The sequence below is a fragment of the Janthinobacterium sp. RA13 genome (assembly GCF_000745325.1).
Taxonomy (GTDB): Bacteria; Pseudomonadota; Gammaproteobacteria; order Burkholderiales; family Burkholderiaceae_D; genus Janthinobacterium; species Janthinobacterium rivuli.
This window is the reverse complement of record NZ_JQNP01000001.1, coordinates 5833458-6064143: the sequence shown is the minus strand read 5'-3', so window position 1 is coordinate 6064143 and position 230686 is coordinate 5833458. Positions and strand designations below refer to the sequence as shown.

General features: G+C 63.4%; 197 protein-coding genes, 3 tRNA genes, 3 rRNA genes and 1 pseudogene (2 of these 204 only partly in view). 87 read left to right on the top strand and 117 right to left on the bottom strand.

All coding sequences use genetic code 11. The features are described from left to right. From FG13_RS26900 to FG13_RS30560, 3 genes are all read left to right on the top strand, one after another. A protein-coding gene (locus FG13_RS26900; protein ID WP_035826051.1) for a TonB-dependent receptor plug domain-containing protein crosses the window boundary here: on the top strand, positions 1-1902 show its 3' portion. Its footprint begins 612 nt before the window's first position; 1902 of the gene's 2514 nt are visible here — the last part of the coding sequence; the start codon falls outside the window, past its left edge; the stop codon is at positions 1900-1902. 17 nt (positions 1903-1919) lie between these two features. Then, positions 1920-2843, top strand: coding sequence for an SAM hydrolase/SAM-dependent halogenase family protein (locus FG13_RS26895; protein ID WP_051959487.1), 924 nt, complete (start codon positions 1920-1922; stop codon positions 2841-2843). Between the two features lie 237 nt (positions 2844-3080). Continuing rightward, positions 3081-3458, top strand: coding sequence for a hypothetical protein (locus FG13_RS30560; RefSeq protein ID WP_051959486.1), 378 nt, complete (start codon positions 3081-3083; stop codon positions 3456-3458). Between the two features lie 95 nt (positions 3459-3553). Here FG13_RS30560 and FG13_RS26885 read toward each other — a convergent pair whose 3' ends face one another. The 3 genes from FG13_RS26885 to FG13_RS26875 form a co-directional block, all read right to left on the bottom strand. Further along, complete coding sequence (locus tag FG13_RS26885; RefSeq protein WP_035826049.1) at positions 3554-6775, bottom strand: efflux RND transporter permease subunit; 3222 nt, start codon at positions 6773-6775, stop codon at positions 3554-3556. Between the two features lie 3 nt (positions 6776-6778). After that, the gene (locus FG13_RS26880; protein WP_035826047.1) at positions 6779-7951 is read right to left on the bottom strand and encodes an efflux RND transporter periplasmic adaptor subunit; all 1173 of its coding nucleotides are present in this window, start codon (positions 7949-7951) and stop codon (positions 6779-6781) included. Between the two features lie 239 nt (positions 7952-8190). Next, the gene (locus FG13_RS26875; protein WP_035826045.1) at positions 8191-8616 is read right to left on the bottom strand and encodes a divergent PAP2 family protein; all 426 of its coding nucleotides are present in this window, start codon (positions 8614-8616) and stop codon (positions 8191-8193) included. Positions 8617-8862: 246 nt separating this feature from the next. Between FG13_RS26875 and FG13_RS26870 the strand changes: the two genes are divergently transcribed. From FG13_RS26870 to FG13_RS26820, 11 genes are all read left to right on the top strand, one after another. Continuing rightward, positions 8863-9945 (top strand): DUF475 domain-containing protein, encoded by a 1083-nt coding sequence (locus FG13_RS26870; protein WP_035826043.1) that lies wholly within the window; start codon positions 8863-8865, stop codon positions 9943-9945. A 100-nt stretch (positions 9946-10045) separates the two neighbouring features. Next, the gene (locus FG13_RS26865; RefSeq protein WP_034785104.1) at positions 10046-10621 is read left to right on the top strand and encodes a TerD family protein; all 576 of its coding nucleotides are present in this window, start codon (positions 10046-10048) and stop codon (positions 10619-10621) included. 64 nt (positions 10622-10685) lie between these two features. After that, on the top strand, positions 10686-11402 hold the full coding sequence (locus tag FG13_RS26860; protein ID WP_035826041.1) for a TIGR00266 family protein: 717 nt from the start codon (positions 10686-10688) through the stop codon (positions 11400-11402). Positions 11403-11497: 95 nt separating this feature from the next. Further along, positions 11498-12535: an ATP-grasp domain-containing protein gene (locus FG13_RS26855; RefSeq protein WP_035826040.1), complete on the top strand. Its 1038-nt coding sequence runs from the start codon at positions 11498-11500 to the stop codon at positions 12533-12535. Continuing rightward, the gene (locus tag FG13_RS26850; RefSeq protein WP_035826038.1) at positions 12532-13689 is read left to right on the top strand and encodes a phosphoribosyltransferase domain-containing protein; all 1158 of its coding nucleotides are present in this window, start codon (positions 12532-12534) and stop codon (positions 13687-13689) included. Before FG13_RS26855 ends, FG13_RS26850 begins: the two co-directional genes overlap by 4 nt. Further along, entirely contained in the window at positions 13667-14419 is a 753-nt protein-coding gene (locus FG13_RS26845; RefSeq protein ID WP_035826036.1) for an HAD family hydrolase, read from the top strand. Before FG13_RS26850 ends, FG13_RS26845 begins: the two co-directional genes overlap by 23 nt. Then, positions 14416-15522: a cysteine protease StiP family protein gene (locus FG13_RS26840; RefSeq protein ID WP_035826032.1), complete on the top strand. Its 1107-nt coding sequence runs from the start codon at positions 14416-14418 to the stop codon at positions 15520-15522. The genes FG13_RS26845 and FG13_RS26840 overlap by 4 nt, the downstream gene beginning before the upstream one ends. Then, entirely contained in the window at positions 15515-16501 is a 987-nt protein-coding gene (locus tag FG13_RS26835) for an HpcH/HpaI aldolase/citrate lyase family protein (RefSeq protein ID WP_035826029.1), read from the top strand. Before FG13_RS26840 ends, FG13_RS26835 begins: the two co-directional genes overlap by 8 nt. Further along, a complete protein-coding gene (locus FG13_RS26830) occupies positions 16498-17742 on the top strand; it encodes a TerD family protein (protein ID WP_035826024.1) in 1245 nt (414 codons plus the stop codon). The genes FG13_RS26835 and FG13_RS26830 overlap by 4 nt, the downstream gene beginning before the upstream one ends. Positions 17743-17766: 24 nt before the next feature. Next, complete coding sequence (locus FG13_RS26825; RefSeq protein WP_035826012.1) at positions 17767-18141, top strand: hypothetical protein; 375 nt, start codon at positions 17767-17769, stop codon at positions 18139-18141. 200 nt (positions 18142-18341) lie between these two features. After that, positions 18342-19295 carry a hypothetical protein gene (locus FG13_RS26820; protein ID WP_035826008.1) on the top strand — a complete coding sequence of 318 codons (954 nt, stop codon included), beginning with the start codon at positions 18342-18344 and terminating at the stop codon, positions 19293-19295. A gap of 10 nt (positions 19296-19305) precedes the next feature. Here the strand turns inward: FG13_RS26820 and FG13_RS26815 are convergent, their stop codons facing one another. After that, positions 19306-21735, bottom strand: coding sequence for a hypothetical protein (locus FG13_RS26815; RefSeq protein ID WP_035826005.1), 2430 nt, complete (start codon positions 21733-21735; stop codon positions 19306-19308). 125 nt (positions 21736-21860) lie between these two features. After that, positions 21861-22874: a serine/threonine protein kinase gene (locus FG13_RS26810; protein WP_035826001.1), complete on the bottom strand. Its 1014-nt coding sequence runs from the start codon at positions 22872-22874 to the stop codon at positions 21861-21863. Positions 22875-22977: 103 nt separating this feature from the next. Between FG13_RS26810 and FG13_RS26805 the strand changes: the two genes are divergently transcribed. From FG13_RS26805 to FG13_RS26780, 6 genes are all read left to right on the top strand, one after another. Then, the gene (locus tag FG13_RS26805; protein ID WP_035825997.1) at positions 22978-23676 is read left to right on the top strand and encodes a UPF0149 family protein; all 699 of its coding nucleotides are present in this window, start codon (positions 22978-22980) and stop codon (positions 23674-23676) included. Between the two features lie 77 nt (positions 23677-23753). After that, complete coding sequence (locus tag FG13_RS26800; RefSeq protein WP_035825994.1) at positions 23754-24689, top strand: LysR family transcriptional regulator; 936 nt, start codon at positions 23754-23756, stop codon at positions 24687-24689. Between the two features lie 185 nt (positions 24690-24874). After that, positions 24875-26398, top strand: coding sequence for an MFS transporter (locus FG13_RS26795; protein WP_035825991.1), 1524 nt, complete (start codon positions 24875-24877; stop codon positions 26396-26398). A 28-nt stretch (positions 26399-26426) separates the two neighbouring features. Next, positions 26427-27497, top strand: coding sequence for an HlyD family secretion protein (locus tag FG13_RS26790; protein ID WP_035825990.1), 1071 nt, complete (start codon positions 26427-26429; stop codon positions 27495-27497). Then, complete coding sequence (locus FG13_RS26785) at positions 27494-28933, top strand: efflux transporter outer membrane subunit (protein ID WP_051959485.1); 1440 nt, start codon at positions 27494-27496, stop codon at positions 28931-28933. Before FG13_RS26790 ends, FG13_RS26785 begins: the two co-directional genes overlap by 4 nt. Continuing rightward, complete coding sequence (locus FG13_RS26780) at positions 28930-29364, top strand: hypothetical protein (RefSeq protein WP_051959484.1); 435 nt, start codon at positions 28930-28932, stop codon at positions 29362-29364. The genes FG13_RS26785 and FG13_RS26780 overlap by 4 nt, the downstream gene beginning before the upstream one ends. 4 nt (positions 29365-29368) lie before the next feature. Here FG13_RS26780 and FG13_RS26775 read toward each other — a convergent pair whose 3' ends face one another. From FG13_RS26775 to FG13_RS26755, 5 genes are all read right to left on the bottom strand, one after another. Further along, the gene (locus FG13_RS26775) at positions 29369-30157 is read right to left on the bottom strand and encodes an ATP-binding cassette domain-containing protein (RefSeq protein ID WP_035828844.1); all 789 of its coding nucleotides are present in this window, start codon (positions 30155-30157) and stop codon (positions 29369-29371) included. An 8-nt stretch (positions 30158-30165) separates the two neighbouring features. Then, positions 30166-31212 (bottom strand): FecCD family ABC transporter permease, encoded by a 1047-nt coding sequence (locus FG13_RS26770; RefSeq protein WP_051959483.1) that lies wholly within the window; start codon positions 31210-31212, stop codon positions 30166-30168. After that, a complete protein-coding gene (locus FG13_RS26765) occupies positions 31209-32135 on the bottom strand; it encodes a heme/hemin ABC transporter substrate-binding protein (RefSeq protein ID WP_035825988.1) in 927 nt (308 codons plus the stop codon). Before FG13_RS26765 ends, FG13_RS26770 begins: the two co-directional genes overlap by 4 nt. Continuing rightward, positions 32123-33208 (bottom strand): hemin-degrading factor, encoded by a 1086-nt coding sequence (locus tag FG13_RS26760; protein WP_051959482.1) that lies wholly within the window; start codon positions 33206-33208, stop codon positions 32123-32125. Before FG13_RS26760 ends, FG13_RS26765 begins: the two co-directional genes overlap by 13 nt. Positions 33209-33410: 202 nt before the next feature. Next, positions 33411-34310 carry a DMT family transporter gene (locus tag FG13_RS26755; RefSeq protein WP_035825987.1) on the bottom strand — a complete coding sequence of 300 codons (900 nt, stop codon included), beginning with the start codon at positions 34308-34310 and terminating at the stop codon, positions 33411-33413. Positions 34311-34626: 316 nt separating this feature from the next. On the opposite strand from FG13_RS26755, the gene gcvA reads away from it, so the two are divergent. Next, entirely contained in the window at positions 34627-35571 is a 945-nt protein-coding gene (gcvA, locus tag FG13_RS26750; RefSeq protein WP_035825985.1) for a transcriptional regulator GcvA, read from the top strand. Beyond that, positions 35568-35933 carry a hypothetical protein gene (locus tag FG13_RS26745; protein WP_035825983.1) on the top strand — a complete coding sequence of 122 codons (366 nt, stop codon included), beginning with the start codon at positions 35568-35570 and terminating at the stop codon, positions 35931-35933. The genes gcvA and FG13_RS26745 overlap by 4 nt, the downstream gene beginning before the upstream one ends. Positions 35934-36083: 150 nt before the next feature. Here FG13_RS26745 and orn read toward each other — a convergent pair whose 3' ends face one another. Further along, a complete protein-coding gene (orn, locus tag FG13_RS26740) occupies positions 36084-36692 on the bottom strand; it encodes an oligoribonuclease (RefSeq protein ID WP_200880321.1) in 609 nt (202 codons plus the stop codon). Between the two features lie 56 nt (positions 36693-36748). On the opposite strand from orn, the gene FG13_RS26735 reads away from it, so the two are divergent. The 15 genes from FG13_RS26735 (at position 36749) to ppnP (ending at position 54705) form a co-directional block, all read left to right on the top strand. Beyond that, positions 36749-38029, top strand: coding sequence for a M48 family metallopeptidase (locus FG13_RS26735; RefSeq protein WP_035825979.1), 1281 nt, complete (start codon positions 36749-36751; stop codon positions 38027-38029). Further along, on the top strand, positions 38026-38397 hold the full coding sequence (locus FG13_RS26730) for a 4a-hydroxytetrahydrobiopterin dehydratase (protein ID WP_200880319.1): 372 nt from the start codon (positions 38026-38028) through the stop codon (positions 38395-38397). The genes FG13_RS26735 and FG13_RS26730 overlap by 4 nt, the downstream gene beginning before the upstream one ends. Further along, the gene (rsgA, locus tag FG13_RS26725) at positions 38394-39299 is read left to right on the top strand and encodes a ribosome small subunit-dependent GTPase A (protein WP_035825976.1); all 906 of its coding nucleotides are present in this window, start codon (positions 38394-38396) and stop codon (positions 39297-39299) included. The genes FG13_RS26730 and rsgA overlap by 4 nt, the downstream gene beginning before the upstream one ends. 282 nt (positions 39300-39581) lie before the next feature. Then, positions 39582-39998 carry a hypothetical protein gene (locus FG13_RS26720; protein WP_035825968.1) on the top strand — a complete coding sequence of 139 codons (417 nt, stop codon included), beginning with the start codon at positions 39582-39584 and terminating at the stop codon, positions 39996-39998. Positions 39999-40232: 234 nt separating this feature from the next. Then, complete coding sequence (locus FG13_RS26715; protein ID WP_235211812.1) at positions 40233-43082, top strand: ATP-binding protein; 2850 nt, start codon at positions 40233-40235, stop codon at positions 43080-43082. Between the two features lie 292 nt (positions 43083-43374). Beyond that, entirely contained in the window at positions 43375-44295 is a 921-nt protein-coding gene (gene argF / locus FG13_RS26710) for an ornithine carbamoyltransferase (RefSeq protein ID WP_035825963.1), read from the top strand. Between the two features lie 69 nt (positions 44296-44364). After that, positions 44365-45600 carry an argininosuccinate synthase gene (locus tag FG13_RS26705; protein ID WP_035825961.1) on the top strand — a complete coding sequence of 412 codons (1236 nt, stop codon included), beginning with the start codon at positions 44365-44367 and terminating at the stop codon, positions 45598-45600. A gap of 175 nt (positions 45601-45775) precedes the next feature. After that, on the top strand, positions 45776-47587 hold the full coding sequence (locus tag FG13_RS26700; protein ID WP_035825960.1) for a methyl-accepting chemotaxis protein: 1812 nt from the start codon (positions 45776-45778) through the stop codon (positions 47585-47587). A 4-nt stretch (positions 47588-47591) separates the two neighbouring features. Next, positions 47592-48047: a chemotaxis protein CheW gene (locus FG13_RS26695; RefSeq protein ID WP_035825958.1), complete on the top strand. Its 456-nt coding sequence runs from the start codon at positions 47592-47594 to the stop codon at positions 48045-48047. Further along, complete coding sequence (locus FG13_RS26690) at positions 48044-49288, top strand: CheR family methyltransferase (protein WP_035825953.1); 1245 nt, start codon at positions 48044-48046, stop codon at positions 49286-49288. The genes FG13_RS26695 and FG13_RS26690 overlap by 4 nt, the downstream gene beginning before the upstream one ends. A gap of 9 nt (positions 49289-49297) precedes the next feature. Then, the gene (locus FG13_RS26685; protein WP_035825951.1) at positions 49298-49984 is read left to right on the top strand and encodes a chemotaxis protein CheW; all 687 of its coding nucleotides are present in this window, start codon (positions 49298-49300) and stop codon (positions 49982-49984) included. Next, positions 49981-52266: a hybrid sensor histidine kinase/response regulator gene (locus tag FG13_RS26680; RefSeq protein ID WP_035825950.1), complete on the top strand. Its 2286-nt coding sequence runs from the start codon at positions 49981-49983 to the stop codon at positions 52264-52266. The genes FG13_RS26685 and FG13_RS26680 overlap by 4 nt, the downstream gene beginning before the upstream one ends. A 10-nt stretch (positions 52267-52276) precedes the next feature. Beyond that, positions 52277-53329: a chemotaxis-specific protein-glutamate methyltransferase CheB gene (gene cheB, locus FG13_RS26675; protein ID WP_035828838.1), complete on the top strand. Its 1053-nt coding sequence runs from the start codon at positions 52277-52279 to the stop codon at positions 53327-53329. A 10-nt stretch (positions 53330-53339) separates the two neighbouring features. Next, positions 53340-54365, top strand: coding sequence for a diguanylate cyclase (locus FG13_RS26670; protein WP_051959481.1), 1026 nt, complete (start codon positions 53340-53342; stop codon positions 54363-54365). Positions 54366-54390: 25 nt separating this feature from the next. Next, the gene (gene ppnP, locus FG13_RS26665; protein ID WP_035825949.1) at positions 54391-54705 is read left to right on the top strand and encodes a pyrimidine/purine nucleoside phosphorylase; all 315 of its coding nucleotides are present in this window, start codon (positions 54391-54393) and stop codon (positions 54703-54705) included. Here the strand turns inward: ppnP and murB are convergent, their stop codons facing one another. Continuing rightward, positions 54706-55734, bottom strand: a complete 1029-nt coding sequence (murB, locus tag FG13_RS26660; protein WP_035825947.1) for a UDP-N-acetylmuramate dehydrogenase — start codon at positions 55732-55734, stop codon at positions 54706-54708. It abuts the gene before it with no gap. A gap of 186 nt (positions 55735-55920) precedes the next feature. On the opposite strand from murB, the gene FG13_RS26655 reads away from it, so the two are divergent. Continuing rightward, positions 55921-56406, top strand: coding sequence for a YajQ family cyclic di-GMP-binding protein (locus tag FG13_RS26655; RefSeq protein ID WP_034759416.1), 486 nt, complete (start codon positions 55921-55923; stop codon positions 56404-56406). A 183-nt stretch (positions 56407-56589) separates the two neighbouring features. Further along, positions 56590-57855, top strand: coding sequence for a nitronate monooxygenase (locus FG13_RS26650; protein WP_035825945.1), 1266 nt, complete (start codon positions 56590-56592; stop codon positions 57853-57855). A 54-nt stretch (positions 57856-57909) separates the two neighbouring features. Here the strand turns inward: FG13_RS26650 and FG13_RS26645 are convergent, their stop codons facing one another. The 6 genes from FG13_RS26645 to FG13_RS26620 form a co-directional block, all read right to left on the bottom strand. Beyond that, entirely contained in the window at positions 57910-59208 is a 1299-nt protein-coding gene (locus FG13_RS26645; protein ID WP_035825943.1) for a leucine-rich repeat-containing protein kinase family protein, read from the bottom strand. Between the two features lie 110 nt (positions 59209-59318). Then, positions 59319-59431, bottom strand: a 5S ribosomal RNA gene (gene rrf / locus FG13_RS26640). 138 nt (positions 59432-59569) lie between these two features. Continuing rightward, a 23S ribosomal RNA gene (locus tag FG13_RS26635) occupies positions 59570-62459 on the bottom strand. Between the two features lie 250 nt (positions 62460-62709). Then, positions 62710-62785, bottom strand: a tRNA-Ala gene (locus tag FG13_RS26630). Between the two features lie 19 nt (positions 62786-62804). Continuing rightward, positions 62805-62881: transfer RNA gene (locus tag FG13_RS26625), tRNA-Ile, on the bottom strand. 98 nt (positions 62882-62979) lie between these two features. Beyond that, a 16S ribosomal RNA gene (locus FG13_RS26620) occupies positions 62980-64510 on the bottom strand. Together the 16S, 23S and 5S rRNA genes with 2 tRNA genes alongside form the textbook arrangement of a ribosomal RNA operon. A gap of 605 nt (positions 64511-65115) precedes the next feature. On the opposite strand from FG13_RS26620, the gene FG13_RS26615 reads away from it, so the two are divergent. The 3 genes from FG13_RS26615 (at position 65116) to FG13_RS26605 (ending at position 68586) form a co-directional block, all read left to right on the top strand. Next, on the top strand, positions 65116-66408 hold the full coding sequence (locus FG13_RS26615; RefSeq protein ID WP_035825942.1) for a sensor histidine kinase: 1293 nt from the start codon (positions 65116-65118) through the stop codon (positions 66406-66408). Between the two features lie 68 nt (positions 66409-66476). Next, positions 66477-67235: a LytR/AlgR family response regulator transcription factor gene (locus FG13_RS26610; RefSeq protein ID WP_035825940.1), complete on the top strand. Its 759-nt coding sequence runs from the start codon at positions 66477-66479 to the stop codon at positions 67233-67235. Between the two features lie 160 nt (positions 67236-67395). After that, positions 67396-68586, top strand: coding sequence for a PAS domain-containing sensor histidine kinase (locus tag FG13_RS26605; RefSeq protein ID WP_035825937.1), 1191 nt, complete (start codon positions 67396-67398; stop codon positions 68584-68586). Positions 68587-68632: 46 nt separating this feature from the next. On the opposite strand, the gene FG13_RS29210 is transcribed toward FG13_RS26605, so the two are convergent. The 3 genes from FG13_RS29210 to FG13_RS26590 form a co-directional block, all read right to left on the bottom strand. Beyond that, positions 68633-69580 (bottom strand): porin, encoded by a 948-nt coding sequence (locus FG13_RS29210; RefSeq protein ID WP_051959479.1) that lies wholly within the window; start codon positions 69578-69580, stop codon positions 68633-68635. Positions 69581-69889: 309 nt separating this feature from the next. Next, positions 69890-70540 carry a class I SAM-dependent methyltransferase gene (locus tag FG13_RS26595; protein WP_035825935.1) on the bottom strand — a complete coding sequence of 217 codons (651 nt, stop codon included), beginning with the start codon at positions 70538-70540 and terminating at the stop codon, positions 69890-69892. Positions 70541-70602: 62 nt separating this feature from the next. Further along, positions 70603-71544, bottom strand: coding sequence for a CysB family HTH-type transcriptional regulator (locus FG13_RS26590; protein WP_035825933.1), 942 nt, complete (start codon positions 71542-71544; stop codon positions 70603-70605). 160 nt (positions 71545-71704) lie between these two features. Here FG13_RS26590 and FG13_RS26585 point away from each other — a divergent pair, with 160 nt between their 5' ends. The 8 genes and pseudogenes from FG13_RS26585 (at position 71705) to FG13_RS26550 (ending at position 79484) form a co-directional block, all read left to right on the top strand. Next, on the top strand, positions 71705-72478 hold the full coding sequence (locus tag FG13_RS26585; RefSeq protein ID WP_034782225.1) for a sulfite exporter TauE/SafE family protein: 774 nt from the start codon (positions 71705-71707) through the stop codon (positions 72476-72478). An 81-nt stretch (positions 72479-72559) separates the two neighbouring features. After that, positions 72560-74248 carry a nitrite/sulfite reductase gene (locus FG13_RS26580; RefSeq protein WP_035825930.1) on the top strand — a complete coding sequence of 563 codons (1689 nt, stop codon included), beginning with the start codon at positions 72560-72562 and terminating at the stop codon, positions 74246-74248. After that, positions 74241-74801, top strand: a complete 561-nt coding sequence (locus FG13_RS26575; protein ID WP_035825928.1) for a DUF934 domain-containing protein — start codon at positions 74241-74243, stop codon at positions 74799-74801. Before FG13_RS26580 ends, FG13_RS26575 begins: the two co-directional genes overlap by 8 nt. Positions 74802-74810: 9 nt before the next feature. Beyond that, complete coding sequence (locus FG13_RS30310; RefSeq protein WP_035825926.1) at positions 74811-75527, top strand: phosphoadenylyl-sulfate reductase; 717 nt, start codon at positions 74811-74813, stop codon at positions 75525-75527. A gap of 33 nt (positions 75528-75560) precedes the next feature. Beyond that, positions 75561-76478, top strand: a pseudogene (gene cysD / locus FG13_RS30305) (sulfate adenylyltransferase subunit CysD); the annotation flags it as partial. After that, on the top strand, positions 76478-77794 hold the full coding sequence (locus tag FG13_RS26560; RefSeq protein ID WP_035825921.1) for a sulfate adenylyltransferase subunit 1: 1317 nt from the start codon (positions 76478-76480) through the stop codon (positions 77792-77794). The pseudogene cysD and the gene FG13_RS26560, both read left to right, overlap by 1 nt. 28 nt (positions 77795-77822) lie before the next feature. Continuing rightward, entirely contained in the window at positions 77823-78587 is a 765-nt protein-coding gene (gene cobA, locus FG13_RS26555) for a uroporphyrinogen-III C-methyltransferase (protein ID WP_035825918.1), read from the top strand. Positions 78588-78833: 246 nt separating this feature from the next. Continuing rightward, complete coding sequence (locus tag FG13_RS26550) at positions 78834-79484, top strand: hypothetical protein (protein WP_035825916.1); 651 nt, start codon at positions 78834-78836, stop codon at positions 79482-79484. Here the strand turns inward: FG13_RS26550 and FG13_RS26545 are convergent. Genes FG13_RS26545 through lptF form a run of 4 tightly spaced genes read right to left on the bottom strand, consistent with a single transcriptional unit; the run spans position 79481 to position 83164 of the window. Beyond that, positions 79481-80449 (bottom strand): stealth family protein, encoded by a 969-nt coding sequence (locus FG13_RS26545; protein ID WP_035825915.1) that lies wholly within the window; start codon positions 80447-80449, stop codon positions 79481-79483. The two genes, FG13_RS26550 and FG13_RS26545, sit on opposite strands and share 4 nt — an antisense overlap. After that, positions 80446-80853: a sirohydrochlorin chelatase gene (locus FG13_RS26540; RefSeq protein WP_035825913.1), complete on the bottom strand. Its 408-nt coding sequence runs from the start codon at positions 80851-80853 to the stop codon at positions 80446-80448. The genes FG13_RS26545 and FG13_RS26540 overlap by 4 nt, the downstream gene beginning before the upstream one ends. Further along, positions 80853-82022 (bottom strand): LPS export ABC transporter permease LptG, encoded by a 1170-nt coding sequence (lptG, locus tag FG13_RS26535; protein WP_035825911.1) that lies wholly within the window; start codon positions 82020-82022, stop codon positions 80853-80855. The genes FG13_RS26540 and lptG overlap by 1 nt, the downstream gene beginning before the upstream one ends. Next, a complete protein-coding gene (lptF, locus tag FG13_RS26530) occupies positions 82019-83164 on the bottom strand; it encodes an LPS export ABC transporter permease LptF (protein WP_035825908.1) in 1146 nt (381 codons plus the stop codon). The genes lptG and lptF overlap by 4 nt, the downstream gene beginning before the upstream one ends. Positions 83165-83231: 67 nt before the next feature. On the opposite strand from lptF, the gene FG13_RS26525 reads away from it, so the two are divergent. After that, positions 83232-84725, top strand: a complete 1494-nt coding sequence (locus tag FG13_RS26525; protein WP_035825906.1) for a leucyl aminopeptidase — start codon at positions 83232-83234, stop codon at positions 84723-84725. Positions 84726-84823: 98 nt separating this feature from the next. On the opposite strand, the gene FG13_RS26520 is transcribed toward FG13_RS26525, so the two are convergent. The 4 genes from FG13_RS26520 to FG13_RS26505 are packed head-to-tail and all read right to left on the bottom strand — an operon-like array spanning position 84824 to position 86439. Continuing rightward, positions 84824-85354, bottom strand: a complete 531-nt coding sequence (locus tag FG13_RS26520; RefSeq protein WP_235211811.1) for a hypothetical protein — start codon at positions 85352-85354, stop codon at positions 84824-84826. An 11-nt stretch (positions 85355-85365) separates the two neighbouring features. Beyond that, positions 85366-85836, bottom strand: a complete 471-nt coding sequence (locus FG13_RS26515) for a CreA family protein (RefSeq protein ID WP_051959673.1) — start codon at positions 85834-85836, stop codon at positions 85366-85368. A gap of 32 nt (positions 85837-85868) precedes the next feature. Continuing rightward, the gene (locus tag FG13_RS26510) at positions 85869-86057 is read right to left on the bottom strand and encodes a DUF1653 domain-containing protein (protein ID WP_035825902.1); all 189 of its coding nucleotides are present in this window, start codon (positions 86055-86057) and stop codon (positions 85869-85871) included. Between the two features lie 10 nt (positions 86058-86067). Beyond that, positions 86068-86439, bottom strand: a complete 372-nt coding sequence (locus tag FG13_RS26505) for a hypothetical protein (protein WP_034751548.1) — start codon at positions 86437-86439, stop codon at positions 86068-86070. Positions 86440-87008: 569 nt separating this feature from the next. Here FG13_RS26505 and xth point away from each other — a divergent pair. Continuing rightward, entirely contained in the window at positions 87009-87773 is a 765-nt protein-coding gene (xth, locus tag FG13_RS26500; RefSeq protein ID WP_035825900.1) for an exodeoxyribonuclease III, read from the top strand. Here xth and FG13_RS26495 read toward each other — a convergent pair. Then, a complete protein-coding gene (locus FG13_RS26495; protein ID WP_035828831.1) occupies positions 87770-91429 on the bottom strand; it encodes a sensor domain-containing protein in 3660 nt (1219 codons plus the stop codon). The genes xth and FG13_RS26495 overlap by 4 nt on opposite strands. 211 nt (positions 91430-91640) lie before the next feature. Here FG13_RS26495 and prpR point away from each other — a divergent pair, with 211 nt between their 5' ends. From prpR to FG13_RS26470, 5 genes are all read left to right on the top strand, one after another. Further along, complete coding sequence (gene prpR / locus FG13_RS26490) at positions 91641-93272, top strand: propionate catabolism operon regulatory protein PrpR (RefSeq protein ID WP_035825897.1); 1632 nt, start codon at positions 91641-91643, stop codon at positions 93270-93272. A gap of 24 nt (positions 93273-93296) precedes the next feature. After that, positions 93297-94235 (top strand): phytanoyl-CoA dioxygenase family protein, encoded by a 939-nt coding sequence (locus tag FG13_RS26485; protein WP_035825895.1) that lies wholly within the window; start codon positions 93297-93299, stop codon positions 94233-94235. Between the two features lie 90 nt (positions 94236-94325). Continuing rightward, a complete protein-coding gene (locus FG13_RS26480) occupies positions 94326-95198 on the top strand; it encodes an alpha/beta fold hydrolase (protein WP_035825892.1) in 873 nt (290 codons plus the stop codon). Between the two features lie 3 nt (positions 95199-95201). Further along, the gene (locus FG13_RS26475; protein ID WP_035825889.1) at positions 95202-96248 is read left to right on the top strand and encodes a sensor histidine kinase; all 1047 of its coding nucleotides are present in this window, start codon (positions 95202-95204) and stop codon (positions 96246-96248) included. Further along, complete coding sequence (locus tag FG13_RS26470) at positions 96245-96964, top strand: LytR/AlgR family response regulator transcription factor (protein WP_200880317.1); 720 nt, start codon at positions 96245-96247, stop codon at positions 96962-96964. The genes FG13_RS26475 and FG13_RS26470 overlap by 4 nt, the downstream gene beginning before the upstream one ends. 5 nt (positions 96965-96969) lie before the next feature. Here FG13_RS26470 and FG13_RS26465 read toward each other — a convergent pair whose 3' ends face one another. The 3 genes from FG13_RS26465 to clpS all read right to left on the bottom strand — a co-directional run bounded on the left by FG13_RS26465 (position 96970) and on the right by clpS (position 103106). After that, entirely contained in the window at positions 96970-100335 is a 3366-nt protein-coding gene (locus tag FG13_RS26465; RefSeq protein ID WP_035825886.1) for a S41 family peptidase, read from the bottom strand. Between the two features lie 171 nt (positions 100336-100506). Then, positions 100507-102807 (bottom strand): ATP-dependent Clp protease ATP-binding subunit ClpA, encoded by a 2301-nt coding sequence (clpA, locus tag FG13_RS26460; protein ID WP_035825884.1) that lies wholly within the window; start codon positions 102805-102807, stop codon positions 100507-100509. Continuing rightward, positions 102804-103106 carry an ATP-dependent Clp protease adapter ClpS gene (gene clpS / locus FG13_RS26455; RefSeq protein ID WP_034751577.1) on the bottom strand — a complete coding sequence of 101 codons (303 nt, stop codon included), beginning with the start codon at positions 103104-103106 and terminating at the stop codon, positions 102804-102806. The genes clpA and clpS overlap by 4 nt, the downstream gene beginning before the upstream one ends. Before the next feature lie 321 nt (positions 103107-103427). On the opposite strand from clpS, the gene cspE reads away from it, so the two are divergent. Continuing rightward, positions 103428-103631, top strand: coding sequence for a transcription antiterminator/RNA stability regulator CspE (gene cspE / locus FG13_RS26450; RefSeq protein ID WP_010395943.1), 204 nt, complete (start codon positions 103428-103430; stop codon positions 103629-103631). 89 nt (positions 103632-103720) lie between these two features. Here cspE and icd read toward each other — a convergent pair whose 3' ends face one another. Beyond that, the gene (icd, locus tag FG13_RS26445) at positions 103721-104974 is read right to left on the bottom strand and encodes an NADP-dependent isocitrate dehydrogenase (RefSeq protein ID WP_035825883.1); all 1254 of its coding nucleotides are present in this window, start codon (positions 104972-104974) and stop codon (positions 103721-103723) included. A gap of 280 nt (positions 104975-105254) precedes the next feature. On the opposite strand from icd, the gene FG13_RS26440 reads away from it, so the two are divergent. The 3 genes from FG13_RS26440 (at position 105255) to FG13_RS26430 (ending at position 106828) form a co-directional block, all read left to right on the top strand. Next, on the top strand, positions 105255-105818 hold the full coding sequence (locus tag FG13_RS26440; RefSeq protein ID WP_035825881.1) for a pseudouridine synthase: 564 nt from the start codon (positions 105255-105257) through the stop codon (positions 105816-105818). 107 nt (positions 105819-105925) lie between these two features. After that, positions 105926-106252 carry a proteophosphoglycan 5 gene (locus FG13_RS26435; RefSeq protein ID WP_152598873.1) on the top strand — a complete coding sequence of 109 codons (327 nt, stop codon included), beginning with the start codon at positions 105926-105928 and terminating at the stop codon, positions 106250-106252. Positions 106253-106384: 132 nt separating this feature from the next. Then, on the top strand, positions 106385-106828 hold the full coding sequence (locus tag FG13_RS26430; protein ID WP_035825877.1) for a DUF192 domain-containing protein: 444 nt from the start codon (positions 106385-106387) through the stop codon (positions 106826-106828). A 167-nt stretch (positions 106829-106995) separates the two neighbouring features. Here FG13_RS26430 and rpsT read toward each other — a convergent pair whose 3' ends face one another. Beyond that, positions 106996-107262: a 30S ribosomal protein S20 gene (gene rpsT, locus FG13_RS26425; RefSeq protein WP_010395935.1), complete on the bottom strand. Its 267-nt coding sequence runs from the start codon at positions 107260-107262 to the stop codon at positions 106996-106998. A 308-nt stretch (positions 107263-107570) separates the two neighbouring features. On the opposite strand from rpsT, the gene murJ reads away from it, so the two are divergent. Next, positions 107571-109118 (top strand): murein biosynthesis integral membrane protein MurJ, encoded by a 1548-nt coding sequence (murJ, locus tag FG13_RS26420; protein ID WP_035825871.1) that lies wholly within the window; start codon positions 107571-107573, stop codon positions 109116-109118. 153 nt (positions 109119-109271) lie between these two features. Here murJ and FG13_RS26415 read toward each other — a convergent pair whose 3' ends face one another. The 12 genes from FG13_RS26415 to gspG form a co-directional block, all read right to left on the bottom strand. After that, the gene (locus FG13_RS26415; RefSeq protein ID WP_035825867.1) at positions 109272-109766 is read right to left on the bottom strand and encodes an FxDxF family PEP-CTERM protein; all 495 of its coding nucleotides are present in this window, start codon (positions 109764-109766) and stop codon (positions 109272-109274) included. A 222-nt stretch (positions 109767-109988) separates the two neighbouring features. Beyond that, complete coding sequence (locus FG13_RS26410; RefSeq protein ID WP_035825864.1) at positions 109989-110621, bottom strand: type II secretion system protein; 633 nt, start codon at positions 110619-110621, stop codon at positions 109989-109991. Positions 110622-110626: 5 nt separating this feature from the next. Further along, positions 110627-111019 (bottom strand): type II secretion system protein, encoded by a 393-nt coding sequence (locus FG13_RS26405; RefSeq protein WP_035825860.1) that lies wholly within the window; start codon positions 111017-111019, stop codon positions 110627-110629. Positions 111020-111022: 3 nt separating this feature from the next. Next, on the bottom strand, positions 111023-111514 hold the full coding sequence (locus FG13_RS26400) for a type II secretion system protein (RefSeq protein ID WP_035825858.1): 492 nt from the start codon (positions 111512-111514) through the stop codon (positions 111023-111025). Continuing rightward, the gene (locus tag FG13_RS26395; RefSeq protein WP_035825856.1) at positions 111511-113541 is read right to left on the bottom strand and encodes a secretin N-terminal domain-containing protein; all 2031 of its coding nucleotides are present in this window, start codon (positions 113539-113541) and stop codon (positions 111511-111513) included. The genes FG13_RS26400 and FG13_RS26395 overlap by 4 nt, the downstream gene beginning before the upstream one ends. After that, complete coding sequence (locus FG13_RS26390) at positions 113541-114068, bottom strand: hypothetical protein (protein WP_035825853.1); 528 nt, start codon at positions 114066-114068, stop codon at positions 113541-113543. The genes FG13_RS26395 and FG13_RS26390 overlap by 1 nt, the downstream gene beginning before the upstream one ends. Continuing rightward, positions 114065-114637: a hypothetical protein gene (locus FG13_RS26385; RefSeq protein ID WP_035825851.1), complete on the bottom strand. Its 573-nt coding sequence runs from the start codon at positions 114635-114637 to the stop codon at positions 114065-114067. Before FG13_RS26385 ends, FG13_RS26390 begins: the two co-directional genes overlap by 4 nt. Next, complete coding sequence (locus tag FG13_RS26380) at positions 114634-115182, bottom strand: hypothetical protein (RefSeq protein ID WP_035825849.1); 549 nt, start codon at positions 115180-115182, stop codon at positions 114634-114636. The genes FG13_RS26385 and FG13_RS26380 overlap by 4 nt, the downstream gene beginning before the upstream one ends. After that, on the bottom strand, positions 115179-115997 hold the full coding sequence (locus tag FG13_RS26375) for a hypothetical protein (RefSeq protein WP_051959477.1): 819 nt from the start codon (positions 115995-115997) through the stop codon (positions 115179-115181). The genes FG13_RS26380 and FG13_RS26375 overlap by 4 nt, the downstream gene beginning before the upstream one ends. Then, positions 115990-117687 (bottom strand): GspE/PulE family protein, encoded by a 1698-nt coding sequence (locus FG13_RS26370; protein ID WP_035828817.1) that lies wholly within the window; start codon positions 117685-117687, stop codon positions 115990-115992. Before FG13_RS26370 ends, FG13_RS26375 begins: the two co-directional genes overlap by 8 nt. Next, on the bottom strand, positions 117687-118892 hold the full coding sequence (locus tag FG13_RS26365; protein ID WP_035825847.1) for a type II secretion system F family protein: 1206 nt from the start codon (positions 118890-118892) through the stop codon (positions 117687-117689). The genes FG13_RS26370 and FG13_RS26365 overlap by 1 nt, the downstream gene beginning before the upstream one ends. A gap of 35 nt (positions 118893-118927) precedes the next feature. Beyond that, positions 118928-119371: a type II secretion system major pseudopilin GspG gene (gene gspG, locus FG13_RS26360; RefSeq protein ID WP_034751618.1), complete on the bottom strand. Its 444-nt coding sequence runs from the start codon at positions 119369-119371 to the stop codon at positions 118928-118930. A 265-nt stretch (positions 119372-119636) separates the two neighbouring features. On the opposite strand from gspG, the gene FG13_RS26355 reads away from it, so the two are divergent. After that, entirely contained in the window at positions 119637-120017 is a 381-nt protein-coding gene (locus FG13_RS26355; RefSeq protein WP_158300057.1) for a protease inhibitor I9 family protein, read from the top strand. Between the two features lie 6 nt (positions 120018-120023). Here FG13_RS26355 and FG13_RS26350 read toward each other — a convergent pair whose 3' ends face one another. From FG13_RS26350 to FG13_RS26335, 4 genes are all read right to left on the bottom strand, one after another. Next, positions 120024-120698, bottom strand: coding sequence for a LuxR C-terminal-related transcriptional regulator (locus FG13_RS26350; RefSeq protein WP_035828814.1), 675 nt, complete (start codon positions 120696-120698; stop codon positions 120024-120026). Then, complete coding sequence (locus FG13_RS26345; protein WP_035825843.1) at positions 120698-121420, bottom strand: winged helix-turn-helix domain-containing protein; 723 nt, start codon at positions 121418-121420, stop codon at positions 120698-120700. Before FG13_RS26345 ends, FG13_RS26350 begins: the two co-directional genes overlap by 1 nt. Before the next feature lie 137 nt (positions 121421-121557). Continuing rightward, entirely contained in the window at positions 121558-122196 is a 639-nt protein-coding gene (locus tag FG13_RS26340; protein ID WP_152598872.1) for an NF038129 family PEP-CTERM protein, read from the bottom strand. Between the two features lie 10 nt (positions 122197-122206). Then, positions 122207-125221, bottom strand: coding sequence for an ExeM/NucH family extracellular endonuclease (locus FG13_RS26335; RefSeq protein WP_051959475.1), 3015 nt, complete (start codon positions 125219-125221; stop codon positions 122207-122209). A gap of 415 nt (positions 125222-125636) precedes the next feature. Between FG13_RS26335 and FG13_RS31030 the strand changes: the two genes are divergently transcribed. Next, complete coding sequence (locus FG13_RS31030; protein WP_235211810.1) at positions 125637-126359, top strand: PEP-CTERM sorting domain-containing protein; 723 nt, start codon at positions 125637-125639, stop codon at positions 126357-126359. Between the two features lie 70 nt (positions 126360-126429). Here FG13_RS31030 and FG13_RS26325 read toward each other — a convergent pair whose 3' ends face one another. The 9 genes from FG13_RS26325 to FG13_RS26285 all read right to left on the bottom strand — a co-directional run bounded on the left by FG13_RS26325 (position 126430) and on the right by FG13_RS26285 (position 139217). Continuing rightward, positions 126430-127464, bottom strand: coding sequence for a TIGR03790 family protein (locus tag FG13_RS26325; protein ID WP_035825836.1), 1035 nt, complete (start codon positions 127462-127464; stop codon positions 126430-126432). A 74-nt stretch (positions 127465-127538) separates the two neighbouring features. Further along, entirely contained in the window at positions 127539-128993 is a 1455-nt protein-coding gene (locus FG13_RS26320) for a mannose-1-phosphate guanylyltransferase/mannose-6-phosphate isomerase (protein ID WP_035825834.1), read from the bottom strand. A 90-nt stretch (positions 128994-129083) separates the two neighbouring features. Continuing rightward, entirely contained in the window at positions 129084-130238 is a 1155-nt protein-coding gene (locus FG13_RS26315; RefSeq protein WP_035825832.1) for a sugar phosphate nucleotidyltransferase, read from the bottom strand. A gap of 33 nt (positions 130239-130271) precedes the next feature. Then, positions 130272-131534 (bottom strand): glycosyltransferase family 4 protein, encoded by a 1263-nt coding sequence (locus FG13_RS26310; protein WP_051959474.1) that lies wholly within the window; start codon positions 131532-131534, stop codon positions 130272-130274. After that, entirely contained in the window at positions 131515-132825 is a 1311-nt protein-coding gene (locus tag FG13_RS26305; protein ID WP_035825830.1) for a nucleotide sugar dehydrogenase, read from the bottom strand. The genes FG13_RS26310 and FG13_RS26305 overlap by 20 nt, the downstream gene beginning before the upstream one ends. After that, positions 132822-134837, bottom strand: coding sequence for a heparinase II/III family protein (locus FG13_RS26300; protein WP_035825827.1), 2016 nt, complete (start codon positions 134835-134837; stop codon positions 132822-132824). Before FG13_RS26300 ends, FG13_RS26305 begins: the two co-directional genes overlap by 4 nt. A gap of 7 nt (positions 134838-134844) precedes the next feature. Further along, positions 134845-136713 (bottom strand): asparagine synthase (glutamine-hydrolyzing), encoded by a 1869-nt coding sequence (asnB, locus tag FG13_RS26295; RefSeq protein WP_035825825.1) that lies wholly within the window; start codon positions 136711-136713, stop codon positions 134845-134847. Positions 136714-136739: 26 nt separating this feature from the next. Continuing rightward, the gene (locus FG13_RS26290; RefSeq protein WP_161784214.1) at positions 136740-137774 is read right to left on the bottom strand and encodes a glycosyltransferase family 4 protein; all 1035 of its coding nucleotides are present in this window, start codon (positions 137772-137774) and stop codon (positions 136740-136742) included. A gap of 231 nt (positions 137775-138005) precedes the next feature. Beyond that, positions 138006-139217 carry a glycosyltransferase gene (locus tag FG13_RS26285; RefSeq protein ID WP_051959473.1) on the bottom strand — a complete coding sequence of 404 codons (1212 nt, stop codon included), beginning with the start codon at positions 139215-139217 and terminating at the stop codon, positions 138006-138008. A 308-nt stretch (positions 139218-139525) separates the two neighbouring features. Between FG13_RS26285 and FG13_RS26280 the strand changes: the two genes are divergently transcribed. Continuing rightward, on the top strand, positions 139526-140518 hold the full coding sequence (locus tag FG13_RS26280) for a hypothetical protein (protein WP_035825821.1): 993 nt from the start codon (positions 139526-139528) through the stop codon (positions 140516-140518). A gap of 50 nt (positions 140519-140568) precedes the next feature. Here FG13_RS26280 and FG13_RS26275 read toward each other — a convergent pair whose 3' ends face one another. The 32 genes from FG13_RS26275 to FG13_RS26125 all read right to left on the bottom strand — a co-directional run bounded on the left by FG13_RS26275 (position 140569) and on the right by FG13_RS26125 (position 180020). Continuing rightward, complete coding sequence (locus FG13_RS26275; RefSeq protein ID WP_081922727.1) at positions 140569-142800, bottom strand: heparinase II/III domain-containing protein; 2232 nt, start codon at positions 142798-142800, stop codon at positions 140569-140571. 198 nt (positions 142801-142998) lie between these two features. Beyond that, positions 142999-143943 carry a glycosyltransferase family 2 protein gene (locus tag FG13_RS26270; protein WP_035825818.1) on the bottom strand — a complete coding sequence of 315 codons (945 nt, stop codon included), beginning with the start codon at positions 143941-143943 and terminating at the stop codon, positions 142999-143001. Then, positions 143943-145361 (bottom strand): O-antigen ligase family protein, encoded by a 1419-nt coding sequence (locus FG13_RS26265; RefSeq protein WP_051959472.1) that lies wholly within the window; start codon positions 145359-145361, stop codon positions 143943-143945. The genes FG13_RS26270 and FG13_RS26265 overlap by 1 nt, the downstream gene beginning before the upstream one ends. Further along, positions 145354-146892 (bottom strand): lipopolysaccharide biosynthesis protein, encoded by a 1539-nt coding sequence (locus FG13_RS26260; RefSeq protein WP_051959471.1) that lies wholly within the window; start codon positions 146890-146892, stop codon positions 145354-145356. The genes FG13_RS26265 and FG13_RS26260 overlap by 8 nt, the downstream gene beginning before the upstream one ends. Before the next feature lie 27 nt (positions 146893-146919). Then, complete coding sequence (epsI, locus tag FG13_RS26255; RefSeq protein ID WP_035825816.1) at positions 146920-147606, bottom strand: exosortase-associated protein EpsI, B-type; 687 nt, start codon at positions 147604-147606, stop codon at positions 146920-146922. Next, complete coding sequence (gene xrtB / locus FG13_RS26250) at positions 147603-148511, bottom strand: exosortase B (protein WP_081922726.1); 909 nt, start codon at positions 148509-148511, stop codon at positions 147603-147605. The genes epsI and xrtB overlap by 4 nt, the downstream gene beginning before the upstream one ends. Then, positions 148511-149389, bottom strand: coding sequence for a chain length determinant protein tyrosine kinase EpsG (gene epsG, locus FG13_RS26245; RefSeq protein ID WP_035828798.1), 879 nt, complete (start codon positions 149387-149389; stop codon positions 148511-148513). Before epsG ends, xrtB begins: the two co-directional genes overlap by 1 nt. 13 nt (positions 149390-149402) lie before the next feature. Next, positions 149403-150800 carry a chain length determinant protein EpsF gene (gene epsF, locus FG13_RS26240; protein WP_035825815.1) on the bottom strand — a complete coding sequence of 466 codons (1398 nt, stop codon included), beginning with the start codon at positions 150798-150800 and terminating at the stop codon, positions 149403-149405. Between the two features lie 41 nt (positions 150801-150841). Continuing rightward, the gene (epsE, locus tag FG13_RS26235) at positions 150842-151630 is read right to left on the bottom strand and encodes a polysaccharide export protein EpsE (RefSeq protein ID WP_035825812.1); all 789 of its coding nucleotides are present in this window, start codon (positions 151628-151630) and stop codon (positions 150842-150844) included. A 56-nt stretch (positions 151631-151686) separates the two neighbouring features. Next, on the bottom strand, positions 151687-152634 hold the full coding sequence (locus FG13_RS26230; RefSeq protein WP_035825808.1) for an EpsD family peptidyl-prolyl cis-trans isomerase: 948 nt from the start codon (positions 152632-152634) through the stop codon (positions 151687-151689). 543 nt (positions 152635-153177) lie between these two features. Next, the gene (locus tag FG13_RS26225; RefSeq protein ID WP_035825806.1) at positions 153178-154560 is read right to left on the bottom strand and encodes an undecaprenyl-phosphate glucose phosphotransferase; all 1383 of its coding nucleotides are present in this window, start codon (positions 154558-154560) and stop codon (positions 153178-153180) included. Between the two features lie 8 nt (positions 154561-154568). Further along, positions 154569-155807 carry an XrtB/PEP-CTERM-associated polysaccharide biosynthesis outer membrane protein EpsL gene (gene epsL / locus FG13_RS26220; protein ID WP_051959470.1) on the bottom strand — a complete coding sequence of 413 codons (1239 nt, stop codon included), beginning with the start codon at positions 155805-155807 and terminating at the stop codon, positions 154569-154571. Between the two features lie 39 nt (positions 155808-155846). After that, on the bottom strand, positions 155847-156509 hold the full coding sequence (locus FG13_RS26215) for a CAAX prenyl protease-related protein (RefSeq protein ID WP_035828793.1): 663 nt from the start codon (positions 156507-156509) through the stop codon (positions 155847-155849). A 176-nt stretch (positions 156510-156685) separates the two neighbouring features. Then, positions 156686-158578, bottom strand: coding sequence for an ATP-binding cassette domain-containing protein (locus FG13_RS26210; protein ID WP_035825804.1), 1893 nt, complete (start codon positions 158576-158578; stop codon positions 156686-156688). A gap of 172 nt (positions 158579-158750) precedes the next feature. After that, positions 158751-158825: transfer RNA gene (locus tag FG13_RS26205), tRNA-Arg, on the bottom strand. Between the two features lie 76 nt (positions 158826-158901). Further along, the gene (locus tag FG13_RS26200) at positions 158902-159918 is read right to left on the bottom strand and encodes a hypothetical protein (protein ID WP_035825802.1); all 1017 of its coding nucleotides are present in this window, start codon (positions 159916-159918) and stop codon (positions 158902-158904) included. Positions 159919-159977: 59 nt separating this feature from the next. Then, positions 159978-161450 (bottom strand): MBOAT family O-acyltransferase, encoded by a 1473-nt coding sequence (locus tag FG13_RS26195; RefSeq protein WP_035825799.1) that lies wholly within the window; start codon positions 161448-161450, stop codon positions 159978-159980. A 57-nt stretch (positions 161451-161507) separates the two neighbouring features. Next, positions 161508-161702 (bottom strand): hypothetical protein, encoded by a 195-nt coding sequence (locus FG13_RS30300; RefSeq protein ID WP_152598871.1) that lies wholly within the window; start codon positions 161700-161702, stop codon positions 161508-161510. Then, complete coding sequence (locus FG13_RS26190) at positions 161692-162465, bottom strand: PEP_CTERM-anchored TLD domain-containing protein (RefSeq protein WP_235211809.1); 774 nt, start codon at positions 162463-162465, stop codon at positions 161692-161694. Before FG13_RS26190 ends, FG13_RS30300 begins: the two co-directional genes overlap by 11 nt. 119 nt (positions 162466-162584) lie before the next feature. Further along, positions 162585-162977: a RidA family protein gene (locus tag FG13_RS26185; RefSeq protein ID WP_035828787.1), complete on the bottom strand. Its 393-nt coding sequence runs from the start codon at positions 162975-162977 to the stop codon at positions 162585-162587. A gap of 26 nt (positions 162978-163003) precedes the next feature. Then, on the bottom strand, positions 163004-164155 hold the full coding sequence (locus FG13_RS26180) for an acyl-CoA dehydrogenase family protein (protein WP_035825796.1): 1152 nt from the start codon (positions 164153-164155) through the stop codon (positions 163004-163006). Between the two features lies 1 nt (position 164156). Further along, the gene (locus FG13_RS26175; RefSeq protein ID WP_035825794.1) at positions 164157-165011 is read right to left on the bottom strand and encodes an enoyl-CoA hydratase family protein; all 855 of its coding nucleotides are present in this window, start codon (positions 165009-165011) and stop codon (positions 164157-164159) included. A gap of 2 nt (positions 165012-165013) precedes the next feature. After that, positions 165014-165556, bottom strand: a complete 543-nt coding sequence (locus tag FG13_RS26170; RefSeq protein WP_081922724.1) for a MarR family winged helix-turn-helix transcriptional regulator — start codon at positions 165554-165556, stop codon at positions 165014-165016. A gap of 13 nt (positions 165557-165569) precedes the next feature. Then, the gene (locus FG13_RS26165) at positions 165570-166352 is read right to left on the bottom strand and encodes an SDR family NAD(P)-dependent oxidoreductase (protein WP_442905211.1); all 783 of its coding nucleotides are present in this window, start codon (positions 166350-166352) and stop codon (positions 165570-165572) included. A gap of 19 nt (positions 166353-166371) precedes the next feature. Next, on the bottom strand, positions 166372-168747 hold the full coding sequence (locus tag FG13_RS26160; protein ID WP_035825789.1) for a bifunctional salicylyl-CoA 5-hydroxylase/oxidoreductase: 2376 nt from the start codon (positions 168745-168747) through the stop codon (positions 166372-166374). Next, positions 168744-170363, bottom strand: a complete 1620-nt coding sequence (locus tag FG13_RS26155) for an AMP-binding protein (protein ID WP_035825786.1) — start codon at positions 170361-170363, stop codon at positions 168744-168746. Before FG13_RS26155 ends, FG13_RS26160 begins: the two co-directional genes overlap by 4 nt. A 92-nt stretch (positions 170364-170455) precedes the next feature. Further along, a complete protein-coding gene (locus FG13_RS26150; protein WP_035828776.1) occupies positions 170456-171166 on the bottom strand; it encodes a response regulator in 711 nt (236 codons plus the stop codon). 86 nt (positions 171167-171252) lie between these two features. Next, complete coding sequence (locus FG13_RS26145) at positions 171253-175431, bottom strand: two-component regulator propeller domain-containing protein (RefSeq protein ID WP_235211808.1); 4179 nt, start codon at positions 175429-175431, stop codon at positions 171253-171255. 105 nt (positions 175432-175536) lie between these two features. Further along, positions 175537-176706, bottom strand: coding sequence for a patatin-like phospholipase family protein (locus FG13_RS26140; protein ID WP_034751717.1), 1170 nt, complete (start codon positions 176704-176706; stop codon positions 175537-175539). A gap of 108 nt (positions 176707-176814) precedes the next feature. Then, positions 176815-178590, bottom strand: coding sequence for a gamma-glutamyltransferase (ggt, locus tag FG13_RS26135; protein ID WP_035825780.1), 1776 nt, complete (start codon positions 178588-178590; stop codon positions 176815-176817). Positions 178591-178674: 84 nt separating this feature from the next. Next, complete coding sequence (locus tag FG13_RS26130; protein WP_035825778.1) at positions 178675-179433, bottom strand: 3-hydroxyacyl-CoA dehydrogenase; 759 nt, start codon at positions 179431-179433, stop codon at positions 178675-178677. A 149-nt stretch (positions 179434-179582) separates the two neighbouring features. Then, positions 179583-180020: a hypothetical protein gene (locus FG13_RS26125; RefSeq protein ID WP_051959469.1), complete on the bottom strand. Its 438-nt coding sequence runs from the start codon at positions 180018-180020 to the stop codon at positions 179583-179585. 304 nt (positions 180021-180324) lie between these two features. Between FG13_RS26125 and FG13_RS26120 the strand changes: the two genes are divergently transcribed. After that, positions 180325-182331, top strand: coding sequence for a TonB-dependent receptor domain-containing protein (locus FG13_RS26120; protein ID WP_051959468.1), 2007 nt, complete (start codon positions 180325-180327; stop codon positions 182329-182331). A gap of 102 nt (positions 182332-182433) precedes the next feature. Here FG13_RS26120 and FG13_RS26115 read toward each other — a convergent pair whose 3' ends face one another. The 7 genes from FG13_RS26115 to FG13_RS26090 form a co-directional block, all read right to left on the bottom strand. Beyond that, entirely contained in the window at positions 182434-184557 is a 2124-nt protein-coding gene (locus tag FG13_RS26115; protein WP_035825774.1) for a sodium-translocating pyrophosphatase, read from the bottom strand. Between the two features lie 178 nt (positions 184558-184735). Then, complete coding sequence (adk, locus tag FG13_RS26110) at positions 184736-185392, bottom strand: adenylate kinase (protein ID WP_035825772.1); 657 nt, start codon at positions 185390-185392, stop codon at positions 184736-184738. 244 nt (positions 185393-185636) lie between these two features. Beyond that, positions 185637-186392: a 3-deoxy-manno-octulosonate cytidylyltransferase gene (gene kdsB, locus FG13_RS26105; RefSeq protein WP_035825770.1), complete on the bottom strand. Its 756-nt coding sequence runs from the start codon at positions 186390-186392 to the stop codon at positions 185637-185639. A gap of 2 nt (positions 186393-186394) precedes the next feature. Further along, positions 186395-186571, bottom strand: coding sequence for a Trm112 family protein (locus tag FG13_RS29740; RefSeq protein ID WP_010395789.1), 177 nt, complete (start codon positions 186569-186571; stop codon positions 186395-186397). Next, complete coding sequence (gene lpxK, locus FG13_RS26100; protein ID WP_035828772.1) at positions 186552-187607, bottom strand: tetraacyldisaccharide 4'-kinase; 1056 nt, start codon at positions 187605-187607, stop codon at positions 186552-186554. The genes FG13_RS29740 and lpxK overlap by 20 nt, the downstream gene beginning before the upstream one ends. Positions 187608-187720: 113 nt before the next feature. After that, positions 187721-188161: an ExbD/TolR family protein gene (locus FG13_RS26095; RefSeq protein WP_035825768.1), complete on the bottom strand. Its 441-nt coding sequence runs from the start codon at positions 188159-188161 to the stop codon at positions 187721-187723. Continuing rightward, entirely contained in the window at positions 188158-188760 is a 603-nt protein-coding gene (locus FG13_RS26090; RefSeq protein ID WP_035825764.1) for a MotA/TolQ/ExbB proton channel family protein, read from the bottom strand. Before FG13_RS26090 ends, FG13_RS26095 begins: the two co-directional genes overlap by 4 nt. Before the next feature lie 881 nt (positions 188761-189641). Here FG13_RS26090 and FG13_RS31125 point away from each other — a divergent pair. After that, entirely contained in the window at positions 189642-189773 is a 132-nt protein-coding gene (locus tag FG13_RS31125; protein ID WP_268747020.1) for a hypothetical protein, read from the top strand. Between the two features lie 315 nt (positions 189774-190088). Then, positions 190089-191450: an exodeoxyribonuclease VII large subunit gene (xseA, locus tag FG13_RS26080; RefSeq protein ID WP_035825760.1), complete on the top strand. Its 1362-nt coding sequence runs from the start codon at positions 190089-190091 to the stop codon at positions 191448-191450. Positions 191451-191543: 93 nt separating this feature from the next. On the opposite strand, the gene FG13_RS26075 is transcribed toward xseA, so the two are convergent. The 6 genes from FG13_RS26075 to FG13_RS26050 form a co-directional block, all read right to left on the bottom strand. After that, the gene (locus FG13_RS26075; RefSeq protein ID WP_035825753.1) at positions 191544-193994 is read right to left on the bottom strand and encodes a TonB-dependent receptor; all 2451 of its coding nucleotides are present in this window, start codon (positions 193992-193994) and stop codon (positions 191544-191546) included. A gap of 107 nt (positions 193995-194101) precedes the next feature. Next, positions 194102-195142, bottom strand: coding sequence for an ABC transporter ATP-binding protein (locus FG13_RS26070; RefSeq protein ID WP_035825752.1), 1041 nt, complete (start codon positions 195140-195142; stop codon positions 194102-194104). A 1-nt stretch (position 195143) separates the two neighbouring features. Further along, positions 195144-196511: a GH1 family beta-glucosidase gene (locus tag FG13_RS26065; protein WP_035825748.1), complete on the bottom strand. Its 1368-nt coding sequence runs from the start codon at positions 196509-196511 to the stop codon at positions 195144-195146. Positions 196512-196538: 27 nt separating this feature from the next. Continuing rightward, the gene (locus tag FG13_RS26060; protein WP_034751746.1) at positions 196539-197357 is read right to left on the bottom strand and encodes a carbohydrate ABC transporter permease; all 819 of its coding nucleotides are present in this window, start codon (positions 197355-197357) and stop codon (positions 196539-196541) included. Then, the gene (locus FG13_RS26055; RefSeq protein WP_035825745.1) at positions 197354-198352 is read right to left on the bottom strand and encodes a carbohydrate ABC transporter permease; all 999 of its coding nucleotides are present in this window, start codon (positions 198350-198352) and stop codon (positions 197354-197356) included. The genes FG13_RS26060 and FG13_RS26055 overlap by 4 nt, the downstream gene beginning before the upstream one ends. A gap of 7 nt (positions 198353-198359) precedes the next feature. Then, on the bottom strand, positions 198360-199661 hold the full coding sequence (locus FG13_RS26050) for an extracellular solute-binding protein (protein ID WP_035825744.1): 1302 nt from the start codon (positions 199659-199661) through the stop codon (positions 198360-198362). 314 nt (positions 199662-199975) lie between these two features. Between FG13_RS26050 and FG13_RS26045 the strand changes: the two genes are divergently transcribed. The 5 genes from FG13_RS26045 to FG13_RS26025 all read left to right on the top strand — a co-directional run bounded on the left by FG13_RS26045 (position 199976) and on the right by FG13_RS26025 (position 206271). Continuing rightward, the gene (locus FG13_RS26045; protein ID WP_035825735.1) at positions 199976-200995 is read left to right on the top strand and encodes a LacI family DNA-binding transcriptional regulator; all 1020 of its coding nucleotides are present in this window, start codon (positions 199976-199978) and stop codon (positions 200993-200995) included. A 185-nt stretch (positions 200996-201180) separates the two neighbouring features. Next, the gene (gene sodB, locus FG13_RS26040; RefSeq protein ID WP_035825732.1) at positions 201181-201759 is read left to right on the top strand and encodes a superoxide dismutase [Fe]; all 579 of its coding nucleotides are present in this window, start codon (positions 201181-201183) and stop codon (positions 201757-201759) included. A gap of 129 nt (positions 201760-201888) precedes the next feature. Continuing rightward, on the top strand, positions 201889-204861 hold the full coding sequence (locus FG13_RS26035; protein ID WP_051959467.1) for a sensor histidine kinase: 2973 nt from the start codon (positions 201889-201891) through the stop codon (positions 204859-204861). A gap of 83 nt (positions 204862-204944) precedes the next feature. After that, positions 204945-205316 carry a lysozyme inhibitor LprI family protein gene (locus FG13_RS26030; RefSeq protein WP_035825730.1) on the top strand — a complete coding sequence of 124 codons (372 nt, stop codon included), beginning with the start codon at positions 204945-204947 and terminating at the stop codon, positions 205314-205316. A 79-nt stretch (positions 205317-205395) separates the two neighbouring features. Further along, positions 205396-206271: a Kdo hydroxylase family protein gene (locus FG13_RS26025; RefSeq protein ID WP_035825728.1), complete on the top strand. Its 876-nt coding sequence runs from the start codon at positions 205396-205398 to the stop codon at positions 206269-206271. 6 nt (positions 206272-206277) lie between these two features. Here FG13_RS26025 and FG13_RS26020 read toward each other — a convergent pair whose 3' ends face one another. Then, the gene (locus FG13_RS26020) at positions 206278-207867 is read right to left on the bottom strand and encodes a CYTH and CHAD domain-containing protein (protein ID WP_035825726.1); all 1590 of its coding nucleotides are present in this window, start codon (positions 207865-207867) and stop codon (positions 206278-206280) included. Positions 207868-207988: 121 nt separating this feature from the next. On the opposite strand from FG13_RS26020, the gene mgrA reads away from it, so the two are divergent. After that, complete coding sequence (gene mgrA, locus FG13_RS26015) at positions 207989-209029, top strand: L-glyceraldehyde 3-phosphate reductase (protein WP_035825721.1); 1041 nt, start codon at positions 207989-207991, stop codon at positions 209027-209029. Positions 209030-209034: 5 nt separating this feature from the next. Here mgrA and FG13_RS26010 read toward each other — a convergent pair whose 3' ends face one another. From FG13_RS26010 to FG13_RS26000, 3 genes are all read right to left on the bottom strand, one after another. Continuing rightward, complete coding sequence (locus FG13_RS26010; protein WP_035825718.1) at positions 209035-209511, bottom strand: DUF2244 domain-containing protein; 477 nt, start codon at positions 209509-209511, stop codon at positions 209035-209037. A gap of 87 nt (positions 209512-209598) precedes the next feature. Then, positions 209599-209916: a hypothetical protein gene (locus FG13_RS26005; RefSeq protein WP_035825716.1), complete on the bottom strand. Its 318-nt coding sequence runs from the start codon at positions 209914-209916 to the stop codon at positions 209599-209601. Between the two features lie 96 nt (positions 209917-210012). After that, positions 210013-210318, bottom strand: a complete 306-nt coding sequence (locus FG13_RS26000; RefSeq protein WP_035825715.1) for a hypothetical protein — start codon at positions 210316-210318, stop codon at positions 210013-210015. A gap of 285 nt (positions 210319-210603) precedes the next feature. On the opposite strand from FG13_RS26000, the gene FG13_RS30555 reads away from it, so the two are divergent. From FG13_RS30555 to FG13_RS25965, 7 genes are all read left to right on the top strand, one after another. Next, entirely contained in the window at positions 210604-210921 is a 318-nt protein-coding gene (locus FG13_RS30555; protein ID WP_035825713.1) for a DUF4148 domain-containing protein, read from the top strand. A 143-nt stretch (positions 210922-211064) separates the two neighbouring features. Further along, on the top strand, positions 211065-212477 hold the full coding sequence (locus FG13_RS25990; RefSeq protein ID WP_035825711.1) for an efflux transporter outer membrane subunit: 1413 nt from the start codon (positions 211065-211067) through the stop codon (positions 212475-212477). Positions 212478-212550: 73 nt separating this feature from the next. Then, the gene (locus FG13_RS25985) at positions 212551-213057 is read left to right on the top strand and encodes a MarR family winged helix-turn-helix transcriptional regulator (RefSeq protein ID WP_035828768.1); all 507 of its coding nucleotides are present in this window, start codon (positions 212551-212553) and stop codon (positions 213055-213057) included. A gap of 10 nt (positions 213058-213067) precedes the next feature. Next, positions 213068-215212 (top strand): FUSC family protein, encoded by a 2145-nt coding sequence (locus FG13_RS25980; RefSeq protein ID WP_051959466.1) that lies wholly within the window; start codon positions 213068-213070, stop codon positions 215210-215212. After that, positions 215202-215402 (top strand): DUF1656 domain-containing protein, encoded by a 201-nt coding sequence (locus FG13_RS25975; protein WP_034751763.1) that lies wholly within the window; start codon positions 215202-215204, stop codon positions 215400-215402. Before FG13_RS25980 ends, FG13_RS25975 begins: the two co-directional genes overlap by 11 nt. 38 nt (positions 215403-215440) lie before the next feature. Next, positions 215441-216340, top strand: a complete 900-nt coding sequence (locus FG13_RS25970) for an efflux RND transporter periplasmic adaptor subunit (protein WP_035825709.1) — start codon at positions 215441-215443, stop codon at positions 216338-216340. Beyond that, positions 216337-217248 carry a LysR substrate-binding domain-containing protein gene (locus FG13_RS25965; protein WP_035825707.1) on the top strand — a complete coding sequence of 304 codons (912 nt, stop codon included), beginning with the start codon at positions 216337-216339 and terminating at the stop codon, positions 217246-217248. The genes FG13_RS25970 and FG13_RS25965 overlap by 4 nt, the downstream gene beginning before the upstream one ends. Positions 217249-217257: 9 nt before the next feature. On the opposite strand, the gene FG13_RS25960 is transcribed toward FG13_RS25965, so the two are convergent. The 5 genes from FG13_RS25960 to FG13_RS25940 form a co-directional block, all read right to left on the bottom strand. Further along, positions 217258-217806 carry an ester cyclase gene (locus FG13_RS25960; RefSeq protein WP_035828766.1) on the bottom strand — a complete coding sequence of 183 codons (549 nt, stop codon included), beginning with the start codon at positions 217804-217806 and terminating at the stop codon, positions 217258-217260. A gap of 125 nt (positions 217807-217931) precedes the next feature. After that, the gene (locus FG13_RS25955; protein WP_035825705.1) at positions 217932-218678 is read right to left on the bottom strand and encodes an SDR family oxidoreductase; all 747 of its coding nucleotides are present in this window, start codon (positions 218676-218678) and stop codon (positions 217932-217934) included. Positions 218679-218758: 80 nt separating this feature from the next. After that, on the bottom strand, positions 218759-218983 hold the full coding sequence (locus FG13_RS25950) for a hypothetical protein (protein WP_035825702.1): 225 nt from the start codon (positions 218981-218983) through the stop codon (positions 218759-218761). A gap of 11 nt (positions 218984-218994) precedes the next feature. Continuing rightward, positions 218995-219666: a thiol:disulfide interchange protein DsbA/DsbL gene (locus FG13_RS25945; RefSeq protein WP_035825700.1), complete on the bottom strand. Its 672-nt coding sequence runs from the start codon at positions 219664-219666 to the stop codon at positions 218995-218997. Positions 219667-219813: 147 nt separating this feature from the next. Further along, complete coding sequence (locus FG13_RS25940; RefSeq protein ID WP_051959465.1) at positions 219814-221358, bottom strand: TonB-dependent receptor domain-containing protein; 1545 nt, start codon at positions 221356-221358, stop codon at positions 219814-219816. Between the two features lie 245 nt (positions 221359-221603). Between FG13_RS25940 and FG13_RS25935 the strand changes: the two genes are divergently transcribed. Next, entirely contained in the window at positions 221604-223892 is a 2289-nt protein-coding gene (locus FG13_RS25935) for a M1 family metallopeptidase (RefSeq protein WP_200880316.1), read from the top strand. Beyond that, positions 223889-224773 (top strand): hypothetical protein, encoded by an 885-nt coding sequence (locus FG13_RS25930; protein WP_035825698.1) that lies wholly within the window; start codon positions 223889-223891, stop codon positions 224771-224773. Before FG13_RS25935 ends, FG13_RS25930 begins: the two co-directional genes overlap by 4 nt. Here FG13_RS25930 and FG13_RS25925 read toward each other — a convergent pair whose 3' ends face one another. Continuing rightward, positions 224774-225664 (bottom strand): LysR family transcriptional regulator, encoded by an 891-nt coding sequence (locus FG13_RS25925; protein ID WP_035825697.1) that lies wholly within the window; start codon positions 225662-225664, stop codon positions 224774-224776. It lies immediately after the preceding gene. Positions 225665-225776: 112 nt separating this feature from the next. Here FG13_RS25925 and FG13_RS25920 point away from each other — a divergent pair, with 112 nt between their 5' ends. Further along, positions 225777-226592: a DODA-type extradiol aromatic ring-opening family dioxygenase gene (locus FG13_RS25920; RefSeq protein WP_035825696.1), complete on the top strand. Its 816-nt coding sequence runs from the start codon at positions 225777-225779 to the stop codon at positions 226590-226592. 112 nt (positions 226593-226704) lie between these two features. Here the strand turns inward: FG13_RS25920 and ylqF are convergent, their stop codons facing one another. After that, positions 226705-227625 carry a ribosome biogenesis GTPase YlqF gene (gene ylqF, locus FG13_RS25915; RefSeq protein WP_035825692.1) on the bottom strand — a complete coding sequence of 307 codons (921 nt, stop codon included), beginning with the start codon at positions 227623-227625 and terminating at the stop codon, positions 226705-226707. A 227-nt stretch (positions 227626-227852) separates the two neighbouring features. Here ylqF and FG13_RS29205 point away from each other — a divergent pair, with 227 nt between their 5' ends. Then, positions 227853-228650, top strand: a complete 798-nt coding sequence (locus FG13_RS29205) for a hypothetical protein (protein ID WP_051959464.1) — start codon at positions 227853-227855, stop codon at positions 228648-228650. A gap of 156 nt (positions 228651-228806) precedes the next feature. Next, positions 228807-229133 (top strand): hypothetical protein, encoded by a 327-nt coding sequence (locus FG13_RS25905; protein ID WP_035825690.1) that lies wholly within the window; start codon positions 228807-228809, stop codon positions 229131-229133. Here the strand turns inward: FG13_RS25905 and FG13_RS25900 are convergent, their stop codons facing one another. Next, positions 229134-230060, bottom strand: coding sequence for a histone deacetylase family protein (locus FG13_RS25900; protein WP_035825688.1), 927 nt, complete (start codon positions 230058-230060; stop codon positions 229134-229136). 211 nt (positions 230061-230271) lie between these two features. Here FG13_RS25900 and FG13_RS25895 point away from each other — a divergent pair, with 211 nt between their 5' ends. Further along, a protein-coding gene (locus FG13_RS25895) for an AAA family ATPase (RefSeq protein WP_035825686.1) crosses the window boundary here: on the top strand, positions 230272-230686 show its beginning. Its footprint extends 494 nt past the window's final position; 415 of the gene's 909 nt are visible here — the first part of the coding sequence; its start codon is at positions 230272-230274; its stop codon lies beyond the right edge, outside the window.

Below are 230686 nucleotides of genomic sequence, written 5' to 3'. Positions count from 1 at the left end.
TCCGTCAGCTATGGCGCCAACCACACGCATTTCGAGCCGACCGATCAAACCCTGACGGATGGCCAGACCGTCATCGTCAACGCCGACTATGGCGTGCCGCTGGGCGAAGCGGGCTTCTTCCGCTTCGGCGCGGAAACGCGGCGCCGCTCGCCCACGGAACGGGCCGGCCCCAGCGACGCGGGCTGGACGTCCTACAACTTCACGCCAGCCGACCAGGCGCTCGACGGCAAGGTCGTGTTCAAGTCCGGCGACTCGCGCCAGCGCAACAACTATTTGTTCTACAACACCCAGCTCACCCTGGCCAACGGCCTGGACCTGTACTCGTTTGCCACCTTGAACGAACGCAAGTCGGACGGCAGCGCCTACTTCCGCTATCCGGGCGACCCGTCGAATGTACTGGCCCTGTATCCGAACGGCTACCGTCCCGTCACCAATGGCGACAAGCGCGACCTCAGCATCGTGGCCGGCGTGCGCGGCAGCTTGGGCGAGTGGAACTGGGACGCCAGCGCGCGCCACGGCAGCGACCGCTTTGACTACGGCGTGAGCCACTCCGTCAACGCCTCGCTGGGCGCGGCCAGCCCCACGCGTTTCAAGCTGGCCGGTTTCGACTTCCGCCAGAACGCCTTGAACCTCGATGCCACACGCAGCATCGACATCGGCTTGCCCGCCCCCTTGAACGTGGCGGTGGGCGCCGAATGGATGCGCGAAACCTACACCAGCTCGGCCGGCGACCCTGCCTCGTATGCGGCCGGCAGCTTCACGGATGCGCCACCGGGCGCGCAGGCGGGACCTGGCCTGCGTCCATCGGACGCCTACGACGGCAGCCGGCAAATCCGCTCCGTGTATGCGGACGTGGAAAGCGACCTCACGCCGCGCCTGCTGGTGGGCGCCGCCGCCCGCTATTCCGACTACAGCGACTTCGGCAGCGCCAGCACGGGCAAGCTGTCGACGCGCTATAAAGTAACGAATAATTTCCTCGTGCGTGGTTCGCTGTCGAACAGCTTCCGCGCGCCGGCCCTCGTGCAAACGGGCTTCCGCTTCGCCACACTGAACTTCAACGCCGATGGCACGGCCCTGCAAACGGCGGCATTGCTGCCGGCCAGCGACCCGCTGGCGCGCAGCTTCGGCGCGCAACAGCTGAAACCTGAAAAATCGACCAACGTCTCGCTGGGCCTGGCCTGGAAACCGGCCGCCGCCACCAGCGTGACGGTGGACGCCTACGTGATCCGCATCCGCGACCGCATCACGCGCTCGAGCGACTTGCAAAGCGACGCCGTCACGGCCTATCTGGCCGCGAATGGCCGCAGCGACATCCAGTCCGTGGCCTACCTGGCCAACCTGCTCGACACGCGCACAAAGGGCCTGGACGTGGTGCTGAACCACGACCTGTCGTTCACGTCAGGCAAGCTGAACCTGAACGCGGCGCTGAACCTGAACAAGACCAGCCTCGACAAGGTACGCCAGAGTTCCGCCGCGCTGTCCAATATCGACCCAAGTCTGACCCTGCTGACGGAGACGAGTTTGTTCCGCATCAAACATGCGTCCCCCAACAGCAAATTGATACTCGGCGCCGACTGGCAGGCGGCCGGCTGGGGCGTGCAGGCGCGCGCCACGCGCTTTGGCGAGCTGAAAGATTTTTCGTACGACAGCGATGCGCCCCTGATCGACGGCATCCCCGCACAGCGCTTCGGCGCCGTCTGGTCGCTGGACCTGGAAGGCCAATTGAAACTGAGCAAGCAGCTGACCTTGAGCGTGGGCGGCAACAACATCCTCGACCGCTATCCGCAGCGCGTGCGTGAAACGAATAACGCCACGTATGGCGGCGCCCTGCCCTACAATTTCATCAACCCCATCGGCGTGAACGGCGCGTATTTCTACGCCAAGCTCAGCTACACGTTTTAACGTTACGGAAAGAACCCATGATCATCAAGAAAATTTTCCACCTCGTCGCCGGCGCCTGCCTGAGCACCCTTCTGCTGTCCGCCGCGCAAGCCGCATCTCCGCTGGTGCTGATGACGGACTTCGGCACGGCCGATGGCGCCGTGTCGGCCATGCATGGCGTGGCCTATGGCGTCGATCCCCAACTGACCATCTCGGACCTGACGCACCAGATTCCCGACTACGACATCTGGCTGGGCGCCTACCGCTTGTATCAGACGGCCAATTACTGGCCGCAAGGCACGGTGTTTGTGTCCGTTATCGACCCGGGCGTGGGGACCAATCGCAAGTCGGTGGTGCTGAAAACCAAGGGTGGACGCTTTTTCGTGGGGCCGGACAATGGCTTGTTCACCCTGATAGCCGAGCGCGACGGCGTGGCCGAACTGCGCGAAATCGATGAAAAGGTCAACCGCCTGGCGGGATCAAGCGAGTCGTACACTTTCCATGGCCGCGACGTGTACGCGTACGTCGGTGCGCGCCTGGCGTCGGGCGCCATCACGTATGAACAGGTAGGCCCGCAATTGCCGAGCGAATCCGTGGTGAAAATCGCGTATCAAAAGCCTGTGCGCGACGGCAATACCATCCGCGGCATCGTGCCCGTGCTCGACGTCAAGTATGGCAATGTGTGGACGAATATCCCGAAATCGCTGCTCGACGAGTTGCAGGTAAAACTGCACGATCCGCTACAAGTGCGCATCTTGCACAAGGGTAAGCAAGTGGCCAAGGTGACGGCGCCATTCGAGCACACGTTTGGCGGCGTCGCCAAGGGCAAGCCCCTCGTCTACCTGAACAGCCTGCTCGACGTGGCCGTCGCCATCAGCCAGGGTGACTTTGCTGCCAAGCATCACATCGAATCGGGCGTGGATTGGGAAGTGGAAGTGAGCAAGGCCCCTGCCGCCAAATAAACCACCCGAAAACGGCCAGGACATCCTGCTCTGGCCGTTTTCGTATCCCTTGCGGGTTTGCGCTACATCAAACGCAGCGCTCTCCCCGCCTCCGCCAGCGCCAAGCACGGGCAACTCCGGTGAACCTGTGCCATCACACCTACTCTAATTCTTGCAAGCGATGCCAGCCTTGTTCCAGATACGCAATCTGGCGAGGCATGCGTTTCCACGACAGTCTTTCACTGAAAAGGAATCATCATGACGGCTACACTCCTGACCACCAGCAAGCTCGTCCTCGGCAGCGCCATCGTCTGTGCGCTGCTGGGTGGTTGCAACAAACGCAACGACACCAACACCACCGCTACGCCCGCCGCCACCGCGCCGGCGACGCCGCCCGCCACCAGCGGCACATCCGGCACCACGGGCACGACCAATCCGGACACCACCACGCCGGCCACACCAGGCACCACGCCGGGTATGACACCGGGCACCACCACCAATCCCGATGGCACGACCACGCCCAATAACGGCACGGGAACTGGCACCGGCACAGGAACGACGCCCGACACGGGAACTGGGACTGGCACGGGGACCGGAACCGGCACCGGCACCACGCCGCCACCGCGCAACAGCTAGCGCGCCCTGGCCGGCCAGCCAGGCAAAAAAAAGAGCCTTCCGAGGAAGGCTCTTGAAATACCACGGCACAGCGTAAGCTGCGCCTTGGCCCGGTATTACTTTTGCAGGCTGACCGATGTCGCCTTCGGCGTGCGGCGTCCCATCAGGAACAGCACGGCCTTTTTCAGCATGCGGTAGACGAAGCGCACCATCAGCAAGGTCAGCACGCATTCGAGCAAGGTCAATATCATGGCCACGGCCACAGGCATGCGCGCGGCGCGGCGGTGGAACTTGGCCACGGCGCCATCGCGGGCGATCTCGATGCTGTCGTAAAAGGTCGGCACGACCAGCAGGGTCAGAATCGTCGACGTGATGGTGCCGCCGATGATGGCGATCGCCAATGGGCGATAGAACTCGCCGCCCTCGCCCAGGCCCAGCGCCACGGGGAACATGCCGGCGATCAGCGCAAACGTCGTCATCAGGATGGGGCGCAGACGCATGCGGCCTGCATACATCAGCGCGTCTTCGCGGCCATGGCCCTCTTCCTCGCGCTTGCGCGCCGCGTCGAGCAACAGGATGGCGTTCTTGGCGACCAGGCCCATCAGCATGATGATGCCGATAAAGCTCATCAGGTTGAGGGTATTGTTCGTGATCACCAGCGCCACTACCACGCCAATCAAACTGAGCGGCAAGGACATCATCACGGCCACCGGCGCCGTGAAGGAACCGAACTGCATCACGAGGATCAAATACATCAGGCCGATACCCATCACCAGCGCGATCAGCATTTCCGTGAACAGCTCTTGCTGATCCTGGCCGGCGCCGCCCAGCGCCAGGCCGTAGCCAGGCGGGAAGTCGATGGAGTTGGCCAGTTTCATGGCGTCGCTCGTCACTTCGCCGTTCGAGCGGCCTTGCGCATTGGCCGACACGGTGATCGTGCGCTTGCCATTCTTGTGCTCGATGCCGGATGGGCCCTTGCCCATGGTGATGGTGGCGATCTGGTCGAGCGGCACCATTTGCGACGTGCCCGTCACGCTGATCGGCAGGCGCTCGATGTTTTCCGACGCCACGCGGTCATCGGGATGCAGGCGTACGGCCACGTCGCGCGTTTCGCCCGTCGGATCGACCCAGTCGCCCACTTCCACGCCAGCAAACGCCACGCGCAACGATTGCGCCGCGTCATTGACGGAAATGCCCATCGAGTTGGCCAGGCCACGGTTCAGTTCAATCTGCAGCTCGTTTTTCGGATCCTGCTCGGACAAGCCCACATCGACGGCGCCAGGAATGGCGCGCAGCTTGTCCATGTAGGCATTCGTGATTTCCATCAGTTTACGCGAATCCGGGCCCGTGAATTCTACCTGGATCGGCTTTTGCGAACCGTTGCTCAGGTCATCCTGGACCACGTATTCGGCGCCCACCAGGCGCGACATCTTCTCGCGCAGCTCGACCGCGATTTCCTTGGCCGAACGCTTGCGGGTATTGCGCTTGCCGATGTCGACATACACTCTTCCGCCGCCCGCATTGATGGAGCTGTTGGTATCCTTGGTTTCAGGCAAGGTGCGCGCCAGTACGGCCGCCGCTTCCAGTTTCAGGCGCGAGTACTCGATGCTGCTCGATGATGGAGTGCGCACATTAATCATCAGATTGCCCGAATCGGATGCCGGCAAGAAACTCGTGCCACCATGCGTGGAGTGCAGGACGATGGCGCCCACCAGACTGCCGAAGGCGATGACGGCCATCCAGCGGCGGTGATGCAGGGCCCAGGCGATCACGCGGCCATAGCGGTCGGCCTGATGGTCGAACCAGTGGTTGAATTTTTCCAGCACGCGGCCAATACCCTTTTTCGGCGCCGAGTGTTCCTCGACCGGGTCGCCCCAGTAGGCCGACAGCATCGGGTCAAGCGTAAACGAGATGCCCAGGCTGACAAGCACCGAGCACGTCACCGTCAAGGCAAACGGACGGAACCATTCGCCGGAGATACCGGGCATGAAGGCCACGGGAATGAAGACGGCGATGATGGAGAAGGTCGTGGCGGCCACGGCCATGCCGATCTCGGCCGTGCCTTCCAGCGCGGCCGTGCGGCGATCCTTGCCCATCTGCATGTGGCGCACGATGTTTTCGCGCACCACGATGGCGTCATCGATCAGCACGCCAATGGCCAGCGACAGGCCCAGCAGGGTCATGAAGTTCAGGGTGAAGCCGCACAGCCACACGGCAATGAAGGCGGCAATCACGGAAGTCGGCAGGCTCAGCGCCGTGATCAGGGTCGAACGCCACGAGTTCAGGAAGGCGTAGACGACGAAAATCGTCAGCACGGCGCCCAGCACCAGCGATTCGATCACATTGTTCAAGCTATGCTGGGCGTTTTCGCCGCCGTCGCGCGTCACTTGCAAGATTGTGCCTTTCGGCAAGGTCTTGTTGATTTCCGCCACCATGTCGCGGATCTTGTTGGCCACGCTGACGGTGGAAGCGTCGCGCACGCGGGTGATCGAAATGCCCACGTTGGGTTTGCCGCTGCGCATGCTCAGGCTGTTGACTTCGGCAAAGCCATCCTCGATGGTGGCCACTTGCGCCAGGCGCACGATTTCCTCGCCACGGCGCTTGATCACCACTTTTTCGAAGTCGCTTGGCGACTCGATGCGGCCGACCAGGCGGATGCTTTTCTCATCCAGGGTGCCGCGCACCTTGCCCACCGGGGCATTCGTGTTCTGGTTGCGCAAGGCGGTCACGACGTCGCTGACGGACACATTGTATTCACGCAATTTTTCCGCCCGCAGCAGCACGGACAGTTCGCGTTTCAGCGAGCCGCCCACGTTGACCAGGGCCACGCCATCGACGGTGCGGAAGCGGTCCGACAGCACGTCTTCGGCCAGGCGCGAAATTTCCGCATGGCTTTGCGCATTCGACGACAGCGCCAGCTGCATGATCGGTTCGGCGGCCGGGTCGATGCGCTGCAGGATGGGCTCGCGCATTTCCGTCGGCAACTTGTAGCGCACGGCGGCAATCGCGTTGCGGATATTGTCGGACGCTTCGATCAAATTGGTATTGAAGGAAAACTTCAGGAAGATGCTGGCCGAACCTTCATTCGAATCGCTGTTGACTTCGGTCACGCCGGAAATGCTTTGCAAGGATTTTTCCAGGCGGTTCACCACTTCGCGCTCGACCGTGTCGGGCGATGCGCCCGGGTAAGGAATGCTGACGACAATGAACGGTACTTCGACGTCCGGATTCTGGTTGACGCGCAGTTTCTTAAGCGCCAGCAAGCCGACGCACATCATGGCCAGGATCAGGACGATGGTGGCGGTGGGCCGCTTGATACTGAAATCGGAAAGGAACATGGCTTAGTTTCCTTTACCGGCAACGGCGGTGCTGCTGCTGGCCACGGCGGCCGCTGGCACGGCTTTGGCGGCCGTCAATTCCACTTTCTGTCCATCCTTGAAGGTCGAGCCCGGCGTGCGCAGCACGGTGTCGCCGCTGGCCAGACCGCTTTGCACTTCCCACTGGCCCGTGCGCACATCGCGCGCGCCGATGCGCAAGTTGACTTTATGCAAAGCCTTGTCCTTGACTTTCCACGTGTACGTGACGTCGCCCGCCTTCACCAGGGCCGAGTCGGGTATCATCAGCGCGCTGACGGTTTCCGTCTCGATGCGCCCTTCCGCATACAGGCCCGCCACGCGCGGCTGTTCCTTGTCATTGAAATCGACCAGCACGGCCACCTGGCGCGTGACGGTATTGGCGGCAGGATCGACGCGGCGCACCTTGCCCGCGAAATCCTGGCCTGGATAACCATTGATGCGGAACAGCACGGGCTGGCCCACCTTGACGACGCCGATCTTGTCGGCCGACACCAGGCCTTCGAGGCGCATGCTGGTCGGATCGATGACCTTGATCAATTCCTTGCCGATTTGCGCCGTATCGCCATTCGATACCTTGCGCTCGCTCACGATGCCGTCGAACGGCGCGCGCACGAGGGTGCGCTGCAGCTGCTGACGGGCTTGCACGGCGCGGCTTTTCGCGGCGGACAGATCGCTTTGCGCATTATTGCGGCGAATTTCCGCGTCTTCCAGCGCCTGCGTCGACGTCATGCCCGAGGCGCGCAGGGTTTTCATGCGCTGGAACATGCGTTCGGACTGCTCCAGCACCTGGCTGGCGGCGCGGCTGGCTTCCTCGGCCGAGTTGAGGCTGTCGCGGATGGACGTTTCATCCAGGCGCACCAGCACGTCGCCCCGTTTGACGACTTCACCGTTTTCCTTCAGGACCTGGAGCACCACGGCCGACACTTCAGCGCGCAAGTCCGCGTTGCGCTCAGGCTGCACGGAACCGGTGATGACGGGGCCCGACGCCAGCGCATTGCTCTGGATGGTCAGCAAGTCTTCCGGGGATACCAGCAAATTGACGGCAGCGCTCGCCTGTTCCTTGGCATTCTTGCCGCCCTTGCCGGGGTCTTTGGACTCTTTGCCGCAGGCGGCCAGGGCAGAAGCGATTGCCAGAACAAACAGGGTTTTGCGCAACATGGGTAATTCTCCGGATAGATAGCACCACTACCGTCCGCGCGGCCCGGATAGGGCTGCAAGCGATAGCAGGCATAATTTTTTTATTAAAACCACAAGCGCCAAAGTATCCATGAGCGTGTCCGGGCATGTCAATCGGCGGTTTCCTGTAATGCTTTAATGAATGGATGAAACGTAGTTTTTACGCCCTGAAACGCAAAACCCCGCCTTCAAGCGGGGTTTTGCGTTTCAGAGAAGCGAACTTAGCGGGCAAACACGGTGTTGATCAGGAAACCGATGGCCACGCCCGTGCACAGCCCGCCGGCGATTTCCACCAGGGTATGCCCCATGCGCTCGCGCAAGGTCTTGTGCGCGGCGCTGGCCGCTTCTCCGGCCAGGCGGTTGATGGCGGCCGCCTGCTTGCCCACGTGCTGGCGCAGGCTGTTGGCGTCGATGATGACGATGAAGGCCAAGGTCACCGCCACGCCGAAGGCTGGATGGCCGATACCTTCGCGCAAGGCGATCAAAGTTGCCATGCTGGAAACGACGGCGCTATGGTTGCTCGGAAAGCCGCCGTTGCCGACCAGGCCGAACGCCCATTGCCGCGTGCGGACACTGTTGATCAGGAATTTGATCGGACCGACCAGGATCCAGGCGATCAGGGGCGTGACGAGGTAAGCGATATCCACGGGGTATTCCTTCTTATATATGTAGAGAGTGTGTCAGGGGCTGCGGCAGCCAGACAGGTGCGCCGCAATTATCGCAGATCATCCGCGCCAGCAGAACTGTCTATCGCCAGTCCATAAAAACGCCGCCGGCGGCGGCGATCATATAAAATCATGGCATATACAACAATTGACGTATATCAACACTGAGTGCGGCGCGCACAGCGGCGCGGATAATCAAACGTCTTTCATACTTGCAACGGGGTCCTCATGCGGCATTTCAGAATTTCCTTTTTAGTCACTTTTATCCTGATGGCGGTGTCGGGCTGGTGGGGTTACAGCCATGGCGGCATGGCCGGCATGATCCAGGCGCTGTGGATCACGGGCGTACTGGGCATCATGGAAGTGTCGCTGTCATTCGACAATGCCGTGGTGAATGCCTCGGTCTTGCGCCACTGGAATGAATTCTGGCAAAAACTGTTCTTGACGGTCGGTATCCTCGTGGCCGTCTTCGGCATGCGGCTGCTGTTCCCGCTGGTCATCGTTTCCGTCGCCACGGGCCTGGGCCTGGTCGACGTGTGGACCATGGCCACCACGACGCCCGATGTGTATGCCAAGCACCTGACGGACAACCATGCGCAAGTGGCGGCCTTCGGCGGCGCCTTTTTGCTGCTGGTGTTCCTGAACTTCCTGTTCGACGATGAAAAAGAGTTGCACTGGCTGGGCTGGGCCGAGGAAAAAGTCAACGCGCTGGGCACCGAAAGCCTGGCCGTGCTGATCACCATGGGCGCCGTGGCCGCCTGCGTGGCCATGGGCCCTGCGGACGAAAAATACAGCGTGCTGGCGTCGGGCATCGTCGGCATCGCCGTCTACATCGGCGTGAACTGGATCAGCGGCTTGCTGGAAGAAGGCGAACCGGACTTGCAGGATGAGGCGGACGAAGGCGCCGCGCCAGCCAGAAACGGCAATGGCGACCTCGTGAAAACGGTGGCGCGCGGCAGTATCGGCGGCTTCCTGTACCTGGAAGTGCTGGACGCCTCGTTCAGCTTTGACGGCGTGATCGGCGCCTTTGCCATCACCAACGACGTCGTCATCATCATGCTGGGCCTGGCCATCGGCGCCATGTTCGTGCGCTCGATGACAGTGTTCCTCGTGCACAAGGGCACCCTCGACGAATTCGTCTACCTGGAACACGGCGCCCATTATGCGATCGGCATCCTTGCCTTGATCATGCTGGCGTCCGTCAAGTACCATATTCCGGAGTGGTTCACGGGCCTGTCGGGCGTGGCCTTCATCCTGGTCTCGCTGTGGTCGTCCCTGCGTTATCGCAAACGGCACGCGGCGCAAGCTTGAAATCGGGGGTTCCGCCCCCAATTGAAAGAGTAATGGCACGAGCGTCTGGCGCTCATCCCATGAAGGCATGTTTGAGTCAATTATTGAAAAGGAGCACCACATGGCAATCAGTTTGCAAAAAGGCGGCAACGTCAACCTGAGCAAGGAAGCACCGAACCTGAAGAAGATCATCGTCGGCCTCGGCTGGGATCCTCGTTCGACGGACGGCGCCACCTTCGACCTTGACGGTAGTGCTTTCCTCCTGAAAAGCGACGGCAAAGTCCGTGGCGACTCTGACTTCATCTTCTACAACAACCTGAAGTCGACCGACGGTTCCGTCGTCCACACGGGCGACAACACCACGGGCGAAGGCGAAGGCGACGATGAGCGCATCGAAATCGACCTGTCGCGCGTGCCGGCAGACATCGACCGCATCAGCATCACCGTCACCATTCACGACGCCGACGCGCGCCGCCAGAATTTCGGCATGGTCTCGAAAGCCTTCATCCGCTGCCTGAACGCGGAAGGCGAAAAAGAAATCGCCCGCTACGACCTGTCCGAAGACAGCTCGACGGAAACGGCGATGATCTTTGGCGAAATCTACCGCTACAACGGCGAATGGAAGTTCAAGGCCATCGGCCAGGGCTTCAACGGCGGTCTGGGCCCTCTGGCCCGCTCGTTCGGCGTCAATGCCTAAACGTTTTATGCGCTAAACATAGCCGCCTGGACGTATTCAGGCGGCTTTTTTTTGGAGATTTATCATGCCAGTATTTAGTGTCACGGGCGACGTCGATCCATTCCTGCACGTCAGCATGAAGCAGGGCGAAACCATCTATTGCGAATCCGATGCGATGGTGATGATGGAAACGGCGCTGGACTTGAAAGGCAAGATGACGGGCGGCCTGGGTAGCGCCATCATGCGCCGCTTCGCGAATGGCGAATCGTTCTTCCAGCAGCACATCGAAGCGGTGCGCGGCAGCGGCGACTGCCTGCTCTCGCCCACCCTGCCGGGCGCCATCGAAGTGGTCGACGTGGGCGCGCGCCAGTACCTGCTCAACGACGGCGCTTTTGTCGCCGCCACCTCGGGCACGGAAATGAAGGTGCGCACGCAAAGCATCGGCAACGCCTTGTTCGCCCAGTCGGGCGGCTTCTTCGTCATGGAGACGGCAGGCACGGGACAAGTGGTGGTGTCGGGCTTCGGCTCCATGTTCCAGCTCGACGTTGAGCCGGGCAAGGACGTCGTGATCGACAATTCCCACGTGGTCTGCTGGGACAACAGCCTGAAATACGAGATTTCCGTGACCACGGGCGGCGGTGCCAGCGGCGGCGGCATCGGCGGCTTCCTCGGCAATATCGTCAATAGCGTGACCAGCGGCGAAGGCATCGTGCTGCGCTTTTCCGGCTCGGGCAAGGTGTTCATCTGCTCGCGCAACCGCGATGCGTTCCTGAAGTGGACGGCGTCGGGCAAAGCCGGCTGACCCCTTCCCTCTAAGGCCAGGTTAAGTCTGGTCGTTTAGACTCCCCGCGCGCGCACCTGCGCGCGGCTTCCCCTATTTCCACCCGGTCCCCGTACATGCAAAGAGTCTGGTTCAACAAAACATTTTCCTCGGTCGGCACGGCCATGCGTTTGATCCGCGAGGCCGACATGGCCGCCACCGGCGGCAAGCCGCGCTACCACATCGTGTGCAGCAATACGAACGCGCATGCCGCCGCCTTTTTGTCGGCGCACGAATACGCGGTCGAACCATCGGGCCTCACGGGCCTCAATTATGTCGAGTGGTGCCTGGAATTTTGCCGCGAGCGCAACATCACGATTTTCTGGCCCGGCAAGGAAGCGGGCCTGATCGGCAGCGCCAGCGCGCGCTTCGCCGCCATCGGCACGCGCGTACTCAGCGTGGCCAGCGAAGAGACCCTGAATTTGATGCACGACAAGGCGCGCTTCTGCGACGGTCTCGATCTGCCCATGGCGCGTCCGGCCGACTACCGCGCCGTGACCACCATCGAAGAATACGATGCCGCCTACGCCGAGCTGCGGCCGCTGCACCGCAAGCTGTGCATCAAGCCGTCCGAATCCGTGTATGCCCTGGGCTTTGCCATTCTCGATGAAGAGCGCAGCAGCGCCCAGCTGCTGCTGGCCGGCGCCGCCTACCAAATCAATGCGCAAGAGCTGCGCAATGGCCTCGCGCAAATGACATCGTTCAAGACCCTGCTGCTGATGGAATACCTCGATGGCCACGAATACAGCGCCGACTGCGTGGCCGACCAGGGCACGCTCATTTGCGCCGTGCCGCGCAAGAAGCTAAACGGAGGCGGCAGCGGCCAGTTGATCGAACTGCGCGACGACCTGCTGGCGGCCTGCGACAAACTGGCGCGCGACTACCGCTTGAATGGCGTCTTCAACATCCAGTTCCGTGTAGGCGCGCATGGCCTGGCGCTGCTGGAGATCAACCCGCGCATGTCGGGCGGCATCGGCATGGCCTGCGCGGCCGGCCCCAACCTGCCCTACCTGGCGCTGGCCGGTTTCGACCAGGGCTTTGACAAGCTCACCGTGCCCGCCATCCACGAAGGCATGCGCGTGGGCGAAGCCGCCTACGCCGTGGAGCTGCCATGAACATCGTCAAGCAGCAGATGCCCACGGGCGAGCTGACCTTGAAAGTGGACGAGGCGCGCTTTCCGCTCGACTGGCTGATCGGCTTTGCCGCGCGCGCCAACGCCAAGCGGGGCTTCCTGTTCCTGTCCAAGGTGCTGGGCAAGCACTGGCCCGTCACGCCGCGCGCCATGCAAACCATCCACGACGACCTGGCCGCGCAGATTCCCCCCAGCCTGCCCGGCCCCGTCGTCTTCATCGCCATGGCGGAAACGGCCGTCGGCCTGGGCCAGGGCGTGTTCGAAGCGTGGCTGCGCGCCAATCCTAACGGAAAAGCGCTGTTTTTGCACAGCTCGCGCTACCGCGTGGGCACGGTGCCCTTCTTCGAATTCGAGGAATCGCACAGCCATGCGCCGCGCCAGTTTTTGCATTTGTCGGACGCTGCCAGCGCCCTGTTTTCCACGGCCCGCAGCCTGGTGCTGATCGACGATGAAGCGTCGACCGGCAACACCTTCGCCAATCTGGTGCAAGTGTGCCGCGCGCGTTATCCGCAGCTGGAAAAACTGCACCTGGGCGTGATTACCAATTTCATGGGCCAGGCCGCCAACGCGGGCTTGAGTGAGCGTTTCGGCCTGCCCACCAGCATCGGCGCAGCCTTGTCCGGTCAATACGCTTTCCAGGCCGGCGCAGCGCCAGCTCCCGTGGCGGCCAGCGCGCAACGTTTTGAGGCGAATGCGGAACGGGGCGCCAGCCCGGCGTTCGGCCGCATCGGCGTGGGACGCGCCTTGACGCCGCCGCAAGGCCTGGCGGTGCAGCTGGCGCAGGAAATCGGCGCCGGCGACTCCGTGCTGGTGCTGGGCACGGGCGAATTCATGCACCCGTCGTTCCTGCTGGCGCGCGAATTGGAAAGCCTGGGCAAGAACGTCGTGGTGCAGTCGACCACGCGCTCGCCGATCCTGTCGTGGGGCTCCGTCGGCCACATCGTCAACTGCGACGACAACTACGGCGAAGGCATCGCCAATTACCTGTACAACGTGGCGCCTGGCCAGTACCAGCACGTTTTCATCTGCCATGAAACCCCGGCCAGCCCGGCCCTCATGCAACTCGCCGGCCAGTTGAACGGCCGCCTGTTCCACTTTCAGTCAGAGACCAAAATTGAAGAAATTCCTGTTTGTTGATCTGGACGACACACTGTTCCAGACCCCTAAAAAATGCCTGGGCGAGACCGATTTGCAGCCAGCCGCGTATTTGAAAAATGGCGACGCCTGCTCGTTTACGACGGCCCGCCAGCGCGCCTTCTTTGAGTTTGCGCAAAGCGGCATGACCCTGATTCCCGCCACGGCGAGAAATGGCGACGCGTTTCGCCGGGTCGACCTGCCGTTTACCAGCTACAGCGTGCTCGATTACGGCGGCATCGTGCTGCAGCCTGGCGGCGCGCTCGACTCTGGCTGGCTGTCCCTGATGCAGAACGACATGCAGACGGCCCTGCCCGGCCTGCGGGACGCCATGCGCATCATCGACGATTTCCAGGTCAAGACGGGCATGCCTTCGCGCGCGCGCCTGATCGAAGACTACAACACGCCGTTCTACATCGTCGTCAAGGATCATGAAGCGCGCGGCGAACGCCTGGCCGACATCGAAGAGCAAGTGCTGCAGCAGTGGATCGCCACCGAAGGTGCCGACTACTTCATCCACCGCAACGGCAACAACCTGGCCGTGCTGCCGAAAACCTTGAACAAGGCGCGCGCCGTGGCCTACCTGCGCGCGGAACTGGAAGCCGAACACGGCCCCATCGTCAGCTTCGGCATGGGCGACAGCCGTTCGGACGCGCGCTTCATGGCAGCCTGCGACTACGCCATCATCCCCAACGGCACCCAGCTGGCGGCACTCACGGTGGCGGCGCTATGACCGACGGCAAGCAGAATTTCAGCGGCAGCTACCGCCAGGAAGACGTGGAGTTTCTGCTCACGCCGATGGCGCTCGAACCCATCCTCGACCTGGCCGAAAAAGAGCGCTTGATCCAGTCGGGCCAGCGCCACTACAGCGAAATGCTGTCGCCCGAGTCCTTGCCCTCGCCCGCCTACCTGGCGCTGTTCCAGAGCGCGTTCGCGGCCAACCGCCTGCAGATGGCGCGCGACTGCCTGCGCCTGGCCGCCCTGATCGCGGCGCGCCGCACTGGCGCCATCACGCTGGTGTCGCTGGCACGCGCCGGCACGCCCGTGGGCGTGATCCTGGGCCACTTGCTGCGCCAGGTGTTCCAGCGCGACTGCAGCCATTATTCCGTCTCCATCATCCGCGACCGCGGCATCGACGCGAATGCCTTGAACCACATCCTGGCGCAAGGCCATGCGGCCGACTCCATCGTCTTCGTCGACGGCTGGACGGGCAAGGGCGTGATTTCGCGCGAACTGCGCCAGACCGTCAGCGACTTCAACGCCGCCCATGCCACGGCGATTGACGGCGGCCTGTTCGTGCTGTCCGACCTGGCTGGCACGGCCGCCTGCGCCGCCTCGGCCAGCGACTATCTGATCCCGTCGAGCATTCTGAACGCCACCGTCTCGGGGCTGGTCAGCCGCTCCGTGCTCAATGATGCCATAGCCCCCGGCGACTTCCACGGCTGCGTGTACTACGCGCAGTTCGAAGCGCACGATCAGTCGCGCGCTTTCGCCGACGGCCTGGTGGCCGACGCCGTGGCGATTGCCGCCAGCAGCGGCATCCCGCTGGCCGAAGCGAGCGATGCGCCAGCCATGGCGGCCCGCTCGCAAGCCTACATGGCCGCCGCGCAGCAGGAATACGGCATCAGCGACATCAATCTGATCAAGCCAGGCATCGGCGAAGCGACGCGCGTGCTGCTGCGCCGCGTGCCCGAGCGCCTGATCGTGCGCGACACGAATGCGCCGGACGTGGCACATTTGCTGCTTCTGGCGCAGGAAAAAGCCATACCCGTCACAGTAGAACCGGCGCTGCCTTACCAGGCGGTCGCCCTTATCAGGAGCGCAGTCGATGGATAACAACTCCCTACACCCACAAAGTGAGCATAAAGCGGCGCTGGGCGCCTCCATGTATGTGCCGACCACGCACAAGGATTTGCTGGCGATCGCCAATGGCGACAAATTCAGCCATTTGCGTTCGGTGATCCTTTGCACCGAAGACGCCATCGCGGAACGCGATCTCAGTTACGCGCTGTTCAATTTATCGCTGGCGCTGCAGAACATGTGCGACGAATCGGATACCTTGCGCTTCGTGCGCGTGCGCAATCTCGACGTGCTGGCGCGCGTGCTGGCCATGCCCGGCGCCGACAAATTGAGCGGCTTCGTGCTGCCGAAATCCACGCGCCACAACTTCAGCGCGTATTTCGAGCTGGTGCGCCACACGCATCATCTGCTGATGCCGACGCTGGAAACGGCGGAAGTGTTCGACGACGAGGAAATGAAGCAGTTCCGCATCATTTTGTCGGCGCCGGAAGTGCGCCGCCGCATCCTGGCCCTGCGCATCGGCGGCAACGATCTGCTGGCCCTGCTGGGACTGCGCCGCCCCACCAGCGGCACCATTTATCAGACGCCGCTGGGCCAGGTCATCGGCCGCCTGGTCACCATCTTCAAGCCGCACGGCTTCCAGCTGACGGCGCCCGTCTTCGAGCACCTGTCGCAAGGCAGCTGGCTGGATGCCGAAGTGGCGCAGGACATGGCGCACGGCATGATCGCCAAGACGGCCATCCACCCGGACCAGGTGCCGCAGATCGAACGCCACTACCAGGTGGCGCAGTCGGACATCGAACTGGCGCTGCGCATCATCGACCCGGACAGCCCGGCCGTATTCCGCATGCAGGAATCGATGTGCGAAGTGGCGACCCACAGTAGCTGGGCGCTGCGCATCATCGAGCAGGCGCGCCTGTTCGGCATCCGCCATGCGGCCGATGGCGCCGCGGCGCACCACGCGAATACCTCATTGATTCAACTCTCAAGCGACGAAGGGATTGCACGACCATGACCAATTTCACACGCGGACAAAAAGGCAAACTGGCTGACCTGGGCTTGAATGGCCCGTTTGCCGTCACGCTCGATATCGTTTCGGGTTCGATGGAAGTGGACGTCAGCTGCTTCGGCGTCGATGCGGCTGGCAAGCTGTCGGATGACCGCTACATGGTGTTCTTCAACCAGAAAAGCGCGCCCGACAACGCCATCACGGTGGACTTGAACGGTCCCCGCTCGACCTTCCAGGTCGACCTTTCGCGCCTGCCCGCCTCGATCGACAAGCTGGTGTTTACTGCGGCGACGGAACAGGGCAGCATGCGCGCGCTGGGCAACTCCAGCATGGCGCTGGGCCAGGCGGCCACGTTTGCCTTCACGGGCAATGACTTCCAGGACGAAAAAGCCGTCATCATCGGCGAACTGTATCGCCGCGACGGCAGCTGGCGCTTCGGCGCCGTGGGCCAGGGTTTCGCCGGCGGCCTGGCTGCCCTGCTGAAGCACTTTGGCGGCAGCGAAGCGGCTTCGTCGTCCCCGGCGCCAGCGCCAGCTTCCGTGCCTGCGCCAGCGGCCCCGCCTGCGGCGAATAAAATCTCGCTGTCGAAAATCCGTCTGGAAAAGCGCGGCGACAAGATTTCGCTCGACAAGCGCGACAGCGGCGGCTATGGCCGCATCCGGGTCAACCTGAACTGGAACCAGAACGCGTCGCAAGGCCAGGCGCCCGCGTCAAAACTGGACACGGGCTTCCTCGGCAAGCTGTTCAACAAGCCGGCTGGCCGTTCGGGCGGCATCGACCTCGATATCGGCTGCCTGTTCGAAATGAGCGGCGGCGCCAAGAGCGCCGTGCAGGCGCTGGGCAACAGCTGGGGCGCGTATGACCGTCCGCCGTACATCCACCTGGAAGGCGACGACCGCACGGGCAGCATCAGCAGCGGCGAAAACATCTTCATCAACGGCACCCATTTCGACCAGATCAAGCGCGTGCTCGTCTACGCCTTCATCTACGAAGGCGTGCCGAACTGGGCCGCCACGGATGGCGTCGTGACGATCGAGATTCCCGGCCAGCCTACCGTGGAAGTGCGCCTCGACAGCGACAGCCAGCACGCCATGTGCGCCATCGCCATGCTGGAAAACCACGGCGGCAACCTGCAGGTGACAAAATTGGTGGAATACTTCGGCGGCCAAGGTAAAATCACGGCGCACCAGGCCATGGACGAAAGATATAACTTTGGTCTGAACTGGAAAGCCGGCCGCAAGGACTGATCCTTTTACCTAGACAACCCAACCATGACCCCTACGACCAAAAAAGTCACCTTCGCCTTTGCCATCTTCCTCGTGGCCGGCTTCCTGCTGCTGGCAGCCTACACGTGGATGGCCCTCAGCTTCTCGTACTCGGAAGGCGAACGGGCGGGCTACCTGCAAAAGTTCTCCAAGCGGGGCTGGATCTGCAAGACATGGGAAGGTGAATTGCTGCTGACGGCACTGCCAGGCACCATCCCGGAAAAATTCCAGTTCAGCGTGCGCGATGACGAGGTGGCGAAGCAATTGACGGCCGCCGCCGGCAAGCGCATTCTCGTCACCTACAGCCAGCACAAGGGCGTGCCCACGCAATGCTTCGGCGAGACGGAATATTTTGCCGATAAAGTCGTATTGAGCCAGTAATACCGCAAGTCCAGTAACTTCAGAAGCATCGCGCCGGCCAGCCTTTCCAGGCCGGCGCCTCCCCCTCCTCAATATCTTCGTGTGCCGCATTCTGGCTAAACCATTTACAAATGTAATCAAACTGCAAGATGCTTGCGCAATCGCATGATGCGCCGCCAGACGACCGTTAGCGTGTCTTCACCTCTGTCACTGGAAACGTCATGCGCATACAATCCACCTTCCTGACCCTGCTGGCCGCCTCGCTCCCCCTGTCCGCCCAGGCACAGGACCTGTCCGGCATGGCCGGCGCCCTGAAAGTACACTCAACCAGGGAGCGCACCTTTGTCGGCGCCATCAGCTACACGCAGCCCGTGGGCAATTACAATGCGCTGAGCCTGTCATATATCAACGAAGGGCACCCGGACGACCATCACCGCGACGGCATGGCGGGCCAGATCTGGCTGCGCACGAAAAACGTGGCGCAGGGACTGATGCTGGGCGCCGGCGTGGGCCGTTACTTTTTCTTCGACACGGCCAGGACCGTCGAAGCGCCGCACAACTTCGACAATGACCATGGCTGGGGCTCCATCGCCAGCCTGCAGGCGCGCTGGCAATTCGACAACCGCTGGTATGCACAAGCACAAATCAACCGCATCCGCCCCAGCGGCAAGGACAACACCACGCATTTGCTGATCGGCGCCGGCTACCGCTATGACGGCGTGCCAGGCGCCAAGCTGCACTTGCAGAACTGGGCCTACGACGACACCTTGACCCTATCGACCGGCCACACCATCGTCAACAGCTTGCGCTCCGAATCCTCGCGCCCGTTCACCCTGGAATACCGGCGCGCGGCGGGAAAATACGTGGACTGGAGCGCCACCCTCATCGACGAAGGCGGCACGGCGCTGGCGCACCGGCGCGGCGCGGCCGTTCAACTGTGGCTGATTCGCTCGCTCAATGAAAAGGTGGAATTCGGCATGGGCGCCGGGCCATACGTGGCCTGGGACGGCCGCGACACTCAGGGCCACGACACGCGCCTGACAGGCTTGCTGTCAGCCGTGGCCCGCTACCATGTCAACCGCCACTGGCTGGCGCAAGTGGCGTGGAACCGGGTGGTAACGGATTACCACCGCGATGCGGATGTGTTGCTGGTGGGGGTGGGCAGGAAGTTTTAAACGTTCGAGCCTAGCGCGAACGCCAGACGGCTCCCGCGTCATTCGGTTGCGTCAATCTCTCGATCACTTCGCGCGTCAAACTGGCCGAACTGACTTGTTCGGCTTTCGCACGGGCGGCGGTCAGGGAGTTGGAAAAGACCGTTTGTGGCTGCTCCAGGCTGGCGCGCAGGGCGGCCAGTTCCCGTTCCTGCTGCTGCGCGCGCGCCGTTTCCATCTCCAGCAATTGCTGCTTGGCCTCGGCCATCGCGCGCGTCGTCTCGGCTGCCTTGCGCTGCAGGGCGGCATGGGCCTGGGCGCTGGCCAGCAAGGCTTGCTGCGCGTCGAGCTTTTCGCTGGCGGCCCGCTGCGCGGCCAGCTCCAGCTGCTCGCGCTGGCGCATGGCGTCGAGCGCCTGCTGTTCCATCGAGGCGCGCGCTTCGGCTGCCGCCGTCGCCTGCTTTTCCACTTCCAGACGGCCGGCGATGGCTTGCGAGGCGCGTTCTTCGGCGCTGCTGGTCTGGCGCTGCTGCACCAGCTTTTGCGCAATCAGGGCCAGCGACTCGCGTTCGGCCGCGACGAAATCGCGCTCGGACGCCAGCAGCGCATCGGCCGCTTGCGCCTTGTCTTCTTCCACGCGGGCGCGCTCGCTATGCACTTGTCCCAGTTCCACGGCCAGGCGCGCCTGCGCCTGCACGGCTTGCGCGGCAGCGGCCTTTTTTTCACCTTCGACCAGGGCCTGGTCCATCAGGATGCGGATGGCGTCCGCTTCCTTTTGCGCCGCTTCCCGCAAAGCCTGTTCGGCCGCGTGCTGGCCGCGCAGCAGTTCCGCTTGCGCGCCTTCGGCGGCGATGCGTTCCTGCGCCGCGTTGCACGCCAGCGCTTCCGCTTCCAGTTTCTCTTTCAAGGCGGCGATGGCGGCTTGTTCGGCGGCCAGGCGCTCCTGCTCCGCCTGCAGCAGCTGCTCTGCCTGGCGGGCTTTTTCCTGCGCCAGTTGCGATGCCTGTTCCTGCGCGGCCAAGGTCGACTTGCTGGCATCGACTTCGGCCTGCTCGGCTGCGTTCTGGCTGGCGGCCAGTTCCGCCGCCTGGCGCGCCAGCTCGGCGCGCTCGTGCGCCAGGCTGGCGGCGCGCTGCTGCTCTTCCAGTTCGCGGGCTGCCGCCACGGCGGCTGCCTGTTCGGCCGCTTCGCGTGCCTTGGTCTGTTCGAGTGCGGCCGTTTCCGCTTCCAGCTTGGCGTGGCCGGCGATTTCCGCATCCTGTTCGGCCGTCACGCGGGCCAGCGCCACGGCGCGCAGCTGGCGGTCCACCTCGATGCGCGCCTCGGTGGCGGCCAGGATGCGCACGTCGGCATCGCGGCGCGCCTGCGCGCTGGCCACGGCGACCATTTCCAGGCGCTCGCGGTGGATGGCCGCGTCGCGCAATTCTTTTTCCGTCTGCAGGCGCAAACGCAGCGACTGCGCCGCATGGCGTTCCGATTCCGCCTGCGCCAGCGCGATGGCTTCGCGTTCCTGTTCCAGGTGCGCCAGCGCGCGCGCTTCTTCCAGGGCGCGCACTTCGGCGGCGGCGCGGTTGAAGGCCGATTCCAGCGCGATCTGGTCGGCGCGCTCGCGCTGCACCGTCAAGTCCAGCGCTTCGCTTTCCGCTTCGGCCAGCATCTGCGCCGTCTGGCGCGCACCGTGCGCATGGCGCTCGCGTTCACGCGCCAGCACGGCGACTCTGGCGTCGGCCGAGGCGATGCCCACCATTTCTTCCTTGGCTGCCTGCACGGCGGCGACGCGCTCGACGGCTTGCAGGCGCGCCTGCTCCGTCTGCACCTGCAATTCCTCGGCGGCGCGGGCGGCCTGTTCGGCCAGTTCCGACTGCACCGCCACTTGCTCGCTGGCGCGCAAGCGGCTTTCCTGCTCGGCGCGCGAACGCTGTTCGGCGGCCAGGCGGATTTCATTATCGGATTCCACACGGGCGCGCAGTTCGGCCGTTTCCTGCTTGACGGCTTCCAGGCGGGCCACGCTGGCTTGCGCGGCGGCGCGCATGGTGTCGAGTCGTTCGCGGTTGGCGGCAATCGCTTCTTCGGCGGCCTGCGCATTTTGCTGCGCGGCGGCGGCCGCGGCCGCGTCGATGGCGGCGCGGTCCTCGGCCAGCGAGCGCACGCGCGCTTCGGCCAGCGCGCGGCTTTCGGCGGCGCAGGTGGCCTTCGCTTCCGCTTCCACGCGGGCAATCGCCTCGTGGATGGCTTTCAATTCCATTTTCTGGCGTTCGGCGGCGGGCGCCTTGGCATCGGCTTCGGCTGCCGGCTCGGCTTGCGGCTGGGGTGCGGCGATGGCGACCGGGGCCGGCGCTTCCGCCTTGCTTTCCAGGTCCTTGAAATCATGCAGCGAGACCATGCTGTCCTGGTCGAACTCGTCGTCGGCGCAATACGCGACGGTAAGGGAGGCGGCCTGGCGCTGATTTTGCTGTGCTTGCATGATTTCTCGCTTGTTCGGGTGAATTCCGTTGCTTCTAGGAATTTATTACCACCATTATCGAACAGGCATGCACAAATCAGCGCGGCAAGAAGAGCACCTTTTACCGCCCTTTTCGGGCGTTTAGGTCAAATAGGCCAGAGCGGCGCATCATCCATCAACGCCACCTGCTCCCGGAGTTCCAGAATGCGGTCCTGCCAATAGCGCTGCGTGTTGAACCACGGGAAGGCGACGGGGAAGGCGGGATCGTCCCAGCGGCGCGCCAGCCAGGCCGAATAATGGATCAGGCGCAGGGTGCGCAGCGCTTCGACCAGGTACAGCTGGCGCGGGTCGAAATCGCAAAAATCTTCGTAGCCGGCCAGGATGTCGCTCATCTGGCGAACCTGGTCGCTGCGCTCGCCCGACAGCATCATCCACAGGTCCTGGATGGCAGGTCCCATGCGGCTATCGTCGAAATCGACGAAATGGGGGCCGGCGTCCGTCCACAGCACGTTGCCGCCATGGCAATCGCCATGCGTGCGCAACATGGCCACGTCGCCCGCGCGGTCATAGCAGCGCTTGACGCCGTCGAGCGCCTGCTGCGCCACGCTGGAATACGCGGCCAGCAGTTCGGGCGGCAGGAAATTGCCTTCCAATAGAAACTCGCGCGGTTCGACGCCAAACGTCTGGTGATCGAGCGCCGGCCGTTCCTTGTAGGTCGACAGCGCGCCGACGGCGTGGATGCGGCCGATGAAGCGCCCTATCCATTCCAGGGTGGCCGGGTCGTCCAGTTCAGGCGCGCGGCCGCCGTGGCGGGGGAAGACGGCAAAACGGAAGCCCTGGTACTGGTGCAGGGTGCTGCCGTTGATGGACAGCGCCGGCACCACCTGGATTTCGCGCTCGACCAGCTCGGACACGAACGCGTGCTCTTCCAGGATGGCCGTATCGGTCCAGCGCGCGGGGCGGTAAAACTTGGCCACCAGCGGCGCGCTGTCTTCGATGCCGACCTGGTAGACGCGGTTTTCATAGCTGTTCAGGGCCAGCAGACGGCCATCGCCGCGCAAGCCCACGCTGTCGAGGGCGTCGAGCACGCAATCGGGGCTCAGGGCGGAAAAGGGATGGACGGGCCGGTCGTCCTCGTGCGGCTGGTTTTCATTGTGCATAAGCGACATTGTAAGGCGCGCGAGGTCCGCCGGTGCAAACACTTCGGCGGCAAGCCGCAGCAAGGCGTATACTGGCGCCTTACATTCAATCAAAGAGCAAGCCATGCAACTCGAACAGCCATTATCAGAAAAAGAATTCGACGAATTAGACCAATTCCTGTTGTCGGAGCGCTGCTCCGAGGACGCGATGACCATGGATATGCTGCACGGCTATCTGACGGCCGTCGCCATCGGCCCGGAACCGATCATGCCGGCCGAATGGTTGCCGCGCGTGTGGGGCGAAAACGCCGAAGATGCGCCAAAATTCAAGAACAGCAAGGAAGAAGAGCGCATCGTCAACCTGATCATGCGCTTCATGAACGAAGTGCTGGTGACGTTTGAAGTGGCGCCGAAAGAGTTCGAAGCGCTGTTCGTCGAGCACGACTACGAAGGCCAGACCCTGATCGACGCCGAAGCGTGGTGCTGGGGCTTCTGGGACGGCATGGAACTGCGTCCTGGCTCGTGGAACGAGATCTGGGATTCCGAAGTGGCCGAACTGATGCAGCCGATCTACCTGCTGGGCGCCGACGAAATCAAGGAAGAAGAGCTGAAACTGGTGGAAGACCCGGTCAAGGCGCACAAGCTGGCGCAGGAACTGGAAGCGAACCTGCCGGCCATCCACCGTTTCTGGGTACCGCGCCGCAAGGCACCGGTGCAAACCATGAAGCGCGAAGAGCCGAAAGTAGGCCGCAACGACGACTGCCCTTGCGGCAGCGGCAAGAAGTTCAAGAAATGCTGCGGCGCCGAGCCGGCAGCCGAGTAATCGCGCAGTAGCATCCCTGTTGCGCCGGCGTCCTGCCGGCGCAGCGCCGACGCTGGCCCCCGGGCTATAATCGGCGCATGAAACTCCCCGACCTGAACCTGCTCGTCGCCCTCGACATCCTGCTCGAGGAAGGCAGCGCCGTGGCCGCCGCGCGGCGCATGAACTTGAGCGCGCCGGCCATGAGCCGCACCCTGGCGCGCATCCGCGACGCCATCGGCGACCCCGTCTTCGTGCGCTCCGGGCGCGGCTTGGCGCCTACTCCGCGCGCGCTGGAATTGCGCGAGCAGGTGCGCGGCGTGGTGGAGCAGGCGCACGCCATCTTCACGTCCGGCCGTGAAATCGACTTGCGCACCCTGGAACGCACCTTCAGCCTGTGCGCCAACGACGTGTTTGTCGGCGCCTACGGCGGCAAGCTGCGCGACCTGCTGGCCGTGCACGCGCCGCACACGGTGCTGCGCTTCGTGCCCGAAGGCGACGGCGCCACGGAAAACGACGCCCTGCACGCGGGCCGCGTCGACCTGTACATCAGCGCGCGGCGCGCCTTTGCGCCCGACATCAAGCTGCAGCAGCTGTTTAGCAGCGGCTTTGTCGGCATCGCCCGCAGCGACCACCCGATCTTCGACGGCCCCATCAACCTCGACAGCTTTACCGAGTACGAACATATCAGCGTCTCGCGGCGCGGCCTGGCGCGCGGCCCGTTCGATACGGCACTGGCCGAGCGTGGCTACACGCGCCGGGTTTCGCTGATCAGCCCCAACTTCCAGTCCGCCATCTTCGCCGTGGCCGATTCGCGCCTGCTGCTGCCGCTGATGCCCACGCCGCTGCTGGCTATCGTCGAGCGCCTGGGCCTGAAGCTGCGCACCTTCGAACTGCCGATTCCCGTCGACAGCGTGGAAGTCTTCCAGGCCTGGCACCCGCGCCTGGACCACGACCATGCGCACCGCTGGCTGCGCCGCATGATCAAGGACTTGTGCATGGGGTCAGACCCTTGCGGGTCTGACCCCGGCATTTGATTGGGGTTGATCTGAACTCACACGCCAGACGCCAAACCCAACGATAAAGACCGGGGTCAGACCCACAGGGTCCGATCCCACCCATCATTGCGTCAGACGCAATTCACACTTCCTTAATTATCAATTTTCACAATATTAACGGCTACCTATACTGCGTGGACTGATCCTCATCCACGGAGTTCCCTGTGTCCGCTGTACCCCTTCCCGGCGCCGCCCCTGCGGCCGCGCCTCCCGTCCCACCTGCTTTCGGCCTGCGCCTGGCCACCGGCCTGGCCGGTGTGCTGCTGGCCGTGCTGGTGTCCGGCCTGAATGAAAACATCACCAAGGTCGCGCTGGCCGACATTCGCGGCGCCATGGGCATTTCTCGCGACGACGCCAGCTGGCTCGTCGCCCTGTATGCGGCCGCCTCGGTGTCGGCCATGGCGTTCGCGCCGTGGTGCTCCGTCACCTTCTCGCTGCGCCGCCTGACGGCAGCCGCCAACATCGTCTGCATGGCCGCCGGCGTGCTATGCCCGTTCGCGCCGAACCTGTCCGTGCTGATGATACTGCGCGTGGTGCAGGGCGCGGCAGGCGGCGCCCTGCCGCCCATGCTGATGACGGTGGCGCTGCGCTTCCTGCCGCCGAATATCAAGCTGTATGGCCTGGGCGGCTATGCGCTGAGCGCCACTTTCGGCCCCAGCCTGGGCACGCCGCTGGCCGCCTTCTGGACCGAGTACCTGGGCTGGCAATGGGCGTTCTGGCAAGTCGTCCCGGGCAGCATCGTCGCCCTGCTGATGGTGTCCTGGGGCTTGCCGCAAGACCCGCTGCGCCTCGAGCGCTTGCGCCAGTTCGACTGGCGCGGCCTGCTGCTTGGCCTGCCCGCCATCAGCATGCTGGTGGTCGGCTTGCTGCAGGGCGAACGCCTGGCGTGGTTCGCCTCGCCGCTGATCTGCGTGGTGCTGGGCGGCGGCGCCGTGCTGCTGGTGCTGTTCTTCATCAACGAGTGGTCGCATCCGCTGCCGTTCTTCAAGCTACAGCTGCTGTCGCGGCGTAACCTCAGCCACGCCCTGCTGACCCTGGGCGGCGTGCTGTTCGTGCTGCTGGCCGTGATCCTGATCCCCTCGTCCTACCTGGCGCAGGTGCACGGCTATCGCCCGCTGCAAACGGCGCCCGTGATGCTGATGGTGGCGCTGCCGCAGTTGATCGCCCTGCCGCTGGTGGCCGCCCTGTGCAATCTGCGCGCCGTCGACTGCCGCTGGGTGCTGGCCATCGGCCTGGCCCTGCTGGCCCTGTCCTGCGTGCTCGGCGCGCGCATGTCGCCGGACTGGATACGCACGCATTTCTACCTGCTGCAAGCGGTGCAGATCTTCGCGCAACCGATGGCCGTGATTCCCTTGCTGCTGCTGGCCACCACGGGCCTGGCGCCGCAGGATGGCCCGTTCGCCTCGGCCTGGTTCAACACCATCAAGGGCATGTCGGCCGTCGTCGCCACCGGCGTGCTCGATGCGCTGATCACGCGCCGCAACCATTTTCATTCGACGGTGCTCAGCGAACGCCTGGGCAACCTGCCGGACGCCGTCGATGTGCCAGGGCTGGCACAGCGCATGCACGCGCAAGTCGTCACCCTGACCTCGTCCGACCTGTACCTCACGGTGGCCGCCATCGCGCTGGCCATGATTGTGATCATCCCCATCCTGCCGACGCGCGTCTATCCGCCGCGCGCCGCTTGAATTTTCATTTTTACGAAAGAGCATCCCCATGCAAAAACCCATACTGCGCTCGCGCGCCTTTCTTCTCGGCCTGGCCCTGCTGGCCGGCGCCCTCGCCTTTTGCGCCTGGCAACTGCTGTTTTCCCCCAGCGAAGAACAAGGCACCGACGACGCCTTTGTCAGCGCCGACTACACCGTTCTCTCGCCCAAGGTGGGCGGCATCGTGCGCGATGTGCTGGTGGAAGACAACCAGGCTGTCAAGGCGGGCCAGCTGCTGGCGCGCATCGACGACCGCGACTACCAGGCCGCCGCCGCCTCAGCCCGCGCCGAAGTAGCCGGCGCCGAAGCGCAACTGGCGAATGCCCGCGCCACGGTGCAGCGCCAGCAATCGGTGATCGAACAAGCCAGCACCCTGGTCGACGCCAACCAGGCGGAAGACAAACTGGCGCAGCAGGAGCTGGCCCGTTCAACGCACCTGGCCGGCCAGGGCGCGGGCAGCGTGCAGAATGCCCAGCAGGCGCAATCGCGCTTCGACGTGAGCCGCGCGCGCCTGGCGCAAAACCGCGCCGCCCTCGTCGCCACGCGCAAGCAGACGGAAATTTTGCAAGCGCAGCAAGGCGCAGCCGAAGCGGCCCTGCTGCGCGCCAGCGCCAGCCTGCAACGGGCCGAACTGGATTTGTCGCATACGCAGCTGCGCGCCCCCATCGACGGCATCGTGGGACGCCGCGCCGTGCGCGTCGGCGCCTTGGTGGCTCCCGGCGCCAGCCTGATGGCCGTGGTGCCCTTGAACCGCAGCTTCGTCGTCGCCAACCTGCAGGAAACCCAGCTGACCCACGTGCGCCAGGGCCAGCGCGCCAGCATCGCCGTCGACGCCTATCCGGGCGCACTCCTGCACGGCACCGTGCACAGCATCGCGCCCGCCACGGGCGTGACGTTTGCCGCCATCGCGCCGGAAAACGCCACCGGCAACTTCACCAAGGTGGTGCAGCGCATCCCCGTGCGGATCGCGCTCGATCCGGGCCAGGATGGCGAACATCGCCTGCGCGTGGGCATGTCGGCCGAAGTGCGCATCGATACGGCCATGCGCCGTCAAGCATTGACACAGGTGAGCGCGCGATGAAAGCACTGATCTTTATCACGGCCGTGGGCCTGGCCGGCTGCGGCAGCGTTGGCAGCGATTTCCTGCGCCCGCACCATGATCTGGGACAGCAATGGCGCCAGCCGCAGGACGCCCGTTTCACCGCACAACAGGATGGCGCCATCGAGCAGCGCTGGTGGGACAGCTTTGGCGACGCGACTCTGTCGTGCCTGCTGCAGCGCGCCGCCGGCGCCAACCTCGACGTGCTGGCGGCCGCCAGCCGGCTGGAGCAAAGCCGCGCCGCGCGCGGAGTCATCGGCGCCGCGCAAGGCCCGTCGCTGGGTGCGAATGGCAGCTATGGCCGCGCGCGCAACAGCGAACAAGGCTTGAGCGACCCGTCGCGCAACAACGGCCAGTCCGCCTACAGCCTGTGGCAAAGCAATCTCGACGCGGCCTGGGAGCTGGACCTGTGGGGCCGCGTAAGGCGCGAAGTGGAAGCGGCTGACGCGCGCGTCGACGCGGCCCAGGAAACGCAGCGCGGCGTGCTGCTGGCCGTGCTGGCCGAAACGGCGCGCGACTACATCGAGCTGCGTGGCGCGCAGCAGACCCTGGCCATCACGCAGCAGTTGCTCGATATCGCCCGCCATACCTTGAACCTGACCCGCATCCGCCTGCGCGAAGGCGCGGCGACGCAGCTTGACGAAGCCGAGGCGGCAGCCCACGTGGCCACCATCGAAGCGCGTTTGCCGCCGCTGCAGCAGCGCGAAGCGCGCCTGGGCAATGCCCTCGCCCTCTTGCTGGCGCTGCCACCGCAGTCGCTGCGGGCGGAACTGGCGGCCAGCAAGGAGATCCCTGTTGTGGCCATGCAGGTACAGCTGGGCGTACCCAGCAGCCTGGCCGAGCGGCGACCCGACATCCGCCGCGCCGAAGCGCAGCTGCACGCGGCCACGGCCGCCATCGGCGTGGCGCAGGGCGATTTTTATCCGCGCATCACGCTCTCGGGCAGCATCGGCCTGCAAGCGATGCAGCTGTCCGACATCGGCTGGGAAGCCAAACGCTTCGCCTTCGGTCCCGGCTTCAGCGTGCCCCTGTTCGATGGCGGCCGCCTGCGCGGCAAGCTGCAATTGCGCGAGGCGCAGCAGCAGGAAGCGGCCATCGCTTACCGCCAGACCGTGCTGGCCGCCTGGCACGAAGTGGAAGATGCGCTGTCTGGCTACCAGGCCAACGCCCGCCGCCAGGCCAGCCTCGATGAAGCCGTCAAGCAGGGACGGCGCGCGCTGGGCAGCGCGGAGCTGCAATACCGCCAGGGCGGCACGGACCTGATCAACGTGCTGCACGTGCAAAACACCTTATTGAACAACGAAGCGGCGCTGGTCGACAGCCGCGCCACCGCGTCGCTGTCGCTGATCCAGGTCTACAAGGCGCTGGGCGGCGGCTGGCAAGCCTTTTCAAGCACCTCGCAAGAAAGTACCCAATGAAACCGAATCCCACCCATTTCTCCATCCACGACGTCAGCGACTTTCCCATCGTGCGCTTTCGCCCTGAAACGGCCGTCACCGGCTATGCCCCGCTGTGGGAAAACGACATGGACGCCCTGCTACGTCATGGCGTACCGTTCGTCATGCTGTTCGAAGAGGAGCGCAGCGATGAAGCGCACATCGACCGCAAGCGGCGCGGCCTGTGGCTCAAGCACAACAAGGTGGCGCTGGCCACCCTGTGCCGAGGCCTGGTGTCGATCGAGGCGGACGCGGAACGGCGCGCGCGCCTGCAGGCGATGGCGGCCGGCGCCATGAAAGCCTTCGGCATTCTGCAGGAAGTGGCGGCCACACGCGAACAGGCCGAGGCCCTGATGGTGTGGCTGCTGGGCAGCGGCCAGATGGCGCGGCCGCGCGCGGCGGACGTGTGGTAGCAATCTAGGCGGCCCTGCGCACGGCGCTCCGGGCGGGGATGACGCACACGTGGCCGTCGCTGCTGGTGGCCGTCGTCAGGGCGATGCCGTACAGCGCGGCCAGGGCGGGCACGGCGCCGGCATCGCTGGCGATGTCGGCGACCAGCTGGCCCGAACGCACGAGCAGCAGGCGCTCGAAGCCCAGCAAGGCGTGGTTGATGTCGTGCAGGATGGCGATGACGGCGTGGCCACGCGCGGCGCAAAACTGCTGCAGGCTGTCGAGCAGATCGAACTGCAGGCCGGGATCGAGCGCCGCCAGCGGTTCGTCGACGAGTATCAAGCCATCGCGCACATCCCACATCTGCGCGAAGATACGCGCCAGCTGCACCCTCGCCTGCTCGCCGCCAGACAGGGTGTCCAGGCGCCGGCCCAGCAAATGCCCGGCGTGCGCCAGGGCGGCGGCGTCCTGCACGATGCGCTCCAGCTGAGGGTCGACCAGGCGCGCCACGCGCCCGAGGCCGATCACCAGCTCGCACTGCAAGCCGAAGGCCACGTTCGAGCCTTGCGGCAGCACGGCGCGGCACCGCGCCAGGTCGGCCAGCGGCCACTGTGCCAGCGGCCTGCCCACGAACGCCACCTGGCCCGCCTGCGGCTGCAGTTCGCGCGCCATCAGTTTGAGCAGGGTCGACTTGCCGGCGCCGCTGGGGCCGAGGATGGCAATGCGTTCGCCGGGCGCCACCCGCACATTGAAGGGGCCGAAATACTGCTGGCCCAGTTGGGTGGTGGCGAAGGAGAGTTCCAGCAGGGGCGTCATGTTCACCTCTAGGCGGTGCCGTGGCGGAAGCGCCGCAACAGCATCAGGAAAAATGGCCCGCCCAGCAAGGCCGTGAAAATACCGACGGGGACTTCTGCGGGAATGGCGACAGTGCGCGCCAGGGTGTCGGCCAACAGCAGCAGCAAGCCGCCGGCCAGCATGGACAGCGGTAGCACACGGCGCTGGTCGGCGCCCAGCCAGGTGCGCACCAGGTGCGGCGCGATCAGGCCGATAAAACCGATGCCGCCGCACCAGGCGACGGCAAAGCCCGTCAGCACGGCCACCAGCACGATGACCTGCGTGCGCAGCCGGCCCACGTCGATACCCACGTGCAGGGCCTGCGCCTCGCCCAGCGCCAGCGCGTTCAATGAGCGCATCAGGAAGCGCGTGGCCCACAGCGCGCCGGCCAGCACCAGCAGCAAAGCCGCCACCTGGCGCCAGCTGCCGGCCGACAGCGAACCGAGGGTCCAGAAAGTCAGGGTGCGCAGCTGGTCGTCGCTGGCCAGGTAGATGCACAGGCCCATGACGGCCACCGTGATGGCGTTCAGCGCCACGCCCGTCAACAGCAGGCCGACGATGGAACCGGGGGTGGCCCAACGGGCGACCCGGTCGAGCAGCACGCAAATGAGCATGGCGCCGCCAAACGCGGCCCCCGGCAGCAGCCACACGCGCAGCTCGGGCGCCACGTGCAGGCTGGCGGCGAAAACGATGGTGGCCGCGCCCGCGCAGGCGGCGCCGCTGCTTACGCCCAGCAGCCCGGGATCGGCCAGCGGATTGCGAAACAGCCCTTGCGTCAGGCCGCCGGCCAGCGCCAGCGCGGCGCCGATCAGGATGGCGAACAGGGCGCGCGGCAAACGGATATGCCACAGCACATACGCGCCGCCGGACAATGCCTCGTCGCCCGCTTGAAACGGCGCCAGCCAGTCGGCCAGGGTCACGGGCACGGCGCCCGCCTGCACGGCGATGAGCAGACCGGCAAACAACGCCACAGCCAGCATGCCGCCAGCACCCCAGCGTGGCCAGGACACTGCCGGCGTCATCGCGCGCACGTTCATGCAGCCATGGCTTTCGCGAAGGCGGCATCGAGCTCCATCAGCGCCTGCGGCATGCGCGGGCCAAAGCCCAAGAGCAGCATGGCTTCCAGCGACACGATGCGGTGCTTGCGCCCGGCCGGCGTCTGCGCCAGCCCTGGCAGTTTCAGGATGCCGTCCACGCCGCCCGAAGCCTTCAAGCCCTGGTCCGTGACGAGCACGATGTCGGGCCGCGCGGCGATCACGGCTTCGGGCGTGAGCGGCTTGTAGCCGGCGAATCCACCCTGCCCGCCCATCACGTTGACGGCGCCCGCATACGCCAGCATGGCGTCCGCGCCCGTCTCGCGCCCGCCCACCATCACCTGGTTCGGCGCATGGGCGAGGATGAACAGCACGCGCACGGGTGCATGCTGGCGCTGGCGCACCTTGGCCAGGGCGCCGTCCCATTGCTGCTGCAAGGCTTGCGCCAGGCGCGCGGCGGGGTCGGCACGGCCCGTGATCTGGCCCACCTGTTTCACCCGTTCAATCAAACCTTCGAACTGGTTATTCGCGTTCAGCACCGCCACCGGCACGCCCGCGTCGCGCACCTGGCGCAGCACCGCCGACGGTCCCGCTTCCTCGGTGGCGATCAGCTGCGTGGGCGCCAGCGACAGCACGCCCTCGGCCGACAGGGTGCGCGCATAACCGACCTGCGGCAGCTGTTGCGCCACGGCCGGATACAGCGAGGTGGTATCGACGCCCACCAGCTCGCCCTGCGCTTCGAGCGCATAGACGATTTCCGTCAGGGCGCCGCCGACGCTGACGATGCGCCGCGCCTTGATCACCGGCTTGGCCGCGTCCGACACGGCGGCCAGCACCTGCATCGGCGCGGCCAGGGCCAGCGCGCCCGCCCCCATTTTTTTCAGCGCGATGCGGCGCGCCACGCTGGCGGCGATCATGCGGCGCATAGTTCGCCCTCCTGCAGCACGCGCTCGACGACGTTGCGCCATTCGCACAGTTCATGCACGCCCGGCTTGCGTTCGCCGAAGAACATGACGATGGTGTCGCCCTTGGCGTCGAACAGTTCCACCGACGTCACCAGGCCATCGACGGTCGGCTTTTTCACCACCCAGGCGCTGGCGATATGGTCTTCGCGCAAATGCAGGTTGAAGCGCGTGTCGAGGACATTGATCCACGGCCCCATCACGGCGATCTTGTGCACGGGTCCCGAATGGATCTGGATCATGCCGGCATTGCCGACGAAGGCCATGATGGCCACCTTTTCGAGGGCGGCGTTATTGAGCAGGTCGAGCACGCAGGATTTGTCGAGCTGCTGCACGAAGCGCGGCTCGGCCAGGCGCAGGCCTTGCAGGCGCGAGACCGAATATTTTTTCAGCAAAGTGAAAAATTCATGCGTGTCGCGCAAGTCGGCCCAGGCGGCGCGAAAGCCGGCCACGTCGATCTGCGCGTCGGGTAATTCGGCCGGCGGCGCCGCCGGCGCCGTCACGGCGATGCCGGCCGCCTGGTCCGCGTCGGCGAAGCGCGCCACCAGCGCGTCGTAGGCGGCAATATCGCTTTGCGGCTTGAGGAAAATCTTGTGCACGGCGTGGCCGGCCGCGTCGAAAAATTGCAGGCTGCGCTGCACTTCCTTTTCTCCCATCTCGCGAACGGCAAAGCCATGCGCCCACTGGCGGTAAAACACGCGCAAGTCGATGTCGCCGCCGAGCACCAGGCCCACGTGGTTGGTGTGACTAGCTTTTCGATAGACACCCGTCTTTTCATGCACGCACGAAGCGTTGCGCGTCAGCGCCATGACTTCGCCCAGCGGCTCCAGCGCCTGGACGATGGCGGGCCAGTCGGCCTGCAGGCGCTCAGCGCCCAGCAAGGCGCCATCGGCCAGCGACAGGCCCGCATGCGCGGCGATCAGCTCGCCTTCGGAAATGGCCAGCTCCTCGGCGATGTCGCGGTGGCGGGCTTTCTTTTCGCGGCGCAGGCGGGCAAATTCGCTGGCGACCAGCTCGGTGTTGCAAATAGGGGGCATGCTCGTCACGGTGTCTCCTTTCAAGGCGAACACTGGCTGGCATGGGCTGGCTGGTGGTGGGGAATCTTGAAATCAATTATAAATGAGAATCATTCGCAATCAAGTGTTATTTGTGCGCGGCCCAAAAAAAGCGCCGCGACAGGAAACCCGTCGCGGCGCAAAGGAGACCGATCAATACAACCGATCAGTTCGGGAAAAAAGGTCAGGCGCTCGCTTGCACGACCGGCATGGAGACCGGCTTGGCCGTGGGACGCTGCGCCAGCAAGACGACGGCGGCCAGCACCATGGCGCCGCCCAGCAATTGCGTGCCGCTCACGGATTCCTTCAGCAAGGTCACGCCGAACGCCATCGTGATGACGGGTTCAAACGTGGAAATGATGGACGCCTTGGCCGCGCCGATTTGCGCCACGCCGGCAAAGAAGGCGGCAATCGCGATGGCCGTCGAGAACAGGGCGATGGCGCTGACGGCCAGCCAGCCCGTCGCCGTGCCCGGCAAGGACACGCCTTGCCACAAGGCAATCGCGCTGTTCGACAGGCCGGCCGTGCCCAGGATCACCACGCAGGCGGCCAATGGGTGAATATTCTCGCGGCTTTTCGACAGGCTGTTGCCAAACAGGATGTACACGGCATACACCCCGGCGGCCATCAATGCCAGCGCGATGCCGATGGGCTGGCCCTGCAGCTTGCCGCCCAGGGTGATGGCCATGCCGGCAATGGCCAGCGCCATCAGCACGAGCATGCGGCGGTCCAGCTTTTCCCAGCCCAGCGCCAGCGCGAGGATCGTCACCAGCACGGGATACACATACAGCAACATGCCGCACAGGCCGCTGCTGGCATACATCAGGGCATTGAAATAGCCTTGCGACTGGGCCGTGTACATCAGGCCCATCAGCATGTAGCCGGCCAGCAGGCGGCCGCGCGGCAAGCGCCAGCCGCCGAGCCAGACGAGCGGCAGCAAGAGCATGGCGGCGATGACGAAACGCAAGGCCAGCATGGTCGACGGGTTGACCCCGGACGCATATGCCGCCTTGGCAAACACTGCGGAACTGCCGAAACCGGCGGCCGACAGCAACACCAGCGCAACAGCGCGGCGATCAGACATGACTAAACCTCTTTGAGTACGCCAGGGGAAACCTGCTGCGCGTCGCGCTTTGCGGCCGGCGATGCTCACCGTACTGAAGTACGGTTGCGCTTCTCGGCCACAAATCACTGCCGCTCGCGACGGTTTTCCCAGGCGTTGTAAATATTAATGCCAAGCAAGGCTGGAAGGTGATGCGTACGTGAAATACATGCGTGAATCATATTGCGGGTCACTTCACGCATAGACGGCATCATATTCGCTTGCGCAAAATGAAACAAACCAATATTCTTCACGGATAGGCCGAATATTACTGAGGCTCAATTCTCTTGAGAGTGCCATGTCACGTCCCTTGCCCCCACTCGCCGCCCTGCACGCCTTCGAGGCGGCCGCCCGCCATGAAGGCTTCCAGCGCGCGGGCGAAGAATTGCACGTGTCGGCCGGCGCCATCGGCCACCATGTAAAGCAGCTGGAAGCGTGGCTCGGCATCGTGCTGTTCCAGCGCCTGCCGCGCGGCGTGGTGCTGACCAATGCCGGCCAGCGCTATGCGGCCTCGCTGGGGCCGATCCTCAACCAGCTGGCCGACGTGTCCGAGCAGGCGCGGCGCCAGGGCGACGACAAGGTGGTGACGGTGACGGCCACCAGCTCGCTCGTCTCGCGCTGGCTGATGCCGCGCCTGGGCCGCCTGCGCGACCGCTATCCGCAGATCGAACTGCGCGTGCTGGCCTCGATGCACCCGGTCGACCTGGCGCGCGATGGCGTGGACGTGGCCATTCGCCTGGGACCGGGCCGCTATCCCGGCCTCAAAGTGGATTTATTGATGGAAGAATGGTTTTCCGCCGTCTGCAGCCCCGATTTCCGCGCCAACGCCGCCAGCCTGCGCCAGCCCACCGACCTGCTGCGCTACCCGCTGCTGCACGACGAGCCGGAAGTGCACTTGCCCGGCGAAATCGACTGGACGCGCTGGCTGCACAGCTGCGGCGTGCATTACAGCGGCAATAGCGGCAACAGCGGCGCACGCTTTTCGCACACCTATCTGTGCCTGGACGCGGCCGCCAGCGGCCAGGGCGTGGCCATCGCCGCCAGCCCCCTGATCGGCGACGATTTACGCTCGGGCCGCCTGGTGCGCGTGTTCGAACACGCCGTGCGCGGCCCCCACTGCTATTATCTGCTGCGCTCGCCCCAGGCGGAAACGCGGCCGCTCGTGCATGCCTTCTGCGAATGGCTGATCGCCGAGGCGCGCGCCGACCAGGAAACCGTCTGGCCCACCGTGGAGACCGCATGACTCAGCAGGAATTGGCGCGCAGCGCCGTATATATAGTTCAACATGAATATGAACACGCCACGGTGACGGCGGCCGATGGAAGGCAAGCCAGTCTGGGCGAGTTCTATGGCGATCCGGCCGTGGCCTTGATCGATGGCCATGAACAGTGGTGCGCCGTGGCGGGCGAGGGATTGGTGATTTGCAAGCTGGGACAGCCGTTCGGCCAGTGCGCGGCATATTTCCGCCAGCCTGGCGAAGTGCGCTGGATCACGGCTTTACGGCAAACGGGGGCGTTTGCGCTGGAGTGGCAGGATGAGGATGAGGCTTGGCACAGTCTTGTCTTTGAGGCGGTGGATGTGTCGGCTTACGCGCCAGGGCGCTAAGCCGACCTACGCCGACCAACGCCGACCTACGAAAGCGGAGGTAATGCCCCGTAGGTCGGGTTAGCGCGCAGCGCGTAACCCGACAACACCACCAAACCAGCCGGAGCCAGTAGCTCGGCTTAGCGCGCAGCGCGTAAGCCGACAACTTCATCACAACTTGATGAAGTGCTCGCGGTAATACTTCAGCTCTTCGACCGATTCCAGAATATCGGCCAGCGCCGTGTGCTTCTGGTGTTTCTTGAAACCGGTGGCGATTTCCGGCTTCCAGCGCTTGCACAGCTCTTTGAGTGTCGACACGTCGACATTGCGATAGTGGAAGAACGCTTCCAGCTTCGGCATGCCGCGCACCATGAAGCGGCGGTCCTGGCCGATGGTGTTGCCGCACATGGGCGACTTGCCTGCCGGTACGTATTTCTTCAGGAACGCGATCAGTTCCGCTTCCGCCTGCGCTTCCGTCACGGTCGACGCTTTCACCTTGTCGATCAGGCCCGAGCGGCCGTGCGTGCCCTTGTTCCAGGCATCCATCTTGTTCAGGGTTTCATCCGACTGGTGAATCACGAACACGGGGCCTTCGGCCAGCAGGTTCAAGTGCATGTCCGTCACCACGACCGCCACCTCGATGATGCGGTCGGTATCGGGCTCCAGACCCGTCATTTCCATGTCGACCCAGACCAGGTTCATCTCATTTGGACGTGCCGGCACGGTGGGTGCGGGGGTGGATGCAGAGGTGGGTGCAGATAAGTCGGTCGCTTGTGACATAATTCTCTCTTGGCCTAATCAAACTAAATAATCAGCCATTTTCTCACAGGCACAGAATGTATTCACTCGCGTTTTCGATTTTGTTTGTATCCGTCCTCGTTTTGACCCTGGCCGTGCGCTTCTGGCTCGCTTCGCGGCAGATTCGCCACGTGCTGGCGCACCGCGCCGTTGTCCCGCCCGAATTCGCGGAAAAAATCCCGCTGGCCGCGCACCAGAAGGCGGCCGACTACACGGTGGCGAAGACCAAATTTGGCCTGCTGACCCTGCTGGTCAACTATGCCGTGCTGACCGGCTTTACCCTGCTGGGCGGCCTGCAATGGCTGGCGCTGCACCTGAATGAATGGATGGGGCCGGGTTCGCCCATGCTGTACCAGATCGGCCTGATCGCCGCCTTTGCCGCCATTTCCGGCCTGATCGACCTGCCCTTCGATTACTACCGCCAGTTCGTGCTGGAGCAGCGCTTTGGTTTCAACACCATGGCGCGCAAGCTGTTCTTCACCGACATGCTCAAGGGCGTGGCCCTGGGCGCCGTCATCGGCCTGCCGCTGATCTGGGTCGTACTGACCCTGATGGCCAAGTCGGGCGGCCTGTGGTGGTTGTACGCGTGGTTCGTCTGGAGCGGCTTCCAGCTGCTGATGATGGTGCTGTTTCCCACCGTCATCGCCCCGCTGTTCAACAAATTCACGCCGCTGGCCGACGAAGCGCTGAAAAGCCGCATCGAAGGCTTGATGCAGCGCGTGGGCTTTGCCTCGAAAGGCCTGTTCGTCATGGATGGCTCGAAGCGCAGCGCCCACGGCAATGCGTATTTCTCGGGTTTTGGCGCCAACAAGCGCATCGTTTTCTTCGACACCCTGCTGTCGCGCCTGGCGCCGCAGGAAATCGAAGCCGTACTGGCGCATGAACTGGGCCATTTCAAGCTCAAGCACATCGTCAAGCGCATCGCCATGATGTTCGTCATCTCGCTCGGTTTCCTCGCGCTGCTGGGCTTCCTGAAGACGCAGCCATGGTTTTACGCGGGCCTCGGCGTCGACCCCGTCGCGCTGGCGCTCACTGGCCAGCCGACGGACGCGCTGGCTCTGCTGCTGTTCATGCTGGCCTTGCCCGTCTTCACTTTCCTGCTGGGACCGCTGACCTCGCTCAGCTCGCGCAAGCACGAATTCGAAGCGGACGCCTTTGCCGCCACGCACACGCAGGCGGACGACCTCGTCTCGGCGCTCGTCAAAATGTATGAAGACAATGCGTCGACCCTGACGCCCGACCCGCTGCACTCGGCCTTTTACGATAGCCACCCGCCGGCCAGCGTGCGCATCCGCCACCTGAAAGGGGCTACGACATGAATACGAATACGCCATCGACTTCGCAAGACCTGGCCCAACTGTCCTGCACGCCGCGCCAGCAAGCGCTGGGCGACACGGATATCGCCACCCTGCACGCCCTGCTGCCGCAGTGGAGCTTGCAAAACGGCAAGCTGTGCCGCGACTTCGGCTTCAAGAATTACTACCAGACCCTGGCGTTCGTGAACGCCCTGGCCTATATGACCCATACGCAAGACCACCATCCGGAGCTCATCATTACTTACAAAACCTGCGCCGTGCGCTACGACACGCACTCGGTCAATCAGGGCGCCGGCGGCCTGTCCGAAAACGACTTCATCTGCGCCGCCAAGGCAGACCTCATCTACCAGAGCAGCCAGGTGACCGCATGAGCGAAGGCAAGTTGACAGGCGTCATCATCGCCGCCCACGGCCGCCACTACCTGGCCGACGTGGACGGCGCCAAGCTGCAATGCGTGACGCGCGGCAAGAAAACCAATGTGGCCGTGGGCGACATCGTGCACCTGACGCGCACCTCGAACGACCAGGCCGTCATCGACCGCATCGAGGAACGCAAGACCTTGCTGTACCGCTCGGATCAGTACAAATCGAAATTACTGGCCGCCAACCTGACGCAGCTGTTCATCGTCGTGGCGACGGAGCCGGGCTTTGCCGACGACCTGATCTCGCGCTCGCTGGTGGCGGCCGACGCGGCCGGCATCGCGGCGCGCATCATCCTCAACAAAACGGACGTAACCGCTTCGCTGGAGCGCGCCCGCGAACGCCTGCTGCCATATTCATCAATGGGCTATCCCGTCGATGAAGTGTCGGCCCGCGCCGAACCCGAGCACGCCGTGGCCACCCTGGCGCCCCTGCTGGCGGGCCAATCGTCTATCCTCATCGGCCAGTCGGGCATGGGCAAGTCATCCTTGATCAACCTGCTGGTGCCGGACGCCGACATCGCCGTGCGCGAAATCTCGGCCGCGCTCGACACGGGCAAGCACACGACGACCTTTACGCGCCTGTACAAGCTCGATGAACTGGGCGCGAACAGCTCCATCATCGATTCGCCCGGCTTCCAGGAATTCGGCCTGTACCACTTGTCCGAAGGCATGCTGGAGCGGGCCTTCCGCGAGTTCCAGCCTTACCTGGGCGGCTGCAAGTTCTATAACTGCCGCCACCTGATCGAGCCACAATGCGCCATCCTGCAAGCCTTGTCTGAAGGCAAGATCGCCAAGATGCGCCATACCCTGTACGGCCAGCTGCTGCACGAGTCGGCGCAAACGCTGTATTGAACGCGCCTGGCGCCCGCCATCGGCGCGGGCGCCAAACCGACAAAAAAAACCAATATTACAAGCTAAACAGAATTAAATTCTGCTGAACAGCTCGCTTTCCCCCATTCATTCCAAAACCATCCATCGCCCGATTTCGCGTTTCAGCGCCGGATTCCGGCGTTTCATCGCTTTGCGCTGGCATCGCGCAGGTCCACTTGCTACCTTGGCATTGTCCCCGCCAGCGAACCTGCTGGAGACAACATTGGTCTAACTCCAACCCGCATTTGATCACAAGGTGAAATCATGAAAGCATCGTTCTCGCGTACCCTGGCCCTCGGTAGCGCCGCCCTCGTCCTCGGCCTGTCTTGCCTCAGCGCCAGCGCGCTGGAAATCGGCGAACAGGACAAGGTCCAGATCTCCGGCAAGGTCTACAAACTGGCCCCGCAGGAATTCAGCCAGTATGGCAATCGCTACCAGCTCGACACGGGCGATACCTTGCTGCTGCGCCAGCAAGTCAACCGCTATTTCACGCAAATCAAGGGACAGCCCGAAGTAGAACTGTTCGGCCGCGCACCTGGCGTCTTTGAAACGGCCAGCGGCACCCGCATGGAATTTCGCAACGATGGCGACGTCATCGCCATCACCGGCCTGAACAATATTCCGGGCGCCATCGCCAAGGCGGGCGAAACGGCCGGCAGCGTGCACTTCGCCGGCCGCTAAGCAGGCACATGGCGACCGGCAGGCAGGCCATCGCCAGCCTGTCCACGGGGCGTGCATCAGCCGGCAGGGGCTGGTGCACGCCCCGCCTGCTTTGCGCAGTCCGAACGGGTATGCGCAAAAAATACTGTCGAGTCAGCCAAACAACTGCATCCGAATGCAGCTTACAATGCGATCCAATAAGGTGTCACTGGCCGCGGGCCAACACCATCGCCTTGCGGGAGATTTCGGATGGAAATGTTCGCACTCGAACATGACATTGCACAGTGGGAAGACACACTGCGGCCATTGCGCGCCCTGGAGCGCTTGCCCTTGCTGATGCTGCTGGCATGGCATTTGCGCCAGCGCAACTGCGCGCAGGCGCTGCACCATGCGGCCGAAGCGGCGGCCTTGCTGCCCCAGGCCCAACTGCCGGACCGCGCCCTGGCCATCGCGCAGGCGCGTCTGCAACTGGTGCAGGCGGAAGTATCCTGGCTGCAAGGGGCGCTCGATGCGGCCGAAAGCATGGCCATGGCGGCGCACGCCATCCTGTGCGCGCACGGCGACGGCGCCGCCTGCGCCGATGCGCACTGGCTGCTGTCCTCGATTGCCGTCGACCGGGGCGACCACGCCCGCTGCGATGCCGAACTGCTGGCCGCTGCCGGACAAGCGCGCAGCGCCGGCGATGCGATGCGCGCCAGCCTGGCCGACGCGGCCACGGCGCGCTGGGCCGTGTTGCGCGATGCGCCGGCCGCCCAAGCGCGCTGGGGCGCCGCATTCCAGGCCGACGGCGCCAGCGGCAAGCTGCCCGCGCCGCTCGCTGCCTGGGTGCATGACTTCCGCGGCTTGCTGGCGCACACCTCGCGCGACCTGGGCACGGCCGCCGGCCACTACATGCAAAGCTATGAAGCGGCGCTGGAAAGCGGCCAGCTGCGCGGCGCGATCACGGCCGCCATCAATATCGGCGATTGTTTTTCCAGCCTTAACGACAACGAATCGGCCCTCGAATGGATGCAGTGCGCGCTGGATCTGGCCCGCCCCACGGGCTGGCCGCGCAGCATCGGCGCCTGCCAGACGCATACGGCCGAAACCATGCGCAAGCTGGGACGTCTGGCCACGGCCGAAGACTTGCTGCGCCAGGCGCTGCACCTGCTGGCGCCCATGTCGGGCGCGCGCACCTATGCCAACGCCCTGTTCCACCTGGGCGAACTGAGCCTGGACAAGGGCGACTACGACACGGCGCTCGATGCCTTCAGCCGGCTGGCGCAGCGGGCCGAAGCGCTGGGCCAGGCCGATTTCCGCAGCATGGCCCAGCGCGGCAGCGCTCACGCGCTGTCCTACCTGGACCGCCCGGACGAAGCGCTGCAGGCGGCCGAACGGGCTTGCCAGCTGGCCACCGCGCAAGGCGACGCCATGCACCAAGTGGCGGCGCTGCGCGTCTTGTCCATGCTGCATGCACGCCATGAGCTGCCGCCGCCCGCAGGCATGCTGGAACGCAATCCCGCCCTGCATTTCCTGCACCAGGCGCTGCAGGTGGCCGCCTCCATCGACGGCTATTCGCCGCCCGGCGAACTGCTCGATGCGCTGGCGCGCGAATACGCGCATGCGGGCGACTATGCGCGCGCCTACGATATCGCCCTCGATGCGGGCATGGCGCGCGAAAAAAGCCACACCCAGCAGGCGAGCAACCGCGCCACCGCCATGCAGGTCTACCACCAGACGGAACATGCGCGCTCGGAAGGCTATCACCACCGCGAACTGGCCGCCTCCGAAGCGCGCCGCGCCGAAGTGCTGCAGCAGACCAGCGACACCCTGGAACGGCTGTCGGCCATCGGCCAGGAAATCACCACCCACCTCGACGCCAGCGCCGTATTCCAGGTGCTCGACCGCCATGTGCATGCCTTGCTACCCGTCAACACTTTCGCCGTCTACATGCTCGACGCGGCGGGCACGGCGCTGCGCCGCGCGCATGGCATGGAAGCGGGCCGGCCCCTGTCCGACAACGCCATTCCACTGAACAATCCACGCGCCTACTCCGTGCGCTGCCTGCTGGGCCGGCGCGAAGTGTATATAGACCAGGTGCCGCCGCGCCGCCACGCCTACACGGTGCCCGGCACCCTGCATAACCAGAGCGTGCTGTACGTGCCTTTGACTGTGGGCGAACGCGTGCTGGGCGTGATGACGGTGCAAGCCTGCCATGCCAACGCGTATGGCGAACGCGAGCGGCTGATCTTCCGCACCCTGTGCGCGTATGGCGCCATCGCGCTCGACAACGCCAGCGCCTACCGGCAGTTGCAAGATGCCCAGGCGCAACTGGTATCGCAGGAAAAACTGGCCGCCCTCGGTTCCTTGATGGCCGGCGTGGCGCATGAACTCAATACCCCGATCGGCAACAGTTTATTAATCGCCAGCACCATGCAGCAAAAGACGGAAGACGTGGAACGCCTGATGAACGGTCCCGGCCTGCGCCGCTCGGACCTGGCCGCCTTCATCGACGATGCGGGCAAGGCGTCGGCGCTGGTGATGCGCGGCCTGCGCAGCGCGGCCGACCTGGTCAACAGTTTCAAGCAGGTAGCCGTCGACCGCACCACCGAGCAACGGCGCCGGTTTGACTTGCAACAAGTGAGCAATGAAATCATCGCCACCGTCATGAACCGCATCCGCAGTTCGGGTCACCGCATCGAAGTGGACATCGATTTCGGTATCGCCATGGACAGTTATCCTGGCCCGTTTGGCCAGGTGATCACCAATCTGATCAACAATGCCCTGCTGCACGCCTTCGCCCCCGCGCCCAACGATGGCGGCGCCGGCACGGGCTGCATGCGTTTGTCCGCCACGATGGAGGCGGCGCGCGTGCACATCGTCTTCGAGGACAATGGCGGCGGCATCGCGGAACAGCATTTGTCGCGCATCTTCGACCCCTTCTTTACCACCAAGCTGGGCCAGGGTGGCAGCGGCCTGGGTTTGTCGATCAGCTACAACATCGTCACGGCCCTGCTGGGCGGCACCATCCAGGTGGCCAGCAGCCCCGCCGGCACGCGCTTCACCCTCGACCTGCCGCTGGAAGCGCCGCAGCTGGACGGCGCCGCGCCCGCCAGCATCTATTAGCATCTATTAATTCCCACCCTTTGCCCGGGCGCAGGCTTGCCTATACAAGTACGCGTCCGACCAGTCTTTCCAATCTAAAAGCAAAACCCTTATAATTGAACGGCTGAAGTCCCTGCCATTGCATGATTTACAACTTGGCAAACCGCATCGACCCGCGCGACAAACAGGCACGGGCACCGATCAACACAGCAGCGCGCCGGGCGAGGCAGTCATCAGACGAGATGTTGTACGCTGATGCAACCCGGCGGGAAAGGCACGCCGCCGGCGGCCTGCGCATCTTCAAGTGGTCATTATGTCGACAAAAAAACCGATCAAGCACTACCTCCAGTTCTCCGATTTCACGTTGGAAGAGTATGAATATGTGATCGAACGCGCCCATCTGATCAAGCGCAAGTTCAAGAACTATGAAATCTACCATCCATTGATCGACCGCACCCTGGTGATGGTCTTTGAAAAGAACTCGACCCGCACGCGATTGTCGTTCGAGGCCGGCATGCACCAGTTGGGCGGCGCCGCCATCTACCTGAACACGCGCGATTCCCAGCTGGGCCGCGGCGAGCCGGTGGAAGACGCGGGCCAGGTCATGTCGCGCATGTGCGACATCATCATGGTGCGTACCTTCGGCCAGGAAATCATCGAGCGTTTCGCCGCCAATTCGCGCGTGCCGGTGATCAATGGACTGACCAATGAGCACCACCCGTGCCAGGTCTTTGCCGACATCTTCACCTACATCGAACACCGCGGCTCGATCGCCGGCAAGGTCGTCGCCTGGATCGGCGACGCCAACAACATGCTGTACTCGTGGCTGCAGGCGGCCGAAGTGTTCGGCTTCCACGTCAACGTGTCGACGCCGAAGGGCTACGACATCGACATGTCGCAAGTCAAGACCGAGCGCTACACCTTCTTCGCCAACCCGTCGGACGCCTGCGAGGGCGCACACCTGGTCAACACGGACGTGTGGACCAGCATGGGTTACGAAGCGGAAAACGCGGCCCGCATCGCCGCCTTCGACGGCTGGATCGTCGATGGCGCGAAGATGTCCCGCGCCGCGCCCGACGCCCTGTTCATGCACTGCCTGCCCGCCCACCGCGGCGAGGAAGTGGCCGCCGAAGTCATCGACGGCCCGCAATCTGTCGTGTGGGACGAGGCGGAAAACCGCTTGCACGTGCAAAAAGCGCTGATTGAATACCTGTTACTCGGTAAAATCCAATAATTCGCCTGGAACTGCAGAACTCCCGGCAGCATCGCAACACATACATCGACAACGACAACTGGAAGCAATATGAGCGACATTAAAAAAGTAGTCCTGGCCTATTCCGGCGGACTCGACACCTCCGTCATCCTGAAGTGGCTGCAAGATAACTACCAGTGCGAAATCGTCACCTTCACGGCCGACCTGGGCCAGGGCGAAGAACTGGAACCGGCGCGCGCCAAGGCCATCAAATTCGGCATCAAGCCGGAAAACATCCATATCGAAGATGTCCGCGAAGAATTCGTGCGCGATTTCGTCTTCCCGATGTTCCGCGCCAACACCGTGTATGAAGGCGAATACCTGCTGGGCACCTCGATCGCCCGTCCTTTGATCGCCAAGCGCCTGATCGAAATCGCCAACGCCACCGGCGCCGACGCCATCTCGCACGGCGCGACCGGCAAGGGCAACGACCAGGTGCGTTTCGAACTGGGCGCCTACGCGCTGAAACCTGGCGTGAAAATCATCGCTCCATGGCGCGAGTGGGATCTGCTGTCGCGCGAAAAACTGCTGAAGTACGCGGAAGACGCCGGCATCGAAATCGACATGAAGCACAAGAACGGCGGCGCGCCGTACTCGATGGACGCCAACTTGCTGCACATCAGCTTTGAAGGCCGCCACCTGGAAAACCCGAGCGCCGAAGCGGAAGAAACGATGTGGCGCTGGACCGTCAGCCCGGAAAACGCCCCGGACGAAGCGGAATACCTGGACATCGAATACGAAAAAGGCGATATCGTCGCCATCAACGGCGTGCGCATGTCGCCTGCCACCGTATTGGCCGAACTGAACAAAGTGGGCGGCAAGCATGGCGTGGGACGCCTGGACCTGGTGGAAAACCGCTACGTCGGCATGAAGTCGCGCGGCTGCTATGAAACCCCGGGCGGCACCATCATGCTGAAAGCCCACCGCGCCATCGAATCGATCACGCTGGACCGCGAAGTGGCTCACCTGAAAGATGACCTGATGCCGCGCTACGCGTCGATGATCTACAACGGCTACTGGTGGGCGCCCGAGCGCGTCGCCCTGCAAACCCTGATAGACCACACGCAGGAAACCGTGAACGGCTGGGTACGCATCAAGCTGTACAAGGGCAATGTCATCGTCGTTTCGCGCGATTCGAAGACGGATTCGCTGTTCGACATGAACATCGCCACCTTCGACGAAGACGGCGGCGCCTACAACCAGGCCGACGCCGGCGGCTTCATCAAGCTGAACGCCTTGCGCATGCGCATCGCCGCCATCGCCCGCGAAAAGCGTGGCCAGAAGTAATTAGTTGCCGGGAGGCACTATCTCCCGCATCCACCGAAGCCGCCCACGGGCGGCTTTTTCCGTTTACAGCGCACTCTGCCGCGATTTACGCCCCGGCACGCCCCCCATTTTGCTGTCCGCATGGCAAAATGCTACAGTGCAATTGTGCTGACCTTCCCGCTTCCGGAGCCCTCCCATGTTCAAAGACCTGAGTATCAAGAATAAACTGTACCTGGGCTTCGGCTCCATCGTGGCCATCATCCTGATACTGCTGGGCGTGGCCTACAACAGCTTTTCGCGCCTGTCGGAAGCCAATGCCTGGGACCGCCACACGATGGAAGTGCTGGTCGAGATCGACAGGATTCACAATTCCATCCTGCAAATCCAGGTGGAAGCGCGCGGTTTCATCCTCACAGGCAGTGAAACGTCGCTGACACCGGAGACCGATGAAATGGCGGTGCTGAGCCAGCACACGCAAAAAGCCATCGCCATGACGGTCGACAACAAGGTGCAGTCGGAGCGCTTCCGCAAGATCGACGCGCTGACCGCCACCTGGGTCAAGGAGTGGATCGCTCCCCTGATCGAAAAACGCCGCGCGCTGGGCAACGCGCCGGGCGCCACGGAATCGGTGGCGCGCACCATGCCGCCGACCGGCTATCCGGCCGTCGCGCAAGCGAACAAGCTGCTCGACGAAGCGGCGGCCGAGGAAACCCGCTTGCTGGCCGAACGCACGGCCACCTCGACAAAATTGCAGGAAACCATGCTGCTGACCCTGGCGCTGGGCGGCCTGCTGTGCGTGGTGCTGGCGCTGGGCATTTCCTACCTGCTCGGCCGTGCCATCCTCGGCCCGCTGAACAATCTGACGGATGCCGTCGGGCGCATCGCCGGTGGCGAGCAAAGCGCGCGCGCCGCCATCCTCTCGCGCGACGAGCTGGGCAAGGTGACGGAAGAATTCAACCGCATGGCGCAAACCATCCAGGACAACCAGGCCAACGAACTGGCCGCGACGAATAGCTTGCGGGCCAAGGTCGATTCCCTGCTGGAAGTGGTGTCGAAGGCAGCCTCGGGCGACCTGACGGGCAAGGTCGGCATCACGGGCAGCGACGCCATCGGCCAGCTGGGCAATGGCCTGGCGAAGATGTTTGAAAACCTGCGCAGCCTGCTCAACAACGTGCAAAAAGCCGGCATCCAGGTGACGACGTCCGCCACGGAAATCGCCGCCTCGGCACGCCAGCAGGAAGCCACGGGCATTGAGCAGGCGCAAACGAGCGTGGAAATTCTCAGCACCACCAAGGAAATCTCGGCCAACACAAGCCAGTTGCTCAAAACCATGGAAGACGCCACCGCCGTGGCCGACTACACGACGAATGCCACGGCCGAAGCGCAAAATAACCTCAAGCGCATGGACTCGACCATGCAGCACATGGTTTCGGCCACCGATTCCATCAACGCCAAGCTGGCGGCCCTGTCGGAAAAAGCCAGCAATATCAATAGCGTGCTGATCACCATCACCAAGGTGGCCGACCAGACCAATATCCTCTCGCTGAACGCCGCCATCGAGGCGGAAAAAGCGGGCGAAGCGGGCCGCGGCTTTTCCGTCGTGGCGACGGAAATCCGCCGCCTGGCCGACCAGACCTCCGTTTCCACGTGGGATATCGAGCAAATGCTCAAGGAAATGCAGTCGGCCGTGTCCGCCAGCGTGATGGGCATGGATAAATTCTCGGAAGAAATTCGCCGCAGCGTGGGCGAAGTGCGGCAAGTGGCGGAACAATTGTCGTCCGTGATGGACCAGGTACAAAAACTCACGCCGCAATTCGATGCCGTGCTGCAAGGCATGCAGTCGCAGGCGATCGGCGCCTCGCAAATTTCCGACACCATGATGCAGCTCAACGACGCTACCCAGCAAACGGTGGAATCGCTGAAAGCCACCAGCGAAGCGGTGCACCAGCTGCAATATGCGGCGGGCGACCTGCAGTCGAGCGTGTCGACCTTCGCCGTCACCATCTGATCCCATGAAAGTGCTGCTCTTTCACATCGGACGCGACCGCTATGGCCTGCCCCTGGCCGGCATCGTGCGTGTCCTGCCGCTGCTGGAGCTGAAACAGTTGCCGCTCACGCCAGACTACGTGGCCGGCCTGATGGACTTGCACGGCACGCCCGTGCCCGTGATCGACCTGTCGCGTCTGGCCGGGCTGCCGGCCGCCGCCGCGCAATTCGACACGCGCATCGTCATCGTCGACTACCGCGCGCCCGGCGGCGCCACGCATGCGCTGGGCTTGATGGCCACGCAGGTGCGCGGCATCGCCGACATCGCTGCGGAAAAGCTCGAGGATAGCGGCGTGGCGACGGCGCCCTTCCTGGGCCAGGTGGCCAGCGACGCCGACGGCATCGTGCAACTGGTCGAACTCGAGCACCTGCTGCCGCCGGACGTGCGCGCGCTGCTGTTTCAAGACGCGGGTGCGGCATGACGGCGCAAGCCCTGCTGCGCCGCGCGACCGGCCTGTCCGTTTCCAAGTCCGTGGCCGAACGGGCCGTCGGCCAGCGCATGGAGCAAACGGGCTTCAGCGATAGCGAGGCCTACCTGCAGGCGCTCACGCCGGCCGAAATGACGCAATTGATCGAACTGGTGGTGGTGCCGGAATCATGGCTGTTCCGCGACCCGCAGGCGTTCTACGCCACCGTCGAACTGGTGCAGGAGCGCTGGGCCAGGGGGCGCGCCACGCGCATCCTGTCGATCCCGTGCGCGGGCGGCGAGGAACCGTATTCGATGGCCATGGCGCTGCGCGACGGCGGCGTGCCGAAGCAGGCGTTCAGCATCGACGCGTATGACCTCAGTCCCGGCTGCATCGAGCGCGCGCAAGCCGGCGTGTATGGCCGCAACGCCTTCCGCGCGCAGGACGTCGCCTTCCGCGAACGCTATTTCACGCACGTGGCCGACGACGCCTACCGCATCATCGACTCCTTGCGCGAACAGGTGACCTTCAGGCAGGGCAACCTGCTGCAGTTCGACACGGTCACCTACAGCCGCCACTACGACGTCATCTTCTGCCGCAACCTGCTGATCTATTTTGACAAGCCGACCACGCGCGCCGCCATCCACAACCTGTCCGCCCTGCTGGCCGACGACGGCATGCTGCTGGCCGGCTATGCGGAAGTGCCATCGTTCTGCCAGAACGGCTTTGCGACGCTGCAGTTCCGCCAGGCTTTCGCCCTGAAGAAGGAAACGGCGGCGCCGGCCGGGCCGGTGCAGGTGGCGCCACTGCCGGCCTTGCGCACCTTGCGCAGCGTGCCGTCCGCGCCAAGGCGCGCTGCCGCTCCCGTCTCCCCCATTGCACCAGCGGCCTTGCGCACGCGCCCCGTACCTACCCCCTCGCCGGCGCCGGCAGCGCAGGCCGATTTGCTGGCCGAGGCGCGCCTGCTGGCCGACCGTGGCCAGCTGCGCGAAGCGGGTGAAAAATGCCACGCCCACCTGGCGCGAACGCCCGAGGCGGCGGAAGCGTATTTCATGCTGGGCATCATCAATGAACTGGCCGGCAAGATGGACCTGGCCGACGATTACTGGCGCCGCTGCATCTACCTGCAGCCCGACCATTACGAAGCGCTGTGCCACCTGTCCCTGCTGGCTGAACGCAATGGCAACCACACGGCCGCCGCCACCCTGAAGGCGCGCGCGGCGCGCATCTACCAGCGCCGCCAGGCGTCCAACTAAGGGGCAAGCATGACAAACCTCATCGCCACCGAGTCCCCCGCCACCATCGACGACTGCTGGAACCATATCGGCGTGGTCGGCGACCAGAGCTGCCCCAGGCTGCCGGCCAACGTGCATTGCCGTAACTGCGACGTATATGCGGGCGCCGCCCAGCGCAACCTGCAGCGGCCCGTGGATGAACACTACCGGCGCGACTGGGCCAGCCACTTCCGCCAGATCGATGCGGGCGGCGAAGTGCGCGACAGCTCGGTGCTGGTGTTTCGCATCGGCCGCGAATGGCTGGCGCTGCCCACGCGCGTGTTCGACGCCGTGGCGCCGCAAGCCAAGCCGCACGTGCTGCCGCACCGTAGCGGTCGCGGCCTGGCGGGCATCGTCAATATCGGCGGCAAGCTGTATCCGTGCATGTCGCTGGCGCATTTACTGGGCATCGACGAACAGGGCGCGCCGCCGGCCAAGGGCCGCCACACGTTCGCGCGCCTGCTGCTGATGCGCTGGGAGGAACAGGCCTACGCGCTGCCCGTGGCCGACCTGCACGGCATCGTGCGCTACGCGTCGGGCGCCGTGCAAACGCCGGCGGCCACCATCAACAAGGGCCTGTCGCGCTTTCTGTCGGGCGTGATCACCGAGGGCGACCTGCGCATCGGCTGCCTCGACACGGCGCTGATCGGCTTTCAACTTGCGAGACTATTACGATGAGCCAGGACCAGCACGGCGACCTGAGTGCCTTTTCCATGCTGGACCTGTTCCGCATGGAGGCGGACAGCCAGACCCAGATTCTCACCGATGGCTTGCTGGCCATGGAGCGCCATGCGGGCGACGCGGCCGCCGTCGAAGCGATGATGCGCGCGGCGCACTCGATCAAGGGCGCCGCCGCCATCGTCGGCCTGCAGGTGGTGGTGCAGCTGGCGCACGGCATGGAAGACAGCTTCGTCGCCGCCCAGCATGGCCGCTTGAAACTCACGCCGGAGCGGGTCGACGTGCTGCTCTCGGGCGTCGACCTGATCGTGCAGCTGTCGCGCCTGGACGACGCGGGCGCCGAAGCGTGGCTGGCCGCGAATGCGGCGCAGATCGACCAGACCCTGAACGCCATCGCCGGCATCGCCGACTTGCCCGAATTGCCGGCCCTGCCCTCGGCCGCGGCGCCCTTGCCGCCGCCGGTGGCTGAAGCGCAGGCTCCCGTGGCCAGCGGCCTGGCGGGAGATGAACCGGAAACGGCCGCCCTGGCGCCGCGTGCGGGTGCCGCCCCGGCCAAGGCAGCGGCGCAGAATTTCGACAAACTGCTGTCGCTGGCCAGCGAATCGCGCATCAATGCACACCAGATGCACCCGTTCATCGGCGCGCTGCAGCGCTTCAAGCGCAACCAGAGCAGTCTGTTTTCCGCCATCGAGCACCTGCACGAAGCCATTGCCCGCTCGGGCGACGCGGGCCTGATGGAAAAGTCGCTGCTGGCGCTGCAAAAGACGCAGCCCCTGAAGCAGTTCATGCTCGAACACATCGCCGACATCGAAACCTATGAACGGCGCTTGCTGGCCGTCTCGCAAGGCATGGTCGACGAAGTGCTGGCCCTGCGCATGCGCCCTTTCCGCGACGGCATCCACGCATTCCCGCGCATGGTGCGCGACCTGGCGCGCAGCCTGGGCAAGGAAGTGCAGCTGGAGATCGAAGGCGAAGACACCCTCGTCGACCGCGACATCCTGGCGAAGATCGAAAGCCCGCTGAACCACATGCTGCGCAATGCCATCGACCATGGCATGGAAGGTCCGTACGAGCGCATCGACGCGGGCAAGGAAGCGCTGGGCACGATACGCATGGAAGCGCGCCACCGCGCCGGCATGCTGAGCATCGAGATCAGCGACGACGGGCGCGGCGTCGACCTGGAGAAAATCCGCCAGTCCGTCATCGAGCGCAAGATGGCCAGCCCCGCCATGGCCGCCGCGCTGTCGCCGGGTGAATTGCTGGAGTTTTTGTTCCTGCCCGCCTTCAGCCTGAAGGAAAAGGCGAATCAATTGTCCGGGCGCGGCGTGGGCCTCGACATCGTGCACGAAACGATACGCCAGCAAAACGGCACGGTGCGCCTGGAATCGGAACCGGGGCGGGGTTTCCGCGCCCTGATCACCCTGCCGCTGACGCAATCGATCGTGCGCGCGCTGGTGATCGACATCCAGGGTGAAGCCTACGCCATCCCCATCGTCAAGGTGGAAAGCGTGGTGCGCGTGCCGCAAGCGGCCATCCATACCCTGGAAAACAAGCAGTTCTTTGAACTCAAGGGCGAACATCTGGGCCTGGTGTCCGCGGCGCAGGTGCTGGAGCTGGGCGAAGCGGCCAGCCAGGCCGACGATTTGCCGGTGGTGGTGATCGGGCGCGGCAAGCAAAGCTATGCGCTGGTGGTCGACGCCATCCGCGGCGAACAAAGCCTGGCGGTGCAGGCCATCGACCCGATCTTCGGCAAGATGCGCGACATTTCGGCCGCCGCCCTGCTCGACGACGGCGAACCGGTGCTGATCCTCGACGTGCCCGATTTGCTGCTGTCGATCGACAAGCTGCTGCACGAAGGCGGCCTGCACCAGCTGGCGCAGGCGGGCCATGCGCAGCAGCGCCGCGCCAAGCGCATCCTCGTCGTCGACGATTCGCTGACGGTGCGCGAGATGGAGCGCAAGCTGCTGCTGGCGCGCGGCTTCGACGTCGACGTGGCCATCGACGGCATCGACGGCTGGAACGTGGTGCGCAGCGGAGAATACGACCTGGTGATCACCGACGTGGACATGCCGCGCATGGATGGCATCGAACTCGTTTCGCTGATCAAGAAGGACCTGCACCTGCACAAGCTGCCGGTGATGATCGTGTCGTACAAGGACCGTCCGGAAGACCGCGCGCGCGGCCTGTCCGCCGGCGCCGACTATTATCTGACCAAAGGCAGCTTCCACGACGAGACCTTGCTCGACGCGGTGGCCGACCTGATAGGAGATGCCCGCTTATGAATTGCACTTCATGAAAATTGCCATTGCCAATGATGTCCCCATGGCCGCCGAAGCCCTGCGCCGCGTGGTCGCCAGCACGCAGGAACACCAGGTGCTGTGGATTGCCCGCACGGGGCTCGAAGCCGTGCGCATGTGCGAGGGCAACCGCCCCGACCTGATCCTGATGGATCTGAACATGCCGGAGATGGACGGCGTCGAGGCGACGCGCCTGATCATGGAGCAAAGCCCGTGCGCCATCCTGGTGGTCACGGGCCGCCCGCAAGACAATGTCAACCAGGTCTTCCGCGCGCTGGGCGCCGGTGCGCTCGACGTCACGGCCACGCCCGTGCTGCAGGGACAAGTGGGCGGCGACAGCGAACTGCTGGCCAAGATCAAGACCATCGGCAAGCTGATACGCCACAGCGCCGAAGCACCGCCGCCGCGCCAGACGAACGGCAATGGCGGCGAACGTGGCGAAGGCCAGGTATCGACCCTGGTGGCCATCGGCGCCTCGACGGGCGGGCCGTCGGCCGTGGCCAAGGTGCTGTCCGGCTGGACGGCGCCGCCCGGCTGCGCCATCGTGGTGGTGCAGCACATCGATGAGACCTTCGCCTCGCACTTCGCCAAATGGCTCGATGACCAGCTCAGCATGCCCGTGCGCGTGATCGCCGAAGGCGACGAACTGGTGTCCGGCACGGTACTGATCGCCAAGACCAATGATCACCTGCTGCTAGATCAAAATTATCGTTTGGGTTACGATGCAGCACCACGCGACTATGTTTACCGCCCGTCCGTCGATGTCTTCTTCAACTGCGTGGCGCAGCACTGGCGCGGCGACGCCATCGGGGTATTGCTTACAGGCATGGGGCGCGACGGCGGCGATGGCTTGCTGGCCATGCGCCGCGCCGGCAAGACGACGATCGCGCAAGACCAGGCCAGCAGCGCCGTGTACGGCATGCCGCGCGCGGCGGCCGAACTCGATGCGGCGCAGCAAATCCTGCCTCTGGATAGAATAGGCGCGAGCCTGCGCAGCCGCCTGGGTGCCAAACTCAACAATGGGTGGGAGCCCTCCCCTAACATCTGAAAAGAATGCAATGCCAGAATTCTCCTCCAGCTTCACCCAGCCTGAGCCCGCATTGACCGAATTCAAGGTCAGCGTGCTGCTGGTGGACGACCAGTTGATCATTGCCGAGGCAGTCCGCCGCATGCTCAGCGACCAGCAGGATATCGAATTTCATTACGCGACCGACGCCACCCTGGCGCTGGACACGGCGCTGCGCTTGCAACCGACCGTCATCCTGCAAGACCTGGTGATGCCGGGCATCGACGGCTTCGGCCTGATCCAGCTGTACCGCGAAAACGCGGCGCTGGCGCATGTGCCCGTGATCGTGATGTCGGCCAAGGATGACCCGAAACTGAAGGCGCACAGCTTTGCCGTCGGCGCCAACGATTATGTGGTGAAACTGCCGGATCGCCTGGAGTTGCTGGCGCGCATACGCTACCATTCCAACGCGCACATCAGCCGCTTGCAGCGCGACCAGGCTTTTCGTTTCCTGCGCGAAAGCCAAAAGAACCTGGCGGACGCGAATATTGAATTGCAAAAACTGGCCGCCCTCGATGGCTTGACAGGCATCGCCAACCGCCGCCGCTTCGATGAAACCCTGGAATTCGAATGGCAGCGGGGCCAGCGCGACAAGACGCCGTTGAGCCTGCTGTTCTGCGATATCGACCATTTCAAGAGCTATAACGACCGTTTCGGCCACCTGGCGGGCGACCTGGGCCTGAAAAAAGTCGCCGCCGTACTGACGGAACATTTGAAACGCCCGGCCGACCTGGCCGCCCGTTACGGCGGCGAAGAGTTCGCCCTGATCCTGCCGGAAACGGAAGCGGCCGGCGCACTGCTGATCGCCGAAGCGTGCCGGCGCCATCTGGAAGGCTTGCAGATCGAGAATCCGGCGGCAGATGCGGGCATCGTCACCATCTCGATCGGCGTGGCCACCATCGTGCCGTCGCCGGACTCGACGGTGGAGCAACTGATCAACCGCGCGGACCAGGCCCTGTACGCGGCCAAGCGCGGCGGACGCAACAGCGTGCTGAGCGCCGATGACGTCCAGGACTGATTTTTAACAGCAAGGAAAGTGAAGCATGAGCACACAACTGGACAATGTCAGCGTCGTCAAGAAGTCGAACATTTATTTTGACGGCAAATGCGTCTCGCACAACGTCATCCTGGCCGATGGCACGAAAAAAAGCGTGGGCGTGATTTTCGCGTCATCGTTGCGCTTCAACACGGGCGCGCCGGAAATCATGGAAATCGTCGGCGGCCTGTGCAAGGTACGCCTGGCCGATGCAAGCGAGTGGAACAGCTATGGCGCGGGCACGCAATTCAGTATCCCGGGCAATAGCTATTTTGACATCGAGACCGTCGAAACCGTCGACTACGTCTGCCACTTCGGTTAATCAGACAAACACAGGCTCGGGCGACAGGCGCACGCCATATTTCGCCTCTACATCATCCTGTATCGCTGCCGCCAGCCGGGTAATGTCCGCGCCACGAGCGCCGCCATTATTCACCAGAACCAGCGCCTGCTTGGGATACACTCCCGCGGGCCCCAGGTTTTTCCCCTTCCAGCCACACTGATCGATCAGCCAGCCGGCCGCCAGCTTTTCCGTGCCATCGGGCTGCGCATGGTGCACGAGCGCAGGGAAACGTTCCAGCAAAGCAAGACATTGCTCCTTCGACACCACCGGATTCTTGAAGAAACTGCCCGCATTGCCGATCACGGCCGGGTCCGGCAATTTTCGCCGGCGGATCGCCATCACCGTGTCGGCCACCTGTTGCGGCGTCGGCTCGGCAAGATTGCGCTCGGCCACGGCCTGCGCCAGCTCCGCATAGCGCAAGTTCGGCTGCCATTCGGCCGGCAAGGCAAACGTGACTTCCAGCACGATCAGCTCGCGTCCGTCCGCCTGCTTGAAGATGCTGTCGCGGTAAGCGAAGCGGCAAGCGTCGCGGTCCATGTCGAAGACGATGCCGCTGGCGCTGTGCATGACGCTCACGCTATGCAGATAATCCTTGATTTCAACGCCATACGCGCCAATATTCTGGATAGGCGCCGCGCCCACCGTGCCGGGAATCAATGACAGGTTTTCCAGGCCGCCGACGCCTTGCGCCAGGGTCCACTGCACGAAATCGTGCCAGTTTTCGCCGGCCGCGGCCGTGACGAGTATGGTCTCGAAATCCGCCTGCGCCAGGCGCATGCCGCGCGTGGCCATGTGCAGCACGGCGCCGGGAAAGTCACCGGTCAGGACGATGTTGCTGCCGCCGCCCAGAATCAGGCGCGGCATGGCGGACAGGGCCGGATCTTGCAGCGCGGCCTGCAATTCGGCTTGCGAAGTAATGCGTACGTAGGCGGCCGCGTTGGCCGTGATGCCGAAGGTATTCAGGCGCTGGAGGGAGTAATTGTGTTCGATGGTGAGCTCTGCAGACATGGGATAGCGATTATTTTGTTCGATTATAGAGTGAAACCGACAAAAAACCAGCGCAAGACAAGGGCAGGCCGTCCGTTGTCCGTTAAAATGTCGCATCTTTAACAGGGCCGTCCCATGGCGCGGAATCAGCCGCCAAGGCCCAGCGCACCGAGCGTGCGCTCGCTTTAACAAGAAAAGGAACAGACCATGCCGTCATTTGATGTAGTCTCCGAAGCCGATATGATCGAAGTCAAGAATGCAGTCGAGCAATCCAACAAGGAAATCACGACCCGCTTCGACTTCAAGGGCAGCGACGCCCGCGTCGAGCACAAGGAAAACGAATTGACCGCGTTTGCGGACTCGGAATTCCAGCTCAGCCAGGTGCGCGACGTGCTGACCAATAAATTGACCAAACGCAAGGTCGATGTGCGCTTCCTCGACGAAGGCGACATCAAGAAGATCGGCGGCGACAAGGTCAAGCAGATCATCAAGATCAAGAATGGCATCGAATCGGATGATGCCAAGAAAATCGTGCGCGTCATCAAGGACAGCAAGATGAAAGTGCAAGCGAGCATCCAGGGCGAAGCCGTGCGCGTCACGGGCGCCAAGCGCGACGACCTGCAGGCGGCCATGGCCATGCTGCGCAAGGACGTGCCCGACATGCCGCTGGAATTTAATAATTTCCGCGATTAATTTCGATGCTGCGCACGCTCCGGCCTGCGCTTGCGCCGGCATGGCGGCAAGCTGCCTCGGAGCGTCTGCCCGCTTGGGGTAGAATTGAAGCTGCGCACAGCTACATGCGCCCGCGCGCCCGACCGGCAGCGGGCTTGACCGTACATCTGGCTCAGTGATAACCACGGTAGTCTAAGGATAGCAATGAAACGTGTTGATGATTTCCGCCTGCGATTTGGCAAAAAAGAATATGTGCCCATCATGATAGGCGGAATGGGTGTGGATATTTCCACGTCGGAGCTGGCCCTGGAAGCGGCCCGGCTGAACGGTATCGGCCATATCTCCGATGCCATGGTGGAAGACGTGTCGGACCGCCGTTTCGACACCACCTTCGTCAAAGACAAGACGAAACTGTACAAGTTCAACATCAATAACAGCGACAAGGCCGTGGTGCAGTTCGACCTGGGCCGTCTGGCGGAAGCGCAGCGCCTGCATATCGGCCGCACCATGGAAGCAAAAAAAGGCGATGGCTTGATCTTCGTCAATTGCATGGAAAAGCTGACCATGAACGGCCCGCGTGAAACCTTGCGCGTGCGCCTGAATGCGGCGCTCGACGCCGGCATCGACGGCATCACCCTGTCCGCCGGCTTGCACTTCGGCTCGTTCGCCCTGATGGCCGACCATCCGCGTTTCCGCGATGCCAAGCTGGGCATCATCGTCTCGTCCGTGCGCGCCTTGCAGATTTTCCTGCGCAAGAACGCCAAGCTGGACCGCTTGCCCGACTTTATCATCGTCGAGGGACCATTGGCCGGCGGCCACCTGGGTTTCGGCATGGACTGGGCCAATTACGACCTGCACACGATCACGGCGGAACTGCTGGCCTACCTGAAGGCCGAACAGCTGGACATCCCGCTGATCGCCGCCGGCGGCATTTTCACGGGCAGCGATGCCGTCTCCTTCCTGGAAGCGGGCGCGGCTGGCGTGCAAGTGGCGACGCGCTTTACCGTCACGAATGAATGCGGCTTGCCAAACAAGGTCAAGCAGGAATACTACAAGGCCTCGGAAGAAGACATCATCGTCAATGGCGTCTCGCCGACGGGCTATCCGATGCGCATGCTGAAGAACACGCCCGCCATCGGCGCCGGCATCCGTCCAGGCTGCGAATCGTATGGCTACCTGCTCGACGCGACGGGCAACTGCGCCTACATCAACTCGTACAACCGCGAAGTGGCTGCCCATCCGGAACAAAAAACCGTCGTCGTGATGGACAAGACTTGCCTGTGCACGCACATGCGCAACTTCAACTGCTGGACCTGCGGCCATTACACGTATCGCCTGAAGGACACCACGCACAAGCTGGAGAATGGCGAATACCAGATCCTGACGGCAGAACACGTCTTCAAGGATTACCAGTTCAGCGTCGACAACCAGATCGCGCTGCCTGAAAAAGAAATCCTGGCAGCAAGCTAAATCTTGCCAGCCTGAAATAAAAATGGCGCAGCCTGCGAAGGCTGCGCCATTTTTTTATGCGGGGAGCATGTCCCGCAAGGCCCGTTCGATCGCGTCGAACCTGGGCCGTAGCAATATCTCTTCCTGCAGGCAAGCTTCCAGCATGACTTGCAAGGCGGGCACGGGCGTCGCACCATGCGCGATCAGCTCGCCCAGCAGCACGCCAAAGGCGCGCGCCTCTATGCCCTGCAGCACCTCCCCTTGCGGCGAGCCTGGCGCAAACATCGACGCCGCGCCAAAGTCGCCCAGCAGGCAGGCGCCATTGTCCGCATGCAGGATATTGTGCGCATATAAGTCGCCGTGCACGATGCCGTGCGCATGCAGCTGACACACGGCCGAGGCGATGCCATGGGCAATGGCCAACGCTTGCGCAGGGGCAAAGCGCACACCATCGGCATACACGTCGCGCGTACAAGAATCCAGACTCGGCGGACCGGCCAGATTGTGGAAAGCTGCGTCGATGAGCGGCATGACGAGTCCCAGCGCCCCTTGCGGGTGCGCAGCGAGCGTCCCGAGGATGGGAATCAGACCAGCGTGTGCACCGGCGCCGACACAGGCGGCCATTTCGCTGCGCGGCAAGCCATCGCTGGTCATCGCGCCCTTGAACACTTTGACGGCGACATCATCGACGCCATCGAGGCGGGCACGGTAAATCACGCCAGATGCACCCTCGCCCAGCTGCTGCGCCAGTTCCAGGCGCTGCCATGCCACGCCCGCAGCCCCCGTACCGGCCAAGGCCGCCAGCTCACGCGCCTCCGTAAAGGGATTGCCCGCATACGCGAGCCAGCTCAGGCCTGGCAAGGACAGCAGGCAGTCGGGCAGTGCCGTGAAACGGTTGGCGGCGATGCGCACCAGTTCCAGCCGGCGGCAATTCGCCAACGTCGCCGGCAAGCTGTCGAGGCAATTTCCCGCCAGCATGAGTTTCTGCAATTGCCCGCACTTGCCCAGCTCATCCGGCATGAACTCGATGCAATTATCCGTCAGGGTCAGCCAGCGTAGCTTGGGCGGCAAGGCTGCGGCTGGCACGTGGTCGATCCGGTTCGCCTTGAAACCGATCATTTCCAGCGCAGCACAGGAACCGAGCACGGCCGGCAAGGCGGTGAACAGGTTATCCGAACAAAAGATAATGCGCAGCTTGTGCAAGCGCGGCAAATCGTCGGGCAATGTGGACAGCGCATTGCCGGACAGGTCGAGGATTTCCAGGCTGTCGGCCAGGTCGAAGATTTCGCGGGGGAAGTCCGTCAAGCCGCAGGACAGCTTCAGACGGCGCAGGCCAGCCAGTTGGCCGGCGCGTAATTGTTCCAGTGTATGCACAGCAGACAAGATATCCCTTTCAAGGTAGCACGCGATCGATGCCATGCATAAATCATTGGACGTAAAAAAACCCCAACCGGATCACCGGAAGGGGTTTTTTCGAATAACAAGCCTGACGATAACCTACTTTCACACTGGTTGCAGCACTATCATCGGCGCAAAGTTGTTTCACGGTCCTGTTCGGGATGGGAAGGGGTGGGACCAACTTGCTATGGTCATCAGGCATAACTTGTACTGGCATTTGTCTCCAATTGGACGACAAAGCCTGAATCTGGAAGAAGCAAAGATTGGGGTAATGACTGGTAGTATCAACACACACGCAACGTTGTACCGTCTTATCCTCTGTACCTGCTAAGGTTATAGGGACAAGCCGTACGGGCAATTAGTACTGGTTAGCTTAATGCATTACTGCACTTCCACACCCAGCCTATCAACGTCCTGGTCTCGAACGACCCTTCAAAGAGCTCAAGGCTCTGGGAAATCTCATCTCAAGGCAAGTTTCCCGCTTAGATGCTTTCAGCGGTTATCTCTTCCGAACTTAGCTACCCGGCAATGCCACTGGCGTGACAACCGGTACACCAGAGGTTCGTCCACTCCGGTCCTCTCGTACTAGGAGCAGCCCCCTTCAAATTTCCAACGCCCACGGCAGATAGGGACCAAACTGTCTCACGACGTTTTAAACCCAGCTCACGTACCACTTTAAATGGCGAACAGCCATACCCTTGGGACCGGCTACAGCCCCAGGATGTGATGAGCCGACATCGAGGTGCCAAACTCCCCCGTCGATATGAACTCTTGGGAGGAATCAGCCTGTTATCCCCAGAGTACCTTTTATCCGTTGAGCGATGGCCCTTCCATACAGAACCACCGGATCACTATGTCCTACTTTCGTACCTGCTCGACTTGTCAGTCTCGCAGTTAAGCACGCTTATGCCATTGCACTATCAACACGATGTCCGACCGTATCTAGCGTACCTTCGAACTCCTCCGTTACACTTTAGGAGGAGACCGCCCCAGTCAAACTGCCTACCATGCACTGTCCCCGATCCGGATAACGGACCAAGGTTAGAACCTCAAACAAACCAGGGTGGTATTTCAAGGTTGGCTCCACGAGAACTAGCGTCCCCGCTTCAAAGCCTCCCACCTATCCTACACAGATTGGTTCAAAGTCCAATGCAAAGCTACAGTAAAGGTTCATGGGGTCTTTCCGTCTAGCCGCGGGTAGATTGCATCATCACAAACATTTCAACTTCGCTGAGTCTCGGGAGGAGACAGTGTGGCCATCGTTACGCCATTCGTGCAGGTCGGAACTTACCCGACAAGGAATTTCGCTACCTTAGGACCGTTATAGTTACGGCCGCCGTTTACTGGGACTTCAATCAAGAGCTTGCACCCCATCATTTAATCTTCCAGCACCGGGCAGGCGTCACACCCTATACGTCCACTTTCGTGTTTGCAGAGTGCTGTGTTTTTATTAAACAGTCGCAGCCACCAGTTTATTGCAACCCTTTCACCCTCATGGAGTAAACCATTCAAGCTACCGGGGCGTACCTTTTCCCGAAGTTACGGTACCAATTTGCCGAGTTCCTTCTCCCGAGTTCTCTCAAGCGCCTTAGAATACTCATCTCGCCCACCTGTGTCGGTTTGCGGTACGGTCTCGTATGACTGAAGCTTAGAGGCTTTTCTTGGAACCACTTCCGATTGCTTCGTGCACAAGTGCACTCGTCTCAACCCCTTGAATTCCGCACCCGGATTTGCCTAAGTGCCTTCTATGAGCCAAAAACCAACTATTCCAACAGTTGGACAACCTTCCGCGATCCGTCCCCCCATCGCATCATACGACGGTGCAGGAATATTAACCTGCTTCCCATCAGCTACGCATCTCTGCCTCGCCTTAGGGGCCGACTCACCCTGCTCCGATGAACGTTGAACAGGAAACCTTGGGCTTACGGCGTGGAGGCTTTTCACCCCCATTATCGCTACTCATGTCAGCATTCGCACTTCTGATACCTCCAGCATCCTTTACAAGACACCTTCGCAGGCTTACAGAACGCTCTCCTACCATATATATCTGTGATAAATCACAGAACAATATCCGCAGCTTCGGTGACTGGCTTAGCCCCGTTACATCTTCCGCGCAGGACGACTCGATCAGTGAGCTATTACGCTTTCTTTAAATGATGGCTGCTTCTAAGCCAACATCCTGACTGTTTTAGCCTTCCCACTTCGTTTTCCACTTAGCCAATCTTTGGGACCTTAGCTGGCGGTCTGGGTTGTTTCCCTCTTGACGCCGGACGTTAGCACCCGACGTCTGTCTCCCAAGCTCGCACTCATCGGTATTCGGAGTTTGCAATGGTTTGGTAAGTCGCAATGACCCCCTAGCCATAACAGTGCTCTACCCCCGATGGTGATACTTGAGGCACTACCTAAATAGTTTTCGGAGAGAACCAGCTATTTCCAAGTTTGTTTAGCCTTTCACCCCTACCCACAGCTCATCCCCTAATTTTTCAACATTAGTGGGTTCGGACCTCCAGGGCGTGTTACCGCACCTTCATCCTGGCCATGAGTAGATCACTTGGTTTCGGGTCTACACCCAGCGACTGATCGCCCTATTCGGACTCGATTTCTCTACGGCTTCCCTATATGGTTAACCTTGCCACTGAATGTAAGTCGCTGACCCATTATACAAAAGGTACGCAGTCACGGAACAAGTCCGCTCCTACTGTTTGTATGCACACGGTTTCAGGATCTATTTCACTCCCCTTCCGGGGTTCTTTTCGCCTTTCCCTCACGGTACTGGTTCACTATCGGTCGATTACGAGTATTTAGCCTTGGAGGATGGTCCCCCCATATTCAGACAGGATGTCACGTGTCCCGCCCTACTTGTCGTACGCTTAGTATCACCGGTCCAATTTCACATACGGGGCTATCACCCACTATGGCTCCTATTTCCAGAGGATTCTGTTATCGGTCCGACTATCACGTACAGGCTCTTCCCATTTCGCTCGCCGCTACTTTGGGAATCTCGGTTGATTTCTTTTCCTGCAGCTACTTAGATGTTTCAGTTCGCCGCGTTCGCCTTGCATACCTATGTATTCAGTATGCAATACCCTAAAAGGGTGGGTTGCCCCATTCGGAAATCTGCGGATCAAAGTGTGTTTGCTCACTCCCCGCAGCTTATCGCAAGCTACTACGTCCTTCATCGCCTGTAATCGCCAAGGCATCCACCATGTGCACTTATTCGCTTGTCCCTATAACGTTAGCCTCTTCATTCTTTCAAACGAAAAGAGCGCTACAGGGATAAGAAAGTACAACGTTGTTGCTTGTTTGTTGATACATACAATCATTACCCATCGATTCGCTTTTTACGGCAAACCGATCAATAAATAATCTTTACTTCTTCCAGATTGTTAAAGAACGAAACAGCTTTGATCGCTAAAAGATCAAACCTAAACCCAAGTCTTATTGACCGGCTTACGTTTGCACTTTCGAGTAAAACTTTGGTGGAGGATGACGGGATCGAACCGACGACCCCCTGCTTGCAAAGCAGGTGCTCTCCCAGCTGAGCTAATCCCCCTGAGATTTTACTAATTAGCTGGTAGGGCTGGTTGGACTCGAACCAACGACCCCCGCGTTATCAACACGGTGCTCTAACCAGCTGAGCTACAGCCCCAACGCGGAACTACTACGACTACTGTTTCTTCTTCATTTAACAGCCGATAAGTGTGAACATTTGATGCGTGAATCATTACTGATTCGTGCAAACTCTAGAAAGGAGGTGATCCAGCCGCACCTTCCGATACGGCTACCTTGTTACGACTTCACCCCAGTCACGAATCCTACCGTGGTAAGCGCCCTCCTTGCGGTTAAGCTACCTACTTCTGGTAAAACCCGCTCCCATGGTGTGACGGGCGGTGTGTACAAGACCCGGGAACGTATTCACCGCGACATGCTGATCCGCGATTACTAGCGATTCCAACTTCATGCAGTCGAGTTGCAGACTACAATCCGGACTACGATACACTTTCTGCGATTAGCTCCCCCTCGCGGGTTGGCGGCGCTCTGTATGTACCATTGTATGACGTGTGAAGCCCTACCCATAAGGGCCATGAGGACTTGACGTCATCCCCACCTTCCTCCGGTTTGTCACCGGCAGTCTCATTAGAGTGCCCTTTCGTAGCAACTAATGACAAGGGTTGCGCTCGTTGCGGGACTTAACCCAACATCTCACGACACGAGCTGACGACAGCCATGCAGCACCTGTGTACTGGTTCTCTTTCGAGCACTCCCCAATCTCTCGGGGATTCCAGCCATGTCAAGGGTAGGTAAGGTTTTTCGCGTTGCATCGAATTAATCCACATCATCCACCGCTTGTGCGGGTCCCCGTCAATTCCTTTGAGTTTTAATCTTGCGACCGTACTCCCCAGGCGGTCTACTTCACGCGTTAGCTGCGTTACCAAGTCAATTAAGACCCGACAACTAGTAGACATCGTTTAGGGCGTGGACTACCAGGGTATCTAATCCTGTTTGCTCCCCACGCTTTCGTGCATGAGCGTCAATCTTGACCCAGGGGGCTGCCTTCGCCATCGGTGTTCCTCCACATATCTACGCATTTCACTGCTACACGTGGAATTCTACCCCCCTCTGCCAGATTCTAGCCTTGCAGTCTCCAATGCAATTCCCAGGTTGAGCCCGGGGATTTCACATCAGACTTACAAAACCGCCTGCGCACGCTTTACGCCCAGTAATTCCGATTAACGCTTGCACCCTACGTATTACCGCGGCTGCTGGCACGTAGTTAGCCGGTGCTTATTCTTCAGGTACCGTCATTAGCAAGAGATATTAGCTCTCACCGTTTCTTCCCTGACAAAAGAGCTTTACAACCCGAAGGCCTTCTTCACTCACGCGGCATTGCTGGATCAGGCTTTCGCCCATTGTCCAAAATTCCCCACTGCTGCCTCCCGTAGGAGTCTGGACCGTGTCTCAGTTCCAGTGTGGCTGGTCGTCCTCTCAGACCAGCTACTGATCGATGCCTTGGTAGGCTTTTACCCTACCAACTAGCTAATCAGATATCGGCCGCTCCACGAGCATGAGGTCTTGCGATCCCCCACTTTCATCCTTAGATCGTATGCGGTATTAGCGTAACTTTCGCTACGTTATCCCCCACTCTAGGGTACGTTCCGATATATTACTCACCCGTTCGCCACTCGCCACCAGAGCAAGCTCCGTGCTGCCGTTCGACTTGCATGTGTAAGGCATGCCGCCAGCGTTCAATCTGAGCCAGGATCAAACTCTTCAGTTTAATCTCTGTTTAATGTCATTTCTGACAGGTCGGACAGTATCACTACCATCCAAATCTTTTGCATTGCAAAAGATTTGCTCACTCAAAAAACTGACAGGCTACTTCCGAAGAAGTATCCTATTTCATTATTTCTTGTGAACATTTGATATTTTAAGTTAGACGCCAATCCGAAGATTGACGCTGCACTTACATCAAATGCCCACACTTATCGACTGTTAATTGTTAAAGAACTGTATTCGGTGCCACTTTCGCGCTATCGACAAAGCGTTGTGTTTGTCAGCTGCGAAGAAGGAAGAGTATGAAGCGTTTGCAGCATTTCGTCAACCTTCTTTTTTCACCCTGCTTTACTCGGCATTTGCATGCGTCGTTCAGCGAGGGGGAAAATTATAGCCCTGCTCCGCGCGCCCCGCAAGCGCTATTTTTCCGCCCTCACCGCCCAGCAAGCATAGTCTTCACTTCAAGCGCCTTTTTGTGCAGCCTGTCGCAATCGGCTGGCGTAGTTCGTGGTCTTTAGGCACAGTGGCAACATCAGACTCTGACGCTACTCAACAAGGGGTTAAACTTGCCCGCCGCGTCGATTAACTCTTGTACTTGAAAGTGCTCCCATGCTTCCGATTTCCAGCCTGCCCCACTTGTTGAAAACCATCCTCGCTTGGTTGCAACGGGCATTCGACGCGACGACGACCTGGGTCACCCAACTGTCTTGGTGGAAATTCTTCCTGTTCGCTGCGCTGGCCCTGATCGCCGGTTCCATCTTGCAAGATGAGCTGTTCTCGTCCAACCCGGACGAAGAAGTAGTCATCAAGTCGCATAAACGCAGCAGCAAGGGTTCGGGGGAAACCAATATCCTGATCGACGATACGGGGATTCACTTCAATCCCCGCAACAGCAAGAACCGGCGCAGCAGCGCGGCCGATGCAGCCAGCGAGCCGGCCGATGCCGCCGAGGCGGACGCACAAGCCAATGCCGTGCCGCCGGAACCACCGGAGCCGCCGGCCGCTCCTGCCAAGCCCAGCTATCCAGTAACGACGAATGCCTCGGGCGAAGAAGTCCATATTGAATTGCCGCCACAAATCGGTGAAGAGTTGTCGAATGCCATCGAAGAAGCGGTCGATGATGCGGCGGAACAAAAAGTCTCGCGCTATCACCAGCAAGCCTCGACCTGGTTCAAGAGCTTTGTATCCTTGCTGGTATTGGCCCTGTTCGCCATGAAAGCCCTGGTCGGCGGCAAGAAACGTGCGGAAGCGGAAACCGTCACGGCGAATGAGGCGGCCGAGCGCGAATCCATGCAGCGCCAGCTCAGCGAAGCAAAGATGCAGATGATGCAGGCGCAAGTCGAGCCGCACTTCCTGTTCAACACGCTTGCTTCCGTCGAACACCTGATCCAGGTCGATCCGCCGCGCGCGGCCAAGATGCAGCGCAGCCTGATCCAGTATCTGCGCGCCGTGCTGCCGCAAATGCGCGACAACGCCCTGATTACCAACCTGGGCCGCGAAGCGGACATGGTGCAAGCGTACCTGAACCTGCTGAAGATGCGCATGGAAGAACGCCTGACCGTCGACTTCCAGATTCCCGATGGCCTGCGCAGCGCCGCCTTCCCGCCGATGATGTTGCAATCGATGGTGGAAAATGCCATCAAGCACGGCCTGGAAGTCAAACCGGAGGGTGGCACCCTGCGCATCGTGGCCGAAGTGGCGCACAGCAAGCTGCGCGTCACGGTGACCGATGACGGCCTCGGCTTTGGCGTGGTGCCCAGCGATGGCACGGGCCTCGGTTTGCCCACCATCCGTGAGCGCCTGAAGCTGCTGCATGGCGACGAGGGCAGCCTGACCATTACGCCAAATCAACCGTCCGGCGTGTGCGCCGTGATCGAAGTGCCATATCAATTGTCCAAATAAGACAGAGTAGTTGATAAAAACGCTAAATCATTGAATAATCAATCTTCGCCTGTTCACACTTGAGACCTATGCCTACCGCTATTATTGCCGACGACGAAAGACTGATGCGCGACCAGCTGCGCCTGCGCCTGGGCCAGGCCTGGCCTGAACTGGAAATCATCGGCGAAGCCAAGAATGGCGACGAAGCGATCGAACTGGTGGAGCAACTCAAGCCGGACTTTGCCTTCCTCGATATCCGCATGCCGGGCAAGACGGGCATGGAAGCGGCGCAAGTAATCGGCGGCAAGACGCATATCGTCTTCGTCACGGCCTACGATAGCCACGCCGTCGAAGCCTTCGAGCGGGGCGCCGTCGACTACGTGCTCAAGCCGCCCGAGCATGAGCGCTTGCTGGTCACGGTGGAGCGCCTGAAAACGCACTTGAACAAGCCGGCGCTGGACGTCAACAGCAGCGTCACGGCCATGCTGTCGCAGCTGGCGGAGAAAATCACGGCCAAGCCCACCTATTTGCAATGGATACAGGCCAGCATCGGCCAGGACTTGCGCATGATCCCCGTGGAAGAGATCCTGTTCTTCCGTTCTGACGAGAAATACACCTGCGTGCAAACCGCCAAGTATGAGGCGCTGATCCGCAAGCCCGTGCGCGACCTGGCCGAAGAGCTCGATCCTTCGCTGTTCTGGCAAATCCACCGCGCCACCCTGGTCAACGTGAATGCCATCGAAGGCGTGACGCGCGACATCCGCGGCCGCCACCTGGTGCTCATCAAAGGCAAGTCCGACAAGCTCGAAGTAAGCCGCAGCTTCCTGCACCTGTTCAAGCAAATGTAAGTCTCCCGCCGCCGCCCGGCCCTGGCCGGCGCGGCGCATGCCTCTCTTCTTTCCCCTTCCTGCGCCACATCAAGCCGCGCCGCGCCAACAGGCATAGGCTAAAGTCCTGTCCGCCATTCCTGTCTTGCCTGCCTTCGCTCACGTTTGCAAGGAGAGCCCCATGCCTGACCGAGGCAGTTCCACACTGCTGCGTATCCTGCCGTTGGGCATGGCGGCGGCGCTTTTGCTGTGCTTGTTTCCTCCCCTGAAAGCCCGCCGGCAACGGCAGGCGCGTGGCCAGGCCATCATCGACAGCGCCAGCGACGCCATCATCAGCATCGACAGCCGGCAAATCATCCTGCATGCGAACGCGGCGGCAGCCAGATTGTTCGACGACACGCCGGCCGGCATGCGCGGCATGCGCCTGGGCCAGTACATCCTGCGCGACTTGCGCACCCTGGGCGGCCTGGGCAAGCACGAGGGAGATCCGCCGTTTGGCGACATCAACCTGGAGCTGCGCCTGACGGGCCGGCGCACCACCGACTACACCCTGACGGGACGGCGCAGCGACGGCGCCATGTTTCCCCTCGAAGGCTCGCTCTCGGCCATGCTGGAAGACGGCCAGAGCGTATTTACCATCATCGTGCGTGACATCAGCGCGCGCCAGCAGATGCATGAACAACTGGCCCGCTCCTTTTCGCAACTGCGCGAACTGTCGAGCGCGCTGCAATCGATCCGCGAAGAAGAGCGCAAGCATATCGCGCGTGAACTGCATGATGACTTGGGGCAACTGCTGGCCACCTTGCGCGTTGACCTGACCCTGGTGCGCCAGCACACGGACACCACCGCGTCCCTGCAAGCGTTGCTGCACAGCATGGATGGCTTGCTGGTAACGGCCATCACCTCGTTGCGGCGCATCGCCAGCAATCTGCGTCCGCGCGCGCTCGATGAAGGGGGCTTGTATTTTGCGCTGCAAAAACTGCGCCACGACTTTCTGTTGCGCCGCGCCATCCATTTCGACTTGCTGGCCGACGAGGCCGACCTCGTGCTCGACGATGCGCGCAGCACGGCCATCTACCGCATCGTGCAGGAAGCGCTGACGAACATCGCGCGCCATGCCGAGGCCAGCCACATCACCATCGCCCTGCACCGCATCGATTCCTCGCTGGCCATCACCATCCAGGATGACGGCCGCGGCATTGCCGAGCACGACCTGGAAAAAGCCACGGCCCTGGGCTTGCTGGGCATGCGCGAACGGGTGTGGGGTTTGAATGGCAGCATCCATATCGGTGCCGATAGCGAACTGGGCGGCACACGCATCGAAATCTCGCTGCCCATGCATGCGGAAGCGGCAACAGCGGCGATGCAATAAAAAAGGCGCCCGCAGGCGCCTTCTACTTCGTCACATCGAATACTGCTTAGAACTTGTGTGCCAGACCGATCTGGTACGAGGTCAGCGACTTGACGCGCTCGCGGCCAGCGTAAGCGTACACGTCGGTACGCTTCGACAGGTGGTAGTCGTAGCCGACGCCGAATTCCTTGATGGTGTCCTGATCCTTGACCTTGTTGTTGCTTTGCTCTTGCTTGCCATACGACACTTTGGCATCGCCGCCGCCAACCGTGTAGTTCAGGCCGATCAGGTAGGACTTGAATTCGCCGTTGGCAGCCACCTTGGTGTCGCCCTTCGAGTAGGCGGCCGTGATCTTGGCCGGGCCGAATTTATAGCCGCCACCGATGGACCACAGGTCAGGCTTGGCGGCCGTTGCCGTTGCTTGTACGGCTTTTTCGTAGCCGGCGTGCAAGCTGATCGGGCCGTTGTCGTAGGTTGCCAGGCCAATCACGCCCGCGTCAGCGCTGTTGACTTCGCTCAGCACGTATTGCAGGCTGCCCACGAAACCGTCAAAGCTTGGGCTGTTGTAGGTCACGGCGTTGTTGACGCGCGACGAGCCGACGCCCGAACGCAGCAGGGTTTCATTGTTCTTGCCGACCACGCCGTAGGTGTTGAATGGGTCGACGCGGGCGATGGTGCCATCGACCAGGTTCTTGGTGCGGCCCAGGATGGCGGTACCAAACGCGCCTTTCAAGCCCACGTAAGCTTGACGGTCGAACAACACGCCTTTTTGCGCGCCGGTGTCAGCCAGGAATTCACTTTCCAGGTTGAAAATTGCGGACAGGCCGCCACCCAGATCTTCCGTACCCTTGAAACCGAAGCGCGACGCGTTGTTTTCACGTTGTACCGTCGGCTGGCCAGTGGTCTTGGCAATACCGAGGTCAACCAGGCCATACACGGTGACGTTCGATTGTGCTTGTGCCGTAGCTGCTGCGAAGGTGCCGATGATCAATGCTGCCAGAGTAATTTTTTTCACTTGAGATTCTCTACATTAGGTTGGACAAGAATGGTGCTGCTCAGCTGCTGAACCGAATCATGCCCACCAAATACTTCAACAATATGACATCGACAAGATGTTGTTTTTTGGCACAACATCGTGTCAGATAAAAACAACAGGCGAAAAAAAACCGCCCGAGGGCGGCTCATGCGGCGGCAAGGCCTATTTACCGTAGGTCGGAGTAGCGTGGCAAGGCCACGCGTAATCCGACAACATTGTTGGCAAGGCGGCGGTGTCGGATTACGCGGCTGCGCCGCTAATCCGACCTACCATATAGACAGATCAGCTTTATTTCAGGCGGCAGCTCAGCAACCAGTAGTATTCCAGGCGCTTCATGCGGATTTCACGGGCCGAGTGAGCAAACTTCTTGCGCAGGTGGCTGTCCGATGGGAAATTCTTCAGCACTTCATAGCGCTCGCCCCCATCCGTCGTGCGGAACTGGTGGGTGTTGCCTTCCAGGTCGGTGCGCGCGATCACGGTGCTGCTGCCGTCGACATAGGAATTGTCGATCAGCACCAGCATGATGTCCTTGCCCAGCTTGCTGCGCAATTGCTTCAGGTATTTATCCTGGTCTTCGCGCTTGACGTGCGACCACCAGAAACCGGCGAACACGGCCGTGAACTTGCCCAGCATATCGTCGGGCAAATTAAAGGCGTCGAGCTTGGCGAAACTGACGTTGTCCGGCAAGCCGCGCGACTGGGCCAGCGCCAGCATTTCATCGTTGATATCGGTGGCCAGCACGGAGTCGGCCGACTCGGCGACCACTTCCGTCCAGTAGCCGGTGCCGCAAGCCAGTTCCAGCACGGTGTGGCCTTCCAGCACGTCGGCGACCTTGTCGCGCAACACTTCCAGGTCTTCCTGGCGTTCGGGCTTGGCATAGACGCGCTCGTACTGCTGCGCGATGGTGGCGTAATATTTGGCAAGCTGATCGGTAATCATTGTTTCTTCTCTTCTTAAATAATCTTGGCCAGGCAACTCGCCCGGCCGACTTCCTGCATTGTTTATAGTTCGTAGTGCTCTTTATCACCGCTCATCGCCTGCTCGATGAGCTTGCGGTTCAGGGTCGGCGTCAGCAACTCGATAAAGGTATAAATATAGCTGCGCAAATACGCGCCTTGCTTGACGGCCACGCGCGACACATTCATGCCGAACAGGTGGCCGACAGGGATGGCGCGCAAGCCTTTGTCGCGCTCGGCATCGAAGGCCATACCCGCTATGATACCAATCCCCATGCCCAACTCGACATAAGTCTTGATCACGTCCGCATCAATGGCTTCGAGCAAGATGTCCGGCTTCAGGCCGCGCAGCACGAAAGCGTGGTCGATCTTGTTGCGTCCGGCGAACGCGCTGTCATAGGTAATCAGGGGGAAGGCGGCGATTTCTTCCAGGGTCACGGACTTCGATTTGAGCAGCGGATGGTCGACCGGCACCACCACCACGTGCTCCCATTGATAGCATGGCAAGGTAATCAAGCCATCGATGGCGGCGATCGATTCCGTGGCGATGGCGAGGTCGGCCTGGTCGCGCTGCACCATCTCGGCGATCTGGCGCGGATTGCCTTGCAGCAAAGATAAGCGTACCTTCGGGAACTTCAGCATGAAAGCTTGCACCACCTTGGGCAAGGTGTAGCGCGCCTGCGTATGCGTGGTGGCAATGGTAAAGCTGCCGCTGTCCTGCGCCGCGAATTCCTTGCCGATGCGCTTCATGCTGTCGATTTCCTGCATGACCAGCTCGACCGACTCCAGCACCAGACGGCCCGGCTCCGTCAAGCCGCGGATACGCTTGCCATGGCGCGTAAAAATATCCACGCCCAGCTCTTCCTCCAGCTCGATGATGGCTTTCGATACGCCCGGTTGCGAGGTAAACAAGGCCTTGGCGGCGTCCGTCAGGTTGTAATTCTGCCGGACCGCTTCGCGCACGAAGCGCAGTTGATGGAGATTCATTGCTGGTTTGCCCTAGATTGCCGTGATTTGCCGAGTTTCCGCCCCACCCATGATTTTGCGTTCATGCATATACGCATATCGCATATAAGCAAATGCGTACTTAGTAGTTTGGAATAAACACTAAGTTTATTACTATTGCGGGTACTTTGGGGGTGCAAGCATGACTTTGTCTTATATAGTCTCAGGATTTGCCGTAGGATTACTCGTAGGAATGACCGGCGTGGGCGGCGGCTCGCTGATGACGCCGCTGTTAACCCTGCTGTTTGGCGTGCCGCCTTCCGTGGCCGTGGGCACCGACCTGGCGTTCGCCTCGATCACCAAGAGCGCCGGCACCCTGACGCACCGCCTGCGCGGCACCATCCGCTGGGATATCGTCAAGCGCCTGTGCATAGGCGCCCTGCCCGCCGCCGTCATCGCGACCCTGGCGCTGAAATCGTTCGGCACCCTGTCGCCGGAAATCGGCCAGATCATCCGTTACTCGATCGCCGGCTCCGTGCTGCTGACGGTGGTGGCGCTGATCTTCAAGGGCCGCATGCTGGCCTGGATCAATGCCCATCCCGAAAAACAATTGCAAGGCAACAAGCTTGCCGCAGCGACCATTATTTCCGGCGCCGTACTGGGCGTGCTGGTGACGGTGTCGTCGATCGGCGCCGGCGCCATCGGTGCGACCCTGCTGGTGATGCTGTATCCACGCATGAGCTCAGCCGAAGTGGCGGGCACCGACATCGCCTACGCCGTGCCCCTGACGGCCATCGCCGCCCTGGGCCACTGGTGGCTCGGTTCCATCCACTGGGAATTGCTGGCCTCGTTGCTGGTCGGCTCCCTGCCCGGCATCACGCTCGGTTCCTGGGTGGCCCGCTCCGTGCCGGAAAAGTTTTTAAGAGTCCTGCTGGCGATGACCTTGACCGGCGTGGCAGTGAAGCTAATCTATTAATTACCGAACAAGTGACTAGAGCAGTATCAAGAACATAATCCCAGGCAATCTTCCAGCACCCCGGCTTTTTTAGGAATTGATATGTACCATTACGATCAGTACGACCACCTCATCATCAAAGAACGCATCGCCCAGTACCGAGACCAGGTTGCGCGCCGTATCGCCAATGAACTGACGGAAGAGGAATTCATTCCGCTGCGCCTGCAAAACGGCCTGTACATGCAACGCCACGCCTACATGCTGCGCATCGCCGTGCCGTACGGCTTGCTGTCGTCGACGCAGATGCGCATGTTCGCGCACATTGCGCGCAAGTATGACCGCGGCTATGGCCACTTCACGACGCGCCAGAACATCCAGTTCAACTGGATCGAGCTGGAACAAACGCCCGATATCCTGACGGACCTGGCGTCCGTGGAAATGCACGCGATCCAGACGTCCGGCAACTGTATCCGTAATACAACATCGGATCCGTTCGCCGGCGTGGCGGCAGATGAAATCATCGATCCGCGCCCGTACGCGGAAGTGTTGCGCCAGTGGAGCACCTTCCACCCCGAGTTCATCGCCCTGCCGCGTAAATTCAAGGTCGCCATCAATGGCGCCGAGGAAGACCGCGCCGCCATCGCCGTGCACGACATCGGCTTGACGGCCGTGCGCAACGCCGCCGGTGAAGTGGGCTTCAAGGTGATGGCGGGCGGCGGCATGGGCCGCACGCCGATCCTGGGCAGCGTCGTGCGCGACTTCCTGCCGTGGCAGCATTTGCTGACCTACATCCAGGCGATCATGCGCGTGTACAACCTGCACGGCCGCCGCGACAACAAATACAAGGCGCGCATCAAGATCTTGCTGAAAGCCATCGGCGTGGAAGAATTCACGCGCCAGGTGGAAGCGGAATGGGTCGACTTGAAAGATGGTCCGGAAACCCTGACGGCCGAGGAAATGCAGCGCGTAGCGGACTTTTTCAATCCGCCCGCCTACCTGGCCCTGCCGGAACTCGACTACAAGACGGAACACGCGGACAACAAGGCCTATCTGAACTGGCTGGCGCGCAACGTCAAGCCGCACCAGCGCCCCGGCTACGTGGCCGTGGTACTGTCCCTGAAGAAAACGGGCGTGCCGCCCGGCGACGCGACGGCCGAGCAGATCGACTTCGTGGCCGATCTGGCCGACCGCTACAGCTTTGGCGAACTGCGCGTGACGCACGAGCAAAACCTGGTGCTGGCCGACGTGGAACAGTCGAAACTATTCAAACTGTGGCAGGAAGCCAAGGCGCACGGCCTGGCCACGCCGAACATCGGTTTGCTGACCGACATGATCTGCTGCCCCGGTGGCGATTTCTGCTCGCTGGCCAACGCCAAGTCCTTGCCGATCGCGGCCGCTATTGCGGAACGTTTCGACAGCATCGACTTCCAGCACGACATCGGCGAGATCGAACTGAATATTTCCGGCTGCATCAATGCCTGCGGCCACCATCACGTGGGCAGCATCGGCATTCTCGGCGTCGACAAGGATGGCAGCGAATGGTATCAAGTGTCGATCGGCGGCGCGCAAGGCAACAACGCGGCCATCGGCAAGATCATCGGACCCTCGTTCTCTTCCCTGCAGATGCCTGAAGTCATCGGCCGCCTGCTGCACGTCTACGTGCGCGACCGCCATGAAGGCGAGCGCTTCGTCGACACGGCCCAGCGCCTGGGTGTGGCGCCGTTCAAGGAACACGTATATGCAACGCCGATCACGGTCGGCAACCTGGTGGGAGAAGACGAATATGTTTGAAGTACGCGAAGAAATCATCAAGAACGCCGCCGTGGTGCCAAATACCTGGGGCTTGCTGCGCCTCGATGAAACCGACACGCCGGAAACGGTGGTCGTGCCTGCCGGCAAGGTCATCGTGCCGCTGCTCGTATGGCAAGCCCAGCGCGAGACCCTGGCGGCCCGCCTGCCCGACATCGGCGTGTGGCTGGCTAGCGACGAGCGCCCGGAAGAACTGGCGGCCGACGTGGCGCAACTGCCCGTCATCGGCGTGGACTTCCCGAAATTCACGGATGGGCGCGGCTATTCCATCGCCTTCAACCTGCGCGCCCGCCTGGGTTTCCAGGGTGAATTGCGGGCGATTGGCGACGTGCTGCGCGACCAGCTGTTCTCCATGCACCGGGTAGGCTTCGACGCGTATGCGACACGCCCCGACCGCAGCATCCATGACGCCCTGAAAGGGTTGTCGGTCTTTTCGGAAACTTACCAGGCTTCGTGGGATCAGAAGTCGCCGCTGTTCCGCCGCCACCAGCGCGAAGGCCAGAATCCTGACCTCGACAACGCGGCCGGCATCTGAGGACCAATCATGAGCGATTTGACTTCTTTGATTGACGCCACCGAGCAAACGCTGACACGCATCGCCGCGGATTTTTCGCCGGCCGTGTTCGCGTCCAGCCTGGCAGCCGAAGACATGGTGCTGACCGACATGATACTCAAGGCGAAGCTGCCCATCGGCATCTTTTCCCTGGAAACAGGCCGGCTGCACCAGGAAACCCTGGCCGTGCTCGACAAGGTGAAAACCCGTTACGACCACGACATTACCCTGTACCGTCCGCAGCCGGAAGCCGTGGCCGCCTACGTGGAACAAAATGGCCTGAACGCGTTCTACAACAGCGTCGAGATGCGCCGCGAATGCTGCCGCATCCGCAAGGTCGAGCCGCTGGGCCGCGCCCTGGCCGGCAACAAGGCCTGGGTGACGGGCCAGCGCCGCGCGCAGTCCACCACGCGCGCCGAATTGCACGTGCAGGAAGACGATGCGGCGCACGCGATGACAAAATTCAATCCGCTGGCCGACTGGTCGGAAGAAGACGTGTGGGCCTACATCCGCGCCAACGACGTGCCCTACAACGCGCTGCACGACCAGGGTTACCCGTCGATCGGCTGCGAACCGTGTACGCGGGCCGTCCAGCCGGGCGAAGATGTGCGCGCCGGACGCTGGTGGTGGGAAAACCCGGACTCCAAGGAATGCGGCCTGCACATGGTGGACGGTAAGTTGATACGCATCAAATCCGTGGCAGCCTGAACAGACACAACAGACTCAGCAGAACAAGAAAGCACCCATATGAGCAATATTTTGAACCAGCGTCACCTCGACAGCCTTGAATCGGAAGCCATCCACATCATGCGCGAAGTGGCGGCCGAATCGGCCAACCCCGCGCTGCTGTTTTCGGGCGGCAAGGATTCCGTCGTCCTGCTGCGTTTGGCCGAAAAAGCCTTTCGCCCGGGCAAGTTCCCATTTCCCCTCGTGCATATCGACACGGGCCACAACTTCCCGGAAGTCATCACTTTCCGTGACAAGAAGGTGGCCGAACTGGGCGAACGCCTGATCGTCGGCTCCGTGGAAGACTCGATCCAGCGCGGCACCGTGCGCCTGCGCAACCCGGCCACGGATTCGCGCAATGCGGCCCAAGCCGTGACCTTGCTGGAAACCATCGCCGAACATGGCTTTGACGCCTGCATCGGCGGCGCGCGCCGCGACGAAGAAAAGGCCCGCGCCAAGGAGCGCATCTTCTCGTTCCGCGACGAATTCGGCGCCTGGGACCCGAAAGCCCAGCGTCCGGAGCTGTGGGACTTGTATAACACCCGCGTGCATCCTGGTGAAAACATGCGCGTCTTCCCGATCTCGAACTGGACCGAACTGGACGTGTGGCAATACATCGCCCGCGAGCAACTGGAATTGCCACCGATCTACTTCGCGCACGAGCGCCAGGTGATCCCGCGCAACGGTTTATTGGTGCCGCTGACGGATCTGACGCCGCCGCGCGAGGGCGAAACCGTGGAAACGCAAGTCGTGCGCTTCCGCACGGTGGGCGATATCTCGTGCACCTGCCCCGTGTCGTCCGACGCGGCGACGGTCGACGCCATCATCGCCGAGACGGCAATCACGCAAATCACGGAACGGGGCGCCACCCGCATGGATGACCAGACTTCCGAAGCCTCGATGGAAAAACGCAAGAAAGCAGGGTATTTCTAATGAACGCAGCAATCCAGAACACCAACCTCACCGACAGCCTGGAGCGCGGCATGCTGCGCTTCATCACGGCCGGTTCCGTCGATGACGGCAAGAGCACCCTGATCGGCCGTTTGCTGTTCGACAGCAAGGGCATCTTCGCCGACCAGCTCGACGCCATGTCGCGCTCCAAGCACAAGCGCACGGTGGGCGACACGGTCGACCTGTCGCTGCTGACGGACGGCCTGGAAGCGGAACGCGAGCAAGGCATCACCATCGACGTGGCCTACCGTTACTTTGCCACGCCGAAACGCAAGTTCATCATCGCCGACACGCCGGGCCACGAGCAATACACGCGCAACATGGTCACGGGCGCCTCCACGGCTGACGCCGTTATCATCCTGATCGACGTGTCGAAAGTCAAACTCGGCGACGACGGCAGCGTGGAATTGCTGATCCAGACCAAGCGCCATTCGACGATTGCCCACTTGCTGCAGATCGAGCACGTGGTCGTGGCCGTCAACAAGATGGACCTGGTCGACTACGATGAAACGGTATACAGCCGTATCGTCGCGGCCTACCGCGAATTCGCCCAGTCGCTGGGCCTGAAGGACATCACGCCAATCCCCCTGTCGGCACTCACCGGCGACAACGTCGTCGAGCGCGGCGACAAGCTGGGCTGGTACACGGGCCCGACCTTGATCGAGCTGCTTGAGTCCTTGTCCGTCTACGACGAATCGCACGACACGCCCTTCCGCTTCCCGGTACAGCTGGTGGCGCGCCACAACGGCCACGAAGCGAACGACTTCCGCGGCTACATGGGCCGCATCGAGGCGGGCAAGGTCAGCATCGGCGACACCCTCGTGGTGCAGCCATCGGGCCAGACGGCCACCGTCAAGGATATCGTCACCCTGGACGGCTCGCTGAGCACCGCCGTGGTGGGCCAGTCTGTGACCCTGCTGCTGAATGAATACCTCGACATTTCGCGCGGCGACTTGCTGGCGAGCAGCGAGCGCCCTGCCACCCTGCTGAAAACAGTGGTGGCCGACGTGTGCTGGCTGTCGGAAGACGCGCTGGACCTGCGCCGCAAGTACTGGATCAAGCACGGCACCAAACAGACGGCGGCAAAAGTGACGGCGATCGAATCGATCCTCGACATCAATACGCAGCAGCGCCATCCGGCCGAAGGCTTGAAACTCAACGACATTGCCCGCATCAGCCTGAATGTGCAGCAGGCGCTGGCGGCCGACGCGTATGCCGATATCCGCGCCACCGGTGCCTTCATCCTGATCGATGAAGTCACCCACCAGACGGTCGCGGCCGGCATGGTTCGACTCTAACCCCGCATCGCCCAGGAAAGGCAGCCACATGAACAGCTCCCCATCTCTCCCCGGCAAGGTCTACCTGGTCGGCGCCGGCCCCGGCGCGCAAGACCTGATGACCTTGCGCGGCGCGCGCCTGCTGGCGCAAGCGGACGTCGTGCTGCACGACGCGCTGGTCACCGAAGAGATGCTGGAGCTGTGCCCGCAGGCGCAAAAGATCCTGGTCGGCAAGCGCTGCGGCCAGTTGTCGACGGCGCAAGCGTTCATCAACAAGCAACTGGTCGACAACGCGCGCAAGCACGCCGTCGTCGTGCGCCTGAAAGGGGGCGACCCCATGCTGTTCGGCCGCGCCGACGAGGAATTGCGCGCGCTGGAAGAGGCGGGCATCGCTGTCGAAGTGGTGCCCGGCATCACCACGGCCCTGGCGGCGGCAGCGGCCACGCAGCAGCCGCTGACCAAGCGGGGCGTGTCGCGCAGCGTCGCCTTCTTTACTTCCAGCACGGCGCCAGGCGAACCGGACCAGACGCGCATTCCCGACTGCGATACCCTGGTGCAATACATGGGTGGCCGCGAAGCCATCGCCACGGCGCAGCGCCTGCTGGCGCAAGGCCGCCGCGCCGATACCCCGGTGGTGGTGATTGAAAACTGCAGCCGCCCGGACCAGCGCATCGTGCGCCTGCCGCTGAGCGCCCTGGCGCGTGGCCTGGGCGATACCCACGGCCCCGTGCTGGTGATGCTGGGCGACGCCATGGCCGCGCGCGCGCATCAGGCCATCGACAAAACGGCCGCTCTTCTGGCGCGCCATGCCTGATTAAACACAGCGTATTTTACCGACTTTAAAGTCAGTAACCGACGTCTTCAAAGGAAACATGATACGATGCTGACGCATCTTTTCTCGAGAAGTTGTTGCGTGATAGCAATAAATTCACGCTTCGCCCCGCCATAGCGCTTGCCATGCGGTTTTCCGGCTGACGGGAAGCACTGGCAATCTCCCCGAAAAAAGCTGCGCCCGCAGGCTGCAATACCGCGCCGCGCAACTTTAGCCTTACGATCACACATGAATTTCACCTCCGTGCGCGAAGCCCTGACTTCGCTCAGCCGCAGCAATGTCGGCGTCGCCAGCGCTGTGCTGCTCAGCATGCTCGCCTCCATCGCCCTGTGGACAGTGTTCCCGAATATCGACGACGAAAACCATTTGCTGGAGTGGCTGCAGGCGCTGTTCCTGGCCCTCGCCTGCACCGTGCACGGCGTGCGCGCCTGGCAAGAGACTGACCGCCAGTCGCTGCGCTTCCTCATGCACGCAGGCCTGTGCGCGCTGCTGTTCGGCTTCCTGCTGCGCGAACTCGATATCGACCAGTTCGGCACGGCGCCCGCGTGGGCGCAACTGGAAAAAGCCCTGCGCGTGCTGGAATTGCTGATACTGATACGCATACTGATCTTTTTCGCGCCGCGCGCGCGCAAGGTGTTTGCCCATGCCGGCCTGATTTTCACCATGCGCATCACCATCCTGACGGCCATCGGCGGCTTGCTGATGGCCGCTGGCTGGCCCTTCGACAAGAAGGTCTTCCATGGCATGCCGGACGCTTACGCGCTGCTCGGCGAGGAAGTCTTCGAACTGGGCGCCTATTTGCTGCTGTTCCTCGCTTCACTGTCCGACAGCTCGGCCGCCGCCCGTATCAGCCTGGCGCCGAAGAAGAAAGCCGCTTAAGCGCCTTCAAATGATGATGGCAGCGGCAGCAGCCGCTGCAAGGTGGCGGCCACGCGCAGCAGGCGCGGGTCGTCATCGTCCGCCTCATCGCAGGTATCGTTGATGCAGAAAAACGGCAAGCTGCCGAAACGCGCCGCCAGTTCCTCCAGCTGCCGCGGCGCCTGTACATCGCCGCTGGCGATATGCAGCGGATCGAGCATGCGCGAGCGCGCAATCCCCTGATGCACCATCCAGCGCGGCACCAGGTCGGGCAGCAATGCCGGCACCTGCCACGAGCGGAACACCGTCGCGCGCACGCTGGCAAACATGGCCGGCGCCAGCCCTTCCAATGCATGCAGCGCGCTTTTCAGCATGGGCCGCGGCGCATGCGCATACAGGCGCGGTTCATGCAGGTATCCGGCGTACTGCGCCGACAGCCATTGCCGCGACAACGTGGCGCAGTTGGCTGGCGCGGCCACGTCGGCGCGCAAGTCCTGCAGATCATCGTGCAGCGCGCTCTCCGTGAAAACACTCAAACACCCCTCCCCTTCCTCCCCAAACCAGAACGCGGTCTCGAACGGCGCGCCAAAAAATACGTCGTCGTTCAGATACAGGAAGCGTTCGGACAGGCCCGGAATATGGTGCAGATACGATTCGATATGGCCCGAGTCGAACACCGGCAGGGATGCAGCGGGCATCAGGCTCGCATGGTCGATCACCGTCAGGCGCGGTGAGGCGCGCAGCCAGTCGGGCACTTGCCGGTCCGTCAGCAGGTAGATGTGGCCGTGGCCGGGGAAGAAGCGCTCGAGCGCGCGCAGGTTGTAGCGCAGTTCGCCGTTGTCGCGGTAGCGCCCCGCCACGTTGCCGTGCAGGGCCAGCTGGCCGGGATGCGCCTGCGCCCAGGCGGCATAGGCGCGCTGCCGGCGCGTGCGCCAGGCGGGATCGGCGCCGTCCACCCACAGGTAGACGATGTCGATGACGCTCAAGGGAGAATGCTGGAGCCTGGCGCCGCCACGCAGTAATCGGCGATGGCGGCGAGCACGCTGGCGTTCTCGCCCACCGCCTCGACCACCTTCAGGCGCAGTGCCGGATGCTGCTGGCGCAGTTCTTCCAGCAACAGCGGCAAGTCGCGCAGCACATGCCCGCCCTGCCCCAGGAACACGGGCACCACGGTGATGTCCAGGGTGGCGCCGGCGGGCAGCTCGGCCAGCAGGGTCGCCACCAGTTCGGGCAAGCGCGGCGTCATCAGCTCCAGGAAGGCCAGGTGCACGCTGGTGGCAGGCATGCGCGCCTGGGTCAGGTCGCGCAGGCGTTCGAAAGGCGCGGCCCACGATGCGGCGCGCGCGCCATGGGCAAACAAGATCAGTGCCTGTTGCACGTTCGTCTCCATCAGTGCCGCTCCACCCACCACAGGGCGCCCAGCGCCAGCAGCAGATACAGCGCGCTCGGCGCCACCGCCGTCAGGAAGGCCGGCCAGGTGCTGAGCAGCCCAAGGTGCGAGAACAGCGTGTTGACCAGCATGAAACTGACGCCGATCATGATGCCGATGAAGATCTTCAGGCTGATGCCGCCGCTGCGCGTATGCATGTAGGCGAACGGCAGCGCCAGCGCCATCAGCACGAAAATGGCCAGCGGATCGATCAGCTTTTTCCAGAAGGCGATGCGGAAGCGCTCCGTTTCCTGCTTGTTCTCGGCCAGGTGGCGCGTGTACACGGCCAGTTCGCTGGCCGACATGCGCTCCGGATCGGACGCCGACACCGTCAGGATCTTCGGCGTCACTTCCGACGTCATGTCTTTGCTGGCGCTTTGCACCGTGTGCACCAGGCTCGTTTCCTGCCCGTAGTAGTTCGACAGCTTCGGCTCGAAGCCGGGCGAAGTGGCCGCGCTGTTCGAGAACGAGGTTTCCGTCACCTCGGTCAGGCGCCAGATATTATTGCCCTGATACGTCGCGCCCTTGGCCACGGTCAGGGTACGCAAGCGCATGTCGGTGTCGAATTCATACAGCTTGACGTTTTTCAGCTGGCCGTCCGGACGCGCTTCGCCGACATTGAAGAAGCGCGAGCCGGTGACGGTGCCCGTCAGGCCCTCGCTCTTGACCATGTCCTTGGTCCACAGGCCCGAGCGAAACTCGCTCGACACGGCCGCGCCGCGCGACGTCAGCTTGAGGCGTTCGGCCAGCGGTTCCGTGCGCGGCGTGATCAACTCGCCGAAGATGAAGGTGATGACGACGAAGACGATACCGATGCGGAACAGGAAACCGGCCGCCATCGCCGTCGACATGCTCGATGCGCGCATGATGGTAAATTCGGAACTGGCGGCAAACTGCGCCATCGTATAAATGGTGCCGATCAGCGCCGCAATCGGCATCACCTCGTACACGTGACCAGGCACCAGTACCAGCACATACAGGAAGGCGTACTGGATGGTATAGCCGTTGCGGCCCACCTTGGGCAGCTCGCCCGTCAGGTCGATGAAGGCTTGCAGTGCCAAAAAAGCGAGCAGCACGAACAGCACCGCCTGGAATATCGAGACCGCAAAATAGCGCTGTAAAATCTTCATTTCGATGCCGCTTTACTTGGTTTGCCGGCGCGGCGCGCGCGCTTGAAAGCCGCCAGCAGGACCAGCGGATGATAGCGGTGGTTCACATTCAGGCGCCACGCGAACAGCGCCACCACGGCCAGCGCCGCCAACAGGTGCAACGGCCACCAGGCCAGGCCAAAGCTCAGGCGACCCTGCTTCACGCTCGCTTCGATGACCTTGATCAGATTGCTGTACGTAAAGAAAATCAGGAGGGCGATGATCAGGTTGGTCGAACTGCCGGCACGCGGATTGACAAAGCCCAGCGGAATGGCCAGCAGGATCAGCATCAGGCCGATCAGGGGCGCGCTGACCCGCCACAGCAGTTCGGCCATGGTATAGGGATTCGCATTGGCGACCAGCGCCATGGTGCTCATGGCGCGCACGCCCAGTTCCGCGCCCAGCTCCTGCTGCTTGCTCTCGATGCGCATGATGTACTGTTCGAACTCCATGGTCTGGAAGTCCGCTTGCGTCGGCACGCCCTGGTAGCGGCGGCCGCTCTTGAGCACCAGGAAGCGTTCGCCCTTGACGTCGGTATTGATCACGCCTTCCTTGGCGACGACGACGACGGCGCTGCCTTTTTCATCGACGGTATTGACGAAGACGTTTTGCACCACGGTCTTTTCGCCGCTGACGCCCTCGACAAAGAAGATGCGGTTGCTGCCGGCCGATTCGCGGAACTGGCCCGGCGTGACTTTCTGCAGGTCTTCGCGCTTTTCAAAGCGCGCCACATATTCATCGCTTTTCTTTTGCGCCCACGGCGTGGCGTACAGGCTCAGGACGCCGGTGGCCAGCACCAGCGGCAGGCCGAAGCTGAGCACGGGCCAGATCCAGCGCGACAGGCTCAGGCCGGAGGCGAACCACACCACCATCTCCGACTCCTTGTAGCTGCGGGTGACGACCATCAGCACCGAAATGAAACCGGTGAGGATGATGATGGTGGGCAGCTGCATCAGGGCGGAAAAAACCATCAGCGACATGACGTCGGACGACGCGATCTTGCCGCCCGCCGCCTTGCCGAGAATACCGATCAGCATCCAGGTGAGCAGGATGCTGAACAAAACTGTGAAGGTGGCCCCGGCGGCACTAGCCAATTCACGTCGAAGGGCGCGTTGAAAGATCATTCGGAGTTTATAATTCGGGTCAGTTAGTTGAGTAACACGTTACTAGTAAATGAAAACGGAGAACCAAATGGACTTTAGCATAAAAGCATTCGATACCAAGAGCACCCTCGGCACGGCCAAAAGCGGATGCATCGCGGTTGCGGTATTCGAAAACAAAAAACTGTCGCCAGCGGCAAAATCGCTGGACAGCAAGGGTGCGATTTCGGCTGCGCTGAAGTCCGGCGACATCAGCGGCAAGCCTGGCAGCACCTTGCTGCTGCGCGCAGTCGATGGCGTCACCGCCGAACGTGTTCTGCTGGTAGGCATGGGCAGCGATGATACTGTCAGCGAAAAAAGCTTCACGACCGGCGTACAAGCCGCACTGAAGGCCTTCGGCTCGCTGGGCGCTGCGGACGCCATTATCGCATTACCGCTGGCTGAAGTGAAAGAGCGCGACGTAAATTGGGCAATCCGTTGCGTGGTGCAAGCCGCCCACGACAGCGAATACCGCTGCGACTCGCAAAAAAGCAAAAAAGATCCGGCGCCAGCCGGCGTGCGCAAGATCGTCCTGGCCGCTCCCGCAACAGCAGCGACGCGCGGCGCGCTGGCGCAAGCCATCGCCATCGCCAACGGTTCCGACCTGACGCGCAAGCTGGGCGACCTGCCGGCGAACGTCGCCAATCCGACCTACCTGGCCAACACGGCCAAGCAGCTGGCCAAGGATTACAAGTTCGAAGTCGAAATACTGGACCGCAAACAGCTCGAAGCGCTGAAAATGGGCAGCTTCCTGTCCGTCACCAACGGCAGCGAGCAGCCGCCGAAATTCATCGTCCTGAAGCACATGGGCGGCAAGGCCAAGGATGCGCCAGTCGTCCTGGTCGGCAAGGGCATCACCTTCGACACGGGCGGCATTTCGATCAAGGCCGGTCCTGGCATGGATGAAATGAAGTACGACATGTGCGGCGCCGCCTCGGTGCTGGGCACCTTCCGCGCCATCGGCGAAATGAACCTGAAGCTGAACGTCATCGGCGTCATCGCCGCGTGCGAAAACATGCCGTCGGGCCGCGCCACCAAGCCGGGCGACATCGTCACCTCCATGAATGGCCTGACCATCGAAGTGCTGAACACGGACGCCGAAGGCCGTCTGGTGCTGTGCGACGCGCTGACCTACGCCGAACGCTTCAAGCCGGCAGCCGTGGTCGATATCGCCACCCTGACGGGCGCTTGCGTCGTCGCCCTGGGCCACCACAACAGCGGCCTGTTTACGCGCAGCGATGCGGCGCATGACCAGCTGGCCAATGAATTGCTGGCAGCGGGCAAGCAATCGAGCGACACGGCATGGCGCATGCCGATCGAAGAAGCGTACAACGAGCAGCTGAAGTCGAACTTCGCCGACCTGGCCAACATCGGCACGCCAGGCGGCGGTTCGGTGACGGCAGCGGCCTTCCTGGAAAACTTCACCAAGAAGTACACCTGGGCGCATCTGGACATCGCTGGCACGGCATGGAAATCAGGCGGCGCAAAAGGCGCGACCGGTCGTCCGGTGCCTTTACTGACGACGTTCCTGATCAACCGGGTCTAAGTTGACGCCTTGCCGGCAGCGCCCAGCTGCTGGCAAGACGAAGCAAAAAGCCGCCACGGTCTGAACTGACCCTGGCGGCTTTTTTTCGTGTGTAGTAATCAGTAGACGACGGGATTGGGCAAAGGCGACGGCGCCACCTTGGGCTGCACCACCGTTTCCGGCACGGCGGCCGGCCGCGGCGCTGGCATCGGCGCGGGCGGCGGCGCCAGGCGCGCGGGGTCCTGCATGACGATGGTCAGAATCGATGGATAGTCGAAGCCGGCGCCCGTGTTGCGGTCGACGAAATAGCCGACGCCCAGGGTCAGGATGACATTGCCCCAGACGCTGCCATTGAGCTTGGGGTCGATATGGTCGTCCGTCGCGATGGCAGGTGAACCGTGCTTGCGGCAGTCGACCTTCAACGGTTCCTGGCTCTTGCGGATGGTGATGCGTCCGGGCGTGGTGACGAACCACTTGCCCACGTCGTTGCTGAGGATGCAGCCGGCGCCCATCAGTTCGCGGTTGTCCTGGATGGTTTGCACCAGCACCATTTGCTCGGTGTTACCCGTCAGGGTGGCGCAGCCGCCCAGGCCGAACAGCAGCGTCCCGGCGGCAAAGGCGGCAAGGGGGGCAGACAGCGGCACGCGCATGGGAAGCTCGCTTAACGGACGGGAATCGGCTGGTCGCCGGGCACGGCGACGGCGGTGACGCTGTTTTTCGGACTGCCTTCGATCAGGCGGTCGGAATACACGAGGTAGACCAGCGCATTGCGCTTGCTGTCGACCATGCGCACGACGCGCACGTGCTTGAAGAAGATCGAGGCGCGCTCGGTAAACACTTCTTCCTGGCGCGGCAGCTTGCCCTTGAATTGCAGCGGCCCCACCTGGCGGCAGGCCACGGCCGCATCGGCCTTGTCTTCGGCCAGACCGACGGCGCCCTTGATGCCGCCCGTCTTGGCGCGCGACAGATAGCAGCTGACGCCAGCGACGCGCGGGTCGTCATACGCTTCGACGACGATCTTGTGGTCAGGGCCGATCAGTTTGAATACGGTATCGACCGAACCGATGGTTTCGGCATGTGCCGCGGCGCAGGCAAAGCCCAGCACCAGAGCGGCTGGCAGCAATTGACGCATGAAAGAATCCCGGGCACGCACGCAGGCGGCCATCAGTTGATGGGAGCGAAACGCTGGACCATGACGCCTTCGACTTCGATCAGTTGAAAGAACACGTCTTTCGGCCGGGTCCAGACGGAACCGTCGGCGGCGCGATAGACGATCATCGGCGTCAGATCCGCTTCCAGCGTGGCTTCGCACACCAGTTCGTAAATGCCGCCTTTATAGTGCCGATAACGCATCGCCGTCCCCTCAAGCCGTTGAATCTTCGCTCTTGTCGTCGGCCAGTGCCTTCTGCTTCTGCTTCAGGCCCTGGATTACTTTCAGTATGCCTTCCATGCCGGCCGCGCCATCGGCGCCGCTGAAGGCGTCGAGCACCTCATTGAGCACCTTGTTGCGCACGGTCGCTTCATCGGAAGACATTTCCAGCGCGCGCTGGGCTTTCGCCGCCTTCTCGGCCGCGCTCACGCGCGGCTTGGCAGCCGTCTTGCCATGCGTCAAAGCAGCCTGCCAGATAACCCAGCGGCGCTGGGTCTCGAAAATCAGGTACTCATCCGGTTTATCTTCTCTTCGCCGCACAATGTGGCCGTCACGCTGCGCCCACGCTTCAAATGCAGTTCGCATTTTCTTCCTTTGCAAATGCTACGCGCAAGTCTCACTATTAAAACTGCAACATTTCAAAATAGTACCATCTATTGATGTCGCAAAACAGTCTCATAGATATAGTACTGCAATTTATATAACAAGTCTGGCGGTGCCAGAGACGGAATTGACACTCCGTCCCCGGCACAGTGGTCATGTAATCGGAATAGCAATTACAACTAATTACAACTGCTTCCTGTTCGGTTCTTCACTTGGCTGTAACAAAGCCGTATGACACAGTTGTTACACGGTGCCATTTTAGTAGTTTTTATCGCGTTTTAGCGAGAAACTTTACACCTTTGTCGCGTTAAACGGCGGGACGCATCCTGCCGCGCCAGCCACTTATGCCAAATCAAACATAGGGGTTGATCAATGATACACAAAAACATAATATTCATGCGCCACGATTGGTTAAGTATAAATATTTTATCCCTCCTCTTTTTCGCGGCCAGTCATTAAAGCCCATACCGGGCAAGCGGTGCAGGACGCCATCGACACGCATGCGGTAAGATTCGCGCCTATCGCCACCTATTCAAGCAAGGATTTTTCCCATGAAACTCGCCACCTGGAACGTCAACTCGCTCAAAGTGCGCCTGCCGCAAGTGCTGCAGTGGCTGACAGACAACCCGGTCGACATACTCTGCCTGCAAGAGACCAAGCTGACGGATGACAAGTTCCCCATCGCCGAGATCGAGGCGGCCGGCTACCAGGTGGTCTTCAGCGGCCAGAAAACGTACAACGGTGTGGCCATCCTGTCGAAGCTGCCGATCACCGACGTGGTCAAGAACAACCCGCGCTATGAAGATGCGCAGCAGCGCATCCTGGCCGCTACCATCGGCGGCGTGCGCGTCGTCTGCGCCTATGTGCCGAACGGCCAGAGCGTCGATTCGGACAAATACGAATACAAGCTGGGCTGGCTGGCCGCCCTGCACGACTGGCTGGCCGAAGAAGCGCAGCAGCACCCGCAACTGGCCGTCGTCGGCGACTACAATATCGCGCCCGACGACCGCGACGTGCACGATCCCGTCGCCTGGGCCGGCCAGGTGCTGGTCTCGGACAAGGAACGCGCCGCCTTGCAGCGCCTGTTCGACATCGGCCTGACGGACGCCTTCCGCCTGTTCGAGCAGGCCGACAAATCGTTCAGCTGGTGGGATTACCGCCAGCTGGGCTTCCGCCTGAACAAGGGCCTGCGCATCGACCATATCCTGCTCTCGCCCGCCCTCGCCGGCCGCTGCACGGCTTGCGTCATCGACCGCGTGCCCCGCAAGTGGGAACAGCCGTCCGACCACGCGCCCGTCATCGCCACCATCGATTAAACGCCGCGTCGCTCCAATAGTACTTGCGCGTTCACGGCAGGCACTGGCGCGGAAAACAGATAACCCTGCGCATAGCGGCAGCCGTTCGCCTGCAGCAGGGCGAACTGTTCTTCCGTTTCCACGCCCTCGGCCACGGCCGACAATTGCAGGCTGTCGGCCAGCGCGATGATGGCCGCCACGATGGCGCGGTCTTCCGCGCTGTGTTCGAGGTCCTTGATGAAGGCGCGGTCGATCTTGACCTTCTTCACGGGGAAGCGCTTCAGGTAGGCCAGGCTGGAATAGCCGGTGCCGAAGTCGTCGATCGACAGGCGCAGGCCCATGCCATTGATCTGCCGCAAAATCTCCAGCGTATGCTCGCCGTGCTGCATCAGCGCCGTTTCGGTGATCTCGAATTCCAGCAGCGCCGGATCGATGCCCGTTTCCCGCACCACGTCGCCGATGGCCGCCACCAGGCCCTTGTGCATGAACTGGCGCGGCGACAGATTCACCGCCAGCGGCACGGGCTGCAAGCCCTGGCGCTGCCAGGCCATGCTTTGCTCGCACGCCTGGCGCATGACCCATTCGCCCACCGGCACGATCAAGCCGTTTTCCTCCATGATGGGGATGAAGCGGTCAGGCAGCACCAGGCCATGGCCGGGACGGCGCCAGCGCAGCAGCACCTCCATGCCATGCAGGCGGCGCGTGGCGATATCGATGATGGGCTGGTAAAACAGTTCGAACTGCTGCAGCGCCAGCGCCGTGCGCAAGCTGCTTTCCAGATCAAAATGCAGGGCCGCAGCCTGGTTCATCGTCTGCGTGAAGAACTGGTAGTTGTTGCGGCCATTGCCCTTGGCGTGGTACATGGCCGCATCGGCATGGCGCATCAGCGCGTCGACGTCGCCGCCATCGTCCGGATACACGCAGATGCCGATCGACGGCGTGACGTGCAGCACATGGCTATCGAGCGGAAAAGCGGGCGTCAGCGCCTCGATGACCTTCTCGGCCACGCGCGCCGCCTCGTCGGTGTCGCGGATGCCCGGCACCAGCACGACGAATTCATCGCCGCCCAGGCGCGCCACCGTGTCGCTGGCGCGCACGGCGCGGCACAGCCGGGCAGCCACTTCCTTGAGCAGCAAATCGCCCGTCATGTGACCCAGCGAATCGTTGATCGTCTTGAAGCGATCGAGGTCGATGAACATCACGGCCAGCTTGCGCCCGGAGCGCTGCGAGGCCAGCATGGCCCGTTCCAGGCGGTCCGACAATAGTGCGCGGTTCGGCAAGCCCGTCAGGTTGTCGTGGTAGGCCATGTGATGCACGCGCGCCTCGGCCTGGCGCCGCTCGGCGATCTCGCCCTGCAGCAGCAGGTTGGCGCCGGCCAGTTCGGCCGTGCGTTCGTGCACGCGCAATTCCAGCTCGTCGCGCGCGCGGCGCACCGCCTCGGCCGCCTCGCGGCGCGCCGTCACGTCGTCGACCAGCCACACGGAACGGCCATGCGCATGCGCCAGGTCGAACGGCCGGCCGGACAGGCGCGCCCAGAAGCGGCTGCCATCCTTGCGCACCAGCTGGTATTCCGACATGTGCACACGCCCCGCCTCGAAGTCGCGCGCCGTCTCGCCGCGCGCCGCCTTCCACGCGGCCACGCCCGGGTACAGGGCCTGCACCGACAGGCCGTTGATCTCGCCCGATCCATAACCGAACAGCTCTTCCATCTTGCTGTTGGCGCGCAAATTGTAGCCGCCCTCCACCACCGAGATGCCCAGCACGGCGCTGTCGAGAATGGCCTGGTTTTCCAGCAGCGCATTGCGCAAGGATTCTTCGGCGCGCTTCGCTTCCGTGCGGTCTTCGATGATCCAGATGGTGCCGGCGGCGGGATCGTCCGGATTGACGACATAGGCGATCAGCTGCGCCCACAGAGTGCTGCCGTCGCGGCGCATCATCTCCACTTCCGTCTGAAACGGCTTGCCGACTGACAGGAAGGGAAACGCGGCCGCGCCCAATAAATCGTACGACTGCTGCGACACGTACAGCGCGCGCCCGGGCAAGCCCAGCGCCTCGTCGCCGCTGTAGCCGAACATCGCGGCAAAGCCCAGGTTGTAGCGCGTGATCTGGCGGTTCTTGGTGTACAGGATGCTCACCGAGGCATTCGTCATGATGGCCGCCACCTCCATCTGCGCCTGGCGGCTGGCCGTGATGTCTTCGAGTATCCAGATGGCGCCCTGCTCGCTGTGCGTCTGGTCGACGGCCTTGGCGCGGATGCGGCACCAGAACAGGCTGCCATCGCGGCGGCGGAACAGCGATTCATCCTGCTCGTACGGCAAGCCCTGTCCCAGCAGCGGCGTCGCTTGCACGCCAAACGCTTCGTAGGCGGCGGGCGAGGGAAAAAGTTCGGCGGCGGGCAGGCCCGTCATCTCCTCCTGCGCGTAGCCGAACATTTCGGCGAAGCGGGGGTTGCAGCGCAAGACCAGGCGCGAACGGGAAAACAGGATGCCGACGGACGCATTGTCGAGGATGGCCTGCTGCTCCAGCATCAGCTGGCGCGTGGCCTCCTCGGCCGCCTTCTGCGCGCTGCGGTCGTCAAACAGCCAGATCGTGTCGCGCAAGCCGCGGTCGGTCTGGCTCTCCGGGTTCAGCACATAGCCATACGCCAGCGCCCAGAAGGTGGAGCCGTCGCGCCGGCGCATCTCCATCTCGCCCTGGAACGGCTGGCCGCGCCGCAGCAGGGGCGACGCTTGCCGCACCACGTTCTCGTAAGCCGCGCGCGACGGGTACAAGTCGGCGACGGCCAGGCCCACGCCGCTGTCGCCATCAAAGCCGAAGCATTCGGCGAAGCGGCGGTTGTAGCGCAGTACGCCCTTGTCGCGCTGGAAGCCGATGGCCAGCGGCGCGTTGTCCATCACGGCCTGCATTTCCAGCATGGCGCGGCGCAGCTGGTCTTCGTCGCGCCGGTGGTCGCTGATGTCTTCGATGATCCAGACCGTGCCGTCATGGGTATTCAAGGGATCGACGGCGCGCCCGTGCAGGCGGCTCCAGAACAGCGTGCCATCCTGGCGCCGCAATTCCAGTTCGGTGCGGTATGGCTTGCCCTTCGAGAGCAGCGGCGCCGCTTCCAGCCCCAGGGCGCGGCAATGCTCGGCGGAGCGGTACAGCACCGCGCCCGGCATGCCCGTCAGCTGGTGGCGCGCATAGCCGAGCATCTCGGCGGCGCGGATATTGCACTCCTCGATGAAGCCGCCCTTGGAAAAGACGATGCCGACGGCCGCGCTTTCCAGGATCGCCTGCTGTTCCAGCAAGGTCTTGCGCAAGGCTTGCTGGTCGCGCTGCTGCACGCGGATGTCGGCAAACACGAGGGTCGCACCGGGCAAGCCATCGTCCACCAGCAGCGGCCTGGACCAGACCTGCACGGCGATGGCGCCCGATACCCCTTGCAGGCTGCTGTCCCACTGCCGCTCGCGCCCGGCCGCACCGAGCGCGCCGCGCAGCATGCTCGTGCTCGACGCGCGGTAGGCGTCCGTAAAGCAATCGGCCAGCAGCCGACCCGCGATATCCGTGCCCAGCAAGGCCTGCAAGGCGCCATTCGCCGCCACCACCATGCCGCAGGCATCGCAGGCACAGGCCGGCAAGGCGATCAGCTGCAAGGCATCGGCAATGAAATCGGGACTGGTGGGGACGCGGTTCATGGACACCATGGGACGGTTAGGGACGAGATAAACATGCGCTTGGGAAAATATTCTTCCAAGCATCATGGTGCTGCTAGATCATAAACCAGTTTCCACGGGTTTTTTCATATTCCTTATTGGCAATATCTGAAACGCCACAGACCACTTGCAACACGATCGTTGCAACGGCGTTGCATGGCAAGAAAATGAAACAAATCGTTTAGAATAAAGCATGCGCCGCCCTCCCCAACCTCCGCTCGACCACCGCGACAAACCCGTCATCTGGACCGTCTCCGTCTCGCGGCTGTTCGACCTGTTCCGCGACATCACGCTCGAATACGACGACCTGGCGACGATCGAACCGATCAACCTCGGTTTCGACGACGCCGTGCGCCACATCCGCGAACGCATGGCCACCGAGCGCTGCGACGCCGTCATCGCGGCCGGCTCGAACGGCGCCTACCTGAAAGGCCGGCTGTCGGTCCCCGTCATCATCGCCAAGGCCAGCGGCTACGACGTGATGCAGGCGCTGGCGCGCGCGCGGCGCATCTCGCCGCACATTGGCGTCGTCACCTACCAGGACCCGATGCCGGAACTGGCCGAATTTGCCGCCACCTTCGGCTTCCAGATCGCGCAGCGCACCTACGCCACCGAGGAAGACGCGCGCGCGCAAATCAATGAACTCAAGGCGGCGGGCGTCAAAGCCGTCGTCGGCGCGGGCCTCGTCACCGACCTGGCCGAAGAAGCCGGGCTGGCCGCCGTCTTCGTGTATTCGGCCACGGCCATCCGGCGCGCCTTCGACGACGCGCTGGAACTGGCGCGCCTGACGCAGATCGAATCGACCCGGGGACGCCGCGCGGTGGTGGCCGACACCTTGCGCGCGCGCCACGGCCTGCACGACCTGCGCGGCGAATCGGAAGCGATGGAAGCGCTGCGCCAGTCGGTGGTGCTGTATGCGCGCTCGCCGGCGACGGTGCTGATCCAGGGCGAGACGGGCAGCGGCAAGGAACTGGTGGCGCAGGCGATCCACCGTGAAAGCCCGCGCAGCCTGGGCGCGAACCGGCCCTTCATCGCCATCAATTGCGGCGCCATCGCCGAATCCCTGCTGGAATCGGAACTCTTCGGCCACGAGGACGGCGCCTTCACGGGCGCGCGCCGCGGCGGCCATGCGGGCCTGTTCGAAGCGGCCAACCACGGCACCCTGTTCCTCGACGAAATCGGCGAAATGCCGCTGGCCCTGCAAACGCGCTTGCTGCGCGTGCTGGAAGAGCGCGAAGTGGTGCGCGTGGGCGGCACACGGCCCATCGCCATCAATGTGCGCATCATCAGCGCCACGCATTGCGACCTGGAGCAGCGCATCCGCGAAGGCCGCTTCCGCGCCGACCTGTTCTACCGCCTGGCCGTGCTGCGCCTGCATTTGCCCGCCTTGCGCGAACGCGCCAGCGATATTCCCGGCCTGGCCGAATGGTCGCTGAAAAACGCGCTGGCCGCGCTGGGCGCCCGTCCGCACCCCAATCTGCACGCGGAAATCCAGGCGTGCGCGCCGCTGCTGCGCCGCTACGACTGGCCCGGCAACGTGCGCGAACTGCGCAACCTGGCCGAGCGCCTGGCCCTGTTCCTGGCCGCCGAACCGCTGCAGGCGCTGACACCCGCCTTCGTGCTGGGCGTGGCGCCGGAACTGGCCAGCGCTGCCGGCGCGGCGGTGCCACTGGCGCAGGCTACCGCCGCTGTCACCGCCGCGCCGCGCCTGGAAGACGAAAGCGCCAGCGCCGTGCTGGCGCGCTTCGGCGGGCGCCGCGACGCCGCCGCCCACTACCTCGGCATCAGCCGCACCACCCTGTGGCGGCGCCTGCGCAGCGGCTGACTTTTCAACCATACCCCAAACACCATGGACGACTGGCCTCATTTGCACGAATTATGGCAACGCTGCACGGGACACGCTGGCGCGAGCGGGAACCTGGGACTGGCGCGCGACCACCAGGACATCAAGGCGCTGTACGCGCGCGGCATTTCCATGGAAGACGCCATGCAGTTCCTGTTCCAGCAGCGCCCTACCCTGGCAGCTTTCCAGGCGTGGCTGGCTAGCCGCACGCGCGTGCGCCCGGCGCACGCCGCCAGCGCGCACCAGGACGTGTTGTCCGCCGCCGAGCTGCGCCATTTCGAGGAGCACGGCTATCTGGTGCTGCGCGGCGCCGTGCCGCGCGCGCAGTGCGAGGCAGCCCGGGCAGCCATCTGGGACTATCTGGACGCCAGTGCCGATGATGCCGCGTCGTGGTACCGGCCGCACCCGGGCAAGCGGGGCCTGATGCTGCAGTTTTCCGACCATCCGGCCCTTGAGGAAAACCGGCACAACGCGCACATCCGCCATGCCTGTCAGCAGCTATATGACACCGGCATCGGCACTGGCGCCGGCATCTACGCCAGCATCGACAAGGTCAGCTTCAATCCGCCGCAAACGCCGCAGCACAGCTTCCCTGGCAGCGCCCTGCACTGGGACGTCAGCCTGCAACTGCCGATTCCCTTCAAGCTGCAAGGCATGCTGTACCTGAGCGACTGTCCCGCGCAGCACGGCGCCTTTCACTGCGTGCCAGGCTTCCAGCACCACATGGCCGACTGGCTGCGGCAAGTGCCGCCGGGGCGCCAGCCGCGCGAATGGGCCGTCGACAATTTGCGGCCCGTGCCCGTCGAAGGCATGGCCGGCGATTTCATCATCTGGCACCAGGCCCTGCCCCACTGCGCCACGCCCAACCGCGGCCCGGCGCCGCGCATGGTGCAGTACCTGACCTACCTTCCCGACCATTGCCAGGACCAGGATGTGTGGATATGAACCGCTCATCCCGCCCTGCCGCCGTTCATCCCGCGGCGCTGGCAGCCGCACGCCTGTGCCGCTAGCATGGTCGTCAAGGAGGAGTACCCCATGAAACGAACACTGCAAACCTTGATCTTATCTAGTGCCCTGCTGGCGGCAGGCGCCAGCCAGGCCGCCGCCCCCAAGGCCTTCACGGTCGAAGTCACCGGACAAGGCCGCCCGCTGATCCTGATTCCCGGCCTCGCATCGTCGGGCGAAGTGTGGCAAGGCACGGTGGCGCGCCTGTGCGGCCCACAAGCCGCGCGCCAATGCCACGTGCTGACACTGGCCGGCTTTGCCGGCGCGGCGCCCATCGAAGGCGACTTGCTGGCGCAGGCGGAGCAGCAACTGGCCGACTACATCGGCAACCAAAAACTGGGCCAGCCGGCCATCATCGGGCATAGCCTGGGCGGCTTCCTGGCCCTGAAAATGGCCATCGACCATCCGGCGCAAACAGGCAAGCTGGTGATCGTCGACTCGCTGCCGGCGCTGGGCGCGACGCAGCTGCCCTCCATCACACCGCCGCAGCTGCAAGCCATGGCGACGCAGATGCAATCGGCCATGCGCGCGCAGGATGGCGCCACCTACGCCGCCAGCCAGCGCCGCGCCGTGACCAGCATGGCCAGCGCGCCGGCCGACGTGGAGCGCATCATCGGCTGGGGCCAGCGCTCGGACCGCGAGACGGTGATCAAGGCCATGGGCACCCTGATGGCCAGCGACCTGCGCCAGGATGTGGCGAAAGTGCGGTCGCCGACCCTGGTGCTGGGCACCTGGATCGCCTACAAGGACTTTGCGCCGCGCGCCGCCATCGAGGCTACCTTCCAGCAGCAGTATGCACAGCTGCCCGGCGTACAAGTCGCACTGGCCGACACGGCGCGCCACTTCATCATGTACGACCAGCCGGACTGGATGCATGCGCGCATCGAACAGTTCCTGGACTAGGCGATGAACACGCCCTTGCAACGGCCGCTGCTGGCCAGGATCAACTGGTACTGGACCTTCCAGCTGGCCGGCTGGGGCGCGCTCACCCTGTTCAACAGCGTGTATGGCGGCTCCACGCAGCTGCGCATCGTCGTGACGATTGCCGGCTGGGGCTCGCTGGGCGGGCTGCTGCTGTCGCACCTGTGGCATGGCGTCCTGCAGCGGCGCGGCTGGGCGGCCAACGGTCTGCGCTGGACACGCATCGTGCCATCGCTGATCGTGCTGGCCGCCATCCAGACGGCCAGCGTGGCGAGCGCCTTCCACGTCATGTATCCGCCGCACACCATTCGCGGCATCGCCTGGCTGCCCGGCGCCCTGCTGTTCTGGTTCGGGGTATTCCTGACCTGGACGGTGTTCTACTTCACCGCGCTGTCGCTGCGCCGCGCCAGCCGCTTCGAGGCCGAGGCGCTGCGCCTGGAAGTGCTGGCCAAGGACGCTCAGTTGCGCGCCCTGCAGGCGCAAGTCAATCCGCATTTCTTCTTCAACAGCCTCAATAGCGTGCGCGCACTGATCTTCGAAGACCGCGAAGCGGCCGCGCACATGATCGACCAGCTGGCCGGCCTGATGCGCCACGCGCTGCAGTCCAGCCAGCACGCCACGGTGCCGCTGACGGCCGAACTGGATGCCGTGCGCGCCTACCTGGCCATCGAACAGAGTCGCTTCGAGGAACGCCTGCGCGTCAGCTTCGACATCCTCCCCGGCCTGGAGCACGCGCACGTGCCGCCCATGGCCCTGCAAACGCTGGTGGAAAACGCCGTCAAATACGGCGTCGAAGCGAGCGCCGAGGGCGGCGACATCCGCATCGCGGCGCGGCGCGGCGCCGACACGGACATGCTGCGGATCGAGGTGGCCAATACGGGTGAGCTGCGCGGCGCATCCGGCTCCACCGGCATCGGCCTGCGCAATGCGCGCCAGCGCCTGCAGCTGGCCTGCGGCGAGCGCGCCAGCCTGGAACTGCGCCAGCAGGCGGGCTGGGTATATGCCACCATCGACTTGCCGGAGCCGGCATGAACGGATCGCCGCTGAAGGTAATGCTGGTCGATGACGAGCGCCTGGCGCGCGCCGAGCTGCGAAGGCTGCTGGCGCCGCATGTGCAGCAAGGCGCCGTGGAGATCGTGGGCGAGGCGGCCAGCGCGGCCGATGCCGTCGCGCAGATCGGCAAGCTGCGCCCCGACCTGCTGCTGCTCGACGTGCAGATGCCGGGCGGCTCCGGCTTCGACCTGCTTGCCGCGCTCGATGATGCGCCGGACGTCATCTTTTGCACGGCCTTCGACCAGTACGCGCTGCAGGCGTTCGAGGTCAGCGCCCTCGACTACCTGCAAAAACCCGTGCAGGCGGCGCGCCTGGCCACAGCGCTGGTGCGCGCCGGCGCGCGGGCGCAAGCCGTGCCGCCGCCCGCGCCGCGCAAAGTCTTCATCAAGGATGGGGAGCGCTGCTGGTTCGTGGCGTTTGACGATATCCGCCTGCTGGAATCGGAAGGCAACTACACGCGCGTGCATTTCGGCGCACAGCGGCCGCTGATGCTGCGCACCCTGAACCAGCTGGAAGAAAAGCTCGATCCTGCCCTGTTCCTGCGCGCCAACCGGCGCCAGATCGTCAACCTGGCGCAGGTGGCGCGGCTGGCGCCAAATGCCGCCGATGGCCTAGCCCTGCACCTGCAGGACGGCAGCGTGGTCGAGGTGTCGCGCCGCCGCGCGCAGCAGTTCAAGGCCGCCTGCGGCCTGTAGCGGAACTACTTCAGCGCGGGAATCGGCTGCGCCTGGAAAGCGGGGCGCGGCTGCTCCTTGAGCTTTTTCGCCAGCATGTCGAGCGCCACTTCCAGCTGGCGGTCGGCGCCATTGAAGGTGGCGTGCGGCGGGTTTTCCACCTCGACGTCCGGCACCACGCCCACGCCTTCGATCAGCCACTGGCCGTCGATGCCGAACTGGCCGTTTTCCGCCACGCGCGCCATGCCGTTGTCGGCCAGGCGCGTATTGTCGCTGAGCCAGACGCCGGCGCCGGCCGTGCGCTTGCCCACCAGCGGCGCCAGTTTCAATGCCTTGATGCCGGCGGCAAAAGTCTCGCCATCCGAATACGTGAGTTCATCGACCAGCACCACCAAATGGCCGCGGAAAGTGTTCTGCATGTTCGACGACGGCTGCACACCCGGCGGCGCCCAGTAGGCCCAGGCCTTGCGCAGCAGCTTTTCGATGATCCAGCTGTCGATATTGCCGCCGTTATTGCGCCGCACGTCGATGATCAAGCCTTCGCGGTTGATGTTGGCGTAAAAGTCGCGCGCGAACGAGGCGATGTCATTGGCGCCCATGGCGCGCAGATGCAGGTAGCCGATGCGCCCCTGCGAAGCGGCCGCCACCTGCTCGGCGCGGCTCAATTCCCAGTCGCCATAACGCAGCGCCGTCTGTTTCGCCATGTTCACGGGCGTGACGATGACGGCGCGCGGCCCGCCCCCTTTTCCATTACTCCGTTTGACCTGCAGCAGCACCTGCTTGTCGGCCTGGTTCAACAGCAGGTCGCTGATGTCGCGCGCGGCCAGCACGTCCTTGCCGTTGACTGCCGTGATCACGTCGCCCGCCTTCACGTCCACGTCGGGGCGCGACAGCGGCGCGCGCGCCGAGGGCAATTCCGCTTCGCTGCGGTAGACATGTTCGACCCGGTAGCCCTCGCCGGTGCGCGCCAGCACGGCACCGAGGCCCGCCGGCGTGCCTTCCTGCTCCGTGCGGCGCAATTCGCCGGGACGTATCTGCGAATGCAGGGCGCCCACTTCGGCCACCATCATGCCGAGTACATCATTGAGTTCGGCACGGTCCGTGACCCGCTCGACCAGCGGCGCATATTTGTCGCGCGCCGCCTTCCAGTTCACGCCGCGCATCTTCGCGTCGTACAGGAAGTCGCGGTGCAAACGCCACGCATCGTTGAACATCTGCTTCCATTCCAGGCGCGGATTCGACACGAACGTCCAGTCGTCGACCTTGACCTTGGCCTTCGACAGGTCCGCCGGCAGCTTGGCGCCCGCCTCGATCACCAGCATCTCGCCCGGCCCGGTGGCGGCCGCAGTACGGTAATACAGATGCTTTTTATCCTGCGCCAGGTCGAATTCGCGCACATTGGCCACCAGCAGTTCCGGCTTGGAGCCGGTATTGCCAATCGCCAAGGTCTTCAGGCTGGACTTGTTCTCGCCACTTTCCCGTTCCAGGAAATACAGGCGCTTGTCGTCAGCGGCCAGCGCGCTGTAATTGCCCGCCGCCAGCGGCACTTCATACAGGCGCTCGGCCAGGCCCTGGCTGACGATGGCAGGCAAGGCGGCTGGCGCCTTTTTCACGGCGCCCTTGCCGCCGGCCTTTTCCAATGCTTTTTCCGCCGCCTGTTCGGCCGCCTTTTCACCATCCGTCTCGGCCGGTTTCACTCCCGGACGGCTCAGCTCATCGTCGGGCTGGAACGGGAAACGATTGCCCGGCTGCAGCGCCAGCGCATATACGCCGATGCGCTTGTCGAACACGGGGCCCATGTTGCGATCACCCCACGGCGAGCCGTTGGCCAGCTGGAAATTGCGCGCCGACATGAAATACAACCACTTGCCGTCGGGCGAAAACACGGGCGAACCGGACGTATAACGGTCGCTGGTGACGAATTGCAACTGCTTCGACGCGAGGTTGTACAGGCCGATCTGCTCGCGCTGCTCGTTGCTGGCCACGCGCACGATGGCCAGGTTATGGCTGTCGGGCGACCATTGCACTTCGTCATGCTTGTCCACGCCCGCCTTGCCCGCGTCGTCGATCAGCTGGTTGCCCCTGGTCGCCAGGTCCAGCAGCCAGAAACGGCCCTTTTTGTCCGTGTGCGCCAGCCAGCGCCCGTCCGGCGATGGATACAGTTTCCAGCGATGGTTATCTCCCTGCGTCGTCAGCTGCTCGCCCTTGCCCGAGCCATCGGCGGCGTACTTCCAGATCTCATTCTCGCCGCTCGTGTCGACGATGGCGAAGACGGATTTCTCGTCGCTGGAAAAGACGGCGTCGCGCGCCCGCGCCCCTTCGGGAATGGCGATATCGACTCGGCGCAAACTGCCCGTGCCGGCGATGCTGACCTTGCCGCGGGCGGTGAGGATGATGCGCTCATCCTTGCCCGACACCTGCACATTGGAGAGGGTGTCCAGTGGCGAGCGGATCTGGCGCGCGCGCTGCTGGTCGAAGTCGGACACGAGGCTGATCGGCAATGGCGACGAGTCCGTCCCTGCCGCCAGGTCCAGCACTTGCAGGTCCGCACCCAGTTGATACACGATCTTGCCGTCGCCCAGCTGCGCATTGCGCACGTCCCACTGCGTGTGGGTCGTCAAGGCGCGGCGGTCGGAGCCGTCCGGCAGCATGCTCCACAGATTGTCGCTGCCGCCCTCGTCGCTGATGTAATAGACTCTACCTTGCCACCACATGGGGCGCTTGTTGTTGCCCGTCAACACGGCAGGCTCCGCATGCATGCGCACGGCCTCGCCCTTGCCATCGAGGTCATAGCGCCACAGGGTCGCATGCGCGCCGCCCCGGTAGTTGCGCACATTGTCGTTGGTCATGGCCAGGCCAAAACGCGTGAAGAACAGCGTCTTGCCAGAGTCGTCGAGCACGGCGTCGTTGGCGTCGGCCACGGGAAACACGCGGCGCGTCTGTTTCACGGGATCGATGGCGGCGACGATGCGGCGCGAAGCGGGGCCATCCGTATTTTGCGTGCTGACCAGCACCTCGCCCTGCGCCGTCCAGCCCAGCACCAGCACGCCGCCATTGTCATACGAAATACGGCGCGGCAAGCCGCCGGCCAGCGGCATCACATACGCTTCCTGCGCCCCTTCGTAGGCGGCGGAAAAGGCAATCCACTGGCCGTCGCGCGAAATCGCCGCGTTCGTTTCATAGCCGGGATGCGTGGTCAGGCGCTGCGCCGCGCCACCGCGCAGATTGCTTTTCCACAAATCGCCTTCGGCCGTGAAGACGACGGTATCGCCGCGCACGGCGGGAAAGCGGAAATAGCTGCCGGCAGGCGCGGCGGCAACAGCGGCAGCGGCGGCGTTACCCAGCAAGCCGGCGGAAAACAACAGGAAGGCGAGAGTACGGGAAATTTTCATGTGGACATCCAGATGGCGGTCAGGCGGTATGGACACCATGTCGATACCGGATAGCAATTCTGGCATAACTATGACCAAAGAAAACCTTCTTAAAACCTTCTTTATTGCCCATAAAAACGAAAAAAACCCGCGCCACTTGCGTGGGCGGGTTTTTCGTTGACTGCAGGAAGCTTATTCCACTTCCACCGTTTCCGGTGCTGCCGTCGGCGCCGCGTCTGGCGGTTCCGGGAATTCCAGCAAGACCTGGTCCTTGTCGTCAAGGTCGACCGTGACACGTCCACCGGTGACCAGGCGGCCGAACAACAGTTCGTCGGCCAGGGCCTTGCGGATCATGTCCTGGATCAAACGTGCCATCGGACGCGCCCCCATGAGCGGATCGAAACCTTTCTTGCCGAGGAAAGCACGCAGCTTCTCGGTAAACACGGCTTCGACCTTTTTCTCGTGCAACTGCTCTTCCAGCTGCATCAGGAACTTGTCGACCACGCGCAGGATGATTTCCTGGTCCAGCGAGCGGAAGCTGATGGTCGCGTCGATGCGGTTGCGGAACTCCGGCGTAAACATGCGCTTGATGTCGGCCATCTCGTCGCCAGCCTGCTTCGAGTTGGTGAAGCCGATCGACGTCTTTTGCAAGCTTTCCGCGCCCGCATTGGTCGTCATGATGATGATCACGTTGCGGAAATCGGCTTTGCGGCCATTGTTGTCCGTCAAGGTGCCGTGATCCATCACTTGCAGCAGGATATTGAAAATGTCCGGATGGGCTTTTTCAATTTCATCGAGCAGCAAGACCGCATGCGGCTTCTTGGTGATCGCTTCCGTCAGCAAGCCGCCCTGGTCGAAACCAACATAGCCCGGCGGCGCACCGATCAGGCGCGACACGGCATGGCGTTCCATGTATTCCGACATGTCGAAACGGATCAGCTCGATACCGAGGATGAAAGCCAGCTGTTTCGCCACTTCGGTCTTGCCGACGCCGGTCGGACCGGAGAACAGGAAGGAACCGATCGGCTTGTCCGTCTTGCCCAGGCCCGCACGCGCCATCTTGATGGCCGACGCCAGCGCGTCGATGGCGGGATCTTGCCCGAACACGACATTGCGCAAGTCGCGGTCGATCGTCTGCAGCTTGCTGCGGTCGTCCTGGTTGACCGTTTGCGGCGGAATGCGCGCGATCTTGGCGATGATGTCCTCGATCTCGGCCTTGCCGATGGTTTTCTTTTGCTTCGACTTCGGCAGGATGCGCTGCGCCGCGCCCGCTTCATCGATGACGTCGATCGCCTTGTCGGGCAGATGGCGGTCGTTGATGAAGCGCGCCGCCAGTTCGGCCGCCGTCGACAGGGCCGAGGCCGAGTATTTCACGCCATGGTGCTCTTCGAAGCGCGATTTGAGGCCGCGCAAGATTTGCACGGTTTGCTCGACGGTCGGCTCGTTGACGTCCACTTTCTGGAAGCGGCGGGAGAGCGCATGGTCTTTCTCGAACACGCCGCGGAATTCCGTGTACGTGGTCGCGCCGATGCATTTCAATTGACCATTCGCCAGTGCCGGTTTCAGCAGGTTGGACGCATCGAGGGTGCCGCCCGACGCCGAACCCGCACCGATGATGGTGTGGATTTCGTCGATGAACAGGATGCCGTTCGGATTGTCCTTCAGCTGCTTTAGCACAGCCTTCAGGCGCTGTTCGAAGTCGCCGCGGTATTTGGTACCGGCCAGCAAGGCGCCCATGTCCAGCGAATACACGACGGCATTCTGCAGGATTTCCGGCACATCGCTTTGCGTGATGCGGTAAGCGAGGCCTTCGGCGATGGCCGTCTTGCCCACGCCCGCCTCGCCGACCAGCAGCGGATTGTTCTTGCGGCGACGGCACAGGATCTGGATCACGCGGTCGACTTCTTCCTCGCGCCCGATCAGCGGGTCGATCTTGCCTTCGGCAGCGGCCTTGTTCAGGTTTTGCGTGAACTGGTCGAGCGGACTTTCCTTCGGCTGGCCATCGACGGGCGCTTCTTCCACGCCTTCGGAGGCTTTCGCGCTTTCCGTCGACTGGTCCTTGCGCACGCCGTGCGAAATGAAATTGACCACGTCCAGGCGCGTCACGCCCTGCTGGTGCAGGTAGTAGACCGCATGCGAATCCTTTTCGCCGAAGATGGCCACCAGCACATTGGCGCCCGTGACTTCCTTCTTGCCATTCGAGGCGGACTGGACGTGCATGATGGCACGCTGGATCACGCGCTGGAAACCAAGCGTCGGCTGGGTGTCGACTTCGCCCGTGCCAGGCACGGTCGGCGTGTTATCGCCGATGAAATTGGTGAGGGTCTTGCGCAGGTCCTCTATATTGACCGCGCAGGCACGCAACACCTCGGCAGCGGAGGGATTGTCCAGCAGTGCCAGCAGTAAATGCTCAACCGTGATGAATTCGTGCCGTGCCTGCCGAGCTTCGACAAACGCCATGTGCAAACTTACTTCTAATTCCTGCGCAATCATACTTCCTCCATCACGCACTGCAGGGGGTGCCCCGCCTTGCGCGCATGCGTTAAAACGAACTCCACTTTGGTACACGCTATATCTTTAGAGAACACGCCGCACACTCCTTTGCCGTAGCGATGAACACTGAGCATGATTTGCGTCGCCGTTTCACGGTCCTTGTTGAAATACTCCTGAATGATGGCCACCACGAATTCCATCGGGGTGTAGTCGTCATTGAGCAAGGCTACCTGGTAGAGCGGTGGCGGCTTCAGCACTTGCCGCTCCAGCAGGGTTTCTGTGTCGTGCTTGGTTGCCATACGCTTATTCTAATGCTTTCACAGTGGTTGTCATGCGCAATATCTACGCCTTTCCAATTGTTTTCAATCTTACGCGTTTTCTTAATAGTGCGCAGATGGCGACCTTGCCGTCAAAATCAAGAGTTGCTTTTTTGGTTGCCGTGAAGAATTTGGCAATATCGATGGAAAAGCGCTTGACTTCATTATTTATTCCGCCAACAATGCTGTATCGACTGTTGCAGTAATGTACAGCTTGATAAGAAGTGAGACGTCGAGGAGGGGGCAAGAAGCTTCTTGCTTTTATGGCTCGTGTGATTTGTTTTAATTTTGAAAGTTCTTTTTATGGCAACAGGTACAGTTAAGTGGTTCAATGATTCCAAAGGTTTTGGCTTCATCACTCCAGATGATGGCGGCGAAGATTTGTTTGCTCATTTCTCCGCAATCAACATGAACGGTTTCAAGACCCTCAAAGAAGGTCAAAAAGTTCAATTCGAAGTCACGCAAGGCCCTAAAGGCAAGCAAGCTTCCAACATCCAAGCAGCCTAAGCATCGCCGGCCCTCAGATGTGAAAAACCCCGTTTCCTTGAAGCGGGGTTTTTTTTTGCCCGCAGGGTGCGCAACACCCTGCCCTTCTATTACATGTGCTCGATCATCACGGCGCCAAAACCCGAACACGACACTTGCGTGGCGCCTTCCATCAGACGGGCGAAGTCATAGGTGACGCGCTTCGAGGCGATCGATTTTTGCATCGAGGAAATGACCAAGTCCGCCGCTTCCAGCCAGCCCATGTGGCGCAGCATCATTTCCGCCGACAAAATCAAGGAACCGGGGTTCACATAATCCTTGCCCGCGTACTTCGGCGCCGTGCCGTGCGTCGCTTCGAACATGGCGACGGAGTCCGACAGGTTGGCGCCCGGCGCGATGCCGATGCCGCCCACTTGCGCCGCCAGCGCGTCGGAAATGTAATCGCCGTTCAAATTCAGGGTGGCGATGACGCTGTATTCAGCCGGACGCAGCAAAATCTGTTGCAGGAACGCGTCAGCGATGGAATCCTTGACGATGATATCGCGGCCCGTCTTCGGGTTCTTGAACTTGCACCATGGACCGCCATCGATCAGCTCGGCGCCGAATTCCTTTTGCGCCAGCGCATACGCCCAGTCGCGGAAGCCGCCTTCCGTATACTTCATGATGTTGCCTTTGTGCACGATCGTCACGGATGGCTTGTCATTGTCGATCGCGTACTGGATGGCCTTGCGCACCAGGCGCTCCGTGCCTTCGATGGAGACGGGCTTGATGCCCAGGCCCGACGTGGCCGGGAAGCGAATTTTCGTCACGCCCATTTCATTGACGAGGAAATCCATCAATTTCTTGGCTTCGGGCGAGCCTTGCTGGTACTCGATGCCGGCGTAGATATCTTCCGAGTTTTCGCGGAAAATCACCATATCCGTCTTTTCCGGCTCTTTCACTGGCGACGGCACACCCGTAAAGTAGCGCACGGGACGCAGGCAGACGTACAGATCGAGCTGCTGGCGCAAGGCCACGTTCAGCGAGCGGATGCCGCCGCCGACGGGTGTCGTCAGCGGACCCTTGATGGAAACGACGTAATCTTTGAGTACTTGCAGGGTTTCTTCCGGCAGCCACACGTCGGGGCCGTACACATTCGTCGATTTTTCGCCCGCATAGATTTCCATCCAGCTGATCTTGCGCGCGCCGCCGTAGGCCTTGGCCACGGCAGCGTCGATCACCTTGATCATGACCGGGCTGATGTCGATGCCCGTGCCATCGCCTTCAATGAAGGGAACGATGGGATTATCTGGTACATTCAGCGAAAAATCGGCGTTGACGGTGATTTTTTGGCCGTCAGCAGGTACAGTGATATGTTGATACATCGTGATCTCCGAAGTGGGACACACCGCTGGCGGGCAACACAGGCCGGCGACGCGCTCTGCGATTGCAGAGTTTACAAAAACAAGTCCGAACAAGGCGGCAACAACGCACTTTAGCAGGGAAAGAACACCCGGACCATCCGCGTCGCCAAAGAACCGCAGCGCCATAGTCTTCTATAAGACATAAGACTAACGTTTCACATTATGCACCAGTATCTTACAGGGCGCCACGCTTTTGCGGCGCCGACCAGCAGCCACCATCGTTTGCATCAATTTATCCAGCATGCCACTCATCCTCTTCAATAAACCATTCCAGGTCCTGTGCCAGTTTTCGCCGCAGGATGGCCGCACCACCCTGGCCGACCATCTCACCATCCCCGGCATCTACCCGGCCGGCCGGCTCGACGCCGACAGCGAAGGCTTGCTGCTGCTGACGGACGATGGCCGCCTGCAGCACGAGATCAGCCACCCGGACCGCAAGGAAGCGAAAACCTACCTGGTGCAGGTGGACGGCGTGCCCGACGCGGCCAGCCTGGCGCGCCTGCAGGCGCCGCTGGACCTGGGCGACTTCATCACCAAGCCATGCAAGGCCGTGCGCATCGCCGAGCCGGACTGGCTGTGGCCCCGCAATCCGCCCATCCGCGCGCGCGCCGACAAGCCCACCGCGTGGCTGGCAATCACTTTAAAAGAGGGAAAAAACCGGCAAGTGCGGCGCATGACGGCGGCCGTCGGCCTGCCCACCCTGCGCCTGGTGCGCAGCGCCATCGGCCCGTTCTCGCTGGCCAGCCATCCCTTGCTGCCCGGCGAATGGTGCGAAGTGCCGGCCGAGAACATAGGAAAAGCGTGAGCTGGACAAGAAAAAACAGCCGCGGCGTCGAATTTTGCCAATAAGCACTATTTATTTTTAGATAATGCATTAAAATCATCCCACCTTAACATGACAGAAAAGGAAAGATGATGAAAAAAGTAATCCTGGCCCTGGCCGCTACCCTGTTTGCTGGCGCCGCACTGGCGCAATCGGGCGCCAAGGTGCACGCTTCCGCCGCGACCGATGCCGTCAAGCCGCCACCCGCCTCGGCTGCCAGCCATGCGTCGGCCGCCACCGACGCCGTCAAGCCGGCGCCGCCGGCCTCGGCCACCGTCAACGCTTCGGCCGCGACGGATGCGGCGCGTTCCGGCGCATCAACCAAGGCTTCGGCCGCGACCGATGCGCCACGCCTGATTCCCCAGGCACGCAAGACGAAGCAGCCGGCCGCTGAAGCTGGCAAGCCCGTGAAGTAAGTGCAGTTCCCGGGGTTACGGCAGCAGCCATGTTGCTGTAACCCCACGCTTTCGGTGCGGACAGGCAGCATGCTTGACCAGGCAGCCGCCAGCATGGCTTAATCGCCGCTTCGCAGCCACCGTCACGCCCCCATGAAAAATTCCCTACGCCGTCTGATCCTGTCCACCGCCCTGCTGGCCTGCGCCGGCATTGCCCAAGCGCAAACAAAGAGCGTGCAACTGTCGGCTGGCATGCACTTGATCCAGGCGGAAGTGGCCGCCACGGAAGCGCAGCGCGAACAGGGTTTGATGTACCGTGAAAAAATGGAGGCCAATGCGGGCATGCTGTTCGTCTTTGGCAATCCATCGACGCAATGCATGTGGATGAAAAACACGCCGCTGCCCCTGTCCGTCGCCTTTATCGATGCCGGCGGCAAGATCGTCAACATCGAAGACATGCAGCCGCACACGCTCGACAGCCATTGCTCGACGAAGACCGTGCCCGTGCGCTATGCGCTGGAAATGCATCTGGGCTGGTTCAAGCAAAAGAACATCAAGCCAGGCATGAGCATCGGCAACTTGCCGGCCGCGCGCTAGGCGGTGGCCGCTGTCCATTGCGGACACGGCCGCGAGAAAGCGCGAGAAAGCGCGAAAAAGAACGCGAAAAAACCCGCCAGAATGAATCTGCGGGTTTTTGCTTTTCAACCAGTGCCAGCGTACCGGCACAGGCAAGGCCACCGTGGTGGCTTGCCTGCTGGCGAATATTAAGCGGACAGTGCTTTCAAAGCAGCTGCCAGACGGCTCTTATGGCGAGCTGCCTTGTTTTTGTGGATGATCTTCTTGTCAGCGATACGGTCGATGGTCGACACGGATGCTTGGAAGATTGCAGCAGCAGCTGCCTTGTCGCCGCCCTGGATCGCTTTGCGAGCAGCTTTGATAGCCGTGCGCAAGGTCGAACGTTGGGACGAATTGTGTGCGTTTTGCTTAACTGCTTGACGAGCGCGTTTGCGCGCTTGTGCGGTATTTGCCATGGAATTTCCTAAAACAGGGTCAAAGTGCGTTTGCAAACATTAGTGTTTGCCAACCGGTGCGTTCTGTGCGTCTGCCGAACCATGTGTGCCAAACCAGTGCCTGTCAAACATTAGTGTCTGCGTAACAGAATTCTGTACAGCCTTCGATTATAGCGATATTTTCAAGCGGGGGCAAATCAAAAAACCGTGTGTCACGCCAAAAACACGTGAAAATGGGCCTGGCAAGGGCGAATAGGCGGCGCTTGTTACCCGCTTGTTACCATATTTTAAGCGTTTGCCGGTACCGCGCCCGGCTATAATCTGCCCCCATGAACTTGCTTAAAACCCTCGCCGCCATTTCCAGCATGACCATGCTGTCCCGTGTAACCGGATTATTGCGCGAAAGCCTGTTCGCGCGCGCCTTTGGCGCCGGCGCCTACACGGACGCCTTCATTGTTGCCTTCCGCATCCCCAACCTGTTGCGCCGATTGTTTGCCGAGGGCGCGTTCTCGCAAGCCTTCGTGCCGATCTTGTCTGAATACAAGAACCAGCATGGCCAGGAAGCGAGCAAGCAACTGGCCGACCATGTGGCCACCACCCTGGTCTGGGCCACCTTGCTCGTGTCCGCCATCGGCATCGTCGGCGCGCCGTGGTTCGTCTACGCGATCGCCACGGGCCTGTCCAAGGATCCGGGCGCCTTTGACGCGGCCGTGTGGATGACGCGGTTGATGTTCCCCTATATTACTTGCATGTCCTTCGTGGCCCTGGCCGGCGGCATCTTGAATACCTGGCGCGAATTCAAGATTCCCGCGTTCACGCCGGTGCTGCTGAACCTGTCGTTCATCGCCGCCTCGCTGTTTCTCGCGCCCCATCTGGAGCAGCCGATCTACGCCATGGCCATTGCCGTGTTCGCCGGTGGCCTGCTGCAAGTGGCGATCCAGATTCCCGCGCTGATCAAGATCGGCATGCTGCCGCGCCTGTCGATCAATCCCGCCATCGGCCTGTCCGACGGCGGCGTGCGCCGCGTGCTGAAGAAGATGGGGCCGGCCGTGTTCGCCGTCTCGGCAGCGCAGATCAGCCTGATGATCAACACGAGCATCGCGTCGCGCCTGACGGAGGGCAGCATTTCCTGGCTGTCGTATGCGGACCGCCTGATGGAGTTTCCGACCGCCATGCTGGGCGTGGCCCTGGGCACCATCTTGCTGCCCAGCCTGTCGAAGGCGAACGTGGATGGCGACAAGACGGAATACTCGGCCCTGCTGGACTGGGGCTTGCGTTTGACGTTCCTGCTGGCCCTGCCCGCCGCCGTGGGCATGGCAACCCTTGCCACGCCGCTGATCGCCACCCTCTTCCATTACGGCAAATTTACGGCCGAATCCGTGACCATGTCGACGCAGCCGCTGGTGGCCTACAGCCTGGGCCTGATCGGCATCATCTTGGTAAAAACCCTGGCGCCCGCGTTTTATGCGCGCCAGGACATCCGCACGCCCGTGAAAATCGCCATCGGCGTGCTGATCGCCACGCAGCTGATGAATCTGCTGTTCGTGCCCTACATCGCCGTGGCCGGCCTGGCCCTGTCGATCGGCCTGGGCGCCTGTCTGAACGCCACTTTTCTCTATTGGGGCTTGCGCAAGCGCGGCATCTACCAGCCGAAACCGGGCTGGGCCAAGTTCTTCCTGCGCCTGCTGCCGGCACTCATCGTGATGGGCGGCGTGGCGTATGCTGGCGCCATGCGCATCGACTGGATCGCCATGCAAGCCCATCCGCTGTTGCGGGCCGGCGCGCTGGCCCTGGTGGTGGCCCTGTGCGGCGTGGCCTACTTTGCCACCTTGTTCCTCGTTGGCTTCCGCTTCCGCGATTTCAAGCGCCACGCGTAACAACATGCGCAGGACGTTGTTGCCTGCGTCTCGCCGTACTAGCGTACTGTCTTCGACTTGGCGCCTAGTCCTGCCCATGTTGTCGCAATCGCACACGTAACAAGAAACAAAAAAACCCGCCTCGGCGGGTTTTGTCATTCTGACCAACGAAAATCAGGCAGCTTTGCGGGCGCGGCGGGCCGCGAAGCCGACCAGCGCCAGGCCGCCCAGCAGCATGCCGTAGGTTTCCGGTTCCGGCACGGGCAAGGCGGAGACCGTGCCCACGTACTGGCCATTTTGCAAACCGCTCAAGCCCGACACACGCACCTCGTAGTTGCCCGCAGCCAGGGAACCGGCCCAGCTCAGGCTCTGGATACCGGCCACCGACGTCAGGGTCAGGTCGCCATAACCCACCAGTGTGGCGGCGAAGTTGCTGATCGCGCCTTCGGCAACGGAAAACGTTTGCAAGGCGCCAAACGAGGTCGACGATGGAGTCAGCAGCTTGAAGGTCCACAAATCATCGACCACCGAATTGGCGGCGAAATTGGTGGTGATCGATGCCCGCGTATCGAAGCCGCTCGGATCCAGGATACCCAGATTGTAAGTGGCCGCCGATGCGCTGAACGATGCTGCAGCCAGAATGCCTGCCGCGATAAATTTCAATTTCATAAATTATCCCTTAAAAGTAATTTATGGCCGCCAAGTGGGCCAGCCATCGCTTTAGTACTGAAAGTACCAGGCAGAATGGTAGCATAAAGACATTAAATTACTTGTAATTATTTTATTGAAATTTCATTTATTGAAAGTATTTCCTCTATGAAATGGTTATGAGTCAAGATGAATTTCCAGGTGAAAATAGTTGCCCTTGGATACTTCGTTGTTGACTTATGGTTAAAGCGCATTGCGCGCTTCTTGTTCTGCGCCGCTCTCTTCCTCCGGCTCCACCACCTCGGGCGGTACCGGTTCGGACGCTGGCGCGGCAGCTTGTGGCGGTGGAAACAAGGCAGGCGGAGCGGCGGCGTCTGCCGGCACCAGGGCCAGTCCCGCCGGCGGCACGGGCCCGCCAGCGACAAACTGCCACTCGGACAAGCGCGACCTGCCTTCAAAACCGGTGAAGCGGGCGTCAAAATTGCCCACTTTCAAAGGCGCGGACGACGACAGGCTATGCACGCCGATGATGCCCTGACGGCCGGGCTGGTACAGCAAGCCCCACTCGGCGCGTCCCGTGATGGGGTCCACATACAGCTTGCGCAAATGCCGGCGCACCTGCGGAAAGCGGGGGTCGCGCAGCAAGGCGGCCAGGCTCGGCGGCTGCTGCGGCTGGCCGGCTGGCGTGGCGCCCGCGTAACTCTGCAGCGCATCGACAAACTGCGCGCCGATGTCGAGCAATTCCTGCTCGGCCGCCTGGCGCTGCAGCAGGGAACCAATCTTCAGCCCGGCCGCCCCCACGAGGCCCAGGATGGCCACCACGATGATCAGGCCCAGATAAGTGAAACCACGCTGGCGGCGCGCAGGACGGTGCATGGCCGCTACCAGTCGGCGAACGGCGTGCCGCTGCGGTCCTTGCCGGGCGCGCCGCTCTTCACGTCATACACCTGGCCCGGCGTGTCGTCGGGTGGCGGCACGATGAGCCAGCTGCTGTCGCTGTCCGTGATGGGATCGATGGGCATGGCGCGCAGATATTTCTTTTCCACCAGTTGCTCCAGCGTATCGGGATAACGGCCCGTATCGCCGTGGAACTGGTCGATGGTCGCGCGCAGGTTGCGCAAGTTATCGGCCAGCACGGTTTCCTTCGCCTTGTCGAGGCTGGGAAAATAGCGGGGCACGGCCAGGGTCAGCAGCAGCGCCACGATGCCTAGCACCACCAGCAACTCGATCAGGGTAAAGCCGCGCGGGCGGGCGGCGCGGTCATGGACGGGCATGGTTCACCATAAACGGTAAGGCACGTTGTTCAGGCCGGTATTGTTGGAAGTCGAGTACACATCGTAGACATCGTCGCCTTCGCGCGGTTCGGCCGCCTCGCTGGCGTAGCTGCGCTTGCCCCACGTTTGCGCATCGCTGAGGCCAGCATCCGCATTGAACGGGTCGCGCGGCACGCGGCGCAGGAAAAACAGCTTGCTGCGCTTCGGGTTGCGCTGGTCCGGCACGCCCTCGACCAGCAGTTCCAGGCTTTTCGGATAGCCGCTGACGTCGGGCGCGCGCAGGACGCGGCCCTCGTCGCCGGCCCGTTTATAGGCGTCGAGCCCCTGGCGGATCTCGCGCAGCGCGCGCCGCAGCTCCTGCTCCTGGCGCCGCTGCACCGTCACCTGCGTGACGGGGATCACCAGGGTGGCCAGCACGCCCAGGATGGCCAGGGTCACCAGCAGCTCGATCAGGGTGAAGCCGCCTTGCCCGCCTTGCGCTTGCGCCAGTCTCATTTGGCGGGAGGCGGCGCCACCGGCACCGGCTGGCTGGACGAGAACGGCAAAGGCGCCGCCTGCAGCGGCACGGGCTGGCCAGCCGGTATCGGCAAGGGAGAGGCGGCCGGCTCGGGCGACGGCGCCACGTCCGGCGCCGGCACGCTCTGCGGCAAGGCCGCTGGCACCTGGCCGGGCGCCATCATCGGCTGCGCCGGCGCCGGCTGCATGCCGACGGCCGACGGGCCGGAACGCACGATCACCGTGCCCGGCATCTGCGTGGGCGCCTTGGCCGCCATGTCGGGCCGGCGGCGGAAGCTGCCCTCGGTGCCAGCGGAAAACTCCGACTCCTTCGCTTCCGGACGCTGCACCGTGCGCACCAGGTGCGGCGTGATCGACAGCACGATTTCCGTCTTCTGGCTATCGTCCTTGCTGCTGCCGAACAGCCGTCCCAGCACGGGGATGTCGCCCAGGCCCGGCACCTTGTTGCCCGAGCTGCGCTCTTCATTGTTGATCAGGCCCGCCAGTACCTGGTTTTCGCCATCCTTCAATTGCAGCATGGTCGACGCCTGGCGCGTGCCAATCTGGTACAGGGTCGAGCCGCTGCGGGTGGTGGTGGCCGCCCCCAGGTTGCTCACTTCCAGCGAAATGCGAATGCCCACTTCATTGTTCAAATAGATGGTCGGCTCGGCGTTCACCGTCAGGCCCACGTCCAGGTAGCTGACCGACTCGGACGCGAAGCCGCCCGTGCCCGGCGAAATGGTGGTGGTCACCACGGGTACCCTGTCGCCGATGACGAATTTCGCCTTTTCACGGTTGCGCACGCGGATGCGCGGGTTGGCCAGAATGTTCGCGTCGCCATCCGTCTTGTTGGCGTTTGCCGTCACGGCCAGGTTGCTCACGCCAATGGTGCGCTGGTTCAGATTATTCAGGTCGTTGATGGTCAGCCCGATCCCGCCCGAGGTGGAAAGCGGCGTCAGGGTCAGGCTCGATGGCCAGGCCACGCCCAGCTCCATCAGGCGGCTGCGCTTGACTTCGAGGATTTCCAGTTCCAGCACGACCTCCGCCTCCGGCACGTCCTGCAGCGCGATCAGGCGCTCGGCCAGGCGGATCGCCTCGGGCGTGTCGCGCACGATGACGAGATTGAGTTTTTCATCGGCCACCACGTCGCGCGTCTTCAAAATGGTCTTGAGCGTGTTGGCCACCTGTTTGGCATCCGCGTTCGCCAGGAAGAAGGTCTTTACCAGCACTTCCTGGTACTCCTTCAATTTTGCCGCCACGTTCGGGTAAATCAGAATCGTGTTCGCATCCATCACCTGCTGTTCCAGCTGGTTCGTCACCAGCAGGAAGTAGACGGCCGATTCCACCGTGCTGTTTTTCAGGAAGATCGACGTTTTCGCATCCGCCTTGACGTCCTTGTCGAAGACGAAATTGAGGCCGGAACGGCGCGCGATCAGCTCGAACACCTGTTTCAAGGGCGCGTCGCGAAACTCGATGGTGATCGGCTGCTTGTACGACTTGGCCAGGCCCGATTCAACGACGGGCGGCGCCGTCTTTTCATCGACCTCGCGCAGCAGCGCACGCGCGCCCGCATGGTTCGGCTGCTCCGTCAGGATGGCGTTCAGGCGCTGGCGCGCGGGGTCGTATTGTTTTGCATCAAACGCCGTGCGTGCGTCGGCCAGCAATTTCCCCTGGCGCTGCGCGCGCTCGAGCGCGCGCAAGCCGCTGTTGGCGCGCTCGTTCTGCGCATCGATTTCCAGCACACTCATGAAGGAAGCACGCGCCAGCTCGCCCTGCCCCGCCTGCGCCTGGCGCTCGGCCTGCTGCAAGCGGTTGCCGGTCGCCCGCTCGCGCGCCTGTAGATAGGCGCTGCGGTATTGCGCATTGCCAGGGTCTTGCTGTAGCGCTTCCTGCAGCTTTTGCAGGCCGGCCGGCACCTGATCTTGCGCAATCAGCTCGCGCCCGTCGCGGTAGGCTTGCTGCCCAGCGCAGCCGGACAGCAGCACCAGCATTACCGGCAGCAGCGCCGATGAAAAGGAACGAGGCATCACTCGGAAACTCCAATGTTGAGCTGCTGAACCTGGTTCAACGGCAGATAAGTGAGCGTCATGACGGGCGGCGCGATCGTCACGACCTTGTAGGCGCCATCGATGACGGTATGGGCGCGCACGATATACGTCTTGTCGGCGCGCGACAAAAAGACTTCCCAGGCGCCATCGGCGGCCGCCTTGCCCAGGTAGACGAAGGGCAGCGGCGGCGCCATCGGCGGGGGCGGCGGGGGCGCGGCCGTCACCGCTATTTTCGGCGGCGGATTCCAGTTCTGGCTCTGGAAGACAGCGCCAGCGCCATCGGCGCCGCCAAAGGTGTCGCCATCCTCGCCCGCCACTTCGCTGCGCGGCAGCAGCACCAGGATGGCCGGCTGCGCGGCTGGCGCCTTGGCGGCAGCATGGCGCGCGGGCGCGACGGCACGCTCCACCGCCTCGGCCACCTCGGCCACGGGCTGGCGCTCGCCGAACAGCAGCAAGGCGCCCGCGCCCAGCACGCCGGCCAGCATGAGACGATGGCGCGGCGTCATGGCGCCTCTCCCGCATCGCCAGGCGTATCGGTCAGATAAAAGGTCAGGCGCAAGCGCGCTTCGAGTTGCGTATCGGCGATCTGCTCGCGGCGGAAACTCAGTTCGTCGAGCGAAGCAAAGGGAACGGCGCGCAGCGCTTGCAGCGCGAACTGCGACACGGCCGCATAACTGCCTTTCAGCGGCAAGCTCACCTGGTATGTCGCGACCCTGCTGGCCTTGTCGTAGCCACTCTTGTATTCACCCTGCGCCAGCAGCAAGCCGTTTTTCGCGGCCAGGTCGAACAGCTGCTTGACTTGCTGCTCCGCGTGGCGCTGCTGTCCCAGGGCGGCATAAAAGCGCGCCAGGTTCTCGCTGGCCGTCGCCGGCGGCGCCGCGATGGCGACGGCCAGCACTGGCCGCGGCAAGGGCCGCGCTTCCAGTTGCGCCGCCACGGCGCGCTGCTGCCAGGCCCACGCCCAGGCTGCCACGCCCAGCGCGAGCAAGGCCACGGCCAGGCAGGCGGGCGCACCCAGGCGGCGCAGCAGCAGTTGCGCGCGCAGGCGCACGATTGCGAGGTCGATGGCCATCATGGCGTGCCCCAGCGCGCTTCGAGCTGGAAGCGCAGGGGTTTGTTCGGATCGAGCGCATTAATTTCATGGCGCAGCAGCTGCACGCGCGTGCCGAACAGCTCCTGCCGCTTCAGTTGCGCGATGTAGGCCACCATGGCGTCGCTACTGGTCGTCTCGGCCGTGATCTTCAGCACGCGCTTGCGCGCATCCGGCTCCAGCGCCAGCAGCGCGATGGCGGGCGGCGTGGCGCTGGCCAGCGCATCCTGCAGGTCGCGCCATGGCAGATTCAATTGCAGAATGGCCGCATTCACGGCTGCCGCCTGCGCCGGTGCGATCGGTGTCTGCGGTGCGCTCACCGGCCCCTGCGTGGCGGCCAGCACGCGCTGCTGCGCGCGCTGCAACTGCGCCTCGCTTGCCTGCTGGCGCTGCAGCGCGGCGCTGCCGCTGTACGCGGCCGTGACGGCCAGCACCGCGCCCAGCGCACCGATGCACCACGCCCAGACGGGTACGCGGTGCAGGCTGCGGCGCCAGTTGGGCGGCGCAAAATCGATATCGAGGCGCGTCATGCCACGCCTCCGCTATGCGCCAGCCGGGCCGCCGGCGACAAAACGCCTTCGCCATCCGGCGCGGAAAAAGCCTGGCAATGGAACGCTTGCGCCGGCGTCAGCCAGCCCGCTGGCGCCGCGCCGCACAACTGCAGCAGCGCCGGTGCGGGCACGCCTTGCAGCAACGCCTCGCGCGCCAGAGTCTGCGCCAGCCAGTCCCTGGCAGCGCCAGGCGGCACGGGCAGCGCGCGCACGGCGCGCAGACGGCCCTCGTGCCGCACGCCCAGGGTCAGGACGTGCTCCTGCAGCTGGCCAAACCAGGCGCCCGGCTTCAGCGCGCCGTGCCAGCGGTTCCAGTGGCGCGCGAATTGCGGCGTGATAAAGATCAATGCCAGCTTGCGTTCGGCCGCCACGCGGGTCAGCTGCGCCAGCAGTGCGCGCGGCACGGCGCAGAAAAACGGCGCGCGCGCATCCCAGGCGCCGCTGCTGCGCCACAGACCCGGTGCATCGCCATACAGCGACTGAAAGCGCAGCGCGGCGGCCGCCTCGATGTCGGCCAGGCGCGCGGCGCCTTGCGGCATGTCCACCTGCCACAGGCGCGCCAGCGCATCGTCGAGCACCACGGACAAGGGCCAGCGCGCGTATTGGCCAACTGGCAAAATCTGTTCCAGCGCCTGGCCCAGGGCGGCAAAGTCGCCATGAGGCGCATCGTCCGGCGCATACGCGGCTTCGCCCAGCGGCGTCCAGGCAGGTGCGCGCCAGCGGCTGCTGCGCCACAGGCTCACCTTGCCCGCCGCCACGCCCAGGCGCAGGGCTTGTCCAAAACCTCTACGCATGCAGGGTGACCCTCTTGATTTCCGTGATGGTGGTGGCGCCCCGCTTGACCAGTTCCAGCGCCGCCAGGCGCAGGCTGCGCGTGCCGTTCGCATACGCGGCCGCCTTGATCTGGCGGATAGGTTTTTTATCGACGATCAGTTCGCGGATTTCATCGGTCAGCACGAGGATTTCGGCGATCGAGCGGCGCCCCTTGTAGCCCGTGCCGCGGCAGTCGCCACAGCCCTTGCCCTGCTTGAATTGATACTGCGTAACGTCGGCGCGCGCCAGGCCCACGCTGGCCAGTTCCGCATCGTCGGGCGTGTAATCGGTGGCGCAATGGGGGCAGTTGGTGCGGATCAGGCGCTGCGCCCAGATGCCGTTCAGGGCCGAAACAAACGCATACGGGTCGATGCCCATGTGCGTAAAACGGCCGAACACGTCGAAGACATTATTCGCATGCACGGTGGTCAGCACCAAATGGCCCGTGAGGGCCGATTGCACGGCGATTTCCGCCGTTTCACGGTCGCGGATCTCGCCCACCATGATCTTGTCGGGGTCGTGCCGCAGGATCGAGCGCAAGCCCTTGGCAAAGGTCAGCCCCTTCTTTTCATTGACGGGGATTTGCAAAATGCCGGGCAGCTGGTATTCGACGGGGTCTTCGATGGTGATGATCTTTTCGCGCCCGTTATGGATTTCCGTCAGCGCCGCGTACAGGGTCGTCGTCTTGCCCGAACCCGTGGGACCGGTGACGAGCAGCATGCCGTAGGCTTCCTGCGCCAGCGCGCGCAAGGCTTCCAGCGAAGGCGCATCAAAACCCAGCGCTTCCAGGGTCAGGGCGCCGTAGGCCTCGATCATGGCGCGCTTGTCGAGGATACGAATGACGGCATCCTCGCCATGGATGCTGGGCATGATGGAGACGCGCAAGTCGATTTCGCGTCCGCCCGATTCGACGCGGAAGCTGCCGTCCTGCGGCACGCGGCGCTCGGCGATATCGAGTTCGGCCAGCACTTTCAGGCGCGAGATGATGTGTTCGGCCACTTCGATGCCGTTGACGGACGTGGCGTGATCGAGCACGCCGTCGACCCGGTACTTGACGGCCAGGCCGCCTGCCGTGCTTTCCAGGTGGATGTCCGAGGCGCCTGCTTTGAGCGCGTCATACAGGGTCGAGTTGACCAGCTTGACGGCGGGGCTGGCCGCTTCCGACACGCTGGCAAACGACAGCACGGCCGCCGTCTTGCCGTCGCGCCGCGCGTCCGTGGCGGCGCCGGGCAGCAGGCTGTCGACGGCGCGCGCCGATTCTTCCTGCTTCGACAAATAGGCGCCGATGTCGGCCTGCAGCGCCAGGCGCACGGTCAAGGCGCCCTGCCCCGCGCGCGCATTCAGCCAGGTTTGCAGGTCAAGGTCGAAAGGGTCGGCGATCACGCCCACCAGCTGGCCATCGGCGGCGCGCAGCAGCACGCTGTGGCGCGCCAGCGCCTGCGACAGGGGCAGCACGTCGAAGGCGGGAGACAGCGCCAGCATGTCGGCCGTTTCCAGCACGTCCAGGCCGAACGGACGCGCCAGTGCGCGCACCACGGCGCGCGCCTCGATGCCGCTCAGCTGCTGCAATTCCTCGACCAGGCTACGCTTCGATTGCCGGCTCAGGATGCGCGCGCGCTGCAGCAGCGCAGGATCGATGGCCACGCTGGCGACGGTGGTTTCGGTTTGCATCATGAAATATCGCCGGCAAGGTCAAAGATGGGCATGTACAGCAGGATCACGATGGCGCCCACGACCAGGCCGATGGCGGCCATCAGCAGCGGCTCGAACGTGCGCGTAAAACGGTCGATCCAGCGGCTGATTTCGCCATCGTAAAAGGCGGCAGACTGTGTCAGCATGGGGCCCATGTCGCCCGTGCGCTCGCCCACGCGCAGCATGCGCAGGGAAATCGGCGTCGTCAGTCGATGCTGCTCAAAGGCCGACGACAGGGGCTGGCCCGCCTCGATGGCGCCGCGCGCCTGCTGCAACGACGCCTGCATGCCCGGCGACACCATCGCCTGCACGGTGGCGATCGCCTGCACGATGGTGATGCCGCCTTCGGCCAGCATGCCCAGTGTCAGGTACAAGCGCGACAGTTCATAGATGCGCACGCGCTCGCCGATGCCGGGCAGCTTCGCCAGCAGGCGCGCCACGCCGCCATGGCGCAGCACGCGCCGCACGGCAGTGAACACGACGCTGCCGGCCAGCGCCAGCCCGAGCAACAGCAGCACGCCGTGTTCGGTGACGAACTGGCCCCAGCTGAGCATCACTTGCGACATCCACGGCAAGTTGCGCCCGGCGCCCTGGTAGACCTCGGCGAAACGGGGCACGACATAGCTGATCAGGAAGGCGCTGACGCCGCCGCCCACGGCCAGCAGGATGGCGGGATAAATGGCGGCGCTGACGATTTTACTGCGCACCGTATCGATGCGCTGCTGGTAGTCGATGTAGCGCGACAAGGCGCGCGGCAAGTCGCTCGTGCCCTCTGCCGCCTTGACGATGCCGATGTACAAGGGCGGAAACAGTTCCGCTTGTTCTGCCAGCACGGCGGAAAAGCGCTTGCCTTCGCGCAAACCTTCCAGCAGGCGCGTGAGCACGCTGCGCGTGGCCGGCGACGCTTCCTTTTCCAGCAAGGCTTCCAGCCCTTCGACGATGCCCAGGCCCGCGTTCAGCAGCGCCAGCAATTCCTGGCTGAACAGCAGCAGGGGCAAGGCCCGCGCGCGCTGGCGGCCGGCCGCGCTGAACGGCGTCGCCCGCAGCGGGCGGATGGCGCTGACGAACAGGCCGCGCGCCTCGGCCTGGCGGCGCGCGTCGGCTTCGTCGCGGCCGTCGATCACGCACGTCTGCAAGATAGTTACGGCCTGGTCCGTGGAAAGCGCGCGTACTTCGAACTGCATGATGGCTTATCCGTAGGAAAAAGAATGCGCTGGCGTTATTGCGAGCTGATGTCGGCGTTCTCGCCGCTGCCGCCCGGCTGGCCATCCTTGCCCATCGAGACGATGTCATATTCGCCCTTGCTGCCGGGCGCGCGGTATTGATAGGCATGGCCCCACGGGTCGAGCGGCACGGCCTTTTTCAGGTAGGGTCCATTCCAGCGTGTACCGGCGGCGGGCGGCGCGACCAGCAGCGCGGCCAGGCCTTCTTCCGTGGTCGGGTAGCGCCCCACGTCGAGGCGGTAGGTATCGAGCGATTTTTCAAACGCCTCGATCTGCGCCTTGGCCACCGTCACTTCGGATTTGCCCAATTGGGCGAAATATTTGGGGCCGACATAGGCCGCCAGCAAGCCGATGATGACGATGACGACCAGCAATTCGAGCAAGGTAAAGCCGCGCGCATGGCGCGTTGCCGCAAGGTTCTGCCTGTGTGCTGCATGCATCCGGTAACTCCTTCTTGCCTACCTTCAATACATTGCCGCCATGTGCGCCGCTAGTGGCCGCGCACAGACGGCGCGCGCCTGCCTGATGCCTAGCAGGCTACCATGCCGCTTATGGTTAATACAATCTTTTCTTTGTACTGAAAACAACAAAATTCCAGGGGAAACCATCTGATTTGCACTAACGCAAGTCGCGCGCCAGCCGCCATGCGGCAGGGGTACAATCGGCGCATGAGCGGCCATGCCGCCACCTGCCGAAGGAGCTTGCATGTCTGCAATCCGCTTGAGCCTTGCCATCCTGGCCGCTGCCAGCGTGCTGCCTGCCGGCGCGTCGGCGGCGCCGCAGCGACAGCCATATATTGTTGAACTGAGCCTGCAACTGCCCCCGCCGTCTGATGCAGGACAAAGGGAAGCCCAGCGGGAGGCGCAGCGGGAAAGTGGCCGGCGTGCCGTGCTGGCGCTGGTGCCCGATGCCACGGTGCAATATCATTACACGGCCGCGCTGAACGGCTTTGCCGCCCTGCTGACGCCGGACGAAGTCACGCGCCTGCGCGCCAGCCCGCTCGTGGCGCGCGTCGCGCCCGGCACCGAGGATCAGTTCAACGGTGGCGGCACGCACCAGACCGCCACACCCCGGCCCCAGCGCTAAGCGGCTTCAGGCGGCCAGCAAGCGCAGCGAGATGCCGCGCGACACGGCTTGCGTGCGGTTGCTCACGCCCAATAATTTGTAGATGCGCTGCAAGTGGCTTTTCACGGTCCCGCCGCTGATGCCGAGAATTTGCCCCACCTCTTCATTGCTCTTGCCGATGCTGACCCAGTGCAGCACTTCCAGCTCGCGCGCACTGGCCGCGCGCGCCACGCCGGCGAGTGCTGCCTGCGCGCCGTCCGGCAGCGCCAGCCAATGCAGGTGCATGCAGGGCAGCAGCAATTCCAGCACATAGGCCTGGCGCGCCGGATCGGTCCGGGGCACGCCGAACAAGGCAAAAAAACTGCCGCCGCCCGCCGCCGCGCTGCCATGCACCAACACGCCATCGAGGATGGCCACGCGCCGCCCGCCTGCGCGCCACGCTTGCGCCAGTCGTGCAACCTGCCCTTGGCGCGGGTCGCTCAGCGCCAGCACCTCGGCCTCGGTGAGCACCGCGCTATGCCAGGCCGCGCTGCGCACCACGCCGCCATCTGCGCCCAGTTGCGCACAAACGAGCACGGCATGCGGCAGCAGCGCCTGCAGCGGCCCCTGGCTCCACAGGAAAAAATCGCCGGGCACGGCGATGCCATGCGCGCCGAGTATGGCGTGCAGCAAGTATTCCTGTTCCCGCCCCGTCAGCAGCATCAGGCGCACACGGCGGTGTCAAGGGCATCCAGCGCCAGATAGCGGTAACCGCTGCCGCGCACGGTTTCGATGCGGTGGCCGCAGCCGCCCGGCTGCAAGGCGTGGCGCAAGCGTCCCACGTGGGCGTCGACCGTACGCTCGTCGAGATAGGCCGCATGGCCCCACACCTGGTCCAGCAGCTGCGCGCGGCTATGCACCCTGCCCGGATGGTCCATGAGGAAATGCAGCAGCTTGAATTCCACGCGGCCCAGGCTGACTGGCACCTTGCCGGCCGTCACGCGCCGGGTGTGCGGATCGAGGCGCAAGGCGATGGCCCCGGCCGTGCCTGCGCCTGCGCGCAAGACCGCTGGCGCGCGGCGGCGCAGCAGCGCGTGCACGCGGGCCAGCATTTCACGGGGACCGACAGGTTTGCACAGATAATCGTCGGCGCCGCTGTCCAGCGCCAGCACCTTGTCTTGCTCGCTGTCGCGGGCGCTGACCATGATGATGGGCAAGTCGCACAGCACGCCATCCTGGCGCAGCTGGCGCAGCAGCGCGATGCCAGATGCATCCGGCAGATCCCATTCCAGCAACAATACATCGGGCGGGTCAGCCGCCAGCAGCGCCAGCGCGCCGCGCGCATCCACGGCGCAGCTGACCCGGTAACCGGCCCCCGCCAGGTTATGCGCCAGCAGCGCTTGCATGGCGGGCGCAGGGTTCAGCACCAGGATATGGCCAGGCATCGATGCATCTCCCAAAAAAGTTGGCGGCAGTCCATGAAAAACTAGACTGCCCGACAAGTTTTTGACTATGCATCAAGCGTAAAACAGTGGCCAATACAATTTAGTTTCCTGATTTATAGCTATTACGAATAAATAGACTAGGCGCGTGTGACAGCTTGGCGGCGGCGCAGGGCAAAACCGATCAGCGCCAGGCCGCCCGTCAGCATCATCCATTCCGACGCTTCCGGCACGGCCGAGATCGTCGCGATGCTGGCGTAGCTGCTGCCCGTAATGCTGGCGGGCAAGCCACCGTTCAGCGGCGTCAGTTCGAATTGCACGAGGTTGCCATTTGCATTGCCCAGGTAAGTGGTGCCTGTGTAGTCGAGCAAGCCCACGCCAAACGTCGTGCCCGCGTTGCCAGCCGTGCTCAGGAAGTCGCCGCCGAAGACGACGTTGAAACCGAACTTGCCACCCAGGGTCACGTTGTGAAACCAGTCGTTGTAGGCGCCGCTGTTACCAAAGGTCAAGGTGCCGGGCACGCTGCCGCTGACGTTGCCTTCCAGCGATTCGAGCGCGCCGAACGCGCCCGAAAAATTGCTCAGCACGGCGCTGGCGCCGGGCACGGGGCTGTTACCGGCGATAAAGGCGAAGTCGAGGAAGCCGGCGCCCGAAAACTGGCTCGTGTCGATTTCCACGCGGTAGCCGAGCGGGTCCGCCAGTACCACGCTGGAGCTGGCGGCCAGCACGGCCGCCAGCACGGCGCGGCGCAGAGTCAGATTAAGTGTCGTTGTCAACATGATGGGGTCCTTAGAAGTTGCCGGCGAAAATGCTGGCGGAATAATGGATCGTCACTTTCGACGGATTGCTGAAACTGACGGCAAACGAGGCCGTCGCGCCCGGCGCCAGGCTGGCCGCGTTGACGGTGACGTAGGCGGCGCCCGCATGGCTACCCGTGGCATTGGCCAGGGTCACGCTGGCCGGCAAGCCGCCAAACACCACCTGGAACGGGCCGTTGAGCGTGCTCGTGCCCGTATTTGTGAACGAGAACGTGCCCGTGTATTTTTGCGTCGCGCGGTTGTAGCTCAGGCCCGAGCTCGCTTGCGCCACGCCGGCCGTGATGTCGCGGTAGGCAGGCTGCAGGTCCAGGCTGATGACGACGGGGTCGTGGTCCGAAGCGCGGTAGGGCAAGCCGTTGTACAAGTCTTGCGGCTTGGCCGAATCGATGTTGTAGTCGATCACTTCCGGCTCGTCCGCATTCACATGCCATTCGGCCACGCCGGCCACTTGCGGGCTCAGCGAGGCGCTGGCCAGCGCATGGTCGAGGTAGCCGCTCTGGCCGCCGAATACATACGAGTACGGCATGCCGGACGGCCGCACGAAACGCTCGAGTTCATTGACGAAGCCGGCGCCCGTGATGACCTGGATCGGGTCTTCCGCGCCATACGAATTCAAGTCTCCGATGACCAGCACGTCCGCGTCGCCGGCAGCGGCCGCCACCTGCGGCACGAAGCTGCCCACCAGACGCTGGGCTTGCTGCACGCGGGTAGCGTTCCAGCAGCTCTGGCTGTCGTTCTGGTCCGCGTCCAGCCCGCTCGACGGGCAGCTGCCCTTCGATTTCAGGTGGTTGACGATCAGCGAGAATTTCTCGCCATTGCTTGCAAGGAAAGTTTGCGCCATCGGTGGGCGATTGTTGATGGCGTTGGCGTCCGACAAGGCGCCGCCCACCAGGCCCAGCTTGCCTGGCTTGTAGATCATCGCCACGCGGATGGCGTCCGTGCCCGTGGCGGCCGGTTTCGGCACCACGGCATAGGTGACGCCGCCGATGGCCGCGTTGAGCTGCTCGACGAGGTAAGTGACGGCGATTTCGCCATTGTTCTGGATTTCCATCAAACCCACCACGTCCGCATCGATGGCTTTCAGTTCGGCGACGATCTTGTCGCGCTGGCGCTCGAACTCGGCCAGGTTGTCGGCGCCGCGGCAATTGCTCTTGGTGGTCGAAGTGCCGACGGTACAGCCCTGCCCCGTTTGCCCAAAGATATTGTTGCCATTCGTAAAGGTCGTAAAGAAATTGAGCACATTCGCGCTGGCCACCTTGACATTGCCGGATGGAAGTTCCTGGCTACCCGTGCGCGGATTGTCGCGCGAGAATTGCGGCGTCTGCGTCGGCTGCAATTTGTAGGCGGCGCCGCCACCGCCGATGGCGCCGAAATCCACCACGCCCGTCAAGTCGGCCACCGTATCGCCGCTGCGCACGGTATTGTCCTGGCCGATGTACGGTATCGTCACCGGCGCCACGAAAATACCATCATCGAGCACAATCAGGTTGTTCGCATTGGCGGCGATCAAGGCTTGCGCCTCGGCGGAGCCAGCCGGATGGCGATTGGTCGGCACTTCGCGCCGGCCCGCCGACAGGGTCAGCTCGCCGCGCGCACCCAGGTAGGCGTTTTGCGACACGGTCAACGGTTGCGTGAAGCGCACCAGCATGCCTTCCACGGCGGCCAGGTTTTCGTTCGGTAAGGTTACATTCGTCGGCACGATGCCGTGGCCAGCGCCTTGCGTGAGGATGGCCGTCACGTCCTTGAATTCCGTATAGGAATTTTTCGCGCCCGAGGGCGTGTATTCGACCACCGTGCCCGTCACGCGCACCAGTTCGCCCGGCTGCACGGTGGTGGCCGTCGCGCCCGTGTATACAAAGATACCGTCCGACGTCGATGGGTCGCCATCGCCGGCCGCGTCCTGCATGAAGAAGCCCGTGCCCACTTTCAGGGTCACCACGCCTTCCGTCGTTTGCACGGAATTGGCATACGGGCTGGCCGCGCCCGATCCCTGGATTTGCGGAATCGTGTGGCTGACGGCGGCCAGGCCTTGCACGGCGACATCGATCTTGCAGCTGGCGCTTTGCTGCTGGTCATTGCTGAAGCTGACGATGACGGGATAATTGCCCACCGGCACGCCAGCGGCCACCAGCAGGCTGACCATGGCGCTCTCGCCCGCCACGCCGGCCGCGCTGAAATTGGCCAGGCTGATGCCGGCCACGGCGGGCGAACTCAAGGTGGCGGCATTCACGACGCCATCCACGTCGGACGCGCGCAGCACGGCATTGCCGCCATTGCCCACGGCCAAGGCCAAGCTGGCCGGGCAGCTGGTAATGATCTGGTGCACGACCGGGCCGCCGCAGACATTCAGCGGCGAGGCCGTATTGCGCGGCGTCACGCTGCCGGTGGCAAAATCAACGCTGTTATCGTCCGTGTCGCCGCAGCCGCCATTCGCGCGCAGGATAGACAAGGTATTCGATGGTGCTTGTGCCACGGCGCCTTCAAAACCGTTGGCCGTGCCGAAGCCGACCAAGTCGATGACGGCCGCGCCCGTAGGGCTGGCGCCCGTTTGCGCCGTCTTGCCATTGCTCAGCAATACCTTGCCTGCCGTGCCGGACATGGCCAGGCTGCCCGTGGCGTCCGGCGTGGGCAAGTCTTGCGTGCCGCCCGTGCCCTTGGCTTGCTGAACCAGCAAATACTGGCCAGCTTGCAAATCGATAGCCGGCAAGGCCGTCACGGACCAGCTCGTGCCAGCGGCGGACGCGTATTGCACGCTCCAGTTGCTCAAGTTGACGGGACTGGCGCCACGGTTGAACAGCTCGATGAAATCGTTGCGGTACACGGCCCCCGTGTTGCCGCCACCGCCATACACCTGGCTGATGACGACGTCGGAGGCGGCCAGGGCAGGCAGCGACAGGCTGGCCAGCACGGCGGCCATGACCGTCAGGCGCAGCGGTTTGCCCAGGGACAGGGGTGAAACGGACACGGCGGCAAGGTGGGAAGTCATGGTTTTCCTGGTCAGTAAAATGACAACGAACTTATGATTTACATACGAATGTACATACTAAACAGGCTGCATGACGAGTTGATGACATTTCATTAAGCTGAACGGAGTAATGCGCAGCCAGGAGCACGGCTGGCGGCCGCATGCCATCAGTATCCTTTCAACAACGCCATGCCTTGCAAAGCAATCCCGGCCGTTACGCAGCCGCACAATATGATATAATTCAAACAAATAAGTTTAGTTCATGACAATAAATTAAACGGCAACACCAGACCCAGTAGTGCAGGCCCCATCCATGCCTGACCTTGAAACGCACTCCCACCTTGCTCGCAACGGTAGCCTGGACGGGAGCGGCAACATTCGCAGTGGATACACGCGCCGAGCGGCGCACCCTTCCATGCTTTTTGAGAGATCGATCATGCCAACACCAATTTTCACGCCAGCCTCTTCCCGTCCCTTGCTGCTGGCCGCAGCATTGATGCTGTTCGGCGCCAGCGTCCAGGCGCAAACGGCCGCGCCTGCGCAAAAGAATGAAAAGAATTGCCAGGCCAGCACGCAGTCGGCGAATGGCAATACGAAAGATGCCAACCTCGATGGCACCTACAGCGCTTGCAGCCTGTCCAACGGCTTCATCGGCGCAGGCACGCGCACCAATGACGGCACGAACAAGACGCCGGAATTTGACGGCATCGCGTCCGACCAGGAATTCCGCAAGGCTCCCGCGGCCGAAAGCAATCAGCGCCTGGCCGCGCGCCAGTTGCCTGCCGGTGCCGCTGCCGGAGAACCGAGCAAGGCGCTCGCCAGCAGCGACCGCGACTTCAGCTTTGCCACGCGCGACTTCGTCGCTTCCGAAGAAAACCGCCCCTTCGATGACGCGGCCGGCTACCGTGGCCCGGGCCGTTCGTATCAGGGCCGCAGCGGCGACACCCAGGCGCCGTTGATCGTTTCCTCGTCGCTGGGTGAAAACTTGCCCACAGGCAGCAACGGTGTCGGCGGCGGCGGTTCGGGTGGCGGCTTCACGGGCGGCAGCATCCTCCCCGTGACACCGGAAATCCCAGCCGTGCCGGAACCGGAAACCTATGCCATGCTGCTGGCCGGACTGGGCCTCGTCGCCCTGGCGCGCCGCCGCAGGAGCAAATAACGCACCGTGAACGCCGCAGTATAAGAAAAGGCCCGCAAGGGCCTTTTTTATTGTCTGAAAGAATCTGGCTTCAGCGCCTGAAGCCCGCATACGGGGCGGCCAGCGGGTCGCCGATGAACAGGCCCTGGGCCGGCCACAGCACGCTGCCCCAGTACGCTTCCAGCGCCGTGCTGCCGGACAGGTAGCGGCGCAGCAGCACGGTCGGATTGGGAAACTTCTGCCAATAGCTGCACGGTTCGCTGACGGTGCCATAGCTGGCCGTCGCGCCCGCTTCCAGCCAACGCTGGCTGCTCATCTGGCTATTGCCCTGTAAGTCACCGCCAAACGAGGTCAAATGGTCGGCCAGGGCGCCGGGCAGAAAACGCAGGGTTTCCAGCTTGGCCACCTTGGCCTGCCCCGTCTGGTACACCATGATGTCTTGCGCCCCTTCCAGGCTGTCCGCCTTGAGGTTCTTGACGGTCAGCTTGCGCTGGCGCACGACGCCGGCGGGCGGAAAGAAACCGGCCCGGCTGTTGCGCGCCGCGTCGCTGGTGGTCAGATAGTACGCGCTGGCGGCCGGCACGGAAAAGCCGCTGACGGCGCCCCGGTCCACCACGGCCTTGGCCTCTTCCACGAAATCGATGGGCAGCAGCATCGACAAGCGCAAGCCCAGCTGCGTGTAAGGCTGCGCCGCTTCGCTGTTGAAATACGCGCTGGGCTTGCCGGGGTCGCACGTCTTCGCGCATTGATCCCCGTCATAACCCAGGGTAAAAGCCGAGGTGATGGCATTGCATTCGACGGCATACGGCGCGCTCCACACCATCAGCACGGCCTGGATCTCGGGTTTCAGCTGCGCATTGATGCGCTCCTTCAACTGCGCGAACTGATCGATGCTGAGCTTGCGGGGGCGGTTGGGAATGTTGACGTGCGCCACATTGGCGGCCGGAATGCCGTGCGCCTTGCGGTAATACTCGCCCACTTCGATACTGTTGGGCTCGGCGTCGTTGATGACGATGGCCAGCTGCGACGCCTGCAATCCGGGCGGGGCCGCAGGTGGGACAGGTGCGACAGGCTCGGCATGGGCGGCGGCGGCCAGCGCCAGCGAAAGACAAAGGAAGTTGCGCAAGGGTCGGTGCACCGGTAAGGGAGGGATCGGAGGCAGGCGGCCAGGGGCGCGGCTGCCCTCCGATTATAGCGCCATCAGGCGCGCTGGTAGACATCCTCCAGGCGCACGATGTCGTCTTCGCCCAGGTAGCTGCCCGACTGCACTTCGATCAGGTGCAAGGGCAGCTTGCCCGGATTTTCCAGCCGGTGCGTCATGCCGATGGGGATGTAGGTCGATTCGTTTTCCGTGAGTAAAGTCACCTTCTCGCCGCACGTCACTTGCGCCGTGCCGCTGACCACCACCCAGTGTTCGGCGCGGTGGTGATGCATCTGCAAGGACAGCTTGCCGCCCGGATTGACGGTGATGCGCTTGACCTGGAAGCGCTCGCCGATATCGATGCCTTCATAACTGCCCCACGGGCGGTACACCTTGCGGTGCTGCACGTGTTCGCTGCGTCCCGCCTGCTTCAAGTGGTCGACCACCTGTTTCACGCGCTGCACCTGGTTCTTGTGCGCCACCAGGATGGCGTCGTCCGTTTCCACCACGATCAAGTCCTGCACGCCCAGCACGGCCACCATGCGGCGCTCGGCGCGCACCAGGCAATTGCGCACGCCGTCGAGGTACACGTCGCCGCGCACCACGTTGCCGTTGGCGTCCCCAGCTTGCACTTCCCACAGGGCCGACCATGATCCCACATCGCTCCAGCCGATGGCGGCCGGCAGCACCACCGCATGCGCCGTATGCTCCATGACGGCATAGTCGATCGAATCGGATGGGCAGGCGGCGAAGGCCTGCTCTTCCAGGCGGCAGAAATCGAGGTCCCGGTAGCCGTCGCGCACGGCCGTTTCGCAGGCGGCCAGCATGGCGGGCTGGAATTGCCCCAGCTCGCCCAGATAGCGTTCGGCGCGGAACATGAACATGCCGCTGTTCCAGGAATAATTACCAGCGGCAAGGAACGACTGCGCCGTGGCCAGGTCCGGCTTTTCCACGAAACGCTCGACCTTGCAGCCCACGGCGCCAGGGCTGACGGGCGCGCCGCTGCGGATATAGCCATAGCCCGTTTCCGGCGCCGTCGGCACGATGCCGAAGGTGGCCAGCGCACCATCGGCCGCCAGCAGTGCCGCCTCGGCGATGGCCTGGTGAAACGCGGCCACGTCGGTGATGACATGGTCGGCCGGCAAGACCAGCATCAGCGCCTGCGGGTCGATGGCCAGCAGGTATTGCGCGGCCACGGCCACGGCCGGCGCCGTGTTGCGCCCCACCGGTTCGAGCAAGATGCCCAGCGGCGGCAAGCCGATTTCGCGGAGTTGCTCGGCCACCATGAAGCGGTGTTCATTGCCGCACACCACCAGCGGCGGCATGACCTCGAAACCGGCCAGTCCGCTATCGCCGGCACGGCGGTTGGGCAGGCTGGTGACGCGCAGCGCCGTTTCCTGCAGCATGGTCTTGTCCGTTACCAGCGGCAATAGTTGCTTGGGCAGCACGGCGCGCGACAGCGGCCATAAACGGGTGCCCGAACCGCCGGACAGGATGACTGGGTAAATTTTCATGGTTTCATTTCAAAAACAGTTTATTGGGCAGCATTTACTAGGCAGCAATTATTGGGCAGCAATTATTGGGCAGCAATTATTGGGCAGCAATTATTGGGCAGCATACAGGGCCGGCGGCGTTTCGTCGCGGCGCAGGCTGCGCCGGTCGCGCGCATTGCCCCAGGCATCTTTCTCATAGTCGGAGACATGGCGCATCTGGCCGGCACGGTCGACACTATAATCCTTGAAGACGATCATTTCATCAAGCCGCACGCCAGGCAGCACGCGCGTGTACTCGAACAGCACGCTGCGCACCACTTCGGCGCCGCCGCAGACATGGCTGCCATGGCCGATCCAGGCCGGCCCGATGATGGTCGTGCCCGCCTCGATGCGGCAGCCCGAGCCGATGTAGACGGGGCCTTCGATGCGCGTGCCGCCGCTCCAGTCGATGCTCGTATTCAGGCCGGCCCACACGCCATCGGCGATCTGGGTACCCGGCACGTGCAAATTGGCCACTTTTCCCATCAGCACGCTTTGCAGCACTTCCCAGTAATCCTTGATGCTGCCGATATCGATCCAGTTGTACTGGCGCTTTTGCGCATAGAAGGGCAAGCCTTGCGCGACCAGCAAGGGAAACAGTTGCGAACCGATATCAAAGGGCTGGCCGGCGGGAATCAGGTCCAGCACGGCCGGCTCGATAATATAGATGCCGGTACTGACGCAATTGGACTGCGCATCGGCCTGCGCCGGCTTTTCCTGGAAGGCGCGGATGCGCCCGTCTTCGTCGCTGACCACAACGCCATAACTCGATACCTTGTCCCAAGGCACTTCCAAGGTGATGACGGACGCCAGCGCGCCCTTGCTGCGGTGCTCGCGCAGAGCCGCTTCCAGGTCGAGGTCGATCAAGGCGTCGCCGCACAGCACGATCGTCGTGTCGTCGAAAAAGCCGCCGAACTCCTGGATCTTCTTCATGCCGCCGGCCGAACCGAGCGGTTGCGGCACGACCTCGCCCGCATCGTTCGTATAGCCTTCGAACGAGTAGCCGATGCGCACGCCGAACTGGTGGCCTTCGCCGAAATACTCCTCGATCTTTTCATGCAGGTAGCTGACGTTGACCATGATGTCGGTCACGCCATGCTGCGCCAGGTGTTCCACCAGATAAGCCATCACGGGCTTGCCCAGGATGGGAATCATCGGCTTGGGCAAATCATAGGTCAGGGGCTGCACGCGCGTGCCCTTGCCTGCCGCCAGTATCATTGCTTTCATCGTCCAGCATGCTCCATCACGGTGGGGCGCACTTCAGCGGCCATCCTTGCTCAAGGTTACGGGAACGGCGGGCGCGGCGGCGGGAAACAGGCGTGCATACGCGGCCAGCAGCTTCGGTGCCTCATATTCCCACTCCAGCTCGTTGATCACGCGATGGCGGCCGAATGCCCCCATCTGCTCGCGGCGGGCCGGGTCGTCGAGCAATTCGACGATCTTGCGCGCCATGTCGATGGGATCGTTCTTCAAGGCATACAAGGATGCCTGCTGCGCGGACACCTTGCCCTCAACCAGATCAAACTGCACGATCGGCTTGCCCAGCGCCATGTATTCCATGATCTTGTTCATGGTCGACTTGTCGTTCATGTCGTTGGCCACGTCCGGGTTCACGCACACGTCGGAGGTGTTGAGCATTTCCAGCAATTGCTGGTCCGGCACGCGCCCCGTAAACGTCACATAGTCGGCGATGCCCATGTCCTGCGCCATCTGCTTCATCTGTTCCAGCGAGGTGCCGCCACCGACCAGGCCGAAATGCACATCCTCGCGCTTGAGGCTCTGCACGATGTATTGCGCCGCCTGCAGCAGCAGATCGATGCCTTCCTGCGCGCCCATCACGCCCACATAGCCGACCAGGTAAGTTCGCCCCTTCTTGAGTTCCGGCACGGGCGGCAGCACGCGCAGGCGGTCCAGCTTGGGCCCGCTGCGCACCACGTAGACATCCTCGGGCCGCATGCCGCCACGCTCGATGGCGATCTTTTTGTACGACTCGTTGGTGGCGATCGACACGTCGGCGCTCTGGAACGACCAGCGCTCGAACAGCACCATCAGTTTATAAAAGAAATCGCGCCGGCCGAACTTGGCTTCGTACAGCTCCGGATTGATGTCATGGTGGTCGAACAGAAAACGCTTGCCCATCGTCAACTTGAAGAAGCCGCCGATGAGGAACAGCAAGTCGGGCGGATTGCAGGCGTGGATGACGTCGAAGCCGCGCGCGAAATGCACTTTCCACGCCAGGCGGAAGGTGTGGAACAGCGCCAGTGTATATTCGACCAGGTATCCCTTCGCTCCTTCCGCTTCCAGCGGCAGGTTGTAGCGGTAGATATGGATGCCGTCGATGGCTTCGTAGCGCGACTCGTAGCCCTTGCCCGTCGGGCAAATGATCGACACTTCATAACCGTTCGCATGCAAGGTGGTCGCTTCCTGCCACACGCGCCGGTCGAACGGCGACGGCAGGTTTTCCACCAGGATCAGCACGCGCCGCGGCTGGCCTGCCACGGTGTTACCAGCAGATGCCGTCATATTGCTCTCCACTTTGTTCTTTGCTGATGCGCACCAGGTCGACGATGTGCTGGTGCGGCTGCAGGCTGGCAGGCACCGTCTTGAATTCGGCCGCGCCGTTGCCGATGACGATGGTGTCGGCAAAATCGAGCACGTCTTGCATGTTGTCCACCATCAACTTGGAAATGTGCGGGATCATGTTCAGGATGTAATCCTGGTTGGCGCCCGTCAAGGCGGCCAGGTTGACGTTCTTGTCGTACAGCTTCAGTTCATAACCTTTGCCCAGCAGATACTCGATGACATCGACCAGCGGCGACTCGCGCAAGTCATCCGTGCCGGCCTTGAACGAGAAGCCCAGGATGCCCACCTTGCGCGCGCCCTTGTCGACGATCATCTTGATGCCCTTTTCCACTTGCTTCTGGTTCGATGGCAGGATGGAGTTAAGCAGCGGCAAATCGAGGTCCAGGCTGCGCGCCTTGTAGGTCAGCGCGCGCACGTCTTTCGGCAGGCACGAGCCGCCGAAGGCAAAGCCCGGCTTCATGTAGTACGGCGACAGGTTCAGTTTGGTGTCCTGGCAGAAAATCTCCATCACCGTGTGGCCATCGATGCCGACGGCCTTGCAGATGTTGCCGATCTCGTTGGCGAACGCCACCTTGACGGCGTGCCAGGTGTTGTCCGTGTACTTGACCATCTCGGCCGTTTCCACGTCCGTGCGCACCAGCGGCGCATCCATCTTTTCATACAGCTGCACCAGCAGCGCGCCCGCCTTTTCATCGGATTCGCCGATCACCGTCTTCGGCGGATTGTAGTAATCGTAGACGGCCGTGCCTTCGCGCAGGAATTCCGGGTTGTTGCACACACCAAAGTCGACGCCGGCCACCTTGCCCGACGCCGCTTCCAGGGTCGGAATGACGAGCGAGCGCATGGAGCCGGGCAGCATGGTCGAGCGCGCCACGACGACGTGGAAAGTATTCTTTTCACGGATGGCGGCGCCGATTTCCTGGCACACCTTGCGCACGTGGCTCAGGTCCAGGTTGCCATTGAGCTGCGAAGGCGTGCCCACGCAGATGAGCGACATGTCCGAGCCGAAGACGGCGTCGCGCACGTCCGCCGTGGCGCGCAAATGGCCGCTTTTCACGGTGGCGGCGATCATCTCGCCGATGTCTTTTTCAATGATGGGCGTGGTGCCCTGGTTGATCAGTTCCACCTTGGTCCTGTTCGGATCGACGCCGATGACTTCGTGTCCATCCGTTGCCAGGCAACCAGCCGAGACGGCACCCACATAACCCAAACCAAATATGCTAATTTTCATGTTTTCCTCGTATTTTCTGACAGATCAGGGGTAGCCAAACTCAGGTGAAACTCCGTGCGCAAGGTGGCCGCGCCTTGCAGCCGCCCGCGCCAGACCAACACAGGCGCAGCCTGTTTTTCATCGAAGCGGTGCGAGATCCAGCCCAGCGGCGGATCGTCACTGCCGCACACCAGTTGCACGGAGGCATCCGGCAACGGCGGTAAATGCATGTCCAGCGCGAAGGCGTCGCCCGCCACGCGCAACACCTGGCCGTCCAGCCGCACGCGGCAGCGGGGATCGAAGTGCCAGAACAGCTCCACCTCATGCTCACCCTGGCATTCGAGCACGTCATCGACGACGATCCGCGCGGCGCCAGGTGCCACGCGCACGTCGCGCCGGTGCAGCACGGCATCTTTCAAGCCCAGGTAGCCATCATGGCTGGCGCTCCAGAATTGCCCATCGGCATCGTCACGCCACGCCAGGCACTGTGCCCTGGCCTTGCGCAGCCACAGGAAGTTGCCACCGGACTCGGACTGGTCGCGGCCATCGATGCGCACGGTGTTGTGCGCGCTGGTGCCGCGGAAATAATCGCGCCACTGTTTTTGCGTATGGTAGGCATAGGTGCCCGGATCGACCAGCACCATCTGGCCCGCCACGGACAAGGTCAGCGCCAGCGCATCGGCATGGCCGTGCGCGGCAATGCCCAGGTAGCCCAGCGGGCCGGCGTCGGCGATCAGGCGCACTTCACCGGGCGTGCCGAAGCCGGCGCCCATCACGTAATAGCCGCCATCGGGGAAGGCGCGCGGCAAGGTATCGGGCGCGGCGTCCGGCAAGGCGTCAAATGCCTGGCTCCCCGCCGCGCCCAGCAGCCACGCGCTTTTCTCGTCGAAAGTGCGCGCCCTGGCCTTGAAGTCGGCGCGGCCGAACAGGGCCGCGCCGCTGGCCAGCAGCGAGGTGTAGGGATTGGCGTCCGGCGCCTTGTCCCAGTGCGCCAGCAGCGCGTCGTCGGCGTCGCCGATCATCGGCACTTCGCCCGCCACATTCGTCATGGCGGCGATAAATTCCAGCATGGCTTCCAGGCGCCGCAAAAAAGCGTCCGAGCGGGGCCGGCCATTCGCGCGGCCCGCCAGCACGCACAGCAGCATTTCATCGGCCACCGTGTGCTGATAATAAATGGCTTGCTCGCGGTTCACGCCATCGTGACCGTTTTGCTTGAGCGCCTGCGCTTCCAGCTCGCCTTCCGTCTGCGCCAGCCAGCCGGCGCTTTCCGGCCAGCACGGCCATGTGAGCGCGGCGATATGCAAGCCCGTCAACTCGCCAAACAGGTGGTTGTTGGCCGACGAGTGGCGCGAAAAGTGTCCCGCGATGAAATGGCAATGCTGGTAGATGCTGTCGAGCCAGCGCTGCAGGAAGGCTTGCCCTTGCGCACCCTGGAACAAGGGGCTGTTGATGCCACCGAGCAAATGCCACGCATGCGACCAGCTGACCAGGCGCAAGGCCAGTTCCAGCGCGCTGCTCCAGTTCGGCCCCAGCGGATACGGGCATTGCTGCCACCACGATTCCAGCAAGGCTTGCGCGCCGAGCGCATGGCGCAGGTCGTCGCCGAGCCGGTACGCCATCGCCAGGTCGGCCACGGCCAGGTGGCGGTTCGGTTCCCACAGGCATTTGATGTCGCCCACCACGGTTTCATCGCGGTAATTGAGCGTCTTGCCAAAGTCCAGCGGCGCCACGGTGCCCGTCTTCGGATCGCGGTTCCATTGCGGCGGGAAACCCAGCTCCGCATCGCGCTGAGCGAACACGTCGAAGCGGCCCGCCAGGATGCGTTCGGCCGCCGCCAGGTGCGGCGCGGCATCAATGGGCAAGCCCAGCCATGGCGCGCCGAAACGCTGGCGCGCGGCCGGCGGCGGCACAGTCGCCAGGCCATAGCCGCGCGCCTGCAGCCGTTGCTGCACCGCATCGCGCACGCGGTGCGCCACCTCGGGCGCCCCCATGGCGCGCAAGCGGTTCAGTTTCCAGGACAAGTTGCTCAGCATGGACGTCTCACAGATACTGGCGGTGCCAGATTTCCAGGGTGAGCAAGCTCCACAGCAGCTTCTCGTGGTTTTGCCGTCCGGCCACGTGCTCGGCCAGCACCTGCTGCAGGGCTTGCGCATGGTAATAGTGGCGCGTGCGCGACTCGGCGCCCGTCAAGTGTTCGTACAAATAATCCTTCATGGGGCCGCGGAACCATTCGTTGACGGGCACGCGGAAGCCCACTTTCGGCCGCGACAGGATATTTTCCGGCAGCAGCTGCTTCATGGCTTCGCGCAAGATCCACTTGGTGCTGCGGCCGCGCACGCGGTACTCGTCCGGCAGGCTCGACACATACGCGGCCAGTTCGTGGTCCATGAAGGGCATGCGCGCTTCCAGCGAGGCGGCCATGGTCATGCGGTCGCCCCGTTCGAGCAGGTTGTCGGGCAGCCAGCTCAACTGGTCAAAGCACAGGATGCGGCGCAAGGCGCTGTTGCCGGCGCTGCCGCAGCCCAGCGCGGGATCGCGCTGGCGCGACGGCGCCGGCATGGCCACCAGGCGCGCGCGTTCCTGGTCGGACATCATGCCGAACCAGCGCGGCATGCGTTCGTCGAACGCTTCCAGGCCCAGGTTGACGATGGCCGTCTTGGCGCGGCGGAAACGGTAGGGCAAGGCGCCGACGGCCGGCTCGATCACGCCGCGGCGCAGCAAGCCCGGCAGCATCTGATAATGGCCCGCATAGCGCTCGTACACGTGCTTGGGGTAGCCGCCGAGGATTTCATCGGAGCCTTCGCCCGTCAATACCATCTTGACCGTCTTGCGCGATTCTTTTGCCAGCAGGTAGATGGGAATGTCGGATGGTTCGGCCACGGGGGCGTCGCGGAAGCGCACGAGGTCGGGCAGCAAGGCGATGACCTGGTCGACGGACACTTCCAGCTCATGGTGTTCCGTGGAAAATTGCCGCGCGATATCGGCCGCATACGCCAGTTCGCTGAAGCCGCCCTCCTTGAAGCCGACGGAAAACGTTTTCACGGGCACGCCCGCATGGCGCGACATCAGCGCCACGATGGCCGACGAGTCGATGCCGCCGGACAGGAAGGCGCCGAAGGGCACGTCGGAAATCATGCGGATGCGCACCGATTCATCGAGCTTGTCGAGGAAAGTGGCGACGGGGTCGGCCGGCAACGGGGCCGCCAGGCGGGGCCGGCTGTCGGGCGGCGTGTAATACACGCGCTCGCGCAGCACGCCGTTTTCCCACGTGGCCGTGGAACCGGGCGCCAGCTTGCGGATGCCCTGGAACAAGGTGGCCGGGCCCGGCACGTAGCGGTAGGCGAAATAATCCCAGATGGCGGCCTCGTCCGCTTGCGGCGCCACGTCCGGCAAGGCCAGCAGCGCCTTGATTTCCGAGCCGAAAGCCAGCTTGCCCTCGTGCTGCCACAGGAACAGGGGTTTTTTGCCGAACGGGTCGCGCGCCATGAACAGGCAATTCTTGCGCGCATCCCAGATGGCAAACGCAAACATGCCCCGGAAATGCTGCACGCACTCTTCGCCCCATTGCACGTAGGCATGCACGATGGTTTCCGTGTCCGATGCCGTGCGGAAATGGTGGCCCAGCGCGATCAGCTCGTCGCGCAAGGGCTGGAAATTGTAGATTTCGCCATTGAAGATGATTTGCACGTCGCCCGTCTCATTGCCCAGCGGCTGGTGGCCCGTGGCGATGTCGATGATGGACAGGCGGCGGTGCAGCAAGCCCACCTGCCAGGCGCCGTCGGCCGTGGCCGCCTGGAGCACGCCCGTATCATCGGGGCCGCGGTGGGCGATGGCGCGTCCCATGGCGTCGAGCGCGGCCGGCAGGCCGGCAACGGACGAGGGAAAGATCAAACCGGCAATACCGCACATATAGGCTCGCTTAAAAAAGAATTCGGCTAGAGCGCCGGCGGCGCCAGCAAGGCGCGGTAGACGCGGCGGAAATCCTGCGCCAGGCGCTCGACCGTATAGGCGCTTTCGATGCGCTCGCGGCACGCTTGCCCCATGCGCTGCAACAGGGCGCGGTCGGCGTCGAGGCGCACGATGGCGTCCGCCAGCGCCTGGGGCTTGCGTGGCGGCAAGAACACGCCATGCACGCCATCCTGCATCACGTCGGCAATCGCGCCCACCGGGCACACCAGCACGGGCGTGCGCGCGGCCATGCTTTCCAGCAGCGCATACGGCAAGCCTTCCTGATGCAAGGTGGGAAAACCGAACAGGTCGGCCTGGCGCCACACGGCTTCCTTTTCGGCGCCAAAGACGGGGCCGAGAAAGCGCACCACCTCTTGCAAGCCCAGTTTGGCGACGCGCTCGCGCAACGCCCCTTCAAGGGGGCCGCTGCCGGCCAGTGACAGCGTTGCTTCCACGCTAGCGGCACGCGCCAGGCGCAGCGCTTCGAGCAGATCGAACAAGCCCTTACTTTCCGCCAGGCGCCCCACGTACACGAGTGACAGCGGACGCTGCGGCGCCAACGGCCTGTCGCCAGGGTCGCTGCCCGCATCGATGGCGTTGGGGATCACGTCGAGCGCCAGCGCGGGATCGAAGTCGCGATAGCCCTGCAGTTCGCATTGCGCCAGCAGCACCACCACATCGGCCGCGCGCAGCACGCGCCGCAGCAGGCCCGTCAGCAATGGCTTGCCATTGAAAAACACTTGCGGCAAGGCGCCGCCATGCACCTGGTACACGACGCGCTTGCCCATGGCCTTGGCCAGCAGCAGATACACGATATCGCGCCAATAGCTGCGCCACTCCATGGAGGTGTTGATATGCACGATCTGCGGACGCTGCTTGCGCACGGCCTGCACGAACTGCACGGGACTCCAGGCAAAACGCAGCAGCTTGTGCAGGCGCGACTCGTTGCGGCCCTCGCTACCGACCTGGAAGTGCACCAGCTTGTAGTCTTGCGACAAAGAACTGTGAAATAGTTGATTCAAATGGGTGGTTACCCCGCTCACCGCAGTCAGTGCAGGTCCTAGCAGCATTATCGTAGTCATATTGGTATTATATGTTGTACTTTTGTAATTTAGACGCGAAGACAAATATATTTGCTGCATTGCGCTAATATCTACAACAATTTTCTTCCAGGGAACACCACCCATGGTGCATTCTGAGCGCCGTTTACGTGTTCGGCAACAACTTCTTGCCTGCTCATCCAGCCACGGGCGTCAACTGCGCGCACTGGCAAGATCCTGGTAGCGCTGCGCCAGTGCCTGCGCCAGCACACGGTAGCTGCGCTGCGCCTCGATATAGGCGACGCCGGCCTGGGCACGGGCGCGCGCCGCAGGCACATCGGACAAGATGGCCGTCATCGCCGCGGCCATGGCGGCCGGTTCGCTGGCCGTCAGCCAGCCTGCGCCGCTGGCCGTCAGCACCTCGACCTGATCCGGACTGTCGTTGCCCACGGCCGGCATGCGCAAGGCCAGATATTCGAGCAGCTTGGTGGGCGAACTGACGTCGAACAGGGCGCCACGGGGAATATACGACAGCGCGGCATCGGCCCCGGCCAGCAGGGGCCACGCCTGGTCCGAGGGCAGCCAGCCCGTCACGCGCACGGCATCGGCCAGCCCGGCGCGCTGCGCATAGGCAAGCAAGTCATCGACATCGGAGGGCGTATCGGAAGCGCCGATCAGCAGCAGGCAGGCAGCGGGGATGGTCTGGCGCGCGATCAGCAAGGCGTCCAGCAAGCGCTCCAGCTGGCGCGACTGGTCGAGTGTGCCCAGGTAAGCCAGCAAGGGCGCGCCCTCCCAGCCAGCCGGCCGGATGGGCGTGATGGCTTGCGCCTGCAACACTTCCATGTCAACACCCATGGGCACGGCCGTGAGGCGCTGCGCCGCGATGCCGCGCGCCTGCATCATGCGCAGCATCGCTTCGCTTTGCACGAAGACGTGATTGGCGCGTGGCAACACGATACGGTACAGCAGCCATTGCTCGAGCAAGCCCTTGCACAGCACCAGGCGCGCGCGCAAGGTGGAGCGCTGCGCCAGGCTGCTGCGCGCGCGTTCGATGCGTCCCTCGCTGATCAGGTAGGACACCCAGTAATAGAACGGAATGCCCTTCAGGCGCGCCACCAGCAGGGCAAGCAGGCCCGTGGGTACCATGTCGCGCACCTGGACCGCATCGCAACTGGCGCGGCGGGCGCCCATCAGGGCGCGCAGGCAGGTCCACTGGAAAGCCAGTTCGCGCAGGAGGCGGTTGCCCAGGAAGCGTCCGTGGCGCACCGAGCGGAAGCCCTGCGCCTGCGGTGGCTGCGGCGACGGCATGCCCACGATATCGCATTCGACGCCGTGGCGCGGCAGGTATTTGCCGAACAACACCGCCACATCGGGACGAAACGTGGGCAGGCTTTCCGGCACCAGTTGCAAAATCTTCAGGGACATAGGCGGTTCGACGGCAAAAGAAGGTTGAGGCAGATACAATACGCCATGCGCCGAAGCATATCACGGCCTTACGAAATGATTAATTATATTGCATTAGTAGCATCATACCTGCTAGCAGCGGCCGGCAATGGCGCGGCACGTCACCGCAGCGTGGCATGCAGTGCATTGAAACAATATGTAAACATCTATATTAATGCTATTGTTATAATGCTGTCGATTGCCAATCATTAAGTCAGTGACAACGACGGCCGCAACGGCGCTGGCTGTTGTTTTAATGTGATAATGTCCATTTTCAATAAGGCGCAACAATGATCCATGTGCTGCTGTCGGAAGCCGGAACCTACCACGACATCGTCGAGCATCTGGCGGCGAGCGGCGCGCGCGTGACGCATATCGGACCGGACGCGCAGGCGCAGCCGCACATGCGCAGCAAACTGTCCATCCTGGCGGCCATGCTGTCGCCATCACTGTTGCGCACGCGCAAATTATGGAGCCGGCAAGACCGCCTGCTGGTTGTCGGCTGGCAAGCGCTGCCCGTGCTGGCGCTGATACGCGTGGGCCTGCTGCCGCGCCCGCAGCGCCTGCTGGTAATGGCTTGCTTCATCCATGGCGCGCGGGCACGCAACGTGATCAACCGGGCCTGGCGCCTGCTCAATTTCCCCGGACTGGAATTCATTACCTTTTCCAGCGGTGAAACGCTGAACCTGACCGACAACGTCGGCATCGCGCCCGCCGCCGTGCATTTCCACCTGTGGCGCCAGCATCTCGACGGCGCCACCGCGCCGTCCCAGCGGCAAGATGACGGCAGCATCTTCGCCGGCGGCTTTTCCAACCGCGATTACGACCTGCTGCTCGATGCGACGCGCGGACTGGGGGCGCAGCTGGTGATCGTGGCGTCGGCGCAAAACCAGATCCCCGCGCAAGATCCGGCGCAGACGACGGTCCATCTCGACTTGCCGGAAGCGCAGTTTGAAATGCTGCTGGCACGCAGCCGGGTGGTCGCCATGCCGCTGAAAAGCCAGGGCGAAGCGTGTGGCCAGAGCGTGCTGCTACGGGTATTGCGCAATGGCAAACCACTGATCGCCACGCGCCACGAAGCCATCGAAGCCTACCTGGGACGCGATTACGCCGGCTTCGTTGCCGCAGGCGAGAGCGGCGCCATGCGCGAAGGCTTGCGCCGCGCCCTGTCCGACGATGCCTTCCGCAAAGACTTGGCCGGGCAAGTGTCGCGCGCCTATGCCCGCATGGAGCAGCGCGGCGGACCGGGCCAGGAAATCGAACAATTTCTGTTGGCGCCTTGAAAAAAATCCACTGCCGCAACAACGACAGTGGATTTTGTTGGAACCAGCGCTCAGTTCGGCAATGTCACCACTTGCTTGCCAACCGTCAGCGTGCGGGCCGTGCCGTTGCTGCCCAGCGTGATCAGTGGCTTCTTGCAGCCGACATCGAGCACCGTGAGGAATTCACCGCTCAGCGCCGCGGCCGACTTGATGAACACCCCATGCTCTTCGTAGGTACCAGGCTGCGGCGGAGGTCCCGTGCGCTTTTCGAAACGCGCACCGGTGCTGACCGGCACCACGCACACCTTGCGGCCCTGATTCGTCACCGAGATGGCGCCGCCGGCGTCGACCACGATAGGCGCATACGTATGGAAGTTCCACTCGAACACGCGCGGCGTGGCCGATGTCACCTGGTCCTGCACCACCACGGCGTCCATCGTGCGCAAATACCACAGCTTGCGCAGCGCCGATTTGAGCTGGCCGCCATACGCCAGCGTGGCGTCGCCCGCCACATAGTCGACGGTTGCCTTGGGGGCAAAAGCGGTGATGCGGCCATTGCGCGCCATGGTCGTTTCATAGCCGTCGACCAGCTGGCCCTGGCCATTGTCGAACGTCAGGGCATTGTGCGCCTTGGTCTGGCGGTACCAGGAACTCCACAGCGGCGAATCGTACCAGTCGTACCAGCCGCTTTCCGTCAGCAGGGGCACGCCCGCGCTGGCCAGCACAAAGCCGTTCTGGTCGCCATGGCTGTGATTGAACGAACCATAGGGACTCGATTTGAAATACACCGAGGTACGCTGCAGATTGCCGATGTCGCTGTGCATGGCGGCCCAGCCGATGCTCGGGTAATACGCCGAGTTCGCTGGCGGCGCGGCCGTGGTGACGGTCGACACCGGCAACGGGTACGGTGCCTGCAGCGTGGCCAGCGAATCGTCGGTACGGATCAGGTTCTTGAAATACCATGCCGCGGCAGGCGTGGCGAAATGCGCGGCGAAACCCTTCATCATGCGGATTTCAGGCAAGGTCTCGTGCCCGTCGCCAAACACGTGGGTCTGCGAACCGGGTGGCACGAAATGCATCAGGTAGTCGAGAAAGCCGCTGGCCCAGGGTTTGGTGAACAGGTCGACCTTGGTCGCGTAGGCAAGCGCCGGCCAGATCTGCAGCGCATAGTCGGCCTCATACTCGGCATACGCCGAACCATTGGCAAAACCGCCTTCCGGGCCGCTCCACACGCTGTAGGAACTGACAAAGGCGCGGAACGAAAAATCGAACCAGTCCTTCGCCTCCGGGATATCGCCCAGGGACAGCGTTGAAATCAGCGTCAGGAAACCGATATTGCTGGCGGCGTGGGAATCGTAGGGATACTGGTCCAGGCGCCCCGTCTGTGCGGCCAGGTCGAGGTACATCGCATTCGTGCGTACGCGCACCTTCTCCAGCCACAGGGCGCGGCGCGGCGCATCGAGGGCGCTGGCCAGATTGTCGATAGCCTTGATCAGGCTTTGCGCAATGGCGCGGTTGCCCTGGTCATGGTTGACAAAACTGGTGCCGCCGCTCGTGCTGAGCGCGGCATGCTGGTCGCCACGCTTGAGCGCCTCCACCAGATACTGGTTCTCGCCCGTCACGCGGTACAGCAGCGAGGCAGCCTCCAGCTGGCGTGCGCTCAGATTCGTGCGCGAAATGACGCGCGCATTCTGCGCCTCGTTGGCGGCGGTACGAACCTTGCCCGGCGACAAAGGCCATTCGGCGTCGGAAACGGGCGCGAGTTCCGTCATGTTGCGCTTGACCTCATTGCTCAGCCAGGTCAGCACCTGGCTGCGGTCGGTGCGCTTGGCCGCGCTCCAGTTCGCAAAAAAGGTCGCGTTATCTTCCAAGCCGCGCGGGCGCGGGCGCAACACGACGGCAGCGCGCAAGGTGCTGTTTTCCGGCACTTCGAACACTTTCGAGGTGGCATTGATCACAAAGGTTCGCGGGCTCGACCATTCATTGCTCGTGCCGGGACGCACGCGCCAGGTGTACGTGCCATCCGCAAATTTCTTGGATGGCAGATACCAGTTGCGCGCCGACGTGAAGGTGCCGACGACGGCGCCTGCGGAGCGCACTTCAATGATGTAGGACGCCGGCGACTGCGGATGGCGCGACCAGCTGAAACTGGGGGGATTTTGCGGCTGGATCTGGCGGTTGTCCGGCAAGGTGCGGATGGCCAGCGGGTCTGTCGCCAGGGCCCAGTCGGCCTGGGCCTGGCCGCAAGCTGAACAGACGAGCAGCAGCGCTACCTTGACCAGCGTATATTTAGCGAATTTCATAGATTACCTTCTTAACATCAACTATCGAGCAAGATACCGCCGCTGCGTGGGCATACGCCTCCTGTCGAGGCTGCTTGCGAGACACAGGACGGCCCGCCGTACAAGATCGGGTAATAGGCGAAGACACTGCGGAAGGCACTGCGAATATATGCAGCATATACCTAAAGTATTCTTACAAGCACTAATATTAGTTTCTTCTCAGCTACTAATGTGCGTTTCGCGCCACATTTGCCATTTTATGGCAAGCCTGGTCGGCAACATGCAACACAAGGCCAGGGCCACCCACCAGTGGCGCGACATGCCGCCGCTGGCGGCGCGGCGCAGCCCGGCCAGCGCTTCGCCGCGGCGGCCCCGCGCCAGCGCCGCGCGCGCCACGCTGACGCGCGCATCGGACACCAGCCGCAAGGCCGAACGGCGCGCCGGCTTGGCCGCCGGCCAGGCCAGGGCACGCTGCTCCAGTCGCTCGAAGGTGGGCGCCAGCACATCGACCGATTCGATCGCGCACAGACTGCCGGCCACCTCGACACGGTAAGCCACCAGCTGTGCCGGCGTAAACACCAGCGTCAGGCGCTCGGCCAGCCGAAACCACAGATCCTGGTCTTCGCCAGCCGATTCGCCTTCCGGAAAGCACGGTTGCAATGGCAACAAGTCGCTGCGCCAGATGGCCACGGAATTCGTGCAGAAAAACGGTCCGCCGCGGCGACGGCGCTCGAAAAAGTCGTCGAGCAGGCGCGTCTCGCGTACCGCCACGCCCTGGTAGCTGAGCGCCGCCAGGCTGCTGTCCGGTATGCGTTCGAAGCCGCAGGCGAAAAACGACCCCGACGGATGCGCGCGCGCCATGGCCACCATGGTTTCCAGATACACCGGACCATACCAGTCGTCCGCATCGAGAAAACAGATCAATTCGCCGCGCGCTTCCAGAATGCCGCGGTTGCGCGCGCGCGACACGCCGCCATTGGACTGGCTTACCAGCCGCACGCGCGCGTCGGCGCAGGCCCGCACGCGCTGCGCGCCATCATCGCTGGAACCATCATCAACCACCACCACTTCCCAGTCGGCATGGGTTTGCGCCAGCACCGAGGCCAGCGCCGCTTCGATATATGGCCCCTTGTTATACAGCGGCACAATGACCGAGCACAGCATCAAGCCATCCCCGGCACGCGCACCTTGCGCGCCCTGAGCGCCTGCCGGTCGGCCGCCGGATAATACGCCGTCAAGATAATGAGCAACAGCAAATGCGTCATCGCCTCGGCGGCAAAGCCCGTCAGCGACAGCGGCACTTCGCTGATCGAACGGATGGCAATGAGCACGAACAGGGCCATCGACAGGCCCTGGCTGGCACGGGCCGTGCGCGCGCAGGCATACAGTAGTGCCATGGCATACAGTACCAGGCCGATGGCCCCGATGGTGCCAGCGCTGGCCAGACTCTGGTAAAACTGGCTATGCGCATGGGTGGCGTAGGGCATGCCGATGCTGACGCGGAACGCATCATCCCACAGCGGCAAGCCGTAGCCGAACACGGGATTTTTGTGCCATTCCTGCAGCGCCACTTGCCAGATCACGTCACGGCCCGTCAAGCTGATCAAGTCAAAGCCCTCGTTGCTCGAGGCAAAGCGCGCCAGCTTGGCGTCGAGATTGCCGAACATCACCATCAGCATGCCCAACGTGCACAACAGGATGAAGCAGAAGATGCCGATGATCGACAATTGCGGGCGGCGGTAATCGAACAGCCGCTCCTTGATTTGTTCACGGAAACCGAAATACGCGACACAGGCAAAGCACAGGAAGCAGGCGATCCAACTGGTTTTCGATTGGGCCAGCAACAGGCTGCCCAGGCCCACACCCCAGGCAAACAGGTTCAGCAGGTGCGAGGCATAGGGCTTGCGCCACAGGCACAACAGGAATACCACCACCATCGGTCCCAGGCTGTTGGCGTGATTGGCCAGGCCCGTATAGCGAATGCTGAGGAAGGGAATCAGGCCGTGGTAACTCTTGTTGATGACCATGTTCGGCTTCCAGACAAACACGGCCGCGCTGAGCACCAGGAACAGCAAGGTGGCGTTGCGCATCGAAATGACGCTCAGGTCGACCTCTTTCGGCGTCATCAGCAGCGCCGCATAGCCGGCCAGGAACATGTACAGGTATTCATGCGAGACACTGGTATGGCGCCCCAGCAGGGCCGGACTGACAATATTGCTGAGGAAGTACACGAACAGCGCCCAGAACAGCAGCATCGGCATCGGCTGGATCTTGTCGCGCGAAGTCAGGCGGTGCAATATGCGCTCGCCGCAGGCAAAGATCACGAACAGGGACGTGAGCCGGCCAAACCAGGCGCTGGCCGGATTCCGCACCATCGCCTGCATACCCATCTGGAGCTCATCGCCAGAGATATCGCGGTTCGACAAAATGGCCGCCACGGCGATCGACAGCAGTACCGGATAGAACACATAGGGCACCAGTCCCGTCTCGCGCTTGTTGCCCCAATGAATGCTCAAGGCGATCACGAACACCACCACCAGCGCGGCGACCACGGCAAACAGGCCAAACAGTATTTCACTCATGTAGTTCTCGCGTATCCAGTAAGTTGTCGCGCGCGCCACAGCGGGCGCGCAGATAAGAGACCACCCTGGCCGGCAGCGGCGGGCTGAAGCGGGCCAGCATGCCCACCGCGCGCATGCCCAGCAGTTCGGGCCAGGCCAGCACGGCCAGCAGCAGGGTCAGGCCGCCGAACAGCGCGCCGCCCAGGAATGCCGGCAGCGGATGGCTGCCGCCCAGGCCGCCCAACATGGCGCCGCCCCAGCTGCCGGCGGCGGCCAGCAAGCCCATCGCCAGGCCGCGCGCGGCCAGTGGCGCCAGTTCGCCCAGCCCCACCTGCAGGCGCAGGCACGCCACCGTGCCCACCACCAGCGCGCGCGCCAGCAGGGTGCCGGCGGCGATCATGGCGACCACCGCCCCGCCCTGCTCCGCCCACAGCACCAGCGCCGCGCCGGCCAGCACGATCAGCGGCAGCTGCAGCAGGCTTTCCAGGTGCTTGCCGCCCGTATTCCATAAAATCGGCGTCGACATGCCCCACGTGATGTACGCGGGCATGGCCAGCGCCAGGATGCTCAGCACGATGCCCGACTCTTGCCACACCTTGCCGTACAACACGCCGATCAAGTCCGGCGCCGTCATCGCCAGCAGCACGAACAGCGGCAGGATGATGATCCAGATGGTTGCCAGCACCGACAGATAGGTGTCGCGCAGTCGCGGCAAATCGTCCTGCAGCTTGGCGCCCGTGGCCAGGAACGCCGGCTGCAAGGCGCTCAGGAACAGCGAATTGGGCGTATTGGCCAGGTTGTAGCCGACCGCATACACGCCCACCGCGTGGGCATTCAGGAAGCGCCCCAGGAACACGCGGTCCATATTGTTCAGGCACCAGTTGCACAGATTCGTCACGAATACCGTCACGCCCACATTCGTCGAACGCCGCGCGCCCTCGTACCACAGCAGCGGCTTGAGCGAAAAGCGCGTGCGCGCATACGTCAGCACCAGCGCCGTGGCCGCCTGTCCCAGCCAGGCGCACACGAGCGTCCACACGCCGGCGCCCGCATACGCGAGCGGCAAGCCCACCAGCAGGTAGCCGACGATGTAGCTGCTCACCTGGATGATGTTGAGCCAGCGGAAATCGAGGGCGCGCCGCAGCAGGCTGCTACCCGGCGCCGTCAGCGCATTCAGCAGGCATGTCAGGCTCATCCACGCGATCACGGGCGCGATGCGCGGCTCCTTGAAATACGCGGCGATCCAGGGCGCCATGAAAAACAGCAAGGTCATGGCCGCCAGGCCCGTCAGCGCCTGCCACGTCACGGTAAAGCGCACGTCTTCCTCGCTGAGCGTGCGGTTTTGCACCAGCCCCCAGGAAAAGCCGAAATCGGCCAGGAAGTTGCTAAATGTCAGCACGATCAGTCCCATGGCAAACAAGCCGTAGTTTTCCGGCCCCAGCAGGCGCGCCAGCACCACTTGCGTGACCAGCTGCAGGCCAAACATGAGGACCGTGCCCATCGCCGCCCACTTGACGGCGCTGACGCTTTTCTTGTTGATGTCGCTACTCATGATTCTCGCTATCTGCTTCGCTGCGCCTCAACGGGACGGCGCGCCGATCAGGCGGCCACGCTCCGCCGGCGGCATGCTGGCCAGCAAGCCATTGACGAAATCGGCCTGCAAGCGGTACGCGCGCGGCAAATCCGTATCGATGCTCGATACGCGGAACAGCATGGCGTCGGCGACGGTGCCCGTCAGGCCGTAGCGCAATTGCTCCAGGCGCTGCTGCATGCCGACCTTGCTGATCTTGTCGCCGATGGTGATCCAGTACGTGATGGGCTCGCTGCGGTTGCCATTCACGGCCAACAAGCGCTTCACGGGCAGGCTGCCGTAGGCCGAGGCCAGCTCGCCGTATTCGTCGCGCTCGACCTGGAAACCCTGGGCCGCGTAGCACACTTCCGGCTTGTGCACGCCCATGTTGTCGCTCTGGTCGCCGCCATAGGCGATCGACAGCATCACCCGTTCGCCATGCGCATTGATGTAGGTGCGCGACAAGGTCTGGTTGTAGATCTTGTTCAGGCGTTCCTGGGTTTCCGGATCCACCTGCAGCGGCACGATGGAACTGTCGACCCGCCACTCGCCGAACGCTTGCGGTATCGCCGTTTCCAGCGAAAAGCTCGGGCGCTGGTCGGCCAGCTTCACGCCCGGCGCCACGCCGTGGCTGAGGATGGCCGCGCCCAGCAGCAAGGCGCCCAGCAGCATGTTCATGCGCAGCGCCGCGTTCATGTCGACGCTCCCACGGCTGGCGCGCGGCCCGCCTGGCGCTTGCGCACGATCCACTGCAGCAGGCTGTCGACACTGAGGATCAGCAGCAGCGCGGAAATGAACAGCACCATGCCGGCGAAGCCATGCAGGAAGCCCTGCCCGGCCGCGTCGCCGAAGTAATACGTGATCAGGGTCAGCACGATCACGCGGATGACATTGGCGGTAAAGGAAATCGGCACGATCAGCAGGGCCAGCACGATGTTGCGGAACGGTGAAGTATGCCGCACCAGGTTCAGGTAAAACAGGCCCAGCGCTTCAAGCGTGAGCAGGGTCTGCAAGCCGGCGCAGGCGTCGGCCACCAGCAGCTGGTACTGGCCGATCTGCAGGATCACGCCATTGCGGGCGATCGGATAGCCGGCCAGGAAAAGCAGGTGTTCGGTCACATACGAAACGGCCATCTTCATCGGCATGGTCAGGGTCGTCACCAGCGGCAGCGGCAGCGGCACCATGAACAGCATGAAAAAGAAGGGAAACCACAGCACGCGCGCGGCAATCCAGCCGCGCTTGAGCAGCAGCAGGGCCAGGCCGGTGCCGATCAGGGCGAGGATTTCCAGCGACAAGATGTGCTGCGAACGGCCCAGCACATACAGCAGCAGCGCGGCGGCCAGCAGCGGCCAGCCGGCGCGGGCCGGACGGGCGCCGGCGCTCTGCGCCAGCATCTCGGGCCATTTGCGGTAGATCAGCCACAGCGACAGGGCCAGGATGATGGGGCCGTGCGCCTGCTCTTCGGTGGACCAGATGCCGCGGAACAGCCCGACCAGGCTGGGCGCGAGCATGGCCAGGAAGCCCAGCGCCAGCGGCAGCCAGTCCGGCACGGCGGACCGGCCGGACCGTGCCGGCGGCATGGCATGGCCAGGCGCAGTCATCAAAAGTCGACCATCACGGAACCGACCACCTGGGCGCCGCTATGCGTCATTTGCTCGGCCATGGCCGCCACTTCCGCCATCGGCGTCTTGTTCTTGCGCGCCACCAGCAGCACGCCGCCGGCACGCGCGGCCACGGCCAGCGCATCGGAACCGGTGGCATACGCCGGCACGTCGTAGAGCACCACGTCGTAGCGGCTTTCCAGCTGCTTGTTGAGCGTGACGAAGGAGGTTCGGCTGAGCAATTCCTGCGGATTCGGCGGCAAGGTGCCGGCGGCCAGCACCGACAGCGCGACAAACGATTCCACCTTGGCGATGATATCGAGTTCGGCGCGGCCGGCCAGCACGTCGGACAGGCCCTGGCGTGTCTTCAGGTCGAAGATTTCCTGCTGGCGCGGCGCGCGCAGGTTGGCGTCAACCAGCAAGGTATGCTCGCCCAGCTGGGAAAACACCACGGCCAGGTTGGCGGCGAACAGGCTGGCGCCGTCGCCCGGCTCCATGCCCAGCACCACCAGCGACTTGCTGCCGCGGGCGAACCAGCGCAGCATCAGCTGGCTGCGCACGGCGCGCAGGGTTTCCACCTGGTGGCTGAATGGCTGGTAGGCGGCCACCAGTTCCTGCGGATACTTGCCGGCGCCCGGCTGCAGATACGGGTAGTCGAACTGGCGCGCCAGCACTTGCTCGATATCGGCTTCCGTGATCAGGCCCAGGCGCAGGGCCGCTTCGCCGAAGCGGATGCCCAGTTCCTTTTGCATGCGCAGCACGCGTTCGGCGTTTTCCGGCGTGATCTTGCCCGATTCGAGCAACAGGCCGCCTATGCTGGAATCGGCGCCGCGCACCAGCGGTGCGGTGGTATTCAGAAGGTGTGGACTTGAAGTCATGATAGGTTCCATCTCAGTTCAGGCGCAAACGGCGCGGCAGCATGCCGCGCATGCGACGCTGTTTCGGTTTCCAGTCGACCACGCCGAACACGGGAATCTGCAGCACTTCGCTCAGGTCCTGGTCGGAACGGATACGGCGGTCCAGCAATTCGGCCAGCAGCGCGATGCCGCAGCCCAGCATGAGGCCGAGGAAAATCGACAGCAGCACGTTGCGGGGAATCTTCGGGCTGTCCGGCTCGATCGGCGCCGTGGCCGGGTTGAGCATGGCGATATCGGACTGCTCGGCCTGGCCTTCGATGCGCGTCTGCGACAGGCGCTGCGAGGTCACGTCGAAGGCGCGCTGGGCGCTTTCCACATCCTTGCTCAGCACGCCCATTTCATCGCGCGTCCGGTTCAGTTCCAGCACCTTGGCTTTTTGCGCGGCCAGAGCGGCGCGGATCGCGCCTTCGCGCTGCTGCAGGATCTGCGCATTGTTGCCCACGCTTTGCGAGGTAGCGCGCGTCTGCTCGGCCAGGTCGCGGCGCAGCTTGTCCACTTCCGCCTTGGCGCTCTGGTATTGCGGGTGATTGCGGTCCAGGCGCTGGCCCAGCTCGGCCAATTTACCCTCGGCGTTGCCCAGGCCCAGCTTCAGACTCTGGATCAGCGGATTCGACGCCACATCCGGCGATTCGGACAGGTTGCCGCCCTGCGCCATGCGCTGGCGCGAATTGGCTTCCATGGCCTGGCCCTGCGCCAGCACCAGTTGCGCCGACAGGTCGTTCAGGCGGTTCGATTCCACGTCGAGGCGGTTGTCGACGCTGACGATGCCGTTATCCTGCTGGTATTTCGACAAACGGCTTTGCGCGCGCTCGACGTTATCGCGCAGCAATTTGGTCTGGTCATCGAAGTACGTCGTCGCCTTGCGCATCGGGTCGACCTTCAGCTGGATGCTGACCTTTTGATACTGTTCCGCAAAGGCGTTCGAGACGGCCGCGACGAATTGCGGGTCGGCGCCCTTGAAGCTGACATCGACCACGCTGCTTTCGCGCGACGGCATCACTTCGAGTTTCTTCAGCAGCAAGTCGGCCAGCCAGTCGCGCACCGTGCCCTTGCCTTGCGCCGCGTCATTGAACTGGGCGATCACGGCGGGGCTGCGCGCCAGTTCCAGCTGGTCGACGACGCGCAGGGCGACGTTCTTGCTGCCGATAATATCGACCTGGGTAGCCATGTAGCCGGGCAGCAACTGCCCCGGCATGGTCATGCCCGTCAGAGGATCGACGCCCTTGTAGTTCATCAGCAAGGTGCTGGTGGCCTTGTAGGTCTTCGGCAGCACCAGGCTGACGCCCAGCGCCAGCGCCACGGTGATCATCAAGGTCAGCAGCACAATCTTCTTGCGTGCCCGAAGGATCAGCAATAGTTGGGTGAGGTTCATTTGGAAACTTTCAATACAAAAAGGTAGGGAGCCAGTTGCTCTTAGAACAGGCTTTCCTGGACATACACGACATCGTCGACGCGCAGCAGGTCGTCATGCTTGACCGGCAACACTTCCATCTGGCCGGCTGCATTGCGGCGCTTGACGCGCACGCCGCGTTCGGTGCCGCGCAACGTCAGGCCACCACCCACGGACAGGGCTTGCAGCACGGTCATGTTGCGTTCCAGGCGGAAGGCGCCCGGACGCTGCACTTCGCCGTAGATATAGAAGCGCGGCGCGCGTTCGACGTAGATGATGTCGTTGCCGCCCACTTCCGTGTCGCCCTTCAGGTCGCCGTTGCGCACGATGTCGAGGATATCGGCCACGTCGCGCGTGGCAGTGCCGCCGCGCTTGCGGATCACGGTGATCTGGTCGGCGCCATCAGGACTGACGCCGCCGGCCATGGCCAGCATGTCCATCACGCTGCGCTTGCCTTCCACCGGATAGCGGCCCGGGCGGTTCACCTGGCCCAGCACGGACGCCTGCTGGCTTTGCAGGCTGGTGACGATGATGTTCACTTGCGCCTTGCGCAGGAAGCCGCCGCTTTCGAGCAGGCCGCCCAGTTTCTTTTCCGCTGCCGAGGTGGACAAACCGCCGATCGCTACCGCGCCCACCAGCGGGAAGGTGATTTCCCCCGCTTCGCTGACGCGCGTCTCCAGGCCCAGATCCGGGTTGCCGTAGACGGAAATTTTCAGCACATCACCAGCCCCGAGGGGGACATCGGCTGCACCGGCCATGCCTGCGGCGAGGGCCAGGAAGGCCGCCATCATCCAGTTTGCGAGTCGTTTCATGATTACAGATTCCCGTTGGTAGATTGCTGATGTTTAACTACTTGTTGATACGTCACTTATTTCAAACCCGCTACGCCGCGCTCGTTGGCTTCATGCGCGCTGTTCGCCGGCGCCGCTGCCGCAGGTGCCGCCGCTGCCGGTGCACTGGCCGAAGCCGAGGCCGCTGCATCCTTGTTGAAATACTCGATCTTGGCGCTGGCGCGCAGACGCTTCAGCTCGGCTTCGGCCGCATCCTTGTTCTTCTTGTTGGCCAGGAACTGTTCGATTTGCGGCGCGGCCGCGTCCAGGCCCACCGGGCTATCCTTGATATCGGCCAGCGCGATGAGCAGGCTGCGCTCGCCTTCGCGCACGATGAACAGCTGGCCCTTGGGCATCGACTGCAGTTTGCCGCTCAGTTCGGGCGCCAGGTCGGCGCTGGTGCGCGACACCTGGGTGCGGCCAAACGCGATCTTGTGTTCGTCGAGCCATTGCGCCACGTCTTCCAGCGACTTGGCGCGGTCCATGACGGCCTTGAGTTCATCGTTCAGCGCCGCCGTCGGAATGACCAGCTCGCGCAAATCGAATTGCTTGCGCTGGCTGAAGAACAGGGGGTTTTTCGCGAAGTACTCTTCCACTTCGGCCTTGCTCGGGCGGGTGGCCGCGCCGATGCGTTTTTGCATGTATGCCTGGGCAACGATCAGCGCCTTGGCGCGCTCGATGGCTTGCATGACTTTCGGATCGCGGTCGACCTTTTCCTTCGCCGCTTCGTTCTGCAGCAGCTGGCGGTCGATCAGCGACTCGAGCAACTGCTTGCTGGCCGCGGCCTGCTGCGGCGCCTGCACGCCGGCCCGCTGCAACTCTTCATTCAACTGCAGGACGGTGATTTCTTCGCCGTTCACGCTGGCCAGCGCCTGGCCAGCCTTTTTTTCCTTGTTGCCGCAGGCCGACAGACCGGCGGCGGCCAGCAGGACCAGGGCGGCGCACAACAGACGTGGCGCGGGACGGGAATGAATAAAGTGGTTCAAGCGAGCTCCTTCGGATGACGGGTATGACGGCTGGAAAAATCCGGCGCGGCGTGCCGGCTGCATGGCCAGGCTGCACTGCTCAGATTCCTCCGAAAAATAGTTATTCGTCAAATAATTAATAATATTGTAAACATAATACACACAATGCATGACGACAAGCAAAATATTTGCTTAAAAATCTACTAATGAGATATAAAAACAACTATTTCCGCAGTCTACTTCATTGCAAAAAATTATGTATTGCACGGTACAGACTGACTTTAACAATGATAGTTGGCGCGTGCCGTCCCTGACGGCTGCCCGTCAGGCTGACGCTACGACCGGCAGGGGCAAGGCCGGATACTGCACCCTTCGTCGAACCCTTTCCAAGAGGAAAGTAATGGCGCATGGCCGGCACGACTCGTGGCAGGGTGAGCGCGGAGTGGTCGCGTGATGCGCTGGTGCTCTATGCTGGTACTCTAAAGATGCTCCATTTTAACGCGTATTGACTCCGTGCAAAGTATATTCAAACGCTATTTTTTCCTGCAGGCAGCATACTGGCGCTCAATGGGCGTTCTCGCGCGCCAGCACCACTTTCACCGTGCGCGCGATAATCCACAGATCGAGCCACAGCGACCAGTTGCGCAGGTAATCGAGGTCGAAATGGATGCGCGCCTCCATCTTGTCGAGCGTTTCCGTCTCGCCCCGCAAACCGTTGACCTGGGCCCAGCCCGTAATGCCGGGCTTGACCTTGTGGCGCAACATGTAACCCTTGATCAGCTTACGGTACTGCTCGTTGTGCACGACGGCATGCGGGCGCGGCCCGACGATGCTCATGCGGCCCTGCAAGACGTTGAGAAATTGTGGCAACTCATCGAGCGAGCTGCGGCGCAGGAAAGCGCCGACACGCGTCACGCGCTGGTCGTTCTTGGTGGCCTGCACCACCGTGTCGCCATCTTCGCCCACCGTCATGGAACGGAACTTGTAGACGACGATCTCTTCGCCATACAGGCCATAGCGGCGCTGGCGGAAAATCACGGGGCCTTTCGAGGTGGTCTTGACGGCGATGGCAATGACCAGCATGACCGGCAGCAGCATGACCTGGATTACCAGCCCCAGCACGATATCGCTGCCCCGCTTGACCATGCTGTTAAAGCCCGTGAACGGCGATTCGCGGATGGCGATGACGGGCATGCCACCCACGTTGTCGAAACGCGCCTGCATCAGGTCGAAGATATAAATATCGGGCAAGAAATATACGGAAGCCGTCGTATCTTCGAGCTCATCGAGCATCTTGCGGATGCGCGGCTGGGCCGAAATCGGCTGGCTGATGAAGATCATCTTGATATTGTGTTCGCGCACGTAGGTGGCGATATCATCCATGCGCCCCAGCATCGGCTCGCGCATCTTTTCCGGCCAGCGGTCGTCCGTGCGGTCGTCGAAGAAGCCATGCACCTGCATGAACAGGTTGGCATTGCGCTCGACGGTGGCGGCAAACTTCAGGCTCGCGTCATTGGCGCCGATGATGACCACCGAGCGCACTTCGCTGTCGCTGTCCGGACGCAGGCTGAACCGGCGCCCGGCCAGGTGCCCGGCCAGCAGCACGAAGGGCGTGAGGACAAACCAGGCCAGCACCACCTCGGTATCGAAATGATAGGCCAGGCCCGTGGCCGAGCCCAGGAAGATGAGAATCAGCGCGACGATCGTCCAGCCGACGAGAATATCGCGCGCATACGCCAGCATGCGGCCGCTGCGCCAGGTGCGGTAGGGGTCGACGTGCTGGTACACCGTCGACGAAATGAAGACGGCCAGTATCATCAGCACCAGCGTATAGCCGGTAAAGGGCGAACCCGACAAAACCGTCATCAGGTACAGCAAGCCCATGATGATGATCGGGTCGAGGACGCGCTGAAAAAACGAAATCAGGGGTATATCATTGACAGTCATGTTGATCTTTAAAACTGGACGCTGCCATTGAAGGAAATGCCCTTGGCCCGATAGCTGCCGCTATCGATGATGGCGACGCCTTCGCGCCGCTCGTGGAACAGGCGCACGCCAAGCTGGATTTTCCGGTGCGGCGCATACGTGGCGCCCAGCGAAGCCGTGCGGGTGGTGTCGCGCCCGTCGCCAGGCAGCACCAGGCCGCTGACGGCTTCGAAATCGCGCCGTTCCTGGCGCAGCTGGGCATCGACGCGCACCTTCGAGGTGGCCGTCCATGTGGCGCCCAGGCTGCCCCCCGTGTTCAGGCTGCTTGTCACCAGCGAATTGTCGACGGAACCGAATTCGCGCCAGACGATGCCCGTAAAATTGACCTTGCCCAAAGGCTTCCAGTACACGCTCAGCCGGCCATTCGTGCCGCTGGTGTCGCGCCCGGACAGCAAGTTGTTGCGATGGCGTACCCAGCCACCGAGGAATTCCACCTGCGTGATGTCGCTGTAATCCCAGAAGACATTGGCCTTGATCTCGTCCTGGCGATAGCCGTTGCCGTACACAGTGGCATCGAACGCGCCGCGGTTCGGATACTTGCCATTCAGGTGGCGCAACTGCAGGCCGACGCGGCTATTGCTGCGCGCCAGGTAGTCGACGCCCAACTCCGTCGCGTCTTCCGTCCAGTTGGAAAACGCTTGCGACGGCAAGTCATACGAGTAGCGGTCGCGCGACAGGCCGCCGCGCACGCGCCAGCTGGGGTGGAAGCGCCAGGCGCCATTCACGTACTCGCGGCGCTGCGTGCGCAAATTGCGCACCGTGCTCTGGAAGTCGCTGAACGGCGTCAGGGTCTGCGAATAACTGGCGCCCACATGGCCTTCGAGGTGGTTGGCGATGTGCCACTCCAGGTCGGCCAGATAATCCTTGCCGTCGTAGTCGAACTGGCTGAAGCGGTTGAAGCTCACCTTCGACCACTTGGCCTGGCCCGTCAGTACCTGACGGCCGATGGGACGGTTGAACAGGAAGCCCGCCTGCAGCATCCTCGACGTATCCGAACGGGGACCGGAAAAACCGGGCACGTCGTCCGGCAAGCGCATCAGGTTGTCGTCGTACGAATACGAGGTGGCAACGAAAGGCTTGATGGTGTCGCTGATGTCGGCCAGGGCGGCGCCGCTGGCAAGGGTGCCCAGGAGAAACAGCGCAGCCGGCAAACGCGGGCTGGCCATGAAGGCGGCGGCAACGGCTTTTTTACGCAAGGAATTCAACATGGTTTTGTCTTTGAAAGATCACACAGTTGATAGGCAATACTACCAGTAAATCCAATGCCCACCAGAAATAATCCAGAGCCCCAACACGCCGTTCGTCACGCCATGCGCGAGGATAGGCGACCACAGGGACTGGCTACGCATGTACAACAAACTATATGCCGCACCGGCCACCATGCCGGCCAGCCACAAATTATGCTCAAAGCCAAACAGCAACACGCTGATGGAGAAGGCCTTGGCGCTGGCCAGACGCGGATCGGCCCGCAAAAAGTCCGGCCTGTCGATCCAGCGCAGCAGGAAGGAACGCCAGAACAGCTCCTCCATCACGGGCACCACCAGCGCCGCACCCGCGATACGCAGCACCACCAGGCTCCACTCGATGCGGCCATCGGTGCGGGGATCGAAGCCGTCCGGATTGCCGATGCGCATCCAGCTGGCGTCGAGATTGATCCACAGCAGAAAAACAACAACACCGCTGACCAGCGCTCCGAGAATGGCACGCGCGCCCAACGGCGTCCACAGCAATTCCGTGTAACTGCGGCGCCAGTACAACAACAGGCCCAGCACGACGGCTATCTTGACGGCGTACAGCCAGCGCAAGTCCTGCGCGGCAACGCCCAGGCGGCCGAGCACGTCGGCAATAAAAATGAAGGAGAGATAGGCCAGGAATGGCGCTACCCGGGGCAAGGCGGCGCGGTCAGACATGCTGCTGCGCATCGGAGGTGACACCGCGCGCCGGACGCGGTGGTCCGGAGCGCATGTTTTTCATGACAAACATGCATCCCCCGATGTAATAAATATAATTATATAATTATATCAAGCGGAACCGTTGCCGTGGCAAACAATCCTGACTTAATTACAACAGGGTATGCAAAAAAGCATCAACTATTGGCGCGCGCCTCGATCAGTTCCCACTTTTCCAGCGCTTCCAGCAGTTCGCCTTCGATCTCGGCCACGCGCGCGTTCAGGCGCTTGCCTTCGGCTGGCGTCTTCTTGTAGAAGTCCGGGTGCGACAGTTCGGCGGCCAGCACCGACTGCTCATCTTCCAGCTTGGCGATCAGTTTCGGCAACTCATCGAGCTCGCGCTGTTCCTTGTAGCTGAGCTTTTTCTGCTTGGCGGCCGGCGCGGCAGCCTCGACCTTCACGGCCGGCTTGCTGGCGGGCGCCGTGGCGATCGGCAAGGTGCGCACGCGCTCCCAGTCCGTGTAGCCGCCGACGAATTCGCGCCACTTGCCCTCGCCTTCGGCGACGATCACTTGCGTGACCACGTTGTCGAGGAAGGTGCGGTCATGGCTGACGAGGAAAACGGTGCCGGTGTATTCTTCCAGCAACTCTTCCAGCAATTCCAGGGTATCGATATCCAAGTCATTGGTCGGCTCATCGAGCACCAGCACGTTGGCTGGCTTGGCGAACAGGCGCGCCAGCAGCAAACGGTTGCGCTCCCCACCGGACAGCGACTTGACGGGCGAACGGGCGCGTTCCGGCGCGAACAGGAAATCGTTCAAATACGTCATCACGTGACGGCGCTGGCCATTGATCTCGACCCAGTCGCTGCCTGGCGCGATGGTTTCCATCAGGTTCGCCTCTTCGTTCAGCTGCGTGCGCATCTGGTCGAAATACGCCACTTGCAGCTTGGTACCCAGGCGGATGCTGCCCGTGTCCGACTCTTCCTGGCCGAGGATCATCTTCAGCAAGGTGGTCTTGCCGGCACCGTTGGCGCCGATCAGGCCAACCTTGTCGCCGCGCAGGATGGTGGCGCTGAAATCCTTGACGATGACCTTGTCGCCATAAATCTTGGAAACGTTTTCCAGGTCCGCCACGATCTTGCCCGAGCGTTCGCCGGCCGAGACGTCCAGCTTGACTTGTCCCTGCTGGTCGCGGCGCGCATTGCGCGTCAGACGCAGCGCTTCCAGACGGCGCACGCGGCCTTCGTCACGCACGCGGCGCGCCTTGACGCCCTTGCGTATCCACACTTCTTCCTGCGCCAGGAACTTGTCAAACTTGGCGTTTTCCACTTCCTCGATTTCCAGCTGCTCCGCCTTGCGGGTCTGGTACGCCGTGAAGTTGCCCGGATACGACAGCAAGCGGCCGCGGTCGAGTTCGATGATGCGCGTGGCAACGTTATCGAGGAAGGAGCGGTCATGGGTAATGAACAGCACGCTGCCCTTGAAGTCGCGCAACAAGCCTTCCAGCCACAGGATGGAGCTGAAGTCCAGATGGTTGGTCGGCTCATCGAGCAGCAGCACGTCAGGCGCCGACACCAGCGCACGCGCCAGCGCCACGCGCTTTTGCATACCGCCGGACAGGGTTTTCATGGCCATGTCGCCCGTCAGGTTCAGACGGTCGAGCACGGTTTCCACCTTGTTCGGCAAGCTCCACGCATCGGCCGCATCGAGTTTGACCTGGATGTCGTGCATGCGTTCCATCAGTTCGTCGTCATTGCCCTGGCCAAACTGGCCCGTCAGCGCATCGTATTCCTTCAGCCACGCCTGCGATTCGCCCATGCCGGAAGCGACGGCGTCGAACACGGACATGTCCGGGTCGAATTGCGGTTCCTGCTCCACATACGCGATCTTGATGCCTTGCTGCATGACCAACAAGCCGTCATCGAGCTTGAACTTGCCCGAAATAACCTTCAACAGCGACGATTTACCCGTGCCGTTACGGCCGATCAAGCCGACCCGCTCCGTGGTTTCCAGTGAAAATTCCGCGTGATCGAGCAGCGCGACGTGACCGAACGCAAGTTGCGCCGATGAAAGAGAAATGACAGCCATAATGAGTAAGAGTGCTCGGGCGCCGTCTCGCGCACACCGCGTGGTGTGCAAAACAGCCGCCGATTGGATGAATGAAGCACGCATTGTACCGATAACTCGGACTTCAATCGCCATCGACCAGTAATTACCGCCTGGATGATCACAGGCTGCCGACGCGCGTTGCGTGGAAACGTGGTGTCGCCAGCAGGAATCGAACCTGCATTTAAGTCTTAGGAGGACCTTGTACTATCCATTGTACGATGGCGACACGCGCAGCGGCATTATACAGGCTAGTTCCGGCCATTGACAGTCCGGCAATCGGGCGCGTGCGTGGGGCCGGCGCCTCAGTGTCCTGCCACCTGGCGCAATGGCGCCGGCAACGCAGGCGATGCCGAAGGCAGCAAGGGCAGGATTTGCTGCGCCGCCAGATCGTGCGCCACAGGGTTCCAATGGCCGTCCGCCGGCAGGAAATCCATGCGCTCGCGCTGTTGCTCCCAATGGCGCGCGAATATGGGCTGCATGTCCACCACCTGATAGCCATGTCGCATTGCACTCTGGATAAAAAATGTGCGATCACCGGCTTTCCAGTTCGGCACCGCCTTCCGCGGCGCATACAGCATGTTCCGGTCAGCATCGACCACGAAGATAAAGCGCGTATCGTCAGCGCCGCCCAGCGCGCGCAATTGCGTCATGTAGTATTCAAGCGCGGCAGCGCGGCGTGCATCAGGCGCGCCGGCGGCCAGCTCCTGTGCCGCGCCAGGGGGACTGCGGCGCAACTGGCTCATCAACCAGTCAGGAAACTTCAAGTTGTAATAGATATAACGGACCAGGGCCGAATAGGAAACTAGCTGCTTGACCTTGGACTCGACATACGGGACGTGCACCAGTTTGATATTGTTTCCCTCGCTGACAAACATGCTATGGCCCCGCTGTGCTGGCGCCAGGATGTCGAGCATGTCCATCGGCTCGACAAACATCACCACCGTGCGCGGATGCAGCTGCGCACGCGTATAACGCAACACTTCCAGCGCATCGGCAAACCCGTTTCCCGAGGCGGAGGCAGCATACACGCCGCCGCCCAGTGTCTGAGCCAGCCGGCCTTGCAGGGTTTCCGGATACTCCAGCATCAAGCTTTCGATAAAGCTGTCGCCGATGACAAGAACGGCCGCACCATCCTTAAAATCAGGAGAGTTGGTAAAGCCCTGCCGATTCGTCTTGCCATGCCGGGCATTCGCCAGCGCCCAGCCGTGCGAATACACGTAGTCCTGCTGCGGCAGATAGCGGGCATACGGGCGCTGCTCGCTGCTCTGTTCCATGCGCAGGCCGGACACCACCGGCAGGCATTGCAGCAACGCTTCCAACACCAGTGCCGTACCCAGGACACCCAGGCCTATCGCAAATATAGAGCGCATATGATTTATCAGAAATTAAAATACAAGAATTCAGAAACGCCACGCGTCTCACTAATTGCCAGCAAGACCAGGCACAGCATCAACATGGCCCCCAACAGGACGCTGCCCCGGTCACTTTCCAGGCGCTGCTCCGTCGACACGCGCAAGCCTCGCCCCAGCAGCTCATACACATTCGGCATGAAAAAAATGATGGCGGCACAGACGCCCAGCCACCACAGGCAGGAACTCAGCTGCATGATGCGGTTCACACCCAGCATGCTTTCCTGCATGGCGGGCGTCAGCGTGCCGCCGCACATGGCCTGGAGCACATCCAGCGCCGCGTCGATGGAACTGGCGCGAAAAAAGACCCAAGCCAGCACCACGGCAAAAAAAGTCGCCAATGCGCCGCCAGCGCGTACCACCAGGTTGCTGCGCTGGCCCAACAGGTGGCGCAGCGCATGGTTGACGATGAGATAAAAGCCGTGCAAGCCGCCCCATACCACGAAGGTCCAGTTGGCGCCGTGCCAGAGTCCGCCCAGCAGCATCGTGATCAGTAGATTGCGGTAACGCAAGAACCCGCCCTTGCGGTTCCCACCCAAGGGGATATACAAATAATCGCGCAGGAAATTGGACAGCGTGATGTGCCATCGGCGCCAGAAATCGATGATCGAGGTCGCCTTGTATGGCGAGAAAAAGTTAATGGGCAAGATGATGCCGAACATATAGGACAAGCCGTAGGCCATGTCGCAGTAAGCCGAGAAGTCGAAATACAGCTGGAAGGTATATGCCAGCGCACCGGCCCAGGCCTCCAGCATGCTCAAATGGGCGTGATGGAGGTCGAAGACGGGAGCGACGTAGCGCGCGATCCCATCGGCCAGAATAACTTTCTTGAACAAACCAACCGTGAAGAATGCAAGGCCGACGATCAGGCGCCCGCGACTGAAAACATGCGATTCGGCCTGCACGAACTGCGGCATCATCTCCTTGTGATGCAGAATGGGACCAGCGATCAGGTGCGGAAAGTAGGTCACAAATAAACCATAGCTTTCTGGCTGGTAATCCTTGACTTTTCCGGCGTGGCAATCGACGAGGTAGGCGATTTGCGTAAAGGTGAAAAACGAAATGCCAATGGGCAAGGTAATCCCCAGCGGCTGAAATGGCGCTCCCGTCAAGGTGGCAACATTGCTGATCACAAAATCAAAATACTTGAAAAACACCAGCAGCGACAAATTGAAGGCCAGTCCGGCCCACAGCCAGCGCTTTGCCTCGCGCTTGCGCCCCGTCTCCTGACGCTTCGAGACGACTCGGCCAATAGTGAAATTACAGCAGATTGACAACAGCAGCAGCGGCAGGTAGGCGACGTCCCAGTAGCTATAGAATGCAAGCGAGGCCAGCAACAGGAAAATTATGGATAGCCGCAGCGAATACTTTGAAATGAGAAAGTATCCCAGCAACGCCAACGGCAAAAACACCAGAAAGAACGGAAATGAATTAAATAACACGGCGCGATTCCATAAAGTTGCTTACACGTGACGCTTCGGCGACCAGCAAGCGCAAGTCTAAACGCTTGATGCCGATATTTGTTTATTATTATTTTTAACATGAGGATGAGACGAGTTCTTGCCCGCACGACGCGCCATCATGCGCCGCACGGCCGCAATCACGCGCGCCATCGCCGTCAGCCAGTCCTGCGCACCATGTTCCTGTTCCGCCGCACTGTCGATCCCGTAAAAGCGTTCTGTCTTACTTGACACGCCTCGTTGCAAACGGCGGCACGCTCAATTTCCTGTGCCGCACGGTAGCTGCACCGACAAGCAACAAGCCGGCCAGCAACAGCTGCAACATCGCCGGCTCAGGCACGGCGCTGACGCTAAATACTTGCATGGCGCCAAACGTGACATTCGGATAGGAGCCGTACGGCGTTCCATCGAGCAAGCTTGCGCCAAAGATGCCATTGACCGGGTCGATGTACGAGTAGCGCGAAGAAATGCCGTTTGTGCTCAGGTCCGCCGACATGCCCAGGTCGGCGCCGATGCCGAAGGTGGGGCCGGCGTTGATGTCATTGAAGGTCTGATACGACCCCACCGAGTCCAGCGCATAGGTTTTCGGCGTTTGCCGGAAATGCTGGCCCGAAGTCAGGTTGAAGATGAAGGCCGTGCGGTCGCGGTCTTCCGGCGTCATGTTGTAGTTGCCCGACGAATTCCAGCTTTGCGGGTTGTAGCCGCCCACTAGCCAGGTCTGGCCGGCGCTGTTGCTCGCCTGCATCACGGAAAACGTGCGTCCCCTGCCGTCGGCAGCCAGGTGAAAATCGCGCGAGGTGTCGCCCGCCGACTTCGTGTAGATGGCCGTCAGCGCCAGCGGACCTTCGCCCAGCCAGGCGGACAGCTGCGCTTCCTGCGCGCCGTTGAGCAAGGATTGCGCCGACGCGGCAGGCACGGCACCGATGCACAGCAAGGCGCCAGCGAGCAAGGTGACGGGCTGCACCGCCTTGATTTTCAGCATGATTTGTTGTTGCATCGCTCCCCCTGTGTGATTACCGCGAATTTTCGGCATATCAATATAGCACAAGGAAATGCATTAATTGCATTAATTTATTTCAATTGAAATGCACTTAATACAACAGTTTACTGCAGCCATCATGGCGGCAGCACGGCCGTCACCTCGATTTCCACCCTGGCGCGATCCTCGATCAGGCCGGCCACCTGCACGGCCGTCATGGCAGGAAAATGCTTGCCGATCAGCTCGCGGTAGGCCACGCCGATTTGCGGATACGCCGCCACGTATTCCTTCTTGTCGAGCACATACCAGTTCATGCGCACGATGTGCTCGGGCAAGGCGCCCGCCTCGGCCAGCACGGCGACGATATTCTGCAGGGCCTGGCGCACCTGTCCCGCAAAATCATCCGTATGGAACTGGCCCTGCGCATCCCAACCTATCATGCCGCTGACGTACACCGTGCGTCCGCTGGCGGCCACGCCATTCGCATAGCCGCGCGGCCTGGCCCATCCCGGTGGTTGTAAAACTTGCATATTGCTTTCCTCGTTGTTGATGCGGGTCATGCGTCCGCCGCCTCGCGCAGCAATTCGCGCGCGATGATCAATTGCTGTACTTCGCTGGCGCCCTCGTAGATGCGCAAAGCGCGAATTTCGCGATACAGGCGCTCGACCGGATGGTCGCTCACCACACCCATGCCGCCGAACAGTTGCACGGCCGCGTCGATTACCTGCTGCGCCGTTTCCGTGGCCGTCAACTTGGCCATCGCCGCTTCCTTCGTCACCTTGCGGCCCTGGTCGCGCTGCCAGGCGGCGCGGTAGGTGAGCAAGGCGGCCGCATCGATGCCGGTCGCCATCTGCGCCAGTTTCGCCTGCGTCAGCTGGAAGTCGGCCAGGGTCTGGCCAAACATCTGGCGCTTTGTCGCGTGGCGCAGCGCTTCATCGAAGGCGCGCCGCGCAAAGCCCAGCGCGGCGGCGGCCACCGACGTGCGAAACACGTCGAGTGTCGCCATGGCCACCTTGAAGCCCTGCCCCGCCTCGCCCAGGCGCTGCGAGACGGGCACGCGGCAATTGGCAAAGCGCAGGCGCGCCAGCGGATGCGGCGCGATCACGGCGATACGCTCGGCGATTTCCAGGCCGGGATTGTCCGCGTCGACGATGAAGGCGCTGATGCCGCGCGCACCGGGCGCCTCGCCCGTGCGGGCGAACACCACGTAAAAATCGGCGATGCCGCCATTCGAGATCCACGTCTTTTCGCCGTCGAGCACATACTCGTCGCCATCGCGGCGCGCCGCGCACGCCATGGCCGCCACGTCGGAGCCGGCCTGCGGTTCGGACAGGGCAAAGGCCGCGATGCGCTTGCCGCTGGCCACGTCCGGCAGATAGCGCGCCTTGTTCTCCAGGCTGCCGAACAGGCCGATGGCGCCGGAACCGAGTCCCTGCATGGCAAAAGCGAAATCGGCCAGGCCATTGTGGCGCGCCAGGGTTTCGCGCATCAGGCAAATGGCGCGCGTGTCGATCTTGCCATCGGTGCCGGTGGCGTGCGCGAGCCAGCCACCCTGCCCCAGTTGCGCCACCAGCGTGCGGCAAGCCGCATCGACGTCGGCGCCGTGCGCATCGTCCAGGTGCAGCGTCGCCCAGGCATCGAGCTCGCGTTCGAGTCCGGCATGATGCGCCTCGAAAAACGGCCAGTCCAGATAGCTCATGTCACGCATGTCAGTTTCCCTCGAATTGTGGTTTTTCCTTCGCCACGAAAGCGTGATAGGCGCGGTGGAAATCGTTGGTGGCCATGCAAATGGCCTGCGCCTGGGCTTCCGCCTCGATGGCTTCGTCGACGCCCATGTTCCACTCCTGCTGCAGCATTTTTTTCGTCATGCCGTGGGCGAACGTGGGGCCGCTGGCCAGGCCGGCCGCGAACAGCTGCGCCGCCTCGTCCAGTTCTTCCGGCTCGACCAGGCGGTTGAGCCAGCCCCAGCGTTCACCCTCGGCGCCGGCCAGGGAGCGCCCCGTGTACAGCAGCTCGGCGGCGCGGCCCTGGCCAATCACGCGCGGCAGCAAGGCGCAGGCGCCCATGTCGCAGCCGGCCAGGCCCACGCGGGTAAACAAAAAGGCCGTCTTGCTGCGCGCCGTGCCGAGGCGGATATCGGAGGCCAGCGCCAGCATGGCGCCGGCGCCCGCGCAAATGCCGTCGATGGCGGCGATGATGGGCTGCGGGCAGGCGCGCATGGCTTTCACCACGTCGCCCGTCATGCGGGTAAAGGCCAGCAAGCCTGGCATGTCGAGTTTTGTCAACGGGCCGATGATGTCGTGCACGTCGCCGCCCGAGCAGAAATTGTCGCCGCTGCCCGTGATGATGACGGCCTTGACGTCGTCCGCATGCGCCAGCGCGCGAAACAGCTCGCGCAATTCCGCATACGAGTCAAAAGTGAGCGGATTCTTGCGCTCGGGCCGGTGCAAGGTCAAGGTGGCGACGCCTGCATCGACGGAAAACAGAAAATGCCGCGCGGCGTAGCCGGCCAGGCTGGCGCGGTTGCCTGGCAGGTCTTGCGGCTGGCCGGGTAGATGGCGCATGCTCAGTCCTTTATGGGGGAGTTATTCAACTGCTGCTTCATGTGCGACAGCAGGTCGATCAAGCGGGTTTTGTCGTCCGGCGTCACGCCGTGCAGCAGTTCGGCGATCCAGCCTTCGTGCACGCGCGCCATCTCGTCGAACGCGCGCCGGCCCGCCGGCGTCAGCTTGACGCTGTAGGAGCGGCGGTCTTTCGGATCGACCACGCGCACCACCAGCTTTTCCTGTTCCAGCTGGTCGGTGATGCCCGTGATATTGCCGCCCGTGACCATCATGCGCCGGGACAGTTCGCCCATGCGCAAGCCTTCGGGAAAGCGTTCGAGCTGCGCCATCAAGTCGAAGCGGGGCAAGGTGATGCCGAAGGTGGCGCGCAAGCGCGTGCGCACCTCGTTTTCGATTTTTACGGTGCATGACAGCATGCGCAGCCACAGCTTAAGTGACTGGTGGTGGTCCTGCGTCAGCCGGCTCGCCAGGTCCAGCACCGGTTCTTCCGGTACGGCTTCGTCCTGCACGGCTTCGTCCTGTATGTTATCGGGTTCTTTATCCATGGTCTTCACTCAGTTACATGACTTCGCCGCCGGCGACGGCGATCGATTGTCCATTCATGGCGGCCGACGCGGGCAGGCAGAGCCACGCCACCGCATCGGCCACTTCGCGCGGCTGCACCAGCCGCTGCTGCGGGTTGCTGGCCGCCAGTTCCGCGCGCGCCGCATCTTCGCCGCGCCCCGTCTTGCGCACGATGTTTTGCACGGCCTGCGCCACCATGTCCGTTTCCGTGTAACCGGGGCAGACGGCGTTGACGGTGACGCCGCGCGGCGCCACTTCCAGCGCCAGCGCGCGCGTCAGGCCGATCACGCCGTGCTTGGCGGCGACATAGGCGCTGACGTAGCGATAACCCTTCAGGCCCGCCGTCGACGCCACGTTGACGATGCGCCCCCAGCCCGCTTCCAGCATGGCCGGCATGGCGGCATGGCAGCAGTGATACACGCCCGTCAGGTTCACGGCCAGCATCTGCTGCCAGATGGCGGCATCCGTCTTGCCGAAGGGCGCCGCATGCGCCTGGCCCGCGTTATTGATCAATATATCGATGCGGCCGAAATGCGCGGCCGCCTGCGCGAAGCCCGCCTGCACGGACGCTTCCACGGCCACGTCGAGCACGCAGATGGCGACCCTGCCCGCGTGGCCCGCCTCTTCCATCTGCATGCGCGCACGCGCCAGCCGCGCGCCGTCGCGCCCGGCCAGGGTGACCCTGGCGCCCGCGTCCAGCAAGGCGCACGCGCACGCGAAGCCGATGCCGCTGCCGGCGCCCGTCACCAGCGCGTGTTTTTCTAACAGCGTGTCCATCAATGCTTCCTTGCTCATGTCATCCTTCCAGCAGCCGCGCGGCCACCTGTTGCGGGGTCAGGCCCGTATTGGCGGCGGCCAGCTGGCGCTCGCGCTGCAGATTGCGTTCCAGCTGCTGCTGGCCCGGCCGGTACTGTTTCGGCCACGCTGCGCCTGCGCCGCTGTAGCCGATGCGCGCCATTTCCGTCAGGGTCCAGGCGGGGTTGGTCAGGTGCGGCCGGCCCACGGCGCACAGGTCGGCGCGCCCGGCGGCGATGATGCTGTTGGCGTGATCGGCTTCAAAGATCGAGCCGACGGCCATGCTGGCGATGCCCGCCTCGTTGCGCACGCGGTCGGCGAACGGCGCCTGGAACATGCGCCCGTACACGGGCTGTTCGAGTTTGCTCACCTGGCCAGAGGAACAGTCGATCAAATCGGCGCCGGCCTGCTTGAACAGGCGCGCGATGCGCACCGCGTCGTCTGGCGTGATGCCGCCTTCGACCCAGTCGTGGGCAGAGATGCGCACGCTCATCGGTTTATCCTGCGGCCAGGCGGCGCGCATGGCGCGGAACACGCGCAGCGGATAGCGGCAGCGGTTTTCCAGGCTGCCGCCATAGTCGTCCGTGCGGCGGTTGGTCAGCGGCGAGATAAAACTCGACAGCAGATAACCATGCGCGCAATGCAGTTCCAGCCAGTCGAAACCGGCGACGGCGGCGGCCAGGGTGGCGCGCACGAAGTCCTGTTCGATGCGCGCCAGGTCGCTTTCCGTGGCCGCACGTGTCGTTTGCGACACGCCGGCCAGGTATTGCTGTTCCGACGCCGAGGTCAAAGGCCAGTTGCCGTCCGCCAAAGGCAGGTCGATGCCGTCCCACATGGGGCGCGTCGAGCCTTTCGGCCCCGCGTGGCCCAGCTGCAGGGCGATCTTCGCATCGCTGTTCGCATGCACGAAATCGACGATGCGGCGCCACGCCTGCGTGTGGGCTTCGCTGTACATGCCGGGGCAGGCGGGCGTGATGCGCGCATCGGCCGACACGCACGTCATCTCGGCAAACACGAGACCCGCGCCGCCCATGGCGCGCGCGCCCAGGTGCATCAGATGATAATCGCCCGCCCCCCCATCGACGGCGCTGTATTGCGCCATGGGCGAGACAGCGATGCGGTTTTTCAGCAGCACGCCGCGCAGCCTGAAGGGCGTGAGCATGGGCGGCAGGGCCTCGTCCCGCATCGCCACTCCAGCCTGCTCGCCCGCGCGCCGCGCCAGCCACCGTTCATAATCGGCCACATACGCAGGGTCGCGCAGGCGCAGGTTTTCATGCGAAATGCGCTGGCTGCGCGTGAGCATGGAATAGGCGAACTGCGGCGCTTCCATGGCGCTGTAGCGCTCGACGTTTTCAAACCACTCCATGGAATTGCGCGCCGCGCTCTGGATTTTCAGCACCTCGACCGCGCGCGCCTGCTGGTAGGCGCCCAGCGCGGCACCAGCTTCCGCATGCTGGCCGAAGCAGCGGGCCAGCTCGATCGCGTCTTCCAGCGCCAGCTTGGTGCCCGAGCCGATCGAGTAATGCGCCGTGTGAGCCGCGTCGCCCATCAGCACGACGGGCACGCCGTCCTGTACATGCACCCACTGGCGGCAAACGATGCGCGGGAAGGTGATCCACTGCGCCGAGCCGCGCAAGTGCGGCGAATTGCTCAGCAATCCTTGCCCGTCGAGCTCCTCGGCGAACAGCGCTTCGCAAAAAGCGATGCCCTCTTCCTGGCTCATGGCATCCAGGCCCGCCGCGCGCCACACGTGTTCGGGCGTTTCGACGATGAAGGTGGAAGTGTCGCCATCGTATTGATAGATATGCGCCTGGAACCAGCCGTGCGGCGTCTGGCGGAAGGCAAACGTAAACGCCTCGAATTTCTTGCGCGTGCCGAGCCAGACGAAGCGGCACTGGCGCTGGTCGATCTCGGGCTGGTAGCTGGCCGCATAGCGCGTGCGGATGCGGCTGTTCAAGCCGTCGCTGGCGATCACCAGGTCGGCGCCGTACTGCTGCGCAATGGCCTGGTCGTCCTGCACTTCCGTCTCGAACACCAGCTGCACGCCGAGTTCCTCGCAGCGCGCCTGCAGGATGTTGAGCAGGCGCTTGCGGCCGATGCCGCAAAAGCCATGGCCGCCGGAACGCACGGTCTGGCCCTTGAAGTGGATCTCGATATCGTCCCAGTGGTTGAACGCCTGCAGGATGGCGCGCGCGGTCGGCTCGTCCGCGTTGGCCAGGTTGCCCAGGGTCTGGTCGGAAAACACGACGCCCCAGCCAAACGTGTCATACGGCCGGTTGCGCTCGATGACGGTGATGTGGTGATCCGGGTTCTGCTTTTTCATGAGCAGGCTGAAATACAGGCCGGCGGGGCCGCCGCCGATGCAGACGATATTCATGGCGTATCCGTACGAAGTTTGAAGCGCTGCAGCTTGCCCGTTTCCGTGCGCGGCAGGGAAGGCAGGAAGCGGATGGCGCGCGGGTATTTATAGGGGGCGATCTGCTGGCGCACGAAATCCTGCAGTTCGGCCGCCAGCGCATCGCTGGCCTGGCAGCCGTCTTTCAGCACGATGTGCGCTTCGACGATCTGGCCACGCTCGGCATCGGCGCGCCCGACCACGCCGCATTCGGCCACGGCGGGGTGGCGCAGCAGCGCCTCTTCCACTTCCGGGCCGGCGATGTTGTAGCCGGCCGAGACGATCATGTCGTCGCTGCGCGAGCGGTAATAGAAATAGCCGTCGGCATCCATCTCGAAGGTGTCGCCCGTCAGATTCCAGCCGTTCTGCACATACTCGCGCTGGCGCGGGTCGGACAGGTAGCGGCAACCGGTGGGGCCTTTCACGGCCAGGCGGCCCGTCACGCCGGGCGGCTGCGGCACGCCCGCATCGTCGACGATGCACGCCTGGTAGCCGGGAATGGCCTTGCCGATGGCGCCGCGGCGGATGCCCTCGCCCGTGGCGGAAATGAAGATGTGCAGCATTTCGGTGGCGCCGATGCCGTCCGTCATGGCCAGGCCCGTCGCCGCCTGCCAGGCATCGCGCGTGGCCAGCGGCAGCGCCTCGCCGGCCGACACGCACAAACGCAGGCTGCGCACGTCGTGACTGGCCGCCAGGGGCGCCATCTGGCGGTAAAAGGTAGGCGCCGTGAAGCAGATCGTGGCGCCGTAGGCGCCGATGGCGCGCAGCAGGCTCTCGGGCGTAAGTTTTTCCAGCAGCACGGTGCAAGCGCCAAAACGCAGCGGGAACAGCAGCAGGCCGCCAAGGCCGAAGGTAAACGCCAGCGGCGGCGTGCCGATAAAGATATCGCCGGCGCGCACCTGCAGCATGGAGCGGGGAAAGCAGTCGCAGATGGCCAGCAGGTCGCGGTGCATGTGCATGGTGCCTTTGGGGACGCCCGTCGTGCCCGAGGTAAAGCTGATCAGGCAAACGTCGTCGGCCGCCGTATCGCACGCGGCAAACGGTGCGGCGTGGGCCGCCATGCGCTGCTCCAGTTCCGCATCATCGGCGCCAAAGCACAGCATGGCCGGCAAGCCGGGCACGCCATCGAGCTCCGCGCGCAAGCCTTGCGCGCACAGCACGGCATTGACTTCCGCCTTGATGATAATCGTGGACAGTTCGCGCGCGCGCAGCAGCGGCATGGTGGGCACGGCGATGCAGCCGGCCTTCAGCACGGCCAGCAGGCAGGCGGCCATCATGGGGGTATTCGCGCCGCGCAGCAGCACGCGGTTGCCGGGGATCAGGCCCAGGTCTGCGCTCAGCACGTGGGCGATGCGGTCGACCTGGCGCGCCAGCTGCGCGTAAGTCCAGCGCTGGCCGTCGGCGAGGATGGCGGTGCGTCCACCGCCGCCATTGGCCACGGCCGCATCGAGCAGCGCGGCGACGCAATTGAGGCGGGGCGGATACTGCAGCTCGGGCAAGTCCAGGCACAACTGCGGCCAGAGCGCGCGCGGCGGCAAGTGCGCACGCGCGAAGTCGTCCCGGGGAGATGCGGTGGTAGGCGAAGGGTCGCTGCTCATGCTCGTCCTGGCTGGTGACGGGCGCGTGCAAAGGCCCGGAAGCAGATACTTTAAACCTAAAGTATTTTCCCGGCAAGCGGAAAACAGCGAATTCAGCCGGCGCCGTCCGGCTTCTGTGCCAGACGCGCCTGCTGCGCCACGCTGCGCGCCAGCGCGGCCAGGGCCGTTTGTATCTGGCCGCCGTCGAGCACCGCGGCCTGCAGCAGGGCCATCATGCCCGCTTCCGCGCCGTGCAGACCCAGGGTGCGGCAACCGAGGTGCAGGCGTTCGAGCTGCTGGCGCGCCTGGGCCGGTTCGCCGCGCGCCAGCAAGGCGTCGACCTGTTCGCCGGCGGCGACTATCTGTCCCTGGAAGCCCGTCAGGTAGGCCAGCAGACGTTCGCTGTCGATGCCCAGGCGCTGCAAGGTGTCGCGCGGCGCCTCGGCCGGCAAGGCGGAAACGTCGAAGCAGGCGTCGATATGCTGGCGCACCTGCTCCGGCTGGAAGGGCTTGACGATGTAGCCGGCGGCGCCTGCCTGCACGGCGTCGCGCACCGTGTCCTGGTCATTCGCCGACGATACCAGCACCAGCGGCATGGCGTCGAGCGCGCTGTCGGAGCGGATTTTCTGCAGCAGCTCCATGCCGGACAGGCGCGGCATGCGCAAATCGCAAAAACACAGCGACGGACGCAAGCCGCCTTCGAGCTGCTCCCACGCCGCCGCGCCATCTTCGGCTTCCACGATATCGTGCACACCGCAGCTGTCGATCAGATGCATCAATACCATGCGCGACACGACATCATCGTCAACCACCAGTACTTTCATTGCTTTCTCCATAGGCGGCAGCGTCACGGTGCCTGGCCATATTCTACCCAGTTTGGCCGCGCGCTCGATGGCCGGCATTGCCTATTTTACATTTCCTTGCCCGAAACGGCTATTTGCGCCAACAGTGCGCGCAATTGCGGCAAATGCAGGGCCACCTGCGTCCAGCGCCCGCCGTCCGCCGCCTCCTCCATTTCCGTGCACAGCATGTGCAGCTGCGTTTCATCGAGATAGGCGGCGCTGCCCTTCAAACCGTGCAGCAGGCGCCCGGCGTTGTCCTTGTCCTGCGCCGCCAGGGCGGCGTCTAGTTCACGCAAACGCCCCTCCAGGTCGGCGAGGAAGGCGACGCGGATGCGCCGTTGCAGTTCGCCGCTGCGGATGGACTGGGCAGGCGCCGGCACGGGAACCGCCGGCGCGATGCCGAACAGGGCGTCGAGTTCGGCCTGCCCGCGCGCGGCAGCGCGCGGCGCATCCGACGGCATGCGCGGCAACATGAAACCGCGCTGCAGCTGGCGCTCGATGGCGCGCGCCAGCAAGCCATGCAGCACCGCCTCGTCCACCGGTTTGCTGAGGAAATCGTCCATGCCGACGCCAAGATAACGGTTGCGGTCTTCATCGCTGGCGTTCGCCGTCAGGGCCACGATCATCAGTTCCTGGTCGCGCACGGGCTGGTCCGGCCAGCCGCCCACGCGGATCAAGCGCGTCGCCGTGGCGCCGTCCATCTCCGGCATGCGCCCGTCCATCAGGATCAGGTCATAGCGCGTATGCACGCAGGCGGCCACCGCCAGCACGCCGTTGGCGACGACGTCGACCCGGTGCCCCAGTTCCTCGAGCATGACGCGGATGATGATCTGGTTGGTGGGGAAGTCTTCCGCGCACAGCACGCGCAACTGGTGGCTGTGCGGCGCCAGCGCCACCTGCGGCACCAGCGGCGGCGCCACGCCGTCGGCCAGTGGCAAGGTGAAGGCAAAGGTGCTGCCCTGCCCCGGCGTGCTGGCCACCTCGATCTCGCCCTCCATCAATTCGACCAGCTGGCGGCAGATCGCCAGGCCCAGCCCCGTGCCGCCGTAGCGACGCGTGGTGCTGGCGTCGGCCTGCTCGAACTTCTGGAACAGGCGCGCCATCGCGTCCGCATCGATGCCGATACCGCTGTCGCTGACCGTAAAGCGGATCAGGTTGACACGCCGTCCGCCGCTGCCGCTGGCCACGCCGGCCCGCTCGACGCAGACGCTGACGCCGCCGCGCTGGGTGAACTTGAAGGCATTGCCGACCAGGTTGACCAGCACCTGGCGCAAGCGGGTCGGGTCGCCCACCACGAACGGTGGCAGGTCGGGCGCGAAATCGATGGAGAAACCGATGCTGCGCGCGGCCGCCTGCTCCTCGAACAGGCTGACGACCGTCTCGATGGCCGCGCCGAGCGCGAAGTCGATGTTTTCGATACTCAGCTTGCCCGCCTCGATCTTGGAAAAATCGAGCAAGTCATTGATGATCACGAGCAGCGACTGGGCATTGGCCTGGCCGCGCAGGATCTGCTCGCGCGTGGCGTCGTGCAGCTGCTCGTCGCGCAGGGCAAAGCCCAGCATGCCGATCACGCCGGCCAGCGGCGTGCGCATCTCGTGGCTCATGTTGGCAAGGAATTCCGACTTCTGGCGCGTCGCATCCTCGGCCTTGCGCTTGGCCTGGCGCAGGCTTTCCTCGTTTTTCGTCAGGCTGCTGTTCACTTGCGCCAGTTTTTCCGACTGGGCCAGCACTTCGATTTCCTTGCTCTGCAACTCGGCCGTGCGCTCGCTGACCTGCTTTTCCAGTTCATTCTGCTGATGCCGCAGCGCGCGCACGCGCTGGCGGTAGGCGCCATAAATGGCGCCCAGAAGCAGCGCGCCCATCAGGGTGCGGAACCACCAGGTTTTCCAGAACGGAGGCAAAATCGTGATGGCCAGGGTGGCGCCGCTCTCGTTCCACACGCCGTCCTTGTTGGCCGCCTTGACGCGAAACACGTAATTGCCGGCATCGAGGTTGGTGTAGGTGGCAAAGCGCCGGCCCGCATCCGTCATGACCCAGTCCTGGTCGAAGCCTTCGAGCCGGTAGGCGAACATATTGCGCTGGGGCGCGGCGAAATGCAGGGCCGCGAATTCCAGCGAAAAGACGCTTTCGCGGCTGGTCAGCACCAGCTGGCGCGTATGGTCGATGGCCGTCCTGAGCACGTGCGCGAACTCGCCGCGGCCGATGGCCACCGGCTTGTTGAAGATTTGCAGTTCCGTGATGGACACCAGCGGCGGCACGCGGTTGTCGTGGATATCCTGCGGCACGAACGCCGTCATGCCGTTAAAGCCGCCGAAGTACATGGTGCCGTCGGAGGCGCGCAGGGCCGCGCCATCGAAGTACGAGCCTTCCACCGTGCCGTCGGCACTGTCGTAGTTGCGAAACAGGCCGCTGCGCATGTCGAGCCGCGTGATGCCGCTGTTCGTACTTAGCCACAGCTGCTCGTTGTCGTCGCCGAGGATGCTGGCGACGGCATCGTCGGCCATGCCATCCTTGCGCACGAAGCGCCGGAATCGGATCTCGCCCTTGGCGTCGACGTCCATGCGGTTCAGGCCATTGGCCGTGCCCACCCACAGCACGCCGCGCTTGTCCTCGTGCAGGAAATGCACCTCGTCGTGGCTCAGGCTCTGCGGGTTTTGCGGATCGTGGCGGAAATGGCGGAAGTGGCCAGTGTCGCGGTCGAGCAAGTCCAGGCCGTGGAAGGAGCCGATCCACAAGCGCCCCTTGCCGTCTTCCAGCACGGGCCGCACCATATTGTCGGACAGGCTGTTCGGGTTGGCCGGGTCATGGCGGTAGGTGGTAAAGCGCTTGGTCGAGGGGTCGAAGCGGTGCACGCCGCCGCGCGTCGAGACCCACAGCATGCCGCTGCGGTCGCTCACGACATTACGGATGGTGTCGCTGTTCGGATCGCCGGCGGCAAAGCGCATGGTAAAGAAACGCCCGAGTGCCGGATCGAAGCGGTGCAAGCCCGTCGAGCCGCCCACCCACAGCACGCCGTCCGGCGCCTTGTACAGGGTGGTGACCTGCTCGTCGCGCGACATGCCGGGCGAACTGCGCAGGTCGAACAGGCGCGAGCTGCCGTCGCGCGTGTCGTACAGTTTCAGGCCGCCCTTGGTGGCCAGCCACAGCTTGCCATTGCCCGCGTCGGCCACGGCGCGCACTTTCTTGTCCGCCAGCGCGCCCACGTCGCCGGGCGCGCGCGCCATGCGCGAAAAGCCGCCGCTGCCCAGGTCGACCCGGCTCACGCCGTTGTACCAGGAGCCGACCCAGAAGGTGCCGGCACGGTCGCGGTACAAGGATGACAGCTGGTTGTCGGCGACGCTGAACTTGTCGCCCGTCTGGTGCCGGTACTGCAGGAAGGTGTCGCTCTCGGGCAGCCAGCGGAACAGGCCATCGGCATTGCTGCCCAGCCAGACCGTGGCGTCAATGTCCTGATACAGGCTGGCCACGCGGATGGCGGAAAAGCCATGTTTCTCGCCGAAGCGCACTCTGGCCTGCGGCGCCTGGCCGGCGGCGCCCAGGCGCCAGCGCTCGGCGCCGGCCATGGTGCCGATCCACAGATTCTGCTGGCGGTCCACCAGCAGCGACTGGATCACGTTGTACTTCGAGCCAGGCTCCGTGTCGACGGCGAAATGCTCGAAGCGGTCGCTGCCCGGCGCCAGCATGTCCAGGCCCGTGACCGTGCCGATCCACAGGCGCTGCTGCGCGTCCAGCGCCAGCGCCTTGATTTCATTGTCGCCCAGGCTGTGCGGCTTGCCTTCTTCATGGTGCCAGGTGCGGAAGGTACCCGTGGCCGGGTCGAAATGCTGCAAGCCGTCCGAGGTGGCGATCCAGAAGCCGCGCGCGCCATCGTCGAGGATGGCGTGGATATGCCGGTTGCCGTTGCCGCGCTTGCTCTTTTCGGCCGGGGCGTAGTGGATGAAGGTCTGGCTGGCGGCGTCGAAGCGGTCCAGGCCATTGTCGGTGCCGACCCACAGCTGGCCCTGGCTATCGACGTGCAGCTCGCCCACCCAGTTGTCGGCCAGGCTGGTCTTGTCGCCTTCGATATTTTTATAGACGACCATGCGGTAGCCGTCATAGCGGCTCAAGCCAGACTGGCTGCCGAACCACATATAGCCCTGCCGGTCCTGGGCGATGGCCAGCACCGATTCCTGCGCCAGACCCTGGTCGACGCTGAGCTGGTCGAAACGCAGGGTGGGCGCGGGCGCCGCCGCGGCCCAGCCGCTCAACAGTAGACTGAATAACAACACCACATCGCAAACACGTCGAAATACCAGCACAGTCGTCCTGTCAAAAAAAACGCGAAAAACCCGCACGCCGCTCCAAGGGCCGTCTCAGGAACCAAAGAACGCCAGGACATCATCCTTGCGGGCTTGCGTATCGCGCTGTCCAAGACGGATCAGCTCGTTAGTATACGTCGATTCGAACAATAAATACGATGCCAGCGCCGCGCCGCGCGCTTCGGCCGCGCCGATACCGGACAACATGGTGCGGATGGGACGCGGCAAACTGCCGATATGCCGGCTGGCGATGGCGTCGAGGCGCTCGGACGGCGCGATGACGAGCAACTCCACGGGACGCAAGGCCGTCTTGCCCAGCAACTCGGGCGGCAGCATCGACAGGGTCAGGTTGATGCGGTTCAGGCGTTCGATGTCGACGGCCAGGCCATCGAGGAAAATCGACGACAGCGCATGGCCGGCGATCTGCGCCAGGCTCGGGTAGCGCGCCGCTTCGGACGCGGCCGGCGCCGGTTCCGTCATGCGCCCCGCGCCCACCACCAGCACCTTGTTCGCGCCCAGGTGGATCGCCGGCGAGATCGGCGCCAGCTGGCGCATGGAACCGTCGCCGCAGTATTCGCGCTGGCCGCCCACGTACAGGGGCACGGCGGGGAAGATGAAGGGGATGGCGGCCGAGGCAAGCAAGTGCTCCACGCCGATCTGGTCCGGCAGGGCCAGGCGCTGCGTGCGCACCCATGGCGCGATATCCTCGGCCGTCTGGTAAAACGTCATGTGGCGGCTGCCCGAATACGACGACGCCGTCACGGCCAGCGCATGCAGCAGGCCGTCGGCCAGGGCCGCGTCCAGGCGCGGCAGGTCGAGCATGCGGTGCAGCAGGCTGACCAGCGGGGTATTGTCGAGCAGGGAACTGGGCGGCGACGCATGCCACTGGCGCAACAGCCAGCCAAACGACAACAACGACAGCCAGCGCGCGCCCGAGCGGATCACGCCCAGCGAGTCGGCCCGATACACTTGCTCGACTTCAATGTGCTGCCACACGTCGAGCAGCTTTTGCACGCCTTCGCCGAAATTGTCGGCGCGGCAGGCCAGCGCAGTGGCGTTGATGGCGCCGGCCGAGGTGCCGCAGATGATGTCGAACGGGTTGCGCGCCGGCGCCCAGCCCGCTTCCCACAGTATCGCCGAAATCGCCTGCAGCACGCCCACCTGGTAGGCGGCACGGGCGCCTCCTCCCGTCAATATCAAGCCTGTTTTATTTTGCATTCCCATGCCGGCAGATTAGCAGGGTCTGGATGCTTTGTGGAAAAGATTAGGGGTCAGACCCGTCGGGTCTGACCCCAGCTTTTGCCTTTGGGCTAAACAGTAGCAATCAAAAAATCAATCACCCCTGACCATGCCTTCACGCCTCGGGTCCGCCCCGCCAAACCAGAAATCCTTGCCATGCGCATTCAGGCGCATGATGCCCTGCAAGCCCGAGTTCTGCTCGATCACGCGCACCTCGTGGCCCATGGCCTGCAGCGCCTCGACTTGCGCGGCCGGCGCGCGGCCTTTTTCCAGTTCCGTCGGGCCGTTGCGGCTGCCGAAGTTCGGCAGGCTGATCGCCTGCTGCACGTTCAAGCCCCAGTCCATGGTGCCGACGAGGACCTTGGCGACATAATTGATGATGGACGAGCCGCCGGGCGAACCCGTCGCCAGCACCAGCTTGTGCGTGCCCTTCTCGAACACGAGGGTGGGCGACATGGCGCTGCGCGGACGCTTGCCCGCTTCGACGCGGTTGGCGATCGGGCCGTCCGCATCGCGCGAATCGAACGAGAAATCCGTCAGCTGGTTATTGAGCAAAAAGCCGTCGACCATCTGGCGCGAGCCGAAGGCGTCTTCCACGCTGGTGGTCATCGACAGGCCGCCCCCAAACGCGTCGACGGCCACCAAGTGTGACGTCGACGGGCGCTGCAGCGCGTTATCCATGCCCCACGCCACCTGCATGCCGGGCGGCGTGCCGGGTTTGGCTTTGCCCATGGATTTGTCGCCGATCAGCGAGGCGCGCTGCGCAAGATAGGTTTTATCGAGCATCGAGGCGACGCCATTGCCGGGCAGCGGCACGAAGTCCGTGTCGGCCACGTAGCGGTTGCGGTCCGCGTAGGCCAGGCGCCCCGCTTCCGAGAACAGGTGAATCGCTTGCGCATCGAGCACGCCGTCGACGGGTGCATACGGGCGGATATCCTTCACTTCCAGCATGCCCAGCATCTGCGCGATGGCGATGCCGCCCGACGATGGCGGCGGCATGCCGCATACGGTCCAGGCCTTGTAATCGCTGCAGACGGGTTCACGCACCTTGGCCCGGTAGCCAGCGATGTCGGTCGCCGTCAGCTTGCCAGGGTTGGTCGGGTGCGACGCCACCTTGGCGGCGATGTCGCGCGCGATGCGGCCGTTATAAAAAGCGTCGGCGCCGCCACGGGCGATCTCGCGCAGGGTGCGCGCCAGCTGCGGGTTTTTCAGCACGTGGCCGACGGGCCAGGCCTTGCCCTCTTTGTCATAGAAATAGGCGGCGGCGACGGGGTCGCGCTTCAGGGCCTGATCCCAGTTCAGCAAGCCGTTGAGGCGCTGGCTGACGGGAAAGCCGCCGTGCGCCAGCTTGATGGCGGGGCCGAACAGGGTGGCCCACGGCAGCTTGCCGTGTTCCTTGTGCGCCAGTTCCAGCATGCGCAGCACGCCCGGCGCGCCCACGGAACGCCCGCCCACCACGCCCGTGGCGCGCGAGACGGGGCTGCCGTCCGCATTCTGAAACAGGTGTTCATCGGCGGCGGCAGGCGCCGTTTCGCGTCCGTCAAACGCCTGCACGCCCTTGGCCGTGGAGTACAGCAAAAAGGCGCCGCCGCCGATGCCCGACGATTGCGGCTCGACCAGGGTCAGCACCAGCTGCGTGGCGATGGCCGCGTCGATCGCGCTGCCGCCCTTTTTCAGCATCTGGTAACCGGCATCGGCGGCCAGCGGATTGGCGGCGGCGACCATGAATTTCTGCGCCGCCCAACCCGATTTTTCCGCATACGCGGTGGCGATTTCCGGCGCCTTTTGCGGCGCCTCGGCAAATACGGGACTGGCAGCGAGGGCTCCCAGCAAGGTCAGGCTCAGCGCCAGCGGCTTCAATGTGATCATGGATTCTCCGATAAAAAAAGGGCGCACAGCCGAGCAAGGCTGTACGCCCCATACGGGGGTATCCTACATCAAATCATGCCCAACTTACTTTGGCTGCATGCGGATCGCGCCGTCCAGGCGGATAGTCTCACCATTGAGCATGACGTTTTCCACGATGGCTTTCACCAGTTGCGCGTATTCGCCCGGCTTGCCCAGGCGCGATGGGAACGGCACCATCTTGCCCAGTGCATCCTGCACTTCGGCCGGCATGCCCAGCAACATCGGCGTTTCGAAAATGCCGGGCGCCACCGTCATCACGCGGATGCCGTTGCGCGACAAATCGCGTGCCATCGGCAGGGTCAGCCCCACCACGGCCGCCTTCGACGACGCATACGCGGCCTGACCGATCTGGCCATCGTAGGCCGCCACGGACGCCGTGTTGATGATGATGCCGCGCTCGCCCTCAGCGGTGGCATCCTGCTTGGCCATCGCATCGGCCGCCAGGCGGCACATATTGAAGGTGCCGACCAGGTTGATGTTGACGACTTTCTGGAACAGGGCCAGCGGATGCGGGCCATCCTTGCCCACGGTCTTCACGGCCGGCGCCACGCCGGCGCAGTTGACCAGGCCGCGCAAGGTACCGAGCTTGGTCGCCGCCGCCACCACGGCCATGCCGTCTTCTTCCGACGTCACGTCGCACTGCACGAACACGCCGTTCAGTTCCGCTGCCAGCGCCTGGCCCGCCTCCGTCTGTACGTCGGCCAGCACGACCTTGCCGCCGGCCGCCGTCAGCATGCGTGCCGTGGCCGCGCCCAGGCCCGATGCGCCGCCCGTGATGATGAATACATTGTCCTGAATCTGCATGAAATCTCCTGAGTGATAAGTGCCGTGTTCCCGGCGCCTGATGGTTGCATGGTGCCATAGTTACGTTTACGTAAACGTAACGTCGACGACAATTGTAGCCATTTTTACGCTCACCGAGCGAAAACTTGCAACACCAGCCAGTGGCAGGGTTAAAAACACTGGATGAATGCGCCATTCCGGTGGCAGATGCGCCCGTTGGCGTCGAGCGTGGCGTTGCCCGCGCCGTTGTAGCGCGCGCCGGCCGCATCGCGGCAACCGCCCGTGTCGCATGCGCCGATGGGCTGCGGCGCGCGCGGCATCGGCACGGCCGGGCTGGGCGGCAGGGGCGCCATGGGCACGACCGGAGGCGCAGGCTGGGCCGGCATGCGGCCGATCACCAGTGCCACGGAACGGCGCGGCTGCACGGGCGGCGCCGGGCGGCATGGCTCCACGGCCAGCTTGCCGCTGTCGCGCGGGTCGAGCTGGCACACGGGCAAAGGCTCAGGCAAGGATTCAGCAGGCGCCGCCGGCTCCTGCGCCCATGCATGGCCGCCAGCGAGCACGATGGCGCAGGCCAGCGCCGGTATGGTTTTTATCATCGTCTTCATGCCACCTCCCAAGCATCGATCTTACCGCTTTCATTATTGGCACACACGGCGCCAGATACCATGCACATGTTGCAACGGTGTTTTATTTCCTCTCATCACTTTCTTTCTTGCCAGCATGGCATTACAATAAGAACGATTCTTATTCTCATTATCAGAATTCGAGCGCAGTTTATTCTCTTTTCATTCATACCCGAGCCACCCGGAAGGCAGCCAGGAAATAACAACATCCGGAAAGTTCACCATGACCAAGCGTAGTCCCGCTTTCGCAACCTTTGCAGCCCCCGTTCCCACTCCCGTCCGCTCCATGCATTCCGCCGCCCTGCTCCTGCCCTGCCTGCTGTCGCTGGCCGTCAGCAGCGCCTGGGCCGAAGGCAATGTGGCCGCCGATCCCACCATGAACACGGTGGTCGTCACCGCCTCCGGCACGGCCATCGACATCAAGGATGCGCCGGCCAGCATCAGCGTCATCACGCGCGAGGAAATCGAGCGCCAGCCCGTGTATGACCTCAACACCCTGCTGCGCCGCATCCCCGGCGTGACGGGCGGCACCGGCACCGAAGACGAAGCGTCGAAGATCAAGCTACGCGGCTTGCCCGACAAATACACCTTGATCCTGGTCGATGGCAAGCGCGTGGGCAGCTCGGCCGACACGGCGTACCGTCCGGATCTGGGCCGCCAGGACTTGAACTGGATTTCGCCCGACATGATCGAACGTATCGAAGTGGTGCGCGGCCCCATGTCCTCGCTGTACGGCTCGGACGCCATGGGCGGCGTGATCAACATCATTACGCGCAAGGTGCCTGGCAAGTGGAACGGTTCGGCCACGGCCAACTACACGCAGCCGCAGGACAGCGGCCGCGGCACGGCGCACCAGCTGGGCGTAAACCTGGCCGGTCCCCTGTCGGACACGGTCGGCATGCGCCTGGGCGTGAGCCAGACGCGCCAGAATCCCGATGAAAAATTCTTCGACAAAGCGGGCGGCATGGGCGGCGAACGCAACCAGACTGTCTCGGGCCAGCTGACCTGGGCGCTGGGCAAGAAACAGAACCTGTCGCTGGATGCCAGCTATGGCAGGCAGGAAGCCAGCACTTCGAGCGCGCGTGATGCGGACGGCGAACCGCTGGTCGACAGCTGGGGCGCCAACAAGCTGATACGCAAGAGCGTCAGCCTCGGCTACGAAGGCCGCTGGGACTTCGGCAAGACCACGGTCAACCTGTATCACAACGACTTCGATAACCAGGACGTCGGCACGGTGGCGAAGTCCAAGGACAGCACGCTCGACGCCAGCCTGGAAAAACGGCTCGGCTGGGGCGGCATCGAACAGATGCTGGTGATGGGCGGCCAGTGGAAGCACCAGGAACTGACGAACACGAATACCATCGGCACCGTGCCCACCGATTACCTGGGCAACACCGTGAGTGGCGCGACCTTGTCCGGCACCACGTCGGCCCTGTTTGCGGAAGATCAGCTGTTCCTGCGCGACAACCTGACGGCCACGGCCGGCCTGCGCCTCGATCACCACAGCAAGTTCGGCAACCACTACAGCCCGCGCCTGTACCTGGTGTACCACCCTGCCCCCGCCTGGACCATCAAGGGCGGCGTCTCGCAAGGCTTCCGCGCCCCGAGCCTGAAGGAAAACTCGCCGGCGGCGGCGACCAATTCGGGCGGACGCGGTTGCGGCAGCCTGAAACCGCTGGGCTACGTCACCGGTTCCTGCTACATGGCCGGCAATGCGGACCTGAAGCCGGAAACGAGCACGGCCGGCGAGATCGGCGTGGCGTGGGAACAGAATGGCTGGGACGTGGGCCTGACTTACTTCCACACGGATTTCAAGAACAAGATCGACTATGCGCCGCTGGGCTTTTACCAGCAGCGCTGGTGGACCAAGATGACGAATATCCAGAAGGCGCGCACCAGCGGCCTGGAAGCGACGGCCACCATCCCGCTGACGAAAAACCTGAACTGGCGTAACAACGTCACCTACATGGCGGAAGCGAAAAACCTGACCACGGGCGCCAACCTGCTGTCGACGCCAAAACTGTCGTGGTACTCGGCGCTGGGCTGGCAAGTCAACGACCAGCTGTTCGGCGAAGTGTCGGCCCAGTACACGGGCAAGGAACTCGATGCGGGCAAGCTGGCCGACAAGGCCTACACCATCGTCGACACCGTCGTGTCGTACAAGGTCACGCCGCAGTGGACCGTGCGTGGCGGCGTGCAAAACCTGTTCAAGAAGGGCCCGATGGCCGATGGACTGGTCGACTATTATGTGCCGGGACGGCGCATGTTCGTCGGCCTGACGTCGCGCTTCTAAGCAGCCATCCCGGCGCCAGCAGCAAGCACGGCCGAGAGTTGCGCGCTACAAACGCCAACAGCCCTACGGCGCGGGCCACGGGGCTGTTGGGAATGGCGCGGATTATTGCGCCGGCAAGCTTTGCACCGGTGTCGCCGGCGCCAGGATGGGCGGCACGGGCGCGTGGATCGGTGCCGGCGCCTTGACCGCCAGCCAGCCCGTGGCTGGCAGCAGCGGCACCAGCAGCAGGGCCACGATATTGATGATCTTGATCAAGGGGTTGACTGCCGGGCCGGCCGTGTCCTTGTACGGGTCGCCCACCGTGTCGCCCGTGACGGCCGCCTTGTGCGCGTCCGAACCCTTGCCGCCGAAGTGGCCATCCTCGATGTATTTCTTCGCATTGTCCCAGGCGCCGCCGCCCGTGGTCATGGAGATGGCCACGAACAGGCCCGTCACGATGGTCCCCATCAGCAAGCCGCCGAGGGCCGCTGGCCCCAGCAGCATGCCCACGACGATGGGCACGACCACGGGCAGCAGGGACGGCACGATCATTTCGCGGATGGCCGACGCCGTCAGCATGTCGACGGCCTTGTCGTATTCAGGCCGCGCCGTGCCTTCCATGATGCCCTTGATGTCGCGGAACTGGCGCCGCACCTCGACCACCACGGCGCCGGCCGCGCGGCCCACGGCTTCCATCGCCATGGCGCCGAACAGGTAGGGAATCAGGCCGCCGATGAACAGGCCGACGATCACCATGGGGTTCGACAGGTCAAACGTGATGTGCTGGCCCACGGATTCGAGCGCATGCGTGTAGTCGGCAAACAGCACCAGCGCGGCCAGGCCGGCCGAGCCGATGGCATAGCCCTTGGTGACGGCCTTAGTGGTATTGCCGACGGCGTCCAGAGGGTCGGTAATGGCGCGCACGGAGTCGGGCAGGCCCGACATTTCCGCGATGCCGCCCGCGTTATCCGTGATGGGGCCATACGCGTCGAGCGCGACGATGATGCCCGCCATCGACAGCATGGCCGTGGCCGCGATGGCGATGCCGTACAGGCCGGCCAGCTGGTACGAGACGAGGATGGCGACGCAGACGGCCAGCACCGGATACGCGGTGGACTTCATTGACACGCCCAGGCCGGCGATGATGTTGGTGCCGTGGCCCGTCGTCGACGCTTCGGCGATGTGGCGCACGGGCTTGAAGTCCGTGCCCGTGTAGTACTCGGTGATGTACACCATCAGCCCCGTGAGGACGATGCCGACGACGGTCGCGCCCAGCATCTTGTAGCGCATGGCGTCGTCGGGCCACAGCAGCCACGTCACCACCGCGAAGCCGACCAGTGACAGACCGGCCGCCCACCACAAGCCCGTGTACAGGGCCGACATGATTTTCGCGCCTGGCTTGGTCTTGACCATCGAGCAGCCGACGATGGACGCGAGGATGGAGACGGCGCCCAGCAGCAGCGGGTAGATGATGGCCGTGCCGCTGGCCTCGGCCATCAGCAAGGCCCCCAGCAGCATGGTGGCGATCAGGGTCACGACATAGGTTTCGAACAGGTCGGCCGCCATGCCGGCGCAGTCGCCCACGTTATCGCCCACGTTGTCGGCGATGACGGCAGGGTTGCGCGGATCGTCCTCGGGAATGCCCGCCTCCACCTTGCCGACCAGGTCCGCGCCCACGTCGGCGCCCTTGGTGAAGATGCCGCCGCCAAGCCGCGCGAAGATGGAAATGAGCGAGGCGCCGAAGGCCAGGCCGATCAAAGGCTTGATCAGGTCATGCTGCGTGAGGCCGGGCGCGCCCGTCGTCACCAGCAGCCAATAGAACAGGGTCACGCCCAAGAGGCCCAGTCCGACGACCAGCATGCCGGTGATCGCCCCGCCCTTGAAGGCCACGTTCAAGGCCTGGTTGATGCCCAGCGTGGCCGCCTGCGCCGTGCGCACATTGGCCCGCACCGAGACATTCATGCCGATGAAACCGCAGGCGCCCGACAGCACGGCGCCGATCAGAAAGCCCAGCGCCGTATGCAGGCCAAGCAGCGCATAGATGGCGATCAGGAGCACCACGCCGACGATGGCGATGGTGCGGTACTGGCGCGCCAGGTAGGCGGCCGCGCCCTGCTGGATGGCCAGCGCGATTTCCTGCATGCGCGCGTTGCCGGGATCCTGCCTCAGGATCCAGCTGCGCGACACCAAACCGTAAATGACTGCGACCACGCCGCAGGCTACCGCAAACCACAAACTGGCTGCCATATCGTCCCCTTCTGTTTTTATCCGACGTCATTGCCAACAGCTGCAGACCGCACCGGGTAGGCACGCGCAGCCAGGAAAACACGACCTGCAAAAAACCTGAACCACGAAAACGATACGGCGCCCGCCTGAAGCGCGGGCACAAAAAAAGCGGACACTCAGGTCCGCTTTTCAATACTGCTTATTCCGCCAGGGCGGCAAATGCGCTGTCGCGGATTTGCTCAACCGGACCGACGCCGGCGATGCGGCGGTATTTCGGTGCGCCCGGCAGGCCCGACTTGGCCCAGTCATTGTAGTAGCCGAGCAAGACCTTGGTCTGGTTGTGGTACACGTCCAGGCGCTTCTTGACCGTTTCCGCCTTGTCGTCGTCGCGCTGGATCAGCGGTTCGCCGGTGATGTCGTCGACGCCGTCGACCTTGGGCGGATTGAATTTGACGTGGTAGACGCGGCCCGAACCCGGGTGGCTGCGGCGGCCGTCCATGCGCTCGATGATCGAAGCGTCAGGCACGTCGATTTCCAGCACGTAGTCGACATTGATGCCGGCGTCTTTCATGGCGTCCGCTTGCGCGATCGTGCGCGGGAAGCCGTCGAACAGGTAGCCATTGGCGCAATCGGCATCCTGCAGGCGATTCTTGACCAGGCCGATCATGATGTCGTCCGACACGAGGCCGCCCGCATCCATGACTTTTTTCGCGGCCAGACCCAGTTCCGTGCCTTCCTTGATCGCCGCGCGCAGCATGTCGCCCGTGGAGATTTGTGGAATGTTGTATTTTTCTTTGATGAAATTAGCTTGGGTGCCCTTGCCGGCACCGGGTGCTCCTAAAAGTATCAGACGCATTGAAAAGTTCCTAAAAAACAGATTTTGGATGGTGGTATGTGTAATTATTTTTAGATGGTGTTGCCAAGGCTATCTTTCCGTACGAAACTTACCACAAAAAATCCCTGGAACGCCAGTTTGCTATCGAATTGCTATGCCCTGATTGATCAAAGCCAGCAATTCGCGCGGCAGACGTTTCAAAATGTGGTTTTTACTGCAGGCGCACAAAACTTTATTTGCACGCCTGCCGTTTTACGGGTAGCGCTTACAGGGCGCCGTAGTGTGCTTGCACCCGGGCAAGATCTTCCGGCGTGTCGACGCCGGCGGCCGGCGCCGAGTCCGTGACATGCACGGCGATGGCAACACCGTGCCACAGAACGCGCAGCTGCTCCAGCGCCTCGATGGCTTCCAGCGGCGAGGCGGACAATTGCGGATACTCTTGCAAGAACGCATTGCTGTACGCATACAGGCCGATATGGCGCAGCGGCACATAGCCTGCGGGCAAGCTGTCTTTCGACTGCGCGAAGCCGTCGCGGTGCCACGGGATGGTGGCGCGCGAGAAATACAAGGCGCGGCCGTGCTTGTCCAGCACGACCTTCACCACGTTCGGATTGAATGCGTCAAGCACATCGTGCAGCGGATGGGCGCACGTGGCCATGGGAACGGCGGCGCTGATCTGCGCGGCGCAGGCGGCCAGCAGGGACGGATCGATCAGCGGTTCGTCGCCCTGCAGGTTGACGACGACGGCATCGAGCGGCAAATCGAGCGTGCGCGCCACTTCGGCGATGCGGTCCGTGCCCGACGGATGGTCGCCGCGCGTCATGCACACTTCCACGCCATGCGCGGCGCAGGCGGCGCGAATGGATTCATGGTCGGTGGCGACGATGACGCGCGCGGCGCCCGACAGGGCTGCCTGCTCGGCCACGCGCACCACCATGGGCTTGCCGCCCAGGTCAGCCAGCGGCTTGCCCGGCAGGCGCGTCGAGGCCAGGCGGGCCGGGATGATGACGATGAACGCCATCGTTATTCCACTGCGTCTTGCAGGGTGCGCGCTTCGTCCGCCCACATGATGGGGATGCCATCGCGGATAGGATAGGCGAGGCGGTCGGCGCGGCAAATCAGTTCCTGCGCCTTCTTATCGTGTTCAAGCGGACCCTTGCAAACAGGGCAGACCAGGATATCAAGCAGTCGAGCGTCCACGACATTTCTCCACAATTTGTTGGGCCAGCGCGCTATCGATGCGCGCACTGACGGGGACGACCCACAGTCTCGGGTCATCTTTGAGATGTTCAATTTGCGCACATTTTACTGCATCCTTCTCGGTGATCAAGATCACATCCGTGTCGAGCGCCGCAAATGGCTGGTCGAGGAAGTCGTGATGATCGGGCAAGGGCAGTTCCATGAAGTCCAGCCCGGCCCCGCGCAGCATGGCAAAGAAGCGCTGCGGGTTGCCGATGCCGGCCGCCGCCACGATGCGCTGGCCGCTGGCCGCCAGGGTCGCCAAAGGCATGCTTTCGCCGCGCTTGACCAGGCGTTCGGCCACGCCGCCATCGAGCCGCATCTGCACCACCAGGGAACCAGCTGGCGCCACCTGCGCCACGAGTGCCGGCGCCAGCTCGGGTGCGTTGATCACCGTCACGTCGCGCCGGCGCCGCGGCGATTCGCGCAAAGGTCCCGCCGGCAACAGCCAGCCATTGCCGGCGCCGCGGCCGTCGAACAGCACGATTTCCACATCGCGCCGCAAGGCGTAATGCTGCAAGCCGTCGTCGGTGACCAGCACGTCGACGTCGGGATGGGCGGCCAGCAGCGCCCTGCCCGCTTGCGCGCGGTCGCGCCCCACCATCACGGGACAGCCGCCGCGCTGGAAGATCAGCAGCGGCTCGTCGCCCACCTGTTGCGGCGTGGAAGCGGCGCTGACGGCGCGCGGCGAACGGTCGGCGCTGCCATGGCCGCGCGAAATGACGCCCGGGCGCATGCCCGCGTCGCGCAAGGCTTGCACCAGCCAGATCGTCAGCGGCGTCTTGCCCGTGCCGCCGATAAAAATGTTGCCGACGACGACGACGGGCACGGGCAGGCGCGCGGATTTGATAATGTTTGCCCGGTACAGGCCGCGCCTGACACTACTCAGGGCGCCGAACAGCAGCGACACGGGCCACAGCGCGCACGCCAGCGGGCCGCGCGTCAGCCAGGCGCGGGTGAGAGTGGTTTCAAGCTTGGCGGGGGAGGATGTGGGCATGAAGGAAGACGTAAAAATGGTGTAGGTCGGATTAGCTGCGCCGCCAGGCGCAGCGTAATCCGACATGCTTGGCTGCGGCTTGTGTCGGCTTACGCCGTGCCGGCTAAGCCGACCTACTTGCCACCCGCTTGCGCCGCAAACGTCAGCTTTTCATAGCCGGCCAGGCGGGCCGCTTCCATCACGTGGATGACCATCTGGTGCATGGCGAACTGGTCGGCGTTGACCACCACGACGGGCGTCTGCGCCGGCGCCTTGCCGCCGTTGGCCGCTTTCGCCGCGTCCTGCAAGGCATCGGCCAGGCCGGCCACGTCGCGGAACGAGACAGGCTCGCGGTTGACCGTGTAATTGCCCTTGGCATCGATGGTGACGTCGAGCTGCTGCGGCTTGTCCTTCGCCTGCTCGGCGTCGGCCGTCGGCAAGGTGATCTGCAGCTCCGTAAACTTGCTGTAGGTGGTGCTGACCATGAGGAAGATCAGGATCACCAGCAGCACGTCGATAAACGGGATCAGGTTGATTTCGGGGTCTTCACGCCCCTTGCCTTTGCGGAAGTTCATTTGCGGCCACTGTGGACGATGTCGACGAACTTGACCGCTTGCTGCTCCATGTCAATGACGAAGCTGTCGACGAGGGCGCGGAAGTGGCGGTAGAAGATCAGGGCCGGCATGGCAATGGCCAGGCCAAACGCTGTGTTATACAAGGCGACGGAAATACCGTGCGACAGCGCCGAGTTCGACGCGGTGGCGCCGGGCGAAGCAAAAATCTCGATCATGCCGATCACCGTGCCAAACAGGCCCATCAGGGGCGCCAGGGTGGCAATCGTGCCCAGGGTGGTCAGGAAACGTTCCAGTGTGTGGGCCACGCCGCTGCCCGCCTCTTCGATCGATTCCTTCATCACCTCGCGCGGCGCGTCGACATTGCGCAGGGCGGCGGCCAGCACCACGCCCAGCGGCGAATTGTCTTCCAGCTTGGCCACCGTGTCCGGCGTGATCTTGCCGCTGCGATACACCTGCACCACTTCATCAAACAGCTTGCGGGGCAGGATCTTGGCGCGTCGCAAATACAGCAGGCGCTCGATGATCAAGGCCAGGGCGACGATGGAAGCGATCAACAACAGCCAGATGGGCCAGCCAGCGGCTTGAAATATAGCGAGCAAAAGGAACTCCTGGTAAAGGGAAGGCGGTGAATCGCCCGAACAGCCTGTATTGTACCGAGCGCCGAAGAGCGATGGTACGTGCGCGCGGGAATGGCGCAATGTAGCGCGTTGCCGCGCCGGCGGCAAGTGGCGCCCGCATGGCACTTGTCCACACGGCGCGTCGGGTGCACGCTGCCGCCGCACAGTTTTGCACACTTTGTGTGGATAAGATTGTGAGCAAGCATGAAGTCCAGCATATAAGCCCTTGATTTACATGAGAATTACTGCGCTGCGCAAAATACAGGCATAGCAGCTCATCGCCATTAGTCAATGTCACAAAATTAAGAATTCAAGAGTTCTGCACATTTACTGTGGACAAGATTGTGCGCAAAGCCGAGGAATTCAATCAAGTCATTGATTTTAAAGGAGATTAAATCAATGCGTAAAAAAGTGGCAGCCAGCACGAAATCGGTGGCAAACAGGCGGTCAAAGTTCTGCACACAATCTGTGGACAAGATTGTGCGCAAGCGCACGGATACGCGCCAAGTACATTGATTTATATCGTTTTTATTGCCATGCATAAAAATGTGGCAGAGGTCGGAAAGCGGGGTTTTCCACGTCCGATTTCACTTCCAAATGGCAGTTTTCCACCGCCAGCGCAGTTCCACACATAAAGTGTGGATAAGATTGTGAGCAAGCCGATTAACTCCATGCAAGTGCCTTGATTTTAAAGGGATTTTTTTCCATGCTGAAAAATGAGGCAGCAATTCGGCGTGTTCACGCGGTGGAAAACCCGGACAAGCCACGAAACGGTTTATGCAGTTTTGCACACATTCTGTGGATAAGATTGTGAGCAAGGCGCACGGCCTTACGCTACATACTTGATTTATATGGCTATTTTTATGCTGCGCAAAATTCAGGCAAGCGATGCCATGGGCCTTCCCGTGGATAAATCCGGCGCCGCGCCAGAGTTCTGCACATTTTTTGTGGATAAGATTGTGCGCAAGGCCATGCATGGCATACTAAGCGCTTGATTCCTATACACTTTATTTCCATGCGCAAAAATGTAGCAAGGCACTTTTATCGGTCGATGTGGGCTCGCCGGGCCATGTTTGTCCAAGGCAAAAAGTTCCGCACACTTTCTGTGGATAACTTTGTGCGTAAGTGGCAGGGGCTGAACTGATGTGCTTGATATTAAAGGTTTTTTTTCCCGTGCACGCAAATCAGGCATTCGGGAATTCATCATGAAATCAAATACTTAGAAATAGAACTTGTTGTTTTGCACGATATATGACATAAGCATGACCTCGCCGATAATATGTGGACAGTTCCCTCCCCCATAGCACCAGATGATGACCGATATCCCAACTGACAGCGGCTTTGCCGCCCCGCCCGTGCTGACCGTCAGCGCCCTGAACCAGGCCGTCGCGCGCCTGCTCGAGCGCTCGTTTCCCCTGACCTGGATCGCCGGCGAGATTTCCAACTTCACGCGCGCCGCTTCCGGCCACTGGTATTTCACCTTGAAGGACGATGGCGCCCAGGTGCGCGCCGTGATGTTCCGCGGCCGCGCCCAGTTTGCCGGCTTCACGCCGCGCGAAGGCGACAAGGTGGAAGTGCGCGCCCTCGTCACCCTGTACGGCGCGCGCGGCGATTACCAGATCAACGTGGAAGCCATCCGCCGCGCCGGCGTGGGCGCCCTGTACGAAGCGTTCCAGCGCCTGAAGGAAAAGCTGGCCGCGCAAGGCCTGTTCGACCAGGAACGCAAGCGCGCCATCCCCATGTTCGCGCGCAGCATCGGCATCGTCACCAGCCCGCAGGCGGCCGCCCTGCGCGACGTGCTGATCGCGCTCAAGCGCCGCGCGCCGCACGTCTCCATCATCCTGTATCCCACGCCCGTGCAGGGCCAGCAGGCGCCGGAAAAAATCGCGCACGCCATCCGCACGGCATCGACAAGGGCCGACTGCGACGTGCTGCTGGTGTGCCGTGGCGGCGGCAGTATCGAAGACTTGTGGTCGTTCAACGATGAAGCCGTGGCCCACGCGATTGCCGATTGCTCCATGCCCGTGATCAGCGGCGTGGGCCACGAAACGGATTTCACCATCGCCGACTTCGCGGCCGACCTGCGCGCGGCCACGCCGACGGCGGCGGCCGAACTGGCTGCCACGCCGCGCGCCGACTGGATGGCTTCCCTGCGCGCCGATGCGGCCGACCTGCGCCGCGCCATGCGCCGCAGCCTCGACGATGCGGCGCAAACGCTGGACCGCCACAGCCGCCGCCTGCTCAACCCGAAGGCGCAGCTGCAACAGCAGCGCTTGCAGCTGCTGGCCCTGTCGACGGCCATGACGCATGCGGCGCGCGCGCCCGTGAACCAGTCGCAGTACGCGCTGGAACGCCTGCGTTCGCGCTGGGCCAACCTGCGGCCCGACGTCACGGTGCCGCGCGCGCACCTGGCGGACATGCAGCGGCGCAGCGGCGCGGCCATGGCACAGCAGCTGGGCCAGCGGCGCCACCGCCTCGACGGCCTGGCGGCACAGCTGGAGCTGCTCAATCCCCAACGTACTTTGGAGCGCGGCTATGCGATCCTGCGCGATGAAAAGGGGAATATCGTGCGCTCGCCGGCGCAGCTGCAGGCGCGCCAGAACGTCAATGTGCGCCTGGCCGAAGGCAGCGCGCAGATCGGCATCGCCAGCGTGCAGGCGAGTCTGGAATAAGCGCTGGAATAAAAAAGGCCGGGGAAGAACCCCGGCCCAACACCTTCCCTACTGAGTGGACTGCTACTGCAACTGCTCTTTCACACGGCCTGATTAAAACTTCATCGACACGCGCGCGCCAAAGGTGCGCGGCGCGTTGTAGAAGGCGCCGTAGATCTGCTGCGTCGGCTGGCATGGCATGCCGACGTCCGTGCAGATTTCATTGACGTCCAGCTTGACCGCCTTGTCGGTGGCGTTCTGCACGAACGCTTCCACCGTGTAGGCCTTGTTGGCCGGCTGGAAACGCAGGCTCAGGTCCAGGGTCGTGTAGGCTTCCTGGCGCTTGACGCCGGCATGGCCCGGCACGTCGCCGTTGAAGGCGCCCGCCCCCACATACGACATGGTTTCATAGTGCACCGAGGCGCGCGGCGTGAGCTGGCCGCCGGCGACACTGAAATCATGCTCGTACTGGACGGTCGTGGAAAACTTCGGCGCATGCTTCATGGTGCTGCCGCCCACGTTCACCAATGGCGCCGTCGAACCGCAAGACTGGCCATTCGCGCGCGCCGCATCGACGTCGCACGACATGAAGTCGTCATACACGGCTTTGAGCCAGGTGGCGTTGCCCGTCAGACGGTCGACCTTCGTTGGCCGCCACACCCATTCCGCTTCCAGGCCCTTGACGGTGGCGCCAGCCGCGTTGAAGTTGGCCAGCACGCTGTTGACCACCTGCGACTCGAGCTTGTCCTTGTACTTCATCAGGAAGGCATCGAGGTTCAGGGTCAGTTCGCGGTTCAGCAAGTCCGACTTGAAGCCGATTTCATAGCTGGTCAGCTTTTCCGGCTTGGTGGTGGCGCCGCCGTCTCCGATGGCCGGCGAGTGGAAGCCCGTCGTCACGGAACCGAACAGCAAAATGTCCGGGCGCAGCTTGTACTCGATGCGGCCCAGCCAGGTGGCCTGGCCATATTTCAGGTCGGCCGTGTTGTCGCCCGGCGTATTGCCGCAGGTGGCGGCCGTGATGGCGCCGCCAGGGCCGATATTGTGCGTGTTGGCCAGGCCCGTGCCCGGCTTGACCAGTTGCGCCAGCTGATCGGGATTGAGCACTGTGGTGCCCAGCGGCGCGTTCGCGGGCCAGTTCGGGCAGGCCCAGTTCTTGCCGCCGACGTCGAATTTATGGTCTTTCGTGTAGCGCGCGCCGGCCGTCAGCTTGATCTGGTCCGTCACTTGCTGGCTGACCTGGCCGAACACGGCCTTCGATTTGAGCTGGCGGTCGCCCTGGATGAAGGACATCGACGACGCATACTGGCCCACGGTCGGCTGCACGAAGATCACGGCGCCGTTGGCGATATCCTGCTGCACGGCCGCCTGCGAAATCTGGCTGCGGTCGATATCGAAGCGCACCTTGTTCTTTTCATTGAACAGGAACACGCCGGCCACCCACTGGAACGGCGCATCGTCGTCCGAGCGCGCCTGCAGCTCGTGCGAATAGCTGTCGAACTGCGCCCAGTCGGTGCGGTTTTCCGACTTGAAGCCGGGGAACAGGCCCGCATCCGAGTCGTTGCTGTTCTGGCGCTTGTAGCGGCTCCAGCTGCCCAGGTAGGTGAAGTCCAGCGCGTCCGTCGGCTTGTAATTGAGCTTGCCCTTGTAGGTCAAAATCGACTGGTCCAGGGTGCCCGGCGTGTCAATCAGGGCCGAGCGCAGCTTCTCGCCACGTTTCGGTTCGGCCGCCAGGTAGACGTTGCCGGCGCCCTGGTCGAGGAAATAGTCGGCGATGAAGGTGCCGCGCAGTTGCGGCGTGAACTTCCACAGCAAGGAGGCGCGCACGCCCATCTGGTCGCCGGCGCCATACTTGGCCGTGCCCGGCATGACGTTCGAGCCGCGGCGGAAGTCCACCGTGCCGTCATGGCTATCCTTGATGGCGGCGATGCGCAGCGCCACGTCGTCGGAAAACGGGATATTGAGCATGCCCTGCGTCTGCAGATGGCGCTTGTCACCCACGGTGATGCCGGCCGAGCCCATGAACTTGGCCGTGCTTGGCGCGGCCGACACGAGGTTGACGGCGCCGGCCGTCGAATTGCGGCCGTTCAGGGTGCCCTGCGGTCCGCGCGCCACCTCGACGTGCGACAGGTCATACATCAGCGCGGTGGCGCCCTGGGGACGCGGCGAATACACGCCGTCGACATAAAAGGCGACGGCCGGGTCGCCCAGCTCCGTGTGGTTGGCCGAGCCGACGCCGCGCATGTAGACGTGCACGCCGCCCGAGTCGCCATGCTGCTCGACGACGAGGCTCGGCACCATGGTGGCCAGCGAGGCCAGATCCTTGACCTGGTTGTTTTGCAGCGTGTCCTGGTTGAAGGCGGTGACGGCCAGCGGCGTCTCCTGCACGAAGGTATTGCGGCGCGTGGCCGTGACGACGATGCGGTCCATCTGTTCGGCGGCCGGTTTTGCCGCGTCCGTGGCTGCAGCCTCCTGGGCCATGGCGGCGCCGCTGCCCAGCAAGATGAACTGGGCGAATGTCGCATGCGCGAGGCTGAGGGCGATGGTATTGCGTTTGAGCTGTTGCATTGTTGTTGTCTCCTGTACCGCTGGTTGATTGATGATCACATAGCTCTTTGGCTATTGCTGCACATTTTTTGGGTGTCAATCTGAAGTCATGTCGCCTCCGTGCGGGGTCAATGGGTAGCCACGGCGCGCCCGGCCGTGTCAAATAGAAAGGCATGGCCTTCTTCCGGCGCGAAGCCGATGCTGCTGCCCTGCGCCAGACTGTGGCGCGCCTCGCCATGCAGCTTGATGGCCACCGCATGCGGACTGTTATCGAGGGTCGCGTGGATGATTTGCGCATCGCCCAGCTGCTCGATCAGGGTCACCGTGGCGCCATAGCCTTCGTGGCGCGGCACCAGGCGCAGGTGTTCGGGACGTATGCCGACCAGCATGCCCGCCTCGCCGCCAAGCTGGCTGGCCAGCGCGGGGACGGCGGCGCACGGCAAGAAGTTCATGCGCAGCGCGCCGATGAAGCCGGCCACGAACTGGCTGGCCGGATGGCGGTACAGGTCCAGGGGCGCCCCCACCTGCTCCAGGTGGCCGCCATGGAAGACGGCAACCCGGTCGCCGAGTGTCATGGCTTCGACCTGGTCGTGCGTCACATAGATCATCGTGGTGCCCAGTTCCTGGTGCAGCTTGGCCAGTTCGATGCGCGTCTGCACGCGCAAGGAGGCGTCAAGGTTGGACAGCGGCTCGTCAAACAAAAACACCTTGGGCTGGCGCACGATGGAGCGGCCGATGGCCACGCGCTGGCGTTCGCCGCCCGACAGGGCTTTCGGCTTGCGGTCGAGCAGGTGCGTGATCTGCAAAATCTCGGCCACCTTGCCGACGGCGGCGCGCACTTCGGCTTCCGGTTTGCCCGCCAACTTGAGGGCAAAGCCCATGTTGTCGCGCGCCGTCATGTGCGGATACAGGGCGTAGCTCTGGAAGACCATGGCGATGCCCCGCTCGGCCGGCGCCACGTCATTGGCCAGCAAGTCGCCGATGCGCAGCTGGCCCGCGCTGATGTCTTCCAGTCCCGCGATCATGCGCAGCAGGGTCGACTTGCCGCAGCCGGACGGCCCGACAAAGACCATGAATTCGCCGTCATGGATATCGAGGTCCAGGCCCTTGACGATTTCCGGGCCGTCGCCATAGGTCTTGCGGATGCCGCGCAGGGAAATGGCGGCCATGTCAGTGCTCCTCGGCCAGCACGGCGGCGTGGGACGCGCGCTGGGCGGCGATGAAGTCGCGGTACCACAGGGCGCTGTCCTTGAAGCTGCGCTGCTGCGTGGCGTAATCGACGTAGAGCATGCCGAAGCGCTTGGCGTAGCCCGAGTTCCACTCGAAGTTATCCATCAGGCTCCAGTAGAAATAGCCGCGCACGTCGATGCCCTGCGCGATCACGGCGCGCAAGGCGTCCAGGTGCAGCTGCACGTACTCGATGCGCGGCGCATCGTGGATCTTGCCGTCGACGGGCTTGTCGGCCACGGCCATGCCGTTTTCCGTGATGTAGACGGGCGGCAATCGGTATTCGCGGTGCAGGCCGACCAGCAGTTCCGTCAAGCCCTGCGGATAGGTTTCCCAGCCCATGTCGTTGACACCGAGCTTGCATTCGGGTTTGCGCGGCGGCGTCTCGGCACTCATGTAAGCGCGCGTGTAATAGTTCACGCCGAGGAAATCGATGGGCTGCCTGATATCTATGAAATCGTTTTCAAAGATGGATAAAGCGGAAGCATCTGGGTGTTTCAGGGCCAGGGCCGGGTAGCGGCCCTTGAAGATGGCGTCCATATACCACTGCACCGAGCGCGCATATTCGAGTTCGGCCAGCTCGCGGTCCTGGGCGCTGTCGGTAGCCGGCGTGGCCGTCCATTGATTGAGCACGATGCCCAGTTTCGCGGGCGGATTGACGACGCGCATGGCTTGCATGGCCAGGCCGTGCGACAGCAGCAGATGGTGCGACACTTGCACGGCGGCGGCCGGGTCGGCCATGCCGGGGGCGAACTGGCCCGTGCCGTGGCCCAGCACGGCCGTGCACCACGGTTCGTTATGCGTGGCGATGCTGGCGACCTTGTGGCCGAAGCGGCGCGCCACTTCGGCCGCGTAGGCGGCGAAGTGGTAGCAGGTGGCGCGATTGAGCCAGCCGCCCTCGTCCTGCAAGGCTTGCGGCAAGTCCCAGTGGTACAGGGTCAGATGGGCATCGAGCCCCTTCGCGGCCAGGGCGTCGAGCAAACGCCCATAAAAGTCGAAGCCGGCCTCGTTCCAGGCGCCGGAACCCGTCGGCTGCACGCGCGACCAGGACATGGAAAAGCGGTAGGCATTCACGCCCAGGCTGGCGATCAGCTCCACGTCCTCGGCATAGCGGTGGTAATGGTCGCAGGCCACGTCGCCATTGCTGCCGTCGATGATCTTGCCGTCCGTGTGGCTGAAGGTATCCCAGATGGATGGGCCGCGGCCGTCGATGGCCGCGGCGCCCTCGATCTGGTAGGCGCTGGTGGCCACGCCCCAGGTGAAGGTGGCGGGAAAGTTGGTGTCAATGTCGTCGTTATGCATGGTGGTCATGTCAGTGTGAGTGGATTAAAGAGAGTGCTAGCCTTTGACGGCGCCCTGGGTCAGTCCTTCAATTAAACGCTTCGAGGCGACAAAAAACATCAGCAGCAGCGGCAGCACGGCGATGGCGGCGCCCGTCATCAGCGCGCCCCATTCCGTGTTGTTCGGCGCCTGCATGCTGCGCAGGGCCAGCGGGATCGTGTAGTTCTCGACCGAGCGCATGACGACCAGCGGCGTGATGAAATTGTTCCACGAGTTGATGAAGGTGATCAGGCCCAGGGTGCCCATGGCGGGACCGATCAGCGGCAGCACGACTCTCCAGTAGATGGCGAATTCGCCGCAGCCGTCGATGCGCGCCGCCTCGATCAGGTCCTTCGGAATGGCCGTGCCGATGTACTGGCGCATCAGGAAAATGCCCAGCGCGCCGGCCGCTCCCGGCACGTACAGGGCGCGCGGCTGGTCCAGCCATCCGAGGAAATCCATCAGCATGAAGGTCGGGATCATGTTCATGAACGAGGGAATGATCATCGACGCCATCACCAGGGTGAACAAGGGCCGCTTGAAGCGGAACTCGTACATGGCGAAGGCATAGCCGCCCAGCGAGCAAAAGAACAAGGTCAGCGCCGTCGTCATCAGGGCCACGTACAGGCTGATGCCGATATTGCGCCAGAACGGCAGCCGCTCCTGCAGCAATTCCAGGTTGTTGAGCAGGGCCGTGCCGAACCAGCGCGGCGGCGGCAGGCTGTAGATCTCGGCGCTCGTATGCGTGGCGAAGACGAACATGAAGTAAAACGGCGCGACCATGATCAGGGCGCCGATGGCCACCATGGCGTAGGCCGTCCAGCGGGTGGTTTTCATCGGACCTCCTTGCGCTCATTGCGTTCATTGCGGCTGAAAATGCGGTTGTTGACCCAGGTGGTGCTGGCGATGATCAGGAACAGCAGCCAGGAAATCGCCGACGCCGTGCCGAAGTCGCCCGAGGAAAACGCCGTCTTGTAGACGAAGATGGCCGTCGTCATCACCGACTGGCTCACGCCGCTCGATTCGGCCACCAGCACGAACGGCTCCTCGAACAGCTGCAGGTTGCCCATGATGGTCAGTGTCACGGCCAGGTAGATCATGGGTCGCAGCTGCGGCAGGGTGATGTACCAGAACTGCTGGCGTTTCGACGCGCCATCGATGGTGGCCGCTTCGTACAAGTCCTTCGGTATCACCTGCAGCGCGGACAGATACAGCACCAGGTTCCAGCCCAGGTAGCGCCAGAAAATCACGAAGGCGACGGCCGGCTTGATGAACAGCGAGCTGCCCAGCCAGTCGATCGATTCCGCCGGAAACAGGCCGCCGACGAGCGGCAGGCTGGCGCACCATTGAATCAGCACATTGATCTGCCCATAGTCGCGCGAGAACAGGGTATTGAAGACCATGGCGATGGCCACGCTGGACGTGATGAACGGTAAAAAGTAAATGCCGATCACCAGGTTGCGCGAGCGCTTGAAGCTGTTGTGGATGAAGGCTGCCAGCGGAATGGCGACCAGGTGCTGCGGCACGCCCGAGGCCAGCGCCAGCCACACGGTATTGCCCAGCGAGCGCAAAAACCACGGATCGCTCAAGGCGTATTTGTAGTTGTCCAGGCCCACCCACTGCATGGCTTCCACGCCGCTGGCCGCTTCCCACTGGTTGAACGACAGATAGATGGAAAACAGCAGCGGGAACAGGCTGAAGACGGCGAACAGGATGAAGAAGGGGCTGATGAAGATATACGGCGCCCACTTCTTCATGTTGTAGCGTTTCCTGGCGGGCCGCGCCGCAGCGGCAGCGGGCGCGCCCTCGGTACAAGGCATGGAGGTAGTCATGCTGCTCCTAGCGCCGCGCGCGGTGGGTGATCAGGGCCTTGGCGTCGGCCAGGGCCGTCTTGATATCCTTGTTTTGCGCCAGCACGCTTTCCAGTTCCATGTTGACGATGTCGCGCGCCACGGCGTCGAACTTGTCGACGCGGATGACGGGGATTTTCGCCGCCGTGTCGCGCGCCAGCAGACGCGTCTTCTGGCCGCCGAAATACGGCTGCGGCTCGTCCATCATCGGGTCCGCATACGCGGCCTTGAGGGCCGGGAAAGCGCCGATCTCTTTGAGCGAATGCAGCTGGATATCCTTGTTGACGGTCATGAACTTGATGAATTCCCAGGCCTGGGTTTTATTCGCGGCCTTTTTCGGGATGCCGTAGAAGGAGCCGCCGTAGGACGCCAGCGCGCCGGCCGGCAGGTTCGCCGCGCGCCACTGGCCGGACGACGCCGGCGCCAGCCACTTGGCCAGGTGGCCGCTGAGCCACGAACCCATCATCTGGCTGGCCACCTTGTCGCGTTTAAAACCTTCGGCCCACTCGCCCGTCCAGGCCACGGTGCGCGCATCGATGCCGGCGACCCTGGCCGCCTTGGCCAGTTCGAACGCTTTCACGAAGCGGGGCGAGTCGACCAGCACCTGGCCCTTGTCGCCAAAGTAGATGCCTTCGCCATCTTTCAAATTGGCGCGGATATAGATGTCGGCCAGGTCGCTGGCGCCGGCCAGCAGATAGGTGCCGGTGGCGGCCTTGAGTTTCTTGCCGGCGGCGATATACGATTCCCACGATTGCGTCAGGTCGGCTTCCTTGATGCCCGCCTTGTCCATCAAGTCCTTGCGGTAGAACAGGGTGCCCGGTCCCAGGTCGGCCGGCATGGCGCCCAGGGTGCCGCGCGAACTGGTCGCCTGCACAAAGGTGAACGGCACGAACTGGGCGCGGTACTGCCCTGCCCCGTAGGGCGGCTGCAGCAAATCTTCCATGCCCTTCGATTCGGCGAAGCTGCCGACATAGCGGAAGTCGATGGCCATCACGTCGGGCAGGCGCGCGCCGGCCGCCAGCGCCGTCGTCATCGAGTTATGGTGGTCGTCGATCTGCAGGCTGACCAGCTTGACCTTCACTTGCGGATACAGCTTTTCCCACAGGGGCAAGGCCGTTTTCACGGCGCGGTCCAGGTCGGGGAACGAGGCGACGGTAATCGTGGCCGGGGCCAGCGCCGGCAACGGTGCGGCCGGCGGGACGGCTGCGGGGGCGGGTGCGGGTGCGGCGGCCACGCTGGCAGCCAGGGTCAGCGCTGCCAGCGGGGCGGCGCCAAGGATGCTTGACTTCATTATTTCATCTCCGTTTATTGAGCGTCTTCTATCTTGAAAACGTTTTCACAACATGTGTCCATTTAACACCGCAAAGAAAATCAAGTCAACCGAAAAAGTTGTCATTTTTATTGATGGCAGCGTGGCGAGATGCATGCCGGGGCGCGTGTTCTCCTATGAAAAACGCGAAAAAGCAGGCTGTGGAGCTTGCTGTTGTTTTTTGTGAAAACGTTTTCAAGCGCCGACCCACGGCCCTTTCGGCATTTATGGTAATCTTTCGATGAAAAGGTTTTCAGAGCACTGACAACCAGCCATTTTGATACCCAGGAATCACCTTGAACGATAGCGCCCACGCTGCTCCCCCTTCCACCCTGCTCGACGTGGCCCGCCAGGCCGGCGTGTCGCCCAGCACCGTCTCGCGCATCCTCAATGGCACGGCCAAAGTGTCCGACGACAAGCGCGATGCCGTGCTGGCGGCCATTGCGCACATGAAATTCGCGCCGAACCAGATGGCGCAGGGGCTGAAGAAGGGCCGCTCGATGACCATCGGCATCGTGGTGCAGGATATTTCCAGCCCCTTCTTCGACGAGAGCCTGCGCGGCGTGGACGATGGTTTGAAGGACACGGGCTATGCCTCCGTCATCGTCAGCGGTCACTGGAATGCGCAGGAAGAGGCCGACCGCATCCGTTTGCTGCTGGCAAGAAAAGTCGACGGCATCATCCTGCTGTCGGGGCGCATCTCGGACGAGAGCGTGCTCGATTTCTCGCAGCAGCGGCCCATCGTCTCGACGGGCCGCCTGCTGGCCACGAAAAGCGCCATCGGCTTCAAGCTCGACAACGAATACGGCGCCTACCTGGCCGTGCGCCACCTGGTTGAACTGGGCCACCGCCGCATCGCGTTCGTGGCCGGCCCCGCCAACAACACGGATGCGGCCGAGCGCCTGACGGGCTACCAGCGGGCGCTGCGCGAAGCGGACATCGCCATCGACCCGAAGCTGATGGTGGAAGGTGATTTCCACGAAGCAAGCGGGATGCTGGCCATGAACCATTTGTTCGATACGCAGCAGCAATTCAGCGCCGTCTTCGCCGCCAATGACCTGTCCGCCTATGGCGTGCGCCTGTGCCTGTACCGCAAGGGCATCCGCGTGCCCGACGATATCTCGCTCGTCGGCTTCGATGACTTGCCCGGCTCGTCCTACACGACGCCGCCGCTGACGACCATCCACCAGCCCCTGTACGACATCGGCCGCATCGCCACGCAAGCGCTGCTGGGGCTGATCAATGGCGAAGCCGTGCAGGCCGCAATACCGCCCCTGGAGCTGATCGTGCGGGAAACCACGCGGCGTATTCGCTAGGCCTGGCGCTGAACGAGAATCACTACGCCAACGGCATCCACAACGCGTGCGGGAATCTGCAGCAATGGCGCATCCGCTTTACAATAGTGGCTCGTTCAGCAAGAATGCTTGGTTCAAGCACGCAAGGCTCAACCCTCCGGCCACAGGCTGGAAGACTCCGAACACTCACCATAAAGGGACATCACATGGAACATACTCTGCCACCACTGCCGTATGAAATGGACGCTCTGGCGCCGCATATTTCGAAAGAAACCCTGGAATACCACTATGCCAAGCATCACCAGGCGTATGTCACCAACTTGAACAACCTGATCAAGGGTACCGAGTTCGAGAACCTGTCGCTGGAAGAGATCATCAAGAAATCGTCGGGCGGCATCTTCAACAATGCGGCGCAAGTATGGAACCACACCTTCTACTGGAACGGCATGAAGCCGGCCGGCGGCGGCGCACCTAGCGGTGCCGTGGCTGACGCGATCAACGCCAAATGGTCGTCGTTCGACAAGTTCAAGGAAGAATTCACCAAGTCGTGCGTGGGCAACTTCGGTTCGGGCTGGACCTGGCTGGTGCAAAAAGCCGACGGCTCCGTCGACATCGTCAACACGTCGAACGCCGGCTGCCCGCTGACCACCGGCGACAAGCCGCTGCTGACCTGCGACGTCTGGGAACACGCCTACTACATCGACTACCGCAACCTGCGCGCCAAGTACGTGGAAACGTTCTGGGGCCTGGTCAACTGGGACTTCGTTGCCAAGAACTTCGCGTAAGCGCCAGTTCCTGTCAACGTAGGGCGAAAAGAAGCCTGCGCCACCCGGCGCAGGCTTTTTTTTTGCCTGCTGAAAGGCACGGCGCTGCGCTACAATCACTGCCCCGCCACCGCTATCTCCCCTGCCCCGATGTCCGCTCGCCTGCTGCGCCGCCTGTTGATCTTGCCCCTGCTGGTGTGCCAGCTGCACGCGTGCGCGGCCGCCCCATCGCCCCTGCTGTCCGACTACACGCACAACGCCTGGGGCGCCTTGCAAGGCGCGCCCGTCGATGTGCTGAAATTCGCCCAGGGCAAGGATGGCTGGCTGTGGATCGCCACGGCCACCGGCTTGTACCGCTATGACGGCGTGCGCTTCGACAGGGTCGACAGCGTGTACGGCCACCGCCTGCCGTCGAGCAATGTGCTGGGCCTGGCCACGCCGGCCGATGGCGCCGTGTGGGTCGGCTACCGCCTCGGCGGCGTCAGCGTCTTTCGCAAGGATGGCGCGCGCACTTACCGCGAGGCGGACGGCTTGCCGCCGGGCGCCGTGTTCCATATCGAGGCAGCGCCCGACGGCGCCATCTGGGTCGGCACGCGCGATGGCGCGGCGCGCCTGGCGCCCGGCGCGGACCGCTTCGTTGCGCAGGCGGCCAACGTCGGCCTGCCCGACAAGCGCGTCTACCAGATCCTGTTCGCCCGCGATGGCACGCAGTGGATGGGCACCATGCACGGCGCTTATTTCCGCAGGCCGGGCGAGACGCACTTTTCCCACGCCTGGCCGCGCACCATCCTCACCAGCATGGATGAAGCGCCCGATGGCGCCATCTGGGCCGTCGATGCACAAAGCAATTACTATCGCGTGCGTACCAGCGCGCCGCGCGGCGATGCGCCCATCCGGCCCGACGCCAGGGGCAACAGCATCCGCTTCGACCGCGCCGGCACCATGTGGCTGATGCAGCCTGACGGCATCGAACGCAAGTTCGACCCTTCCGGCCCCAGCCTGCCGGCCCAGCGCCTGACGCGCCAGAACGGCATCAGCGGCCCGCTGCCGCAAACCTCGTTCCAGGACCGCGAAGGCAATCTGTGGTTCGGCACCTCGACGGGTCTGGACCGGCTGCGGCCGAACCGCCTGACAACCCTGGCCGTTGCCGTGCCCTTCGACCATCCCGGCATGCTGCCGGGGCCCGATGGCGACGTGTGGATCGGCGATTACGTCAGCGACGTGCGCAGCTTTACGGCCGACGGGCTGAAAAAAGTGATACTGAAGGGGGCGCTGGCGGCCAGCCACTGGGCGCCCGACGGCACGCTATGGCTGGGCAACGAGCAGGAACTCCACCATCGCGCGCGCAACGGCGTCATGACGCGCGTGATGACGCCCGTGCAAGGGCTCGATCCGCAGGCGCTGCAGCAGGATCGCTCGGGCGCACTGTGGGCCTCGTTTTCCGGCGGCGGTCTGTTTCGCCTGAACGAAGGAAAATGGATCGCCAACGGCGGCCTGTCCGGCCTGCCCGCGGTGCTGACGACGGCCATGGCGATGGATGGCGCCGGCACCGTCTGGCTGGGCCATGCCGACAATACGGTCAGCCTGGTGGCCGACGGCCAGCGCGCGGGCGCCGTCAAACGGCTCGGCGCGCCCGAGGGTCTGCAGGTGGGCACCGTGTTGCAGCTGTACCGCGATGGCGAGGCGATGTGGGCCGGCGGCGAAAACGGCGTGGCGCTGTACCGCGCCGGCCGCTTCCACACCTTGCGCGGCGCGCGCGGCGCGGCATTTCGCGGCGTGTCGGGCATCGTTCGGCTGCCGGACGGCGACCTGTGGCTGCATGGCGCGGACGGCATAGCCCATATCGGCGCCGCCAGCCTGGCCGCGTGGATGCGCGATGGCAGGGCCGTCGACTCGGAACGCTTCGACGCGCTCGACGGCTTGCAGGGCCATGCCTCGCAGCTGCGCCCCGTGCCGTCGCTGATCCATGCGCCCGATGGCAAACTGTGGTTCTCCACCTCGGCCACCATCGGCATGCTCGACCCGCTGCACATCCGCCGCAACACCCTGGCGCCGCCCGTGCAGATCCACAGCTTGCTGGCCGATGGCGCGCGCTATGCGCTGGACGATGGCAAGCCGCTGCACCTGCCGCAGGGCAGCAAGTCCCTGCAGATCGGCTTCACGGCCCTGAGCCTGTCGATGCCGGAACGCGTGCGCCTGCGCTACCGGCTGGCGGGCGTGGACGCGGGCTGGCAGGAGGCGGTGGGACGCCGCGAAGCCTACTACACCAACCTCGCGCCCGGCAGTTACCGCTTCGAGGTCACGGCCGCCAACGAAGACGGCGTGTGGAACACGCAGGGGGCTGGGCTAGACATCGTCATCGCGCCCGCCTTCGTGCAAACGCCGTGGTTCGTCGTGCTGCTGGCGCTGGGCGCCGCGCTGCTGCTGTATGGCGGCTATGTGCTGCGCATCCGCCACCTGACGCGCAATATGCAGGAACGGCTGCAGGAACGCTTGCAGGAGCGCCTGGCCGAACGCTCGCGCATCGCCCGCTCGCTGCACGACACCCTGCTGCAAAGCGTGCAAGGCTTGATCCTGTCGTTCCATGCGCATGCGGACATGCTGCCCAAGGGCACGCGCGAACGGGCGCGTCTCGACGGCACGCTCAACCTGGCCGACCAGTTGCTGATCGAAGGCCGCGACCAGATCATGGACTTGCGCGCCTCGGCCGAACCGGATGAACTGCGCCTGGCGCTGCAGCAATTTGGCAAGGGCTTGGCCGAGCACCGCGCGCACGCGTTCACCGTGCATGTGAGCGGCACCTGCCGGCGCCTGCAACCGCGCGTGCATGACGAAATCTATGCGATCGCGCGCGAAGCGCTGTTCAACGCCTCGCGCTATGCCGAGGCTGCCAACATCGTGCTGGAACTCGACTATGCGGAACAGGCCTTCACCTTGCGCGTGCGCGACGACGGCTGCGGCCTCGACGACGCCGTGGCGCAGGCAGGCCAGCGGCCCGGCCACTGGGGCCTGGTCGGCATGCGCGAGCGCGCCGCCGGCATCGGGGCCAGCCTGCGCATCGACAGCCGGCCCGGCGCCGGCACGCAGATCGAAGTGAGCGTGCCGGGCCGCCTGGCCTATTGACGTCGCTGGCAGGGAAGTGTTGTAGGATGCGCAAGAGCGCTGCCTTGCGCCGATCCCGCCACCACTCTGTCTGAAAGTACATCATGAAAAAATGCCTGCTTGCCCTGCTCGTGTTTGCCTCCGGTTCCGCCTTCGCCAACTCGGCCTGCGACACGCCGCGCAACGACTTCGACGGTCTGTATTGCCTCAACAAGGTGTATCAGGAAGCGGACAAGGAACTTAACGCCAACTACAAAAAACTCGCCGCCCAGCTCGATGCCGGCGGCAAGCAAAAGCTGAAATCGGGCCAGCTGGCGTGGATAAGCAACCGCAACCAGAATTGCTCCAAACGCGAATCGTCGGGCTTTTATGTGAACCTCGATTGCGCCACCCAGACCACCATCGAACGCGCGCAATTCCTGCAGGACCGCGTGCGCGAATGCGTAAGCGCCGGCTGCCAGAACAGCAAACTGTGAGCTGAACCTGCGCCAGCGCAAACGGGAGCGGGCGGCAAGCGCCCATACTGGCCGCTCCGATGTCTTTCCCGTTTGTGCCATGAGCAAACTCATCGATATTTCCCTGGACCAGTGGGACGCCAGCGGCAGCGCCGCGCAGCAGGCGGCGGCGCTGCAGGCACTCGAAGACGGGCAAGTGCTGCTGCTGCCCCGCCTGGGCTTCTCGCTGCGACAGGAAGAGCATGCCCTGCTGAACGGCGCGGCGGGTAGCGCCAGCAGCGCCAAGAACATCAGCTGGGAAGCGGCGCGCGGCGTGCGCGGCCACGGCGACGCCTGCGATGCGGTCCTGCTGGCCGCGCTGATGCAGCGCTATGCGCGGCACACGCAGCGCCTGTTGGGCGGCTTGCTGCCTGGCTATGTTCCCCATCTGCAGCAAGGCAAGGGCAGCTTTCGTCCCGTGGAAATCGCCGGCAGAGTCAGTTCCTGGCGCAAGGACGATACGCGCCTGCACGTCGACAGTTTTCCCTCCTCGCCCACGCAGGGCCGGCGCATCCTGCGCGTCTTCACCAACATTCATCCGCGCGACACGCCCCGCGTGTGGAAACTGGGCGCGCCATTCGAGCAGGTGGCGCAACATTTCTTGCCCGTCGCGAAGCGTCCGCAACCGGTGCTGGCAGCCCTGCTGCAATGGCTGCACGTCACCAAGTCGCGGCGCACGGCCTATGATCACTACATGCTGCAACTGCACGACGCCATGAAGGCCGACCTCGGTTACCAGGCACAGGTGGAACAGCACACCCATGCGTTCGCGCCGGGCCAGACGTGGATCGTCTTCAGCGACGCCGTATCGCACGCGGCCCTGCGGGGACAGCATGCGCTGGAGCAAACCTGGCTGCTGCCCGTGCACGCCATGGCCGCCCCGCAGAAGTCGCCGCTGGCCATCCTCGAGCGCCAATTGCAACGTCCGCTGGCTTAGCCAGGTTCAGGCCGGCAAACGTGCCGCCTTGAAACGCCGCCACGCCTTGTGCATGCGGCCATCGCTGCCCTGCGCCTGCGCGCGTGCCGCCAGATAACCGCGCACGAAGGCCGCGTGCAGCCGCAGCCCGTCCTGGGTCGACTGATCAAGCTGGCCAGCCTGGTCAGCCTGAACTTCGGGCAATTGCTGCAGCAAGCGGTCGGCCACCTGCACATCGTTGAGCCAGCCCAGTTCATCCTGCAGGGCCGACAAGCGTCCCACATACGGATGCACGGCCCGGCCCGCAAACAGCGAGGCAAAAAATTCCGTCGCGTAGCGCGTCTTCTTGGCCGCGATGCGCACCCGGTGGCGCTGCGGCGGCGTGGCATGCAGCAAGCCCTTGCCGCGCTTCATCAGGCGGCGCTGGTCCTTGCGCAGCGTGGCGCGGGCAAACGGCGAAACGCGCGCGTCCAGGCGCCGCAACTGGCGCACGGAGCAATTGTCGCGCCAGGCGCGCGCCTGCAGCCAGCGTTGCAAGCCCAGCATGCAGGCCGTGTAGCGCGCCGAGGTGACGGCCTGGGCCGCTTGCTCGTGCTTGAGGCGCGCCTGCGCGTGCGCCGCCTCGGCCAGCGCCGCCGCATCCGCCTGCGCCTCGCCGTCGAGTTGCGCCAGGGTATTGCCTGCCAACACATCCCAGTCGCGCGCCTCGCCCAGCGCACCGCCCAGCCACTCGAGTTCGCCCTTCAAGGCGTCCGGCAAGGCCAGCAGGGACTTGAACATGCCCAGCGCCGAACGCAAGCGGCGCAGGCCCACGCGCATCTGGTGCACGCTTTCCACGTCCTCGCCGCCCGCCACGCCATCCTGGTTGCCGCTGACTTGCTCCAGGCAATTACCGGCGATGGCCAGGAATACCTGCTCCACGGACATGGCCGCGTCGAGCGCCAAAGGCTGCGCCTTGACCGCCTGCAGCGGCTGTGACGCCGCGAGACGGTAGCCGCGCTCCGCCTTGCTCATATGGCCCAGCTGCAGCGGCACCTCCTGCAGCAGGGCCAGCGCCACGTCGAACAGGCTGGCCGCCTGCCCCTGCTTCAACTCCAGTTCGATCTCGCTGACGGGCACAGTGCGGACGACGCTATCCGCCCCGTCCGCGCCGCTTTCAATGACACCCTGGTCCAGCACGCATTCGATCTCGTCGCCCTGCGGCGTGCGCAACTGCCATACGGTGCGCTCCATGCGCGTGGTAAACACGGGCCGCAAAGCGTCGCGGATGGCGTCCTGGCGCAGCAGCGCGCGGATGGGCTGCTTGCGGCCGATGGCCGCATCGAGCGCGGCCAGGTCCGGCTGCGGCCCGGGCACCTCGCCTTCCCATTCATGGCGGCTGTGCAAGCCGCCGCTGACGGTACCGCCCGCCTTCAGCGTTTGCACCCAGCGCCCCTCCACCTGGCGCACGCGCAAGCCCGCCTGCTGGCGGCACAGCTGCAAATCGGGCGTATCGACATAGATATCGTGCATCCGCAGCAGCTGCGGCTCACCTTGTGCATACTGCGCCAGCAGCGGGTGCGCGCGCAAACGGGGCACGTCTTGCGGTGCCAGCAACAATTTCAATTCGATTTCCATGACCGCTCCTTGCGAGACTCCTGAACGCCCATTGTAAGGCGCGTCCGGCCGCTCGCAAGGAGCACGCACACCGACCTTGATTTTGCGCGAAAATAAGCGCTTCATTCAACCAGGAGATGCCATGACCTACCACGCCGCCGAGAACCGCTACGACAGCATGCAATACCGCACCTGCGGGCGCAGCGGGCTGAAACTGCCGCTCTTGTCCCTGGGACTGTGGCACAACTTTGGCGACAGCAACAGCCTGGCCTCGCAGCGCGACATGCTGCGCACGGCGTTTGACCTGGGCATCACGCATTTCGACCTGGCGAACAACTACGGCCCGCCGTATGGCAGTGCGGAAAGCAATTTCGGCAAGCTGCTGCGCGACGATTTTTTACCGTACCGCGATGAACTGATCATTTCCACCAAGGCGGGCTGGGACATGTGGCCAGGCCCGTACGGCCAGGGCGGCGGTTCGCGCAAATACGTGTTGGCCAGCCTGGACCAGAGCTTGCAGCGCCTGGGCCTCGATTACGTCGACATCTTTTACTCGCACCGTTACGACGCCGACACGCCGCTGGAAGAAACCATGGGCGCGCTGGCCACCGCCGTGCAGCAAGGCAAGGCGCTGTACGTGGGCCTGTCCTCGTATTCGCCGCAAAAAACGGCCGAGGCGGCCGCCCTGCTGAAGGAATGGAAAGTACCGTGCCTGATCCACCAGCCAGCCTACAACATGCTCAACCGCTGGATCGAGGAAGATGGCTTGCTCGATACCCTGCAGCAAGAAGGCATGGGCTGCATCACGTTCACGGCGCTGGCGCAGGGGCTGCTCAGCGACAAGTACCTCGACGGCGTGCCGCAGGATGCCCGCGTCAACCGCCCCGGCGGCGGTTCGCTGACGCAACAGCACCTGAGCGCGGAAAACCTGGCCCGCGTGCGCGCACTGAACCAGATCGCCGCGCAGCGGGGGCAAACCCTGGCGCAGATGGCGCTGGCCTGGGTGTTGCGCGATCCCCGCGTCACCTCGACCCTGATCGGCGCGAGCAGCAGCGCGCAAATCCGCGAAAACGTGGCCGCGCTGCAGCAGTTGTCGTTCACGGCCGACGAGCTGGCCGCCATCGACGTGCAGGCGCGCGAAGGCCATATCAATCTGTGGGAAGGTCCGTCGCGGGCCGTGTAAGGCGATTATGGCGACAGTGGCGGTGGCAGCAGGGCCAGCAGTTCCTGCGCCACCTGCCGGCGCCGTTCCGGCGTGGCAAAGACGCCCACCGCCACATGCCGGGTAGCATCACGCATATCGTTGATGTGTATCAATTGGCGCGGCCCTTGCGGCACGGCAATGCGCGTGCACCACGGCGCAAAGTGGTGGCACCGGCGGCGCCCGGCGCTGACCTGTTCGATGACCAGCTCGCCGTCGCGCAAGGCGATGTGCTCATAGTCGCGCGCGTGGCGCAGGTAATGCAGCAGGGCGGCGGCCACCAGGATCAATTCGGCGAACGAAAAAACGGGGATGTACCAGAGGCCGCGCAGTGCAAAAGCGGCGGCAATGACGAGGGAAAACAGGCATAGCAAGCCGTAGGCGCGCAGCAACTGGCGCGCCGTCAAGGCACTGTGGCGCGCCAGCAGCCATTGCGGCTGCTCGCGCGAGTGATCGCGTGGCATGGCGCCTCCCGCACTATCGCTCCATCAGCGCAGCGGCCCTTGCCGCCGCCAGGTTCAGCCAGACCGTTCAGCCAGCTTGCGCCCGGCTCAGGCGCCCATGCGCACCAGCGCGTGGCCCACGTGCTGCCACCAGTGATCGCGCGACTTGACCTGTTTCAGGCAAGACGTGTCGATTTCCGCAGGAAACACATGATCCTGGCATGCCTTCGTTTCCAAGGCGTAGCGCTGGTTTTCCGCCGCTGCCAGGGCCACGACGAGCCAGAACGCCAGCGCCAGCAAGATCACCAGCAAGCTCCAGGCCAGGTGATTGGTGTTACTTTTTTCGCCAAAAAACTCGCGCGGCCGCGTCTCGCGGTACATCGACATCAAGTCTTTTTCTTTCTCTTCCGACATCTGCGTTTGCATCCTCTGACATCCTATCCTGTGCCGGCCGGCTGGCCATGGCGGCGTGCACGCCGCCTTGCCCGCATTTTACGCTGATGCCGCAGGAGAGGCGGTAATTCATGGGGGCGATTCGCCATCACCTTCCTCCGCCGGCCGGACGGGCGCCATGCTTTCTACATGGTCGACGTCGATGTCGCCGCCATCGGGCGCCGTATTGCGCGGCTCCACGCCGGCCCGCTCACCGGTGCCGGCCGCATCGCTGTCGTTGTCGAGCTCTTCCGCATCCTGGCCGGGCACGCCCTGCATGTCGCTGCCGCTGTCGGAACTGTCGCTGGGGCCGAGCGCACCCTTGCCATGGCCGCTGCCCAGGACGCGGTCGGGGATGACGGGCAAATTGTCCGGATCGAGTGTGCTGCCGCTCATGGTTGACTCCCGTTGAACAAAAAACCAGCTTACTCCCCTGGCCCGGCCAGCGGCGCACGCCTGCACCGCATTTCCAAGGGGCAAATGCGGCGGCGCACAACTATTTTCATAAATTACTTCACAAATGTACTATTCATTGATATAGTTAATTCAAGTAAGCATCTTCTCATCCAGAAACTGCTTCATCGCCGGCACGGCGCCCACCAGCGCCATGCCGACGAACCGACCGGTACGTGGCGATCCGGCCCATCCACCCAGCCATCATGCACATTTTGGAGTCTTATCATGCAAGCCAAATCACTCATCGCAGCATTGTTTGCCATCACCACCGCCACTTCGGCTTTGGCCCAAAGCGCCGCACCTGCCGCCACGGACAAGCAACTGACGCGCGAGCAAGTCACGGCCGAATACATCCGCGCCCGCAACGCCGGCGAAATCGCCACCAGCGAAGTCGACTATCCGAAAACGCCGGCCACCGCCGCCAGCCAGGTGACGCGCGAACAAGTCATGGCCGAGTTCTACGCCGCCCGCAAGGCAGGCCTGATCCCGCAAACGGAAGCGGACTTTGATATCGCGCATACGATCAAGCAGGTCGTGCAATAAGAAACCAGTCAGCCGGTTTCAGTCACACAGTAGTACACCTCAGTTGCGGCGCAGCACCCGGGCCTACCCCGGCCGGGCCACTCCCGGCGCTCACCGCGGCGAGCTGTCAGCATCGCCCCAACACCACCTTCCGGAGTTCCTGCATGTCCCTGCACCGCCGTTTGCTTGCCGCCAGCCTGATCCTTGCCTTGAGCGCTTGCGCCGACATGGGCCATATCGCGCCGCAATCGGCCATGCTCGACGCCAACAAGCTGCAGGCGAGCCAGGCCATGGATGCCGCCGCCAGCGCCGCCATCGAATGGCCGCGCACGCAATGGTGGCAAGACTTGCATGACCCCCAATTGAACCGTTTGATGGACCAGGCCCTGGCCGACAGCCCCACCCTGCGCGGCGCCCAGGCGCGCGTGCGCCAGGCCGAGGCCTTGGCCGGCGCAGCCGAAGACAAGACCCGTCCACAGGCGGACGCGAGTGTTTCCATCAACCGCGAACTGTATTCCCAGCACGGCAGCACGCCGGCGCCGCTGGCCGGCAATTACGCGTGGCGCAACCAGGCCACCGTCACGGCTTCGTACGACCTGGACCTGTGGGGCCGCAACCGCGCCGCCCTGTCCGCCGCCCTGGGCGACGTGCAAATGGCGTCGGCCGAATCGCAGATGGCCCGCCTGGCCCTAGAAACGGCGCTGGTGCGCACCTACATCCAGTTGTCGTACGAATTCCAGCTGCAGGACGTGATCGAACGCAGCCTGGCGCAGCGCGCCCGCATCCTCGACATCACGCGCCAGCGCAAGGCGGCCGGCATCGGCACCGATATCGACGTGGCGCAGATCGAAAACACTTTGCCGGCCGGACGCCGCCAGCTGGAACAGTCGGCCGAATCGCTGGCCCTGCTGCGCAACCAGCTGGCGGCCCTGGCGGGCAAGGGCCCGGCAGCCGGTGCGGCGCTCACGCGCCCCGTGCTGCGCCTGGACCAGCCGCTGGCCATTCCCGCCGCCCTGCCCGCCGACCTGATCGGCCGCCGTCCCGACATCGCCGCCCAGCGCTGGCGGGTGGAAGCGGCGGCGCAGCGCATCGACGCGGCCAAGGCCGAGTTCTACCCGAACGTGAACCTGGTGGCATTTGCCGGCTTCCAGGCCTTCGGCTTCAGCCATTTTCTTGACGCCAATTCGCAGGTGCGCGGCGCTTCGCCCGCTCTCAGCCTGCCCATCTTTGCCGGCGCCCGTTTGCGCGCCCAGCTGGGCAGCCAGACGGCCGTGTACGACGGCGCCGTGGAGCAATACAACGCTACCGTTATCAACGCCATGTCGGACGTGGCCAATGCCGTCACCCGCGCCCAGTCGCTGGCCAAACAGCACCAGCTGACCGTGCAGGCGCTGGCGACGGCGCAGCGCGCGCGCGACCTGGCGGAAAAGGCCTACAAGGCGGGCATGAGCGACGCCATCGCCATGCTCAACACGCAAGTGGCGCTGCTGGCGGAAGAACAGCAGCAGGCGCAGAATGGGGCGCGCGAGCTCGATCTGTACGTTTCCTTGATGAATGCGTTAGGAGGCGGCATCTGAGCTTGCAATCCTGGCATTGCCCTAGCCCAACAAGATACAATCGGAACTTTATTCACACATGAAGGAATATGACATGACCGCTTTTGACGCCACCTCCAAGCGGCTGCAAAACATCCGCACGCGCATGCCAGGCTTCCCCATGGAACTGATGCGTTTATTGCGCATGACGTACCACATTCAAAAAGGCATGAAGGACCTGACCAACGCCGCGCTGAAAAAGCACGACCTGGTCGATGCCAGCTACATGGTGCTGGCCGTGCTGTACGGCACGGACGACGAAACCTCGAACGCCTGCACCCTGGGCATGGCCTGCCATGAAAAGCCGGCCAACCTGACGCGCGTGTGCAACGACCTGGAAACGCGCGGCCTGATCCACCGCGGCACGCGCCCAGGCGACCGCCGCTCGGTGATGATCTCGCTGACCGACAAGGGCCGCGTGCTGATCGAGACGGCGCTGCCGGACGTGTACCAGGAAACCTCAGCCCTGTACGAAGGCTTCACGGAAGAAGAGCTGCAAGTGCTCGACAAGCTGTACATGCGCCAGCTGCGCAATTTGAACAATCTCAACAACCAGAACTGATAGCCTATCGATGACGCCAGCCACAGCAACAACATCTACGCACGGCCCCCTGAGCCGGGCGGCCCACTGGCTGGCGCTGGCGCTGCAGGACTGGCGCGCGACGGAAGGCGAACGCTGGATCTACGTCGGCAAGACCCTCATCGCCGCATTCTGCGCCCTGTGGCTGGCCTACCGTCTGGGCCTCGATTCGCCCAGCACGGCGATGACCACCACCATCATCCTGGCCCTGCCCAGCAGCGGCATGGTGCTGGAAAAAAGCTTTTACCGCCTGTGCGGCACCCTGCTCGGCTGCACGGCCGCGCTGACCCTGATCGGCCTGTTCCCGCAACAGCCCGTGCTGCTGTTCGCCGGCCTGGCCCTGTGGGTGGGCCTGTGCACGAGCGGCTCGGCCCTGCACCGCAACGCCCAGTCATATGTGTACGTGCTGGCCGGCTACACGGCCTGCATGATCGTGCTGCCCGCCATCGAACAGCCGATGCAGGTGTTCTCGCTGGCCGTCACGCGCGTGGCTGAAGTGAGCCTGGGCATCATCTGCTCGGCGGCCGTCTCCAGCGTGCTGCTGCCGCGCCACCAGGGCACGCAGGTGATGCGCACGGTGCAGGCGCGCTACGGAAAATTCCTCACTTTCTGCCAGGACGTGCTGCAGCAAAAGCTCACGCCGGCGCAGGTGGAACTGACGCATTTGCAGTTTGCCGCCGACGTGGCGGCGCTGGAACTGGGCCGCTCGGCCGCCCTGTTTGAAGTCACCAGCAAAGTGAGCCACGTGCGCGCGCAAAACCGCAAGCTGCACGCCTTCAACGCCACCTTCATGACGGCGCTGACCACCTTCTACACCTTCCACCGCCTGTTCGACCGCCTGCAGCGCGATGGCGAAACCCAGGTCATGCAGGCCTGCGCGCCCCTGTACGCCATCGTCGCCGAAGCGCTGCAAACGACGCCGTCGCAAGACTCGCTCGACACCATGCAGCGGCATCTGCAAACGGCGCTGGGCCAGGCCCGCGCGGACATCGACGGCGCGACCATCGCGCATGCGCAGCGCATCGATTTCGACACCGTGTGCGAGCTGCTCGAACGCTTCGCGCGCGACATCAGCCGCTTTCACGAAGTGTATTTCAGCCTCGTGCACGACACGCCGCTCGATGTGAGCACGCCGCAGGCGTATGCGCCGAAGACGCCGCCCGCGCTGGTGCTCGCCAGCGGCGCGCGCGCCGGCATCAGCCTGGCCCTGCTGGCGCTGGGCGCCTACTTCCTCGCCTGGCCCTACGCCAGCACGGCGATGCTGATGGCGGCCGTGTTCTGCGCGCTGGCCTCGTCCTCGCCGCGCCCCATCCTGATGATCCGCCAGGTGCTGGCAGGCTTCCTCATCGCCATGCCGCTGTCGCTCGTCTGCGTGTATTTCGTGCTGGTGCACGGCGACGGCTTCCCCATGCTGGTCATCAGCTTTGCGCCGTTTCTGGCCGTCGGCCTGTACCTGATGACCAATCCCGCCAAGCTGGGCGTGGGCCTGGGCGTGTCGACCTTCATCACGCAGATGGCGCCGACGAATGTGATGCACGTCGATGGCGCGGCCTTTCTCAACACGGGCATGGCGCTGATCGTCGGACTGATGCTGGCCGCCCTCGTGTTTGCCGTGCTGCTGCCCGAACATACTATGGGCCACAAGGACCACATCGGCCGGGCCCTGTGGCGCGAAGCGCTGCATGCATGCACGGCGCCCGCGCGGCGTGTCAAACACCGCTTCGACAACCGCGTGCGCGACTTGCTCAGCCAGCTCAATGCGGCGGCCGGACCGGCGCCGGGCGAAGCCACGCGCGCCGTCGTGCGCCAGGCCCTGACCCTGCTGGAAATCGGCCATTCCGTGATCGAACTGCGCGAACTGATCGCCACCGCCCGGCCGGGCGCCACGCGCCACGCGCTGCAACAGTGCGTGGACCACATCGCCAGCTGGCTGCGCACGCGCAGCGATACGGCACTGCAGGCGGCGCTGGCCGCCACCCTGCAGGCGGGCGCCGTGGTGCGCGTGGCGCAAACGGAAGCGGGTACGACGCAAGAACGCAGCGCGCGCCTGCAGACGGCGCTGGCCGACCTGCATTCGATCTACACCTCATTACTCGACCATATGGCGCCTGGCGCCGGAGACCACCATGCCGCGTGAATTCGCCCTGTTCGGAATTCTGATTCCCACCCTGCTGCCCCTGTTCCTCCTCAGCATAGCCCTGCAAACCCTGCTTGACCGCGTGCTGGGCTGGCTGGGCGTGTACCGCATGGTGTGGCACCCGTCGCTGGCGCGGCTGTGCATCTTCATCGCCATCTTCGGCGCGCTGGCTTTATCGCTTTACAAATAAAAAAAACTGTTCAACCCCATCAAGGAAAGGCTGCCGACATGGTAAGCAAACTGACCCGCTATGCAATCACCGTGCTGCTATTGGCAGCCGCCCTGTGGACAGGCAAGACCGTCTGGGACCGCTACATGGAGTCGCCGTGGACGCGCGACGGCCGCATCAAGGCCGACATCGTCAACATCAGCGCCGACGTGGCCGGCACCGTCACGGACGTGCTGGTGCGCGACAACCAGGTGGTGCAAAAGGGAGATATCCTGTTCGTCGTCGACAAGGAACGCTACGCCAGCGCGCTGGCGCAAGCCGACGCCGTGCTGGCCGCGCAAAAAACGGAACAGGGCCGCCGCGGCAAGGAAGCCCAGCGCCGCGCAGGCCTGGACGCCAGCATCATCTCGACGGAAAGCCGCGAAAGCGCCGCCTTTGCCGCCAGCTCGGCCTCGTCGCAAGTGCAGGCCGCCGTGGCCGCGCGCACGCTGGCGCAACTGAACCTCGAGCGCACCACCGTGCGCGCCCCCGTCAGCGGCTACGTGACGAACCTGAACGTGCACAAGGGCGACTTCGCCGCCGTCGGCGCGGCCAAGCTGGCCGTCATCGACAGCGCCTCGTACTACGTGGTCGGCTACTTCGAAGAGACCAAACTGGGCATGCTGGCGCAGGACGACAAGGCGGAAATGAACCTGATGAGCGGCGGCACCCTGCACGGCCACATCGAAAGCATCGCGCGCGGCATCACGGACCGCGACGCCGCCACGGGCCGCGAACTGCTGGCCGACGTCAACCCCACTTTCAACTGGGTGCGCCTGGCGCAGCGCGTGCCAGTGCGCATCCACATCGACGAGCAGCCGAAGGGACAATTGCTGGTGGCCGGCACCACGTGTACCGTGGTGATCACGCCGCATTCGGCAGCGGCGCCGAAGCCAGCAGCGACCGCGCACCCCGCATGAGCCGCGGCGGCGCCGGGCGCCTGGCGGAAATCGCCCTGTTCCTCGACGCCGCGGCGCTGGGCAGTTTTTCCGCGGCCGGCCGCAAGCACGGCCTGTCGCCGGCCGCCGCCAGCGCCGCCATCGCGCGCCTGGAAACGGCGCTGGGCGCCACCCTGTTCGAACGCACCACGCGCCAGCTGCGCCTGACGGATGAAGGTGTGCACTACCGCCGCTACAGCGAACAGGCGCTGGACTTGCTGGCGCAGGCCGAAGACGGTTTGCATGCGGGCGGCGGCGCCGTGCGCGGCCTGGTGCGCATCTCGGCGCCGTCCGACATCGGCCGCCAGCTGCTGCTGCCGATGCTCGACCGCTTTGCCGCGCTGCACCCGCAAGTGCGCCATGCGCTGACCCTGACGGACGCCACGGCCGACCTGGTGCAGGACGACGTCGACCTGGCCATCCGCTACGGTGAGCTGCCCGACAGCGACATGGTGGCGCGCCTGCTGCACCCGGGCCGGCGCGTCGTGTGCGTGGCGCCCGCGCTGGCCGCCAGGGTCGGCGTGCCGGCCGCGCCGCGTGACCTGGCGTCGCTGCCAACCCTCGTGCTCATGGCCGGCGACGGCGCGCCGCAGGAATGGCGCTACCGCGAAAACGGCAAGCGCCACGGCCTGCGCCTGCAAGGGGAATGGCACAGCAACGACGGTGAAATCATCCGCCGCTGGGCCGTGGCCGGCCATGGCTATGCCTACAAATCCCTGCTCGACATCAGCGACGACCTGCGCGCGGGGCGCCTGCAGACGGTGCTCGACGATTACTTTGCCGATAGCGTCCCCCTGAACCTGCTGTACCGGCGCAGCCGCTTCCAGGCGTCGCGCATCGCCCTGCTGGCCGAATTCCTGCTGCAGCAGTTCGCCGCGCTGCAAGTCTGACGGCCGCCCTTACTGCGCCAGCACGCCCAGCTGGCGCAGCAGGGTCAGATTATCTTCCAGGTGCCAGTTGTCGCTGATGCGCCCCAGCGCGTTCACGCGGTACAGGTCGAACGCATGGAAATCGATGGCTTGCCCCTGGCCGCGCAGCTCGCCCTGCGGCGTGGGGAAGACGCCGGTGAAATGGCCCGTGAAATGCAGGCGCAGGCTGACCCGGTCGCCGGCCACCAGCATCTCCTCGATGGCGATTTTCAAATCCGGCACGGCCGCATGGAACACTTGCGAGGCCTGCAGCGGGCCGGCCAAGCCCTGCGGCCGGCCGGCGGGCAAGGTACGGTCGGTGAAATCGTCAGCCAGCGCCAGCCGCGCCAGGGCCGGATCGCCGCTTTGCCAGAACGCGGCGTAGCGGCGCGCGGCCAGCGCCGTTGTATCCGTGGCGGTGGCGCCGGACAGGTGGGCCGGCATGGGCAAATCCATGGCGGCATGGGATGGCGCGGCGCCCAGCAGCGACAGGGCCAGGAGGGCGGGGGCAAAAACGGAGGCGGAAGCAGATACGGGCATGATGAATCCAGGTTGGTTGATCGGCGTGCACATGGCACACCGCCATTCTGGACTCGCTTGCCCTGCTTGATAATTGGCCCCGCGCTTGAATCAGTCGCTCGCGAGATTTGAAAATGAGTTGAAAATCAGCGCCCGCCCGCCACGTCGAGGATGCTGCCCGTCACATAGGTCGCGCCCGGTCCCAGCAGGTACAAAATGGCGTCGGCGATTTCTTCCGGCTGGCCGCCGCGCTGCATCGGCACGCCGGGTGCCAGGCGCGCCACCCTTCCCGGCTCGCCGCCGGAAGCGTGGATCTCCGTATGGATGATGCCGGGCCGCACGCCGTTGACGCGGATGCCTTCGGCCGCCACTTCCTTCGCCAGACCGAGGGTCAGGGTATCGACGGCGCCTTTCGAAGCCGCGTAATCGATGTATTCGTCCGGGGAGCCGATGCGCGCGGCCGCCGACGAGACGTTCACGATGCGCCCGCCCTGCCCGCCATGGGCCGTCGACATGCGCCGCACGGCCTGCTGGCAGCACAGGAAATAACTGATCACGTTGGTGCGCAGCACACGTTCCAGGCGCTGCGCGGACATGTCGGTCAGCCGGCATTTCTGCTCCAGCACGCCCACATTGTTGACCAGCGCCGTGAGTGTCCCCAGGCGCGCATCGATTTCGCCGAACAAGCGCGCCACGTGCGCTTCGTCGCTGACGTCGGCCTGCACGGCGATGGCCTCGCCCCCGTCGGCCACGATGCGCGCGCACAGCGCCTCGGCCGCCTGCGCATCGCGCACATAGTTAATGCACACGGCATAGCCCTGGCGCGCCGCCAGCAGCGCCGTCGCCGCACCGATGCCGCGGCTGCTACCGGTAATCAAGATCACTTCCTTCATTGCCCCTCCTGGCTGGTTGTGTCTTCATCATACGCGGACGAAAAAAAACCCGCGCGCGGCGGGTTTTCATGCAGACGCATTCAGTTTCGGAAGTGCGTCATGGCGTACGTCAGATGCTGCCACCAGTGTTCGCGCGACCGCACGGACGCCAGGCATTTCGCGTCGACCTCGTTCTTGAACGCGGGGTCCACGCACGCCTTGGTGACCAGCGCATTGCGCTGGTTTTCCACGCTGACGACGGCGATCGCCAGCCACGCCACGAGGGCGAAGGCCAGTACGCACAGGGTCCAGGGCAGCTGTTTCATGGCTTCTCCGCTTACTTCTTCGCCGGCGCCGGGGCGCGCTCTTTCAGCACGCGCGCCACCAGTTCATCCATCACGCGCAGGGTTGCCGTCTGGGTTTGCGGCTCGGACTGGCCAGGGCGCGACAGCTGCGCCGGCGATGTGACGAAGCGGCCATCGATGACGATGGTCGGCGCGCTGTCGATCTTGCTGGCGGTGATCAGCTGTTCGTTGCGTTTCAGCTTGGTCTGCACGCCGAAGGAATTGAACATGTCCAGGTATTTCGCCTTGTCGATGCCGTTCTTGACCAGCAGGTCGAGGATGGCGTCATCGCGGTTCAGGCGGTTGCGCTCGACGTGGATGGCGCGGAAGATCTTGTCGTGGAACTGGTCCAGCTGGCCCATCGCTTCCAGGGTGGCATAGGCGTGCGCCTGCGAGTCTTTCGGGCCGGTGGAAGCCAGGTGGACGCGGCGGAAGGCGATCTTGTCGCCCTGCTTCTTGACCCAGTCGTGCATCAGCGGATCGAGCGCGTAGCAATGCGGGCACGAATACATGAAGTACTCGACCACTTCCACCTTCTTGCCCGTGTCCGTACGCACTGGCGTCGTGAGCGTGGTAAAGCCGGTATCGGCCGCCATGGCGCCGCCGGTGGCCGCCACCAGGGTGACGGCGGCAAGCAGGGGACGCAAGAAACGCAGAAAACGCATAATAATCCTTCATCATAAAGTGGTCGTGAACGGGGCGAGATTACCACTTTTTGCGCCGGGCGATGAGGCCCGGGCGGAAAAAAGCCGTGTTTATCGCCCCGCTTTGCGCCCGCTTAAGCCGCATTTAAGCCCCGCTGCGCCTGCGCCTCAAAAATGGTAGCGCGCCGATACGCGCAGCTGGCGCGCGTCGTTGAGGTAAATGCTGGAACGGCAGCCCGGCGCATCGCCGTAATGGCGGCGGTTGGCCAGGTTGCTGCCGGCCAGTTCCAGCTCCCAGGCGCCCAGCTTGCGCGCATAGCGCCCGTCCACGGTGGCAAACGCGGGCACTTGCGCCAGGCAGCTGCCGGCGAAATCGGGGCCATAGCGCAGCGCGCGCAGCCACTGCACGCCCACATCTGCACTGGCGCCGCCCTGCCCCGTCCAGTACAGGCGCAGGCTGGCCAGGGTCTTGGGCACGAGGGCGATATCCGGGCCGTCATAGGCGTAATCGTCATAGCGCGCATGCACTTGCCGCAGTTGCCCGTCGAGGCGCCAGTCGCGCGCCAGCGCCATGCTGGCCTCGATGGCGATGCCGTCGCGGCGCGAGGGGTCGAGGTTGCCCGCAAAGCCCAGCTGGCCCAGGTTCTGGTCGAAGACGATCTGGTTGCTCAGGCGCTCGCTGAAGACGCGCACGGAAGCGCTGCGCGCCGCGTCGCCGACGGTGGCGCCCACTTCCATGTCGCGCCGCAGCTGGCCCGCCAGGGGGCGGTAGCCGGCGCGGGTATAGCCGTCGTCGTCGATGCGGTAGCTGCGCGCGGCCTTGGCGTACACGCTCAGTTGCGGACGCAATTGCAGGCTGCCCTGCACGTCCCAGGCATTCTGGTTTTCCCAGTCGCTGCCGCCGGCGGGCAGGTCGGCCGGATCGAGCTGGAACTGTTCATGCCGCAGTCCCAGCAGCAGGCGCGGCGCATACGGGCCGCCGAAGGCCAGCTCCTCGCGCAGCAGCAGCGCGCGCGAAGTCTGGCGCCGGCGCGCATCGCCATCGCGGCCCGAGCGCCGCTGCCACTGCATCAGATCCAGCCCCACTTCCGTATCCGTGCCCACGCCGCCCACCTTGCCGTAATGGCGCAGGCGCGGCGCCAGCTGGCGGCGACGGCTGCTGTAGGTCGATTCGCTGCTACCGTCCTCGCCCGCATAGTGGGCCGTGGCGCGTTTTTCCCGCTGCGACAGTTCCACGCCCAGCTCGAACTTGCCCACATAGCGCTGCACGAAAGCGCTGGCGCGCCGCACCTCATAGCGGTACAGGTCTTCGGGACGGGCCGCCAGCAAGGCGAGGAACGGCGCCTCGGGCGCGGGATAGCGGGTGTCCTGGTTCAGCTGGTCGGCGCTGAAGCCGAAGCGGCCCTGGCGCACCTTCCATTCCGCGCCGCCGGTGAAGCCGCGCTGGTGAAACACGCTGCCATCGCGGTAATTGCCGTTGCGCAGAGCGTCGACGGCCGCATCGAGCGTCATGCCGCCCTGCTCGCGCGACAGGGCGCCGCGCACGCTGTGCTGGCCGCCCTGCCCCAGTTCGGCGGACACGTCGCCATGCGTGACGCCGGCCGCGCCGGCATCCACGCCAGCCACACCTTCCTGCGCGCACGCCGGCATGGCCAGGGCGCACAGCAGCATGGCGCGCGTGGCGATGGTCAGGACGGGAGGGGCAGGCATCATGGCGGCAGGCTTGAGGCGTCACCGCGGCGCGGGTGCGCGCAGGCGGAACGGAGGGATGGCAAAAGCGAATCATTATACGCACGGCGCGCGGCGCCGCAAGCGCCAGCCCGGTGGTACTTTCCTTATGCCAATATTTTATTGGTGATTTGGCATTTTTGTAGGTATATTAAGCTGCGCCCGGCGATCCTGGGCGCAGCCGACTGCATTTAAAAATCAACAATAAGAAGTCACTGTGGGAGTCACGCATGGAAAGTCGTAGCACAACGCGCCAGGGGCCGCCAAGTCCCCGCGGCACGCGCCGCAGCATTGGTTTTTTCCCCATCTCGGGCAAGCTCAAAGCCCTCTCCATCGCCGCCCTGCTGCTGGCCGGCCTTGCCCTGCAGGCCGACCTGTTCGCGCAGCCGGGCCAAGGCAAGCCGGCCAGCGCGCCCTTGCCGCTGGCGCCATCGGCCGACGGCATCGCCCTGGCGTCGCCGCACGCGTCGGCCGTCAGCACGCCCAGCGCCAGCAACGCCTGGGGCGGCGCACGCACGGGCGCGCAAGCGACCCTGTCGGACCGCGTGGTCGACTACCAGATCGAAGCGACGCTCGATCCCGTCAAGCACACCATCGACGGCCAGCAGAAACTGCGCTGGCGCAACCGCAGCGCGCAAGCCGTCAGCAGCGTCTACCTGCACCTGTACCTGAACGCCTTCGAAGGCGAACATTCGACCTTCTTTACCGAGAAGCGCAAGCTCGACACGGGCTTCCGCTCGGGCGTTGACACGCGCGACGGCGAGTGGGGTTACATCGAACTGCGCAGCATGACGCAGAACGGCGCCAGGGCGCCCTGGCATTTCGTCCAGCCCGACAACGGCCCGGCCACCGACCGCACCGTCGTGCGCGTCGACTTGCCGCAGGCCGTCGCGCCGGGCGCCGAGACGACGCTCGACATCCGCTTCTTCGACCAGTTGCCGCGCGTCATCGCGCGCACCGGCTATTTCGGCAGCTTCCACCTGGTGGGCCAGTGGTTCCCGAAGATCGCCGTACTGGAACTGCCCGGCGAACGGGGCGCCACCGCGCCGCGCTGGAATGCGCATGAATTCCACCTCAATTCGGAGTTCTACGCCGATTTCGGCCACTACGACGTGAAGCTGACCGTGCCCAAGGAGTACACGGTGGGCGCCACGGGCGAGCTGCAAGGCGCACCGCAGGAAAAGAACGGCATGCTCACGCATCACTATGTGCAGGGCGACGTGCACGATTTCGCCTGGACGGCCGACAAGCACAGCGCGCAGCCGCTGACGGGCAGCTGGAGCGGCCCTGGCAGCCCGCCGGTAGCCATCAAGGTGTTGTACCCGCCAGAATACGCGTCGAACGCGGCGCCCGCGCTGCAGGCGGCCAAGGATTCGCTCACGTATTTCTCGCGCACCCTGGGTCCGTATCCGTACAAGACGCTGACGGTGGTGATTCCGCCGTTTAACGCGGCCGAAGCGGGCGGCATGGAGTACCCGACCTTCATCACGGCGTCGAGCTACGCCAACCTGCAGCCGAAGACCATCCCCGAATTCGGCCTCGATTTCGTCACCATCCATGAATTCGGCCATGGCTATTTCTACGGCATCCTGGCATCGAACGAATTCGAGGAACCGATCCTCGACGAAGGCTTGAACGAGTACTGGGACCAGCGCATGCTGCGCGCGCGCGACCAGCACATCCACGCCACCACGCCCCTGCTCAAGCGCCTGGGCTTCGATCCCGTCTTCAAGGTCTTCGAATTCGAGCGCATGGCCGCGCCGCGCCAGGATGCGGCCGACCCGCTGGGACAGAACGCGTGGGACCGCCTGCAGGGCGTGGGCCCCGTCTACAGCCGCACGGCCATCACCATGCGCGACCTGGAAGCGCGCATCGGCAGCGAGGCCATGGAACGGGGCTTCAAGGCTTATTACGAACAGTGGAAATTCCGCCACCCGAGCGTGGCCGACCTGCGTGAAACGCTGGCCGAGGCGACGGGCCAGCGCCGCATCGTGGAACAGGTCTTCGCGCAGCAAGTGTATGCCAGCGCGAACATCGACGACCGTATCGGCACCTTCACCAGCGAAGAGCAGACGCCGCTGGCCGGCACGGCGCTGGTGAACGGCAAACGCGTGGAACATACGGCCGAAGCGCTGGAAAAAGAGGAGAAAAAGGTACGCGAGGCGTGGGACAAGGCGCATCCGGACGCCAAGCCCGGCACGGGACCGTATCCGTATCTCACCAGCGTGGTCCTGCGCCGCCGCGGCGCGCCCGTGCCGCAGGTGCTGCTGGTGAAGTTCGCCGACGGCAGCTCCGAACGCGTGGTGTGGGACAACGAGCAGCTGTGGCAGCGCTACACCTGGAGCAAGCCCGTGAAGGCCGTCTCGGCCGAACTGGACCCGGACCGCGTGCACTACCTCGACGTCAACAAGCTCGATGACAGCCGCACCCTGAAAGCCGACAAATCCGCCGCGCGGCGCTGGAGCTTCGACCTTGCCGCCGCCTTCCAATACCTCCTTTCCCTGATTGCCATCGTATGAGCGCCACTTCCACGACACGGGCCAGCGGCCTGACCCTGACCACGCGCGCCAGCCGTGCCGCCCTGCAATGGCGCTTGCTGCTGCTGTGGGCCGGCCTGCTGCTGGTCCCCGCCATCCTTGCCGTCATTCCCCTTTGGCGCACCTTGAGCGCCAGCCTCGATAACGCCGTGCATACGGCGGCCCTGGCGCACAAGCTCGACCTGATGACACTGGCCGACCTGGTAGCCAATGCGGGGCGCAACGGCGCCGCCATCAGCCAGGCGGCCATCACCGGCATCGTGCTGGCCCTGCTGCTGTCGCCGCTGCTGAGCGGCCTGGTGGTGACGGCCGCGCGCGCGCCGGCGCCACTCGGTTTCGGCCCCCTGCTGACGGGCGCCTTCAGCGAATACGGCCGCATGCTGCGCATGCTGCTGTGGAGCATCGTGCCGCTGGGCCTGGCGCTGACGATCGGCGCCGGCGCGCTGAAACTGGCCGACAAGCACGCGGCGAAAGCCATCCTGGAAGCCGACGCCGACCTGGCGCGCCACCTGGCCTTGCTGTTCGCGGGTGTGCTGTTCCTGCTGGCCTGCGCCACGCTCGACGCGGGCCGCGCGGCGCTGGCCGTCGACCGCCGCCGCACCTCGGCCGTCAAGGCCTGGTGGCGGGGCCTCGGCATGCTGCGCCGGCGTCCGCTGGCCAGCCTGGCCATCTACCTCGTCATTACCTTGCTGGGACTGGCGCTGTACGCGCTGCTGGGCGTGGCGCGCCTGAACCTGGCCGCGCCCGGTCCGCTGGCCATCGTGGCCGGCCTGCTGGTGACGCAGCTGGCGGCGCTGGTGCTGGCGTGGATGCGCAGCGCGCGCCTGTTCGCGCTGATCGACGTCAAGCGCTCGCTCGCGTAATCAAGTCCCCAGGCGCCCTTCATCGGCGAGAAAGTCGATGAAGGTGCGCACTTTCGAAGACAGGTAGCGGCGGCTCGTGTAGACGGCGTACACCTTGCCGCCCGCCAACTTGAAATCGTCGAAAAGGCGCACCAGCCGCCCCGCCGCCAGATCCGCATCCGTCTGCCACGACGGCAGCAGCGCGATGCCCATGCCGTCGAGCGCGGCCGCGTGCAGCAGGCTTTCGTTATTGCATTGCAGGACGGGCGAAAACTTTACTGTCTCGCGCCCCTGCGCCCCGTCGAAATCCAGTTCATTACCGTTTGCCAGCAAGGAATAGCTGATCATGGCGTGTTGCGCCAGGTCTTGCGGCAGCTGCGGGTGGCCCGCGCGCGCCAGGTAGGCGGGTGCGGCCACCAGGTGAAAGGCGATGCTGCCGATGGGCCGCGCGATCAGGGTTGGCGACGGCGCCTGGCTGACGCGCAGGGCCAGGTCGAAACCCTCTTCCACCAGGTTGACGACTCTTCCGCTGAGGTCGATGTCGAACGTCACTTCCGGGAAGCGTTCGCGGTAGGCGGCCAGGATGCGCGTGAAGATGGCGTTGGCGAACCAGACGGGCGCGCTCAGGCGCAGCATGCCGCGCGGCACCACCGTTGTGCGGCCGACCGTCGCTTCCACCTCGTCGAGATTGTCGAGCATGTCGCGGCACTGTTCAAAATACACCTTGCCGATTTCCGTCAGACTCAGGTGGCGGCTGCTGCGGTTCAGCAAGCGCGCGCCCAGGTGGCGTTCCAGGTGCATCACGTGCTTGCTGACCATGGCTGGCGACAGATCCAGGCGCTCGCTGGCGCGCACGAAACTGTCCAGTTCCACCACGGCCCGAAACACGCGCATGCTGCGCAAGGTATCCATGACGATCCGATCATCAACAAAATGGAAATGATATATCAATAATTGCGATCTTGATCAACTGACTGCGCATGACTATCATGGTTCATCGTTAGCCATTCCTTCTGGAGCCGCCATGCAAGAGCACACCTTCCCCACTTACTTCCTGTCGCACGGCGGCGGCCCATGGCCGTTCATGAAAGACCAGTTCGGCGGCCGCTACGACGTGCTGGAAGCGTCCTTGCAGGATATCCCGCGCCAGGTCGGCGCGCGGCCGAAAGCCGCGCTGGTCGTCACGGCGCACTGGGAAGGGCCGCAATTTCTCGTCTCGGCCAGTCCCCGGCCAGGCATGATCTACGACTATTCGGGCTTTCCGCCGCACACCTATCAAATCCAGTACCCGGCGCCCGGCGCGCCGGAACTGGCGGCGCAGGTCAAACAATTGCTCGACGCGGCTGGCCATCCGTCGCGCCTCGACCACGAGCGCGGTTTCGACCATGGCACCTTCAGCGCCCTGTTCCCGATCTACCCGCAGGCCGACATGCCGCTGGTACAGCTGTCGCTGAAACACGGCTACGACCCGCTGACGCACATCGAGGTGGGCCGCGCGCTGGCCAGCCTGCGCCGCCAGGGCGTGCTGATACTGGGCAGCGGCCTCAGTTATCACAACCTGCGCCAGTTCGGCCAGGCGGGCGCCGTCGCCTCGCACCAGTTCGACGCCTGGCTGCGTCAGGCGATGGCCTTGCCGCCGGAACAAAGATTGGAGCAATTGCTGGCCTGGGACAGGGCACCCGGCGCGCGCCAGGCCCATCCGCAGGAAGACCATTTGCTGCCGCTGATGGTGGCGCTGGGTGCGGCCGAGCAGGAAGCGGCGCAGGTGGTGTATCACGAGGAGGATTTTTTTGGAGCGCTGGCGGTGACGAGTTTTAGGTTTGGCCAGGCAGCAACATAAACCCGCACTGCGAAAATGCCGGGGTCGGACGGGGACGCCGAGTCCCTGAGGGTCCGACCCCAGTCGTCGCTATTGGGTTAAACAAAGCCGCTAACAAGCGGCTTTTAGTTCATTACGTCCCGCGCTTGCCGCGCGCCGCATTCTTCGCCTTCTCGGCAGCAATCTCCGCTGCCTTGGCCGCTTTTTCCGCCATCTCGGCCGCGTGCTGGGCCAGCAGGGCCGCGCGCGTGTCCGGCGTTTCCAGAGAGATACGTCCGAGGATGCCGCTGCGGTAATCGAGCAGCAAGGTGTGCGACGCTTTCTCGAAATCGTAGTCGCCGCCCTTGATGCGGAAGCCGCGCTTGGCGGCGATGCCTTCGACCACGCCGATGGCGTCGACTTCATCGACCTTGGTGCCGTAGCGGGTTGCCAGCAAGTCCGGGTAGCGCTTGAGCAATTCCTCGGCCAGGAACACGGCCACTTCCTCTTCGATCAGCGCGTTCGAGCCGATGGCGTGGCTGGCCGCCAGCATCAGGCCGTCGCTGGGAATGGCGATCTTCGGCCACAGCATGCCGGGCGTGTCGACGAGGATGGTGTTCTTGTCCAGGTACAGCTTTTGCTGCATCTTTGTAACAGCCGGCTCGTCGCCCACCTTGGCCACGCGCTTTTTCAGCAGCGCGTTCATCAGGGTCGACTTGCCCACGTTGGGGATGCCCATGATCATGATGCGCAGCGGCTTCGTCGGCACGCCGCGGTGCGGCGCCAGCGATTTGGCCAGATCCGGAATGCGCGCCACGTCGCCCGGCTTCTTGGTCGTCATCGCGTACGCGGTCACGCCTTCCTGGGCATTGAAATACGCCACCCAGGCGGCTGTGGCGGCAGGGTCGGCCAGGTCGGTCTTGTTGAGGATTTTCAGGCAAGGGCGCTGGCGGAACAGGCGCAGCTCGTCCACCATGGGATTGCAGCTGGCTGCCGGCAGGCGCGCGTCCACCACTTCAATCACCAGATCGGTGTTTTCCATGGTCTCGGCCGCTTTCTTGCGGGCCGCGTTCATGTGTCCTGGGTACCATTGTATCGCCATGCTCTTGCTTTCAAAATCGTTCGGTCAATCCGCTATTTTACGTGGTTGCCGCCACGACGTCCCATTTTCCGCCGCCAGCGCCAGCCGTGCGACACGAACGAGACAATTGGTGATAATTTGGCAGTTACATGAATGATAAGATCCGCAGTCCGTCCAGCCTGGCCGGCTCCCCATCGCAAGCTTAACCTGACACGCATTCCATGCACTTTTCCCGCTTTTGCCTCCTCATCTCCCTTTACGCCTGCCTGCTGCCCGCCATGGCCCAGGAAAAACCGGCGGCGCCGGGCGACGCGGTGAATCAGGAAATGCAGCAGATCGTCGACGTGCAAGGCACGCGTGATCCCGACCTGCGCCCCTACCGCACCATGCTCAGGGGACTCGACGCGTATGCCGACCACCAGCGCCTGGCGCCAGCCGCGCCGCTGCGCTTCATGCTGATACCCGCCACGCCCCAGGCCAGGCTCGATGGCGTGACCCTGCACCTGTCAGCCGACAACCTGTCGATCCCAGTGCCGCTGGCGGCGGATGGCGGTTTCACTTTGTCGCGCGACAAGACCGCCTACGATGCGAATGCCGACCTGGTCAGCAACAAGAAGCGCGACACCTTGCGCTGGCGCGCCGACATCCACACGCCGGGCTTGCCGCAGAACGTGCGCCGCCTGGGCGATTTGCGCCTGGAATGCGAAATCCGCTGGGCCGTCGAGCAGGACGAATTGTCCTTTGTAAGGCGCAACCTGTTCCGCCTGGCGGGCGGACCGTGCCACTCGTCGCTGATCCACGTGCCGTTTCCCGTGGCCCGCAAGCTGCTTGCCGTGCAGGCGCGCTCGGGCGAGCGCACCCTGGACATCCGCCTCACGCAAGACCGCCAGCGCTACGTGCCGCCGCTGCATGACGTGAACTGGGACGACGATACCCTGCTGACCCTGACGTACGCCGACGAGGGCAAGATGGCTGGAGCCGCTCTGGCAACGCCCTTGCAGACAATGCAGCATCAGTGAGGCGCGCCCGGGAAGCCAGGTCAAATATTTCCACATGGATTTTTATATTTACTGAAAGAAACAAAAAAGTATGCTCTAATATCGCCTCTTAAATGAAAAGCAATTATTTTCCAGGCTGGCTCCCGCCGGGGAGATAGGCGATGGGGATAGTGCGATATGATGATGGAACACACTGGCAAGGCGCCCAAGCGCGTGCCGCGCAATGACTGGAAGAAGGAATGCCGGCAGTTGCAGGGGCAAGTAGCGCAGCTGGAAGAACGGTTGAAGCGCCAGAGCGCGGACAGCTATGGCTTGCAAGTGCTGTATGACCAACTGGTCAATGAAATCAAGCATCACCGCGACATGTTGCAGCTCGACAGTTTTGACGCGAACAAATCGTCGCTCGTCTACACGCAAGCCTGGCGCCGCTTCATGGCCGGCGATGCGCTCGACTACCAGACGCACCGCCACACGAATTCCCGCAGCCGTCCGAGTTTGCTTTAGTTAAAGCTCCGCCAGCGCCTTTACGTGCGCCGCCACGCTGCGGCCCAGGGACGACAGGTTGTAGCCCCCTTCCAGGCAACTGACGATGCGGCCCTTGCCATACTGATCGGCCACGGCCATCATTTGCTGCGTCATCCACGTGTAGTCGGCCTCCACCAGACCCATGCCGCCCACATCGTCTTCACGGTGGGCGTCGAAACCGGCGGAAATGAAAATCATCTGCGGCTGCTGCCGGTGCAGCGCTGGCAGCCAGTGGTCGAGCACCAGCTGGCGCACGGCGTCGCCCTTCGAGCGGGCCGGCACGGGCACGTTGACGCGCGTGTCCGTGTACGATTCCACGTCGCTGTACGGATAGAACGGGTGCTGGAAAAAGCTCACCATCAGGATGCGCGGATCATTTGCCACGGACTCGGCCGTGCCATTGCCATGGTGCACGTCGAAATCGACGATGGCGACCCGTTCCAGGCCGCGCACGTCGAGCGCATGCTTGGCGGCGATGGCGATATTATTGAAAAGGCAAAAACCCATGGGCTCGCTGGGCCGCGCGTGGTGGCCGGGCGGGCGGATCGCGCAAAAGGCGTTGCTGATCTCGCCATCGATGACGGCATCCGTGGCCGCCACGGCCGAGCCAGCGGCGGCCAGCGCCGCCTCGTAGCTGTGCGCGTTGAGCAGGGTGTCGCCATCGAGCGGGTAATAGTCACCGGCCTGCGGCACATTGTCGCGCACGAGGCCGATGGCCGTCGCGCTGTGGTTGCGCTCGATATCGGACAATTGCGCATGCACGCCATCGCGGTGCTCGACCAGGTCGCTGATGTGCGCGAGGATCAATTGATCATTGATGGCCTGCAAGCGGGCCGGCGATTCTGGATGCCAGTCGCCCATTTCATGGCGCTGGCAATCGGGATGGGTATAAATGGCTGTGCTCATGCGCTGTACTGGTTACCTCTGTCTCTGTCCGTTCTCCGGGAACACTGCATGGCATTCCTGTTCGCCCTGCGCGTTCTCGCATAAAATCACTGGCCGGTCTGTGCCGCTACTGCACTAATCTACCACGAGCCCGGCACGGGCGGGCGGCACGGCTTGACTTGGCCAAAGCAATTGTAAATTAAATAATCCGACTTACTGTGATAGAAATAGCATGTTTTCGAAAATACACCAGGCCGCACAGCAGATCGGCGAAGTTCTCGTCGGCAAACACTTGCAGATCCGCCAGACCCTCGCCTGCGTGCTGGCCGGCGGCCACCTGCTGATCGAAGACGTGCCCGGCGTGGGCAAGACGACCCTGGCGCACGCGCTGGCCATCTCGCTGGGCCTGCAATGGAAGCGCCAGCAATTTACCAGCGACCTGCTGCCCGCCGACGTGGCCGGCATGAGCGTGTATGACCGGGGCAGTGGCAGCTTCATCTTCCACCCTGGTCCCCTGTTTACCCAGGTGCTGCTGGCCGACGAGATCAACCGCGCCACGCCGAAAACGCAATCGGGCTTGCTCGAAGCGATGGAAGAGCGGCAAGTGACGCTCGACGGCGTCACACGCGCGCTGCCGCAGCCGTTTT

What these genes read in the sequence shown, in the direction of transcription:
- FG13_RS26730 (WP_200880319.1), top strand. Translation starts at nt 38,026, where the DNA reads ATGAATACGAATACGCCATCGACTTCGCAAGACCTGGCCCAACTGTCC.
- FG13_RS26815 (WP_035826005.1), bottom strand. Translation starts at nt 21,735, where the DNA reads ATGCAAGCACAGCAAAATCAGCGCCAGGCCGCCTCCCTTACCGTCGCG.
- rsgA (WP_035825976.1), top strand. Translation starts at nt 38,394, where the DNA reads ATGAGCGAAGGCAAGTTGACAGGCGTCATCATCGCCGCCCACGGCCGC.
- FG13_RS26825 (WP_035826012.1), top strand. Translation starts at nt 17,767, where the DNA reads ATGACCCCTACGACCAAAAAAGTCACCTTCGCCTTTGCCATCTTCCTC.
- FG13_RS26170 (WP_081922724.1), bottom strand. Translation starts at nt 165,556, where the DNA reads ATGGATAAAGAACCCGATAACATACAGGACGAAGCCGTGCAGGACGAA.
- FG13_RS26155 (WP_035825786.1), bottom strand. Translation starts at nt 170,363, where the DNA reads ATGAGCAGCGACCCTTCGCCTACCACCGCATCTCCCCGGGACGACTTC.
- FG13_RS25945 (WP_035825700.1), bottom strand. Translation starts at nt 219,666, where the DNA reads ATGCGTTTTCTGCGTTTCTTGCGTCCCCTGCTTGCCGCCGTCACCCTG.
- FG13_RS26060 (WP_034751746.1), bottom strand. Translation starts at nt 197,357, where the DNA reads ATGAAAACCACCCGCTGGACGGCCTACGCCATGGTGGCCATCGGCGCC.
- FG13_RS25940 (WP_051959465.1), bottom strand. Translation starts at nt 221,358, where the DNA reads ATGATGCCTGCCCCTCCCGTCCTGACCATCGCCACGCGCGCCATGCTG.
- cobA (WP_035825918.1), top strand. Translation starts at nt 77,823, where the DNA reads ATGAACAGCTCCCCATCTCTCCCCGGCAAGGTCTACCTGGTCGGCGCC.
- FG13_RS26775 (WP_035828844.1), bottom strand. Translation starts at nt 30,157, where the DNA reads ATGACGCCCCTGCTGGAACTCTCCTTCGCCACCACCCAACTGGGCCAG.
- FG13_RS26180 (WP_035825796.1), bottom strand. Translation starts at nt 164,155, where the DNA reads ATGCGTGACATGAGCTATCTGGACTGGCCGTTTTTCGAGGCGCATCAT.
- FG13_RS26805 (WP_035825997.1), top strand. Translation starts at nt 22,978, where the DNA reads ATGCAACTCGAACAGCCATTATCAGAAAAAGAATTCGACGAATTAGAC.
- FG13_RS26390 (WP_035825853.1), bottom strand. Translation starts at nt 114,068, where the DNA reads ATGACGCCGCGCCATCGTCTCATGCTGGCCGGCGTGCTGGGCGCGGGC.
- xrtB (WP_081922726.1), bottom strand. Translation starts at nt 148,511, where the DNA reads ATGACTGCGCCTGGCCATGCCATGCCGCCGGCACGGTCCGGCCGGTCC.
- FG13_RS26835 (WP_035826029.1), top strand. Translation starts at nt 15,515, where the DNA reads ATGGATAACAACTCCCTACACCCACAAAGTGAGCATAAAGCGGCGCTG.
- ppnP (WP_035825949.1), top strand. Translation starts at nt 54,391, where the DNA reads ATGAGCACACAACTGGACAATGTCAGCGTCGTCAAGAAGTCGAACATT.
- FG13_RS25985 (WP_035828768.1), top strand. Translation starts at nt 212,551, where the DNA reads ATGACCGCTTTTGACGCCACCTCCAAGCGGCTGCAAAACATCCGCACG.
- FG13_RS26605 (WP_035825937.1), top strand. Translation starts at nt 67,396, where the DNA reads ATGCCTGACCGAGGCAGTTCCACACTGCTGCGTATCCTGCCGTTGGGC.
- FG13_RS26215 (WP_035828793.1), bottom strand. Translation starts at nt 156,509, where the DNA reads ATGTCTGACCGCGCCGCCTTGCCCCGGGTAGCGCCATTCCTGGCCTAT.
- FG13_RS30310 (WP_035825926.1), top strand. Translation starts at nt 74,811, where the DNA reads ATGAGCGATTTGACTTCTTTGATTGACGCCACCGAGCAAACGCTGACA.
- FG13_RS26810 (WP_035826001.1), bottom strand. Translation starts at nt 22,874, where the DNA reads ATGCACAATGAAAACCAGCCGCACGAGGACGACCGGCCCGTCCATCCC.
- ylqF (WP_035825692.1), bottom strand. Translation starts at nt 227,625, where the DNA reads ATGAACGCGGCCCGCAAGAAAGCGGCCGAGACCATGGAAAACACCGAT.
- ggt (WP_035825780.1), bottom strand. Translation starts at nt 178,590, where the DNA reads ATGATCACATTGAAGCCGCTGGCGCTGAGCCTGACCTTGCTGGGAGCC.
- FG13_RS26590 (WP_035825933.1), bottom strand. Translation starts at nt 71,544, where the DNA reads ATGAATCTCCATCAACTGCGCTTCGTGCGCGAAGCGGTCCGGCAGAAT.
- FG13_RS26520 (WP_235211811.1), bottom strand. Translation starts at nt 85,354, where the DNA reads ATGCGCGTGCCGCTGTCTGCCCCCCTTGCCGCCTTTGCCGCCGGGACG.
- FG13_RS26270 (WP_035825818.1), bottom strand. Translation starts at nt 143,943, where the DNA reads ATGCTGTGCTCGGTCATTGTGCCGCTGTATAACAAGGGGCCATATATC.
- rpsT (WP_010395935.1), bottom strand. Translation starts at nt 107,262, where the DNA reads ATGGCAAATACCGCACAAGCGCGCAAACGCGCTCGTCAAGCAGTTAAG.
- FG13_RS26050 (WP_035825744.1), bottom strand. Translation starts at nt 199,661, where the DNA reads ATGAAGTCAAGCATCCTTGGCGCCGCCCCGCTGGCAGCGCTGACCCTG.
- FG13_RS26285 (WP_051959473.1), bottom strand. Translation starts at nt 139,217, where the DNA reads ATGTCCCTGAAGATTTTGCAACTGGTGCCGGAAAGCCTGCCCACGTTT.
- FG13_RS26175 (WP_035825794.1), bottom strand. Translation starts at nt 165,011, where the DNA reads ATGCGCCATCTACCCGGCCAGCCGCAAGACCTGCCAGGCAACCGCGCC.
- FG13_RS26265 (WP_051959472.1), bottom strand. Translation starts at nt 145,361, where the DNA reads ATGAGTGAAATACTGTTTGGCCTGTTTGCCGTGGTCGCCGCGCTGGTG.
- FG13_RS26415 (WP_035825867.1), bottom strand. Translation starts at nt 109,766, where the DNA reads ATGAAATTGAAATTTATCGCGGCAGGCATTCTGGCTGCAGCATCGTTC.
- gspG (WP_034751618.1), bottom strand. Translation starts at nt 119,371, where the DNA reads ATGCATGCAGCACACAGGCAGAACCTTGCGGCAACGCGCCATGCGCGC.
- FG13_RS26410 (WP_035825864.1), bottom strand. Translation starts at nt 110,621, where the DNA reads ATGCACCGTCCTGCGCGCCGCCAGCGTGGTTTCACTTATCTGGGCCTG.
- FG13_RS26800 (WP_035825994.1), top strand. Translation starts at nt 23,754, where the DNA reads ATGAAACTCCCCGACCTGAACCTGCTCGTCGCCCTCGACATCCTGCTC.
- FG13_RS26405 (WP_035825860.1), bottom strand. Translation starts at nt 111,019, where the DNA reads ATGCCCGTCCATGACCGCGCCGCCCGCCCGCGCGGCTTTACCCTGATC.
- epsG (WP_035828798.1), bottom strand. Translation starts at nt 149,389, where the DNA reads ATGACTTCAAGTCCACACCTTCTGAATACCACCGCACCGCTGGTGCGC.
- FG13_RS26380 (WP_035825849.1), bottom strand. Translation starts at nt 115,182, where the DNA reads ATGACGCGCCTCGATATCGATTTTGCGCCGCCCAACTGGCGCCGCAGC.
- FG13_RS26465 (WP_035825886.1), bottom strand. Translation starts at nt 100,335, where the DNA reads ATGAAAATTTCCCGTACTCTCGCCTTCCTGTTGTTTTCCGCCGGCTTG.
- cspE (WP_010395943.1), top strand. Translation starts at nt 103,428, where the DNA reads ATGGCAACAGGTACAGTTAAGTGGTTCAATGATTCCAAAGGTTTTGGC.
- FG13_RS26070 (WP_035825752.1), bottom strand. Translation starts at nt 195,142, where the DNA reads ATGGCCGCCATTTCCCTGCGCGGCATCCGCAAGACCTATGGCGACGGC.
- FG13_RS26760 (WP_051959482.1), bottom strand. Translation starts at nt 33,208, where the DNA reads ATGCCCCCTATTTGCAACACCGAGCTGGTCGCCAGCGAATTTGCCCGC.
- FG13_RS26440 (WP_035825881.1), top strand. Translation starts at nt 105,255, where the DNA reads ATGCCACTCATCCTCTTCAATAAACCATTCCAGGTCCTGTGCCAGTTT.
- FG13_RS26755 (WP_035825987.1), bottom strand. Translation starts at nt 34,310, where the DNA reads ATGTCTGATCGCCGCGCTGTTGCGCTGGTGTTGCTGTCGGCCGCCGGT.
- FG13_RS26400 (WP_035825858.1), bottom strand. Translation starts at nt 111,514, where the DNA reads ATGAGACTGGCGCAAGCGCAAGGCGGGCAAGGCGGCTTCACCCTGATC.
- FG13_RS26210 (WP_035825804.1), bottom strand. Translation starts at nt 158,578, where the DNA reads ATGGCTGTCATTTCTCTTTCATCGGCGCAACTTGCGTTCGGTCACGTC.
- FG13_RS26695 (WP_035825958.1), top strand. Translation starts at nt 47,592, where the DNA reads ATGAAAGTGCTGCTCTTTCACATCGGACGCGACCGCTATGGCCTGCCC.
- FG13_RS26765 (WP_035825988.1), bottom strand. Translation starts at nt 32,135, where the DNA reads ATGCGCCGCATGATCGCCGCCAGCGTGGCGCGCCGCATCGCGCTGAAA.
- FG13_RS26305 (WP_035825830.1), bottom strand. Translation starts at nt 132,825, where the DNA reads ATGAAAATTAGCATATTTGGTTTGGGTTATGTGGGTGCCGTCTCGGCT.
- FG13_RS26860 (WP_035826041.1), top strand. Translation starts at nt 10,686, where the DNA reads ATGCCAGTATTTAGTGTCACGGGCGACGTCGATCCATTCCTGCACGTC.
- FG13_RS26680 (WP_035825950.1), top strand. Translation starts at nt 49,981, where the DNA reads ATGAGCCAGGACCAGCACGGCGACCTGAGTGCCTTTTCCATGCTGGAC.
- FG13_RS26395 (WP_035825856.1), bottom strand. Translation starts at nt 113,541, where the DNA reads ATGCCTCGTTCCTTTTCATCGGCGCTGCTGCCGGTAATGCTGGTGCTG.
- FG13_RS26000 (WP_035825715.1), bottom strand. Translation starts at nt 210,318, where the DNA reads ATGAGCGGCAGCACACTCGATCCGGACAATTTGCCCGTCATCCCCGAC.
- FG13_RS26385 (WP_035825851.1), bottom strand. Translation starts at nt 114,637, where the DNA reads ATGATGGCCATCGACCTCGCAATCGTGCGCCTGCGCGCGCAACTGCTG.
- FG13_RS30555 (WP_035825713.1), top strand. Translation starts at nt 210,604, where the DNA reads ATGCAAGCCAAATCACTCATCGCAGCATTGTTTGCCATCACCACCGCC.
- FG13_RS26820 (WP_035826008.1), top strand. Translation starts at nt 18,342, where the DNA reads ATGCGCATACAATCCACCTTCCTGACCCTGCTGGCCGCCTCGCTCCCC.
- FG13_RS26020 (WP_035825726.1), bottom strand. Translation starts at nt 207,867, where the DNA reads ATGGAAATCGAATTGAAATTGTTGCTGGCACCGCAAGACGTGCCCCGT.
- FG13_RS25925 (WP_035825697.1), bottom strand. Translation starts at nt 225,664, where the DNA reads ATGGATACCTTGCGCAGCATGCGCGTGTTTCGGGCCGTGGTGGAACTG.
- FG13_RS25900 (WP_035825688.1), bottom strand. Translation starts at nt 230,060, where the DNA reads ATGAGCACAGCCATTTATACCCATCCCGATTGCCAGCGCCATGAAATG.
- FG13_RS29205 (WP_051959464.1), top strand. Translation starts at nt 227,853, where the DNA reads ATGCACTTTTCCCGCTTTTGCCTCCTCATCTCCCTTTACGCCTGCCTG.
- FG13_RS26035 (WP_051959467.1), top strand. Translation starts at nt 201,889, where the DNA reads ATGTCCGCTCGCCTGCTGCGCCGCCTGTTGATCTTGCCCCTGCTGGTG.
- FG13_RS26150 (WP_035828776.1), bottom strand. Translation starts at nt 171,166, where the DNA reads ATGAAAGTACTGGTGGTTGACGATGATGTCGTGTCGCGCATGGTATTG.
- kdsB (WP_035825770.1), bottom strand. Translation starts at nt 186,392, where the DNA reads ATGGCGTTCATCGTCATCATCCCGGCCCGCCTGGCCTCGACGCGCCTG.
- FG13_RS26880 (WP_035826047.1), bottom strand. Translation starts at nt 7,951, where the DNA reads ATGTTGCGCAAAACCCTGTTTGTTCTGGCAATCGCTTCTGCCCTGGCC.
- epsF (WP_035825815.1), bottom strand. Translation starts at nt 150,800, where the DNA reads ATGAACCTCACCCAACTATTGCTGATCCTTCGGGCACGCAAGAAGATT.
- murJ (WP_035825871.1), top strand. Translation starts at nt 107,571, where the DNA reads ATGAACTTGCTTAAAACCCTCGCCGCCATTTCCAGCATGACCATGCTG.
- FG13_RS26320 (WP_035825834.1), bottom strand. Translation starts at nt 128,993, where the DNA reads ATGAAAATTTACCCAGTCATCCTGTCCGGCGGTTCGGGCACCCGTTTA.
- murB (WP_035825947.1), bottom strand. Translation starts at nt 55,734, where the DNA reads ATGTCTGCAGAGCTCACCATCGAACACAATTACTCCCTCCAGCGCCTG.
- FG13_RS26280 (WP_035825821.1), top strand. Translation starts at nt 139,526, where the DNA reads ATGATCCATGTGCTGCTGTCGGAAGCCGGAACCTACCACGACATCGTC.
- FG13_RS26055 (WP_035825745.1), bottom strand. Translation starts at nt 198,352, where the DNA reads ATGACTACCTCCATGCCTTGTACCGAGGGCGCGCCCGCTGCCGCTGCG.
- FG13_RS25970 (WP_035825709.1), top strand. Translation starts at nt 215,441, where the DNA reads ATGGTAAGCAAACTGACCCGCTATGCAATCACCGTGCTGCTATTGGCA.
- orn (WP_200880321.1), bottom strand. Translation starts at nt 36,692, where the DNA reads ATGTCACAAGCGACCGACTTATCTGCACCCACCTCTGCATCCACCCCC.
- FG13_RS26585 (WP_034782225.1), top strand. Translation starts at nt 71,705, where the DNA reads ATGACTTTGTCTTATATAGTCTCAGGATTTGCCGTAGGATTACTCGTA.
- FG13_RS26480 (WP_035825892.1), top strand. Translation starts at nt 94,326, where the DNA reads ATGAAACGAACACTGCAAACCTTGATCTTATCTAGTGCCCTGCTGGCG.
- FG13_RS26895 (WP_051959487.1), top strand. Translation starts at nt 1,920, where the DNA reads ATGATCATCAAGAAAATTTTCCACCTCGTCGCCGGCGCCTGCCTGAGC.
- FG13_RS26865 (WP_034785104.1), top strand. Translation starts at nt 10,046, where the DNA reads ATGGCAATCAGTTTGCAAAAAGGCGGCAACGTCAACCTGAGCAAGGAA.
- FG13_RS26705 (WP_035825961.1), top strand. Translation starts at nt 44,365, where the DNA reads ATGAGCGACATTAAAAAAGTAGTCCTGGCCTATTCCGGCGGACTCGAC.
- FG13_RS26355 (WP_158300057.1), top strand. Translation starts at nt 119,637, where the DNA reads ATGTCTGCAATCCGCTTGAGCCTTGCCATCCTGGCCGCTGCCAGCGTG.
- FG13_RS26130 (WP_035825778.1), bottom strand. Translation starts at nt 179,433, where the DNA reads ATGCAGATTCAGGACAATGTATTCATCATCACGGGCGGCGCATCGGGC.
- FG13_RS26580 (WP_035825930.1), top strand. Translation starts at nt 72,560, where the DNA reads ATGTACCATTACGATCAGTACGACCACCTCATCATCAAAGAACGCATC.
- FG13_RS26715 (WP_235211812.1), top strand. Translation starts at nt 40,233, where the DNA reads ATGTTCGCACTCGAACATGACATTGCACAGTGGGAAGACACACTGCGG.
- FG13_RS25975 (WP_034751763.1), top strand. Translation starts at nt 215,202, where the DNA reads ATGCCGCGTGAATTCGCCCTGTTCGGAATTCTGATTCCCACCCTGCTG.
- FG13_RS26650 (WP_035825945.1), top strand. Translation starts at nt 56,590, where the DNA reads ATGAAACGTGTTGATGATTTCCGCCTGCGATTTGGCAAAAAAGAATAT.
- FG13_RS26435 (WP_152598873.1), top strand. Translation starts at nt 105,926, where the DNA reads ATGATGAAAAAAGTAATCCTGGCCCTGGCCGCTACCCTGTTTGCTGGC.
- FG13_RS26260 (WP_051959471.1), bottom strand. Translation starts at nt 146,892, where the DNA reads ATGAGTAGCGACATCAACAAGAAAAGCGTCAGCGCCGTCAAGTGGGCG.
- epsE (WP_035825812.1), bottom strand. Translation starts at nt 151,630, where the DNA reads ATGAAACGACTCGCAAACTGGATGATGGCGGCCTTCCTGGCCCTCGCC.
- FG13_RS26065 (WP_035825748.1), bottom strand. Translation starts at nt 196,511, where the DNA reads ATGACCACCATGCATAACGACGACATTGACACCAACTTTCCCGCCACC.
- FG13_RS26575 (WP_035825928.1), top strand. Translation starts at nt 74,241, where the DNA reads ATGTTTGAAGTACGCGAAGAAATCATCAAGAACGCCGCCGTGGTGCCA.
- FG13_RS31125 (WP_268747020.1), top strand. Translation starts at nt 189,642, where the DNA reads ATGCTGCGCAAAATTCAGGCAAGCGATGCCATGGGCCTTCCCGTGGAT.
- FG13_RS26025 (WP_035825728.1), top strand. Translation starts at nt 205,396, where the DNA reads ATGAGCAAACTCATCGATATTTCCCTGGACCAGTGGGACGCCAGCGGC.
- FG13_RS26855 (WP_035826040.1), top strand. Translation starts at nt 11,498, where the DNA reads ATGCAAAGAGTCTGGTTCAACAAAACATTTTCCTCGGTCGGCACGGCC.
- FG13_RS26870 (WP_035826043.1), top strand. Translation starts at nt 8,863, where the DNA reads ATGCGGCATTTCAGAATTTCCTTTTTAGTCACTTTTATCCTGATGGCG.
- FG13_RS31030 (WP_235211810.1), top strand. Translation starts at nt 125,637, where the DNA reads ATGCCAACACCAATTTTCACGCCAGCCTCTTCCCGTCCCTTGCTGCTG.
- FG13_RS26310 (WP_051959474.1), bottom strand. Translation starts at nt 131,534, where the DNA reads ATGACGGCATCTGCTGGTAACACCGTGGCAGGCCAGCCGCGGCGCGTG.
- FG13_RS26610 (WP_035825940.1), top strand. Translation starts at nt 66,477, where the DNA reads ATGCCTACCGCTATTATTGCCGACGACGAAAGACTGATGCGCGACCAG.
- FG13_RS26335 (WP_051959475.1), bottom strand. Translation starts at nt 125,221, where the DNA reads ATGACTTCCCACCTTGCCGCCGTGTCCGTTTCACCCCTGTCCCTGGGC.
- FG13_RS26735 (WP_035825979.1), top strand. Translation starts at nt 36,749, where the DNA reads ATGTATTCACTCGCGTTTTCGATTTTGTTTGTATCCGTCCTCGTTTTG.
- FG13_RS26690 (WP_035825953.1), top strand. Translation starts at nt 48,044, where the DNA reads ATGACGGCGCAAGCCCTGCTGCGCCGCGCGACCGGCCTGTCCGTTTCC.
- FG13_RS26345 (WP_035825843.1), bottom strand. Translation starts at nt 121,420, where the DNA reads ATGCCTGGCCATATCCTGGTGCTGAACCCTGCGCCCGCCATGCAAGCG.
- argF (WP_035825963.1), top strand. Translation starts at nt 43,375, where the DNA reads ATGTCGACAAAAAAACCGATCAAGCACTACCTCCAGTTCTCCGATTTC.
- FG13_RS25990 (WP_035825711.1), top strand. Translation starts at nt 211,065, where the DNA reads ATGTCCCTGCACCGCCGTTTGCTTGCCGCCAGCCTGATCCTTGCCTTG.
- FG13_RS25955 (WP_035825705.1), bottom strand. Translation starts at nt 218,678, where the DNA reads ATGAAGGAAGTGATCTTGATTACCGGTAGCAGCCGCGGCATCGGTGCG.
- sodB (WP_035825732.1), top strand. Translation starts at nt 201,181, where the DNA reads ATGGAACATACTCTGCCACCACTGCCGTATGAAATGGACGCTCTGGCG.
- FG13_RS26370 (WP_035828817.1), bottom strand. Translation starts at nt 117,687, where the DNA reads ATGCAAACCGAAACCACCGTCGCCAGCGTGGCCATCGATCCTGCGCTG.
- FG13_RS26350 (WP_035828814.1), bottom strand. Translation starts at nt 120,698, where the DNA reads ATGCTGCTGACGGGGCGGGAACAGGAATACTTGCTGCACGCCATACTC.
- FG13_RS26550 (WP_035825916.1), top strand. Translation starts at nt 78,834, where the DNA reads ATGAATTTCACCTCCGTGCGCGAAGCCCTGACTTCGCTCAGCCGCAGC.
- FG13_RS26790 (WP_035825990.1), top strand. Translation starts at nt 26,427, where the DNA reads ATGCAAAAACCCATACTGCGCTCGCGCGCCTTTCTTCTCGGCCTGGCC.
- lpxK (WP_035828772.1), bottom strand. Translation starts at nt 187,607, where the DNA reads ATGCCCACATCCTCCCCCGCCAAGCTTGAAACCACTCTCACCCGCGCC.
- FG13_RS25930 (WP_035825698.1), top strand. Translation starts at nt 223,889, where the DNA reads ATGAGCGCCACTTCCACGACACGGGCCAGCGGCCTGACCCTGACCACG.
- FG13_RS26785 (WP_051959485.1), top strand. Translation starts at nt 27,494, where the DNA reads ATGAAAGCACTGATCTTTATCACGGCCGTGGGCCTGGCCGGCTGCGGC.
- FG13_RS26515 (WP_051959673.1), bottom strand. Translation starts at nt 85,836, where the DNA reads ATGCGTCAATTGCTGCCAGCCGCTCTGGTGCTGGGCTTTGCCTGCGCC.
- FG13_RS26225 (WP_035825806.1), bottom strand. Translation starts at nt 154,560, where the DNA reads ATGACTGTCAATGATATACCCCTGATTTCGTTTTTTCAGCGCGTCCTC.
- FG13_RS26010 (WP_035825718.1), bottom strand. Translation starts at nt 209,511, where the DNA reads ATGCCACGCGATCACTCGCGCGAGCAGCCGCAATGGCTGCTGGCGCGC.
- lptF (WP_035825908.1), bottom strand. Translation starts at nt 83,164, where the DNA reads ATGATCTTTCAACGCGCCCTTCGACGTGAATTGGCTAGTGCCGCCGGG.
- FG13_RS26475 (WP_035825889.1), top strand. Translation starts at nt 95,202, where the DNA reads ATGAACACGCCCTTGCAACGGCCGCTGCTGGCCAGGATCAACTGGTAC.
- FG13_RS26505 (WP_034751548.1), bottom strand. Translation starts at nt 86,439, where the DNA reads ATGCGAACTGCATTTGAAGCGTGGGCGCAGCGTGACGGCCACATTGTG.
- FG13_RS26300 (WP_035825827.1), bottom strand. Translation starts at nt 134,837, where the DNA reads ATGCTGAGCAACTTGTCCTGGAAACTGAACCGCTTGCGCGCCATGGGG.
- FG13_RS26315 (WP_035825832.1), bottom strand. Translation starts at nt 130,238, where the DNA reads ATGAAAGCAATGATACTGGCGGCAGGCAAGGGCACGCGCGTGCAGCCC.
- mgrA (WP_035825721.1), top strand. Translation starts at nt 207,989, where the DNA reads ATGACCTACCACGCCGCCGAGAACCGCTACGACAGCATGCAATACCGC.
- FG13_RS26125 (WP_051959469.1), bottom strand. Translation starts at nt 180,020, where the DNA reads ATGAAGACGATGATAAAAACCATACCGGCGCTGGCCTGCGCCATCGTG.
- FG13_RS30560 (WP_051959486.1), top strand. Translation starts at nt 3,081, where the DNA reads ATGACGGCTACACTCCTGACCACCAGCAAGCTCGTCCTCGGCAGCGCC.
- FG13_RS26830 (WP_035826024.1), top strand. Translation starts at nt 16,498, where the DNA reads ATGACCAATTTCACACGCGGACAAAAAGGCAAACTGGCTGACCTGGGC.
- FG13_RS26885 (WP_035826049.1), bottom strand. Translation starts at nt 6,775, where the DNA reads ATGTTCCTTTCCGATTTCAGTATCAAGCGGCCCACCGCCACCATCGTC.
- FG13_RS26430 (WP_035825877.1), top strand. Translation starts at nt 106,385, where the DNA reads ATGAAAAATTCCCTACGCCGTCTGATCCTGTCCACCGCCCTGCTGGCC.
- FG13_RS26120 (WP_051959468.1), top strand. Translation starts at nt 180,325, where the DNA reads ATGCATTCCGCCGCCCTGCTCCTGCCCTGCCTGCTGTCGCTGGCCGTC.
- FG13_RS25950 (WP_035825702.1), bottom strand. Translation starts at nt 218,983, where the DNA reads ATGAAACAGCTGCCCTGGACCCTGTGCGTACTGGCCTTCGCCCTCGTG.
- FG13_RS25980 (WP_051959466.1), top strand. Translation starts at nt 213,068, where the DNA reads ATGACGCCAGCCACAGCAACAACATCTACGCACGGCCCCCTGAGCCGG.
- FG13_RS26850 (WP_035826038.1), top strand. Translation starts at nt 12,532, where the DNA reads ATGAACATCGTCAAGCAGCAGATGCCCACGGGCGAGCTGACCTTGAAA.
- FG13_RS26095 (WP_035825768.1), bottom strand. Translation starts at nt 188,161, where the DNA reads ATGAACTTCCGCAAAGGCAAGGGGCGTGAAGACCCCGAAATCAACCTG.
- FG13_RS25960 (WP_035828766.1), bottom strand. Translation starts at nt 217,806, where the DNA reads ATGCCCGTATCTGCTTCCGCCTCCGTTTTTGCCCCCGCCCTCCTGGCC.
- epsL (WP_051959470.1), bottom strand. Translation starts at nt 155,807, where the DNA reads ATGTTGAATTCCTTGCGTAAAAAAGCCGTTGCCGCCGCCTTCATGGCC.
- FG13_RS26780 (WP_051959484.1), top strand. Translation starts at nt 28,930, where the DNA reads ATGAAACCGAATCCCACCCATTTCTCCATCCACGACGTCAGCGACTTT.
- FG13_RS26190 (WP_235211809.1), bottom strand. Translation starts at nt 162,465, where the DNA reads ATGCAACAACAAATCATGCTGAAAATCAAGGCGGTGCAGCCCGTCACC.
- FG13_RS26540 (WP_035825913.1), bottom strand. Translation starts at nt 80,853, where the DNA reads ATGGAGACGAACGTGCAACAGGCACTGATCTTGTTTGCCCATGGCGCG.
- FG13_RS26115 (WP_035825774.1), bottom strand. Translation starts at nt 184,557, where the DNA reads ATGGCAGCCAGTTTGTGGTTTGCGGTAGCCTGCGGCGTGGTCGCAGTC.
- FG13_RS26595 (WP_035825935.1), bottom strand. Translation starts at nt 70,540, where the DNA reads ATGATTACCGATCAGCTTGCCAAATATTACGCCACCATCGCGCAGCAG.
- FG13_RS26495 (WP_035828831.1), bottom strand. Translation starts at nt 91,429, where the DNA reads ATGAACCGCGTCCCCACCAGTCCCGATTTCATTGCCGATGCCTTGCAG.
- FG13_RS26140 (WP_034751717.1), bottom strand. Translation starts at nt 176,706, where the DNA reads ATGGGAATGCAAAATAAAACAGGCTTGATATTGACGGGAGGAGGCGCC.
- FG13_RS26510 (WP_035825902.1), bottom strand. Translation starts at nt 86,057, where the DNA reads ATGCGTTATCGGCACTATAAAGGCGGCATTTACGAACTGGTGTGCGAA.
- FG13_RS26770 (WP_051959483.1), bottom strand. Translation starts at nt 31,212, where the DNA reads ATGAACGTGCGCGCGATGACGCCGGCAGTGTCCTGGCCACGCTGGGGT.
- FG13_RS26560 (WP_035825921.1), top strand. Translation starts at nt 76,478, where the DNA reads ATGAACGCAGCAATCCAGAACACCAACCTCACCGACAGCCTGGAGCGC.
- xseA (WP_035825760.1), top strand. Translation starts at nt 190,089, where the DNA reads ATGATGACCGATATCCCAACTGACAGCGGCTTTGCCGCCCCGCCCGTG.
- icd (WP_035825883.1), bottom strand. Translation starts at nt 104,974, where the DNA reads ATGTATCAACATATCACTGTACCTGCTGACGGCCAAAAAATCACCGTC.
- FG13_RS25935 (WP_200880316.1), top strand. Translation starts at nt 221,604, where the DNA reads ATGGAAAGTCGTAGCACAACGCGCCAGGGGCCGCCAAGTCCCCGCGGC.
- epsI (WP_035825816.1), bottom strand. Translation starts at nt 147,606, where the DNA reads ATGAACGCGGCGCTGCGCATGAACATGCTGCTGGGCGCCTTGCTGCTG.
- FG13_RS26030 (WP_035825730.1), top strand. Translation starts at nt 204,945, where the DNA reads ATGAAAAAATGCCTGCTTGCCCTGCTCGTGTTTGCCTCCGGTTCCGCC.
- FG13_RS26745 (WP_035825983.1), top strand. Translation starts at nt 35,568, where the DNA reads ATGACTCAGCAGGAATTGGCGCGCAGCGCCGTATATATAGTTCAACAT.
- FG13_RS26275 (WP_081922727.1), bottom strand. Translation starts at nt 142,800, where the DNA reads ATGAAATTCGCTAAATATACGCTGGTCAAGGTAGCGCTGCTGCTCGTC.
- xth (WP_035825900.1), top strand. Translation starts at nt 87,009, where the DNA reads ATGAAACTCGCCACCTGGAACGTCAACTCGCTCAAAGTGCGCCTGCCG.
- FG13_RS25920 (WP_035825696.1), top strand. Translation starts at nt 225,777, where the DNA reads ATGCAAGAGCACACCTTCCCCACTTACTTCCTGTCGCACGGCGGCGGC.
- FG13_RS26525 (WP_035825906.1), top strand. Translation starts at nt 83,232, where the DNA reads ATGGACTTTAGCATAAAAGCATTCGATACCAAGAGCACCCTCGGCACG.
- FG13_RS26005 (WP_035825716.1), bottom strand. Translation starts at nt 209,916, where the DNA reads ATGCAAACGCAGATGTCGGAAGAGAAAGAAAAAGACTTGATGTCGATG.
- clpS (WP_034751577.1), bottom strand. Translation starts at nt 103,106, where the DNA reads ATGGCAACCAAGCACGACACAGAAACCCTGCTGGAGCGGCAAGTGCTG.
- FG13_RS25905 (WP_035825690.1), top strand. Translation starts at nt 228,807, where the DNA reads ATGATGATGGAACACACTGGCAAGGCGCCCAAGCGCGTGCCGCGCAAT.
- asnB (WP_035825825.1), bottom strand. Translation starts at nt 136,713, where the DNA reads ATGTGCGGTATTGCCGGTTTGATCTTTCCCTCGTCCGTTGCCGGCCTG.
- cheB (WP_035828838.1), top strand. Translation starts at nt 52,277, where the DNA reads ATGAAAATTGCCATTGCCAATGATGTCCCCATGGCCGCCGAAGCCCTG.
- gcvA (WP_035825985.1), top strand. Translation starts at nt 34,627, where the DNA reads ATGTCACGTCCCTTGCCCCCACTCGCCGCCCTGCACGCCTTCGAGGCG.
- adk (WP_035825772.1), bottom strand. Translation starts at nt 185,392, where the DNA reads ATGCGTCTGATACTTTTAGGAGCACCCGGTGCCGGCAAGGGCACCCAA.
- FG13_RS26485 (WP_035825895.1), top strand. Translation starts at nt 93,297, where the DNA reads ATGGACGACTGGCCTCATTTGCACGAATTATGGCAACGCTGCACGGGA.
- FG13_RS26840 (WP_035826032.1), top strand. Translation starts at nt 14,416, where the DNA reads ATGACCGACGGCAAGCAGAATTTCAGCGGCAGCTACCGCCAGGAAGAC.
- clpA (WP_035825884.1), bottom strand. Translation starts at nt 102,807, where the DNA reads ATGATTGCGCAGGAATTAGAAGTAAGTTTGCACATGGCGTTTGTCGAA.
- FG13_RS26700 (WP_035825960.1), top strand. Translation starts at nt 45,776, where the DNA reads ATGTTCAAAGACCTGAGTATCAAGAATAAACTGTACCTGGGCTTCGGC.
- FG13_RS26685 (WP_035825951.1), top strand. Translation starts at nt 49,298, where the DNA reads ATGACAAACCTCATCGCCACCGAGTCCCCCGCCACCATCGACGACTGC.
- FG13_RS26655 (WP_034759416.1), top strand. Translation starts at nt 55,921, where the DNA reads ATGCCGTCATTTGATGTAGTCTCCGAAGCCGATATGATCGAAGTCAAG.
- prpR (WP_035825897.1), top strand. Translation starts at nt 91,641, where the DNA reads ATGCGCCGCCCTCCCCAACCTCCGCTCGACCACCGCGACAAACCCGTC.
- lptG (WP_035825911.1), bottom strand. Translation starts at nt 82,022, where the DNA reads ATGAAGATTTTACAGCGCTATTTTGCGGTCTCGATATTCCAGGCGGTG.
- FG13_RS26075 (WP_035825753.1), bottom strand. Translation starts at nt 193,994, where the DNA reads ATGCAACAGCTCAAACGCAATACCATCGCCCTCAGCCTCGCGCATGCG.
- FG13_RS26720 (WP_035825968.1), top strand. Translation starts at nt 39,582, where the DNA reads ATGAAAGCATCGTTCTCGCGTACCCTGGCCCTCGGTAGCGCCGCCCTC.
- FG13_RS26615 (WP_035825942.1), top strand. Translation starts at nt 65,116, where the DNA reads ATGCTTCCGATTTCCAGCCTGCCCCACTTGTTGAAAACCATCCTCGCT.
- FG13_RS26365 (WP_035825847.1), bottom strand. Translation starts at nt 118,892, where the DNA reads ATGCAGTTCGAAGTACGCGCGCTTTCCACGGACCAGGCCGTAACTATC.
- FG13_RS26670 (WP_051959481.1), top strand. Translation starts at nt 53,340, where the DNA reads ATGCCAGAATTCTCCTCCAGCTTCACCCAGCCTGAGCCCGCATTGACC.
- FG13_RS26160 (WP_035825789.1), bottom strand. Translation starts at nt 168,747, where the DNA reads ATGAATATCGTCTGCATCGGCGGCGGCCCCGCCGGCCTGTATTTCAGC.
- FG13_RS26470 (WP_200880317.1), top strand. Translation starts at nt 96,245, where the DNA reads ATGAACGGATCGCCGCTGAAGGTAATGCTGGTCGATGACGAGCGCCTG.
- FG13_RS26185 (WP_035828787.1), bottom strand. Translation starts at nt 162,977, where the DNA reads ATGCAAGTTTTACAACCACCGGGATGGGCCAGGCCGCGCGGCTATGCG.
- FG13_RS26165 (WP_442905211.1), bottom strand. Translation starts at nt 166,352, where the DNA reads ATGGACACGCTGTTAGAAAAACACGCGCTGGTGACGGGCGCCGGCAGC.
- FG13_RS25965 (WP_035825707.1), top strand. Translation starts at nt 216,337, where the DNA reads ATGAGCCGCGGCGGCGCCGGGCGCCTGGCGGAAATCGCCCTGTTCCTC.
- FG13_RS26375 (WP_051959477.1), bottom strand. Translation starts at nt 115,997, where the DNA reads ATGCGTAGAGGTTTTGGACAAGCCCTGCGCCTGGGCGTGGCGGCGGGC.
- FG13_RS26340 (WP_152598872.1), bottom strand. Translation starts at nt 122,196, where the DNA reads ATGTTGACAACGACACTTAATCTGACTCTGCGCCGCGCCGTGCTGGCG.